This is a genomic window from Streptomyces profundus, from assembly GCF_020740535.1.
GTDB classification, from domain to species: Bacteria; Actinomycetota; Actinomycetes; order Streptomycetales; family Streptomycetaceae; genus Streptomyces; species Streptomyces profundus.
Genome location: NZ_CP082362.1, coordinates 6096545 through 6327230, shown reverse-complemented (window position 1 = coordinate 6327230; position 230686 = coordinate 6096545). Strand labels below are relative to the sequence as shown.

Sequence of the window (230686 nt, the reverse complement as noted above, 5' to 3'; positions counted from 1 at the left end):
CGCCGGCTGGTCAACACCACATGACGCATCCCTCGGCTGACCACCACATGGCGCGCCAGGTGACGCCCCACCGTGCCGGTGCCGCCGGTGATCAGGACGGTGCCCTCGGGGTTCCAGCGCCTGGGCATGGTGAGGACGATCTTGCCGACATGGCGGGCCTGGCTCATGAAGCGGAACGCCTCGGGGGCGCGTCGCACGTCCCATGCCCGGGTGGGCAGCGGCGTCAGCGTGCCGTCGCGCAGCAGCGCGACGATCTCGTTCAGCATGGCGGCCATCCGGTCGGGGCCGGCCTCCGTCAGGTCGAACGCCCGGTAGGTGACGCCGGGGTGCGTCGCGGCGATGTCCGCCGGCTGACGGAGGTCGGTCTTGCCCATCTCCACGAACCGGCCGTCCGGCCTCAGCAGCCGAAGCGACGCGTCGATGAACTCCTCGGTCAGCGAGTTCAACACCACATCGATGCCCTCCCCGCCGGCGACAGCGGCGAAGGCGCCCTCGAAGTCCAGCGTCCTGGACGACGCGATATGGGCGTCGTCAAGACCCATCGACCGCAGCGTGTCCCACTTGCCCTCGCTGGCCGTGGCGAACACCTCGGCCCCCAGATGGCGGGCCAGCTGCACGGCGGCCATCCCGACACCGCCCGCCGCCGCGTGCACCAACACCCGCTGACCGGCCCGCAGCCGCCCCAGATCGACCAGCCCGTACCAGGCGGTCAGGAACGCGACCGGCACCGAGGCCGCCCGCTCCCAGCCCAGCTCGTCGGGAATGCGGGCCAGGACGCGGTGGTCGGCCACCGCGAGGGGACCGAAGCCGCCCGGCAGCAGACCCATCACCCGATCCCCCGGCACCAGATCGGTCACGGCGGAACCGACCTCGACCACGACGCCGGCACCCTCGGTGCCCATCACCGCCCGGTCCGGGTACATGCCCAGAGCGATCAGCACATCACGGAAGTTGAGGCCGGCGGCGCGGACCTCCACCCGCACCTCGCCCGCGGCCAGCGGCTCGGCCGCCTCGGGGTTGGGCAGCAGGGCCAGGCTGTCCAGGGTGCCGGGCGTCTCGGTGTCGAGGTGCCAGGCGGTGACGTCCCCGGGCGCGACGAGCGCCTCGCCGGTGTCCAGGCGGGCGAAGCGGGGCACGAACAGCCCGTCCGCGCGCAGGGAGAACTGCGGTTCGTCGTGGGCCTCGGCGACGGCGGCCATGCGGGCCAGCGACGGGACGGCCGCCGCGTCGGACAGCGCGGGGTCCACGTCGATCAGGAGGAGCCTGCCGGGGTGTTCGCTCTGCGCGGACCGCAGCAGGCCCCAGACGGGGGCCGCCGACGGGCTGCCGCCGGAGACCGCGCCCCGGGTCAGCACGGCCAGCCGGGAGTCCATGAGGCGGCCGTCGGCCAGCCACTCCCGCACCTCGCCGAGCACCCGGCCCAGGAGGTCGCGCACGCCGGCCGCCATGTCCTCGGCCGGGTCGACGGTGGGCAGCGCCCAGAGGGCGATCTCGGGAACCGCCGCGCCCGCGTCCAACTCGGCGCGCAGGCCGGCGACATCGCGGTGCGTGGTGGGCAGCCCGAGCACGGTGTCCGCGCCGAGCAGGGCCCAGCCTTCGGTGCTCGGCGCGGCCGAGTCGGCCAACGCGGGCGGTGCCACCCAGTCCAGGAGGTACATCAGGTCGGACGAAGCGCCGCCGCGTGCCCGCTCCAGCTGGCCCATGGCGACGGGGCGGGTGACGACCGATTCGACGTTGATGACCGGCTGGCCGGTGGGGTCCTCGGCGGTGAGGGTGACGGCGTCGTCGGCCGAGACGGTGAGGCGCACCCGCAGTTCGGTGGCGCCGGAGGCGTGCAGGGACACGCCCGTCCACGAGAACGGCAGCCGGGGACGGTTCTGCTCGACCGCCACGCCGCTGAAGCCCAGGGTCTGCATGGCCGCGTCGAGCAGCGCGGGGTGGACGCCGAACCTGGTGGCGTCGGCCCGCTGCTCCTCGGGGAGGCTCACCTCGGCGAAGAGCTCGTCACCACGCCGCCAGGCGGCCCTCAGCCCCCGGAACGCGGGGCCGTAGCCATAGCCGGAGCCGGCCAACCGCTCGTAGTAGTCCTCGACTTCGAGGGCCTCGGCGCCCTCGGGCGGCCACACCCCCTCGGCCACGGAAGACGCACCGGTGACCTCGACACCCAGCACACCACTGGCGTGCCGCACCCAGCTCTCCGACTCCTCGACATCCTCCGGCCGCGAATACACCGCCACCGAACGACGCCCACTCCCGTCAACACCACCCACGACGACCTGGAGCCGCACCCCCGCCTCACCGGAGAACACCAACGGCGCCTCCAGCGTCAACTCCTCAACCGAACCAGCACCCACCTGGTCACCGGCCCGCACCGCCAACTCCACAAACCCCGTACCCGGCAACAACACCACACCGCCGACGGCGTGGTCGGCCAACCAGGCGTGCGAGGCCAGCGACAGCCGGCCCGTCAACACGAACTCATCGCCCTGCGCCAACCCCACAGCGGCGCCCAGCAACGGGTGATCCGCACCGGAGAGGCCAAGGCCCGCCGCGTCGACGGTGCCGGCCCCGCCGCCGGTCACCTGGTCGCCCAGCCAGAACCGCTGCCGCTGGAACGGGTAGGTCGGCAGGTCGGTCGGCAGCGCGGCGCGCGCCTCGGCCGTCACCTCGGGCAGCAGCGGGGTCCAGTCGACGGCGAGGCCGCTGACCCAGCCCTCGCCCAGGGCCCGCACCCACCGCTCGGCGCCGCCCTCGTTCCTGCGCAGGGAACCGACGACGGAGATCTCCACACCCACGGCCCGAGCCGTCTCACCCAACGCCACACCCAACACCGGATGCGCCGACACCTCAACAAACGTCCCAAACCCATCCCCCAACACCGCACGCGTCGCATCCTCAAACCGCACCGCATTCCGCAAATTCTCAAACCAATACCCCGCATCCAACCCCGCCGTATCCAACAACCCACCCGTCAACGCCGAATAAAACGGCACCCGCCCCGAAACCGGCACCACCCCAGCCAACTCCGCCAACAACTCCCCCCGCACACCCTCCACATGCTCCGAATGCGACGCATAATCCACCGCGATCCGCCGCGCCCACACCCCACCCGACTCCCAACGACCCAACAACTCCCCAACAACCCCAGGATCACCCGCCACCACCGTCGACTCCGGCCCATTCACCGCCGCCACCGAAACACCCGACACACCCTCAAGCCAACCCGACACCTCACCAACCGAAAGACCCACCGACGCCATCGCACCACGACCGGCGAGCCGGCCCGCGATCACCCGGGAGCGCAGCGCCACCACCCGCGCACCATCCTCAAGGGAGAGCCCACCGGCCACCACGGCCGCCGCGATCTCACCCTGGGAGTGCCCCACCACGGCGGCCGGCGTGACACCGAACGACTCCCACAGCCGGCCGAGCGACACCATCACCGCCCACGACAACGGCTGCACCACATCAACCCGCGACAGATCACCCCGCAACTCCTCATCAACATCCCACTCCACCCACCGCGACAACGCCGCCGCGCACTCCCGCAGCGCGTCCCCGAACACCGGGTACTCCTCGGCCAGTTCAAGGCCCATACCGACCCACTGCGCCCCCTGACCCGGGAACACGAACACCGCACGAGCATCGGAGCGCACCGAGCCGACCACGGCCCCACCACCCTGATCACCCTCGGCCAACGCCGCCAACCCCGCCAACAACTCAGCACGATCCGCGCCCAACACCACCGCACGGTGCTCCAACGCGGCCCGCGTCGAGACCAGTGACCAGCCGATCTCTCCGGGCGTCACCTCGGGGCGCCCGGCCGCGAAGTCCTGCCAGCCGGCGGCCTGCGCGCGCAGCGCGTCAGGGGTCGCGGCGGAGAGCGCCCAGGGGAGGACCCGGGTGTCCGCCGGGGTGGGCGCCGGTGCCTCGGCCGTGTCCTCGGCCGCCGCCGGCTGCTCGATGATCACATGGGCGTTGGTGCCGCTGATGCCGAAGGAGGAGATGGCGAACCGGCGGGTGTCGTCCTGGTTCTCGTCCCAGGGGCGCGCCTCGGCGAGCGGGGTCACGGCGCCGGAGGACCAGTCGATGTGCGGGGAGAGGTCGTCGGCGTACAGCGACTTGGGCAGCAGCCCGTGCCGCATCGCCATCACCATCTTGATGACGCCGGCGACGCCGGCGGCGGCGCCGGTGTGCCCGATGTTGGACTTGACGGAGCCAAGCCACAGCGGACGGTTCTCGGGACGGCCCTGCCCGTAGGTGGCGAGCAGCGCGTGCGCCTCGATCGGGTCGCCCAGGGTGGTGCCGGTGCCGTGCGCCTCCACCACGTCCACCTCGGTCGTGGTGACGCCGGCGTTGTCCAGGGCCTGCCGGATGACGCGCTGTTGGGACGCGCCGTTGGGGGCGGTCAGGCCGTTGGAGGCGCCGTCCTGGTTGATGGCGGAGCCGCGCACCACGGCCAGCACCGGGTGCCCGTTGCGGCGCGCGTCGGAGAGGCGCTCGACCAGCAGCGCGCCGGCGCCCTCGGCGAGGCCCATGCCGTCGGCCGAGGCCGAGAACGGCTTGCAGCGGCCGTCGCGGGCGAGGCCCTGCTGGGCGCTGAAGGTGATGAACTGAAGGGGCGTCGACAGCACCGTCACGCCGGCGACCAGTGCCATGGAGCACTCGTTCTGACGCAGCGCCTGGACGGCGAGGTGCAGGGCGACCAGCGACGAGGAGCAGGCGGTGTCCACCGTGACGGCGGGGCCCTCAAGGCCGAGCGTGTAGGAGGGGCGCCCGGAGAGCACCGAAGCGGAGTTGCCCGTCATCAGATGGCCGGAGAAGCCCTCCGGCATGTCCGAGGCGAAGGGCCAGATGTAGTCGACGACGTTGTTGCCGACGAAGGAGCCGAACTGGCGGCCCTTCAGCGACGACGGGTCGATACCCGACCGTTCGAACGCCTCCCAGGTGATTTCCAGCAGGAGCCGCTGCTGGGGGTCCATCGCCAGCGCCTCGCGCGGGGATATCCCGAAGAACGAAGGGTCGAAGTCGGCGATGTTGTCCAGGAAGCCGGCCTCGCGGCAGTAGGTGGTGCCGTCGCCCTTGGAATCCGGGTCGTACAGCCCCTCGACGTCCCAGCCCCGGTCCTTCGGCATCTCGCTCACGGCGTCGACGCCGTTGTTGACCAGTTCCCAGAAGGACTCGGGCGAGGTGGCTCCGCCCGGGTAGCGGCACGCCATGCCGACGATCGCGATCGGCTCGGAGCCGGCCGCTTCGACCTCCTCAAGTCGGCGCCTGGCCGTGTGCAGTTCGGCCGTGGCCCACTTGAGGTAGTCGCGGAGCTTTTCTTCGTTCGCCATGGCAGGCTCCCTGGGAATGGTCGAGATAACGTAAGAGGTCGCCGGCGCGTCTCTACCGACGCGAGGGGCCGATCAGCTCGGCTTTCCCAGCTCGTTGTGCAGGAATTCGAACATTTCGTCGTCCGAGGCGGAGGCGAAGTCCTCGGCGACCGTCTGGCTCTCGCCGGACTTCGCGTCGGCCGTGCCGCTCCACTTGGCGAGAATCCGCTCCAGGCGCCGCACGATCTGCTGCCGTTCCGCCTCGCTCGACGTGACCTCGGACGGATCGAGATCCATCCGGTCGAGTTCGGTGTGGAGGGTGGCGACCGTCAGCGCGCCGTCCCGCAGGATCTCGCCCCGCAGATGCTCGGCGAGCACGGTCGGGTTCGGGTACTCGAAGACGAGTGTCGACGGCAGGCTGAGGCCGGTCTCCCGGTTCAGCCGGTTCCGCAGCTCGATCGCGGTCATCGACTCGATGCCGATGTCCCGGAACGCGCGCTGTGGGCCGACGGCGTCCTGCCGGCCGTGTCCGAGGACGGAGCTGGCGTGCGCGCACACCATCCGGGTCAGCTCGTGCTGCTGGTCCTCGGCGGAGAGGCCGGTGAGCCGCTCGCGGAGCGCGTCTCCCGCGGACTCGTCCACCGCCTCGGACTCATCGGCCGCCGCCAGCGCCTCCCTGGCCTGCGGCACGCCCTCGATCAGCCGGCTGGGGCGCAGCAGGGTGAAGGTGGGCACGAACCGTTCCCAGTCGACGTCCGCCACCGTCACGGCCTCCGTGCCGTGGTCAAGCGCCTGTTGGAGGGCGGCCAGGGCGAGCTCCGGCTTCAGCGGCGGCATGCCGTTGCCCCGCGCCTGGCGCAGCCCGTGGGTCAGCGCCGGGTTGTCCCGGTCCTCCTCGGTGAAGACGTCCCACACGGCCCAGGCCACGGAGGTTGCCGTCCTGCCGGCGGCGCGGCGGCGCCGGGCGAGCGCGTCCAGGTGCGCGTTGGCGGCGGCGTAGGCGCCGTGGTCGCCGGTGCCCCAGATCGCGGTGACCGACGAGAAGTAGACGACGGCCTCCAGCGCGTCCTCGTCGAGGACGGACTCCAGGTGTTCGGCCGCGACGGCCTTGGCCGTGACGGCCTCGGCCAGCTGCGACAGTTCGGTCTCGGCCACGGCGGTCAGCTCGACGGAGACCGCGGTGTGCAGCAGGGCCCGCACGGTGTCGCCCGCGTCGGAGAGTCGTCCGATCAGCGACTCAAGCTGGACGCGGTCGGCCGACGGGCAGCCGGTGACGGTGGCGCGCGTCCCCAACTCGACGAGGTCGGCGGCCAGTCGACGGCCCGAGGCGTCGAGCCCCTCGCCCGCGACGGCGTCGGTCACCACGACATGCTCGGCTCCCTGGCGGGCGGCCCAGCGGGCCACCTCGCCTGCGACGCCGGTCGCGCCGCCGGTGACCAGCACGGTGCCGCTGGGCCGCCACTCCCGGCCGGCCGGTTCGGCCGGCGGTGCCGGCACCAGCCGGCGGACGTACACGCCGCCGGGACGCAGCGCGAACTGGTCCTCGCCTGCCTCGTCGCCGAGCGCCCTGGCGAGGCCGGGTGCCACCCAGTCGCCCCGGTCGACGCCCTCGGCCGCGCCCGGCTCGATCAGGTCGATCAACCCGCCCCACAGCATGGGGTGTTCCAGCGCCGTCACACGGCCGAGCCCCCAGATCTGGGCGTGCACCGGGCTGGTGGCGGCATGCGGCGCGGTCTCCGCGACATCGGCGTCGGTGACGGCGACCGCCCCCTGGGTGAGGGCCCAGAGGCGGGCCCCGGCCAGGCGCTCGCCGACGTCGGCGGCGGCCTGGGTCAGCAGGAGGGTGCCGGCGACTCCGGCGACCAGCCCGGCGTGCTTGGGGTGCGGGCGGCCGTCGAGCGCGAGCAGCGACAGGACGCCGGCGGGGGCCTGGCCATCGGCCAGGGCCCGCTCCAGGGTGGCGGTGACGCTCGCGCGGTCGTCCGTGGTGGCGTCCACCGTCAGGCGCCGGACGTCGGCGCCCGCCCTGGCGAGGGTGTCGGCGACGGCCTGGGCCCGCGCGTGTCCCGCGCCCGGGTCGGACTCGGGCGGCAGCACGGCCAGCCAGGTCCCGGCCAGGGCGCCGCCGGTCGCGCCGCCCAGCGGCTCCCAGGTCTCCTGGTAGCGCAAAGCGTCGGTCCGGGAGCGCTCCTGGGCCCGGCGGCGCCAGTCCGACAGGGCCGGCAGCGCCTCCTGGAGCGGCAGATCGCCGTCCACGTCGAGGAGTTCGCTGAGGGAGCCGAGGTCGCCCGACTCCACGACCTGCCAGAAGTGGCGTTCGTTCTCGTCCGTCGACACGGCGCCGCCGTGCGCGGCGCCCCGCGTGCCGGCGCCCGGTGTGGCGGTGTCGCCGAGCCAGTAGCGCTGCTGCTGGAAGGAGTACGTCGGCAGGTCGGTCGGCAGCGGGGCGCCCGACTCAGGCAGCAGGGACGTCCAGGCGACGGAGGCCCCGTTGACCCAGGCGAGCGCCAGCGACCTGAGGAACTGGGCGCCGCCGCCCTCCCCGCGTCGGAGCGAGCCCACGGCCGCGGCGTCCCCGCCGGCCGCCCTGGCCGTGTCCTCCACCGCGAGGGTGAGCACCGGGTGGGGGCTGGCCTCGACGAAGAGCCCGTGGCCGCGCCGCGCGAGATCGGCGACCGTCTGCTGGAAGTTGACGGTTCCCCGCAGGTTGCGCACCCAGTACTCGGCGTCGAGGGAGGCGGTGTCCAGGAGTTCACCGGTGACGGTGGAGTGGAACGGGATGGTGCCGGAGCGGGGTTCGATGCCCGCCAGGACCTCCGTCAACTCCTCCCGGACGCTGTCGACATGGGCGGAGTGCGACGCGTAGTCCACGGCGATCCGCCGGGCCCACACGCCGCTCGCCTCCCAGCGGCCGAGCAGCTCCTCGACGGCCGCCGGATCACCGGCCACCACCGTCGACTCGGGGCTGTTCACCGCCGCGACGGAGACACCGGAGACGCCTTCGAGCCAACCCGACACCTCGTCGACCGAAAGGCCCACCGACGCCATCGCACCACGACCGGCGAGCCGGCCCGCGATCACCCGGGAGCGCAGCGCCACCACCCGCGCACCATCCTCAAGGGAGAGTCCACCGGCCACCACGGCCGCCGCGATCTCACCCTGGGAGTGCCCGACCACAGCGGCCGGCGTGACTCCGAACGACTCCCACAGCCGGCCGAGCGACACCATCACCGCCCACGACAACGGCTGCACCACATCAACCCGCGACAGATCACCCCGCAACTCCTCATGGACATCCCACTCCACCCACCGCGACAGCGCCGCCGCGCACTCCCGCAGCGCGTCCCCGAACACCGGGTACTCCTCGGCCAGTTCCAGGCCCATACCAACCCACTGCGCCCCCTGACCCGGGAACACGAACACCGCACGAGCATCGGAGCGCACCGAGCCGACCACGGCCCCACCACCCTGATCACCCTCGGCCAACGCCGCCAACCCCGCCAACAACTCAGCACGATCCGCGCCCAACACCACCGCACGGTGCTCCAACGCGGCCCGCGTCGAGACCAGGGCCCCGGCGACGCCGACGATGTCCAGCGGCGTGTCCTGGCCGTCGTGGTCCCGCGCGTAGCCGGCCAGCCTGCCGGCCTGCGCCCGCAGCGCAGGCTCGGTCCGGCTGGACACCAGCCACGGCAGAAGGGAGCCGTCGTGCGTCGTCACCGGCGCCTCGGCTGGCCTCTCCTCCGACCAGTCGGGGGCCTCCTCGACGATGACATGCGCGTTGGTGCCGCTGATGCCGAACGAGGACACACCCGCGCGCCTGGGCTCGCCCGTCCGGGGCCACGCGCGGGCCTCGGTCAGCAGCGCCACCGAGCCGGCGTCCCAGTCGATATGCGGCGACGGCTCGCTGACGTGCAGCGTCTTCGGCAGCATCCCGTGACGCATCGCCATCACCATCTTGATGATGCCGGCGGCACCGGCGGCCGACGAGGTGTGGCCGATGTTGGACTTGACCGAGCCCAGCCACAGCGGCCGGTCGGTGGGGCGGTCCTCGCCATAGGTGGCGAGCAGCGCCTGCGCCTCGATCGGGTCGCCCAGCGGGGTGCCGGTGCCATGCGCCTCGACGGCGTCGATCTCCTCCGGGGCGAGCCCGGCGTTGGCCAACGACTGCCGGATCACCCGCTGTTGCGAGGGCCCGTTGGGCGCGGTCAGGCCGTTGGACGCGCCGTCCTGGTTGACGGCCGAGCCCCTGACGACCGCCAGCACCTGGTGGCCGTTGCGCCGCGCGTCGGAGAGCCGCTCCACCAGCAGCAGGCCGACGCCCTCCGAGGGGCCGAAGCCGTCGGCGTCGGCGGAGAACGCCCGGCACCTGCCGTCGGGGGACAGCCCACGCTGCCGGCTGAACTCCACGATGCCGCCCAGCGAGGACATCACCGTCACACCGCCGGCGAGCGCCATGGTGCACTCGCCCAACCGCAGGGCCTGCATGGCCTGGTGCAGCGCGACCAGCGACGAGGAGCACGCCGTGTCCACCGTCACGGCCGGCCCTTCGAGGCCGAAGGTGTAGGCGATACGACCGGAGATGATGCTGGTCATGCTGCCGGTCAGCGCATAGCCCTCGACGGACTCGGGCGCCGAGGCGCCGTCGGTGCCGTAGCCGGTGGCACTGCCGCCGACGAAGACGCCGACCGGGCTGCCCTTCACGGACGAGGGGACGATTCCGGCCCGTTCGAACGTCTCCCAGGTGGTCTCCAGGAGGAGCCGCTGCTGCGGGTCGATGGCCAGTGCCTCACGTGGCGAGATTCCGAAGAACTCCGCGTCGAAGTCCGCGACATCCATGAGGAAGCCGCCCTCGCGCAGATAGGTGGTGCCCGGGTGGTCCGGGTCCGGGTGGTAGAGCCGCTCGACGTCCCAGCCTCGGTTGCCGGGGTAGCCGGACACCACGTCGCCGCCGTCGACCACCAGTTGCCACAGCTCCTCGGGAGAGCTGATCCCGCCCGGGTAGCGGCAGGCCATCCCGACGATGGCGATCGGCTCGTCGTCCACCTGGGTGCCGCCGGCGATCGGAGCCGCCGAGTAGACCCGGGTGTCCGCGCCGAACGCCTGGTCGAGGATGTGCTCGGCGAGGGCCTGAGGGGTGGGGTGGTCGAAGACGATGGTGCTGGAGAGCTTGACGCCGGTCGCCTCGCTGAGGCGTTTGCGCAGCTCGACGGCGGTGAGCGAGTCGAAGCCGAAGTCCTTGAACGGACGGCCGGGCGCGACTCCTTCGGCCGAGGAACGCCCCAGCACGGCGGCGGCCTGGGCCCGCACCAGCTCCAACACCAGACGGTGCCGCTCCTCGGCGCTCTTGTCCTCGATCCGCTGGGCGAACGCCGACCGCGACGACGATGACGCGCCGTCCGCCTCGGCCTCCGCCGCCAGCAACGCGGCCACCTCCGGCACCGCCTCGATCAGCGGACGCCGCCGCAGCGCGGTGTAGGTGGGAGTGAAGGTCTCCCAGTCCACATCGGCGACCGCGACAAACGTCTCGTCGTGCTCCACGGCCTGCACCAGCGCCTGGACGGCCGTCTCGGGCGCCATGCCCAGCACACCGCGACGCCGCAGGAACTCGTCCGTCTCATCGTCGGCGGCGAGCCCGTCGCCGGCCCAGGCGCCCCAGGCCACCGAGGTCGCGACCAGCCCCTGGGACCGGCGCCACTCGGCGAACGCGTCGAGATACGCGTTGGCCGCCGCATAGGCGCTCTGCCCCGCGCTGCCCCAGACCCCGGCGTTCGAGGAGTAGAGCACGAACGCTTCCAGCGAGTCGCCGAGCACCTCGTGCAGATTCCGGGTGCCCAGCACCTTCGAAGCCGTCGTGTCGAGGTACTGCTCGGAGGACACCTCCACGACGGGGACGTGCCACCCCACTCCCGCGGTGTGGAAGACGGCGGTGATGTCCAGGCCGGCCAGCGCCTCGGCCAACCCCTCCCGATCCGCCACGTCACACGCGGCGATCGTCACCTCGACCCCGGCCTCGACCAACTCCCGCTCCAACTCCACCGCACCCTCGGCCGCCCGACCACGCCGACTCGTCAACACCAGACGCTCGGCACCGTTCCGCGCCAACCAACGGGCGATATGCCCTCCCAGGGCGCCGGTGCCGCCGGTGACCAGGACCGTGCCCCGAGGCCGCCAGGACCGCACCGCCACACGACCACCCAACGGCCGCCGCACCAACCGCCGCCCCAACACACCCGAACCCCGCACCGCCAACTGATCCTCATCACCCGCACCACCCGACAAAACCCCCAACACCCCACGCCACACCAACTCATCCACCACCACCGGAACATCCAACAAACCACCCCAACCCCCCGGATGCTCCAACCCCACCACCCGACCCAAACCCCACACCTGCGACGCCTCCAACACCGACCCCACATCCGAACCCACCACACCCAACGCCCCACCCCGCGACACCAACCACAACCGACCACCAAACTCCACCTCACCCCACAACACACGAACCAGACCCAACACCTCCAACGGATCAACCGACAACGACACCACACCCACCACCGACGCCGCATCCACCTCCGTAAACACCTTCGCCACCACATCCAACCCACTCACCACCACCTCCGCACCCCAACCCCGCAACCGCTCCACCCACACATCCCGCTCACCCGACTCCGCACCAGCAACCACCCACGTCCCCGACAACGAACCGCCACCCCCAACCGAAACCGGAACCCAATCAACCCCATACCGCCAAGAATCCACCTCAGCCCGCGCCCGAGACCCCTCACGCCACACCCGCAACGCGGCAACCGCCTCCGCACCCAAATCCAACTCACCACGCTCCACCGCACCCCACAACTCCTCATCCACCCCACCCACCGAACGCACCGACCCCGACAACCAAAAACGCTCACGCTGAAACGCATACGTCGGCAAATCCACACCCGACACCAACACCCCACCACCCACAGGAACCACCGGACTCCAATCCACCGACACCCCCGCCACAAACACCTCACCCAACGACACCAACAACCGACGCAAACCACCCTCACCACGACGCAACGTCCCCGTCACCACCGCATCACCACCCACCACCTCAACCGTCTCCCCCAACGCCACACCCAACACCGGATGCGCCGACACCTCCACCAACACATTCAACCCATCACCCAACAACGCACGCGTCGCATCCTCAAACCGCACCGTATTCCGCAAATTCTCAAACCAATACCCCGCATCCAACCCCGCCATATCCAACAACCCACCCGTCAACGACGAATAGAACGGCACCACACCTGAAACCGGCTCCACCCCAGCCAAAACCTCCAGCAGCTCGTCCCGGATCACCTCCACCTGCGCCGAATGCGACGCATAGTCCACCGCGATCCGACGAGACCGCTCCACGGATGCCAACACGGCCTCCACGCCCGCCACCTCACCGGCCACCACCACGGAGTTCGGACCGTTCACCGCCGCGACGGACACGCCCTCGGGCAACTCCAACTCCTCCACCGGCAGCGGCACCGACACCATGCCCCCACCACCAGCCAACCGACCCGCGATCAACCGCGACCGCAACGCCACCACCCGCGCACCATCCTCCAAAGACAACCCACCCGCCACCACAGCGGCAGCGATCTCCCCCTGCGAATGACCCACCACCGCAGAAGGCACCACGCCGAAGGACTCCCACACCCGCGCCAACGACACCATCACCGCCCACAACACCGGCTGCACCACATCAACCCGCGACAACAACCCCTCATCCTCCAACGCCACCTCAAAATCAAAATCAACAAACGGCCTCAACGCCTCACCACACGCCACCATCGACCCCCGAAACACCTCAGAAGAACCCCACAACTCCCGCGCCATCCCCACCCACTGAGACCCCTGCCCCGGAAACACAAACACCACCCGAGCACCACCCGCCACCACCGAACCCTCAACCACCGACCCCACCGGCTCACCCAAAGCCAACCCACCCAACCCCACCAACGCCTCGTCCCGATCCCCAGCCACCACCACACCCCGCCAGTCCAACACCGAACGCCCACCCACCAACGCACCCGCAACCCCACTCACAGAACCAGAACCAGACCCCACAAAATCAACCAACCGACCCGCCACACCCCGCAACGCACCCTCGGACTTCCCCGACACCACCAACGGCACCACCCCAGAACCATCCACGGGCAGTTCCTCGACCACTGCGGGCACCTCGACGTCAGCCCGCTCCGGAGCCTCCAGGATCACGTGCGCGTTGGTGCCGCTGATACCGAAGGAGGAGACGGCGGCGCGACGGCGCCCACCGTCCTCCGCCCACGGCCTCGACTCGGTGAGCAGCTCCACGGCGCCGGCGTCCCAGTCGATATGCGAGGACGGCTCATCCACATGCAGCGTCCCCGGCAACACCCCGTGCCGCATCGCCATCACCATCTTGATCACACCCGCCACACCCGCGGCGGCCTGCGTGTGACCGATGTTCGACTTCACCGACCCCAACCACAGCGGGCCACGCTCACCCCGCTCACGCCCATACGTCGCCATCAACGCCTGCGCCTCGATCGGGTCGCCGAGCGGGGTGCCGGTGCCGTGTGCCTCGACGACGTCGACATCCCCCGGCGTGAGCCGCGCGTTGGCCAGCGCCTGGCGGATCACCCGCTGCTGCGAAGGACCGTTCGGCGCCGTCAACCCACTCGACGCACCATCCTGGTTGACGGCCGAACCACGCACCACCGCCAGCACCCGGTGCCCGTTGCGCCGCGCGTCCGACAACCGCTCAACCAACAGCAGACCAGCGCCCTCCGACGGACCGAAACCGTCCGCGTCATCCGCGAACGCCTTGCAGCGACCATCGACGGACAGACCACCCTGGCGGCCGAACTCGACGAAGAGACTCGGCTCGGACATCACCGTCACGCCGCCGACCAGCGCCAGGGAGCACTCCCCCTGACGCAGCGACTGCACCGCCAGATGCAGCGCCACCAGCGACGAGGAGCACGCCGTGTCCACCGTCACCGCTGGGCCTTCGAGACCGAAGCTGTAGGAGAGCCGACCCGAGCCGACGCTGCCCGCGCTGCCGGTGCTCAGATAGCCCTCGACCTCCTCCGGCACCTCGTGCAGACGGGAGGCGTACCCCTGGGACATGATCCCGGTGAAGACGCCGGTGTCGCTGCCGCGCAGCGTGTCCACGTCGATGCCGGCCCGCTCGAAGACCTCCCACGCCGTCTCCAACAGCACCCGCTGCTGCGGATCCATCGCGAGCGCCTCACGCGGCGAGATCCCGAACAGCTCGGCGTCGAACCGATCCGCCTCCTCAAGGAACCCACCCCTGCGCACATGGCTGGTCCCCGGATGCTCGGGATCCGGGTGATAGAACCCCGTCGCGTCCCACTCCCGCCACTCCGGCGGATCGGAGACCACTTCGCCGCGCTCGTCCACCAACCGCCACAGATCCTCCGGCGAACCGACCCCACCGGGGAAACGGCACGCCATCCCCACGATCGCGATCGGCTCGTCCACACCCGCCGCGATGGCGACCGCACCGCGCGTCGCGGAGGTGTCCGTGCTGGCCGGTCCGGAGTCGGCGAGTTCCTCACCGAGCAGCCCGGCGAGGCGGGCCGGCGTCGGATAGTCGAAGATCACCGTCGCCGAGAGGCGCAGCCCGGTCGCGGCGTTGAGACGGTTCCGCAGCTCGACGGCCATCAGCGAGTCGAGACCCAGGTCCTTGAACCCGCGCCCCGCCTCGACGGCCCCGGAACCAGCGTGGCCCAACACGGCGGACGTGTGCTCGCGCACCAGATCGGTGAGCACCTGCTCGCGACGGGCATCGGACAGCCCGGCGAGCCGCGCCACCAGCGACGACTCACCGGCAGCCGCGCCCGCTACGGCACGCCGCACCGGCACCCGCACCAGGCCGCGGAGCATCCCCGGTACACCGTTCTCCGCCGCCCGCGCCCGCAGCGCGCGGGTGTCAAGACGCACGGGGGCGACCAAGGCCTCCTCGGCGCCCAGCGCCGCGTCGAACAGGGCGAGGCCCTGGTCGCTGGTGAACGGGGAGACGCCGAGCCGCGCCATGCGCGCCAGGTCCTCCCGGCTGAGATGGCCCGTCATGCCGCTGGCCTCGGCCCACAGGCCCCACGCCATCGAGACCGCCGGCAGCCCGGCCGCGCGACGCCGCAGCGCCAACGCGTCCAACCAGGCGTTCGCCGCCGCGTAGTTGCCCTGCCCAGGGGTGCCGAGCACCCCGGCGGCCGAGGAGAAGACCACAAAGGCGGCGAGGTCCATGCCGCGCGTCAGCTCGTCCAGATGCAGCGCCGCGTCCAGCTTGGGCCGCAGCACCCGGTCCACCTGCTCGGCGGTGAGCGCCTCGACGACACCGTCGTCCAGCACGCCAGCCGAGTGGATCAACGCCGTCAGCGGGCGGTCGGCCGGAATGCCGGCCAACAGCGCCGCCACCGCCTCCCGTTCGGCCGTGTCACACGCCACCACCGACACCTCGGCACCCAACGCCGCCAACTCGTCCCGCACCTCGACCGCCCCCGGGGCCTCCAGGCCGCGCCGGCTGGTCAACACCACATGACGCACCCCACGACTGACCACCACATGGCGCGCCACATGACGCCCCACCGTGCCCAGACCGCCCGTCACCACCACCGTGCCCTCGGGGTTCCACTCCCGGGCGTTGGCGTCGGCGGTCACGGCGCGCGCGAGGCGGGGCACGAAGAGCCCGTCGGCGCGGAGCGAGAGCTGCGGTTCGTCCTGGTCGACGGCGCGGGCGAGCGCGGACTCCAGTGCGCCGTCGGCGCTTTCGGCGTCCGTGTCGACGTCGATCAGGAGGAACCGGTCGGGGTGCTCGCTCTGCGCGGAGCGCAGCAGACCCCAGACCGAGGTGGCCGCCGGGTCGGTTCCAGCGACGGCGCCCCGGGTCAGCAGCACGAGCCGGGAGGCCGCCAGGCGGTCCTCGGCCAGCCATGCCTGTATCTCGCCCAGCACCCTCACCAGCAGGGCGCGTACCTCGGTCGCCTGGTCGGCGTCGGCACCGACGGCGGGAACGTCCCACACCACGATGCCGGGCACCGAGGCGTCCGCGTCCAACGCGGCGCGCAGCGCGGCCAGATCCGGGTACGCGGTCTCCTGGGCGCCGATCCGCGCCCAGGGACCGAGCTCGGCGGCGTCCGGCGCGTCGGCCGCCCCGGCCAGGACCCAGTCGACCTGGAACAGCGCGTCGGAGACCTCGTCGCGGGCCTGCCGCAGCTGCTCCTCGGATATCGCGCGGACCGCCAGGGACGGCACGGTGATGACGGGCTGGCCCGTCGGGTCCTCGGCGACCAGGGCCACCGCGTCGGTGCCCACATCGGTGAGTCGCACGCGGAGTTCGGTCGCGCCGGACGCGTGCAGGGACACCCCTTCCCAGGAGAACGGCAGCCGCTGCTCGCCCTCCTCGCCGCTGACGGGGCTGAACCGGAAGACATGGAGCGCCGCGTCGAGCAGCGCGGGGTGGACGCCGAACCTGGTGGCGTCGGCCCGCTGCTCCTCGGGGAGGACCACCTCGGCGAAGAGCTCGCCGCCACGCCGCCAGGCGGCCCTCAGCCCCCGGAACGCGGGGCCGTAGTCGTAACCCGCTTCGGCCGCCGACGCGTAGAAGTCCTCGACTTCGAGGGCCTCGGCGCCCTCGGGCGGCCACACCCCCTCGGCCACGGAAGACGCACCGGTGACCTCGACACCCAGCACACCACTGGCGTGCCGCACCCAGCTCTCCGACTCCTCGACATCCTCCGGCCGCGAATACACCGCCACCGAACGACGCCCACTCCCGTCAACACCACCCACGACAACCTGAAGCCGCACCCCCGCCTCACCGGAGAACACCAACGGCGCCTCCAGCGTCAACTCCTCGACCGAACCAGCACCCACCTGGTCACCGGCCCGCACCGCCAACTCCACAAACCCCGTACCCGGCAACAACACCACACCACGCACCGCGTGATCCGCCAACCAGGCATGCGAGGCCAACGACAGCCGGCCCGTCAACACGAACTCATCGCCCTGCGCCAACCCCACGGAGGCACCCAACAACGGGTGATCCGCACCGGAGAGACCAAGGCCCGCCGCGTCCACCCGGCCGCCACCGGCCGCCGCGTGGTCGCCCAGCCAGAACCGCCGACGCTGGAAGGCGTAGGTCGGCAGGTCGACACGCTCTCCCTGGACATGCCAGTCCACGGGCAGTCCGGCGGCGAACGCCTCGCCGACGGAGAGCAGCATCCGGCGCGCGCCGCCCTCGTTCCTGCGCAGGGAACCAACGACGGAGATCTCCACACCCACGGCCCGAGCCGTCTCACCCAACGCCACACCCAACACCGGATGCGCCGACACCTCAACAAACGTCCCAAACCCATCCCCCAACACCGCACGCGTCGCATCCTCAAACCGCACCGCATTCCGCAAATTCTCAAACCAATACCCCGCATCCAACCCCGCCATATCCAACAACCCACCCGTCAACGCCGAATAAAACGGCACCCGCCCCGAAACCGGCACCACCCCAGCCAACTCCGCCAACAACTCCCCCCGCACACCCTCCACATGCTCCGAATGCGACGCATAATCCACCGCGATCCGCCGCGCCCACACCCCACCCGACTCCCAACGACCCAACAACTCCCCAACAACCCCCGGATCACCGGCCACCACCGTCGACTCCGGCCCATTCACCGCCGCGACGGAGACACCGGAGACGCCTTCGAGCCAGCCCGACACCTCGTCGACCGAAAGACCCACCGACGCCATCGCACCACGACCGGCGAGCCGCCCCGCGATCACCCGAGACCGCAACGCCACCACCCGCGCACCATCCTCAAGCGAAAGCCCACCAGCCACCACCGCCGCCGCGATCTCACCCTGCGAATGCCCCACCACAGCCGCCGGCACCACACCAAACGACTCCCACAACCGACCAAGCGACACCATCACCGCCCACGACAACGGCTGCACCACATCAACCCGCGACAGATCACCCCGCAACTCCTCATCAACATCCCACTCCACCCACCGCGACAACGCCCCCGCACACTCCCGCAGCGCTTCCCCGAACACCGGGTACTCCTCGGCCAGTTCCAGGCCCATACCGACCCACTGCGCCCCCTGACCCGGGAACACGAACACCGCGTTGGAACCGGCCCCGGTCGCCCCTGTCGCGACCTGGCCGGCCGGTTCGCCACCGGCCAACGCGTCGAGCCCGGCGAGGAGTTCGTGCCTGGAGTCCCCGATCACGACCGCGCGGTGCGGGAGCGCGACCCTGGTGGCGCTAAGCGACCAGGACACGTCGGCGATGGACGCGTCGGCGCCCTGGCCGTTCAGGAAGTCCCGCAGCCGCCGCGCCTGCGCGCGCACGCCGTCGGCGCTCCCCGAGGAGAGGGCCCACGGCACCACCGCCGCGCCCTCGACGGGCGCGGCCGGCACCCGCGAGGGGGCCGCGTCGTCGGACGGTACGTCCTCAAGAATCAGATGCGCGTTGGTCCCGCTGATGCCGAAGGACGAGACGCCCGCGCGCCGCGGAGCTTCCCCCCTGGGCCAGTCGCGGGCCTCGGTCAACAGCTCAAGCGCGCCGGCCTCCCAGTCGATATGCGGGGAGGGCGCGGCCACGTTCAGCGTCTTCGGCAGCACACCGTGGCGCATCGCCTGCACCATCTTGATGACGCCGGCGACGCCGGCGGCGGCCTGGGTGTGCCCGATGTTGGTCTTCACGGTGCCGAGGCGCAGCGGCTGGTCCGCGGGGCGGGCCCGGCCGTAGGTCGCGAGCAGTGCCTGCGCCTCGATGGGGTCGCCGAGCCTGGTGCCGGTGCCGTGCGCCTCCACCGCGTCGACCTCGTGGTCCGACAGCCTGGCGTCGGCGAGAGCGCGGCGGATGACGTCCTCCTGCGCCTCGTCGTTGGGCGCGGTGAGGCCGTTGCTGGCCCCGTCCTGGTTGACGGCTGAGCCCCGGATGACGGCGAGCACCTGGTGCCCGTTGCGCCGCGCGTCGGAGAGCCGCTCGACGAGGAGCAGGCCGGCGCCCTCGGACGGCCCGAAGCCGTCGGCGTCGTCGGAGAACGCCTTGCAGCGGCCGTCGGGGGAGAGCCCGTGCTGGCGGCTGAGGTCCACGATCCAGCCGGGGCTCGACATGACGGTGACGCCGCCGGCCAGCGCCAGGGAGCACTCGCCCCTGCGCAGCGACTGAACGGCGAGGTGCAGGGCGACCAGCGACGAGGAGCAGGCGGTGTCGACGGAGATGGCGGGTCCGCGCAGCCCGAAGGTGTAGGAGATCCGGCCGGACATCACGCTGGTGGTGTTGCCCACCGCGATATGCCCCTCCACCTCGTGGCCGACCGGGTCGCCGACGGCGGGGGCGTAGTCCTGGGGGACGCCCCCGACGAAGACGCCGACGTCGTCGCCGTGGAGCGTCCTGACGGGGATGCCCGCGCGTTCGAAGGTCTCCCAGGCGGTTTCCAGCAGCACCCGTTGCTGTGGGTCCATGGCCAGTGCCTCGCGCGGCGCGATCCCGAACAGGTCGGGGTCGAAGTCGGCCGCGTCGGACAGGAACCCGCCGCCCCGCAGATAGCTCTTGCCGGGCGCCAGGTGGTCCGCGTCGTAGAGGTTCTCCAGGTCCCAGCCACGGTCCTCGGGGAGGGGTGAGATCACCTCGGCGCCGTCGGCGATCAGGCGCCACAGCTCCTCGGGTGAGTTCACCCCTCCGGGGAACCGACAGGCCATCGCGACGATGGCGATCGGCTCGTGTTGCCGAGTCTCCGCCTCCTGGAGCTGCTGCCGGGTCTGGCGGAGGTCGGCGGTGACCAACTTCAGGTAATCACGTAGCTTTTCTTCGTTCGCAGACACCGGAAGGAAGCTCCCACAGCTAGGCAAAGGGCACAGGAGTGGAGCATCCGACGCCGCTCACGGCAGTCGGCTGCTGGATACTGATGGCAATTCTGTGTTTCGGCGCCCCCGGGGGCCCTGGGGGTCACCCCAGCTAGCACCCCAGAGGGCCGGGGTCACTCCGCGACGTAGGTCCGCCGGCTCCACTCGAACACCTGGAGGCTGTTGCCCTCACGTTCGACGGTCTCCGAGGTGGGCTGGAAGTGCTCGTAGGCGTGGCCGACCGGGATCTTGAGGGTCCGTCGGGTGTCGGGAACGTGCAGGAGACGCTGGGGCGCCGCGGCGTCGAGGGGCCCCCCGCGCAGGAACACGTTGGGATGGGGAAGGCTCACTGAAGATCACGCTCCATCGATAGTGGGGCAGGGTCAGCGCCTGGTCAGGAAGACCGTCCGGGTCCTGGGGCCGCGACGAGTCCTCTCGGCTGGCTCACCCAGATGTGCGGGAAGCCTTGAGTCTCTGCCGGCCCGGCCCTCACGGCCTCCGGGACCACCCCCGGGACTCACCCCAGCCTGGACTCGTTTGACCCCCTCGGCCGTCGACGTGAGCTTGGGCAGGTCGGCCCGCGAGGTGATGCCGAGCTTCCGGTACGCCTGGCTGAGGTGCCATTCGACGGTCTTGACGGTGACGAAGAGGATGTTGGCGATCTCCTGGTTCCGCTTGCCCTCGGTGGCGAGTTCGGCGACGCGCCGCTCCCTGGGGGTCAGCCCGGAGGCGTTGGTCCGGGGCGAGGCCCCGATGCGGACGCCCATGGCGGCCAGCTCCTGACGGGCGCTCCGCCCCAGCGCGGTGAGCCCGGCGGCCTCGGCTATGTCGTCGGCGGTGCGCAGGCGTTGGCGGGCGCTGGTGGTCAGCCCCGACTCCCTGAGCGCCGTGCCGAGTCGCAGCAGGACCGAGCAGCGCACCTTGGGGGTGGCCGCGTCGTCGAGGAGCGCCACGGCCTCCTCAAGCGAGTCGATGGAACGGGTTCCCGCGACGGTGCGGGCGTGGGCGCACAGGGCCGTCGCGGTGAGCTCGGGGGCGCCGAAGGCACGGGCCTCGGCGAGGTACCCGGTCGCCAGGCGGCGCGCCTCGTCCGGCCTGCCGAGTTGGAGGAGCCCGTGCACCGCCTGCGGGGCCGGGCTGAAGGACGGGCTGGTGGCGCCCCACTCGTCGAGCAGCCGGATGGCCCTCAGCAGGTCGTCGACGCCGACGGCGACATCGCCCCCGACCAGCCGCACCCGCGCCCTGGCCGTCAACAGCGGGATGAACGCGGCCTGGTAGGGGGGTTCAGGGACGGCGCCATAGCGATCGAGGGCGCGCTCGGCGAGCGCGATCTGATGGCGTTCGAGACTTACCGAGACCAGCGCCAGGACGGCGTAGGGCCGCCCCAGGCCGAGGGGCTGGCCGGCGGCGCTCCCGCGCAGCGCGGCGCGGGCGTCGCCCTCCGCCTCGGCGAGGGTGCCGCCCTTGGCGTTGGCGTAGGCGCGCAGGGCCCGCAGGTCGCTGAGCGCGCGGTGGTCGCCGAGCGCCTCGACCTGCTGGATGGCGCCGTCGAGCACCGTTCTGGCCTCGGCGTAGCGGCAGCAGTGCACCAGGCAGAAGGCGATGAGCCAGGGGGCGCGGGCGCCCCCGTCACCGGCGTGCACCGTCACGCGGTCGGTGAGCACCTCCTGGCAGAGCCGGGTGACCTGGTCGGCGCTCCGGCCGACGATCAGCGCCTCGTAGGCCCGTTGGACGCGCTCGCCCTGGGAGTCGGCGCTCTGGTCCTGCCCCCGCGGGGCGGTGGGGGTCACGAGCGCGCGCATCGCTGGCAGCAGCTCCGTGATCCTGGCCTGTTCCTCGGCGACCCGGCGGGTGAGCTCGCCGTGCCCGCCGCCGATGACCTCGTGGGCCGCGCGCAGCACGTCGAGCGCCTCCCCGTAGCGGACGGCGACGCTCAGCGCGCTGCTGAGCCGGAGGGCGATCGCGGCCCTGCGGTCCGGCTCCCTGGTGAGCTCCGCCGCGCGCCTGAGCCGGTCGAGTCCGGCGGTGTCGCCGCTGCGCAGCTCGGCCTCGCCGAGCCCGGCCAGCAGCGTGGGCAGCGCCCGTTCGGGCACCGGCTCGCGCAGGGCGGCGCGGTAGAACTCCATGGCCGAGGCGTAGTCGCCCTCGCCGAGCGCCGCGCCACCGGCGGCGACCAGCAGGATGGCCGACCGGCCGCTCTGCCTCGGCGGCCCGTATCTGAGGTGCTCAGCGACCTGCCTGGGCTCCGCCTCGGCGGCCTCCAGGGCCTCCGCCGCCGCGTAGTGGAGACGGTAGCGGAGCGCCTGTGGCAGCTGTTGGTAGAGCGCGTTGCGGACCATCGGGGAGACGAACCGCAGGGGTGTGCCGGGCGCCAGCACGCCGAGGGCCCGCAGGGCGCGGACGGCGTCGGCGGTCTCGGCGGGGCCGAGGTCGGCGACGGCGGCCAGTTGCGCGGTGTCGCTCGCCGTCCGGAGGACGGCGAGGGCGCGGGCCACGGCGCTGGCGTTCCTGGCCTGGCCCGGCGCGGCGTGCTCGATCCAGGTGAGGGTGGAGCGCGCCACGTTGCCGGTGCCCGTGCGGGCGATGCGGCCCGGCGCCGAGAACGCCTCGACATGGCCGGCTCCGCGCAGTTCCTCGACGAGCTCGTGGAGGAGGAACGGGTTGCCGCCGGTGGCCTCGAAGCAGGCGTGGGCGGTTTCGGCGTCGACCGGCCCCACGACGCCGTCGAGGAACTTGCCGACGCCCTCCTCGCTGAGGGCGGGCAGGCTCAACCGGCTCAGCCGCGACGCCTGTTCGAAGGCCACGGTGAGCTGGGTGAGGTCGGCCCTGCCGGGCCGTGCGGCCGTGGCGCAGCACAGGACCGAGCGGGTCCCCGGGTCCGTGGCCAGGGCGCGGATCAGGCGCAACGAGGCGGCGTCGGCCCAGTGCAGGTCGTCGACCAGCAGCAGAAGCGGGCGGCGCCTGGCGAGTTCGGCCAGCAGGCCGCGGAGCCCGAGGGGGAGGAGGGTCTCCTCCTCCGTTCCCCGGCCGTACTTCTCCCAGCCGAGGAGGTGGACCGCGGCGGTCATGGCTCCTGACAACGCGGTGTCGTCGTCCCGGGAGACGGCCTGGTCCAGCAGGGGTTCCACGAGTTGCCGCGCCACCCCGTAGGAGAAGGCGCTCTCCTCGACGTTGCCACGGGCCCGCAGCACGGTGAAGCCCTGATACTGGGCCTGCGAACGCACGCGTCGCAACAGCGTGGACTTGCCGGTGCCGAACCCGCCCTCGACGAGGACGAGTCCCCCGGATCGCCGCGTGCGGCAGGCGGTCAACGCGTCGGAAAGGACGCGGGACTGCCCCTGACGTTCGATGAGGTCGCGATACTCGGAAGCGGTACCGTCAGACATCACGCGCCACCGCCCCTTCATACCTCTGGACGGCGCATGAATAAGATCTGCACAAAAGTTTTGCAACTGCTACTGCGGCACTCCATGCACTTGGATTGCAAGTCAATGAACCCACAGCGATCATCCGGCTGGCCCCCTGACAGCTTTATCTACGGTGTAGACGGATTCGACTCGAAGGATCTTGAGAAAGACGCGGATCAGGCCGACCCGCAGCAGTGGTCAACTGCTCGGTCCTTCAAGGAATTTGAAGTGATCCTCTCAGAGCAGGTAAACGCCAGGCAAGCCCGACAGGCGCAACGAGGGCCCAGCATGAAGCTCGTCACATTCATGTAACACCAATCCGCGATATGCGGGATTATTTTTCCCTCGATGTCAGATTTCAACCGACTCTGCGGACCAATATGGACATTCCCTGGATACGCGAGGACGCGTTCCGCTTTCTCCGTGAAGTGCCCTCGGGGCGCGCGTCGGGCCGACCGCGGCGCGACGCCTCCGGCCGCCCCCGCGGGCCCGCGACCTTCGCGATCACGGACCGGAGACCTTCGGGACGTTCCGCGCCAACCGCGCCCGGGCGTACGCCGATCGCACGCCGGCGCAGACCGGCCGGCGTCCGCTTCGGCCCGCGCCCCCAGCACTCCGAACCCGCCGGCGCACAGGCGACCGCGCCCCCGAAACGGGCGCACCGAGGAACGGCGGGAAAAGGAGGTCACATCCGCTACCGTCCCCGGCGTTAAGGCACGCGAAGATCAACGTCCGACGGTGGGTCAGCGACCACCATAACCACGGCGTGCCGCCCCCGGGAACAATGTCCGAATCACAACGTGTTCGCACGTGTATTGGCAACCGGCGAACGAAACAAAGAGGATGGGCCCTCGACGGGGCTCCATACCACAGCAACAATCCGGGAAAGCGCGCAGTCTACTGCACGAAGATTAATAATTCGCGACGACTGGGAACCGGACGGCAGCGGACGACCCATGGCCCACTATGTGCTCACATTACATCAACTCCCCGACGTCTTTTGCCCGTCGACGCCCGGGAGGCCGGGGGGACACCGGACGATCGCACGAATGTTCGCCGCCGCGAACATCGGATCGCGGGCGGGACAGCGGGAGGGCCCGGCCGCCACACCCCGGGAGGCGCCGCCTCCCGGACGCCGGGCAGCGAACCACCGCTCCCCGGAGGGCGGCTGCTACGCTTGTTCAGTTCGTGTGAAGAGAACTCCATATCACCTCCCATGACGGGGAAGCCGGTCCAAGTCCGGCACTGTCGCGCAACCGTGGGCCACGACGACGTGGCGAGTCGGGTTACCGCATGGGGGGTTCGTCGGACCGCTGTCGCGAAAACAGGGGGGTGACATCCGGCCTCCCGCGCCGTTCCCCTCGTCTTCTCGCAAGAGATGGGGGATGGAAGAGATGTCGCGGTCGGTTGACACGTCGGGGAGACCGGTTCCCCGGCTCCCCAGGCCCCCCAGGCATCTGGTCGCGTTGCTGACCACCTTCCTGCTGGTCGGGCTGGTCCTCACCGGCGGATCCGCCGCCCCTACCGCCCACGCGTCGAACGACGGGGCAGCGGCGAGCAGCAGCGGCCGATGGCTGGCCGACCAACTCGACGACGACGGCACCCTCCGCAACCCGCTGGGCGGCACGCTGCCCGACTACGGGCTGATGATCGACACCCTGTTCGCGCTGCACGCCTCGGGGGACGGCGCGTTGGCCGACCCGATCGTCGACCATCTGGACGACCAGCGGCACGCCAGCGACTACTTCACCTGGGACGGCCTGGTGCCCGGCCAGGGCTACGACGCCATCATCGTCGGCGGCGCCGCGGCCAAGGTCCTGGTGGCGGCCGAGGTCGCCGACCGCGACCCGCGCGACTTCGGCGGCTACGACATGGTCGCCGAGACCCGCGACGCGATCATGCGCTCGGGCCCGGACAAGGGCCGGATCAGCGACTACTCCAAGAACCCGGACTTCGCCGGCTTCGTCAGCAACAACGCCAACATGTTCGGCCAGTCGCTGGCCGTCATCGGCCTCGCCGGCGTCGGCGAGAACGACCAGCTGGCCATCGACCGGCTGCTCAGCCAGCAGTGCTCCGAGGGCTACTTCCGCGTCTTCTTCGGCTACATCCCCACCGACGAGACCGGCGACCACGTCAACGAACGCGGGCAGAAGCTCTCCACCTGCGACGAGGGCAGGGAGTTCGGCCAGTCCGCGCCGGACGGCGACACGACGGGCCTCGCCCTCTCCGCGATGCTGGCCGCCCGCGCCGCCGGCGCCGCCGGGCTCGACGAGCCCATCGGCCGCACCGTGGAGTGGCTGCGCACCAACCAGGCGGACAACGGCGGTTGGGGTGGCGGCGTCAGCACCGAGGCGCCCAACACCAACAGCACGGGCCTCATCGTCCAGGCACTCGCCGACGCCGGCGGCGCCGGCGGATCGGTGACCCGAGGACGGGACTACCTGCGCGCGGCACAGGTCAACGCCGACTCCGACGCGGACAACGCGCTCGCCGACCAGATCGGCGCCATCGCCTACACCCCCGAGGACTACCAGGCGGCCCGCACCGGCGGCATGGTCGGCACCGACACCTGGATCCGGGCCACCGCGCAGGCGTCCCTCGGCCTCGCCGGGACCGGCTTCCACGAGCTGACCCGGGGCCTGACCCCACCCCCGAACCCCGGCCCAGGCGACGGCGAGGACCCGCCGCCGTCACCCCCGCCGTCCGGCGAGACCCCGCGCGACCCCGCCGACGACCCCGGCGACTCCCGTGGCGGCGACGGCACTTCGGACGGCGGCGAACGCGGCGCCGGCCGCACGGACGAGCCTGGCGGCTGGCCGGACGGCGACCGTCCCCCTCCCCCGCCCCCCGGTACGGACGGCGGCGAGGTCGTGGTCCCCGAGGAGAACGCGGCCGAACCAGGCTCCGACACCCCGGCCGGCCGCCTCGGCGCCTACCTGGCGGGGCAGCTGTCCAACGGCGACCACGTCGAGATCGTCCAGGACGGCGAGACCTACGTCGACTACGACGCCACCGCTGACCTGGTGCTGGCGCTGCGCACCCTCGACGAACAGCCCGAAGCGGTCGCCCGCGCCACGGAGTTCCTGCTGACCCCGGAGGCGATCGCGGCCTACGCCCACGGCGCCCCCTACGAGGAGTCCGACGCCGCCTACGCCGAACCCCTCGCCAAACTCCGCCTCATCGCCGGCTTCCTGAACCGAAGCGCCAACGGCGACGCCGAGGACGCCTCCGGCGGTGGTAGCAGCGACGACGCCTCCGGCGGCGACGGCCCGGCCAGCGACAACGGCGACGCCGAGGGATCCGGCACCGCTGGGAACGGCGATGCCGACGGCGGCAGCAACGGCGAAGCCGGCGACAACGGCGACCCGGAGGGCTCGGGCTCCGCCGACGGCGACACAGCCGACACGTCCGGCCCCGCCGGCAACGGCGGCGGCAGCGACGGGGCGACCGGTCACGCCGAAGGCTCCGGCTCCGCCGGGAACGCGGCGGATACCGCCTCCCGCGGCGACGGCCCGGCCAGCGCCCACGGTGACGCCGAGGGATCCGGCACCGCCGGGAACGGCGATACCGACGGCGGCAGCAACGCTGCGAGCGGTCACACCAACGGGTCCAGCACTGGCAGCAACGGCGAAGCCGGCGACAGCGGCGACCCGGAGGGCTCCGGCTCCGCCGATGGCGACACAGCCGACACGTCCGGCCCCGCCGGCGGCGACAGCGACAGCGACGGGGCGACCGGTGACGCCGAGGGGTCCGGCTCCGCCGGGAACGTGGCGGACGCCGGCAGTGGCGGCGGAGCGCCGTCCGCGCAGGACACCGCGCAGGACACCGCGCAGGAACTCAGCGACCAGTTGGCCGCGTTGCGGACGGAGGACGGGCGGTTCGTCGACGTCGGAACCTATGCCGACCCCTCCGACGGGACCCGCCGGCACGCCTGGGCCACGCTCGCGACCACCGCCGACGGCGGCTCCGCGAACGCGGCGCCGCTCGCCGTGCTGGTCGAGGCGCAGCGCGGCGACGGGACCTTCCCCGAAACCCTGACCGCCGACGCCGACGCCGACGAAGGCGAAGGCGAGGGCGAGGGCGACCCGTTCGCCACCGCCCTGGCGGTCGAGGCCCTGGCCGGCCACGCGCCGGACGGCGGGGGCGAGGTCACGCCCGAGCGCGGCGAGGCCCTCGCCGCGGCCGTCGCGGCGTTGAACGCCGCGCCCGGCGCCGACGGCCTGGTCGTGGGCGACGACGGCGAGGCCGACATCGTGCTGAGCGCCGCCCTCGCCGGCGCTCGGCAGGCGGCCGGGATCGATGTCTCGGACACCGCGCGCTCGTTGGGCGGCCTGCTCGGCGAGGACGGCGGCATCGCGCCGGAGCCCGGCGCGGAGAGCGAGCTGCCGACCAGCATCGCCGTGGCCCCTGGCGTGGCCGGCGCCTCCTGGACCAGCGCCCCCGACTCCCCCGTGACAACGGGCGGTTCCGCCGCCGTGGACGCGGCCGACCGGTCGGGCGACGGCCGGCCCGGCGCGGGGGCGGCCGACGACGGCCTGTCGGCCTGGACGATCTCCGGTCTTGTGGCCGGCGGGTTCGCCGTCGCCGTGGCGCTGCTCTTCGCGGTGCGTCATCTCATCAACCGGATCAAGACACGCAAGGCGGTGGCAGCGTGACGTCCCTCCCGAACGTGAAGGCCCTTCCGAACGTGCCCTGGGCGAGGCTGCTGGGGCTGATGGCGGTGGCCGTGCTGTTCGCGGCGCTGCTGGGGCCCGCGCCGGCGGCGCGGGCCATCGACCACAGCAAGGGGCAGCCGGGGTTCTGCGAGAACGGCACCGGCGTGACGGTGGTGATCGACTTCCAGGAGCTGGGCGGGACCACCATCGTGCGCTGCTATCCCTCGGGTACCCGGGGCACCGGGCTTGACGCGCTGAAGGGCGCGGGGTTCCAGATCGCCGGGGTGCAGCGGTGGGGTGAGTCGTTCGTCTGCCGCATCGAGAACCGGCCCTCGGCGGTCGAGGAGATCCCGATCGAGGACAACGAGGGCTATCGGGAGGCGTGCGTCGACACGCCGCCGGCCTCCGCCTACTGGTCGTACTGGCACGCGGGCAACAACTGCGCCTGGCAGTACAGCCAGTGGGGTGTGAAGAACCGGGACTTCGTCCCCGGTGGCTTCGAGGGCTGGTCGTTCTCGTTGAACGCGACCGCCGACTCCAATCCGACGCCCAGGATCGCGCCGGTCCGGCCGGGCACCGAGGGCGGCGAGTGCGACGCGCCCGACGAGCCGGGACCGATCACCAACGACCCCGACGAGCGCCAGCCCGGCTCCCAGGCCCCGGGCGTGGGCCAGGGCCCGGACGGCACCGACGGCGGCACGTCGGGCGGCGACGGAGACAACGGCGGCAACGGCGGTGGCACCCCCGGGAACGGGAACGAGACCGGGAACGGCGGTGGAGACGGCGGCGAGGCCGGGGATCAGGACGAGTCGGCGGACGAGGAGGGCGCGGACGGCGAGGACGGCGCGCTGCCGCCGCCCGTGCCCCGGCCGAGCGCTGATCCGTCCACGCCGCCCGATCCCGAGCAGAACGTGACGTTCACCGGCGGCGAGGAGGCGTCGGATGTCAACGACGTCATCAGGGAGCAGTCCGGGGCGAGTTCGGCCGCGCCCTGGGTGGCCGGGGGGGCGCTGCTGCTGCTTGTCGCGGCGAGCTGGCTGACCGCCCGACGCCGTAGGCGAGTGCGCGAAGCATGATCCGCCGGGCGGCGTTCACCACGTACTTCCTGCCCCGGGACCTGCATCCGGCCGCCTGGTGGGTGTGGGCGTTGGGGCTCGCGGTGGCCGCGAGCCGGACGACCAATCCGTGGCTGCTGCTGACGGTGGTGGCCATCGCCTGCCATGTGGTGGTGTCCCGCAGGTCGGACGCGCCCTGGGCGATGGCGTTCCGGATGTATCTGTGGCTCGGTCTGGCGATCGTGCTGATCCGGGTGTTCTTTCGGCTGGTGTTCGGCGGTGCCGAGGGGTCGACGATCGTGCTGCGGCTGCCGGAGATCCCGCTGCCGGCCTGGGCGGCGGGGATCCGGCTCTTCGGCGACGTGTCGGCCGAGTCGCTGCTGGGTGGGTTCTATGACGGGCTGCGGCTGGCGACGATGGTGATCTGTCTGGGCGCGGCCAACGCGTTGGCCAACCCGAAGCGGCTGCTGAAGGCGATGCCGCCGGCGCTGTACGAGGTGGGGACGGCCGTGGTGATCGCCCTCTCCGTGTTTCCGCAGCTGGCGGAGAGCGTGCAACGGGTGCGGCGGGCGCGGAGGTTGCGCGGGGGCGGCGGCGAGCGCCGGATGAACGGGCTGCGGGCGATCGTCATCCCCGTGCTGGCCGACGCGTTGGACCGTTCGCTGCGGCTGGCGGCGTCGATGGACTCCCGTGGCTACGGTCGCGCGGGGAAGGTCGCGACGCGGGCGCGGCTGCTGACCGGGTTGTTGATGATCGTCGGCCTGTTGGGCGTCTGTGTGGGGGTCTACGCCACGTTGGACGGGACCACGCCACGCTTCCTGGCGACGCCGGTGCTGGTGCCGAGCCTGCTGGTGGCGCTGGTCGGCTTCAGGTTGGCGGGGGCGCGGGTGCCGCGCACCAGGTATCGGCCGGACCGGTGGCGGCTGCCCGAGCTGGTGGTGGCGGCGAGCGGGGTCGCGGTGGCGGTGATGCTGTTCGCCACGTCGAGCGTCGATCCGACGAACCTCAACCCGTCGCTGATCAACCTGGACTGGCCGATGCTGTCCTGGCCGCCGCTGGTCGGGGTGCTGCTGGGGGTGCTGCCTGCCTTCCTCTCCCCGCCCCCCGAATCCCCCCATGTCGCTTCGGCCGCCCCGGCGGCGGAGCCGACCGAGCAGACCGAGGAGGTGCGCTGAGGTGATCGAGTGGCGCGGGGTTTCGTTCTGGTACCACGGACAGCCGGAGCCGGTGTTGGCGGATATCGATCTGTCCGTCGGCGAGGGCGAGTTGGTGTTGCTGGCCGGGCGCACGGGCGCCGGCAAGTCGACGCTGCTGGGGACGGTCAACGGGCTGGTGCCGCATTTCACCGGCGGGCATCTGGAGGGCTCGGTCTCGGTGGCCGGGGTGTCGACCCGGGAGCGTCCGCCGCGTGAGTTCGCCCATCTGGTGGGCGTGGTCGGCCAGGACCCGCTGGCCGGTTTTGTGACGGACACGGTGGAGGACGAGTTCGCCTACGGCATGGAGCAGCTGGGCCTGGCGCCGCAGGTGATGCGGCGCCGGGTGGAGGAGACGCTCGATCTGCTGGGCATCGCGGAGCTGCGGCGCCGCGCGCTGCGCACCCTGTCGGGCGGGCAGCAGCAACGGGTGGCGATCGGCTCCGTGTTGACGACGCACCCGAAGGTTCTGGTGTTGGACGAGCCGACGTCGGCGCTCGACCCGACGGCCGCCGAGGACGTGCTGGCCACGCTGGCCCGGCTGGTGCAGGATCTGGGCACCACGGTCCTGATGGCGGAGCACCGGATGGAGCGGGTGATCCCGTTCGCCGACCGGATGCTCTACGCGCCCGGGGACGGCGGGGTGCGGGACGGGACGCCGGCCGAGGTGCTGCGGGACACCTCGATCGCGCCGCCGATCGTCCGGCTTGGCCGGTTCGCCGGCTGGCAGCCGCTGCCGCTTTCGGTGCGGGACGCGCGCCGCGCCGCCGTGTCGCTGCGGGAGCGCCTCGCGTCCTGCCCACCGCCGGCGCGGTCGACGCCGGCCGGCGATGAGGAGCCGCTGCTGAGCGCGGACGGGGTGGTGGTGCGCTACGGGCCCACGGTCGCGGTGCGGGGCCTGGATCTGGACCTGCACGGCGGGAAGGTGATCGCGATGATGGGCCGCAACGGTTCGGGCAAGTCGTCACTGCTGTGGGCGCTCCAGGGCTCGGGCCCACGCCAGGGCGGCGGGGTGCGGGCCGGCGGGGTCGACCCGAAGGAGCTGTCCGGCGCCAAGGCGCGGAAGGTCGTCGGTCTGGTGCCGCAGACCGCGAGCGATCTGCTCTATCTGGAGACGGTCGCCGAGGAGTGCGCCGCGGCCGACGTCGAGTCGGACGCCGAACCCGGTTTCTGTCGCGCCCTGTTGGAGCGGTTGGCGCCCGGTATCGACCCGGCGGCGCACCCGCGTGACCTGTCCGAGGGGCAGCGTCTCTCCCTGGTGCTCGCGGTCCAGCTGTCCGCCGTGCCGCGGATCATGCTGCTGGACGAGCCGACGCGCGGCCTGGACTACACGGCCAAGGCGGCGTTGGGCGTGATGGTCAGGGAGCTGGCGCGCGAGGGCCGGGCGGTGGTGGTGGCCACCCACGACGTGGAGTTCGTGGCGACGGTGGCGGACCGGGTGATCGTGATGGCCGAGGGGGAGATCGTCTCGGACGGCCCGACCGTGGAGGTCCTGGGCGGCTCGCCCGCCTTCGCCCCGCAGGTGGCGAAGATCCTCGGCGAGGACTGGCTGACCGTCGACGAGGTGGCGGCCACTCTGCCAGGAGGGGTGCGATGAGGCGCCGAACCCGCCGGTGGGGCCGGCCCGACCAGGCGATCCGGGTGGGCCCGCGTTCGGCCGTGGTGCTGACGTTGGCCTCGTTGGCCGGGCTGATGATGTTCGTCTGGCCGCTGCTGGTGCGGGTGGAGCCGCAGAGCATGCAGCACGGCCCGGACGCGCCGTTCGTGTTCATGGGCATCCTGCCGATCCTGATCGTCATCGTGCTCGCCGAACTCTCCGAGGGCGGCATGGACTCCAAGGCGCTGGCGATGCTCGGCGTGCTGTCGGCGATCAACGCGGCGCTGCGCCCGCTGGGCGCGGGGACGGCCGGCATCGAGACGGTGTTCTTCATGCTGGTGCTGGCCGGCCGGGTCTTCGGCGCCGGGTTCGGCTTCGTGCTGGGCTGTACGTCGCTGTTCGCCTCGGCGCTGCTGACGGCGGGCGTCGGCCCCTGGCTGCCGTTCCAGATGCTGTGTTCGGCGTGGATCGGGATGGGCGCCGGGCTGCTGCCGCGCCGGGTGACGGGGCGGGCGGAGATCGCCATGCTGGTGGGCTACGGGATCGTGGTGGCGTACCTTTTCGGCTTTCTGATGAACCTGTGGTTCTGGCCGTTCATCACCGGCGCCGAGGTGCCCTACCACGACGGGCATATCTCGTATGTGCCGGGTGACTCGATCGGGGAGAACCTGCACCGGTTCGCGGTGTTCACGCTGTTGACGTCGACGGCGGGTTGGGACACCGGGCGGGCCATCACCAACACGGTGGCGATCCTGGTGCTCGGCCCGGCGATCCTGGCCACGTTGCGGCGCGCCTCGCGGAAGGCCTCCTACGGCACCGCGCCGACGTTCGAGGCGCCGGCCGACCTCGGCGCGACGCTGGGCACCGAGGCGCGCCCCGGCCGGCGGCGGGTGCGGGCCCGCCGCTGAGCCGATGGCGCGGGTCGTCCTGGCGGCCGGCCGGCGGACGCGAGGTCCACGCCTCCGGGATAGAGTCGGCCTTCGACAGCCACACCCAGCTCCGAAGAGGGTGTGTCGCGGTGGTGGACGTCGGCGCCTCGGGCCCAGGGCCCGGAGCCGACGCTCCGGGCCCCGGGGTAGGCCGAAGGACTCGCAGCCCATCGCCGACCACGCGGCGGCGGTGGCGCTGGAGAGGTCCGTCAGTGGCGCTGAGGCGAGTGCCCGTTCCCGTGGCGCGAGGTGCCGCCCGGGACCCCGAGCGGGGTGATCCAGCGGGGCCGGTGTCGCGCGCTGTTGACAGAGGGCCGGTTGGAGCCGCTGGCCCGCGTCACGTACGCCTGAGGAAGGACTGCAGATGAAGGCGCGGATCACACCCGCCGTCGGCGCACCGCACGCCCGGGTGCTCGGCGTGGGCGGCTACCGCCCACGCCGCGTGGTGACCAACGAGGAGGTGTGCGAGCGGATCGACTCCTCCGACGAGTGGATCAGGACCCGCACCGGCATCGTCACCCGGGGGTGGGCGGAGCCCGACGAGACGCTCACCGAGATGGCGGTGGCCGCGTCGGGCAAGGCCCTGGCGGCGGCCGGCATCACGGCGGACGCCCTGGGCGGCCTCATCGTGGCCACCTTCACGCACCTCTGGCAGACCCCGGCGGTGGCCACCGGCATCGCGCACCGGCTCGGCGCCGACCGGGCCGCCGCCTTCGACGTCTCCGCCGGCTGCGCCGGGTTCGTGCACGCCCTGGCCCTGGCCTCGCACACCGTGCGGGCCGAGGGCGGGCATGTGCTGGTCGTCGGCACCGAGCGGATGACGGACCTGCTGGACCTTGAGGACCGCGCCACGGCCATCATCTTCGGCGACGGCGCCGGCGCGATGGTGGTGGGCCCGTCCGAGACGCCGGCCATCGGCCCGGTGATCTGGGGCGCCGACGGCTCCCAGCAGGACGCGGTCACCCAGACCGTGCCGTGGGACGCGCTGCGCGACGACCGCGAGTCGCGCTGGCCGGCGCTGACGCAGAAGGGCCAGCAGGTGTTCCGCTGGGCGGTGTACGAGGTCGCCGAGGTGGCCAGGCGGGCGGTGGCGGCGGCCGGACTCACCATGGCGGACATCGATGTGTTCGTCCCGCACCAGGCCAACGTGCGCATCATCGACGCGATGGTGCGCGGCCTGGACCTGCCGGAGTCGACGGTGGTCGCGCGGGACGTGACCAGCTCGGGGAACACGTCGGGGGCGTCCATCCCGCTGGCCGTGGACGCGTTGCTGGCCAGCAACGACGTGGGCCCGGGGGATCTGGCGCTGCTGATCGGCTTCGGCGCCGGTCTCTCGTTCGCCGCCACCGTGGTCGCCATGCCCTGAGGGCGACGGCGGACGCGTCAGGGCCCCGTCCCGCGCCGTCAGGGCGCGCGGCGGGGCCTCGTCATGCCCGGGGCGGATGCCGCTGAGACCGCGTCCATGTCATTGCCCTTCGACCGGATCTGACAGCAAGCTGCGCCGAAGCGCGACAGGTTCCTGACGCCATCGCCCCTGCCCAGGCCCGGTCGACGCGAGTAGCGTCGGGGTGCCCCCACAAGGAGAACGTCGCAGATCCAGGTGGCCCCCGCATGACGACACCGCTCGCGCCCCACTCCCCCGCTCTCCCCACCACCCGACGCACCCGCACCACCCGCACCGCTCACAGAACCCGTCCCAGCGTAACCACCGTGCGCGCCGGGTGCGGGAGGTGAGGCCCGTGCGGTTCCAACTCCTCGGACCGCTCAGCATCACCGACGGCCAGGACACCGTCGTGCTCCAACCGTCGAAGCCCGCCAACCTGTTGGCGGCGCTGCTGCTCAACTCCAACGCGATCGTCTCCGTCGACTACCTGCAACGGATGGTCTGGGGCGACGAGCAGCCGGCCACCGCCAGGGCGGCGCTCCAGACGTGTGTGCTGCGGCTGCGCCGGCTGTTCGTCAAGCACGGCGTGGTGGACACGCCCATCGAGGCGGTGCCCGGCGGCTACCGGATCACGGCTGACGCCCGCTCCCTCGACCTGGTCGAGTTCCGGGACCGGGTGCGGCGGGCCGAGCACGCGGAGGAGGGCCCCGAGGCGGCGCTCGCCGCGATGCGGGAGGCGCTGGGTCTGTGGCAGACCGGCGTGCTGGCGAACGTCCGCTCCGAGGTGCTGCACCGGGACGAGGTGCCGCGCCTGGTGGAGGAGCGGCTGCGCGCGGTGGAGCGGATGTGCGATCTGTGGCTCTCGCTCGGGCAGTGCGGGCAGGCCCTGGTGGAGCTGTGGACGGTGACCCGCGCGCATCCCGATCACGGCAGGTTCCGGGAGCAGTTGATCGAGGCGCTCTACCGCACCGGCCGGCAGACGGAGGCGCTCGCCGAGTACCGGCGGTTCAAGGACTACCTGTTGGAGGGGCTCGGCGTCGACCCGTCGCAGACGCTGCGCCAGTTGGAGCTGTCGATTCTGCGCGGCGAGGATCTGGGCCCGGTCGCCGAGGCGCCGGTCCGCCTGGCGCTGCCGCCCGCCCCCGTCGAGCCCACCGAGCCGGGGCCGGCGCTGCCCGCCGTGCCGTGGTTCAGCGGCAGGGACGCCGAACTGGCGGCGCTGACACGGCGGTTGGACGAGGCACCGGACGCCTCGGGCGCGCCGGCCGCCGAACTGCTCTGTGGCGCCCCCGGGATCGGCAAGACCGCGCTGGCCCGGCAGGCCGCCCATCTGACGCGGGACCGTTTCCCCGGCGGGCAACTGCTGGTGCGGATGGCCGAACCGGACGGCGGGCCACGCCCGGTGGCCGAGGTGCGCGCCGAACTGGCCGCCGCGCTCGACGACGCGGACCGCAGGGGCCGCGCCCTGCTGCTGCTGGACGACGTGGTGGACGCGGGGCAGGCCCGCACGGTGCTCTCCGAGCTCGCCGGGCACACGGTGGTGATCACCAGCCGCCTCGGGCTGGCCGGTCTGGTCGCCACCCACGGCGTGCGGGTGCACCGGTTGGCCGCGCTGGCGGCCCGCGAGTCGCACGCGCTGCTGGTGTCCGTGCTGGGCGCCGAGCGGGTGGCCGGGGAGCCGGACGCGGCCAGGGAGTTGGCCACGGCCTGTGGCCACCACCCGCTGGCGCTGGTGATCGCCGCCGCCCGGCTCCAGACCCGGCCGGCGCTGGCCCTGGCCGACTGCGTCAGCTGGCTGGCCGAGGACCCGCTGGCCCGGCTGACGCTGACCGGCGACCCCCGGATGTCCGTGGCCCGTCTGCTGGACGGCGCCGTCGACCGGCTCGGGCCCGAACTCGTCGACGTCTACGCGGCGTTGGGCGAGCTCGACGCCGCCGCCTTCGAAGCGGCCGACTGCGCCCCGATGCTGGGCCGCTCGCCGGCGGAGAGCGACGACGTGTTGGAACAGCTCGCCGACACCGGCCTGTTGGAGGACGGTCCGCCGGGCCCCTACCACATGCACCCGCTGCTGCGGCTGCACGCGCGCCGCACCGCCCGCTGGGCCCATGGCCCGATCAGAACCAGACAGCCCGTCCAACCAAGACAGAAGGTGTGAGAGGAATGGCAACAGCGTTCGACGGCCTCGCCGGGATCCGGCCACGGCTCCGCCGGGATGTGCTGTTCACCCAGACCCCGGGTGGCGTGCTCTTCCACAACGCCGACGGCGGGTTCCACCTCATGGGCCGCACCGCCTACCGGTTCGCCTCGCTGATCGTGCCGCACCTGGACGGCGGCCGGCCGCTGGCGGAGATCTGCGCGGGGCTGGGCGAACAACAGCGCGCGATGGTGGCCGAGTTGGTCAACTCGCTGCTGGAGCGGGACTTCGCCCGCGATGTCAGGCCAGCCACCGGGCCGGGCCCCGAAGGCGATGTGGCGGAGCGGTTCGCCGCCCAGATCGCCTATGTGGACCACTACCGGGACGACGCCGGGGCCAGGTTCACCCGCTTCCGCGACACCAGGGTCGCGGTGCTGGGCGAGGGCGAGACCGCCGCCTGGTGTGCGCTGAGCCTGGTGCGCAACGGCTGCGCCGAGATCGCCGTCGAATCGCCCGCCCCGCGCGCCGAGGAGGAGGCGCGGGAGCTGGCCGATGCGGGCTGCCCCGTGGCCGTCACCCCGCTGGCCCCCGGCGCCGGACTCGCCGGCTATGACGTGCTGGTGGTCACCGGCGCGGACGCCGCCGCCCGCACCCACCGGCTGCTGGGCCAGGGGCTCGCCGAGAACCAACTCCTCATCCCGGCTTGGACGTTCGGCAACCGGGTGGTGGTCGGGCCGCGCTCGGGTCCGGCCTCGACCAGCTGCCTCGGCTGCGCGCTGCTGCGCCTGGGGGACACCACGGACCTGGCCGCCGCCACCCGGATCTGGAGCGAGCTGGCCGGCGGCGCGGTGGCCGCGCCGGCCGCGCCCGGCGGGCCGCTGGCGGGCCCCGTGGCCGCGATGGTCGGCAACCTGCTGGGCTACGAGATCTTCCGCACCACGACGGGCGCGCTGCCCGCCGAGACCGACGGCGCCGTGCTGATCCAGGATCTGGACTCGCTGGACGTCATCGCCGAACCGCTGCGCCCCCACCCGCGCTGCCCGCGCTGCGCCGATGCCGCCGAACCGGGCGAGCTGGGCGAGGAGTTGACGGTGGCGCGGACGGTGACGGTGGAGTCGGCGCGGGACGCGGAGGAGCTGGTCGCCGGCCTCAACCGGCTCAGCGACGCGGTGGTCCGCCCCCATGCCGGCGTCTTCACCCGCTACGACGACGAGACGCTCACCCAGACCCCGTTGAAGGTGACCCGTGTCGAGGTGCCGCTGGGCGCGCACGGCACCCGGTTGATCGCCGCCTTCGACGTGCACCATCTGGCCGGCGCCCGTCAGCGCGCGCTCCGGGCGGCGGCCGGCGTCTACGAGGAGCACGCGGTGCCGGCCACGGTGGCCACCGAACTCCCCGCCGGCATCGTGCGGTTGACGCCCGATCAGCTGATCGCCGACGGCGGCCTCGGCGCGGCGGTGGACTCCTGGACGCTGGTCACCTCCCTGCTGACCAAGGAGCAGCTGGCCGTCCCCACGGCGGCGGTGCGTCCGCTGGGCCCACCCAACCGCGACCGGCTGGTCCTGCCGGGCTCCTGGGGCAGCGGCGCGGGCGAGACGTCCGGCGAGGCCGCCGGGCACGCGCTGCTCTCCGCGCTGGCCCACGAGGCGCTGCTGCGCGCGGTGCGCGGCGCGGCCCCGGCCAGGGCGCTGCCGGTCGACGACCGGGACGCCGGGCCCGAGTTGGTCTTCCTCGGCCGATCCGCCGGCACCCTGTCGCTGGCCGTCGAACTGCTGGACCTGAGCGACAGCGCTCCCGCGCCCGTGGTGCTGGCCAGGGAGCGCGGCGGCGCCGGCCGGTGGGCCGTGAGTTCCGCGCTGACCCGCGAGGACGCCTCGGTGGCGGCGCTGCGCGACCTGCTCGGGCAGGCCCAACTGGCCGCCGAGACCGGCGAGGATCCGGACACCGGCGACTCGCTGCTCGGCGATCTGGCCCCCGCCACGATTCCCGTCACCGGGCCGGCCGAGGCGGTGTCACCCGTCGACTTCCCCACCCTGCTGGAGCGGCTCCGCACCGCCGGCCAGGACGTACTGCACCGCGACACCACCCCGGCCGACCTGCGCTCCGCCGGCCTCCACACGGCCCGCGTCGTCCTCACCAAGGCGGCCGGCCATGCCCCCAACTGACCTCCTGCGGGCGGCCTGCGCCGACCTGGCGACCCTGGTCACCAGGGAGCTCCAGGCCCTCGGCACCCCCACCCCCGTCGACCTCGCCCCCCTCGCCCTCCACGACGCCTTCGCCTCCGGCGGCCCAGCACCCACCCCCGGCCCGACGCCCGCCGGCACGACACCCGCCACCGGCCCGGCGGGCGGTGGTGGCGAGGCCCGGGACGGGCAGTCGCGTGGGGTTCCCGTCAGGGTGTACGGGCACCATGCCGTGGTGGGGCCGTTGCCGTCCGGGGACGGCGACGGGCCGTGTCCACGGTGCCTGGAGCGGCGTTGGCAGGCCGCCAGGTCCCAGGCGTTGCGGGAGGCGATCGAGCTCGGTTCCGGCACCACGGCGGTGGGCACGCCGCCGCATGGGACACCGTTCGCCGCCAGCGCCATCGCCGGGGTTCTCGCCGCGTGGCTGCGGTCGCCGACCGCCCCCGGGGGCGAGGTGCGGCTGGTGGATCTGGCGACGCTGACCGTGCGCCGCTATCCGCTGCTGCCCGACCCCGAGTGTCCCTGCCGGAGCCCCACCGAGGCCGCCCCGTTGGAGTTGGCGCCCTCGCCCGTGCACCGACCGGGCTCGTTCCGCGTCCGGGGCCTGGACGACTACGCGCTGCCGACCGAGGCATACGCCAACCCGGTGTGCGGGGCGTTGGGCCCGACCGTGGTCTATGACGTCTCGTCCACCTCGACCTCGGCGACCATCGGCTGTTTCTCGCTGCGTTCGGGCGACTACCTGCGGGAGACGTTCTGGGGCGGGCACGCGGACACGTTCCGGGACAGCGTGCGGATCGGCATCCTGGAGGGCCTGGAGCGCTACGCCGGGATGCGGCCCCGCGCCCGGGGCGACGCCGTGCGCGCCAGCCTCGAACAGCTGCTGGCCGAGGGGCGCCCGGCGCTCGACCCACGTCGCTGCGGGCTCTACTCCGAGGAGTTCCACCGCCGCGAGCCGCATGTCACGCCGTTCGCCCCGGATCGGGAGATCCGCTGGGTGTGGGGCCAGTCGCTCACCGAGGACCGTCAGGTGCTGGTGCCGGAGGTGCTGACGTACTACCACACGCCAGGACTCGCCGAACGGTTCGTGCAGGAGAGCTCCAACGGCTGCGCCTCCGGCGGCTCCGCCGCCGAGGCGGTGTACTTCGGGCTGATGGAGGTCGTCGAGCGGGACGCGTTCCTGCTGGCGTGGTACGGGCGGCAGCCGCTCGTCGAGCTCGACCCGGCGTCCAGCCGCCGCGCGGCCACCCGCCAGATGGTCGACCGGCTGGCGATGTACGGCTACGAGGCGCGGTTCTTCGACGCCGGCGTGACGTTCCCGATCCCGGTGGTCGTCGGGGTGGCCGAGCGGTTCGACGGCGGCCGGGGCCGGATGTGCTTCGGCGCGGGCGCCGGGCTCGATCCGGAGGCGGCGCTCGCCTCCGCGCTGGACGAGATCGCCACGGACGCCGTCAACCTGGCCGGGCGCACCGAACGCGACGAGAGCCGACTGCGCGCGATGGCCGCCGACTTCGACCAGGTGTTGGCGCTGCACGACCACCCGTTGGTGTACGGGGTCCCGGAGATGGGCCGGCACGCCGAGTTCCTCACCGGCGCGCCAGGGGCGCCCCGGCCGCCCCGGCACGCGTTGGCCGAACACTTCGCGGGGGAACGGGCGTTGCCCGCCTCCGGCGATCTGCGCGACGACGTGCTGGCCTGTGTGGCGGCCGTCGAGAAGGCCGGCTTCGAGGTGATCGTGGTGGACCAGACGATGCCGGGCCAGCGCGCGTTGGGGCTCTGGACGGTGAGCGTGATCGTGCCGGGGCTGCTGCCCATCGACTTCGGCTTCTCCCGCCAGCGGGCCCTGACCCTGCCCCGGATGCGCACCGGGCTGCGCGAGGCGGGGCTGCGGGAGCGCGACCTCACCCCGGCCGACCTCAACCCCGCGCCCCACCCGTTCCCCTGACCCGCACGGATACCAGCTGACCCGCACCAACACCAGCCCGTCCGACCGGACCGTGTCAGCCGCGCAAAGGAGCTTATGAGCATGGGATACGCCCGCGACTACGCCACCGCGATCATGCATCGCGGGCGGGTGCCGATGGAGCCGGTGGACTACGTGCCCAACTGGGCGGACGGGCCACGGAAGACCAAGCACTACCCGGGCACCGAGCGGCTGCCGCTGCCTGCGGGACCCGCCTACCCGGCGGAGGCCACCGTGGAACGCGGCCTGCTGGCCCCGCCCGAGCCGGCGGACCCCGAGGAGCCGGCCGCGTTCGATCTGGGCACGCTCTCCGGGCTGCTGCGGGACTCCTACGGTCTGGTCGGCCGCCGCCTCGGCGTGCAGGCCAACACGGACCTGGGCGCGCTGCCGTTCTATCCGATGGCCAACTGGTCGCGCGGCACCGCGTCCGGCGGCGGGCTCTACCCGGTGTCGGTGTACTGGGTCTCCGGCGCCGGCGGCCCGGTGCCGCCCGGGGTGCACTACTACTCGGCGCGCCACCACGCGATGCGGCGGCTGCTGACCGGGGACGTCAGCGGCGTGGTGCGGGAGGCGCTCGGCGACGGCGCGCCGGGCCAACCGACGGACCAGTACCTGGTGTTGGGCATCAAGTACTGGCAGAACGCGTTCAAGTACAACAGCTTCTCCTTCCACGCCGTCAGCATGGACCTCGGCGCGCTGCTGGGCACCTGGCGGATGTGGGCCGGGGCGCGTGGGCTGCCGCTGGAGCCGGCGCTGTGGTTCGACGAGGAGCGGCTGGCCGGGCTGCTCGGCGTGCGTGGCACCGAGGAGGGCGTCTTCGCCGTGGTGCCCCTGCCCTGGGCCGGCGCCCCCTCCGAAGCCCAGGCCGAGGCGCCCGAGGTGTCGGTGGCCCACCGGGATCAGGAGCGGTCCCGCACGGTGCTGTCGTTCGAGGCGCTGACCGCCATGCAGGAGACGACATCGGCGGAGGCGTCGCGCCGCCCGCGGGCCGGGGCACTGGCCCCGGCGGCGGCGCTGTCGCCGCCGGCCGAGTGGCCGGCGAGGCCGCTGCCCGCGCGGGCGCCGCTCGAAGCCGCGGTGCGCGGCGCGCTGCGCGGGCGGCGCAGCAGCTTCGGCCGGTTCGCGGCCGAACGGCCGCTGGCCGGCGGCGCGTTGTCGGCCTGCCTGGCCGCCGCGCTGGCCGGTTCGCGGCTGGGCGGGGACGCGGCTGATGCCGGCGCCGACGGGCTGGTGAAGCTCTACGCCTTCGTCAACCACGTGGACGGGGTGGCGCCCGGCGTGTACGCCTACACGCCGGGCGAGGACGCCGAGCTGCGGCAGGTCACGGACGAGCCGCCGGGTCCCTTCCTACAGAAGAACTACTTCCTGGCCAACTACAACCTGGAGCGGGCCGGCGCCGTGCTGGTGCCGACGGTCCGCACCCACGCGGTGCTGGACGCGGTCGGGGATCGGGGCTACCGGCTGGTGAACGCGCTGATCGGCGGCGTCGCCCAGGCCACGTACACGGCGGCCTCGGCGCTCGACGTGGGCTGTGGGGTCGCGCTCGGCTTCGACAACATCTCCTACCGCGAGCGGCTCGATCTGCTGGACACCGACGAGGCACCGCTGTTGATCATGATGCTGGGCCATGAGCGCCCCGACCCGTCCGACTTCCGGTTCGAGATCGCCTGAGCCGACGCCGGCGCAGGAGAGGAGCAACGCATATGCAGGGCACGCCGACCACCGACGGGGGTCAGTTCGCGGCTGAACGCGCCGAGTCGGAGCTGGGGCCGAGGTTTGTGCTGCGGGTCGCAGGGCTGCCGGTCGACGCGGTGCGGGCGCTGCGCTCCCCCGCCGCGCGCGACTGGGCCGACGAGGTGCTGGCCGAACGGGAGCGGCTGCGGGCCGCCGCCGAGTCCCTCGGGGATCTGCTGCACGATCTGGTCGCGGGACGGGACGACGAGGCGGTGCGGCGGGCCCTGTTGAAGCTGCGCCGCGAGGTCTTCAACCTGCGGCTGCCGAGGAACCCGGACGCCGCGTTGGCGCTGGTCGCCTCGGTGGATCCCGAGGCCGCGCCGCCGCTGGCGCGCTGGCTGTCGGAGCGGGCCACGCTGGCCGAGGCCGAGGCGGCGGGCGACGCGCTGCTGACCGCCGAACTGACGCGCACCCGCGCCGCTTTGCGGGAGCTGCTGGCCGAGGAGCGGCTGCGCGACGGGGTGTTGCTCGCCTCGCCGGCGCTGGACGGTCAGCTGGACGCGTTCGCCGGAACGCCGCCGAACCGGGCGGACAAACGCGGGCGCAAGATCGAACGTTCGCTGCTGGCCTATCTCTACCGGACCGCCCGGAAGACCAGCCCGTTCAGCACCTTCACCGGCGTGGCGCTCGGCCGCCTCGCCGAGGAGGGCCAGGGCCCGGGGGCGGCGGCCGTGGCGGGCGACTGGCGTGGCCACCCCCGGCTGAACGTGCTGGCGGTGGGCCGGATCGCGGACGCCGTGGTCGCCGACCCGGCGCGGCGCGCCGATCTGCCGGTCGCGCCCGCGCCCGGCTGGGGCCTGGACGAGGACCGGGTGCGCTATGTGCGGCGCTGGGTCACGGCGGGCGACGACGACACGGCCGTCACCTTCGACACCGTCAAGGACCGGCTGTTCTTCCTGCGCCGCAGCGGGGTGCTGGACCGGATGCTGGCCCTCTTCGACCGCGCCGAGCAGGTGCGGTACGGGGAGGTCGCGGCGTGGCTGGCCAAGGATCTGGACGCGGCCCCCGACGAGGTGGAGCGCTATCTCGCCGCGCTGCTCGACGTGGGCATGGTGCGGGTGCCGTGTCTGAGCCTCCAGGCCCATGACACCGATCCGCTGGTGGCGTTCCAGCGTTCGCTGCGCACCCTGGAGCGCCCCTGGGCGGTGCGGGTCGCGAACGCGCTGGACGGTCCGGCGGACTGCCTGCGGCGCTTCCCGGCCGCCGATCCGGCGGGGCGGCGCGCGCTGCTGGCGGAGCTGCGCGGCCAGCTGGCCGATATCCAGCGGGAGTTGGGCATCGCCGAGCCCCGGGTGCCGCGCACCGTGCTCTATGAGGACACCGTCGCGCCCGAGGTGACGGCCGGGCGGGACGCCTGGACGGAGGCGCTGGCCGAGCCGCTGCGCTCGGTGGAGCGGGTGCTGCCGGCGTTCGACCTGACGCTGCCGCAGCGCCTCACCTTCCGTGGCTTCTTCCTGGCCCGCTATGGCGCCGGCGGGCGCTGCGACGATCTGCTCAAGCTGATCCACGACTTCCACGAGGACTTCTTCGACCAGTATCTGTCGTTCACCTCGCGCCGCACCGCCTTCAACGCCAAGGGCGACTACGTCCCGGAGGAGAACTGGCTGGGCCTGCCCCAGCTGCGCGCCGTGGACGCGGCCCGTCGGACGTTCGTCGACGGGGTCAGGGCGCGCTGGGCCGCCCGGCAGGAGGCCGGCACGGACGGTGAACTGGTCCTGGACGACGGCCTGTTCGACGCGACGGAGGCCGAGCTCGGGGCGCTGCCACGGGAGCCGGCACACCACAGCCACCATGTGCAGCTGGCCGGCGAGGAGCCGCTGGTGGTCCTCAACCGCTCCTACGGCGGGCTGCACTTCCCCTTCAGCCGCTTCACCCACTGCTTCGACGACGGGGACGCCAGGGGCGCGCTCTCCGTCGAGCTGCGCGAGCACGCCCGCCGGCTCCAGCCGCCGGGCGCGGTCTTCGCCGAGGTCACCGGCGGCCCGGTGACCAGCAACCTCAACCTGCACGGCCGGCTGACGGACTACGAGATCGTCTGCCCAGGCGAGACCAGCTCGGTGCCGGCGGACCGTCAACTGCGCCTGGAAGACCTCTCGATTGTCCACGACAAGGACACCGACCGGCTGAGCCTGCGCTCCGCCCGCCTGGGGTGCGAGGTGATCCCGGTCTATCTCGGCTATCTGGTGCCGCTGGCGCTGCCCGAGGTGCCCCGCACCCTGCTGCTGCTCTCGCCGACGTCGATGGCGCCGCTCGACGTGTGGGGCGGCGTCCCCGAGGCCGAGCCGGAGCGGGGCGTCACCCGCCGGCCCCGGGTGCGGTACGGCCGGCTGGTGCTGGCCCGGCGCAGCTGGCGGGCACCGGCCGAGGTGCTGCCGCCGCGCGCGGCCGGCTCGGGCGACGCCGCCTGGTTCCTCTCCTGGCAGCGGTGGCGGCGTGAACACGGCCTGCCGGCACGGGTCTTCGCCACCGTCAAGGACAGCGCGGCGCGCGGCGCGACCGGCGCCAAACCGCAGTTCGTCGATGTCGACAGCCCGCTCTCACTGCTGGCCTTCGAGGGGCTGCTGCGCTCGAACGAGGCCGTCGTCACCTTCCGCGAGGCGCTGCCCGACGAGGAAGGCCCCCATCTGCGGACCGAACGCGGCGCCCATGTCATGGAGTTGGCCGTGGAGACCGCGACATCCGCCCACCACCACACCCGCCCGGAAGGGGACTCCTGGTGAACCGACCCGGACAGTGGCAGGCCGTCCATATCTACTACGCCGCCAACCCCGTTCCGCTGCTGCTGAGTTGTGTGCGACCGCTGGTCGCCGAGCTGCGTGAGGAAGGTCTGGTCGACGGCTGGTTCTATATCAACTACTGGTTGGAGGGGCCGCATGTGCGGCTCCGCCTCAAGCCCTCGTCCGAGGCGGCGGAGCCCGAGGTGCGGCGCCGCGCCGAGGAGGCGATCGACGCGTTCCTCGCGGAGCGGCCCGCGCTCTACGAGGTGGACTCCGGTTTCCTCAACGAGTTCTACAACCAGCTCTTCGACATCGAGTTCAGCGCCGACGAACGCGCCGGCTATCTGGACGACGAGGGCCGGATGAACGTGCGGCCCAACAACTCCCGCAGCTGGCTGCCGTACGAGCCCGAGTACGGCAAGTACGGCGGCCAGGACGGCATCGAGCTGGCCGAGTGGCACTTCGCGCGCTCCAGCGATCTGGTGCTGGAGGCGCTGCGCACCAAGAACCTCCATCTGCGGACCGTACTGCTGGGCACCTCGGCCCAGTTGATGATGGTGATGTCCGCCGCCTTCATCCGGGACGAGACCCGGCTGGTCGACTTCCTGCGCCGCTACTACGAGTTCTGGCACCGCCTCTTCCCCGACACCGGCTTCATCACCAGCGACGAGTACGAGCGGAAGGCCGACGAGGTCGCGCCCGAGCTGGCCCGCTGGTTCGCGCGGGTCCGCGCGGCCGAGGCCGGCGACGAGGCGCCGGCGCTGCCCGCGTTCCTCGCCGGCTGGGCCGCGCACTGCCGGGAGCTGCGGGAGCGTGTCACCGCCCTGGCCGAGGACGGCCGGCTGGTCTTCCGCTCCTGGGACGGCACGGCCGACGAGCCGGTCACCGATCCGGACGAGGCGCTTGAGCGGCTGCTCTCCCCCTATATGCACATGACCAACAACCGGCTCCATGTGACGCTCCAGGACGAGGCGTATCTCTCCCATGTGCTGGGCCGGGCGCTGCGCCCCGCGCCCGCCGACGCCGGCCCGGGGCGGTGAGCCGATGGACTCCCTGGCCAAGCACCGGCCCCGACTCAGACCCGAGGTCCTGATCAGCGAACCGCTGCTGCTGGGGCCCAGGACCGTGCATCTGGTGAAGGACACCGACAGCGGGCAGTCCTTCGAGGTGGGTGCCCGCGAACGGTTCCTGATGGTGCGGATGGACGGCGACCGCACCCTCGCCGAGATCGGCACCGACTACGCGGAGACGTTCGGCAAGCGCCTGGGCGACGCCCAGTGGGGCCAGTTGCTCGGCCTGTTGGGCGGCCGTGGGCTGCTCGAAGGCGCCCCCCGGCCGCCGGCCGGAGAGGCCGAGGCGAAACCCGCCAACGGGCTGCTGGGCGGCAGCGTCAAGCTGGTCGCCGACGCGCATACGACGGCCGGCCGGCTGCACCGCCACACCGGCTTTCTGCTGAGCCGCGCCTGGGGGATCGCCCTGCTGGCCGCCCTCACCGTGATGCTGGGGGCCCTCGCGCTCAACCTGGGCGCGCTGATCGAGGGCACCGCCACCGTCTTCACCCACCCCGTGCTGCTGATGGGCGTCGCCACCCTGCTGTGGTTCTCCACCGCGCTGCACGAACTCGCGCACGGCGTGGCCGCCAGGCACTACGGCGGGCAGGTCGGGGAGATCGGGCTCCGCTGGCGGCTGCCGGTGGTGATCATGTACTGCACCGTGGACAACTACCCGTACATGTCGACGCGTTGGCACCGCATCGTGGTGGCGGGCGCCGGGGCGGTGATGAATCTCCTCTTTCTGCTGCCGTTCTTCGTCTGGTGGGCGCTGGCCCCCGAAGGCGACACCAGGGAGGGGCTGGCCGGGCTGCTGTTCCTCGGCACCCTCCAGGCCGCGGCGATGCTGGTGCCGCTGCCCCCGCTGGACGGCTACACCATCGTCGGCCAGCTCCTGGGCACCGCCAAGCTGGCCGAGTCCACCCGCGTCTACTGGACGTCGGCCCTGCGCCGCGCGCCGGGCGCCGCCGCCTACCCCCGGCGGGCCCGCACCGCCTACCGGGCGTACGGTGTGGGCGCCGTGCTGGTGGTGGCCCTGCTGGTGACCGCGCTGATCCTGCTCGTCCAGGCCCTGTTGAACGTCTCATGACCGTCTCGTGAAGGAGAGCCCCGTGCCCGACAACCCCACCGGGGAGAGCCCGGCCGTCCGCCTGGAGGCGGTTCGGAAGAGCTATGGCGACATCCGGGCGGTGGACGACGTCTCGTTCACGGTCGAGCGCGGCGAGTTCTTCGGTCTGCTCGGGCCCAACGGCGCCGGCAAGACCACGCTCATCGAGATCATGGAGGGCCTGCGCCAGGCCGACTCGGGCACCGTCCGGGTGCTCGACCGCGCGCCCTGGCCACGGGACGCCGAGCTGCTGCCCAAGTTGGGCGTGCAGACGCAGAGTTCGGCGTTCTTCGTGCGGCTCACCGCGTTCGAACACCTCAAGACCGTCGCCGCGCTCTACCGGGTGGATCGCGCGGCCGTGCACAGCACGCTGGAGCTGGTCGGCCTCACCGAACAGGCCGGCGTCCGCGTCGAGGACCTCTCCGGCGGGCAGCGGCAACGGCTGGCCATCGCCTCGGCGCTGGTGCACTCCCCCGAGCTGATCTTCCTCGACGAGCCGACCGCGGCGCTCGACCCGCAGGCCAGGCGCAACCTCTGGGGCGTGCTGCGGGAGTTGAAGCGCGCGGGCCGCACCATCGTCTACACCACCCACCACCTGGACGAGGCCGAGGCGCTCTGCGACCGGGTCGCGATCGTCACCAAGGGCCGGATCACCGCGCTGGACAGCCCGGGGAAGCTGGTGGCGCGCGGCGCCTCGGGCGTCTCCCTGCTGGTGCCGGCCGAGCGGCTCAGCCTGGACGACGCCCGCACCCTGCCGGGCGTCACCGAGGTCACCCTGGACGGCGACTCGGTGGTGCTGCGCACCGAAGAGGCAGGCCCGGTCCTCGCCGCCGTGGAGAGGATCGCCGGTCTGGAGGGGGTGCGCACCCGCACCGCCAGCCTGGAGGACGTCTACCTCGAACTCACCGGGCAGGAGTAGCGGTTGCTCACCCGCCAGGCCACTTTCTCGACCCGTTCCCCACTCACCCTCGGAGCCACCACATGAGTGCCCATTCCGCGCTGGCGGAGGCCGGATACCGGGCCTACACCCGGGACAAGACCACGCTCTTCTTCACCTTCGCCTTCCCGCTGCTGTTCCTGATCGTCTTCGGCCTGATCTTCAACGGGCAGACGGTGGAGGAGAGCGGCCGGCCCTACATCAGCTATATCGCGCCAGGCGTGCTGTCCTGGGGCGTTGCCAACGCGGCCGTCTTCGGGGTGGGGTTCGTCCTGATGCAGTGGCGCAGGGACGACATCCTGCGGCTGATCCGGATGACGCCCACCCCGCTCGGCGCGGTGCTCGGCTCCCGCTATGTGCTGGCGCTGGGCATCGGCCTGGTCCAGGCCGTCGTCTTCGTCGCCGTGGCGCTGCTCCCCGCGCTGGGCCTGACCGTCGAGTCCGGCTGGCCGCTTGGCCTTCCGGTGCTGGTCCTGGGCATCACGGCCTTTCTGGCGCTGGGCGCCATCGTCGGCTCCTTCACCACCACGCCCGAGGCGGTCGCCGCCGTCGCCAACTGCCTGATGGTGCCGATGGCGTTCCTCTCCGGCTCCTTCTACCCCCTGGACGCGATGCCGTCCTGGATGGAGACGTTCTCCTGGGTGCTGCCGCTTCGGCATCTCAACGACGGGCTCTCGGCCGCTCTCACCGACTCGGGCGACAGCGGCGACATCCTCCTGGCCTGCGGCGGACTGGTCGCGTTCGCGCTGGTCTTCGGTGCGATCGCGTTCCGCACCTTCCGCTGGAGCGACCGCTCGTGACCCTGACCGCGAGCGAGGGCGCTCCTTCCGCCGCCGGCCCGCTCGGCGCCGCCACCCGGCACCTCGCCGACGCGCTGGAACGGCGCTGGCCCGCCGAGGGCGGCGAGGGCCCGGCGCCCCGCGTGGTGCCGCTTGGCGCCACCGACACCCTCGCCGCCGACCGCGACCCGCACACCGAAACGCGACCAGCCGCCACCGTGCATCTCACCTCCCGCGCCGTGCTGGTAGGCCCCTGGGGCGCGGCCGACAACAGCCCGTCGGCCTGCGGCCGTTGCCTGGCGGCCCGCTGGCAGCGGCTGCGGACCCGCTCCGAACGCGAGGCCCTGGAGGGCGGCGGCGAGCCGACGGGCGCCGAACGCTGGCCGATCCTCACCGACCACGCCATGGACGCCGTGCTCGCCGTCTGCCGGGCGATCGCCGCCCGCCCGCGCGACGGCGAACTCCCCCGCGTCACCAGGATCGACCTCGGCACCCTGGCCCTGGCCACCTTCCCGCTGCTGCCCGAGCCGCTCTGCCCGCACTGCGTCACGCCGACGCCGGACGGGCCCGAACACGGCCGGATGCTCCTGACGCCGTCGCCCAAGCCGGCCCCGGACATCTACCGCACCGGATCGCTCGACCAACTGGCCCTGCCGGAGCGGGCGTTGGCCAACCCGGTCTGCGGCGCGCTGGGCTCGACCACTCATCTCAACCCGGCCTCCACCACCACCGCGCCGATCTCCGGCAGCAACTTCGTGCGCGGCTACGCCGGCCTCAACGACGTCACCTGGAGCGGCCAGGCCGACGCCTACGCGACCAGCCGCACCCTCGCCTATCTGGAGGGCCTGGAACGCTACGCCGGCACCCACGCCCGACGCGGCCTCACCCCCCTGGTCGCCTCCTACGCCGAACTGGTCGACCGGGAAGGCGAGTCGGCCGTGCTCGACCCGCTGCGCTGCGGCGACTACGCGCCGGAGACCTACCGCGACGACCCGATGGTCAGCCCCTTCGACCCGACGCGCCCCATCCCCTGGATCTGGGGACACTCGCTGCGCGACGACCGCCCGCTGCTGGTGCCGGCCCGCCTGGTCCACTACAGCGCGGGCGTGCCGGCCGACAACTTCGTCTTCGAGTGCTCCAACGGCTGTGCCACCGGAGGCACCCTCGCCGAGGCGATCCTCTTCGGCCTGCTCGAACTCGTCGAACGGGACGCGTTCCTGCTGGCCTGGTACCGCCCGCGCGCGCTCGCCCGCGTCGACCCGCGCTCCGCCGGCGACCAGGCGGTGCGCGGCATGCTCGACCGCGCCGCGCTGCTCGGCTACGAGGTGCGGGCCTTCGACACCAGCAGCGATGTGGGCGTGCCCGTGGTGACCGCCCTCGCCATCCGGGCGGACGGCGGCCCCGGGCTGCTCTCCTTCGGCGCGGCGGCCAGCCTCGACCCGGAGGCGGCCCTCACCGGCGCGCTCAGCGAGGTGCTCACCTATATCCCGCACCTGCCCTACCAGGTCGCCGAACGCCAGGCCGAACTGGAGGCGATGGCCGAGGACTTCGGCCTGGTGCGGCAGCTCAAGGACCACGCCCAGCTCTACGGCCTCCCCCGGATGGCGCCATACGCCGCCGCGTTCCTGACCGAGGCGCCGGCCCGCCCGCTGGCCGGGGTCTTCGCCGACTGGGACGGCCAACGCCCGCGCTCCCACGAGCTGTTGGACGATCTACGGCTGCTCACCGACGCGCTGACCGACGCCGGCCACGATGTGATCGCCGTCGACCAGACCTCCCCCGAGCAGCGCGCCCTCGGCCTGCACACCGTCGCCACCCTCGTCCCCGGGCTGCTGCCGCTGGACTTCGGCTGGCACCGCCAACGGGCGCTGCGCATGCCCCGCCTGCGGGAGAGGGAAGGGGAGTGGAACACCGTCCCGCACCCCTTCCCCTGACGGGTGCGGATCAGCAGCCGCTGCCCACCCGGAAGGAGGTCATCTTGTCGTTGAAGTGCGAGGCGACGGCCGCCTCGGACTTCCCGGGGGCGACGGAGAACATACAGCCGGTGTAGTTGGAGTGCTCATAGACGCTGACGGTCTTGCCGGTGCGGTTCCAGTACGAGGTCATGCGGTCGTTCATGTCGTTGCCGACATTGCCCACGGACGAGCCGGAGTGCAGGAACCTGCCGGTGTAGCTGGAGTGTTCCCAGACACAGAACGAGCCGTTCGGGCACTGGCTGGAGTCGGCCGCCGCCGCGGGCGCGGTCAGCGTGACACCACCGGCGGCGAGCGTCAGAACCGCCGCGACCGACCACAGGCGTGCGACGACACTTCTGAATCCCATCGTGATTCTCCTCCGATTTCCCGTGCCGCCCGTTGTGGGCCCCACGGATACGGCGGCAGGCTATGGGCGGCCCCGACCGGCCGACCAGAACGCCTTCGCAGGTCAGAAGCGCTCGAAAGTGCCCCGATCGCCCCTCGCCGCACGGGAGTTGGGCCCACGACGGCAGCCCGCCCGGCCACCCGAACGAGCGACAGCCCCCGTGGACGTCCACGGGGGCTGCTGACAGCCGACGCACCCTAGCGACTCAGGCGCTGCACGAGGTGGTGCTGGTGGTGGCGGAACAGGTCGACGTCGAGGAGGTCGAGGTGGAACCGGCCAGCACGACCTCGGCGTCGTCCGCGTAGTCCGCGATCTCGAAGGTCTCCGACTCCAGCTCAAGGATCTCGTCGGCCAGCGTGGACAGCTGCGGCTTCTCGGACATCGTGGGCTCCCTCGTTCGACGGGCGACCGCCGGACTCCCCCGCGGTCGCGTCTGCTCGTCCCATCCCACCCGGTGCCGCCGCCACCGCGTCCACGCCCCGCTGTCACGCCGCTGTCAGCGCGTGACAGCGGCCCTCACCGGGAGGAGGGGCGGACCTTTCGGACAGGTCCGCTCCCGGGAGGGCCGCTGCGACTGGTGGCAGCGATCAGGCGCTGCAGGAGGTGGTGCTGCAGGTGCTGGAGCAGGTCGAGGTCGAGGAACACGAGGTGGAACCGGCCAGCACGACCTCGGCCTGGTCCGAGTAGTCCGCGATCTCGAAGGTCTCCGACTCCAGCTCAAGGATCTCGTCGGCCAGCGAGGACAGCTGCGGCTTGTCAGACATGTGGACTCCTTCGGTATGGGGGCGACCGCCCGTTCACGGGACGGTCACATCTGTGCGCACCATCACACCGGTCCGCACTGCCACCCGGCACGCACTAACGCTGTCAGCCCACTGACATCCGCTGTCAGCGCCCGAACCGGGCCGATCGCGCCGCGAGGACGTCGACCCGGACCCCCGGACTCCACGGCGAAGCCGTGGCCCTCGTAGAGCCGCCGAGCCCCCGCGGGGCCGCGCCGCGAACGCCCGCAGCCCTCGCGGGAGGACGGAGTCCGGTCCCGGGAGGGCTGCTTGGGCAGTGCGCCCAGCGCCTACGCGCTGCAGGAGGTGGTGCTGGTGGTGCTGGAGCAGGTCGAGGTCGAGGAACACGAGGTGGAACCGGCCAGCACGACCTCGGCCTGGTCCGAGTAGTCGGAGATCTCGAAGGTCTCCGACTCCAGCTCAAGGATCTCGTCGGCGAGCGAGGACAGCTGCGGCTTGTCAGACATCTTGGGCTCCTTCGATCGGCTGGGACGACCCCCGGGAACACGACGGTCGCCTCTGTCTCGACCATGACAACTCGACGCGCTGGCACCCCCACACCGGTTCCGCTGTCACGCCACTGACGTCAGGTGACAGCGCCCTGTGTCCTCGGTGATCAAGAGGTCCGGCAGGATGGGCGACGGTCAGAGAGGAGCACCGCCATGGCCGTGCCGCCGGATGTCCTCCGGTCCGCCGTCGAGCTCTATGTCGCGCTCCACCTCAGGCCCGAACTGTCGGGGGCCGAGCGGGACACGGCCGGACGGCTCGCCTCCTGGCTGGCGGAGGACGGCTACGCCGTCACCGGGGACATCGGTGGGCACGGCGTGGCCGGGGTGCTTCGCCGGGGCGAGGGCCCCACCGTGCTGTTGCGCGCCGAACTCGACGCGCTGCCGGTGGCGGAGGAGACCGGCCTCCCCTACCGCAGCGAGGTCCCCGGCGTCTCCCACGCCTGTGGTCACGATCTGCATCTGGCCGCCCTGGCCGGCGCCGCCAGGATGCTGGCGAGGGACACCGACGGCTGGCGCGGCACGCTGCTGATCGTCGGCCAGCCCGCCGAGGAGACCCTGAGCGGCGCCCGCGCCATGCTCGACGACGGCCTCTACCAGCTGGCGGGCCCGCCGGACACCGTGCTCGCCCAGCACACCGCGCCGCTGCCCGCCGGCACCGTCGCGCACGGCCAGGGCCCCATGCTGGCCGGCACGATCGCCCTCGACGCCGTGCTGCACGGTGTCGGCGGCCACGCGGGGGCACCGCACATGGCGGTGGACCCGGTGGTGGCGGCGGCCTCCGCCGTGCTCCGACTACAGACCGTGATCTCCCGCGAGACCGCGCCAGCGGAGCAGGCCGTGCTCACCGTGGGCCGGCTGCGCGCCGGCACCGAGTCCAACGTGATCCCCGACCACGCCGAACTCGGCCTGAGCCTGCGGGCGTTCGCCGAGCCGACGCTGGAGCGGCTGCTCGCCGCCGTGCGCCGGGTGCTGACCGCCGAGGCCGAGGCCGCCGGCGCGCCACGCCCGCCGGAGATCACCGTCCGCTCCCGTTCCCGGGCGCTGCTCCCCGACGGCGCGCTCACCGCCGAGTTGGGCGCCGCGCACACCAAGGCGTTCGGCCAGGGCCGGGTGCTGCCCTGGTCGCCCGCGACCGCCGCCGAGGACTTCGGCTGGTTCGGCCCCGAAGGGGCGACGTCCCACGGCCACCGGGACGTCCGCCTCGGCTACTGGATGCTGGGCACCGTTTCCGCCGCCGCCTGGCGCGCCGCCGCCGAGGGGGGACGTGCCGTTCCCGCCAACCACTCCCCCGCGTTCGCGCCCGATGTGCGCACCGCGCTGCCCACCGGCGCCGAGGCCCTGGTCACCGCCGCCTGTCACGCGTTCCACCGGGAACGGGAGTCGGGGGCGGCGCGCGCCGGGCACGCGCCGGCACCGAGCGAGGAGTCCGGGTGAGCTTCCCGCACAGCGTCCAGGAGGTGGCCGTGGTCCGTGGCGGCCTGGACGCGCTGCCCGCCGAGACCACCGCGGTACGGCTGTTCTGGCTGCTGCGCGCCCACGTCCCGCACGGCCTGCTCGTCGAGCCCGAACGCATCCGCCTCCGCATCGCCGTTCCCGCGGACGACGGCCCCACCCAGGCCCGCCGCGCCATGTGGGACGCCCTCGCGCACCACGCCTTCTCGGGCTGGCGCGTGGAGAGCTGACCGCGCGGGCCCGGGGCACGGATCCGCGCGAATCGGCGAAATCCGGTTGCGGCGGGAGCGGAAATGGGCCCAGCCTCGCTCCATGCACAACGACAGCCCCCACGTATCGCGCCGCGCCGACGCCTATCCCGATCTCGATCATGTCTACGCGCAGTGCAGCGGTCCTGGCGGGCTGCGGCTGGCCGAGCACATGGCGGAGGCGATGGGGCTGCGGAACGCCGCCACGCTGGTCGACATCGGCTCCAACCGCGGCCTGGGGACCTGCTTTCTCGCCAAGGAGTACGGGGTCACCGCGCTGGCCCTGGACCCGTGGGAGGACAGGGAGGACAGCCGCCCGATGGTCGACCATGTCGCCGACAACGCCCGCGCGTGGGGCGTGACGGACCGGGTGTTCGCGCTGCGGGCGGGCGTGCCCGACACCGGGTTCGCCAGCCGCTCCTTCGACTTCGCCTACTCCACCACGACGTTGGAGATGATCCGCAGCCTGCAGGGCGAGGCGGGCTACCAGGCGGCGCTCGGCGAGGTGCACCGCATCCTCAAGCCGGGCGGCGTGTTCGGCCTCGGTGAGCCCATGCACCTGGAGGTGCCCATCCCTGACGATCTGCGACCGTATGTGACACGGGGAGACTTCTCCTGGGCCGAGTGCTTCAGCGATCTGACCAGCACCGTGGCCCAGGTCAGCAAGGCCGGGTTCGAGATCGTCCATGCCGAGTACGCGGCCGACGCCACCGCCTGGTGGGACGAGTTCGCGCGTCACGACCCGTTCGCCAAGGCGGACCCCGACGGCGACCCCACGACGCTGCGCGTCGACGCGGGCCGCTGGACCAGCTTCGGCATCGTCATCGCCCGCAAGCCGGACGCGGGGCGGGACTGACCCGCGCCGGAGGCCGGCCCCGCTCAGAGCCAGCCGCGCTCCCTGGCCAGCAGCGCCGCCTGGGCGCGCGTGGAGGCGCCCAGGCGCCGCATCACATCGGCGACATGGCGTCGGTAGGTGCGCACGGAGACGCCGAGATCGCGGGCGCCCGTCTCGTCCTTGCCCACGACGCACATCACATGGAGGACCCGCAGCTCCGCCTCGGACAGCTCGGGCAGCTGGCTCTCCGCCGGATCCCGCAGCTCGACCGTCACATCCTCCGCCTGCTCCCACACCTTCTCGAAGAGCCCCAGCAGCGTGGAGACCAGCGCCCGGCCGCGCACCAGCAGGGCGCCGTGCTCGATGTTCTTCGGGTCCTGCGGCATCAGCGCGACCCTGCGGTCGTAGACCACGACCTGGTCCGACATCTCCGTGGCCACCCGCACCCGGCCGCCGCGCGCCATCAGCTCCCGCAGATAGCCGGCCACCGGCTGGTGGTGCAGCGCGGCCCTCGGCACCACCAGCCGCCTGCTCACCCCCCTGCGCAGCGCGCGCCACTCCAACCCCTGGGCCTGGCCCACCTGTTCGGCCATCAGATGGATCCCGGGCTCGACGGATACGATCTCCTCCCTGGCGAAGAAGACCAGATCCTCCATCCGGCCGCGCAGCTCCTCGCGGCCGTCCAGCTCCTCCACACCCTGCTCGGTGAACGAGCCGGGCGCGGAGCGGGCGTGATCCCGGGCGGCGCTCTCCGCGCGTAGTTCGGCGAGCACGTGATGGCTCTGGGTGATCCGCTGGATCTCCTGATACATGTCCCGCAGGCGCAGCTCCGTCAGCCGGGCGACGGCGAGCTCGGGATCGGCCGGGACCAAATCCTCCGGCCGATCCCCGGGTCTCAGCAGATGCAACCGCACAAGTCTCTCGACGGCATCGGCCACCGTCTCCTCGTCCTCGCCGAGCACCAGATGAATACCCTGACCGCTGGTTTCGGGATGGCGTAGAAAATGCCGATAAACCTTCTCCTCCGGCTCGGAGACTCCGAAAACGGCCATCTCGTTGCTGTGCACGGCTCGTCTCCTTCAGTGAGCGGATGCCGGTCGGGGCACCGGCGGGTGGGGATGGCAGCCGTCTCGGGCGCCGAACCCAATATTCCTTCCCGGCCACGCCCTTGGGTGAACACCACGCTAACGCCCCATGTGTGGCCGGGACTTAACGTTGCCCCTCGTTGTGTTTCCAGGAGATAAACAGACGTCAACCAACTCGACTAGCGGAATTCCGCATTCGCGGTAAGCGACGGACGGTGGCGCTGCGGGTCCCGACCGGCTCGATCCCCTTCGCGCCGGCGTCGACCTGGTCGACGCCGATGCCCCAGCCGCCGGTGCTCTCCTCCAGCGCCCCGAGCGGCGCGGCCCCGATCCCGGGGCGGGCGTCCGGGACGACGTCACGGTCCGTGTCGCCGCCGATGTCGCGCGGCGTGACGACCGCCGGCGGCTCCAGCGCCTGGAGGCGGCCGGAGTTCCCACCGGTGGCGGCGCGCGGGTCCGTCACCCGGAAGGGGACGACCGTCTCCACGTTGACGTCCAGCGCGTCCGCGGCGATCGCGGCGGCGCCCTCCCGGACCGCGACGGTACCGAGGGCCAGCAGCGGCGTCGCCGCGAGGACCAGGCACCCCAAAACCACCCACCACACCACTTTTCCCCCGCTCACCCGTCCCAACTGCCGCCTGACCGGCACCCGTTGTCGTGATTCTGTCAGCGAGGGGCCATGACGCGCATCCGGTTGGACAGGACCTACCGCTCGTCGGGGTGGAGCGAGTCCAGGATCAGGGTGAGGCCGAACGCGAACTCGGCGGCGTGGTCGTAGTCCGGCTTGAGGGCGTGTTCGCTGATCAGCTCGGCGAGGTGGGGGTAGTCGCCGCTCGGCAGGCCGTCCAGAATGCCGCCCGCGACCTCGTCGAACCCGGCGCGGTCGGTGAACGGCAGGCTCAGCTCCTGGAGGACGAACCCGTAGAGGTAGCTGTCGATCAGGGAGAAGGCGTGGGCGGCCATCGCGACGGAGAAACCGCCGGTGCGCAGCGCGCCCAGCACGGCGTCGTGGTGACGCAGCGTGGCCGGGCCCGGCTGGTCGCGGGAGTCCAACAGGCCGACGGCCCAGGGGTGGCGACGCAGCGCCGCGCGCGCGGAGGCGGCGCGCCCGCGCATGGCCGCCTTCCAGTCCGCGCCCGGCGCCGGCAGTTCGATCTCGCGGAACACCGCGTCGACCATCCCGTCGATGAGGTCGTCCCGGCCGGCGACATGGTTGTAGAGCGACATCGCCTCGACGCCCAGCCGCGCGGCGATCGCCCGCATGGTGACGCCGGCCGCCCTCCTCTCGTCGCCCAGCGCCATCGCGGCGGCGATGACCCGCTCCCCGGGGACCCGATCCTCGCCAGCAACCTCACCCGGCGGGTCGACTTCGCCCTGTTCATGGTGGCGGCCCTCACCGACGACACCCTCATCCGGCAAGCCCCCGCCATCGTCGGCCGCCGCACCCCCAGCGCCCTGGCCTACCCCGAAGCCCCCACGACCTGACGCCGGGGGCCGCGAGAGCCGACCTGACGGCGACAGCGGATCGGCCCCACACCACTCGCAGTTGCTCGCGTGGTCAGGGAGCCCGGGGCGGACCGTCCGATCAGGGCAAAGCGCTGGCGCAGCGCCGCTGTCAGGTCGTGCCGGGCACGCGGCGGGCGCGCCTCCGTCCCGTTCGCGGGGGACAGCATGCCCGCCGGGTCCGGGCGGGGGACGGTGGACCGATCCCCGTAGGAGGGCTACCGTGAACGGCGGGGAGCGGCATGTCGACACCAGGGGGTGGGCGTGGCCAGCTGGTTCAGCGAATCGCGGCAGACACCGGATGACTCCGACCCGTTCGAGGCCGCCGAGCGGCTCCGGCTGGCGCACCGGGACACCGGCGATCCCGGGCTTCTTGAGGACGCGCGAAGGGCGACATCGCGCGCCAAGGATCACTACGGCACGGACGATCCGCGCCATGCGGCGTCCCTCTCCGGGCTGTGCATGATCTACCGCCTGCTCTGGGAACGGGCCCACGACCGCCGTTCGCTGGACACATCGGTGGCCTACGGCCGGCAGGCCGTCGAGGTCTCGCTACCCGGGGACGCGTTGATGCCCCGTCATATGTCGTCGCTCGCGATGAGCTTGCAGGAGCTGTTCGAAGCCACCCGGGACGTCGAGGCCATCGACGAGTCGATCGCGCTCTCCCGAGGGGCCCTCGACCTCGTCCCGCACCACGATCCCGAGCATGCCGGCCTGGAGTCCAACCTGGCCAACGCCCTGCTGCGCCGCACCACCCACCACCCCGACGCCGAGCTGCAACGTGAGGCGGTCGAGCACGCCCGCGCCGCGCTGCGCGACACGCCGCCCGGTGATCCCATGCTTCCGGCCCGGCACATCAACCTGGGCGGGGCGCTGTTGGGCCTGGGAGGGGCGGGTTCCGTGAGCCATTTCCTTGAGGCCCAGACGATGTACGAACGCGGCCTGCGAGCCCTGCCCCGCAACCACCCCGCGCGGCCCGGGATAGAGGCGACCGTCCGGCACCTCCAGCAGGTGAGGCGCTCCCTCGGGATCTGACCGGCGCACAGGAGAAGGAGAGGCATGGCCGAACTCCACCTGCACGTCGACGACTTGGTAGCCACCGACCAGTGGCGTTGGGTGCTGACCGAGCCGAACGGCGACGGGTCGGGCGGCCGGGTGGTGGTCAGCCACCGGGTGCGTCTCGACCGGGAGCGCCCCGAGTACGAGGCGTTCACCGACCTCCACGCCTATCTGCGCCGCCATGTCGCCCCCGATGTCCAGGCCGACCGGGAGGGGGAGATCATCCGAGCGGTGGGCGACTGGATCGCGGAGGAGGTGTTGGGCCCCGTCGCGCCGGCGTTGGTGGCCGCCGCTCCCGCCGTGGTGCGTGTCGTCGTACCGCCGGCCGCACGTCGACTGCTCTTCACACCACTGGAGTTGGCGCGGGTGGGCGGGCGGCCCATCGCCCTCCAGGACGTGTCGCTGGTCATGGAGTTCGACGGCGGGGCCGCCGCGGACCGCGCCACGCGGGAGAGCGACGGACCGATCCGGGCGCTGGCCCTGTTCAGCCTGCCGGAGGGCAGTCGGGCGCTCCATCTCCGCCGGGAGCGGCTGACCCTGACCCGGCTCTTCGCCGAGGCCCGCCGCGCCGGCCGCGACGTCGAGTTGCACACCCTCCAGTACGGCGTGACGCGCGAGCGGCTGCACGAGATGCTCGCCCGTCCGCACGGCTGGGACGTGGTGCATCTGTCGGGCCACGGCACCCCGGGGGAGCTGCTGTTGGAGACGGACGACGGCCGCCCCGACCGGGTCCAGGAGGCGGACCTGGTGGAGCTGCTGGCCACCGCGCGCGGGGTGCGGCTGGTGAGTCTCTCCGCCTGTTGGTCGGCGACCATGGCGGCGAACGAGCAGCGGCGACTCCTCGACCTGCCCCTCGTCGAGGCACCGAGGCATGGCCGGGGGCCAGCTGGACGTCCCGTCGCCGCCACCGCGACGGAGCTGGTGGACCGGCTGGGATGCGCGGTGCTGGCGATGCGCTATCCGGTGGAGGACGGGTACGCCATCGCGCTCGCCGAGCGGCTCTACCGTTCGCTGCTCCTGGACGGGCAGCCGCTGCCCCGAGCCCTGGCGATGGCCCTGACCGGCCTGCACGCGGACGCCTCCGACGGGGGGAGCAGGCCAGGGGCGCTCCGGGCGATGGCGCCGGCTCTGTTCGGCGCACGCGCCGCGAACCTGACGCTGACCCCCGCACACGCACCCCTACCCGCACCGGCGGGAGCCGCGGCCCCCGGAGGGGCGCGGCTGCCGGACGCGCCCGAGCGGTTCGTCGGCCGCGTCGCCCTCCTCGCGCGGGCCAGCGCGGCGCTTTCGCCCGGCGGACGCCGGGGCGGCGTGCTGCTCCACGGCATGCCCGGCGTCGGAAAGACCTCCTGCGCCTGGGAGTTGGCCTCGACGCACGAGCACGCCTTCGCGCGCGTCGTGTGGTTCGAGGTGCCGGAGCCGAGGGCGGACCGCGTGGTGGACGCGGGCGCGGTCCTGGCCGATCTCGCGCTGGCGCTGGAACAGGCCCCGGCCGCCCCGGACCTCGTCCAACTGCTCGAAGAGCCGGATCTCTTCGGCGCGTTCATCGCCGACGTCACCCAGCACCTGGCCCGCTCCCGACTGCTCCTCGTGCTTGACCGCGTCGACGCCCTGGTGACACCGGCCGGCGCGTGGCGCGACCAGCGCTGGGCCACGTTGCTGAGCGCCCTCGCCACGCCCCTGGGCGCCAGCCGGCTGATCGTCACTGGCCGGGTGGTGCCGGCCGGGCTGGCGCTGGCCGCCGAGGCGGTCCCGCTGCTGAGTCTGGACGAGGTTCTGCTGCTGGTACGGGAGTTGCCGCGGCTGGCGCGTCTGGTCGAGGGCCGAGTGCCGGGGATGAGCGCGCGCGCCGCCCGCCGCTGGGGGACGGGGCTGCTGGAGACGGCGCGCGGCCATCCCAAGCTGCTGGAGCTGGTCGACGCCCAGGCGTCCGACCCCGAGCGGCTCGCCGGGCTCCTGGCGACGGCGGCCCGCACGTGGGCCGAGGTGGACGGGCTCACCCCGGACGAGGCCGACCACCCGCGTGTGCTCCGCGCCTGGGCCGACGGCATCGTCGACGAACTGCCCCCGGCGCACCGCGACTTGTTCCACTTCGTCTGCTGCCTTGAGGAGGACGACCGCACTCGTCCGACGATCGAGCACACCTGGCGATCGCCGCGCGGCCGGCTCGACCACCCGGACGAGACGCCGGTCGCGGCACTGGACGAGGGCCTGACGGCGCTCGCCGCCGGCGGACTGCTCACCGTGCGGCGGGGTGCGGACGGCGACGCCCACAGCTACGAGGTCCAGTCGACGGTGGCCGATCAGGGCCGCACCCGGGCGGGCGCGGCCTTCCGGCGGCGGGTGGACGAGCAGCTGTCGGGCTACTGGATGACGGTCTTCAAGATGGCCTGGCAGCGCGAGGGCACCGACGCCCAACACGCCCGCCTGGCCGGCCCGTTGATCGCGCGGGCCGGGCTCTCCGCCTCGCCGTATCTGATCCGACTGCGGGAGTGGATGGCGGCCGAGGTGCTGCTGGAGGCGGTGCTGCGGCGGGATCAGGCGCGGCCCACGCTCGCCCGGGTGCTGCCGGTGCTGCGACGGCTGGCCGCGCTGTCCGCACAGTCGACACAGTCCGCTTCGGACGACGCCGGACCGCCGAGGAGTGGCGCCCTCGCCCAGGCCCTGGGGGTGCTCGACCGGGCGACGGCCGAGCGGCAGGCGCGCGCCGAGCTGGCCAGGGCGGTGGCGGACGGCAACGACGCGGCCGTCGCCTCGGCGTCGAGCGCCCTGGCCGGGCTGTGCGTGCGCACCGGCCACCTCGACGAGGCCCTGACGCACGCCGAGGCGGCGATCGCCGCCACCCGACGGGCCGGGCACGGGCCATGGACCCGACTCCACAGCGAGGCCCAGCGCTTGAGGGTGATGGCGGAGCAGGGACGGTCGACCGAGGTGCTGACCGCCGTGGACCGACTGCGCGGCCGGATGGACGCCCTGCCGAAGGAGCGGCTGAACGGCGAGGCCGTGGAGTGGTGGCAGGTCTGGGAGGAACTGCACGACACCGCGCAGCGCGCGGCCGTCAACGGCGGCGCCTGGCAACGGGCGATCGAGCATGGCGACGCCGCCCACGCCGCCAAACGGGCGCGCGGCGCGCCGGAGACGGATATCGCCGAGGCCCGTTTCCCCTCCTATATGCCGCTGCTGCGCCTCGGCCGGCTGCCGGAGGCACTGGAGCTGCTGGAGGCGTGCCGCGCGGTGTTCGAGGAGGCGCGCGATCCGCTCTGGCTCGGCGAGGTGTTCGGCGCGCTCGCCAACGTCGAGGATGTGCGCGGCCACGGCGAGGTCGCCATCGCCCGCGAGCGGGACGCGCTGCGCTACGCCTACCGCGCGGGCGTTCCCGGGGTCGTCGTGGTGGGCCATGTGAACCTGGGCACCTACCTCAAGGTCCACGCCAGGGACGCGGCGGGCGCGAGCGCGCACCACTGTGCCGCCGCGCTGCTTGCCGCCTGCACCGGGAGCAGAACCGCCGAGTCGCTGCACGCCCTCGCCGGCGACCTCGTCGAGTTCGGCAGCGCGGCCCGACTCCCCCTGGATCTCGCCGAGTTGTCGGCGCGGGTGGACGAGGTGCCGGGCGTCGACCTCGGCCGGCTGCTCGGCCGCCTCGTCGCCCGACCGGACGATCTCGACCGCACCCTCACGGCCCTCGTCACCGAGGCGCGCCAACAGGCGGCACAGCTGGGCGACAGCGCGGCGCTGACCGAGGCCGTCTGGGGCATGGTGTGGGAGCCGCTGCTCGCCGCGCTGGTCGCCGCCGACCGGGGCAACAGCGCCGCCAGGGTGAAGCTGCGCCAACGCCTCACCCAACTCGACGCGCTGGCACCGAACTTCTCCCCGTTGGCGGCGGTGCTGCGCCAACTGCTCGACGGGGCACGCTCCCCCTCCGTGCTCGCCGACCTGTCCGCGTTGGACACGCCGGTGGCGACCCGGGCCCTGGACGCGCTCGCCGGCCGGGTGACCGTCCGGGTCGAGCTCTGGACGGCGATGCATCTGGGCCTGCCGTTGGGGAATGTCGTCGCGGCGGCGGCCGGTCAGACGGCGATGGCCGATGCGGCCGGGGAGGCCCTCGACGACTTCCGGGCCGATCCGCTGCTCGGCGCGATCGTCCCGCCCCTTGAGGAGATCCTCGCCGGCTCCCGCGACGAGGCGCTCGCCACCGGCCTGGTCCACCCGATGCACCGCGCCGCCGTCGCCGGCGTGCTGCACTACCTCAACACCCTGCGAACAGCGCGTGGTTGAGCGCCCCGACTGCCATACTGAACGGATGGAGCGGGCGCCGAGGACCAACGATGTGCGGCTTGGCGAGGACGGCGAGCTGGAGTTCTTCGACGGAACGGCCTGGGTCCCCTACCCCGACGTTCCCGAGGACGACGCCGCGCCCAACGCGGTGAGCCGGGGGGACGATCCCGCGTGAGCGCGGCACCCCCCGAAGCCACCGCCACCGCCACCGCGCTGCCGTCCCCCCTGGAGGCCGTTCCCGAACTGCGGGCGGCGGCACGGTGGTTGATCGCGGCCTTCGGCGCGGTCGGGGCGGCGCTGATCGGCGGTGGTCCACTCGTCGCGGTCGGCAGGATCGACGGGCTGGGCGAAGCGCTGACCGCTGGCGCCGCGCTGTTGCTCGCCCTCACGGGAGTGACGCTCGCCATCTGGCACATCAGCCAGGTGCTGGTGCCGCCGATCACCACAACGGCGACGTTGACCGACCCCTCGGTCCGGCCGTTGTGCCGGATGATCGACGCGGCACCGGCGGACTTCTTCGGCTCCGCGGCCGAGAGCGTGGCCGATCTGCTGCGCCACCGCACCATCGCCGCCAACGTCCACCGCGCCCTGCTCGCCGAGGCCGACCCGCGCCGCCGGGACCATCTCCAGCGCCATCTGCTGCGCGCCCGTGCGAACATCGCCAGAACCGACCCCCAGGTCCGCTGGCTGCTGGCCATGGCCCATGTCTGGCAGATCCGGGCCGCGTTCCACACCGCCCGCCGCTGGTGCCTGCTGTCCGTCGCCCTGGTCGCCATCGGCGCGGTGGCCTTCCTCACCGTCGCCGGCCGATCCGGCTGACGCCGGCGCCAGGGAAAGGACTCGGCGGCGCGGACTCTCCCATGGTCGTGGCCGCCATGGGCCCCACACCCTGCCCCGCGAGTTCCACGAACAGCTGGCCGGCGCCATCCGCAACGACACCACCGAGGAACGTTCGCGGGAACATCCCGACCATTGTCCTACCGAAATTGTTCCCCCGGGACTTTACCCGTTCGGGTGAACAGGGCAGACGCCGGTTAGTCCGGAGTCACGGTCGGAACATCATGAACTCATGCCTCAAAGCGATATGCCAACGATGCGAAGCCGCCGACTGGGTGGGGCACTTCGGGAGCTGCGGACGGAAGCCGGGCTCAAGGTCCAGGAGGTGGCCGAGCGGCTGGAGTGCGGCCACCCGAAGATCAGCCAGATCGAGAACGGCAAGCGCGGCATCCGCCAGCTCGATCTGACGCTGCTGCTCGACCTCTACGGGGTGACGGACGAGCGGCTCCGCGGCAACCTCAAGCGGCTCGCCAAGGACGTCCACAAGGTTGACTGGTGGAGCAACTCGGGGCCGGTCCTGCACGACGAGCTCAAGGACTACCTCACGCTGGAGTGGGACTCCCAGCTGATCCGCGGCTACGAGAACCAGGTGGTCCCCGGCCTGTTGCAGACCGAGGCGTATATGCGCCGGGTGATCGCGGCGGTCGAGCCCGGGCGGCTGGAGACCCTGGTGGAGACCCGGCTCAGGCGACAGCAACTCCTTGTCGACCCACCGGACTTCATGCTGCGGGTGGTCCTCGATGTGCCGGCGCTCCATCGGCTCCCCGGGCCCAGGCGCGAGCGGCGGGAGCAGCTGGAGCATCTGCTCAAGGTGGCGGAGCGGACCAATGTGAGCCTTCAGGTGTTGCCGCTGGACGCGACCCTCACGGTCAACCAGTGGCCGCCCTTCACCGTTCTCAGCCTGCGGGGCGACCCTCCGGCCGACGTCGTCTGGTTGGAGCACGTCACCGGCGGTACGCTTCTGCAACAGCGGAAGGACGTTCCTCACTACCTCGATATCTGGGATGAGATGACGGCCGCCGCGCTGTCTCCCGTCGCTTCGTCGGACTACCTGCGTGAGCTGATCAAGGACGCGTGACATGAGAGCCCCGAACCGCGCGCACCCCCCTGCGGCGGCTGATCTCCCGGGTGCCCGCTGGCACCGGAGCAGCCACAGCGGCAGCAACAACAACTGCGTGGAGCGCGGCGTGTTGGCCTCCGGGGACCAGGCCGTCCGCGACACCAAGGACCGCGCTCGCGGCGTCCTCCTCTTCCCGGGCGACAGCTGGCGCGCCTTCGTCACCGCTCTCGCCCGGGACCGGCCGCCCCACCGGCCGTGACGAGCGGGCCGGTCCCGTCCGCGCCGCCGAACCGGAACGCGTCAGGCGGCAGCGGGGTGGTCCGAACTGCCGCGCGGCGTAACTCCCGTGTCCAGAGGGCATTGAGGCGGTGTGGGGGACAGTCCAGCCGAGGAGAACGGGACAACGATGTCGCGGGACGACGAGTACTCGGAGAGCCTTGAGGAGTTCCTGGCGAAGATCGCCAGATGGTACGAGACCGACCACGAGGGCTTCCGAACCCTCTACGACGCGGCCGTCGCCCATGTGGTGCCGATGCCGGAGGACACGCCCAACGAGGTGCGCTGCGACTGGAAGAACCGCAACATCCGCTTTCTCTGCGACTTCTTCCGCGAGTGGTACCACTGGGAGTCGGGCGTCAACAACGGGCTGAACTACATCGAGAAGTTCAGCTGGATCAACTACGAGAACGACTACGGCATGGTCTTCGTCACCCGCGGGCCCGGGTACAAGATGACCGCCGACTTCACCAACCTCCAGGGCCGGTGGATGGATTCACCGGAGTCCAAGGACCTCATCAAGAAGTGGGTCGCCGAACTCGGGCCCAAGCGGATGGCCGACTACAAGGTGGCCGACTGGCCCAACTTCAACGCGTTCTTCGCCCGTGAACTCGCCGACGGCAAAAGGCCGATCGACGCCAAGGACGACAACAGCGTGGTCGTCGCCTCGGCGGACTGCGTGATCAACATGATCGTGGACGAGTTGACCGACACCACGCCCATACCGGTCAAGACGGTCACCATGAACATCCGTCAGCTGCTGGACGACTCCCCCTACGCCGCCAGGTTCCTCGGCGGCACGGCGGTCTCCTGCGTGCTGCTGCCCGACAGCTACCACTGGTACCACGCCCCGGTCGGCGGCGAGGTGGTGGAGTCCAGGGACGATATCGGCGGCCAGTACTACGGAATGCGCAACTTCGCGGAGCTGCTCAACAAGGGAAACGTCGGATACGGCTATGACTACGCGCTGTTCAGCAATTTCCGCCGGGGCTATGTCATCATTCGGACGCGCTACCAGGACGCGCAGGGCGGACCGGACGGCGAGGGCTATGTCGGCCTGGTTCCGGTCGGGTTGAACTCCATCGGCTCGGTGAACTTCCTGGACAAGTTCAAGGGCGGCACTCCGTCGACGCCCGTCCCTGTCGAGAAGGGCGAGAAGGTCGGCAACTTCCAGTACGGCGGATCGCTCAACATCCTGCTCTTCGAACCCGGCCGCTTCCCCGCGCTCCAACTCCTCCAGGGTCAACGCATCGGCGTACTCGAACAACTCGCGCGCACCGCCGGGCTCTTCACCAGCCCCTACCACAACCACCCGCCCCGCCGCCCGCTCGCGCCCTGACGCGTTCCCCGGGGGCGAGCCGGCTTGGATCCCGGCCAGGACGACGTCGACGCCGGCGCGGAACCGCTCGCGGTCGTCATGGCGTTCGGGCAGGCCGAGCCCCCGGTGGCTGGCCGCCGACGCCTTCGAGGATCCACGGCATCGCGGCCAGCCACCGCGCCGGAGATAATCACTTGCCTGTCCGAGCGCCGCTCAGAATCATGCCGACGGTGAACGACACACCCGAGCGTTGGACCCAGGCAACCGTCTATCCCGATATGTGGGTGGACCCCGACGACGACCCCCGCAACAGCGACGGGGCCGCCCCGGACGGCGAGTTGGCGACGCTCCAGGAGTTCCTCAAGGACTACCGCCACACCCTGCGGATGAAGTGTGACGGGCTGACTCCGGAACAACTGGCCCGCCGATCGGTACCCCCATCGAACATGTCCCTGCTGGGACTGGTTCGCCATCTTGCCGAGGTGGAACGGGACTGGCGCACGTGGATCGCGCCGGACGACCCGGCGCCACGGCTCTACGGGGGCCGGGACGGCGACTTCGACGGAGCCCACGCGGACCAGACCCTCGTCGACACCGCCTTCGCCGACCTCGACCGTGAACAGGCCGCGACCGACGCCGCGTTGGCCCAACACCCGGACCTGGGCGCCCGCGTCGTCCACGGCGGCACCTCCCCCGGCGCCGTCCGAGAGCTGTGGATCCACCGCATCGAGGAATACGCCCGCCACTGCGGCCACGCCGACCTCCTGCGCGAACGCCTCGACGGCCGGGTGGGCCAGTAGCGCCGCCCGCGAAGCGGACAGCCCGAAGGCAACCCGACCATCGGCCATCCGTCGGAGCGGCGGTGATCGTGCGCGCGTCCGGAACGCGTCCGACGCGTCGATGATCCGCCAGCTCCTAGAATGCCTCGGTGGACCTTTCGCAGCTCGGCACACCGACCGGGGCGATGATCCGCGTCCACGGCGGGTTCGCCAACCGGATGTACCGACTCGACACCGACCAGGGGTCGTTCGCGGTGAAGGAGTTGAACCTCGTCGACCGCCGCTGGGCCTGCCCCGTGGACGACGTGTTCAGGTTGGAGCGGGCGGCCTTCGCCGCCGGGATTCCGATGCCGGAGCCGATCTCGGCCAGCCACGACACGCTCGTGCACCGATGGGTCGAGGGCGAGAAGGTGCCCGAAGCGCCGGTGTCGGCTGCGTACGCGTTCGAGATCGGTGAGATCCTCGCGCGCGTCCACGCGCTCGACGTCGCGTGGACCCCGGCGCCGATCGAGGATCCGACGTCATGGGACTGGCCCGAGCTCGCCGCGCGGGCGGCGGCGACCGGACAGCCGTGGGCCGACGAACTCGCCTCCCACGTCGAGACGTTCCGCGCGATGGGCCGCTTCGTCGACACCTGCGAACGGCCGGGCCCCGTCGTGCTGACCCACCGGGACGTCCAACCGTGGAACCTGCTCGCTCGCGAGGGTCGGCCGGTGGTGCTCGACTGGGAGCTCTCGGGGACGCTCGACCTCTCCGGTGAGCTCGGCTCGACCGCCCTGAGCCTCGCGAAGGGACCTGGCTTCGACGACATCGAGCCCGCCATCTTCCGCTCGGTTCTCGACGGCTATGTCGCGGGGGGCGGAGCGCTGCCGCCGTCGGGGCCGAGCTGGTTCGTGTTCATGCTCGGTGGCTGGCTGGGACACACGAGGTGGAACATCCTCCGGTGCCTCGCCGGTGTCGAGGCGAGCACCGGCCCTGACCTCGCCCTGTCGCACGAGGCCGCGCACAACGGGGTGCGCGGCCTCCCCGACCTCTTCGCCCGACTTCCGGAGCTGGAGGCGCTGCTCCTGTGACCGTGACCCCGGGCCTACCGAACCCCGGGAACGGTCTGGCGGTCTCCACGCACGAAGCGCGTCCGCGAACGCGTCGACGTAGTATCAAGTCATGCACTCAGAAGGCTAGTTGGGGCCCCTTTCACGGTCATGTCACAAGGGTGCCCCAGCACGCCACGCGACCTTGGGGGCGGGTTCGGCGCTTCCTACGATGGTTGTTGAAGAAAGTGGGACAGATCGCGTACCTGGGGGGTAGCGGATGTCGATCAATCTGCCCGGCTGGCTCGCGGAGGTCGTGGACTGGCTCGGTTTCAACTGGCCCGACATAGACGAGGACGAACTCCGCGAGGCGGCCGACGGCCTGCGTGCCTACGCCCAGGAGTGCGAGGACTCCCTCGACGCGACGTCGGGCGTCGTCGGCAACGATCTGGAGCAGGTGTACCAGGCCCAGTCGTACGGCGCTCTCGCCGAGCTGTGGGGCCAGCAGTCCTCCAGCCATATGCGGGCCCTCATAGACGGCTGCGAGCTACTGGCCGACGGGCTCGACGTGGCAGCCGTCGCCGTCGAGGGCATGAAGACCCGATGCCTCACCCAACTCGGCATAGCCGCCGGCCAGATGACCGCAGCGTTAGCCGCCTCGGCAGCCACCTTCGGTCTGGCCTCCGGCACGGCGGTGGCCACGCAGCAGTTACAGCGGCGGCTGGTGAACGAGATCGTCCAACGCTTCGAGGAAGAGGCGATCGGCGCCCTGGTGGACGGCGTGATAGGTCCGGTACAGGATCAGATACTCACGGCCGTGGAGCGGCTGGCGTACGAGGAGGCCGCCGACATCGCGGCCGGTGAGCCGCTGCCGAGGCTCCAACTGAGAACGGACGAGATGCGGGCCCTGGGCGGCACCATCCTGGGGCAGGCGGACGGCAACCTCACAGCGGGCGAACAGTTCGCCTCCCGGGTTTCGGGACTGACCTTCGCCACCGGGGGCTGAACGTGGCCGGCTTAGGACGGCGCATCGCCGAACCCGTGCGCAACATCCTCGACGACATAGCCCGCAAGATGCCGCAGGGGATGGAGCGCGGGCACCGCCGCATCTCGGAGCGCGTCAACACGGCGGCCGACCGCTTCGACGAGTCGGAACGACGCATCACCGACCGGGTCCCGACCTACCAGGTCGACAACGACGGCAACGTACGCCAGTTGATGCCGGACGGCTCCACCCGCCCGGTGAGCGGCTCGGACAACTCCGGCGTCCACAACCTCCTGGGCCCGGACGGCCGGGCAACGCCACATCGGAGCGGGCAGAACCTCCTACCCCCGCGAAAGAGGCGAACCAACGGAGTAGTGAACTCGGAGCGGGTCGATCCCGGCAGCACCGAGCTCTCCCGAGCGACCCAGCGTGCCCGCCTGGCGGACGGAAACCGTGGGGCAGACAACTACGCGGCCTTCCGTTACCAGGGCGACGACGGGGACTTCATCCTCGTCGGAAAAAGCGATCGAACGTCAAATACCCATTCAGAACAGGCTGTCGGAAGCCCCTTCCTCGCGGCTCGGGACCGCCTCACCGGACGCGTCACCGAGGTGTACACCGAGCGAGATCCCTGTGGCATACCAAATGGTGGTCGAAACTGCGCCACCTGGCTTGCCCACTATTTCGGCGGGGACCTCCCCGTCTCCGGGAGCTTCGAGTACGGCGACAGAGTGAGTCGAGCGAGGGGGAACGACGCGCACGATGCCTACGTGGGGGAGCTGTTCGGCGATACCGGCTACCAGGACAGGTTGTTCGGTCGTGCGGGGCGGTCATAACGGAAGGCGTTAGCATGAGTCGCATGAGTGGCGGGAGTGCTGAGTCCGAGGATCTCCGACGGCGGTTGGTTTCACGGTTCGGCCCTTCGGGGCTGCGGCGGATCACCGCTCCGGACGCGTCGCTGCCAGCGGCGGACGCCGCCCTGTTGGCCGAGTGCGGCGTCCCCCGACAGGTGGGCCCCTACTTCACCGCGGCCGGTGACGACTCCCCCGCCCAACTCGGCGCATATGCCCAAGCTGTCGGCGCCCGCGTACCCGAAGGACCGCAGGCGTCCTGGACTCGCGTCGGCGGCGATCGGGGCGCGCAGATCTGTGTCGATGCCAGCGGGACCGTGCGGGCCGAGTTCGTGGGCATTCAGGAACCCGGTCTGCTGGTCAATGTGTCAGTGACGGCGTTCCTGGAGTCCCTGTTGGCGCTGGACGAGGGCATCTCCTCCCTCGCCGCCACCAGGTCCGTTCCCGAACGCGCCGAGCTGATCAGAGCGTTGGCGCGGCGAATCGCCGTCGCCGACCTCGAACCGATGGAGAGCCCCGACTCCTGGTGGCTGACCGTGCTCCAGGACGTGCGGCACACGATGACGCACTCCGGCTACGCGTCCTTCGAGATCATCGACGCCCAGGGGAAGAAGCAGATCGCCACCAGCTCCGGTGCGCTGTGTCTACATCCGGAGGAACGGCTCTGGGAGGAGCTGGCCGAGTCCGGCGTCCGGCCCGAACAGGTCAAAGAGGTGTACACCGAGTTGGAGGCGTGCTTCCTGCCCGGCCACTACTGCGCGCTTTGGCTGGCCGGCACTTTCCCCGAGGCGCGGTTCACGCACTCCTTCGACTACGGCGACACCGCCGAGGAGCGCGAGGCCGGCTTCCTGGCGCTGCTCCGCGAGACGGCGGCCCAGCAGCAGGGGGATTCATGAGTTTCGCTGTGTCCCGTGCGGACCTGGAAGCCGCGTTCGGCGCCGACCACGTGACCGTCATCCCACCGGAGCGGCTCAACCCGTTGGTCGTCCACCCGGAGAGCCGGCGCTTCCTCGCCGAGGTGGGGCTCCCCGCACTGGACCGCTTCCTCTACGTGGCCTTGGAGTACCTGGACTCCGGCCTGCCGAGCGCCCAGGATTTCTACCCGTGGTTCGGAGATTTGGAAGCGCTGCCCGAGACAGCCGACCACTGGATCGGCCTCGGCTTCTGCCAGGCCCACGGAACCTACCTGGACGGCGCCACCGGAATCGTCTGGCTCCTACCGGAAGGGGAGTCAGAAGCACTCATCCTCAATACGCGCCTGGACCTCTTCGCACAATGCCTGGTCTCCGTCCACCGTCACTGGGACATCCTGGCGGGTACCACCCACTACACCGTCCGCACCCCGATCGCCGACGAACTGGCCGACGAGTTCGAGGCACTGGACCCGGCGGCGAGCGCCGTCCCCGAAAGCGCCTGGCGCTTCTGGGTCCTGTCAAGCCTGACGGATTTCTGATCCATGACTTCCTCTGTGTCCCGTGCGGACCTGGAAGCCGCGTTCGGCGCCGACCACGTGACCGTCATCCCACCGGAGCGGCTCAACCCGTTGGTCGTCCACCCGGAGAGCCGGCGCTTCCTCGCCGAGGTGGGGCTCCCGGGGGATGACGACTCCCTCTACGCACCGCTAAATTATCTGGATTCCGGCCTACCGAACGCCCACGACTTCGAACCGGAATTCGACTATCTGGAAGGACTTCCTGAAACGGCCAACCACTGGGTGGGCCTCGGGTTCAGTCAAGATCACGAAACTTTCCTGGACGGTGCAACCGGCATTGTCTGGCTCGTACCTGAAGGGCGATCAGAAGCCTACATCCTCAATACCCGACTCGACCTGTTCGCACAATGCCTGATCTCCGTCCACGGTCGATGGGACATTCTCGTGGGACCCACCCACTACACCGTCCGGACGCCGATCGCTAACGCGTTGGCCGATGAGTTCGAGGCGCTGGATCCGATGGCGACCGCTCTGCCCGAAAGTGCCTGGCGCTACTGGCTTCTGTCGACCCTGACCGACTTCTGATCAGCGTCAGTGGTCTCATACCCGCCCGAATCGAAGGAGTTTCCCATGGCGGCTCCGCCAGAGTCCGCGTCAGGATCCGATGTCCTCGGCGACTGGCCGTCGTTGGGGGCCGGGCGTGGGGTCGCGGGGCGGGCGTTGTTGGGGTGGGCCGGGCGGGGGGACGCGCCGCGGCTCTGTGTGGTCGGCGGTGCGCGGGGGGCGGGGAAGAGTCATCTGCTGGCGTGGTTCGCCGCGCACGGCGCGGGCCATGCCGCGGTTCGGGTCAATGCCGTGGTGCCGGCGGCCGGGTTGACGCCGACCGCCGTGCTGTGGGAGCTGGCGCGGCAACTCGACTGGGACGCACGGACGTTACCCGAGCTGTTGGCCCGTGCCGCAGGGGACAGGCGTCCGCTGTTGATCGGGTTCGCCGATCTGCACCGGGCGGAGGCCAGGGAGCACAGGACCGGTTTTCGGCTGGTGCCGGAGCTGGTGGAGCCGTTGCTGCGGCAGCCCTGGGTGCGGGTCGTCGCCGAGGTGGGATCGGTCGCGGCCAGCGAGTTCAGTAGGGAGGCGACCGTGATCGACCTGGACGATCCCCGGTTCACCGACCCGGAGGGCTACGCGGACTGGTACGCGGGGCTTGCCCCCGGTGGCCCGCCGCCGGTGCCGGCCGACGTGCCGTATCCGCATCCGGTGTTGGGGCGGTTGGCGGCCGGGCTCTCGGCGGCGCCGGCGGCGGGTGAGGGGATCGACCGGGCGATCCCCGGGGCCTGGTGGGAGAGCCAGGACGGCGCGGTGCGGCGGGGGTTGGGCACCCTGGCGCGGTTGCGGGGGCGCGTCGACCTGGAGGTCTGGCGCGCGGTGCATGCCGCAGCGCACCGGGAGGACGCGGATGTCTCTGCGGCGGCCGGGGTGTTGGGCGCGGGCCCGTTCCATCTCGCCTCGCCGGCGTTGGTCGAACGCGCCCTCGCCGAGACGGAGTTGGATGTCTTTGACGCGCTGCTCTCACTGGTGCCGACGAACGCGCGGGGTATAGCCAACTGGGCGGACGCGCCGCGCTATGTGCGTGACCACATCGCCGGGCATGCCGCGACCGAGGATGCGGCGGCGCGGCTGCTGAGCGATCCGGGGTTCCTCGTTCATGGTTCGGTCTCGGACATCGCTGGGCTGCTGGATCGCCCCGGGCTGCCGGCCCCGCCTGCCCTGCGGGCGGTGTGGCGCGCGGTCGGGCCGGCGCTCGCCCTGGCGGGCGAGGGGCTCGCCGAGCGGGCCGCGATCCTGCACGCCGGGGCGCTGGCGCGGGCGCCGCGTCTGGCGGGGCTGCTCGCCCCGGCGGCCGAGGGCCATCCGGTCCTGGCCCGGTGGTCCCGGGTGCGGCGGCGGGTGACCGTGGCCAGCGGGCCGGCGAAGGGGGAACGCTGGCCGGGCGCGGTGCGGGCGCTCGCCCTGGACGTTCCCTCGGCGGACGCGCCGCCGAGGCTGGTCGCGGCCGATCCGCTGGGCCAGCTGCGGCGGTTGGACGTCGCGACCGGTGCCCCCGAGGGCCGGATCGTGCATGACGCGCGCGCCCCCGTCGCGGGGCTGGTCGCCCTCGGCGGCGGTGCGTGGGCCGTGCTGAGCGACGGGGGCACGGTGCGGCTGGTCGGGTCGGGCGGCGAGGCGCCGACGCCGGTGCCCTTCGACGTGCTGAACGCCGGGCAGCGTGCGGTGAGTTGCCTCGGCGGCGATCCGGCGGGGCGACTGCTGGTGTGTGGTGACGAGTCGGGTCGGGTCACGGTGTATGAGCGGGGTGCCCGGCAGTGGTCCGTGCGGCTCGCCGAGGTGCCGGTGACGGCCGTGGACTGTCTGCGGCTGGGCAACGGACGGGTCCTGGTGGTCGGCGCGGTGGCCGACGGGCGGGTGCTGCTGTGGGGGCCGCCCGAGGCGCCGTCGAGCGTGCCGCTGCTGGGCCGCGCGTCGGTGCCGATGGCGCTGGTCGCCGCACACACCTCGCTCGGTGCGGTGGTTGCGGTCTCCTGGGCGAACGGCCTTGTGGAGCTGCTCGGCCTGCCGGGGGACGGCGCGCTGTCGTTCCGTCCCCACCACGAGGTGACCGCACTCGCGCTCAGCTTCGACGGGCTGCTGGTCGGCGCGGGCGACGATGCGGTCACCGCCTGGCGGTGCGACCTCTCGCGCCTGGTCGAGCCGGCCGGCGCGGGCCGGAGTTGACCCACGGGGTGGCGCCCCGGCGTCGTTCCGTGGTCGATCGCGCTTCCCTCAGCGGTCGGAGGAGCGTCGGTTCCTTCGGCGGCGGCTGCCGTCCGATCTAGTGACAGCCGACCATCCGCTTGGTTGGATGCCACGGACGTCCCACCAGCCGTTGGAGTGTCCCTTGCCGCTCTCCCGTCGTGCTCTGCTGTCGCTCGTCCCGGCCGTTCCCGCCGCGACCGTTCTTGCCAACTCGGCGCCTGCCTGGGCGCGTTCGGTGGGTCGGCCCGCCTCGCCACTCGGGGCGGAGGAGGGATTCGGGCGGCTGATGGCCAACATGTTGGCGACGTTCGCCGGCACTCCCGAGTCCAATGCGCGGCCCGAGGTCGCGCAGAAGCTGGCCGCGATCGAGAGCACCGCGCGGACCTGGCTGGCCGCGCTGGAGACGGCCGGACCCGACGAGCTGTTCGACGGGCTGCCCCTGGGTACCAGTGACGCCAATCTGCACGCCAGCTATCTGCACCTCTACGAGATCGCGCTGGCGACCCGCGCCCCCGGCGAGGTGCCGTCGGACCTTCGTGACAACGCGACGGTGCAGCGGCAGGTGATCGACGCACTCGGCTGGTTGCACGAACGGTACTTCGGCGATCTTGAGGCCGGTTACTACGGCAACTGGTTCAACTGGGAGATCGGCGTGCCGACCTCCGTCAGCCGCACGCTGGTGCTGCTGCGCGAGCGACTGGACGCGCACGCGCCCGAGTTGCCGGCCACCTATGTGGCCTCGATGGACGCCTATCTGCGCAACGGGAAGGACGGCGACGTCGACCTCGACTCGCGGTTCCACACCGGCGCCAACCTCGCCGACATCACCGTCAACCGGGTCCTCCAGGGCGCGGTGCTCGGCGACGAGGCGCGGATCGTCAAGGCCGTCAGCGACCTGGGGACGGTCTTCGACCCGATCGACCCCTATGCGCTGCGGCACGGCGTCACCGACGGCTTCTACGCGGACGGTTCGTTTCTGCAACACGCGTCCGTCGCCTACACCGGCTCCTACGGCACCTCGTTGCTGGCCCGGGCCACCCAGTCGTTCAGGATCCTGGACGGCACGGGCTATGTGGCGCACGAGGCGCTGGTGGGCGTGGTGCGCGGCTGGATGGTGAACGGGTTCGCGCCGCTGATCTTCGAGGGCTGGATGATGGAGCTGGTCAGGGGGCGGGCGGTGTCCCGCACCGCCAGCGGCTACGCCGCGACGGCCGCCGTGGTCGAGGCCGCCGTCGACCTGTCGGCGGCCGTCGAGGACGAGGCGGAGGCGACCGCGCTCCGCGGCTATGTCCGGCATCTGCGGGAGACCTCGCCGGTGGCGCTCGACCCGGCGGGCTTCGTCTCGCCGGTGAGCGTCGCCAGGTTCGCCGACATCCTGGCGGACGACTCGGCGCCGGCGGAGGATCTGGGCCCGGCCGAGCGGAACGTGCCGTTCAACGCGATGGACCGCACGGTGCACCGGCGGCCCGGATACGCCTTCGCGCTGGCCAGGAGTTCGGACCGGATCAGCAAGTACGAGTACATGAGCGGCGAGAACCTGATGCCCTGGTTCCAGGGCGACGGCGCGCACTACCTCTATCTGTCGGGGCAGGACCAGACGCAGGTGTTCGGTGTGGACTACTTCACCACCGTGTCGCCCTATCGACTGGCAGGTGTCACAGCGCCGGTCGAGTCAAGGGAGACGGTTCCCGAGCTGTATGGGGAGCTCTGGTACGACAACCCGGAGGTGGGGTTCACCTCCTCGTCCGAGTCACAGAACACCTATGTCTACTTTCCGCGCGGCACCCGTTCCTACTCGGGCGGGGCCAGCCTGGACGGCTATGGCGCGGTCGGCATGGCACAGTCCGACGACGTGGCGTACCAGGCGCAGCGGGAGGGGCTGCTGCCCGACGACTTCGTCGCCTACCGCAACGCCGAGGCGATTCGCTCCTGGTTCATGTTCGACGACGAGATCGTGCTGTTGGCCGCCGGGGTGCGCGACCGGGCGGGGCGCGCGGTGACCACCACCCTGGACAGCCGGATCGCCGCGCCGACGGACACCGTGGAGCTGACCGGTCGGCTGGCCGACGGGCGGGAGTGGTCACCCGGCTCGGGAAGGCCGCCCGCCTGGCTGCGCTATGTCAACGCCGAGCAGTCCACGGCGATCGGCTATGTCTTCCTGGACGGGGCACGGGCGGACGTCTCGTTGGAGACGGTGACCCGCAGCCGCCGGGTGGTGCGGGTCGCCAACCCGGACACGGAGGTGACCAAGCGGGTCTTCTCGCTGGTGGCGCGGAGGCCGGCCGGCGCGCACGCGCCGGGTTCGGTCGCCTGCGCCCTGGTCCCGCACGCCACCGAGGAGCGGCTGGCCGGCTACGCCGGCGGCGAGGTGACGGTGCCGCACAACAACGAGCGGATCCAGGCCGTGCTCCACGCGGGCCTCGGGCTGCTGGCCGTCAACACCTTCACCCCCGGCGTCCATCGCGCCGAGCGGCTGATCGTCGAGGGCGCGGCGTCCGTGCTGGTGCGCGAGACGCCGGACGGCGGCGTCTCGCTGGCCGTCGCCGATCCGACGACCCAGCGGGACGAGATCGCGGTCACCCTGCGCGGGCGCCGGCTGCGGGCGGTGGAGACGGACGAGGGGGTCCGGGTGCGCCGGGTCGCCGGCGGCACCCGCGTCGAGGTGCGCACGCGTCAGGTGTACGGCCGCAGTCTGGTCGCTCGGCTGCGCTGAGCGTCAGCGCAGCACCGTCACGGCCAGGGTCGCGACGGCCGTGAGCACGGTGAGGGCGGCGCCGAAGGCGCGGCCGGCCCGGAGCGCGGCGGCCGGCCAGCTCGCGCCGTCCCACCGCGCGAGCACGGCGGTGGCGGCGGCGGTCAGCAGCGCGAGCGGCAGGATGGCGAGCAGGGCGAGCAGCAGCATGGCGAGGGTGGTGGTCGGGGACATCTCGGGGTCTCTCCTCCGGCGGCGACGACGGTCAACGGACCATCTGTGCAAGGAAGATGGCGTGTTCGGCGTACACTCGCGTGCGCGCTGAACGAAGATGGACGGGTCCCTGAGCGGCGACACGGCGAAAGGTGGCTTGGTGACGCCGGAGCAGGCCCTGGCGGAGTTGAAGGCACGGCTGCGGCGGCGCCAGCTGGAACGCGGGCTCGGCATGTCGGGTCTTGAGCTGCGCGCCGGTCTGGGCCACACCACGGTCAGCCACGCGTTGAACGGCGCGCATCTGCCCACCGAGGCAACCGTGATCAGGTTGGCCAAGGCGCTGGGCACCGATCCGGCGCCGCTGCTGGACCTGCGCGACCAGGCCGCGCCGCCGCGCGCCCGCCCGGCGAAGGCGTCGTTCGAGGACGACTACCGTTCCTATCTGGGGCGCAGGCACGGGCAGTTGTCCGTGGTGGGCCTGGATCTGACGCACCGTGGTCGGGCCCGTTGGCCGCTGGACACGGCGTATCTGAGTCTGGAGTTCGCGGTGCCGGCGCGGACGGCGCCCTGGGAGGTCGCCAGCCGTGGCGCGCCGACGACGGAGACCAGGATCGAACGGGCCGAGCGCGCGCTGGCCGGCCATCACCGGGTGCTGGTAAGGGGGTTGGCCGGCAGCGGCAAGACGACGCTGTTGCAGTGGCTGACCGTCTCGTCGGCGCGCGCCGAACTCCCCGACGAGCTGCGCCATCTGCGGGACCGGGTGCCGTTTCTGCTGCCGCTGCGGACCCTGGTCCGTCGCGGTCCGCTGCCGGCGCCAGGCGGCTTTCTGGCGGCGGTCGGCTGCCCGCTGGCCGATCGGCAGCCCGAGGGGTGGGCCCACCAACTGCTGGCCGCTGGCCGCGCGTTGGTGTTGATCGACGGTCTGGACGAGGTGCCGCAGGAGCGGCGCGGCGAGACGGAGGAGTGGCTGCGGGAGCTGCTGGCGGCCTATCCGGACGCGTCGGTCGCGGTGACCACCCGCCCCTCGGCCGTTCCCGAGGGCTGGCTGGCCGACGTCGGCCTCGCCCCGCTGACGGTGCGTCCGATGAGTGTCCGGGACGTCATGGTCTTTGTCGCCCGCTGGCACGCGGCGGCGATCGCCGGCACCGACGATCCGGACGAGCGGGGTCATCTCGGCCAGCTGCGGGACCAGTTGACCGACACGTTGCGGGCCCAGCGGGACTTCACCCGGCTCGCCTCCACGCCGCTGCTCTCCGCCCTGCTGTGCGCGCTGCACCGCGATCGGCGTGGCCATCTGCCGGACAGCCGGATGGAGTTGTACGAGGCGGCGCTCTCCATGTTGCTGGTCCGACGGGACAGCGAGCGCGATATCCAGGCGCCCGAGGGGATCGTGCTCAGCCGGGACGCCAGCCTCAAGCTGCTGCAACGGCTGGCGTACTGGCTGATCCGCAACGGCCAGACGGAGTTGCACCGCTCGGTCGCGCTGGCCCTGCTCCGGGACGCCCTGCCATCGATGCCCAAGGTCGCCGAGCAGGGGTCGGCCGAGCAGATCCTGGAGCATCTGCTGGCCCGCAGCGGCCTGTTGCGCGCGCCCGCCACCGATGCGGTCGACTTCGTGCACCGCACCTTCCAGGACTATCTGGGCGCCAGGGCCGCGCTTCAGGGCATGGACCTGCCGCTGTTGGTCGGCCACGGTCACGATCCGCAGTGGGAGGACGTGCTGCGGATGGCGGTGGCCCAGGCCCGCCCCGACGAGTGCGCCACGCTGCTGCTCGGCCTGATCGAACGCGGCATCGAGGAGCGGGCCCACCGCACCCGCCTCCAGCTGCTGGCCGCGGCCTGTCTGACCCACGCCGAGGAGGTCTCCCCGCACGTCCGATCCACGGTCGAACGGCACGCGGCGCGGCTTCTGCCGCCGCAGGACAGGGAGCGGGCAAGGGAGTTGGCCGAGGTGGGGCCGCTGATCCTCGATCTGCTGCCCGGCCCCGGAGGGCTACAGCTCAACGAGGCTGAGGCGGTGGTGCACGCCGCCGGGCTGATCGGCGGTGACGCGGCGCTGCCGCTGATGAAGCGGTTCCGCACGGACGAGCGCTGGCAGGTGCGCAGGGAACTCCAGGACGCCTGGGACCAGTTCGACCCCGGGGACTACGCCAGGGAGGTGCTGGCCCATCTGCCGGCGCTTGACCACGTGCTGGTCTCCACGCCGGAACAGCTGGCCGTGCTGCGCCAGTTGTCGCGGATCGCCGGCATCACCCTGAGGGGCGACTTCTCCGCCTCGGCGCTGATCGCCGCGCTGACCCCTGACCATCTCGTCCGGCTGGACATCCTGGACAACGACACGCTGCGCTCGCTGAACTGGGTGAGCCGGCTGCCGAGGCTGGACTCGCTCAACCTCCGCCGCTGCCCGGCGGTGGAGGACCTGAGCCCGCTGGCCGACAGCGCGATCCGCTCGTTGACGCTGGTCTCCTGCGCGTCGCGCGCTCCCGCCGGGCTGGCCCGGGTGGGCACCCTGCGGGAGTTGGCGCTCCACACCTCGCTGGCGGGGGCCAGGATCGGCAGCCTGGCGATCGAGGCTCCGTTGACCGAGCTGGCCCTGCACCGGGGCATCGGGCGCGGTGTCTCACTCGCCGGCATCGGCCGGTGGCCCACGTTGGGCCGCGTCACGCTGGGCACCACGGTCACCGCGATCCAGGAGCTGGCCGAGCTGCCGGCGCTCCGTCATCTCCGGCTCCAGGGCAGCGAGGCCATCGGACTGCTGGCCGAGCGCCCGGAGCTGCCGCAGGTCACCCGGTTGACGCTCAACACGCGCCTGACCGTCGACCTGGGGGCGGTGCGCGTCGCCTTCCCCCGGCTCAGCCGGCTGGTGATCGTCACCCATCCGGGCGTGCTCGTGGACCTCCGGCCGCTGCGTGACCTGCCGGATCTCAGGATCCATGTGACGGGCGGTGGAAACGTCGACGGCGCCGGGCACTTTCCGCCCGACGCCGTCACGTTCGCCTGAGGTGCGCGGCCTACCGCCAGGCGCCGGGCGGGGCCTGGGGCTTGTTGGTGCCGCCGACGAAGTAGCCGGTGAAGGCCGCGGTGGCCGGGGCGAGCGCCATCAGCGGCCAGGTGAAGCCGTTGCTGTTCTCCGTCCAGCTCTCGAAGATGTCGGAGAAGTCCTCGAAGAAGAACTCGAAGGCGCTCTTGGCGCCGTCCGTCGCCTCCGAGGCCAGGACGGCCGAGGCGAAGGTCTCACCGAGCAGCATGGCCACCAGGGCGCCCACGGCCGCGACCCAGTAGACCCCCACCTGTCCGGGGGCCAGCTTCGCCGCCGGCAGGCCGATCAGCGCGCCGATCAGCGGCGCCAGCCAGGTGAGTTGGGCGACGTCGATCTCCGGGTCGCCGTTCTCCATGGCCTCCCTGATCAGGTCTTCCAGGTCCACCACCATGCCGGTGACGAACCCGTAGACGAAGAGGAGCACCACGGTGAGGCCGATGACCAGGGCGACGGCCCCGCCCGCGTTGCCGCGCTTCGGGGGCGGCGGCGGGAAGGGCGGGCCCGGCATCCCGGGGCCCGGCGGGCCCTGCGGGTAGCCGTACCCAGGCTGTGGTGCCTGCGGCGCCTGCGGGTAGCCGTAGCCGGGCTGTGGAGCCTGGGGTTGCTGCGGATAGCCGTAGCCGGGGCCCGAGGGCTGGCCGGGCGGTCCCGGTGGTTGTGGTTGTTGCCAGGGCTGACTCATGCTTTCCCCCATTGATCCTGTGCCGACGGCCGGTCCTGTGCCGACGGCGTGTCCGCGTGGGCCGGGCCCATCCCGCTCACCCGCTGTAGGTGACGGCGCAGAGCAGCGTCGAGTCGCCGTCCATCGTCCACCAGTAGTACTGCTGGTTCCCCGCGTCCGACGAGCACTCGTTGCCCGTCGGGTTGGACGGTGCCGCGTAGACCGCGATCACGTTGAACTTCTGGCTGTAGGGCGAGGGCACGGTGCCGCCCTGGCAGTCCACCCAGCTCATCAGGTTGCCGCTGCCGTCCGACATCCCCAGGAAGCACTGGCCGATCTCGAACTGCCGGGTGACGCAGAGCGCCACGGTCTCCCCGTTGAAGCTGTAGGAGAGGTAGGAACGGCCGGCGTCGACGGGGCAGTCGCTGACCGATCCGCTGGTCTGGGAGACCCAGACCCCGGCGTTGTCCGCCGAGCAGTCGACCATCTCAGGGTTGGTGCTGGCCCAGTCGGTCTCGTTGACCATCCAGTTTCCCAGGCAGTTACCGGCGCTGACCTGCTGGTACAGGTCCATGGTGGGGTCGGTCGGATCGGGCGTGGGGTTGTCGGTCGGCGGCTGGCCTCCGGTGCCGCCCGAGCCGCCGAGGTCGCCGCCGCCGGTGTCGAGGCCCAGATCGTCCGGATCGCCCAAGTCCCCCGGGTCGGGTATCCCGTCGAGGTCAAGTTCGCCACCGCCGAAGTCCCCGATGTCCCCGTAGTCGTCCATGCCCCCCATGTCGGGCATCTGGCCGCCGGAGGCGCCGTTGTCCCTGGCGTCCGCCCCGGTGGCCTTGGCCAGTCCGAAGGAGAGGGCCACCAGCACGACGACGACCAGCGCCAGAATGCCGAGGCGCCGCCCCTGGTCCGCCGTCCCTGGCCCCTGCCCCGGATGGTGTGGCCCCGGCGCGCCCGCCGGCCCCGGATAGCCCTGCATATGGCTCATCTCGTCCCCCGTGTCGTGCACCTGTTCGCTCGGGGCAGGCTAGCAATCCCGGACGCCCGGCACACATTCACCGGCCACACTGTGACGAAACGGGAGCATTGCGCGCCGGCGCGCGAGGCCACCTGAAGGCACCCCGCGCGGAACTCGGAGCAAACGTCAACTCCCGTACGCGGAAAGGGAGAAGAGGGCGAAGCGGAACGCGCCGGTAGTACATCCGTGCCGACCGTCGCCCGTGTGGGCTCTTTTCCCCCGGATCGTCGAGAACGCCGCCCCGGATCAGAAATAATCCCGTTAGCCATTCATTTCGCAGCAGGAGCTGATCTGTGCGTTCGACTCTCTTTTCGGTTACGGGTGCTCTCTGTCTCTCCGCGGCCGTTTTCACGCTTCCCGCCCATGCCGCCACCGGTGAGGTCTCGGTCTTCAGCACCGAACTCTCCCCGGTCACCACGTACCAGGACCCGGCGGGCTGTCAGAAGCTCCCGCTGGACGCGCATGTGCTGACCAACAACACCGACGCGCCCGTCCGGGGCTACGGCGACCCGTTCTGCCTGACCCCGAGCCTGACCGTCGAGCCCGGCTACGGCTCGCACGTGGCCCCCGGCACCGGCAGCTTCTCCGCCTGATCGATCGACCGGCTCGACGGAGAGGAAGTGCACCGGGGTGACCAGGGAGACGCTGGCGGTGGTTGGCCTTGGCTATGTGGGCCTGCCGCTGGCCAGGCGGGCGTGCGAGGTCGGCATCGGGACCGTGGGGTACGACGTCTCTCCCGAGGTGGTGGCCGGCCTCAACGCGGGCCGCTCCCATGTCGGGGACGTGCCGTCAGCGGCCGTGGCCGCCATGCGGGAGCGCGGCTTCACGGCCACGGTCGACGGTTCGGCGCTCGGGCGGTGCGACACGGTCGTCATCTGCGTGCCCACCGGCCTCGACCACCTCGGCCGGCCCGACCTCTCCGCCCTGCGGGCCGCGGGGCACGCCGTCGGCGCCGCGCTGCGGCCCGGCACCCTGGTGGTGCTCGAATCGACGAGCCATCCGGGCACCACCGACACGCTGTTGCGTGAAATCCTCGAAAGGGAGAGCGGGCTGCGCGCGGGCGAGGATTTCCACCTTGCCTACTCCCCCGAGCGCATCGACCCGGGCAACACGGTCTACCGTCTTCACAACACTCCCAAAATCGTGAGTGGTTTCACTCCGCTCTGCCTGAAACACGCCACAGCCTTCTATCAACGCCTCGTCGATCGTCTGGTGTTGTCCGTCGGCACCAGAGAAGCGGAAATGGCGAAACTCCTGGAGAACACCTATCGGTATGTGAATATCGCGTTGGTGAACGAGGTGGCCCGCTACTGCGAGAAGGCGGAAATCGACGTCTGGGACGTGCTGCACTGCGCGGGCACCAAGCCGTTCGGGTACGCGGCGTTCCAGCCAGGCCCCGGGGTCGGCGGGCACTGCGTGCCGGTCGATCCGCACTACCTCGACGCGCGGGCCGCCGAGGACGGGTTCACCTTCCAACTGCTGGCCGCCGCGCGCCGGGTGATATCCGCGATGCCGGAACGCGTGGTGGAGCGGGCGGCCGACGTGCTGCGCGGGACGGGCCGGACGTTGGCCGGCTCCCGGGTGCTGCTGCTGGGCGTCTCCTACAAGCCCGACGTGGCCGATGTCAGGGAGTCGCCCGCCTTCCCCGTCGCGCGGATACTGCGGCAGGCCGGCGCCGAGGTGGCCTATCACGACCCGCTGGTCGCCGAGTTCGACTCCGACGGGGTGCCCGTGCCCAGGGAGACAGAGCTGACCGAGGCGCTCGCCCGGGCCGATCTGGCCATTCTGCTCCAGGACCACTCCGCCTATCCGGCCCATCAACTCGTCCAGGCGCCCTGCGCGTTGCTGGACACCAGGGGCAAGACGGCCGGCGCGCGCGTGACGCTGCTCTGACCGTTCGGCACTCGGCCCCACCCATCCCGGACCCGCTCCCCGAGCGCGTCCGGCCCCCAGCCCTGGCACGGGTGCGCGCCACCGCGCGCGAAGCCCCCAGGACGGCGCGGGCCTCCCGGCCCGGCCGCGCACCATCCGCACCATCCGCACCACCCGCGACGCGCGAGCCACGCGTGGCGCGGTCAGCACCGCGCACGCCCAACAACACCAACACATCCAGGAGATGAGCCATGGCCAACCCGGTTGTTGACACTCGGCTGAGCAAGCGCTTCGACAAGTGGGACTTCGACCGCAACGGTCTGCTTGAGCGCGAGGACTTCGAGCAGGAGGCCGCGCGGATCGCTCGCTCCTTCGGCAAGCCGTCCGACGCTCCCGAGGTGGCGGCCCTGCGGGACGCGTTCCACGCGCTGTTCGACTACCTCGCCGCGGCGACCGAGGGCTCCGCCTCCTCGCTCTCCCGCGAGGAGTTCGAGAAGGCCGCCGGCGACCTGATCTACAACCAGGGCGAGGCCGCGTTCAACCGCGCCCTCGGCCCGGTGGTCAGCGGCCTCGTCGGTCTGTGCGACAAGAACGACGACGGCCAGATCAACGGCGAGGAGTTCCAGTCCTGGCTGACCGCGCTCGGCCTGGACACCACGTCCGCGAAGGACGCGTTCCAGCAGGTGGACACCAACGGCGATGGTGAGCTCTCCCAGGAGGAGCTGCTCGCCGCGATCCGTCAGTACCACTTCGGCCAGCTGGACGTGGAACTGCTCGGCTGAGCGTTCCCAACGGGCGGGGCGGCGGCCTTCACGGCCGCCGCCCCGCCTCCGCCGTCCATCGCGTCCCCGACCGTCCAGGTGGCACCCGGCCGAACGGTCGGGGATTTCGCGTGGAGGGCCTCAGCTCGCCGCGGCGCGCCAGTCGAGGTGGTGGAAGCGCTCGGCGCGCTCCAGGTCATAGGTGTCGGCGACCAGCTCCAGGGCGCTCAGCCCGTCCCGGTGCGCCGGCCGGCCGGCGGCGACCACCTCGGCGAACTCCGTGAGCAGGCCCCGGTACTCGTGGCGCAGCGAGGCCCTGAAGCCCGGGTGGTCCGCCAGCATGTCGGCGTGGATCTCCGTGCCGTCGGCCAGCAGGACGGCCACGTCCTTGGTCTCCCCCGGGTGGGACCAGTCCAGCTCCACCCGCGCCTCGGCGCCCATGGCCGCGGTCAGCCAGACGGTGGCCAGCCGGTCCACGCCCCGCCCGTCCCTGACCACCCGGGCGTCCACCACCCTTACCTGGCCCAGGAGTTGACGGACCAGATCGAAGGCGTGCGGCCCGTTGTCGGCCACACAGCCGCCGCCGCGGTGCGCCGGGTCGAGCTGCCAGGTGTCGTCGCCGACCTGCTCCTCGATCCGCTCCAGATAGCGGACGACGACGGACCGCACCGGCACCTCGACCGGCAGCCGACGCAGCAGCGCGCGTACCCGGTCGTTGTAGCGCCGGTGGAAGGCCGTGAACAGGGGGAGGTCACGGGCCTGGGCGAGCGCCGCCAACTCCCGTCCCTGGGTGGGGTTCAGCGCCAGCGGCTTCTCCACGCAGACGGGAACGCCGGCCAGCAGCGCGTCCCGGCAGAGCTCGGCGTGGGTGCCGGCGGGGCCGGTTACCACCAGCGCGTCGAGGTCGGCCCCGGCCAGCATGGCCAGGTGGCCGGTGTGGTGGGCGACGTGCCGGGGGAGCGAGCCGGCGGGCGGCCCCTGGTCGCAGACGGCGACCAGGTCCCACTGGGGCAGTTCCTCGACGGCCGCCAGATAGCAGCGGGCGGTGGCGCCGAGACCGGCGACGCCGATGCGGCGTGGTGAGGTCAACGTCGTTCCTTTCCCAGGGCAACTCCCGCTTCGACTGGGCGAGATGCGCTCCGGTGATCACATGTCCGGGCGACTGTCACAGCCGAATCCGGAGAGTGTCAAGTAATTCGAACAGCTGATACCTTAAAGTGTGAATCGCCCTGGGTGGGGCGCGCGCGGTGGAACGAGCGCTATAGGTTTGGGCCCACTGAGGCCGGTCGTGAGAAACAACCGGAAGCGACCGGGCGCCCAAGCGGCGCCGCCTCGAACAATCCCCGTTATTCCTCTCACCCTTGGCGGGCTCTCCTTGGCTTTTCGGAATTCCGAACAGGCGTTACGGGAAGGCGTTCCGTTCTTCTCCCAGGCCGCCTCGTTCGAACGGCAGTGGCCCCGAACGGCCGCCAGGATCCATGAGGTCTTCGACGACGGCAAGTTCTCCCACGGCGCCCAGGTGGCCGCGCTGGAGCGGGAGTTGGCCGACTACACGGGGGCCGGCTTCGTCATCGGGGTGAACAGCGGCACCGACGCGCTGGTGCTGCTGCTCCGGGCCTGCGGTCTGCGGCCCGGGGACGAGGTGCTGGTGCCCGCCTACTCGTTCGTCGCCACCGCCTCGTCCGTGGTGCTCGCCGGCGGGCGCCCCAGGTTCGTGGACATCGACCCGGCCAGCTACGCCATGGACCCGGCGGCGCTGCGGGCCGAGATCACCGGCGACAGCCGCTTCGTCATGCCGACGCATCTCTTCCACCAGCAGGCCGACATGGCCGCGATCGGCTCGATCGCCGCCGCGCACGGGCTGACCGTGGTGGAGGACAGCGCCGAGGCCATCGGCATGCGACAGGGCGGCGAGCACGCCGGGCTGCACGGCCGGGGCGGGGTGCTCTCCTTCTTCCCCAGCAAGACGCTGGGCGCCATCGGCGACGCGGGCGCCGTGCTCACCCACGACCCCGAGGTGGCCCAGACGGTGGCCGCGCTGCGCCACCACGGCCGGTTCGGGCGCACCCTGGCGCACTTTCCCGGCATCTCGGAGGAGACCGTGCTGCCGGGCGTCAACAGCAAGATGGACGACTTCCAGGCGGCGGTGCTCCGGGCGAGACTCCCCGAACTCGACGCCGCCATCCGCCGCCGCGCCGAACTCGCCGCCGCCTACGGGAAACGCCTGCGCGCCATTCCCGAAGTACGCCGACTGCCGGCGCCTTTCCCGACGAGTGACGATTCCCGTGGCGTGTTCTACGTCTATCTGGTGGAGGTGGAAGAGCGGGACGAACTCGTGGCCCGGCTGGCCGACGAGGGCATCGGCACGGAGACGTACTATCCGGTTCCGCTGCATCTCCAGCCCTGTTTCGCGGAACTCGGATACGGGCCCGGCCGATTCCCGGTGGCCGAGGCGGCGAGCGGGCGCGCCGTCGCACTGCCGCTCTATCCCGATCTGACCGAGCGGCAGCTGGAGTTGGTCTGCGACCGGATCGCCGCCTTCTACCAGGAGCGTCGGCGATGACCGAGCCGTCCATCCCGTTCTTCTCGCCGCGTCTCTTCGAGGAGGACCGCGAGAGGGCGCTGCGGTTGATCCATGAGATCGGCACCGCGCCCGAACAGCGGTTCATCCTCGGTGAGTTCAGCGCCCGGTTGGAGCGCGAGCTGGCCGACCGTCTCGGCGCGGGGCAGGTGGTGCTCTGCGGCAGCGGCACCAGCGCGCTCACCATGGCCCTGGCCGCCGTGGGCGTCGGCGCCGGCGACGAGGTGCTGGTGCCGGCGCTCGGCTGCGCCCCGCTGGCCGCCGCCGCCGTCTCCCTGGACGCGGTCCCGGTCTTCGCCGACGTGGACCCGCTGACCCTGACCATGGACCCCGAGGACGCGGAGGCCCGCGTCACTCCGCGCACCCGCGCGGTGGTGCCGGCGCATCTGTTCTCCGTGATGGCCGACATGCCGCGCTTCGCCGACCTGGCGAAGCGGCGGGGGCTGCGCCTGGTGGAGGATTCGGCGGTCGCCCAGGGCGCCGTGCTCCAGGGCCGGCCCGCCGGCCGGTGGGGGGAGATCGGGATCCTCTCCTTCGTCCAGGTCAAGTCCTTCGGCATGCCGGGCGAGGGCGGCGCTCTGGTCACCGACGACGACCGGCTCGCCGAGCTGCTGCGGATGTTCCGCAACCACGGCCAGCGCGCCGGCGAGCGGTTCACCCACCGGATGATCGGCTGGAACAGCAGGTTCGACGAACTCCAGGCCCGCTTCCAGCTGCACCGACTCGCAGGGCTGGCCGGCCGGTTGGCGCGCCGCGCCGCCATCGCCGACCGCTACACGGAGCGGCTGGCGCCGCTCGCGGAACGCGGCGTGCTGGTGCCGCCGGGCGGCGACGAGGGGCGCTGCGCCTATGTCTACACCGTGCTCGCCGACAATCGGGATGCCCTGTCGCGCTACCTCCAGGAACGGGGCGTGGCGACCCATGTCTACTATCCGCGCCCGCTGCCCCGGCATGCCGCGTTCGCCCGCCACGCACCGCCCGGCGCGCGGTGGCCCCGGGCCGAGCGGGCCAGCGCCCGGCTGGTCTCCCTGCCGCTCCACCCGGGCCTCACCGATGACCAGGTCGATTACGTAGCCGATCGCGTCACGGAGTTCACCGCACGTCGGCCCGTTTCCCACCCGTTGGCACGCCGCTCGCAGATGCCGGAGGCACCCACCCCATGACCCGTCACGTCGCGGCCCCACCCCGGGTCGCGCAGCGTCCGGAGAGCAAGCTCCGCAGCTATGCCCGGCTGGGCAAACTGGACGTCTACGACTACTACCCGAGCATCGCGGTGGCCCTCTCCGCCGCGATGTTCCCACTCGCGCGGTTCGGTGCCGACGCCGCCGGCACACTGGCGCTCTTCCTCTTCGGCGAGGTCCTCGTCGTGATGGCGATGGTGGCCCTGGACGACATCACCGGCTACCACGACGGCAGCGACGCGGCCAACTACGGCCCCGACCACCCGTTGCGCAACGTGCTCCGCAAGCCCCTGGTGGCCGGAACGCTGACGCTGCGGGAGGCACACCGCTTCGCATGGGGCTGCGCCGGGGCCGGCGCCGCGCTCTGGGCGGCGGGGGTGGCGATCGCCCCGCACCGGCCGGGCTGGGCGCTGCTCCTGATCGGGGTGCTGTTCGTGGTCGCCCTCCAGTACTCCTACGGCGTCAAGATCAGCTACCACGGCTTCCAGGAGATCTTCCTGGCCGGCCTCGGCGCCGGTCTGGTGGTGGCGCCCTACGCCCTGGTCGCCGGCGAGTTCTCCGGCTTCGTACTGGTGCAGGGCGTGCTCTTCGGCTGCGGCCCGCTGTTGTTCGGGGTGTACTCCAACACCAACGACATCGCCGGCGACCGGTCCGTCGGCCGGCGCACCGTGGCGGCCTCCGTCTCGCCCCGGGGCAACGCGGTGTTCATCGGGCTGCTTTCGGCCGGCGAGTTCCTGGTCGGCGCGGTGGCGTCGCTGACCGGGGTGGCGCCGTGGTGGTTCGTGCTGGCGATGCTGCCGGTGACCGCGCTGCGGCTGCGGCAGTTCGCGATCGGGTTCGGACTCGGGTTCGCGAGCGGCGACATCATGCGGGCACGGGCCCTTGGCTTCACGGTGCACCGGCTGTCGTTCGCGCTGCTGATCGGGGTCAACGTCGCGGTCGGCGCGGGGGGTTGGGGATGAGAACGGAGCTGGACGTGGCGGTGGTTGGCGCCGGCATCGCCGGTCTGAGCGCCGCCACGGAGCTGCGGCGCGCCGGGCGCGAGGTGCGGGTCTTCGAGGCGCTGGACCGGGTGGGCGGCCGGATGCGCAGCCTGCGCCAGAACGGCTTCACCATCGACGAGGGCGCCGAGCAGATCTCGGCCCAGGGCTACCGCGCCACCTGGCAGTTGGTGCGCCGCGCGGGGCTGCGGCCAGCCGAGGTGCCACGGATCGGCCGTGGCGTCGGCGTCTGGCGGAACGGCCGGGCGCATGTCGGCGTGGGCGGTTCCCTCGCGGTGCTCACCGGCGCGGGGCTCGCCCCCCGGGCCCGTCTCGACCTGGCGCGTTTCCTGGCCTGGACGGCACGGGCCGGTGACCTGCTGGACTGCGACCACCCGGAGCGCGGTCCGCTCGGCGCCGCGACGGTCGCCGAGTTCGCCCGCCGCTACCACCCGGACCTGCACGACTATCTGCTCCAGCCGCTGACCGGCGCGTTCTTCGGCTGGCACACCGCCAGATCCACCGCGGGGCCGGCCGTGAGCCTGCTGCGCGAGGTGGGCCCGGTGTCGGCCTGGCGCACCTACCGGGACGGCATGGACACCCTGGCCCGCCGCCTCGCCGCCCGGCTCGACGTGACGACCGGCAGCCCGGTGCGGGAGATCGTCGCCGACGGGAACACGGCCCGACTCACCGTCGGCGGGCGGACGTTGACGGCGCGGGCCGTGGTGGTGGCGGTGCCGGCGCCGGTGGCGTTCCAGCTCTGCGTCAACGCCCCGGACGAGGAGCGGCGGTTCCTGGACGCCTGCTCGTTCACGCCGGTGCTCAAGGTGAGTTGCGCGCTGCGCCGGCCGCTGGCGCCGCGTGCCCGGGGCGCGCTGTATGTGCTGCTCACCCCGGAGGCCGAGGAGGACACCCTGGCCGGGATCGTCGTCGACCACGCCAAGCACCCCGGGCGGGCGCCGGCCGGCCGTGGGCTGCTGAGCCTGATCGCCAGCCCACGGCAGGTGCCGGCGCTGCTCGGCGCGCCGCCGGACGAGGTGGTCCACCGGCTCACCCGGGCCGGGGAGCGCTTTGTGCCGGGGCTGACCGAGGCGCTGCTGGAGGCCAGGGTGCACGCCTTCGCCCACGGTCTGCCCGAGGCGACGCCGGCGGCGCTGGGGCTGCGCGCCGCTTTCCAGGACCGTCCGCCCGGGCCCGTCGAGTACGCCGGGGACTGGGTGATGCTGCGCCCGGCGAGCGAGGGCGCGGTGCGCTCGGGGGCGCTGGCCGCCGCGCGGGTGCTGAGCAGGCTGGGCGCCGAGGCCGCGCGGGAGAACACCGAGGCATGGACACGAGAGAGGGGAGTCAGCCGTGAGACCGCATGACATGGGGGTGCTGTTCGACGAGTGCGCCCAGCGGGGTGGCGCCACCCTGGTCCATCTGGACCGTCCCTTCGACCTGCCGACGGAGCGCAGGACCAGCTATGACCTGGCCCAACTCGCCACGCTTGTCGAGGAGACGGCCGGCTGGCTGGCCGCCGCCGGCGTCGGCCCCGGGCACCTGGTGGCGATCGTCAAGGACAACCACTGGGACTACGACCTGCTGGCCTGCGCGGCCATCCGGCTCGGCGCCGTGCCGGCGCAGCTGACCGCGCGGCTGACGGGCGAGCCGCTGATGGTGTTGCTGGCGCGGCTGAGTCCGCGGCTGCTGGTCACCACCGCCGCGCTGCTGCGGCGGGAGCGCGCGGCCGGGCTCGATCCGGCGGGGCTCGCCGAGCGCACGGTGGTGCTGGACGCGCCGATCGAGGGCGCGATCCCCGTCGACGAGGTGCGCGGCTCCACCGCGCCCGCGCCCAGGGGGCGGGGCGATGACGAGCTTCTCGTCATCCACCACACCTCAGGCACCACCGGTGTGCCGAAGCTGGTGGGGCACTCGACGCGGACGATCATCCACAAGCTGGCCCGCCCCGAGGCCGTGCGGCTGCCGAAAATCGCCGTCCGGCGGGACGACACGGTGGTCAACGCCAGCTCCTACGCGCATGGCCGGACGTTCTGCTGGACGGCCAGCGTGTTCTGTCTGGCGCCCAGGGAGATCGCGATCCTCACCCGCCAGACCGTCGACGAGGCTGATCTCTTCCTGCGCGCCCACCCGCCGACCGTGCTGGAGGCGCTGCCCGCCACCTTCGCCGAACTCCGCCCGCTGACCGCCCGGTTGGACCAGCCGTTCCGTCGCGTCCGGCTCTTCATCAGCACCTATGACGCGGTGCACCCGCCGACCCTGCGCGCCTATCTGGGGGCCACCGGGCGTCGGGGCGCGGTGTGGATGCAGGGCTGGGGGCAGACCGAGACGGGACCCTTGACGTTCCGTTTCCACACCAGGCGCGGGCTGCGCCGCACCGATGCGACGGACGCCAGGCACCTGGGGCGTCCGGTGCCGTTCAAGACCAGGCTGCGGGTGGTGGACCCGGCGACGTTCGCGCCGCTCCCGGCGGGCCGCCCCGGGCTGGTCCTGGTCAGGACGGCGGCCCGCGCGCCCTCCTATGTCGGGGAGGTCGGACGCTGGCGGGCGAAGGCGCGGGGCGCCTGGTGGAACACGGGCGACATCGCCGTCCGCGACCGGTCGGGGGCGGTGCGGCTGCTGGACCGGGAGGTGGATCACGTGCCCGGCGTCAGCTGCCTCGAACTGGAGGACGTGCTGGAGAGCCGGCTGCCGTGGGTGCGGGAGTGCGTGCTGCTCACCCCGGCGGGCCGGCGCCCGCTGCCGGTGCTGGTCACGGCCGACGGGACGCTGGACGGGGTGGCGTTCAAGAGCGCCGTCGAGGACCTCCCACCGCTGGACGAGCCGGTGGCGATGACCGAGGCGGCGGTGCCCCGCACCGGCACGGGGAAGGTGCGCCGGCACGCGCTGCTGGAGCGGCTGACCGGCCGCTCCGACACCTCGGGCACCGGGCGGTGGACGTGATGGCCGACGTGCGGGGAGCGGCCGACCCGCACTACGTCTTCGAGCCGCACCGGGTGCACAGCGGCGAGCACCACCGATGGCTCTCGGCCGCCTTCGACCCGGTCACCCTGACCCGGCTGGCCGCCACCGGCGTCACCAGGGGCTGGCGCTGTCTGGACGTGGGCGCCGGCGCCGGCAGCGTGGCGCGCTGGCTGGCCGAGCGGGTCGCCCCCGAGGGGGAGGTGGTCGCCACCGATCTGGCCCCGTCGCCCGATCTGACGGGGCTCGGGCTGGTGCCGCTGGCGCATGACATCGTCAACGACCCGATGCCGCCCGGCCGGTTCGACCTGATCGTGGTGCGGCTGCTGCTCCAGCACCTGCCGGGCCGGCAGGCCGTGCTGGAGCGGCTGGTCGGGGCGCTGGCGCCGGGCGGCTGGCTCCAGATCGACGAGTTCGACGTCTCCTACGAGCCGCCGCTGCTGACCCCCGATGTGCGGGCCGAGCGGCTCTACCGGAAGTTCCTGGCCGCCAAGGCGGCGGTGATGCGCGCGGCCGGCGGCAATCCGCACTGGGGCCGGCAGGTGGCCTCGGCGATGCGCGACGCCGGGCTCGTCGAGATCGACCCGCGCCCGCATATCGAGCTCCGCACCCCCGAATCCGCGAGCCTGCGGCTCCAGGTGCACCACACCCACCACCTCAGGGAGCGGCTGCTGGCCGCCGGGATGACGCACGGGGAACTCGCCGAGGTGCGCGCCGTGATGAACGATCCGTCGTTCCGCGCGGCGTCCAGCGTCCTCTACTCGGTGCAGGGCCGGCGTCCGCCCGTCGAGGGGGGCACGCCGGCCGTGGGCCCTCACCAGTAGCCGGTGCGCCCGTCGATCAGTTCGCGGATGGCGTCCAGATGGCCGGCATGGCGTGCGGTCTCCTCCAGCATGTGCAGCAGCATCCAGCGCAGGCTGGCGTCCCCCTCGGCGCGCTCGCGGTTGCGGCCGACGTCGTCGAGGGAGTGGGCCGCGACGATCTCGTCGGAGACGGCGCACTGGCGGGCGTAGTCGTCGAGCAGGTGGGCGAGCGGGATGCCGGCGGCCCGCATGCCGTCGTCCTTGACGCCGGAGAACTGCGGGTTGTCGGCGCCGGAGCGGTCGAGGAACTTCACCTCGAACCAGGCGTGCTCGACCCAGCGCAGATGGCGGACCAGTCCCGCCACGGTCATCAGCGGGGAGGACGGCAGCACGGAGCGGTGCGCGTCGGCCTCGCTCAGGTCCTCGCACTTGAGCCGCACGATCTGGCGTTGCAGCGCCAACCAGCCGAGCAGTTGGGTGCGTTCGTCGGCGGCCAGGGGTGGACGTCTCCGTTGGTCCGGCATCCGGGTGAGCCTACTGGGGCCGCCGAGCGGTCCGCGGGTCGTTTTCCCGCCGGCGCGCCCCGGGGTGGTCGGGCGCCCGGGCGCCGGCTTGACGTATGCCGATATCGGCATACGATCGTCGCATGGCACGAGCAGCGACGACGTCGGACGTCTTCAACGCGATAGCCGAGCCGCAGCGCCGGGAGATCCTGGTGCTGCTGCGGGCGGGTGAGCGGTCGGTGACCGAGTTGGCCGAGGAGTTGGGGATGACCCAGCCGGGGGCGTCCAAACACCTGCGGGTGCTCCGGGAGGTCGGTCTTGTGCGCGACCGCAGGGCGGGCAAGCGGCGCCTGTACGGCCTTGACGCCGACGGGCTGCGCGCGGTCCACGAGTGGACCGGCGGTTTCGAGCGGTTCTGGAACGAGAGCTTCGACCGACTGGACGCCTATGTGCGGGACCTGAAGCAGACAAGGGAAACGGAGTAGCTGATGAGCACGCCAGGAGAGGGAACGCCGGCGCGGTCGGCGACGGCCGACCGCGAGATCGTGATCTCCCGGGTGGTCGACGCCCCCCGGGAGCTGGTGTTCGAGGCGTTCACGGAGGTGCGGCACCTGTCGCGGTGGTGGGGTCCTGAGGGGTTCACCACCACCACCCGGGCGTTCGAGTTCCGCGTCGGCGGGGCGTGGGACTTCGTGATGCACGGACCGGACGGGACGGACTACCAGGAGTGGATCTCCTGGACCGAGCTCGTCCCGCCGGAGCGGATCGCGATGCTCCACGGTGAGACCCGGGACGACCCGAACGCCTTCGAGTCGGTCCTAACGTTCGAGCCCGACGGCGCGGCGACCCGGGTCGAGATGCTCACGGTGTTCCCCACCAAGGAGCTGCGCGACGAGGCGGTCGAGAAGTACCACGCGGTCGAGGGCGGCCGGCAGACCCTGGGCAACCTGGCCGCCTATGTCACCGAGACCCTTCGGAAGGGAGTCGAGGGCTGATGGCCGGCAAGGTGTTCTTCAGCGTGTCGATGTCGCTGGACGGTTTCATCGCGCCCGAGTCCTCCGAGGAGTTGATGGGGCGGCAGTGGATGGAACTCCAGCGGTGGGTCTTCCCGCAGCGGTTCTTCCGGGAGAACCTGAAGCTGGGCGAGGGCGGCGAGGAGGGGCGCGACAACGACATCGTGCGGGAGACGTTCGAGCGCACCGGCGCGAGCGTGATGGGCAAGCGCATGTTCGACGCCGGCGAGCGGATGTGGCCCGAGGAGGCGCCGTTCCACACGCCGGTCTTCGTCGTGACACACGAGAGGCGTGACCCCTGGGAGCTGCCGGGCGGAACCACGTTCCACTTCGTCAACGACGGCATCGAGTCCGCGCTCGGCCAGGCCGGCGAGGCCGCCGGCGACCGGGACGTCCGCGTCGCCGGCGGCGGCGCGACGATCCTGGAGTACGTCAACGCGGGCCTGGTCGACGAGTTCTCGATCGCGCTGTCCCCGGTGCTGTTCGGCTCCGGAGTCCGCCTGTTCGAGGGCGTGGACGCGGGCCGCGTGGCCCTGGAGCAGGTCCGTGCCGAGCCCTCCCCGAGGGCGACGCATGTGACCTACGCCGTCCGGGAGCGGTGACCGTCCCGAACCCGCCATCCCCGATGACCCGCGCGATACGGGGCGTGGTGTGCTCTGCTCCCGGTATGGAGCAGAGCACACCACCCCCGCCGCCGTCGGACGAGGACCGGGAGGCGGCGATGCGGATCGAGCGGGCCAGGGACGAGGCGGAACGGCTCGCCGCGTCCCTCACCCGGCTCTGGGACGGCGTGGTCGACGCCGCCGCCGGGACCAACAACGACGACGAGCACGATCCCGAGGGCTCGACCCTGGCGTTCGAGCGCGAACAGCTCAGGGCCAGAAGGGACCAGGTGCGCGCCGAACTCGAAGCGCTCGACCTGGCCGCCGAACGGCTGCGCGAGGGGACCTACCGGGTGTGCGAACGCTGCGGCGAACCGATCGCCCCAGCCCGCCTCGACGCCCGCCCCACCGCCCGCACCTGCGTACCCTGCGCCAGCGGAGCGCGGCGCTGAGGGGGGCGGTGGCCGGCCTCGGGCCGGGCCTCAGATCAGGCCGAGGGAGAGCATCGCGTCGGCGACCTTGGTGTAGGCGGCGATGTTGGCACCGGCCACGTAGTTGCCCGGCATCCCGTACTCGTCCGCGGTCTCGGCGCAGCTGGTGTGGATGCCGCGCATGATCTCCTGTAGCCGCCGCTCGGAGTAGTCGAAGCTCCAGGAGTCGCGGGAGGCGTTCTGCTGCATCTCCAGTGCCGAGGTCGCGACGCCGCCAGCGTTGGCCGCCTTGCCCGGGCCGTAGGCGATGCCGGCGTCCTGGAAGATCCGGATGCCCTCGGGCGTGGTGGGCATGTTGGCGCCCTCGCCGACCGCGACGCAGCCGTTCTCGAGGAGCAGCGCGGCCTCCTTGCCGGTGATCTCGTTCTGCGTCGCGCAGGGCAGGGCCACCTGGCTGGGAATGTCCCAGACCTGCCGGCCCGGCACGAACCTCGCGTGCCGGACGGTGTCCGCGTAGACGTCGAGCCGCTCGCGGCGCTCTTCCTTGATCTCCTTGAGCAGGGCGACGTCGATGCCCTTCTCGTCGTGGACATAGCCGCCGGAGTCGGAGCAGCCGACGACCCGGGCGCCGAGTTGGTGGGCCTTCTCTATGGCGTAGATGGCGACGTTGCCGGATCCGGAGACCGTGACGGTCTTGCCCTCCAGGCTGTCGCCCCTGGCCAGCAGCATCTCCTGGACGAAGAAGACGCAGCCGTAGCCGGTGGCCTCGGCCCGCACCTGGGCGCCGCCGTAGGTGAGCCCCTTGCCGGTGAGGACGCCGGACTCGTAGCGGTTGGTGATCCGCTTGTACTGGCCGAAGAGATAGCCGATCTCCCGGCCGCCGACGCCGACGTCGCCGGCCGGCACATCGGTGTACTCGCCGATATGGCGGTGCAGTTCGGTCATGAAGCTCTGACAGAACCGCATCACCTCGCGGTCCGAGCGGCCCTTGGGGTCGAAGTCGGCGCCGCCCTTGCCGCCGCCGATGGGCAGCCCGGTCAGCGCGTTCTTGAAGATCTGCTCGAAGCCGAGGAACTTGACGGTGCCGAGACGCACGGAGGGGTGGAAGCGCAGGCCGCCCTTGTAGGGGCCGAGGGTGCTGTTGAACTCGACGCGGAAGCCGCGGTTGATGTGGATCTCGCCGCGGTCGTCCTCCCAGGGGATCCGGAAGATGATCTGGCGCTCGGGCTCGCAGAGGCGCGCGACGATCTTCGCGTCGGTGTACCTGGGGTGCTTGCCGAGGACGGGGCCGATGCTCTCCAGGACCTCCCGGACGGCCTGGTGGAACTCCTCCTCCCCCGGGTTCCTGGCCAGCACCTCGGCGTAGACACTCTCTGACCTCTCGTGCAAAGGCACGGCGTCCTCCAACTCCTGGCATCCCAAAGGACCCCACGCGGGGGTTCCGTCGGGAGGCTGATCGTGCTCCGAGCCTGGCACAGGGCACGACGCTGTGCCTGCTGGCTCGGGCGCTCGGGCGATAACACGCCCCCGTCACTGTATACAGCCAGCTGGCGGGCGCGAAAGGGTCTCGACCCGAGCGCCGTGCGGGACCTCGCGCGCCCTCTTTCTGAACGGTCGCCGACGCTTCCTGAGCGCTGACTCAGCACGCGCGCGCCCCGGCACGATGGGTGCCGGGGCGTGCGCTCAGGGCCTCGGGGTACTCAGGGCACTCAGGGCCTCGGGGCGCTGGGCGTGCTCAGGGTGCGGACGGCGGGCGGTAGTGGACGCCGAGGGCGTCGAGCAGCGGGAGGTGGCCGGCCAGCCGGCGCCGGAAGTCGGCGAGGTCCCGTGGCTCGGCGGACCAGCCGATCTCGGCGACGGCGCCCAGCCGGGGGAACGCCTGCCACTCGGCGAGCGCGGTCGTCGGCAGGTACTCGCTCCACAACTGCGCCTGGACGCCCAGGGCGGTGGCGGGCGGCCGATAGCCGTAGACCTTCTCAAGCGGCAGGCCGGCGCCGATGGCCAGCGGCTCGTCCGGGCCCTCGCTCTCGGCGTAGTTCAGATAGGTGTGCTCCTCGGGGGCGGCGACCAGGTCGAGCCCCGAACGTTCGGCGAGCGCCACCCGTTCGACGTTCTGCCAGGCGAAGACGGCGGCGCCCTCGGGCACGCCCTCCTCGATCAGCTCGTCCCAGACGCCGACCCGCCGCCCGCGCTTGGCCAGATGGTCGGCCAGCCGCCCGGACCACCAGCCCAGCAGCCGCTCGGGGCCGGCCAGGCCCTCGGCCGCCGCCCGTTCGCGCGCCTCGGCGCTGGCCACCCACTCGTGGGTCGGCACCTCGTCGCCGCCGATGTGCACATACTCGAACGGGAAGACGTCCACCAGCTCGTCCAGCACATCGGTGACGAACTCCACCGTCCGCTCGCGGGCGTTGAGCACATGACGGGAGATGCCCCACTCGATGCGCACCGGCAGCTGGCGCTCGGGGTCGTTGCCGAGCCAGGGATAGGCGGAGATGGCGGCCTGCATATGGCCGGGCGCGTCGATCTCGGGCATGATCCGCACGCCGCGCGCGGCGGCGTGGGCGACCAGCTCGCGCAGCTCGCCCTGGGTGTAGAAGCCGCCGTGCGGAACGGAGTTGTTGCGCCCGTCCCGGGCGTGGCCGACCGGCGTTCCCGTGCGGTGCGCGCCGATCTCGGTCAGCAGCGGATAGCGCGCCACCTCGAAGCGCCAGCCCTGGTCGTCGGTGAGGTGGAGATGGAGCGTGTTGAGCTTGTAGAGCGCCATCAGGTCGACATAGCGACGGAGGAAGGAGAGCGGGAACCAGTGCCGTGCCACGTCCAGATGCGAGCCGCGCCAGCGGTAGCGCGGCCGGTCCTCGATCTCGACCAGCGGGAGCCCGCCGTCGCGCCAGAGCTGACGCAGGGTCTGCACCGCCCAGCCCAGGCCGGTCAACGTGGCGGCGGTGCCGCGCGCCCCGTCCTCGTCGATCACCAGCCGGTAGCCCTCGTCGCCCAGGCTCTGGTCGTCCCGCAGGGTCAGTTCGATCCCGGGCCCCGAGCCGGTGAGGCCGAGGTAGTCGCGGACCAGCTCGGCGACCCCGTCCGGCGCCTGGACGCCGGCCTCGGGGCCGAGGGCGAGGCGGCCCGGACGCGTCCGCAGCGTCTCGGGGCGGGGGATGAGGGGCGGTGCCCCTTCGGTGTTCTCGGTGGTGGTGGCTGCCGTCGTCTGCTGCGCGTCGTCCCGCACGTGCCGACTCCAAGATCTCGTAGGGCCTCTTCGACGCTAACCGCCACCGGGGCCGCTGCCAAGGCTCCCAGGCGAAAAGGTCTGTACCAATATGCGGCGGCGCCCAGGGCGCACTTTCGCCGGGAGAGGCGGAACTTTCTCTTGACGCGGGGCAAAGGCATTCCTACGTTGTGCGCCGTGGCGAACGCGGTGCAGGCGTCCCGCCCGTCGTGCAGAACGCAGGATTCGCACCTCGTAGGAACGGCAGGACCTCGCCCATGTGTTACGGAATCTCTGACGACAAGGCGCTGGCCACCGCCCGCGCCGGGCTCTCCCCCAGCAGACGCGCGATGCTGCGCGGCGCGGCGGCCGGGGCGCTGGGCGCCTCGGCCCTCGCCGCCGGCGTGGCGACGGCGCCGGCGGCCTCGGCCGCGCCCCGCCGAGGCGGCGGCCGGCTCCGGGTGCCACGGGACCGGATCAGCATCCAGCTCTACACCGTGCGCGACGCGCTGACCGGCGAACCGGGGTTCGACGACTCACTGCGCCATATCGCCGGCGCCGGCTACCCGAGGGTCGAGCAGGCGCTCGGCTTCTTCGGCCGGACCGCCAAGGAACTCCGCGCCTTCTACCGCCAGTTGGGCATCCGCGCCACGTCCAGCCACAACGACATCAGCCCGGACGAAGAGGAGTTGAAGACCAAGCTGAAGGACGCCAGGACGCTGGGGCAGTCCTTCATCAACGTGCCCTGGCTCTCCTCGGAGGACGCCGACGACTGGCGGCGCTGGGCCGAGCAGATGAACCACGAGGCGGCCAAGGCCCGCCGCTACGGGCTGCGTTACGGCTACCACAACCACGCGCACGAGTTCACCACCGACCTCGGCGGCGGGCTGACGCCCTGGTCGATCCTCACCTCGGAGCTCGATCCGCGCCTGGTCCATCTGGAGATCGACATCTACTGGGCCGTCACCGCCGCCATCGAGAGCGGCGACGGCGTCGACGACCCCGAGCGCTACACCCTGGACGTGATCCGCTCGGCGCCCCAGCGGACCCTCCAGTACCACGTGAAGGACCGCGACCCGGAGACCGGCGACATGGCGGACCCCGGCACCGGCATGATCGACTTCCCCCGGATCTTCCGCGCCCATCCGGTGCGGGAGTACATCGTGGAGAACGACACCCCGGATGTGACCCCGCTGCACACGGCCGATGTCGGCTACGCCTATCTGCGCGACCTCAGCTGCTGACCCGTCAGCCGACCGGCAGTGACCCGCCCGACCGGGCGCCGGAGGCGGCGGCCTCCGGCGCCCGTCGCGCGGGTCACTCCCCGCGCGCCCGGCCGATGGCCCCGGCCAGGGTGTCGAAGAACCTGGCCTGCGCCGAACGGCTGGGCGGGAGCTCCGGATTCCACGGCACCACCACCGCCGAGGACGCCAACGCCCGCCAGCCGTCGGTGTGTTCGAAGACGTCCGGGCGGGCGGCGTTGGCCCGCACATCGGTGAGCACGATGCCGGGAGCGAGCGCCAGGGCATCCGCCCAGCCGCCGGCGGCCCAGTTCGTCCCCTCCCCCGCCGGCGGGGCGACCAGCGTCACCCCGTGCTCGGCCAGCGCCCGCAGATCGGGCCAGACCGTTCCCCTGGCCAGATAGGCGGCGTCGGCACCGGCTGGGGACAGCGCCAGCACCCTGACCTCGGGGCCCGAGGCGGCCACCGCGCGCAACCGCTCCCCCGCGCCGGTCAGTTGCTCGGCGCCATCGGCCGTGGCCACGTCCCCGGTGACGCCCAGGGACCGGACCAAGGCGACCAGCCGCCCCGCCACCTCGCCGAGGCCCCGCCCCGGGCCGACGTCCAGGGCGACCACCGGGACCCGGGCCGCCAGCTCCTGGGCCACCCGCTCGTCCACGCCGTAGAGCGACTTGCCGTCATAGGTCACGCCGACGAGCAACTCCGGCTCGGCGGCCAGCAGTCGCTCGACGTGCAGGGCGCCGCCCGCGCCGAAGTACGGGACCTCGTCCAGCGGCAGCAGCCCGGACTTCGCCGGATCGGGGGTGTCCCCGTCGTGCTGCGAACCGAAGTGCCCGGCCGGACGCACCCCCTCGTCCCACAGCGCCGCCGCGATCTGCCCGTAGCCGACGACCCGCTCCGGCGGACGGGACAGCGTCACCCGCACCCCCCGATCGTCCTCGAACTCCCACCCCGGCCCACCGCCGGTCGCCCCGATGTGTTCCCGCGTCATGAGATGCCCCTTTCCCTGGGTGATCCCGGTGCCTCGCCCGGGTCCCGCTGGTAGCCGGTCCTCCGATGACGACGGGAGACCGGCTCGCCTCAGGCCCTCCGCCTCGGCGTCCGGGTCTATCCCTGCCCACCCCGGGACCTCGCCTCCCACCCGGCGCCGAACCGGGCGCGGGCGGCGGGCGTCCCCGCGCCGGCGCGCGAGCGGCGCCGCGCCGGCTCAGGCGTTGGCGCGGATGGCCACCACGACCTCGGACTCGTCGTGCGGCAGGTACTGCGCCTTGACCACCATCCCCGGCTGAAGCTGCGGGATCGCCGAGGGCGGCACGGCCTTGCTCTGCTCGATGTCGAAGGAGGAGCCGTCGGGGCGGGACACCCGCAGCGTGTACACCAGCACCGAACGGTTGCCCTCCACCTCGCCGGTGGGCCGCATCTCAAGGACCACGGCGCGGGTCAGGTAGCCGGCCTCGGCGATCCGCAGTTGCTTGGGGGTCATCTCCCCCTTGGCCACCCTGACCCGGTTGATGGCCGCCTGCATCTCGTCCGGCGGCGCGTCGGTGGCGAGCGCGACCTTGCCGTCCGTGCTGCCGGGCAGGTAGCGCACCGGGACCACGGTGCCGGGCACCACGAGCGCCAGCTCCGTGAGGTCGACGAGCTGCCTGGCCACCCCGCGGAAGGACTGGCCGTCCAGGGTGTCGACATCGAGCAGGATGTCCATCTGCGGCTGGTCGTTGACGGTCAGCCCGGTGCGTTCCATCGACACGACGGTGCCCATGCCGATGGGCGCGTCGCGGAACTTCTTCGACACCTTGACGCCGGTCGCGCCCTCCAGCATCCGGCCCACGGTGAAGAGGTGCGGCACAAAGAAGATCAACAGCGCCGGGCCGACCAGCCAGCCGTTCAGCCAGGCGAGGCCGTCGTCCCCCGCGAGACCGGTCAGGACATAGGGAATGCTGAGCGCGACGCCGATCGCGGCGAGCAGCCAGGCGAACACCTTCATGGTCATTGTTCCTTTCGAGATTTGTTCGAGCAGTACGGGTTGTCAGTACGTGCTCGGTCAGTTCGGGTTGCCGAAGAAGTCGGTGCCGCCGATGGAGACCACCCGGAGGGAGCCGTCCGGGCCGACCAGCAGCAGCTCGTCGAGGTCGCTCAGCCGCGCGTCGGGGCCCGCGGCGGGGAGCACGCTCTGACCGCCGGGCGCCGAGAGGGGGTTGCCGAGCTTCTCCCCGATGACGCGGCTGGAGAGGACCTCGCCGGTCTCCAGGGAGACCACCGTCAGCCGGTAGTTCTCCCCCGCCGCGTCGGCCGCGTCCTGGATCAGCACATGCCCCTGGTCCGCGCCCATGGCGACCAGCGTCGGCTCGTCCAGGTTGGCGGCGCCGGGGAGACCGGGCAGCCACGCCGTGTCCGGCAGCCCTGGAAGCCCCGGCAGCCCGTCGGCGCCGGTGTCGAGCGCCGCCTCCAGCTGCTCGCGCAACTGGTCGGTCACCCCGGGCGGCATGCCGTCGGGCAGCAGGTCGACGAGCTGCTCGGTGAGTTCCTCGGCCGGCAGGGAGTCCACGCCCTCCAGGCCGACGGCGTCGGCCATCGCCGCCCGCAGCCCGGAGGTGAGCAGGATCTCCCCCTCCCGGAAGACCTGTCCGCCCAACTGCCGCTCCCGGCGCTCCGGGTCGGTGAGCACCAGCGTGCTGGCGGGGGCACCGGGTGACCTGGGGATCATCGCGAGGGAGCCCCAGTCGCCCGCCGACGCCGAACTCCCGGTGGTGGCCTGCTCGTCCACGTTCAACGCGCTGTCGCCGAGGCGATCGGCCCAGGTGGCCGCGGTGTCCTCGTCGGCGGGCACCGCCTCGATCCCGCCCAGCGGAATGCCGCGCACCTCGCCCATCATGTCCAGGGCGACCACCATCCGGCGGGCGCTGTCGTAGGCGTAGGCGTCGTCCGAGGCGATGTAGTCGGCGCCGAGGCCCGGGATCTCGTCCGGGTGCGCCACGGTCGAGCCGTCGAGCAGGTCGACGATCCGCAGCCCGTCGTCGGTGACGAGGTAGACATACTCCGGGCTGGTCGCCAACACGGCCGCCTCCCAGATGAGTTCGTCGGAGAGGCGGACGTCCCAGACCCGGTCGCCGGTCCTCAGGTCCACCGCGACCAGCCGCTTCTGCCACATGTCGCCGAACATCATCTGGACGGGGTTGGTGTTGCCGTCCCGCTCGTAGGGCACCAGCGCCAGCGCGCCCCTCGGGGTGGCGGCGATGCCGAGCCCCGGCTGGATGGAGACGGTGGGGTCGGGCATGGCCGTCCAGATCGTGCCGAAGACGAGGCCGGTGATGCCCAGCGGCAGCAGGGCGAAGCGCAGGCCGAAACCGCGCCTCGATCGGACCGGAGCGGGGATACGCGGCTCGTTCGGCGTGCCGTAGGGCGAGGTGATCCGCCCCGGTACGCGCGGCGGGTTCCACCGGCTCGATCCGCCGGCCGACGCCGCGTGGGTCGCCTGGTGTCGCACGGTCCTCTCCTCCCGTCGAGGGCTTGAGAGTTCCAAGGTGGCGGACGTCCGACAGCTACCGATCACAGAAACGGCCAACGGGATCACCGCGCAGATCGAGCCGGTTACCATGCGAGCATGTCCCCCGCGACCGCCACCACCGCCCGCGCGCCGGCGACCGTGCCGAGGGCGCTGCTGATCGCCGAGGTCTGGGCCGAGTTCGGCGCGGACGTCGCGCCGTTGAGCAACGGCCTGGGCCAGCCGCTGGCCCGCACGGTGAAACTGCTGCTCGATCCGCTGGTGCTGCGCCCCGTGCTCAACCCCAGGTTCGCGGCCGGCCCGGTGCGCGGCGAGCACGTCGACGAGCTGCGCGCCACGCTGCGCGAGGCCGGCCCGAGACTGGCCGCGACCGCCGCCTGGTTCACCCAGCTGAAGCGGGCCAGGCGCGCCGCCCGGATCACCGAGGGCAACCCGCAGGACCGTTACTTCCAGCGCTGCTACGAGTTGGCGAGCACGCTGGGCCCGCCGGGCGCCGACGCGCCGCGGGTGGCCGCCGAGGTGGTCGACGAGATCCGCGAGGCGGCCGGCGAGTTGACCGTGGAGGCGCTGCGCCGGTTTGTCACCGACCCGGCCCAGGCCGCGGCGCTACGCGCGGAGCTGACGGCCGCCTGGGCGGCCCGCGCGGCCACCGACCAGGGCGCGGAGGTCCCGGCCGATCCGCCGGAGTTGGCGGCGCTGCTGGACCAGCTCGCCTCCGGCCCGGACCGGGCGCTGCTGGCCGCGCTGCTGGCCCAGGGGCTCGGCTCGCGGGACGCGGCCTCGCTGGCGGCGCCCGGCGCCGCCCTGGACTGTGGGCTGACCAGGCGGGAGCGGGTGGTGGCCCCGGAGTTGGGCGAGCGCGCCTCCAAGCGGAACCTGCCGCCGCCGTTCGACCGTTCCGTCTTCGAGCGGCTCTTCGCCGGGTTCACCGCCACGTTCCACCGGTCCACCATGCCGGGCCTGCCGGCCCTGGTCCGGCAGGAGATCCACCGTTCGGCGGCGCCCTGGCAGTTGGCCGACGAGGCGGGGCGGCTCGCGATGGTGCTGGGGCGGCGGGCCAGCGCCGGGCTGGATCCGGAACGCACGGCGGGCACGGACGCGGCGGGCACGGACGCGGCGGTCCGGCTGGCGGCCCGCTGGCGGCGCGAGCCCTTCGTGCACCGCGCGCTGCGCCTGCCCCGGCCGGCCGGCGCCGGCGTTCTTGAGGTGCGGCAGGCGTATCTGCGTCGGCTGTGGGTGCGGCTGCACGGCCGGGAGCTGCGCGGCGAGCCGCTGGCCGCCGAGGTGCTGTGGGATCTGCTGGACGGGGTGCTCCGCTCCGTGATCATGGACCAACGTGACCGGCTGCGCGCGGTGTTGGATCGGGCCGCGGTCTCCGGCGGGCCGGCCGACCCACCGACCGGCCCGGCCACCGACTCGCCGGCCGACTCGCCGAGCGGCGAGGAGCGTCGGCCATGAGCGGGACGGTGCGGGTGCGGCGGGTCGACGGGGCGCTGCGGGTGGGGGCGCCGCCGACGCATCCGGAGTGGACGGCGCTGGTCGAGGCCAGGGGCGCGGTGCTGACCTGGGACGTGACGGCCGAAGCGCCGGTGCCGGCGGCCGAGATCCACGATCCGGCGCCGGCCGCCGACTGGCTGTGGCAGGTCTACGGCTCGGCCGCGGACGCGGTGCTGGCCGTCTCCGACGGCGAAGCGCTCGCCGAGGTCGCGCTGCCTCCCGACGCGGGTCGCTCGCCCGTGGCGCTGGCGCTGCGGCGGCTGGCCCTGCTCGGCTGGCAGGAGGCGTGGTGGCCGGCCTCCTTCGTGGCCGGCGTGCCGGCGCTGCCGGCCGCGCTGCGGCTCGTCGAGGCGGCGGTCGTCGCCGCCGATGTGGAGGAGCTGTTGGACGACGAGGACGCGGTGGAGCGGCTGCTGCTGCGGGCCACCGCGTCCGGGCATCCGCCGGCCGCGCTGGCGGCGCTGTTCGACCACCCCGAACTGGGCGATCAGGCCATGGAGTTGGCCCAGCGGCTGGCGGAGGTCGCGGAGGCGTGGGGGGTGCCGCCCACCGCGCCGGCGCGCGCCGAGCCACGGCCGGCGGCCTGGGCGCTGGCCGCCGGCGGCGCGGTCGGCGACGGCCTCGGCGGGCCGCGCGGCGGCGGCCCCGTGGACTGGACGCTGGTGCCCGCGGGTCTGGTGGACGCGGGCGCCGAGCTGCGCTGGGCCCTGGTGCGGCGGCAGGACCGTTCGCTGCTTGAGGTGGCGGTGCCCCGCGCGCCTGGCGCCCCGGTCGAGGCGGCGGCGCCGCTGCGGGCGCGCGGCGACGGGGTCGAGTTCGAGCTGGGGATGTCGGACGACGGGCGGGAGTTCGTCGGCGCGGGGGCGGTGGAGCCGACCGCGCTGCTGGTGCCGGCGGCGCGGCGCCGCGTCGTCGTCTGGGCGCCGGAGTTCGCGCCGGCCGGGGCCGAACCCGCGCCGGCCGCCGAGCTGGTCGAGCGCCAGTCGGCGGTGATCGCGTATGCGCGGGCCCGGTTGGCCGCGCCGGACGGCTCGCTCGCCGAGCGGGCCGCGGCGCTGCTGGGGCACGACGAGGGCTGAGGCACGGGAGCTGGCCGTCGTCGGGCGGCCAGGGGAACCGGAGAGGCGGGAGGGGTCGGCATGGCCGACGAGGAGAAGGAGCCGGTGGGCCTGCCGGGCGTGGGGGCCGCTTCGCCCCGCTGGCACCGCTGGCGGGATCTGCACAACGAGGGCACCCTGCTCCTCCAGGACGGCCGACCGCACCACGCCCGGAGTCCGTTGGCAGCGGCCTACGCCGAGACCCAGGTCCAGGACGTGGACGAGGAGGGCCTGCTGCACCGGGCCACCACGGCCACCAACATGGCCGGAGTGGCCGAGGCGGAAGGCGACCTGGCCGAGGCGGAGCGGCTGATCACCGAGTCCGTCGAGCTGTCCGCCGGCCTGGGCGGCTATGCCGGGGCCCAGGCCACGCTGGTCAACTCGCTGGTGTCCCGCGCCCAGTTGGCGATGTCGACCGGCCGGCCGACGGCGGCCGACGCCGATCTGGCGCGGGCCTTCGCGGTCGCCGACGAGCTGCCGGAGCCGGGCGATCTGCTGGCGTTCACGCTGCATGGCGCGCGCACCACGCTGTGGATGGTCACCGGCGAGCTGGCCGAGGCGGAGCAGGAGGCGCTGATCGCGCTGGACATCGCGCTGGCGTTCCGCCCCGAACTGGCCGTCTACCCCTGCGACAACCTGGCCCGGATCGCGCTGGCCTGCGACAACCCGGAGGCTGCCGAGGAGTTCCGCCGGATCGCCGAGGATCCGGCGCTGACGGCCGAGGAGTGGGGGACGGCGGACGGCATCGTGATGGTGGGCGCGGACGACGGCGCGCCCGATCCCGCGGTGCTCGCCCCCGGCTCCCGCGCCGAGTTGGCGCCCTGGCCGCTCGGCCCGCGTTGGCGTCGTTCCGTGGCGCTGAACCTGGAGGGGGTGCGGCATGTCGCCACCCATCAACTCGCCGAGGCCGACGGCCTGTTCCAGGCGGCGGAACGTGCCACCCGGACGGTCGGGGGTGGCCTCGACGCGTTGTTCTGCCGTGCCAACGTGCTGATCAACCGCACCGGGATCGCCAGCACCCGTGGGGACGCGGAGGGCGCGCTGGGGTTCGCCGAGGAGGCGGTGGAGGCGCTGGTCACGGTGGTCACGGCGGTGGGCGCCGACCACGGCGCGGCGGCCGTGCTGGCGCAGGCACGCCAGCTGCGCGCCGCCATGCTGCGCGAACTCGGCCGCCACGCCGAGGCGTTGGCCGAGCTGGCGCGCGTCGAGGAGCTCCTGCCCTCGCTGGGCGCGGGGCGGCACGCGGCCGAGGTGTGGTGGCGGCTGCTGCGGACCACGCTGCTCATGGTGACGGGACGGTTCGCCGAGGCCGCCGACGAGGGCGAGCGCGCGCTGGCCCTGGCGCAGGAGCACGCGCCGTGGCTGGCGCCCCGCGCGTATGTGATGTTGGCCGAACAGGCGAGCGGCATCGGCGACAACGAGACCAGCGCGACCCGGCTGCGGCTGGCCAGGGAGCTGTTCGCGGCGCTGGGCGAGACCGAGGGCGAGGTGGCGACCCTGGTGAGCCTGGGGCGCCTGGACTATCTGGCGGAGCGCCCCGAGGAGGCGCGGCGGCACTACGACGCGGCGGAGGCGCTGCTGCCCCCGGAGGGCGCCGCCCAGATGCGCGCGGCCTGCCGGCATGGCCGGGCGGCGGTTGCGGTGAGCTCGGGCCGGGCGGAGGAGGGCCTGGCGCTGTTGCGACAGGCCCTCGACGAGTGGGGCGAGGGCCGGACGCCGCTGGTGGAGATCGCCTTCCACCAGGTGGCGGGCAGCGCCCATGCCGCGCTCGACAACCACGCCGAGGCGGAGCGCTGTCTGCTGACCGCCCGGCGCCTCGGGCAGGACCACTACGGTTGGCATCTCGCGCTGACCGTGGACTGGTGGCGGGCCCACACGCATATCAACTGGGCCGCGGATCTGGCCGACGAGGCCCAGCGTGCCCCGTTGCTGGACACGGCGCTGGACTTGGCGGTGCCGGCGGCCCTGGCCGCCGAGGCGGCGCGCCAGTTCTTCACGGCCGGCGTCGCCCGGGAGCGCTGGGTGGCGCTGGCCGCCGCCCCCGCCACCCGGGCGGCGCTGCTCGCCATCCGGAGCCTCGGGGACGCGGCGCTGGGCGTCGCGCTGCTCGACCACCTCGCGGCGACCGTCTCGCTGCGCCTGCACGAGCCGGCCGCGAGCGTCCCGAGCGCCGGGCCCCCCGATGTGCTGACGGTGCCGCTGCCGACGCCCGCCCCCCTCACGAACGACCAGCTCTCCTATGCCGCTGCCGGGCTCGGCCTGGTGTCCACGGGCGACGAGGCGTTCCCCGCGCCCCAGCTGGCGCTGCCGCCCCGGGTCCGGGTGGCGACTGAGGTGCCGTCGCCGCTGGAGCCGTGGATCGAGCGGGCCGAGGAACGCTATGGCTTCCCGATCCGCTCCGCCGAGGTGGTGCGCGCATGGTGAGCGAGCGACGCGAGGTGCCCGGCGACGGCGCCGGAGGGCCGACGGAGGCCGAGTTGGACGGAGTGCTCGGCGTCCGTGCCGGGGTGCCCTACGGCCCGCGCTGGGCGGAGCACGCCGCGCTGGTCAACAAGGCCGTGGTGCGGCACGGGCGCAACGGTGGGAAGCGAGCGGTGCCCCTGCTGGAACGGGCGCTGCGGGCCACCGAGGTGCCGGACGTGGACGGTGAGGGGCTGGATCTGCGCGCCCGGGTGCTGGGCAACCTCGCCGCGCTCGCCGAGGGCAGGGGCGAGGTGGCCGAGGCGCTGCGGCTGGCCGACGAGGCGCTGGCGGCTGGCGAGGCGGCGGAACGCCTGCTGGGCGACACGCGCTCCACCAGCGCCGTGCTGGTCAGCGTGCTGATCAACCGGGCGCAGACGCTTCAGGTGCCGGGCCGGTTCGAGGACGCGCTGGCCGACTGCGACCGCGCCGCCACGCTCTCCACGGGCCCCTACACCGGCCATGCAGCGCTGCTCGGTTTCCATCTGCACAACACCAGGGGCTGTGTGCTGATCGGCCTGGAGCGCTATGCCGAGGCGGAGGCCGAGATCCAGCGGGCGCTGGCCCTGGCGCTTGAGCGGGAGCCACGGCTCGCCGGGCACGCCTACACCAACCTGGGCCTGCTGGCGCAGCGTTCGGGCGACGCGGCCGGCACCCTGGCGCGTCTGCGGCAGGCCGGGGAGTTCCACGAGCTGGCCGGCGACCCCTCGGCGCTGGCGCTGCTGGAGGAGAACCTGGCGCGGGTGGCGTTGGAGGGGCGCCGTCTCGGGGAGGCCGAGCGGCGTTTCCAGCAGGCGCGTCGGGCGTACTCCGGGCTCGGTGCCGAACACCAGGCGGCCGGCGCCAGGTTCGGGGAGGCGCTGGTGGCCTTCCTGCGTGGCCGGCCGCTGCGCGCCCGGAAGATCCTGCGGGAGGCGGCGCCGCCGCTGGAGCGGGTCGGCGAGGTGTCGGCGCTGGTCGAGTGCGAGCTGCTGGCGGGCGATATCGCGGCGTGCGCGCTGCGTTTCAAGCTGGCCGAGGACCACTATCTGGCCGCGCGGGCTCACTGTGTGGCGGCGGGCAGGCTGCATGACACGGCCCGGATCGATGTGCGGCGGGCCCGGGTGGTGATCGAGACGCTGCGGTTCGCGGTCCGCCGCAAGGAGCGGGAGCGCCGGCTGGGGGCCGCGCTCAACCTGGCGCTGCCAGCGGCGCTGGCCACCGACGCGATGCGGCACGGCTTCCCGCCGGGGCCGACCAGGGAGCGGTGGTCGCGGGAGGTCACGGGGCCGGCGGTGACGGTGACGCTGCGGATTCTGACGCTCCTCCAACAGCCCCGGCTCGCCATGGAGTTGGTCGAGAACCTCGCCGCGTCCAGCACGCTGGTGCTCGACCGGGCGCCGCGTCCTCTCGCGGACGACGTCCGGGGGCTGCTGACGGACTCCTCGCCGGGGGCGATCGTGCCGGAGCCGTTCCCCGTCCCGGCCGAGGCGGGCGTCGGGGCGTTCGCCGCCTCGATGGTCTGGACGGGGAGCCAGGGCGGTTCGGACGCGTTCCCCGCGCCGCGCTTCGCGCTGCCGCCCCGGCTGCGGATCTTCGACGCCGAGGAGACCGAGTTGGACCACTGGATCGAGGCCGGCGAGGAGCGCTACGGCCGCCGGATCCGCTCGGACGACCGGCTGCCGGTCTGGTGACCGGCGAGCACCGCCGAACACTGGCCGAAAACAGCTGGCCGACGGGACGAGAACCGCACCGGGGTGCGGACCAGGCAGAGGAGAACACGGTGAGAAAGTCGGCCAACCCCCCGCTCGACCTCCGCGTGGTGGAGAACCTGGACGGCACCGTCCACACCTTCCAACCGACGGTTCAGCTGAAGTACGTGGACGCGGGCGACCTCTATCTCACCTGGCGCTGGGAGCACGCCCCCGACGAGCCCCGGGTCATGCTCTTCGAGCGGAGCGAGGTGGCCGGGGTGCTGGACGAGCTGGCCCGCGCGCTGCCGACCCCGCTGCCGGGCGAGACCATCGAGGAGGCGCTGACCAGGGCGTTGACCCGTGGCCCGCTGGTGGACGTGGCACGGGAGAGCGATCTGCTCGGCCGGCTGACCACGGCGCTGATCCCGTATCCGCTGGGCGCCGAGCTGCGCCTGCTGGTGGAGCGCGGCATCCGGCCCCGGCTGCGCGTCCAGCCGTCGCCCTCGACCGGCCAGGTGCCCTGGGAGGCGCTGCGCGTGGACGACGAGGAGCGCCTCGTCGAGGTCCTGGACGTGGCCACGCTGCCGCCCGCCACGGTGCGGCACTCGCCCGAGCGCCGGATCTCCCCGTGGCGGCCGGAGGGGCCCGTGGTGGCGGCGCTCGACCCCAGGGTGCCGGGGTTCGCCGACCACACCGGGCTCGGCTCGGTGTTGGGCCCGGTCGCGGCGGATTCGCCGCTGGCCGCGATGGTGACCCGGCTCGGCGAACGGCTGCGCCCCACGGGGTCGGCGGCGGACGCCTTCCGCCGCCCCGGGCTGAGCAGGGAGGTGCTGGAGCCGCTGCTGGCGGAGGCGTCCAGGTTCCTCTATGTGGGGCATGTGACCACGGCGGACCACGGCCTGGACGCGCGGCTCCATCTGGGCTGCGGCGTGGACAGCACCGGGCGGGCCGCCCCGCTCGGCGGGCACCGGCCGCTGACCGCCGCCGATCTGGTGCTCGGCCACCGCCCGGACGACCCCAGGCCGTGGCGGATGCCCAACCGGGTGGCGCTGGTGGCCTGCGAGAGCGGCGGCGAGGTGCGGTTCGCCGAGCCGACGGGGCTGGTGGCGGCGGCGATCCACACCGGCGCCGAGTATGTGGTGTCGACCCGCTGGACGCTGCCGACCGACGAGGGGGTGCGCCGCTTCGCCGCCGGCGCAGCCCCCGGGACCACGGTGGTGCCGGCGTCCGTGATCGCCGTGGACGCGGCGCAGGACGCCCCCGATCCGGTGGTCGCGCTCAACGACTGGCAGCGCGAGCGGGCCGTGCGCTGGCGCCGGCACGGGGACCTCGCCGACGCCCCGTTCACCTGGGCCGCGTTCACCACCACCCACGGATAGGGCCTGGCCGACGCCCGCGACGCGGGCCCCGTGGGGAGCGGCTGTCGAGTCCGGCGGCGGCACGAGATATCTTGATGTCGAGCAATGTTGCAGACGTGGAGTGGAGCATCCGGTGACTGAGTCGACCGTCATCTACACACAAACCGACGAGGCCCCGGCCCTGGCGACGTATTCCCTGTTGCCGGTGGTCGAGGCCTATGCCGCGACCGCCGGGGTCCGTGTGGAGATCCGTGACATCTCGCTGGCGGGCCGGATCATCGCCAGCTTCCCCGAGCGGCTCGACGAGGGTCAGCGCGTCGAGGACGCCCTCGCCGAGCTGGGCGAGCTGGCCGGGACCCCCGGGGCGAACATCATCAAGCTGCCGAACATCTCGGCATCCATCCCCCAGCTCAAGGCGGCCGTCGCCGAGCTGCGGGAGCGCGGCTACGACCTGCCGGACTACCCGGACGAGCCGCGCACCGACGAGGAGCGGGAGGTGCGCGCCCGCTACGACAAGGTCAAGGGCAGCGCCGTCAACCCGGTGCTGCGCGAGGGCAACTCCGACCGCCGCGCCCCCGCCTCGGTGAAGAACTACGCCAGGACCCACCCGCACCGGATGGGCGCCTGGTCGGCCGAGTCCAGGACCAATGTGGCGCATATGACCGCCGACGACTTCCGCACCAGCGAGCGCTCGGCGATCATCCCCGCCGCGACGTCGCTGCGCATCGAGCTGGCGGCGGCGGACGGCACCAGCACGGTGCTGCGCGAGTCCGTACCGGTGCTGGACGGCGAGATCGTGGACGCCTCGGTGCTGCGGGTCGCGGCGCTGCGGGAGTTCCTGACCGCGCAGATCGCCCGTGCCAAGGCCGAGGGCGTGCTGTTCTCCGTGCATCTGAAGGCCACCATGATGAAGGTCTCCGACCCGATCATCTTCGGCCATGTGGTGCGCGCCTTCTTCCCGAAGACCTTCGCCGCCCACGGCGAGACCCTCGCCGCCGCCGGGCTGAGCCCCAACGACGGCCTGGGCAGCATCCTCAAGGGCCTTGAGAGCCACCCGCGGGGCGCCGAGATCAAGGCCTCGTTCGACGCCGAGCTGGCCGCGGGACCGGAGCTGGCCATGGTGGACTCCGACCGGGGCATCACCAACCTGCATGTCCCCAGCGATGTCATCGTGGACGCCTCGATGCCCGCGATGATCCGCACCTCGGGCCACATGTGGGGCCCGGACGGGGCGGAGGCCGACACGCTGGCCGTCATCCCGGACAGCAGCTACGCCGGCATCTACCAGGTGGCCATCGACGACTGCCGCGCCAACGGCGCCTTCGACCCCTCGACCATGGGCTCGGTGCCCAACGTCGGGCTGATGGCGCAGAAGGCCGAGGAGTACGGCAGCCACGACAAGACCTTCGAGATCCCGGCCGACGGCACGGTGCGCGTGGTGGACGGCTCGGGTGCCGTGGTGCTGGAGCACGAGGTCAGCACCGGTGACATCTGGCGGATGTGCCAGACGAAGGATGTTCCGGTCCGCGACTGGGTCAAGCTGGCCGTCAACCGCGCCCGCGCCACCGGGGACCCGGCGATCTTCTGGCTGGACGAGACCCGCGCGCACGACGCCAGCCTGATCGAGAAGGTCCGCGCCTACCTGCCCGAGCACGACACGGAGGGCCTGCGGATCGAGATCCTGGCGCCCGTGGACGCCATCGCGCTCTCCCTGGAGCGCATCCGCAGGGGCGAGAACACCATCTCGGTCACCGGCAATGTGCTGCGTGACTATCTGACCGACCTGTTCCCGATCCTGGAGCTGGGCACCAGCGCCAAGATGCTCTCCGTGGTCCCGCTGATCAACGGTGGCGGCCTCTTCGAGACGGGGGCCGGCGGCTCGGCGCCCAAGCATGTGCAGCAGCTGGTCAAGGAGAACTATCTGCGTTGGGACAGCCTGGGCGAGTTCCTGGCCCTCGCGGTCAGCTTCGAGCACCTCGCCCAGCGGACGGGCAACGCGCGGGCCCAGATCCTGGCCGACACGCTGGACCGGGCGACCGCCACGTTCCTCAACGAGGACAAGTCGCCCAGCCGTCGCCTGGGCGGCATCGACAACCGGGGCAGCCACTTCTACCTGGCGCTGTACTGGGCCAGGGAGCTGGCCGCCCAGACCGAGGACCCGGCGCTGGCCGAGGCCTTCGGGGCGCTGGCCAAGACCCTGGGTGAGCAGGAGGAGACCATCGTCGCCGAGCTGGTCGCCGTGCAGGGCTCGCCGGTCGACATCGGCGGATACTACCTGCCGGACGCCGCCAAGGCGGCGGCCGTGATGCGCCCGTCGAAGACGTTCAACGAGGCCATCTCCACGCTGGGTTGAGCCTGAGCGAAACGCCCGCCGCACCACTGGTGCGGCGGGTTCGTTCGTTCGCGCGACGCCAGCGGCTCAGCAATGGTCGTGCTGGCGGGCGATATGACGGTCCATCAGCGCGAAGACGCCCTGCTGGTCGCGCTGTCGGACGAGGTCGACCAGCGTCAGATGCTCCTCGGCCGAGGCCCGCAGCCGGCCGTGTCTGGCCAGCGGGGCGAGCGCGTGCAGCCGTGTCTGTAAGCCGAGTTGGGAGACGGTCTCGACGATCCTCGGGTTCCCCGCGTAGCGCAGCAGCTCCAGGTGGAAGTCCCGGTCCGCCTCCGCGTAGTCGAGCAGCTCGCCCCGGGTCGCGGTCTCGACCGTCCGCACGGCCAGCGCGCGCAGCCCCGGGAGGTCCTCGCGCGGGATCAGCGGCACCACCCGCCGGACGGTGACCGGCTCGATCAACAGCCGTAGTTCGGTGATGTGTTCCAGATCCGCCTGCGACACCTCCGTCACCCGGAACCCCCGGTTCGGCAGCGAGGTCACCATGCCCTCGCGCACCAGGTCCAGCATCGCCTCCCTGACCGGGGTGGCCGAGACCCCGAACCGCCCCCCGAGCGCCGGCGCCGAGTACACCGTGCCCGGCTCCATCTCGCCGGAGATGATGGCGGCGCGCAGGGCGTGTGCGACGGTCTCCCGCAGGCACTCCCGTTTTCTGAGCGTGGTGGTTCTGCCGTGGATCATGCGGTCCCCATCGTGCGTTCCCCCGCTGGTGCCGGTCGAGCACCCGCGTTGCCGAGGAGACTGCCGCCCCCACGGCTGCACGGCGCATCCTGCCGGGAGTTTCCCGTTCCGTCGAATCGCACCCGCAAGGACCTGCCATCGAACACGCGTCTCCCGGCGCGCCGGCAGCGGTGGCCCGGTGGCCTGCGGGTGGACGCCCGCCGCGAAGCGGCCGTCGGTGACCTGATGGTGGCGCCTGTCGTCGCCCCCGGTCACCCGGCGGCTACCGGCCCCAAGCGGAACCCCCGCGGGCCACCGCCCTCATGAATCCGACCGGCCACCATATGCGCTCTGTCCTGGGGAAGCCGGATGGCGCCCCGGTCGGCGACGAGAGGCCCGGCGGCCGAAGCGGAAGACCGGACCGCGCCGGCCGAACCGGACATCCCGCCGAGCTCCGCACGGCCGCGGGTGCTGTTGGGGGCGGTCACCGAGTTCACCGGATTGCGGAAGCGAACGCCCACGCGTCAGAACCACTCGGACTTGTCCACGACATTGACCAGTTCGGCGCCCTCGACGAAGCGGCGGGCGTTCTCCCGCAGCACATCGAAACGCCGCTCGTCCGCGTGCGGCCCCGCACCGGCCACATGGGGGGTGAGCAGGGCGCGCGGGTGGCGCCACAGCGGATGGTCCGCCGGCAGCGGCTCCGTCTCGAACACGTCGAGCGCGGCGGCCCGCAGCCGCCCCGCGTCCAGCGCCTCGACCAGGGCGTCCAGCCGCACGATCGGGCCGCGCCCCACGTTGACCAGCAGCGCCTCGGGCCGCAGCAGCGCCAGCCTGCGGGCGTCCAACAGCCCCTCGGTGCGCGGGGTGTGCGGCACGGTGAGGACGACCAGGTCGGCCTCGGGCAGCCGGGCGTCCAGCGCGTCCGCCGGATGCAGCGCGGCGAACCCGGGCGGCGCCTCCGTCAGCCGGGCGTCCACGCCGACCACCCGGCAGCCGAACGCGGCCAGCAGCCGGCCCACCTCGGCCCCCACCGCGCCGGCGCCGACGACCAGCGCGGTGGCACCCGCCGGCGGCCACACGGCGGCGGCGTCCCAGTTCGGCGCCCAGACGGCGGCCGACTGCGCGCGGACATAGCCGGGCAGGTCCCGGGCCAGGGCGAGGACCAACGCCAGGGTGTGGACGGCGACATGGTCGGTGTAGGTGTCGCGCATATTGGTCACCTGGGCCGGGTGCGCCACCAGGTCCGGGTGGTAGAAGCCGGGCGGCGGGCCGGCCTGCGGCGCCTGGAGCCAGCGCAACCTCGGTGCGCGCGCCAGGAGTTCGGGCGACAGCGTGCCATAGGCGGCGTCCGCTCCGGCCAGCGCGTCGGCCGCCGCCTCCTCCGTCTCCGGGCGCAGCACACGCAGCCCTGGCACCTCGTCGGCCAGCCGGCGCGGCCAGTCCGCGGTGGCGTCGGCGTGCGGGGGCACCATCACCAGCGTGGGCGGGGTCGGGGTGTCGTTCATGCCAGGGTCGCCATGCCTTTCTCGGTGATCTCGTGAAGCAGCGGCCGGCCCGCCCAGCGGCGGGCCGGCTCCTCGACCGTCGCACGTCTCATGGCACGCCGCTCACCAGCGCGGCATCACCGGGTCCCAACCGGGATCGACGGCCCGCATCGGGGTGATGTCGTCGCGGGTGTCGAAGCCGCAGCGCAGGTACTGCTCGGCCAGCTCGCCCAGCGCGTCCTCGGCCAACTCCACGCCGAGGCCAGGGCCTTCGGGCACGGCGAGGGAGCCGTCGGTGAACCGGAAGGCACCCGGCCGCACCACGTCCTCGGTCAGATAGGGGTGGTGGGTGTCGCAGGCATAGGTCAACTCCGGTACGGCTGCGGCCAGTTGGGTCATCGCGGCGAGGCTGATACCCAGATGCGAGTTGGAGTGCATGGACAGGCCGAGGCCGAACGTCCGGCAGATCGCGGCCAGTCGGAGCGAGGCCCGCAGCCCGCCCCAGTAGTGGTGGTCGGAGAGCACGATCCGCACCGCGCCCTTCGCGACGGCCGGCGGCAGATGGTCGAACTGGGTGACGCACATGTTGGTGGCCAACGGCACCTCCGTCCGGCGGGCGACCTCGGCCATGCCGCCGATGCCGGCCGTCGGGTCCTCCAGGTACTCCACCACGCCGGCGAGCCGCCGCGCCACGGCCAGGCTGGTCGGCACCGTCCAGGCGGTGTTGGGGTCGAGCCGCAGCGGGTGTTCGGGGAAGGCGGCGCGCAGCGCCTCGATCGCCTCGGCCTCCGCCATCGGCGGCAGCACCCCGCCCTTGAGCTTCAGCGAACGGAAGCCGTACCGGTCGACCATCCGCCGGGCCTGGGCGACCACCCCGTCCGGGTCCATCGCCTCGCCCCACCCGTCCGCCGGATAGCCGGGGTCGGGAACGTGCGCGGCGTGCTTGAAGAACAGATAGCCGCTGAACGGCACGGCGTCCCTGACCCGGCCGCCGAGCAGTTCCGCCACCGGGCGGCCCAGCGCCTTGCCGCGCAGGTCCCAGCAGGCCACCTCGAAGGCGGAGACCACCGTGGCGACCGTCTTCGCGTGCCCGGGGGCGCCGATCAGACCGTGGGTGGCCGGCCCGGCCGAGCCGGCCAGCGCCTCGGCGACCAGCCGCTCCAACGCGTTGAGGTCGAACGGGTCGGACCCGGCGAGCCGGGGTGCGACGGCCGCCAGGGCGTCCAACACCCCCCGGTCGCCATAGGTCTCGCCCAGTCCGACGAGGCCCTCGTCGGTGCGCACCTGGATGATGGCGCGCAGCGCGTAGGGCTGGTGCACCCCGTGCACATTGCGCAGCGGCGGGTCGCGGAAGGCCACGGGGGTGATCGTGGCGCCGGTGATCAGCATCCGCGCTCCGTTCCGGGGGTGGCCGCCTTCCTGGCCCAGTCGAGATCGGTGGCCAGCAGCTCGGCCACCGGGACGGCCGGCTCGTTGTACTGGCCGGAGAGGCAGACCGGGCCCGCCCAGCCCAGGGTGGTCAACGTGCCAAGGGCCGCCGACCAGTTGGCGAGCCCGTCGGGCGCGGGGACGAACCAGGTGCGCCAGTCCCCGCCCACCGCGCCCGACGGCTCCTCGGTCCTGGCGTAGTGGGCGTTCTTCAGGTTGACGATGGCCAGCCGGTCGGCGGCCAGCGGCAGGGTGACGCGGGGGTCGTCGCCGGCCAGGGCGTCGTGCGCGGCGTCCCAGACCAGTTGGAAGTGCTCGGGCGGCAGCCCGTCCAGCAGGTCGAGCACGCCGAGCGTGGTGGAGATCCAGCGTCCGTGGTGGGGCTGGACGCCCACCCGCACACCGTAGCGCTCGGCCAACGGCGCGACGGCGGCCAGCTGTTCGCGGTTCCTGATGACGGAGGCCGCGTAGCCGTCGGGGCCGAGTTCGGCCATGATCCGGATCAGCGGCACCTCGGCCGCTGCGCAGGCGGCGAAGACCGGCTCGGTCAACTCGCTGGCGACGCTGATCACTTCGACGCCGTCGGCGCGCAGCCTGCGGGCGAAGGCCGGCAGGGTGCGCTCGGCGTCGGCCGGGGTGAGACGGGCGCCGTCCCTGACGGGGACCTCGGCGCCGGTGAAGCCGAGCCGGGCGACCAGCGGGCCCAACTCGTCGGCGGGCAGGGACAGCCAGGGCTTGGTGAAGACGGACCAGTGGAATGACATGGGTTCAGCGGCCTCCGAGCCCGCTCATGGTGATGCCTCGGACGAACCAGCGTTGGGTCAGGAAGAAGAGCACGATCAGCGGAATGGTGGTGAGGGTGGCGGCCATCAGCAGCAGGTTCCACTGGGTGCCGTTGGTGTCCTGGAACACCTGGAGTCCGACGGACGCGGTCCTGGTGGCGTCGCTGTTCGAGATGACCAGCGGCCACAGCAGGTTGTTCCACTGGCTGATGAACTTGAAGACAAAGAGTGTCGCGATGGCGGGTACCGCGAGTGGAACGATCACCCGGAGAAACACTTGCCAACGGTTGGCGCCGTCGAGTCGGGCGGCCTCCTCGTAGTCCCTGGGGATGCCGAGGAAGAACTGCCGCAGCAGGAAGACGCCCAGCGCGGTGAACGCGTGCGGCAGGATCATCCCCGGCCAGGTGTCCACGCCGTGCATCTTGGCCACGATGATGAACTGCGGGATCAGGGTGACCTGGGCCGGGATCATCAGGGTGGCCAGATAGACGCCGAAGATGGCGTTGCGCCCTGGGAAGTTGAGACGGGCGAAGGCGTAGGCGGCCAGTGCGGCCGTGACGGTCTCCAGCAGCGCGGTGCCGCCGGCGAAGAACACGGTGTTGAGCAGGTAGCGGCCCAGGGGCACCAGGTCGAAGGTGCGGCCGATGTTCTCCCAGTGCCAGGTGCTGGGCCAGAACGACGGCTGGGCGGCCATGGACTCGGCGTCCGACTGGAAGGCCACCAGCACCATCATCACGATGGGGAGCAGCGTGATGCCGGTGACCAGGAAGCAGGCGAAGACCAGCAGCTTGCGTCTGACCAGCTGGCGGGTCGGCACCGGGCGGGGCGCCGGCGCGGCGCGACGCGGCTGGACCAGCGGCGGGGCGTCAGATGTCATAGTGCACCAGCCTCCGCTGGAAGAGGAACTGGATCCCGGTGATCAGGGCGATGAAGGCGAACAGCACCAGGGACTGGGCGGCGGCGTAGCCCTGTTCGTAGTTCTGGAATCCGGACTGATAGATGTACATGACCAGCGTGGTGGTGCTGGAGCCCGGCCCGCCGTTGGTCATCACCAACGCCTGGTCGAAGACCTGGAACGAACCGATCACCGAAGTGACGATCACAAAGAACATCGAGGGCGACAGCAGCGGCAGCGTCACATTGCGAAAAGACCCCCAGGCAGATGTTCCATCCACCTTGGCTGCCTCATAGAGCTGTTGCGGAATGGCTTGGAGGCCGGCCAGAAAGATCACCATGCCGAAACCGAAGCTCTTCCAGACGCTCATCAGGATCAGCGAGGGCATCGCCCAGGTGTCGGAGATCAGCCAGGCGGGTCCGTCGATGCCCACCAGGCCGAGCACACTGTTCATCAGCCCGTCGTGCGGTATGTAGAGCCAGATCCAGACGAAGGCCACGGCCACGGTGATGGTGGCGTAGGGCAGCAGCAACAGCGAGCGGAAGATCGCCATCCGGCGCAGCCCGTGGTTGAGCAGCAGCGCCAGCGCCAGGCTGACCACCATCGTCAACGGGACGCTGACCAGGGTGAAGTAGGCGGTGTTGCCGAGCGCCGACCAGAAGGTCGGATCGGGCCCCAGCCGGGTGTAGTTCGAAAGGCCAGCGAAGGTGGGTGGGCTGAAGAGGTTCCAGTGGAGCAGCGAGATCACGCCGGCGGCGACCACGGGGCCGGCCGTGAAGATCAGAAAGCCGACGAAACTCGGCGTGAGAAAGAGCCAGGCGGCGAAGGTCTCCGAGCCGAAGCGGCTCGGGCGCCCCCGACGCCGGGGTCGGCCCGGTGGGCTCCCCGATGTGGCGATGGGTGTCTCGACGGCCATGGCGTCCTCCTGGTGCCGAGCGAACGGGTGGGTTGGGGATGGGGGGTGTCACGCGGATGGGCGACTGGGGGGACCACGGCCGGTCAGTGCGCGGCGCCGGCCCGGATGTGGTCCTGGTGCTGGCGCATCAGGACGTTGAGGCGCGGGGTGAGCCCGTCGATGGTCTCGGTGACGCCGCGCTGCCCGAGGAACGCGCGCGGCAGGTCCTGCCCGAGCAGCTGCCGCACCTGGTTCCAGTTCGTCGTGACGTCGAACGGGTGGCCGCCGGCGACCTCGCCGGCCAGAATCCGTTGCACCACCGAGAGGTTGTCGGGGGGCGGCGCGAAGGCGGTGCCGGCCGACAGCCTGGCCGGGTTGTTGCGGCCGGCCCTGGCATAGATGTTGAGGGCGTCGGTCGAGGTCAGCACCTTGAGCAACTCCCAGGCCAGCTCCAGGTCGTCGCCGCGCACCGCGGCGGGGATGGCGAAGCTGGACCCGGACACCCGCGGCTTGCTGCCGGCGGGCCCGGCCGGGAAGGGCACGATGTCCCAGTCGAACGAGGCGCCCCGCACGTTCACCACCTGCCAGGGCCCGTTCTGCATGAACGCGACGTTGCCTTCGAGGAAGTTCGCGAGGGAGTTCTCGGTGACCAGGTTGCTGATCGGCGGGGTGACGCGGTCGCGGACGAAGAGGTCGATCACATAGTGCAGCGCCTCCATCGCCTCGGGCGCGTCCAGCGCGCTGGCGTCCTCGCGCTCGTTCATCACGTTGCCGCCGGCCGAGTAGATCCAGGAGACCAGGTCGTCGATGGACGGTGCGCAGGTGAAGCCGTACTGGTTGTCCGGGCCGCTGAGTTGGATGGTCAGCTCGCGGAAGGTGTCCCAGTCCATGGGCTCGGTCGGGTGCGGCGGCTCGACGCCGTTCTCCGCCAGCAGCGTCCTGTTGTAGTAGAGGACGGTGGGCGCGACATCGAATCCGATGGCGAAGGTGCGATCGTCGAAGGACGAGATGGAACGGATGTCGGGGTAGAAGTCCTCCGGATCGAACTCGGGGTCGGCCGCGATCAGATCGTCCAGCTCGCGGTGCGCGCCGCGCGCGGCGTAGGTCGGTATGAGCCAGCCGTTGAGGGCGGTGACCAGGCTGGCGGTGCCGCTGACCAGCTGGAGGTCGAGCTTGGTCACATAGCCGTCGGACGGGGTCAGTTGGGAGGCCGACCGGATGCCGAGCCGCTCCTCGACATGGGCGCCGAAGTCCGCCCAGACCTGGCCCTCCTCCGGGCTCGACGACCACATGGACCAGGTGGCGGTGCCGTCCGGCGGCCCCGACGAGCAGCCGGCCAGGGAGCCGGCGGCGGTCAGAGAGCCGAAGGCGGCGGCACCCCGCAGCAGGGAGCGGCGGGAGATCCCCTGACTTCCCTTGAACGTGTTGGTAGCGGCGGACATCGTCGTCTCCTCGCGTGGTCAGTTGAGGGCGAGGTCCAACGCCTCGGCCCTTATCCGCTCCTCGTCGACCTCGACGCCGAGGCCGGGGGCGGTGGGAACGGCCGCGACGGCCGCCTCGATGGACAGGTTGTCGACATAGAGATCGGAGAGCAGCTCGGGCCCGTTGAGCTCGGCGGGCAGGGCCAGCTCCAGTTGGCTGAAGAGGTGCACGGCGGCGGCGAAGCCGATGCCGCAGTCGGTGAGGCCGCTGGCCAACACCTCGACGCCGCCGGCCAACGCGACCTGGGCGGTCTTGAGCGCGTTGCGGATGCCGCCGGCCTTGCAGATCTTGACGACCACCAGATCGGCGGCGTCCAGGCGCATCGCCCGGGACAGGTCCTGCGCGCTGAAGCTGCCCTCGTCGATCGCGAGCGGCAGGTCGATCAGCGTGCGCAGCCGGCTGAGCCCCAGGGTGTCGGTGGAGGGCACCGGCTGTTCCACGCAGTGGATGCCGGGCACGTCCCGGACGCCGTCCAGCAGTTGGAGCAGCGCGGCGGGGCGGTAGGACTGGTTGGCGTCCAGCCAGATGGGCTTGCCGTCGACGGCCTCGGCGACGGTGCGCACCGCACGGGTGTCGGCCTCGACATCGCCGCCGATCTTCACCTTGTAGGCGGCGTAGTCGGCGGAGGCCAGGGCGTGTTCCCTGACGGCCTCGGGGGTGCCGACGCCGATGGCGGAGCAGAGCGGCAGCTCGTCCCGCACCCGGCCGCCGAGCAGCGCGTGCACCGGCAGCCCGGCGAGTTTGCCGGCCGCGTCATGGAGCGCGATATCGACGGCGGCACGGGCGAACGGGAAGCCGTTGGAGACGGAGGGGCTGAGCCGGCGGTTGGCCTCGCGGTGGAACAACTCCACGTCAAAGGGGGTGAGTTCGAGCAGGATGGGCGTCAGATGGCGTCGGATGACGACCGCGATGGTCTCGGCCGTCTCATAGCTCCAGCTGGGCAGCGCCCGCTGCTCGCCCCAGCCGACGACGCCGTCCTCGGTGGTGAGCTTGACGAAGACGACGGCTCCGGCCTGGTCGGGGGTGCCAACAGCGCCGCTGCCCAGCACGAAACGTCGGGCGAACGGGACGGTCACGGCAAAGACCTCGACCGCCGTGATGCGCGACATGGCAGGTGTTCCTTTCGAGGGGGGGACGTACCGGTGGGTGGTCCTGGCGAGCGCTCAGGCGGCAGTCGGCCAGGCCGCCGGGTCGACATGGGTCGGACCGAGCGTGCCGTGGTCGAGCCAGCCCAACGCATCGCCCAACACCGCGCCGGCCAGAGCGAGATGGCCGTCCACGGTGTCCCCGGCGACATGCGGGGTGAAGAGCAGGTTGGGACAGCCGAGCACCGCCTCGGGCAGGGTCGGCGGCTCGGGGTCGTAGACGTCGAGCGCGGCGGAGATCCGACCGGCCAGGGCCGCCTCGAAGAGCGCGTCCTGGTCGATCGAGGGCCCACGGGCCGAGTTGACGACGACGGCCCCGTCGGGGATGACCCGCTCGATCATCGCCCTGGTCACCATGCCCTTGGTGGCCGGCAGGTCCGGCACATGGAGCGAGGCGAAGGGGCAGGCCAGCGCCTCTTCGAGGGAGGCCCGGCGGACGCCGAGCGCGGCGGCCCGGTCCTCGTCCAGATAGGGGTCGTAGACCAGCACCTCGCAGCGGAACGGCTCCAGCAGGCTGATCAGCGCGCGGGCGGTGGCGCTGGCGCCGATCAACCCGACCCGCTGGCCGGCGAGTTCGCCGCCCCGGAACGCGGTCTGCTTCCAGCCGCCGCCGCGTACCGCCGCGTCGAACCTGGGCAACCGCCTGGCGAGCGTCAGCATCGAGGCCAGGCAGTACTCGCCGACCGACCAGGCGATGCGTCCCGCGGCCGAGAAGACCGTGACGCCCTGGTCGAGCACCTCGCGGTCGATCAGCCGCTTGACGGTGCCGGCGGCGTGGGCGACGACGCGCGGTCCGTCTCCGTCCGACCAGATCGCGGAGTCCAGATGGGGGGTGCCCCAGCTGGTGAGCAGCACGTCATGACCGGCGGCCAGCCCCGTGACGCCCTCGGCGGTGAGCGGCTCAGCCGCCCAGGTGGTGGCGAAGCGCTCCTCCATCAGGGCTCTGGCCTGAGGACCGCAGACATCCTCGGCACGCTGGGCGGTCATGGCGACGGCGAGTTTCAACAACCTGGCTCCTTGGCCGAAACGGTGAAGGTGGCCGTTACGGTAGAGCCGGCAGTTATGCCCGTCCAAGCCCCGTTCTGCATCATCCGATACTGTGCCGGTATGGATATCTCCCTCCAGCAGCTGCGCGGGTTTGTGGCCGTGGCCGAGGAGCAGCACTTCGGCCGCGCCGCCGCGCGGCTCAACATGACCCAGCCGCCGCTTTCACGCCAGATCCAGGCGATCGAGCGCGGCCTCGGGGTGCTGCTCTTCGAGCGGGTGGGCAGGGGCGTGCGGATCACCCCGGCGGGCGAGACCCTGCTCGCCTACGGCCAACGGGTGCTGGCCCTGCTGGAGGCCGGCCCCGCCGCCGCCCGACGCGCCGCGGACGACCACCCCAGCACCCTGCGCCTCGGCTTCACCGCCATCGGCGCGTTCGCCGTGCTGGCCGAGACCCTGGATCTGGTGGGCCGTCAGCTGCCGCACGCGGCGGTGGAGTTGGCCGAGATGGTCAGCGCCGACCAGTTCACCGCCCTGGGCGAGCTGCGTGTCGATCTGGGCCTGGTGCGCCCGCCGATCCCCGAGCCCTACGCCTCCGTGCTGGTGCACTCGGAGGAGCTGCTGCTCGCGCTACCGGCCGACCACCCCCAGGCCGAGGGCGACACCCCGATCGGCCTGGCCGATGTCACCGACGACTACATCGGCTACGCCCCCGAGGGCTCCCAGTACCTGCACGACATCTGCGCCGCGATGATCGGCGTGGACCGCTACGCCGTCAGCCAGCTGACCTCGCAGGTCCCCACCATGCTGGCCCTGGTCCGGGCCGGGCTCGGCTGCGCCCTGGTGCCCCGCTCCATCACCACGATGTCCGTCCAGGGCGTCCGCTACCGGGAGCTGGTCCCGGCCGACACCCACTCCGTCACCCTCCACGCCTGCTGGAACCCGGACAACCCCAACCCGGCCCTCAAGCCCCTCACCGAAGCGCTGCTGGCCGGCCCCGAGCCCCGCTGAGCCCTTCCGGGGGCGGGGCCGGGCGTCGCGGCCGGACGCCTACGCGTCAGTCGTTGATCGAGTCGTCGACCATGTTGACGGTCTCGTCGGGGCAGCTGATGTTGACCTTGAAGTCCGGCCAGCGGGCCTCGCAGATGACGGCGGTCCGCTCCACGTTCCGGTAGACGGTGATGGTGACGTCCGTCGACGCGTCGAGACTCCCGGCGTAGTGGCCGATGGCCGCCATGGCGTGCGGAGGGCCGGCGTCATCCATCAGGAGGGCAACCCATCCGGCGTCCAACTCCTCCTCGGCGACGGAGTACTGGAGCACCTCCCTGCTCTCCTCACCGCCGCCGTCGTCATCGCCGCCGCAGGCGGCCAGTCCGAGGACCAGCCCTGCGGCGGCCAGGGCGGCGGGGATGCTCCGTCTGTGTGTCATCCGACCAAGATGCACTCTGACGAACCGTCAGCACGACGCTCTCCGTGCCATGTATCGCCCCGTGAGCGCCAAATCCCGTCACAGCGCGGCGAAGAGGTCGTCGAGCGGGGCGGGGGTGCGGGCGGGGTCGAGGGCCTCGACGAGGACGCGGCCATAGTGGATCTTGCGGCCCTTCTTGGTGCCGAAGAAGCGACGCAGCTGCTGCTGCGCGGTGCGGCCCCGCTGCGCTGGCTGGTGCAGAAAGGTCTGGAGGGCACGGGCGTCGCCCTCCGCGCGGACCAGCTCCGTCACCCTCGCGGTCCCCAGCGCGCGGATCAGCTCGTCCTCCAGATCCGCCGCACAGACGAAGAACGGCTGCGCGGGGGTAGGGCCCGGCTCCAACGCGCGGGCGTAGAAGGGGCGTTCGCGCTCGTCGCAGAGCCCGACAAGACGGAGGCCGAGCCCGGCAGGGCCGAGCAGCTGGGCGAACCGGCCGACGCTCATGGCGCCGCCCATCGCCAGCACGCAGACGCCCTCGGCCGCCAGCTCCCTGCCGCGTCGAGCGGCCAACGCCTCGACCGCCGCGACATCGCTCGGCCCTTCGAGCAGCACCACCGCCCTGACGGGCAGCCGCGCCGCCAACTCCCCCGCCGCCCCGACGTGGCCGCCGGCCGCCCAGCCGGTGACCGCCTCGCGGAACGCCCTCATGTCAGCCATGGGGGAGTCTTGCACGGAACGGCACGGCGGAGGGGCGCGAGCAGGGGCCGAGCTGGCGGCGCCGAGGACGACGGCCGGCCCGGCGAGCCGCTCGCCGTCCCGGTGCCCGTCGCACACCTCCCGGTACTCCCCGTCGCCGCTGTGGCCGGCCTCGCGCCGACCGGCGGGCGTCGACGCGTCGGGGAGGGAGGCCGTTTCCGCGTGCGCGGGGGTCAGATCTGGTTCGCCCCGCCGTCGACGTAGAGGTTGGTGCCCATGACGTAGCCGCTCTCCGGGGAGGCGAGGAAGGCCACCGCGGCGGCGACCTCCTCCGGGCGCCCGATCCGGCCGGCCGGGACCTGGGTGGCGATCTGCGCCTTGTAGGCGGCCGAGTTCTCCTCACCGACGAGCTCGGTGACGCCGGAGGTGTCGATCGGTCCCGGCGAGATGGCGTTGACGCGGATGCCGCGGGCGGTGAGTTCGCTGGCCCAGGTGCGCGCGAAGGACCGGACGGCGGCCTTGGACGCCGCGTACAGGCCGAACGCCGCAGCGCCCCGGTCGGCGTTGGTGGAGGCGTTCAGGATGACCGAAGCGCCGTCGTTGAGGTGCGGCAGCGCCTTCTGCACGGTCAGCAGAGTGCCCTTGACGTTCACCCCGAAGGTGCGGTCGAAGTCCTCGACGGTGATCTGGTCCAGCGTCGCGAACGAGGCGGTGGCCGCGTTGGCGAACAGCACGTCCAGGCCCTGCCCGCGTTCGCGCACCAGGTCGTACAGCCGGTCCAGGTCGGCCGGGTCGGTGATGTCGCCGGGCACCGCGGTGACCGCGGCGCCGATGGACTCGGCCGCCTCCCTCAGTTCGGCCTCGCGCCGGCCGGTGATGAACACGTGCGCGCCCTCGGCCGCCAGCCGGGCGGCCGTGGCCCGGCCGATGCCCCGCGTGCCGCCGCCGGTGACCACGGCCGTCTTGCCTTCGAGTGTCCCCATGACCTGCCCCTTTCTTTCTGTCCCGATCGGAACAGAAGGCCAACCGTAGCACTTCTGTTCCGATCGGGACAGAAAGGTAGGGTGAGGGGGTGGAAGAGACGGGAAGGGCGCCGATCGGACGGCCGCGCGGGTTCGACACCGGCCAGGCCCTGGAGCGCGCGATGCTCACCTTCTGGGAGCACGGCTACGACGGCGTCAGCCTCACCGACCTGACCCGCGCCATGGGGATCACCAAGACGAGCATGTACGCGGCCTTCGGCAACAAGGAGGACCTCTTCCGGAAGACCCTGGAGCGCTACGCCGACAGCCGATCCGCCTACGGTGAGCGGGTTCGGGAGCAGCCCACCGCGCGGGAGGTGGCCGCCGCCTACCTCACCGCCTCCGTCGAGGGCACCACCCGGGACGACTGCCCCGCCGGATGCCTCGGCGTCCAGGCGTCCCTCGCCGCCAACCACCTCGGGCAGCGGGCCGCCGACGCGCTCGACGCCTGGCGCGACCGCAACCGCGCGAGCTTCCGCGACCGCTTCCGGCGCGCCGTCGAGGAAGGCGACCTGCCCGCCGACGCCGACCCGGACGTCCTCGCCCACTACCTCCTGGCCATGGCGGACGGCATCGCGGTCCAGGCCGCCGCCGGCGCCACCCGCGAGGAACTGCGCCGTATCGCCGACGCCGCCCTCCGCAACTGGCCGACCGGCTGACCCCGCCCAGGTCAGGACGCCCGCTTCGCGCGGACCTCCTCGGCCCGCCCGACCAGGAGGGCGTGCAGGTCGCGAGCCGCTCGGGGCACCAGCCCTGGCTGGCGCCGCTGGAGGACCAGCAGGACTTCGGGGGTGTCGGCGGCCAGGGGACGCCAGGTGATGGCGCCATGGCGTTCCAGCGGGTCGCCGCGCACGCTGAAGTCGGGGAGCACCGTGGCGCCCAGGCCCTCGGCCACCATCAGCTTGCCCATCTCGGCGCCGTCCGTCGAGTAGGAGAAGGAGGGCGAGCGACCGTCGAGCAGGCGGTGGACATAGCGGTGCATCACATAGCCGGCCCGCATCACGATCAGCGGCTCGGTGAGCAGGTCGGCCGCGCCGACGCGGTCGAGGCGGGCCAGCGCGCTGTCCGGGCGGACACAGACCACCGGGCGGCCCCGAAGGAGCTCGACCGTCTCGAAGGACGGCGGCGCGTCGTCGCCCGTCAGCTGGTTGACAAGGCCGAGATCGAAGCCACCCTCCAGCAACCCCCGGTGGATATCGTCCTGTTGGGCACCGACCACCTCGACCTGGGTGGTGGGGTGGCGGGCGCGGAACTCCTGGACGGTGGGGATCAGCAGCGGCACCGTCGCCGTGTTGACCGTGCCGAGGCGGACCATTCCCCCGGCGCGTTGCTCGTCCCCTGCGGCGCGGCGCAGTCGGTCGACCGCCTCGATCACCTCGATGATGTGGGGGAGCAGCTCCCGGCCCTCGTCACTGATGGTGGCGCCCGAGCGCTTACGCTCCAACAGGTCGAGGCCCAGCTCCCGTTCGAGGTTGCGCACGCTCTCGCTCAGCGCGGGTTGGGAGAGGTGCAGTTCCTCAGCCGCCCGGCGGAGCGAACCCAGGCGGGTGACTGCCGCGATGTACTCAAGCTGTTCGGTCCGCACCCAGGAAGAATGCCCGGCAAAGGCGTTCGGTGCAAGGGTTCCCCTATCACGCCCTCGTGGATGCCGTCTCGCTTTTCCCAAGCCCCAGCGGGTAATCTCGTAAGCGCGGCCACGACATTTGCCAAGTGCCGCGCCAGGTCCGGGATGTGAGACACATCAGGACTTCTCTTGACCGGCTGTGACATCTCCTGGTTGGATCGGTGAAATGAAGCGACAGGACCTCACGCGGCGACGCCACGTCGACCTCGCTCGCGTCTCCAGCTCCGCCTGTTGCTGTTAGTCACCGCCGGATCCACCGCCGTCGAGGCCACCACGCCCCGGCCTGTCACTCCCGGTGACCTCGCTCTCCCCAACCGAACGCGCCCAGCGGATGCGACCGTCAAACACTGAACGGTAAAGGCATTTCGCCCGGTTTCCCTCGGGATATTCGATCTCGCGCCACTCCCCCTGTTTCGGCATTCCCGAAAAGCCGGCGGAGAACTCTGTCACGCGCGTAACCTCCCTCCCCGATTTCCCCTCTTCTCCCATGGGTCGACCACGCCGGCACCCGGTTTTCCCGCGGCGGCCTTTCTACTCGCCGTACCGTCCGCCGCTCTCCCCCACCCCGCTCACCGGACCCGAAAGGACCGTCATGTCAACGGTGTTGTCCGTCTCCGGAAGCCCCTCACCGACCTCACGCACCGGACGCCTGCTGCGTCATCTGGACGCGCGGCTCATCGCCCAGGGACACCGGGTGATACCCCTGGATGTCCGGACCATCCCCGCCGAGGCGCTGCTGCACGCGGACTTCCGGCATCCGGCGATCGTCAAGGCCACCGAGCTGTTCGCGCAGGCGGACGGCGTGGTGGTCGGCACCCCCGTCTACAAGGCTGCCTACTCGGGGCTGCTCAAGACCCTGCTGGACCTGCTGCCGCAGTACGCGCTCACGGAGAAGACGGTGCTGCCGCTGGCCACCGGCGGCACCACGGCGCATGTGCTGGCCATCGACTACGCCCTGCGGCCTGTGCTCAGCTCGATGGGCGCGACGCATATCCTGCCGGGCTGGTTCACCCTGGACAAGGACATCACGGTCGCCGAGGACGGCACGCTGACCGTCGCCGAGCCGTCGGCCGAGGCGCTGGCCCAGGTGGTCGACGCGTTCTCCACCGCGCTCGACCTGCGGGCCGCCGCCACCCCCACGGTGCTGGCGGCGGCCGGATGAGCGCCGCCCGGGTGATCGGGGACGACGCCGAGGCGCTGGCCGTCGCCGCCGAGCTGGCCGCCGAGTTCCGCCAGGGAGCGGCCCGGCGGGACGCCGAACGCGAGCTGCCCCGGGCCGAGTTGGCGCGTCTCTCGGCCTCGGGCCTGCTGGCCGTGACCGTGCCGGCGAAGCACGGTGGGGCGGATGTCCGTCAGGAGACCCTCGCCGAGGTCGTCCGGCTGCTGGCCGCCGCGGACGCCAGCCTGGCGCAGATCCCGCAGAGCCACTTCGTCTACCTCAATGTGCTGCGGGCGCAGGGCACCGAGGCTCAGCGGGCGTTCTTCTTCGGCGAGGTGCTGGCCGGCCGGCGGCTCGGCAACGCCCAGTCGGAGGCGGGCACCAGGCATGTTCAGGACATCCGCACCCGGCTGGTGGAACAGCCGGACGGAGCCTGGGAGTTGACCGGACTCAAGCACTACGCCACCGGTGCGCTCTTCGCCGACTGGATCCCCGTGCTGGCCAGGGGCGCGGGCGACGCGCTCCATGTGGCGTATGTGCCGCGCGACGCCCCGGGGCTGACCGTGGTGGACGACTGGGACGGTCTCGGCCAGCGCACCACGGCCAGCGGCAGCGTCCGGCTGGACGGGGTGCGGGTGCCGGCGGATCGGATCGTGCCGCACCATCTGACCTTCACCGGGCCGCAACTGCACGGCGCGGTGGCCCAGTTGCTCCATGCCGCCATCGACGCCGGGATCGCCGCCGGGGCGCTGGCCGAGGCGGTTGAGTTCGTCCGCACCAAGAGCCGGCCGTGGTTCGAGAGCGGCTTCGAGGCGGCGAGCGACGATCCGCTGTTGATCCAGCGTTTCGGCGAGCTGGCCATCGAGGTGCGCGCCGCCGAGGCGCTGCTGGTGGAGGCGGCGCGCGCGGTGGACCTGGCCCGCGGTGGCCTCACCGACGAGACGGCCGCGGCGGCTTCGCTCGCGGTGGCCGCGGCGAAGGTGGTCACCGGGAGGGCGGCCGTCGAGCTGGGCAGCGCGCTCTTCGAAGTCGCCGGGACGCGCTCGGCGTTGGCGAGCCTCAACCTGCACCGGCACTGGCGGGACGCCCGCACCCACACGCTGCACGATCCGGCGCGCTGGAAGGTGCAGCACCTCGGCCGTCACCTGCTCAACGGCACCCCGCCGCCCCGCCACGGCCTGCTCTAGGCCCGCACCGGCCCCGCGCTGGGCCCCAGCGGCCACCGACCGTGCACGCACTCCGAGGAGTAACCCCCCATGAGTCTGACCTTTCACTGGTTCCTGCCCACCAACGGCGACAGCCGCCATGTGGTCGGCGGCGGCCATGGCACGCCGGCCACCAGCGCCGGTGGCGACCGGCCTCCGACGGTCGGCTATCTGACGCAGATCGCCCGCGCCGCCGAACAGGTGGGCTTTGTGGCGGCGTTGACGCCGACCGGCGCCTGGTGCGAGGACGCCTGGCTGACCACGGCGATGATCAGCCAGCACACCGAGCATCTGAAGTTCCTGGTCGCCTTCCGGCCCGGTTTCGTCTCGCCGACGCTGGCCGCCCAGATGGCGTCCACCTACCAGCGGCAGAGCGGCGGCCGGCTGCTGCTCAACGTGGTCACCGGCGGGGAGAGCCATGAGCAGCGGGCCTACGGCGACCGGCTGGACAAGGACGGCCGCTATGCGCGCACCGACGAGTTCCTGAGCATTGTCCGTGCCCTGTGGACGGGCGAGACCGTCGACCACCAGGGCGAGCATCTCCAGGTGGAGCAGGCCGTGCTGCACCGGCTCCCCGATCCGATCCCCGAGGTGTACTTCGGCGGCTCGTCCCAGGCCGCCGGCCCGGTGGCGGCACGGCACTCGGATGTCTATCTCACCTGGGGCGAACCGCCGGCCCAGGTCGCCGAGAAGATCGGCTGGATCCGCCGGCTCGCGGCGGCGGAGGGCCGCAGCGTGCGCTTCGGCATCCGGCTGCATGTGATCACCAGGGACACCTCGGCGAACGCCTGGGCCGAGGCCCAGCGGCTGCTCGCCGGCTTCGACACGGCAACCGTCCAGGCCGTGCAACAGGGCCTGGGGAAGAGCGAGTCGGAGGGGCAGAAGCGGATGCTGGCCCTGCACGGCGGCACCAGGGACAGCCTGGAGATCCACCCGGGGCTGTGGGCCGGCATCGGGCTGGTGCGCGGCGGCGCGGGGACGGCCCTGGTCGGCAGCCACGCGGAGGTCGCCGGGCTGATCAAGGAGTACCAGGCCGTCGGCATCCAGGAGTTCGTGCTCTCCGGCTACCCCCATCTGGAGGAGGCGTACTGGTTCGGCGAGGGCGTGCTGCCGCTGCTGGCCGCCGACGGGCTGTGGAGCCACCCCCGCGCCGCCGCACGGGCGACGCCCACCGTCACCCCGTTCACCTCCCCCGCAGCGGCGTCATGAGCGACCGTTCCACCGCCCGCCGAGGCGGGCTGCTGGCCGGCGCGCTGCTGCTGGTCGGCGCGCTCACCGCCTGCGGCGTCGACGCGGTGCCCACCGGTGAGGGCACCCCTCTCACCGGGGGCACCATCACCTACGGGCACGACCAGGAGCCGCCCTGCCTCTACGGCGGGTGGATCCAACAGGCCTATCTCTCGCGGCAGTTCCTCGACTCGCTGGTCTCCCAGGACGACGACGGGGAGATCGTGCCCTGGCTCGCGGACGCCTGGGAGGTCTCCGACGACCAGCTGACCTGGACGTTCACCCTGCGGGAAGGGGTGCGGTTCAGCGACGGCACCCCGCTGGACGCGCGGGCGGTCAGCCGGAACTTCGAGTTCTGGCTCGACGAGCAGGGCAACGGCACGGTCGGCGCCTATCTGGCGGACTACTACGAGACCAGCCGGGCCGTGGACCCCACCACCTTCGAGCTCTCCCTGTCCCGGCCCTACACGCCGCTGCTCTCCGCGCTCTCCCAGGCGTACTTCGGCATCCAGTCGCCCACCGCGCTGGCCAGGGGCCCGGAGGCCAACTGTGAACAGCCGGTCGGCAGCGGCCCGTTCGTCGTCGAGGAGTGGCGGCGCGGGGACGGCGTCACCTTCACCAGGAACCCGGACTACCAGTGGGGCCCGGCCAACGCCAGGCACCAGGGTCCGGCCCATGTGGAGCGGCTGGTCTGGAAGTTCCTGCACGATCCCGTGGCCCGCTACGGCTCGCTGACCAGCGGCGAGACCGATGTCATCTATGACGTGCCGACCCCCGAGTGGTCCCGTGCCCAGGAACTGTTCCAGGTCGAGCAGTACATCACCCCTGGACGTCCGGTCTCGCTGGCACTGAACACGGTGAAGGGCCCGTTCACCGACCTCCGGGTACGCCAGGCGTTCGCCCACGCCGGGGACCGCGAGGGGTCGGTGCGCAGCGCCTTCAACGGGGTGATCCCGTTCGAGGGCAACGGCTCCGTCAGCCAGTCGACGCCCGGCTACGACCCGGATGCGGCCGACGACTATCCGTACGATCCCGAACGCGCCAACGCCCTTCTCGACGAGGCCGGTTGGACCGAGTTCAACGACGACGGCTACCGCGTGAGGGACGGCGAGGAGCTGAGGATCACGCTGGTCTACGGCGCCGGCTACGTCTTCACCCCCGAAGGAGCCACCATGTTGCAGAACCTCCAGGCGCAGGTGAAGGAGGTGGGCTTCCATGTCACGCTGATCCCGGCGACCCAGGCCGAGATCCTCTCCGGCACCTATGCGGGCCCCGACGCCTATGACGCCTACCCCTCCTACTGGACCAGCCCCACCGCCGGCATCCTCTACATCACGTTCCGTCAGGACCTGCCGGAGAAGCCCAACAAGTCGAATTCGCAGTTCTACAACAACCCGGAGCTGGAGGAGCTGATCGTCCGGGCCAACTCGGCCGCTACCCGCGCGGAGGCGGACGAACTCTACGGCCGGGCACAGCGGTTGATCTCGGACGAGGCGGCGACGCTCGGCCTGTACACCCAGACCACCTCGCTGGCGGTGGCCCGCGACCTCAAGGACGTGTGGATCGAGGACTCGCAGGGCGAACCCGTCTTCCACGACGCCTACTTCGTCCGGTGAGCGCGATCCTGCGGCCCCCCGAGGCCGCCCCGGCCCCAGCCACCCCACCGGCGTCGAAGGCTCCTCCCCGCCCCACGGGGCGGCGGCTCGGCACGATCGCCACCACCGCGCTGTCCGCCCTGGGCGTGCTCTGGGCCGCGGCGACCGTCACCTTTCTCGCCCAGGTGCTGATGCCGGGCGACCGGGCCACCCTGCTGCTGAACCTCAGCACCGGGCAGACCGTGGAGCGCACCCCGGAGGAACTCGCCCCGATCAACGAGCGGTTCGGCTTCGACGAGCCGCTTCCCGCCCAGTACCTGGAGTATCTGCGCGGCCTGGCCGGCGGCGATCTGGGCACCTCCTACCAGCAGTTGAAGCCGGTGACCGAGGTGATCTCCGACCAGTTGGCGCCCACCCTGCTGCTGACCTGCGGCGCGCTGCTGGTGGCCTGGCTGCTGGCGCTCGGCCTGATCCTGCTGACGGCACGCCGGGGACGGGCGCGTTCCGCGCTCGGCTCGGGCTTCGAGGCGCTGGCGGCGAGCCTGCCGCACTACTGGCTGGGGGTGATCCTGCTGGTGGTCTTCGCGGTGGAGCTGCGCTGGTTCCCCGTGGTCGGCGGCTCGGGGCCGGCGGCGCTGGCGCTGCCGGTGCTGACCCTGGCGGTCCCGCTGGCCGGCTTCCTCGGCCAGGTGACACGTGACGAGTTCGAACGGACGTTGGACCAACCGTTCGTCGTCTCGGCGCGTGCCCGGGGCGTCGGTGATCTGGCGGTGCGCGTGCGGCATGTGCTGCGGCACTCGGTGCTGCCGGCGCTCACCCTCTCCGGTTGGGCCCTGGGCGCGCTGTTCTCCGGGGCGGTCCTGGTCGAGCGGGTGTTCTCCCGGCCGGGCCTCGGCCAGGTGCTGCTCAACGCGGTCAACGCCCGGGATGTGCCGGTGGTGGCCGGGGTGGTGATGGTGGTCGCCCTGGTCTATGTGGTGGCCAATCTGCTGGTCGACCTCGCCTACACCCTGATCGACCCGAGGATCGGTGAACGATGAGCACGACGCTCCGTTCCGGGACGGCGGCGAGCACGGCGAGCCCTTCGGCCGCCTGGGCGCGGCTGCGGGCGATCGGCCCGGTGAACGCGCTCTGCCTGGCCGTGGTGCTGTTCTTCGCCGTGGCGGCGCTCTGGCCGAGCCTGCTGGCGCCCGGTGATCCGCTGGCCGTCGACATCCACCGGGCCGCCCAACCACCCTCGTGGGACCACGTTCTGGGCACCGACCAGTCGGGACGTGACCTCTATACCCGGATCGTGCACGGTGCCCGTCCCTCGCTGCTGATCGGTCTCGGTGCCACGACGCTCGCCCTGTCGCTGGCGGTGCTGCTCGGCCTGCTCTCCGGGCTCGGCGGCAGGCTGGTGGATCTGGTGGTCGGCCGGCTGCTCGAAGTGGCCTTCGCCTTCCCCGTGTTGCTGCTGGCCCTGCTGCTGGTCGCGGTGCGCGGCCCGTCGGTGACCACGCTGGTGATCGCGGTGGGCGTCGGCTCGGCACCCGGCTATGCCCGGATGGTGCGCGGCCAGGTCCTGGCGGTGCGAGGCCAGCCCTATGTGGAGGCGGCGCACGCGCTGGGCCACCGGCCGACGCGGGTGGTCGTCCGGCACGTGTTGCCCAACGCGCTCCGTCCACTGTTGGCGATGTTCACCCTGGGCGTCGGCCAGTCCATCGTCTGGGCCTCCGGCCTCGCGTTCCTCGGCCTCGGCGTGGCGCCGCCGTCGCCCGAGTGGGGCGCGCTGCTGGAGGGCGGGCGGCTCTATGTGACCACCTCCTGGTGGATCGAGGTGATGCCGGGGCTGGCCATCGTTTCGGTGGCGCTCGCGGTGACCACGCTCGGCCGGGCGGTTCGTAGGCGACTCGAAGGAGCACAGGCGTGACCAGCACAGCGACCCGGGCGGCCGACCACCCCCGGGAGAGCGCCGGGACCCCGCTGATCAGGGTCGACAATCTGCGGATCGGCTTCGACCACGCCGGCACGGTGACCCCGGTGGTCGGGGGTGTCTCCTTCGAGATACGTCCGGGCCGCTGCCTGGCGATCGTCGGCGAGTCCGGATCGGGCAAGAGCGTGACGGCCCGCACCCTGGTGGGGCTGGCCGGCCCGGGGGCGGTGGTGGAAGCGGACCGGCTGGAGTGGCGGGGCCGGGATCTGCGCGGCCTCTCGGAACGGCGGTGGCGGGCGATCCGGGGCCGGGAGATCGGCTTCGTCCTCCAGGACGCGCTCGTCTCTCTGGACCAACTCCGCACGGTGGGCGCCGAGGTGGCCGAGCCGCTGCGCGCCCACCGGCGCGGCGACCGGCGCTCCCGGCGGGCCAGGGTGCTCGACGTGCTGGCCGAGGTGGGCGTGCCGGAGCCCGAACTGCGCGCCGCGCAACGCCCCTACGAGCTGTCCGGGGGCTTGCGACAACGGGCCCTGATCGCCTCGGCGTTGGCCCTGGACCCCGATCTGGTGATCGCCGACGAGCCCACCACCGCGCTCGATGTCACCGTGCAGGCACAGGTGTTGGACGTGCTGGCGGACACGTTGGCGCGCGGCAGGGCGCTGGTGCTGATCAGCCACGATCTGGCGGTGGTGGCCCGCCTCGCCGACGAGATCGCGGTGCTCAGGGACGGCGAGATCGTCGAGCAGGGCCCCGCCCACGAGGTGCTGCGTTCCCCACGACACCCCTACACCCAGGCGTTGTTGGACGCGATCCCGACCGCCCGCACCCGGGGCACCCGGCTCTCCCCCGAGCCCCGGCGGGCCCGGGGCCCGGCGGCGGCGAGACGCCCCCCGGGCGATGGGCCGCGGCTGACCGGACCGCTGCTGACCGCCACCGATCTGGTGAAGCGGTATCGGGGCCCGGACGGCCGGGTGCGGACGGCGGTGGACCGGGTCTCCTTCGAACTGCGCCCCGGCGAGACCCTCGGCATCGTCGGCGAGTCCGGTTCGGGGAAGACCACCACGGCCCGGATGGCGCTGGCGCTGCTGGCGCCCGACGAGGGCCGGGTGCTGCTGGACGGCGCGCCCTGGACGGAGACCGGCGCGGCGCGCCGCCGTCCGCTGCGGCACCGCGTCGGCCTGGTGGCACAGGATCCGCTCAGCTCGTTCGACCCCCGCTGGACCGTCGCCCAGGTGCTGGCCGACGCGGTGGCCACCGACCCGAACCCGGTGGACGATGTCCGCGCCCGGAGCGTGGAGTTGCTGGAGCAGGTGGGGCTCGAAGAACACCACCTGGCGGCCCGCCCGCTGCGGCTCTCCGGGGGCCAACGTCAACGGGTCGCGATCGCCAGGGCGTTGGCCCCGCGCCCCGAGCTGCTGGTCTGTGACGAGCCGGTGTCGGCGCTCGATGTCTCCGTGCAGGCACGGGTGTTGGACCTGTTCGCCGACCTCAAGTCCGAGTTGGGCGTCGCCTGTCTCTTCATCTCGCACGATCTGGGCGTGATCCACCACGTCAGTGACCGGGTGCTGGTGATGAAGGACGGCCGGGTGGTCGAGGAGGGCCCGGTGGACGAGGTCCTCGCCGCGCCCCGGGCGCCCTACACCCGACAACTCCTGGCCGCTCTACCCCGATGGGAGCCCGTGGCATGACCGATCCGACGCCCCGAGGTGGCGAGCCCAGGCAGATCGCGTTCAACCTGTTCGAGATGAACTGCGTCGGCCATATCTCCCACGGGCTGTGGACCCACCCGGAGAACAACCGGCACCGGTTCAACGAGCTGGACTTCTGGGTGGAGGAGGCGAAGCTGCTGGAGGAGGGGCTCTTCGACGCGGTCTTCCTGGCCGATGTGATCGGCGCCTACGACGGCTACCGCGACGGGCCCGAGACCGCGCTCCGTGAGTCCGTGCAGATACCCAGCAACGACCCCCTGTTGGTGATCCCGGCGATGGCCGCGGCCACCCGGCACCTGGGGTTCGCCGCGACGTTCTCCACCACCTACGAGCCCCCGTTCGCCTTCGCCCGGCGGGCCAGCACCCTGGACCATCTGACGGGAGGACGCTTCGGCTGGAACGTGGTGACCTCCTATCTGCCCAACGCGGCACGGAACTTCGGCCTGCCGGACGAGGTGGAGCACGCCACCCGCTACCAGATCGCCGACGAGTACCTCGATGTCCTCTACAAGCTGTGGGAGGGCTCCTGGGACGAGGACGCCGTGCTCCAGGACCGGGAGCGGCATGTCTACACCGACCCCGCGCGGGTGCGGCCGATCAACCACGAGGGGCGCTGGTTCCGGGTGGCGGGGCCGCATCTGTCGCAGCCGTCGCCGCAGCGCACCCCGGTGCTCTTCCAGGCGGGCAGCTCGGCCCCTGGCCGGGCGTTCGCGGGGAAGCACGCGGAGGCGATCTTCGTCGCCGGCCGTGACTTCGCCACGGTGCGGGCCAATGTCGCCGACGTCCGCCGGCGGGCGGCCGAGCACGGGCGGGCGCCGGCGGACGTCAAGGCGTTCGCCATGGCGGTGGTGATCGTGGGCCGCACCCGTGAGGAGGCGCGGCGCAAGGCCGAGGAGTACGAGCGGCTCTCCCGGGCCGAGGGCTATCTGGCGCACGCGGGCGGCGGCGGGGTCGATCTCGCCGCCTACCCGCCCGAGACGCTGATGTCCGATGTGCTGGCGGCGGAGCGGGCGGCCGGCCGGGACCGCGCCCCGCGCACCCGTTTCCACGGGATGAGCGGCACGGTCGCGGACGCGCTGCGCGAGGTGACCCGCTTCGACCGGCCGCCGTTCTTCGCCATCGGAACGCCGTCCGAGGTGGCCGACGCGATCGAGCTGTGGGTGCGGGAGACGGATCTGGACGGCTTCAACCTGCGGCAGTTCCTCACCCCCGGCACCGCCGAGGACTTCGTCGAACTGGTGGTGCCCGAGCTCCAGAGCCGTGGCCTGTACCGGACCAAGTACGAGGAGGACACCCTGCGCGAGCGGCTCTTCGGCCCCGGCCGCACCCGGCTGCCCGCCAGCCACCCAGGGGCCCGCTACCGGGGCGGCGCCGGGTTGCCGCCGGCGTTCGGCTGACCGACGCCGGCGGTCAGCCCTCGGGACGCCAGTCCACCGGGCGGTCGCGGTGGTAGTAGTGCTGGTCCCGCTCGGTGATCGGCCGCAGCACCCGGCAGGGGTTGCCCACCGCGACGACTCGCTCGGGGACGTCCCGGGTGACCACGCTGCCGGCGCCGATCACCGAGCCGTCGCCGATCGTGACCCCGGGCAGCAGCACCACGTTGGAGCCGATCCACACGTCGTGCCCGATCCGCACGGGGAACGAGAACTGGGTGCCGCCGACGCGCAGCCCGGGGTCCACGGGGTGGCCGGTGGTGGTCACCGTCACATTGGGGCCGATCATCACCCGGTCACCGATGTACACCTCGACGTCATCGACGAGCGTCAGGTTGAAGTTGGCGTAGAAGTTCTTGCCGATATGGACACGGGAGCCATAGGCCATCCGCAGCGGTGGCTCGATCCAGCCGCCTTCGCCGAACGCGCCGAGCAGCTCGCCGAGGAGGCGCGCCCGCTCCTCGGTCGCGCTGGGCCGGGTGTGGTTGAAGTCGTACAGCAGCTCCTGGCAGCGCCCCCGCTCCTCGTCGAGCCCCTCTCCGACATCGATGTAGAGGCGGCCGGCGCGCATTCGGGCCCTAATTGAATCCTGCTCGTTGTTGTTGGAATTTGGTGCACTCATGGGGTGAAAGCCTACGGGGACGCCGGCAGCGGGCGCCGCCTGCCCCGGCTCCCCGTGGCTCGGGTGCCCGGCGTCCGACCCGGCGGAGTTCCGGCCCGGAACGTGGTGGCCCCACACCCCGGTATCGCGCGGGGTGTGGGGCCGGTCCTGAACGAGAGCCCTGGCGTGGAACGTTCAGGAGTCCTGTCGGGCGGGGTTCGCCGGATCGGTCACCACACCGGGTCCGGCCAGACGCCCGTACACGCGGGCGGGTCCGCGTACCAGCCGGAGTTGCCCTCGCCCTGGATGATCTCGAAGCCGTCGCCGACGCAGTTGTGGATCGGGTTCTCCTGCGCGACGCCGGTGGCCACCACGTCGTTGAACGTCATGCTGCCGGGTGACTGGACCTGGAGGGCGTAGGTGCCGGTCCCGTCGATGGTGACACGGTCGAAGGTGACGCCCCTGCTGGCGCCCTCGATCAGGTGGATCGCGGCATAGGAGCTGTCCAGCACCTCCGTGTCGGCGATCAGGATGTCGGCGCCCTCGATCGGCTCGTTGAGGCCGGCGAACCAGATGGCGCCCACGCCGAACTGCCAGTTGTAGTCGTTGTTCCCGGTCCTGATCAGGGTGTTGCGCTCCGCCGTGATATGCCCGTCGACGGCCGTGCCGTTGCCGGAGGTCACCCCGGGATAGCGGTTGGCGATATGCAGCCCGCCGCCGTTGGTGATGGATTCGGCCAGAACATTGTCCGAGAGGGTGATGTCCCGGCCGCCATAGGTCACGATGTGATTGGCGAGAATCGGCAGGATCACCGTGTTGTGGGTGAACGCGTTGTTCTCGTTGGGGATGTTCTCCGCCCACATCGCCAGCGCGTCGTCCCCGGTGTTGCGGACGAACGTGTTCGTGACGGTGGAGTTGGTGACCCCCATATGGAAGTTCACTCCGTCGGCCGTCTGGTCCAGAATGCGGCTGTTCCGGATCTCGAAGTTGTCCATCGGCCCGGTCATCCAGGCGCCGCACTTGGTGTGCTGGAGCCAGACGTTGTCCACCACGGAGTCGGACATGGCGCCGCCGATCGCGTTCACCTGATCCTCGTCCACCCGCTCCTGGATATCGCCGATGATGGCGAAGTCCCGCAGGGTGACACCGCTGCTGCCACCCTCGTGCGCGTACTTTCCGTACACGCCCACGGCCTTGGTGCGGTCCACCGGGTCCCGTCCGGTGAGCACGCTGTACCAGGGACCGGCGCCGCGCAGGGTCACCTGGTCCACGATGACGTGGTCGCGCACCTGGAAGGTGCCCTCGGGCAGATAGACCTCCCGGCCCTCGGCGGTGCCCGCGTCGACGGCGGCCTGGATCAGGGCCGTCGCGTCCTCGGCTCCGGTCGGGTCGGCGCCGAAGTCCGCGACCACGTCGATGGCGCCCGACGGCTTGGCGATCGGGGGCGCCACCACCTCGAAGTCGGCCAGGTCGATGGTGAAGCTGGGCGAGTCCGCCACCGAGGAGACCTGGAGCCGCACCGTGCTGCCGGCCGGCAGCGTCTCGCCGAACATGGTGCGGGTCTCGTCGTAGAAGTGGTGCGGGTTGGTGTCGTCCGGGTTGTTGTTGAACGGGTAACCGCCGTAGTACCACCCGTACTTGGAGGTCACGGGGAGGCTCTGCGCCGCCCCGCCGTTCAGCAGCAGATCGATCTCGGCGTCCCGTCCGGTGCCCTCGGGGCTGTCCGGCAGGGAGTAGCGGAAGGTCATCGCGTTGGCCGGCTCGGTGAGCGTGAACTCCACATACTCGCCGACGGCGTCCAGGGTGACGGCCTGTCGCCCTGACGCCTCCGAGGGCAGCGTGCCATAGACGCGGTCGGGTCCGATCAACTCGCCGTCGTAGTCGGCGTTCTCTGCCTCCTGCTCGACGAACGGGACGGTGGCGCCCCGGCCCTGGACGTCGAAGGGGGAGGCCGCCGGCGCTGCCGCCGCCGTGGCGCCGGGCGCGCTCCCCACCGTGGCGACCGCCGCGCCGGCGGCGACCAACAGCAGGGACAGCGCTCCGGAGAGGCCACGAACACGCGGGCGGCGTCTGGAGGTTGGGGACGGGGACACGGGTGTCTCGGACGTGGGGTTCACAGCCGTCGGGTCCTTGCCTGTGGGGGAGGATCGCGGGTTGCCGCAGAGACTAGAAGCGATGCCGCAGAAAGTCCATGAGTCGACGCAAAATCCATAGCGGTTCGCGCAAAAACCGGATACTGACCCGGAGTCACCGCGCCACCCCCTCACCCGGGGGCGCCCCTCCCGGGCGCCGCGCGCCGGAGGCCACTCCCGTGGACCGTCACTCAGGGCCGCGCCCCTCATCGCCCATCCACGCCGGTGCCGAATTCCGCACCCCGGGCCTTCCCAGGACCCAACCCTAAAAACCGATCAACTCTTCGAACGTGAAAATCACAAATACGTTTCCTCTATCACCAATTCGAGGAGGGCGGGAGCAGGTGCCAGGAAACGGGCGCCGGCGCACCTCGCCGCCAACCGAGCACTTCAGAGCCGTTGCGAAGCGTTGAAACACCGCGAGATTCGCCTGCTCCACAGCGGAGTTGGGGTGACGGGGCAACACATAGCGACAACACACCGCCTTTACCATGAGCCCACATACGAAAATCGACTCACCACACGAGAAATGTCTTGTACGACTTTCCCGGTTCTGTTGGCGCGTTGCCTTCACTGCGTACGGCGATCACGGCAAGCGGTCCCCCCTCTCCCCTGCTGCCCCGTCCCAGCGTCATCACCCAAGGATCACCATGAAGGACACCTTCCCCGTCCCCGGAAACTCCGACAGCGGCTCCGACAAGAACCTCGACGAGAACCCCGACAGAAGCGCTGACAGATACGCCGTCATCGGCATCGGCTGCCGCTTCCCCGGCGGCGCCAACGACCACCGCTCGTACTGGCGCAACCTGCTCGCGGGACGGGACTGCCTCACCCCGACCCCGCGGAGTCGCTACGACGTCAGGACCCTGGGCAGCACGGACAAGGACAAGCCCGGACGGCTGGTCGGCGGGCGCGGCGGCTATATCGACGGCTTCGACGAGTTCGACCCGGCGTTCTTCGGCATCAGCCCCCGCGAGGCCGCCCAACTCGACCCGCAGCAGCGGAAGTTGCTCGAAGTCGCCTGGGAGGCCCTGGAGGACGCCGGGCAACGTCCCGGCAGCCTCGCCGGCACCGATGTGGGCGTCTTCGTCGGCGCGTTCACCCTGGACTACAAGATCCTCCAGTTCGCCGGTCTCGACTTCGAGACCCTGGCCGCGCACACGGCCACCGGCACCATGATGACGATGGTGTCCAACCGGATCTCGTACTGCTTCGACTTCCGGGGGCCCAGCGTCTCCCTCGACACCGCGTGCAGCTCCTCCCTGGTCGCCGTCCATCTGGCCTGCCAGAGCCTCGCCAGGGGCGAGACCCGGCTGGCGCTGGCCGGCGGCACCCTGCTGCACAGCGCGCCGCAATACACCATCGCCGAGACGAAGGGCGGGTTCCTCTCCCCCGCCGGGCTCTCCCGGCCGATGGACGCCGAGGCGGACGGCTATGTGCGGGCCGAGGGCGTCGCCCTGATCGCGGTCAAACGGCTGGCGGACGCGCTGGCCGACGGCGACCAGATCCACTCCGTGATCATCGGCAGCGGCGTCAACCAGGACGGCCACACCAGCGGTATCACCGTGCCGCGCGCCGACGCGCAGGTCCAGCTGATCCAGGAGGTCTGCGCCCGCGCCGGCATCACCCCTGGCGACCTCCAGTACGTCGAGGCGCACAGCACCTCGACGGCCGTCGGCGACCCGATCGAGGCCGAGGCGCTGGGCCGCGCCCTGTCCGTCGGCCGCGCCGAGGGCGACCCCGCCTATGTCGGCTCGGTCAAGGCCAACATCGGGCACACCGAGTCGACCGCCGGCATCGCCGGACTGATCAAGACGGCGCTGGCCCTCAAGCACGGCGTCATACCCCCGCAGATCAACCTGCGGACGGTCAACCCCAGGATCACCGCCGACGGACCGCCCTTCCGCATCCCGCTGGAGGCCACCCCCTGGCCCCCGCACCGGGGCCCGGCGCGAGCCGGCGTCAACGCCTTCGGCTTCGGCGGCACCAACGCCCATGTGCTGCTGGAGGAACCCCCGCCCGCGCCCCCGGTCGAGCCGGTCGCCGAACCGCCCCGCCACACCCTGCTGCCGCTGACCGCCCGCGCGGCCGAGGCGCTCCCCGAGCTGGCCGGCTCCCTCCAAGCGGAGCTGACGGCCAGTCAACTGACCGATGTCGCCCACACCTTGGCGCATCGCAGGGAGCATCTGGACCACCGGATGGCGGTGGCCTACTCCTCACCCGAGGAGCTGGACGAGGCACTGACCGCCGCTGCCGCCAGCGAGCCACACCCGCTGGTCGTCACGGGTCAGCGCCGGGAGGGGCTGCGCCGCCGGCTCGTCTGGGTGTTCACCGGAATGGGCCCGCAGTGGTGGGGCATGGGCCGCCGGCTCTACGCCGAGGAACCGGTCTACCGCGAGGTGATCGACCGCTGTGACCAGGAGTTCTCCCGGCTGGCCGACTGGTCGCTCCGGGACGAGCTGCTGGCCGACGAGGCGGACTCCCGGATGGCGGAGACCTGGCTGGCCCAGCCGGCGAACTTCGCGCTACAGATCGCGCTGGCCGCGCTCTGGCGCAGCCGGGGCGTGACCCCCGACGCGGTCGTCGGGCACAGCACGGGGGAGATCGCCGCCTTCTACGAGGCGGGCGTCTACACCCTGGCCGACGCGGTCACCGTGGCGCTGCACCGCAGCCGGCTCCAGCACCGACTGGTCGGCACCGGCGGGATGTTGGCGGTCGGCCTCACCGAGGCCGAGGCCGCGCGCCGGGTCCGCTCCCACGCCGGCCGGATCGATCTGGCCGCCGTCAACAGCCCGGGCGCGATCACCCTGGCCGGGGACGAGGCGGCGCTCGACGAGCTGGCCCAACAGCTCGCGGGCGAGCAGATCTTCGCCCGCCGGCTCGCCGTGACCGTGCCGTACCACAGCGCCGGCATGGGGCTGATCGAGGACGAGCTGCGCGACGCCCTGGCCGATATCAAGCCGCACCGCGCCCAACTGCCGCTCTATCTGACGGCGTTGCCCGGCGCGGTGGCGCGCGGCGAGGAGCTGGACGCCGACTACTGGTGGCACAACGTGCGGGACACCGTCTGGTTCCAGGCGGCCGTCGACCGCCTGGTCGACGACGGCTTCGAGCTGTTCCTTGAGATCGGCCCGCATCCGGTCCTCAGCCACTCGATCGGCGAATGCCTGGCGCGCCGCGAGGTGCCGGGGCTCGCGCTGCCGTCCATCCGCCGGCAGGAGGACGAGACCGAACGATTCACCCGGAGCCTGGGCGCGCTCTTCACGCTCGGGTTCGAGGTGGACTGGCACGGGCTGCAACCGGCGGGCCGCCAGGTGCCGTTGCCGCGCTACCCGTGGCGGCGGGACCGCTACTGGGCGGAGCCCGAGCAGTTCGCCCGGGTGCGACGCGGCGAGGTGGACCATCCGCTGCTCGGCCGCCGGCTCGCCGGCGCGGAGCCGACCTGGGAGGTCAGGCTCGACCCGGAGTCGACGCCCTATCTGCGGGACCACCGCATCCAGGGCAACGCGCTCTTCCCCGCCGCCGGCTATCTGGAGATGGCGGCCCAGGCGGTGCGGACGCTGAGCGGTGGCGCGCAGACGGCGCTGGCCGAGGTGGAGCTGCGCAAGGCGCTCTTCCTGCCGGAGGACCGACCACCGACCGTGCGGCTCTCGTTCGCCGCCGGATCGGCGGCCTTCGCCGTGACCACCGTCTCGGAGACCGAACCCTCCGTGCATGCGACCGGCACCGTGCGCACGGGTCAACCCAGGCCGCTCGCCGGCCCGTTGGACGCGGACGCGGTACGCGCACGGGCCACCGCGCACCGCACGGGTCCGGAGTGCTACGCGGCGCTGGCCGAGTTGGGCTACCACTACGGGCCGGCGTTCCAGGGCATCGAGGAGGTGTGGATCGGGCCGGACGAGGCCCTCGCGCGGGTGCGGCTGCCGGCCGCGGCGGGCGGTGGCGGCGCCGGGCACCAGATGCATCCCGTGCTGCTGGACTCCTGCTTCCAGACCCTGCTCACGCCCACCATCCTGGAGGAACGGCGCGAGGGCGCCGGCGTCCGACTGCCGCTGGCCATCGGCGAGGTGCGCCTCGCCCAGGTGGACGACCGGCCGGTCTGGGTACGGGCCACGGTCACGGAGCGGACGCCCGAGCGGCTGGTCGGCGAGCTGACGATCCACGGGGACGACGGGGCGCCGCTCGGCGCGGTCAGCGGCTTCCGCGCCGAGGACGTGGAACGGGCCGGCGGCACGGTCACCACCGCGACCGTCGACAGCTGGCTGTGCACCGCGGACTGGAGTGAACTGCCCACGCTCGCCGTGGAGTCGGCGGCGGTGCCGCGCCGGCTGCTGGTCTTCGCCGACGCGCCCGGCGGGGTGGGGGACGCGCTGGCCAAGCTGGTGGCGGAGCAGGGCGGCCACTGCGAGCTGGTGCGGCCTGGCGGGGCGTACCGGCGCGATCCGGTGACCGGGGAGTCGGTGCTGGCTCCCGGCTCGGCCGAGGAACTGGCGCGGCTCTTCGCCGAGACCGGCGGCGGCTTCGACGCCGTGCTGCATCTGTGGGACACCGAACCGCCCGCGTCCGACCCGGCGGGGCCGCTGCCGGCGGACGCGTCGGCCGGCGCCTACCGCCTGGTGGTGCTGGCCCGCCAGCTGCTGGCCGACGGTGGGAGCGGCCGGCTGCATCTGGTCACCCGGGGCACCCAGGCGGTGCTCGCCGGGGATCGGGTGACGCCGCTCGGAGCCCGCGCCTGGGGCCTGGGCCGGGTCCTGGGGCACCAGGAACTCACGGACTGGCGTGGCAAGTTGATCGACCTGGCGGCGCTGGCACCGGCCGAGCCCAGGGTGGAGGCCGAGGCGCTGCTCGCGGAGATCGCGAGCGCGGACGAGGACGAGGTGGCGCTGCGCGGCGGGCGCAGGTTCACCTGCCGGCTGCGGCCGGCCGAGGGGCTCACCCGGCCGTTGCCGCTGCGGCTGCGCGCGGACGGCTGCTATCTGGTGACGGGCGCCTTCGGCGCGCTGGGCCGGCTGCTGTGCCGGACGCTGGCGACGCGCGGGGCGCGGCGGCTTGTGCTGCTGGGCCGCACCCCGCTGCCGGCCCGCGCCGACTGGCGGGATCCGAGGCTCTCCCCGGACGCCGCCGAACGAGTGCGGTTCGTACGGGAGTTGGAGGCGCTGGGCGTCCAGGTGCTGGTGGCGGCCGTGGATGTCACCGACGAGGCGGCGGTGGCCGGCTGGCTGGCCGAGCACCGGGCACAGGCGCTGCCCCCGATCCGGGGCGTCTTCCATCTGGCGGGCCAGGTGCGCGACACCCTGGTCCCCGAGATGGACCGGGCGGCGTTCGACGCGGTGCACGACCCGAAGGTGCGCGGCGCCTGGGCGCTGCACCGGCGGCTGGCGGACGAGCCGCTGGAGCACTTCGTGCTCTTCGCCTCGGTGGCGGCCTGGCTGCCGACGGCGGGGCAGACCAACTACGCGGCGGGCAACGCCTTTCTGGACGCGTTGGCGCACCACCGCAGGGCGCTGGGGCTGCCCGCGCTGAGCGTGGACTGGGGCCCGTGGGCCACCGGCATGATCGAGGAGCTGGGGCTGGTCGACCACTACCGGCACAGCCGGGGCATGTCCTCCCTGTCGCCCGAGGCCGGGATGGCCGTGCTGGAGCGGATCATCGGGCAGGACGTCGCCCAGCTGCTGGTGGCGACGGTGGTGGACTGGCCCACCTTCCTGGCCTGGTATCCGACGCCGCCGAGGCTGGTCGAGGAGCTTGCCGCGGCCGGCGAGACGACGGGGCACGGCGAGTCGGGCAGCTTCCTGGACGCCTTCGGCGCGGCGGACGAGGCGGAGCGCGGGCGGCTGCTGACGGAGCGGTTCACCGCCGTGGTGGGCGCGGTGCTGCGCGTCCCAGCGGACCGGTTCGATCCGGAGCTGAGCCTGCAACTGCTGGGCCTGGACTCGTTGTTGGCGATGGAGCTGCGGGCCAGGCTGCATACCGAGCTGGGCGTGGCGCTGCCCGTGGTGGCGCTGCTTGGCGGCGCCAGCGCGCGGGAGCTGATGGAGCGGCTGGGCGACGCCCTGCTGGAGCGGCTCGCGGGCCGGGGCGCGGAGGTGGCCTCGGCGGCGGTGGAGGTGTACACCGACGAGAGCCGCTATCCGCTGACGCAGAACCAGAAGGCGCTCTGGTTCCTCAAGCAGCTCAACCCGGAGGGCTTCGCCTACAACATCGGCGGCGCCGTGGAGGTGCGGGCCGAGCTCGACCCGGCGCTGATGCTGGAGGCGTACCGCCGGCTGCTCGCCCGGCACCCGTCGCTGCGTGCCAACTTCGCGCTGCGGGACGGCGTTCCCGAGGCGCGGATCTCGCCGGAGGCGCGCGAGGACAGCGCGATCTTCGATGTCGCCGGGCAGCCGTGGGAGGCGATCTACCAGCTGATCATCCGGGAGTACCGCCGGCCCTACGACCTGGAGCGGGACCCGCTGGTGCGGCTGCGGCTGCTGCGCCGGGCCGACGACCGGTGGATCATCACCAAGGCGGTGCACCACATCGTCTCGGACGCGATCTCCACCTTCGTCTTCATCGAGGAGCTGCTGGCGGTCTACGAGGACCTGCGGCAGGGCGGCGCCGGCGAGCTGGAGCCGCTGACCACCCGCTATCTGGACTTCCTCAACTGGCAGAACGCGTTCCTCGCGGGTCCTGAGGCCGAGCGGATGTTCGCCTACTGGCGGGATCGGCTGCCCGCCGAGACGCCGGTGCTCGAACTGCCGACGGACCGGCCCCGTCCGCCGGTTCAGACCCACAACGGCGCCTCGGAGTTCTTCGTGCTGGACGCGGAGCTGAGCGCCCGCACCCACGCGCTGGCCACCGAGCACAACACCACCGTGTTCATGGTGCTGTTGGCGACCTACTACCTGTTGCTGCACCGCTACTCGGGCCAGGAACGGATCGTGGTGGGCAGCCCGGTGACCGGGCGCACCGAGGAGGAGTTCGCCTCGGTCTACGGCTACTTCGTCAACCCGCTGCCGCTGACCGCCGACCTGTCCGGGCAACCGACGGTCGCCGAACTGCTGGCGCAGGTCAGGGAGACGGTGCTGGGCGGGCTCGACCACCAGGAGTACCCGTTCACGCTGCTGGTGGAGCGTCTTGGCCTGCGCCATGACCCGAGCCGGTCCGCGGTGTTCCAGGCGATGTTCATCCTGCTGCACCACAAGGTGGCGACGGAGAGGTACGGCTACCGCCTGGAGTACATCGAACTCCCGGAGGAGGAAGGCCAGTTCGACCTCACGCTCTCCGCGTACGAGGAGGCGGCGGACGGCCGGTTCCACTGCGTGCTGAAGTACAACTCGGACCTGTTCGGGGCGGAGACGGTGCGCCGGATGGCGGACCACTACACCCAGCTCCTCGACGGCCTGACGCGGGCGCGGGGCGAGGCGTCCACGGCGCGGCTGCCGATGCTGGGCGCGGCCGAACGGCGGCGGCTGCTCACCGAGTTCAGCGGCGCCGGGCAGCGCGTGGACTGCGCGGAGCCGGTGCACCGGCTCTTCGAACGGGCCGTGGCCCAGGGCCCCGACCGGGTGGCGGTGGTGGCGCCGGCCGAGTCGGGCGCGGTGCGCCGGCTGACCTACCGGGAGTTGGAGGGGCGGGCCAATGTGGTGGCGCACCGGCTGCGGGAGCACGGGGTGGTGCGGGGCACGGTGGTCGCGCTCTGCCTGCCGAAGTCGCCCGAGCTGCTGGTGGCGCTGCTGGCGGTGCTCAAGGCGGGTGGCGCCTATCTGCCCCTCGACCCGGAGTACCCGGCGGAGCGGCTCGCCTATATGGCGCGGGCCGCCGGCGCCGCCCGGACCCTGGTCGGCGACGGTTCGACGCTCGAACTGCCCGGTGCCGTGGTGCCGTTGAGCACGTTGGAGGAGCCGGTGGCGCACGATCCCGGGCCGCCGGTCGGGGAGGGCGACGCGCCGGACTCCCCCGCCTATGTCATCTACACCTCGGGATCCACCGGGCGGCCCAAGGCGGTGGCGGTCAGCCACCGCAACCTGGCCTCGGCGTACGCGGGTTGGCGGGCCGAGTACCGGCTGGAGAGCGAGGTGTCGGTCCATCTCCAGATGGCGTCGCCGTCGTTCGACGTGTTCACCGGGGACACCGTGCGCGCGCTCTGCTCCGGCGGCCGGCTGGTGCTGGTCGGCCGCGAGCTGCTCTTCAACGCCGCCTCCCTCTACCGGACGATGCGTCAGGAACGGGTCGACTGCGCGGAGTTCGTCCCCGTGGTGGCTCGCGCCCTGCTGGCGCACTGCGAGGCCACCGGCGAACGGCTGGACTTCCTGCGGCTGTTGGTGGTGGGCTCCGACTCCTGGAAGGTCGGCGAGTACCGGCGGCTGCGTTCCCTCGCTGGCCCGGACACCCGGGTGGTCAACTCCTACGGGGTGACCGAGGCCGCCGTGGACAGCAGCTGGTTCGAGGGCGAGGCGGACGAGCTCGACCCCCATCGGATGGTGCCGATCGGCCGGCCGTTCCCCGGCAGCGAGCTCTATGTGCTGGACGGGCGCGGCGAGCCCGTACCGCCGGGCGTCACCGGCGAGTTGTGGATCGGCGGCACGGGCGTCGCCCTCGGCTATGTGGGCGATCCCGAGCTGACGGCCGAGCGGTTCGTCAGCGGCCTGCTGGGCGGCGACGAGCGGCTCTACCGCACCGGGGACCTGGCCTCGTTCGACGCCGAGGGCCGGGTGTGGCTGGTGGGCCGCGCCGACTCCCAGGTGAAGGTGCGCGGCCACCGGATCGAGCCGGGCGAGGTCGAGGCCCGCCTGCTGGCCGGCCCCGGCGTCGCACAGGCCGTGGTCGCTGTGCGTCCCGACGCCGCTGGCGAGCCGACGCTCTGCGGCTACTGGGTGCCGGCGCCGGAAGCCGGGAGCGGCCCGGAGAACGCCGCCGAGCTGCGGCGCTGGCTGGCCAGCGCGCTGCCCACCTTTATGATCCCCACCCATCTTCTGGCCCTGGAGCGGCTGCCGCTCACCCCCAACGGCAAGGTCGACACGGCCGCGCTGCCGGCCCCGAGGACCAGCGGCGACGAGGTCGAGTACGAGGCTCCCGTGACCCTCTACGAGGAGCGGATGGCCGAGCGCTGGCGGCAGTTGCTCGGCGTCGAACGCGTGGGTCTGCGCCATGACTTCTTCGCGGTCGGCGGCAGCTCGGTGCGGCTGATCGAGCTGATCCACCTGCTCCAAGGCGAGTTCCAGATCTCCATCCCGGTGAGCCAGCTGTTCAAGGTGACCACGCTGCACGGGATGGCCGGCGCGCTGGAGGCCATCGTCACCGGGCGGACCGGCGGGGCCAAGCCCTACCTCAGGTTCAACCTCGACCGCGAACCGGCGGTGTTCTGCTTCCCGCCGGCCGGCGGCCACGGCCTGGTCTACCGGCGGCTGGCCGGTGCGCTGCCGGAGTGGCAGCTGGTCGGGTTCAACTACCTGACCGGCGACGACAAGGTCGCCCGCTACGCCGATCTGGTGACCGAGCTGCGCCCGGAGGGACCGCTGGACCTGCTGGGCTACTCACTGGGCGGAAACCTCGCCTTCGAGGTGGCCAAGGTGCTTGAGGCGCGCGGACGTCGGGTGCGCCGCGTGGTGCTGGTGGACTCGCCGCGGGTCGCGGCACCCTACCCGCTCTCCGAGCAGGCGGTGGCCGCGTTCGAGGAGGAGCTGCACGACCATCTGCGGCGTCACACCGGGTCCAGGGGCGTCGCCGACGAGACCCGTCGACAGGCCCGCGACTACCTGGAGTTCGCCAGCCGCACGGCCAACGTGGGCACGGTGGCGGCGGTGCTCGGGGTGATCAGCGAGCAGGACAACGCCGCGCTCTACGCGGTGGAGGCGCCCGGCAGTTGGCACGGTTCCTCCACCACGCGGACGGTGGTGCTGCGCGGCGCCGGCCGCCATGCCGAGCTGCTGGACGCCGAACGCGTCGGTGACAACGCGGAGTTGGTACGGGGGCTGCTGACCGGCGAGGCACCCGCCTGAGTTCGGTGCGTGGGGGATGCGACAAGGAGGAGTGTGACCGACTCATGAAACCGCGGACGCGGAACACCAGAGAGAGCATGATCATCATCGGTGGCGGCCTCGGTGGCCTCGCCACCGGCGCCTACGCACGGATGAGCGGGTACCGCACCCACATCCTGGAGATGCACGAGATCCCCGGTGGGTCCTGCACGTCCTGGGATCGCGGTGACTTCACCTTCGACTGGTGCGTCTCCTGGCTGCTGGGCAGCGGCCCGGGCAACGAGATGCACCAGATCTGGCTGGAGTTGGGCGCCATCCAGGGCAAGGAGATGCGGCAGTTCGACGTCTTCAACATCGTCCGCGGCCGGGACGGTCAGGCCGTCTACTTCTACTCGGACCCGGACCGGCTCCAGCGGCATCTGACGGAGATCTCCCCGGCGGACGCCCGCCGGATCCGGCACTTCTGCCAGAACCTGCGCACCTTCCGCAAGGCGCTGGCCGTCTACCCGTTCCTCAAGCCCGTCGGCATGATGGGCCGCGCGGAACGCTGGCGGATGCTGCTCTCGTTCCTCCCCTACTTCAACGCCATCCGCAAGTCGATCACCGAGCTGATGACCGACTACTCGCGGCGGTTCCAACACCCGCTGCTGCGCGAGGCGTTCAACTTCATCCTCTACGAGAAGCACCCCGACTTCCCGGTGCTGCCGTTCTACTTCCAGCTCGCCTCGCACGCCAACCACACGGCGGGCGTGCCCGAGGGCGGCTCGCTCGGCCTGGCGCGATCCGTCGAGGACCGCTATCGGCGGCTCGGCGGGGAGATCACGTACAACGCCCTGGTCGAGGAGATCCTGGTGGAGGACGACCGGGCCGTCGGGGTGCGGTTGACCGACGGAAGGGAGTTCCGCGCCGACATCGTCGTCTCCGCGTGCGACGGGCGCAGCACCCTGCTGGGCATGCTCGGCGGGCGCTACCTCAACGACACCTACCGGCGGCTGTACTCCGAGACCATCGACCAGCCGGGAATGCTCTCCCCCGGCTATGTGAGCGTCTTCCTCGGACTGCGCCGCCCGTTCCCCGAGGCCGACCCCTGCACCACCTATCTGCTGGACGAGCAACGGGCCGAAAAGCTGCTCGGGCTGCGCCATCCCAGCATCAACGTCCAGTTCCGCAACCAGCACTATCCCGAACTGTCCCCCGAGGAGACCAGCGTGGTGTACGCCACTTACTTCTCCGAGGCGGCCCCCTGGCGCGCGCTGCGGGACGGGCCCGAACAGGCCAGCCGACCGCGCAGGGGGCAGATCCTGCACACCCTGCCGGTGCGGCACGGCAAGGCGTACGCGGCGGCCAAGCGGCGTGCCCGGATCACCGTGGAGACGTTCCTCGACGAGCGCTTCCCCGGGCTGCGCGAGTCCGTCGCCGTCCGGGACGTGTCCACGCCGCTGACCCAGATCCGCTACACCGCCTCCCACAACGGGTCCTTCCCCGGCTGGCAGCCGTTCATGGACGACGGCGGCGAGGCGCTGGAGAAGGAGATCAACCGCAACGGTCCCGTGCTGCCGGGGCTGGCCAACTTCTACATGTCCGGGGTCTGGGTGACCGTGGGCGGCCTGATCCGGGCGGTGGCGGCCGGGCGCCAGGTCGTCCAGTTCATCTGCCGGGACGACGGGCGGGAGTTCACCGCCGAGATCGACGACCACCTGCCGCCGCCGCGCCAACGCGTCGTGCCCGTCGGGCCGCGCCCCGACGAGGCGGCGTCACCCGCGCCCCGCGAGCCCGTGGGGGCGGCCCGACACACCGCGACCACCGCCACCACCGTGAACACCACACCGAGGAGCGCCTGTTGAAGATCGAGAAGTGGGTCGTCCGCGAACATGTGGCCGGTATCCCCGAGGCCGAGCGGATCTACGAGAAGGTCACCGAGGAACTCGACGTCACGCTGCGGGACGACGAGATGCTGCTCCGCACCCGCTATGTCTCCGTCGACCCCTATCTGGTGGGCCTCTCCCAGGAGACGCCGCTGGGCCAACACGTCGGTGGCGACTCCATCATGGAGGTCGTCGACGCCGGGCCGCGCGCCGACTTCGGCGTCGGGGACCTGGTGCAGGGCTTCGGCGGCTGGCGCACCCATCTGGTGAGCGACGGCCGGGCCTGGGTCTGGCAGAACGGCGGCTTCCCGCTGCGACTGCCCCCGTTCCGTCGCCTCGACCCCGCCGACTACGACAACCAACGGCTGCCGATCTCCACGGCGTTGGGCATCATGGGCACCCCCGGCATCACCGCCTGGGGCACCATGACCAAGTTCCTCGACGTGACGCCGGGCGACACGGTGCTGATCAGCGGCGCCAGCGGGGCGATCGGCACGCTGGCCGCGCAGCTGGCCAAGCGCGCCGGGGCGGCCAAGGTGATCGGCACCACCTCGTCCGAGGAGAAGGTCGACTACCTGACGCGCTTCGGCTTCGACCAGGTGGTGCGCTACCGCCAGGGCGACGACGTGGACGAGACCCACAAGGCGCTGCTCGCGGCGACCGACGGCATCGACCGCTACTTCGACAACCTCGGCGGCAGCGTCACCGACGCGGCGTTCCGCATGCTGCGCCCGCACAGCCGGGTGGCCGTCTGCTGGCAGTGGTCCACCACCGTCAACGGCGACTGGATCGGGCCCCGGCTGCTGCCCTACATCATGTTCCCGCGCACCACGATCCGAGGCATCTTCGCCGAGGAGTGGTTCACCGAAGAGAACCTGGCCATTCTGCTGCGGGACGTCGGCGGCCTGGTGCGGCGCGGCGAGATCGTCTTCGACGAGACGGTGCACCAGGGCTTCGACGCCTTCCCCGTCGCCTACCAGAACCTCTACACCAACCGCGCGGCCAACCGGGGCAAACTCCTCATCGCGGTGGGCTAGGGCCGCCCGGGCCTTGGCAGCGGCCCTGGGCCACCGCGGTCCACTGCCCGAGCAGGGACCGCCGCCACGCCGGCCCCCGGCTGCGGCCCTGCGGGCCGGGACATGGCGGTCCCCGCCGCGACACGGCCGGAGCGGCGGAGCCGCCACACGCCTCGGGCGGGAACGAGCCGGCCGGGGCCGCCGGCCACACTGGCCCCGCGCCGCGACGCCGCGCGAACGCGCGGGGAACGGGGCCGCAGGCCCGGACGGGGCGCCGCCACGCCGGCCCCCGGCCGCGGCCCTACGGGCGGGAAGGGGCCGGCCGGCCTCGTTGACCCCGTGCGAACGGGGCCGCGGGCCCGGGGCGGAACGTCGCCGCACCGCCGAGGCGGCAGGGCAGGGCCGGCCCCGGGCGGCGGACAGACCGGAACACGGCGGCGGAGCCGCCACACCGCCGAGGCTGTGGCTCGGGCCGACCAGTGGCGAAGGCCGGTGCCCCGGGCACGGGGGCGCGGCCGGACGGGAAGGGCGTGGGGCCGGTGGCCGTGCGGTGGTCAGCTCGGTGGCGGGTCCGGCGCGCGCAGCGCCTCGCGGGCCGCGTGGATGAACGCGAAGCGCGCGCGTTCCAGCTCGTCCAGGCCGCGTTCGCGGCGCAGCGCGTCCAGCAGGGCGCCCGCCTCCGTGGCCGCCGCCCCGTCCAACTGGACGGCGCCCAGGGCGCGTTGGAGCGCGGCGCGGTCCTCCGCCGAGCCGCCACCGGCCCGGCGGGCGAGGAGCACCGTCTCGGCGGCGTCCAGGAAACGCAGATAGGTGGCGAGGCGGGCGGCCAGCGCCCGCTCCCGCCGCTGCTGTTCCACGGTGATCCGCACCGTCTCCAGCATGGCCGCCGCCTGCCGCCGGCCGGCCGACCGGGCGAAGATCCCGCTGATCAGGCTGGCCACCAACGCCGAGCCGGCCGCGATCAACGCCACTCCCCACTCCGTCATGCGGTTATTCTTCCCGCCCCGGCTGCCCCTCCCACCCCCGACGAGTACGATCGAGCCATGTGTCCTGACAACCCACGCAACCGTCGGTGACCAGCGGGAACGAGCCTGTTCAGGGGCCCGCCCAGGCCACGTCGGACAACCGCCCGACCTGCCGCACGGTGCTCTTCGCCGCGCGGTCGGCGACCGCGCTCCACCGTCTGCTCGACGTCCTTCCCGTCTTCGCGGGGGACGACCGGATCGCCCGCCGCTTCACGCTGGTTCCCGGCTCCGCGTTCGACGTGGACGCGCTGGCCGCCGTGGAGCGGGCCGGCGGCCGGACGGTGCCGTGGGAACAGGCGCGGGGCCTCGGCTTTGACCTGATCCTGGCGGCCAGCCCCAAGGGACGGCTCGAACTGCTCGCCGGGGAACGGGTGTTGCTGCCGCACGGCGCCGGCTTCGGCAAGACCCTCCCGGGGGAGGGCACCCCGGGCGCGCCATCCGGTCTGGACCCGGAGTTCCTGCTCGCCGACGGGGAGCCGCTGGCCGCCCTGCACGCGCTGGCCCACCCCCAACAGGTGGACCAGCTGGCGGCGTTCAGCCCGCGCGCGGCGGCCCGCGCCGTGGTGGTGGGAGACCCGACGTTGGAACGGCTGCTCGCCTCGGTCGGTCAACGGAGCCGGTTCCGGGCCGCGTTGGGCACGGGGGCCCGTCGGCTGCTGGTGCTCACCTCCACCTGGGGCCCGGAGTCGCTGCTGCGCCGGCGTCCTGGGCTCGCGGCCGAGCTGCTGGCCCGACTCCCCTTGGACGGCTACCAGTTGGCGCTGATCCTGCATCCCAACGAGCGCAGCCGGCTGGGCTCGTTGGATCTGGCGCAGAGCCTCGCGCCCGCGCTGGACGCGGGCCTGTCGCTGCCCGGGCCGCACGCCGAATGGGGCAGCCTGCTGGTCGCGGCCGACGCGGTGATCACCGACCACGGTTCGACGGCGCTCTACGCGGCGGCGCTCGACCGCCCGGTGATCGCGGCCTACGACGGCGGCGACGAGCTGATCCCCGGCAGTCCGATGGCCCGGCTGCTGGCGGCCAGCCCCCGGTTGACGTCGGCGGACGGGCTGGCCGAGGCGTGGCGGGCGGCGTCCGCCGCGCGCGGCGTCGGGCCCGCCCTGGCGGCGCTGGCCTTCGCCGAACGCGGGCGCGCCCTGGAGCTGTTGCGCGAGGAGCTGTACGCGCTGCTCGGGCTGGCCCCGGTCGGCCCGCCGCCGGCGCCCGAGCCGCTGCCGACGCCGAGACGGGCGGCACGCGAGCCGGTGGCCTGCGCGGTGAACGCGGACGTGGTGGGCGACGCGCTGGTGACCGTGGAGCGCTTCCCGCCCTGGCGGGAGCGGCCGGCCAGGCTGCTCGCCGCCGAGCAGGGCGCGGCGAGCGAACGGCAGGCGCAGAGCGCGGGGTTGCTCTACCGGCGCGCTGGCGGCGCGGCGCCGGCCGCGCCGCACCTGGTGGCGTGGACGGCCGCCGGCTGGATCGACGAGACGCTGCGCCGCTACCCGGGCTGTGCCCTGGCCGGGGTGGTGCTCTCCGCCACCCGCGCGGTGCTGCGGACGCGTGCCGGGGCGTTGCTGCGGCTGGAGTTGGCGCCGCTGCCGGTCGAGGGGCGGCTGGTCCACACCGACCCGGCCGCCGTGCTCTGCGCCGCGCACGCCTGGCTCACCCGGTGTCCAGGAGGGCGTGCCGCGTTCGACACCCGCGTCGGCCACCATGTCTTCCCCACCACCCTCGCCCCGGCGACCCCCGAGGACGCCGACCATCCCCTGTGACCCGCCGGGCGGGCTTGGGCGCGTCTCTTCGCCCATGTGACGGTCCATGTTCCGAGGCTCACGCCATGCGTCGTTCTTTTCCGGCCAGCTCCATCGAGGGTCAACTCCCCTGTGATCGACCGGACAAGAACGCCTCGAACACGGGTGACGCCTCGGGGAAGCTGGGAAAATCGACTGATTCCGGGGTACCGGAGAAGGTGACGATTCGCACCCGCACATGGCTTGGACGCAGCCGCGTACGCTCCCCGTGTGCGAGACAACTCTGAGAACGCGGGGAGCCGAGTGCCCCCACATCATCCGACGCGGCGCGATCGGGGCGGGCGCCCGAGGCGCGGCAGGACGGTCGCGGCCGTCGCCCTGGCCGTGGCCGTGGTCGGCGGTCCGCTGCTGGCCGCGCCCGCCACCGCCGGCGCGGCCGGCCCCCCGGGCGGCGGGCCGGCCGCCGAGGCCGGGGCGGCCCACGAGATCACGCTGATCACCGGGGACCGGGTGCGGCTCGACGCCGATGGCGGCGTCCTCGCCGTCCGGCCCGCCCCAGGCCGCGAGTCCATACCGGTGACCGTGTCCGAGGGGAGCGATCGCACCTTCGTGATCCCGTCGGACGCGCGCCGTCTGATCGCCGAAGGGCTCGTCGACCAGCGGCTGTTCGACGTCACGGAGCTGACCCGCCCCGAGTACGCCCGACTGGTCGGGGACGGTGTTCCGCTGATCGTCTCCTATGCGGGCGAGCGGCCCGCCACGCTGTTCGCCGACGCCGGCGTGCGGGTGCGCACCGAGTTGCCGAGCATCGACGCCGAGGCGCTGACGGTGCCCCCGGACGGTGCGGCCGGGGTGTGGGAGTCGTTGACCGGCCCGAGGACGCTGGCCGCCGGGGTCTCGTCGCTCTCCCTGGACAGCGTCAGGACGGCGGCGCTGGACCGCAGCGTGCCGCGGATCGGGGCGCCGGCCGCCTGGGACGCCGGCTTCGACGGCACCGGAGTGACCGTCGCCGTCCTGGACACGGGCATCGACACGACGCACCCCGACCTCGACGAGGGGAAGGTCGTCGCGGCGGCCAACTTCAGCGACGCGGAGGGCGTCGAGGACCGCTACGGCCACGGCACGCACGTCGCGTCCATCGCGGCGGGCTCGCGTGGCGCGTTCACCGGGGTGGCGCCCGGGGTCTCGCTGCTGAACGGCAAGGTGCTCGACGACTTCGGCAGCGGCGTGGAGTCAGGGATCGTCGCCGGCATGGAGTGGGCCGTCGAACACGGCGCCGACATCGTCAACATGAGCCTGGGCGGCGACGACACGCCGGGCGTCGACCTGTTGGAGGAGGCGGTGAACCGGCTGTCGGACGAGACCGACGTCCTGTTCGTCCTCTCCGCGGGGAACGGCGGTCCTGGGCCTGGCACCTTGGGCTCGCCCGGCAGCGCGGACGCGGCGTTGACCGTGGGCTCGGTCGACAGGGACGACGCCCTGGCGCGGTCCTCGTCGATCGGCCCGCGCGTGGACGACGCGGCGCTGAAGCCGGACCTGACGGCCCCCGGGGTGGGCATCGCCGCGGCGGCGGCCGAGGGCAGCTGGCTCGCGGAGGGCGGCGAACCGGCCGGCGAGGGCTATATGCACCTGTCCGGCACGTCGATGGCCGCACCGCATGTCGCCGGGGCCGCGGCGCTGCTCGCGCAGCAGCACCCGGACTGGACGGGCGAGCGCCTGAAGGCCGCGCTCGTCGCCTCCTCGACTCCCGTCGCTGGCTACAGCGCGTTCCAACAGGGCGCGGGGCGCACGGATGTGGCCGCGGCGATCGGGCAGACCGTCGTGGCCGAGCCGGTGTCCCTCTCCTTCGGCGCGCAGGAGTGGCCGCACTCGGACAACGAGCCGGTGACGCGGGAGCTGACCTACCGCAACCTCGGCACCGAGGACATCACGCTGGACCTGTCGCTGACCACGGTCGGCCCTGACGGCGGCCCCGCTCCCGAGGGCGCCTTCCGGCTCGGCGCCGAGACGGTCACCGTGCCGGCCGGCGGCACCGCCGGCGTCGAGGCGACCGCCGACACCGCGTTCGACACCGGGACCGTCGAGAACCCGGCGGGCGCCTACAGCGTGTTCGTGACGGCGGCGGGGGAAGGGCACACCGTCACCACCGCCGGCGCGATCGACCTGCTGGGCGAGTTCCACGTCCTGACCGTGCGGGCCGTCGGGCTGGACGGCACGGCCGTCGGTGACTGGTGGGCGACGCTGGTCGACCGCTCGACGGGCGTGACGACGCTCCTCTTCCCCGACAGCGACTCGTCCGTCCTGCGGCTGCCCGACGGCGGCGACTACCTGCTGTTGACCACCACGCGGGGCGAGGGCTGGGAGGCGCGCCACACCGTTGTGCTGCCCACCCTGGACGAGGACACCACCGTGACGCTGGACGCCCGGGAGGCCAGGGAGATCGACCTGTCGGTGCCCGACGAGAGCGCCGAACCGTTCTACACCTCCAGCAGCGTGGCGCTGCCGGCCCTGGGGATCACCCACGGCTCGGAGGGCTCGGGCGAGGAGGTGCTGCTCACCCAGCACATGGGGCCCGCGTTGGCGGAGGACGAACTGCTCGTCTCCCACCAGACGTCCTGGGCGGCCGGCGACACCGAGTACCACACGCTGATCGAGCGGGCCGGCACCAACTTCACAGGGCACCAGCGGGAGTTCACCCATGAGGACCTGGCCGAGGTGCGGCTGACCCTCGGGGCGCCGACCGAGGGCACCACGGGAGAGCTTGAGGTCGTGGGCGGACGCCGGGGCGGCATCGGCCCGGAGCGCGCCCTGCCGGCCGACACCACGCTGTATGTGACCGGCGGCGCCTGGTCGTACACGCTGTACTTCACCGGCCCTGGCGAGGCGGGCTCGTTCTCCGTCTACTCGGGGGACTTCACCGCCGGCCGGACGTACCACGACAGCATGGGCGTGGGGGTGTTCGCGCCCCGGCCGCCGGGCGACGACGGGCTGACGCGCAGCGGGGACCGGCTCGACGCCTTCGTCACCACCGTGTCGGACGGGGCGGGGCACCACGGCTACCTCTCGGGCGGCCACGGCACCACCACGCTGTCCTACGACGGTGAGGTGATCCACACGGAGGACGACTTCCTCCGTGGCTGGGCGAGTTTCGAGGTGCCGTCCGCCGAGGGCCGCTACGAGCTGACCACCACGGCGCTGCGGCCCGACGCGGGGGTGAGCACGGAGATCTCGGCGACGTTCGGGTTCACCTCGGCGTCCGTCCCGGCCGACGAGACGCGACCGCTGCCGGTCTCGCTCGTGCGCTTCTCCCCCGAGCTGGCATCCGACAGCACGGCGCCGGCCGGGCGGGAGACGAGCGTGCCGGTCACCATGGAGGGCGCGGCGGCGGAGAGCGGCCCGGACTCCCTGACGGTCCAGGTGTCCTACGACGGCGGCGCGTCCTGGCAGGGGGCGCCGGTCGCCGACGGCGCGGTAGCGGTGACCAATCCGGCGGCCGGCGGTTCGGTGTCGTTCCACGCGGAGCTGACCGACCGGGACGGCAACACCACGGAGCTGACGATCATCGACGCCTATCGCACCGTCTGATCTCCGGGCCGTGGCCCCCCGCGATCGGTCGGTGGGGGGCCACGGCGTCGGCGGCTATCCGCCGTGGCGCCGCCTGATCTCCCGGGCCGTCGCGCGGAGTTCGGCCGCCCGGTCGGGCTCGCCCAGCTCGGCGACGAGGTCGGCGAGCGGGTCCAGGACTCTGGCCTCGTCGAACTCGGCGCCGCGCGCCCGCGCGGCGGCGAGGGCCGACTCGTAGAGCGGACGGGCCCGTTCGGGGCGGCCGAGGCGGGCCAGGACCCCGGCCAGGGCGAAGGCGACGCGGGCCGCGATCCGCTCCCGGCCCTGCGCACCCGCCAACTCATGGGCCTGGGCCAGGAGTTCCTCGGCGCGGTCCAGCTCGCCCAGGGCGGCGAGCGCCTCGCCCAGGCGGTAGGTCCCGAGCAGGACGCCGTAGGCGTTGCCGATCGCTCGGTGCACCTGCCGGGCCGAGGCGAAGTCGGCGGCGGCCGACTGCCAGTCGCCGCGCCTGCCGTGCAGGGTGCCTCGGAACTCGACGACGGAGGCGGCCAGTTTGCGGTCCCGGGGGGTGTCGTCGAGCAGCTCGACGGCGGCCAGCGCGGCGGCGAGTTGCTCGGCGGCGGCGTCGAACTCGTCCTGCTCCCACAGCGCACGGGCGAGTTGGGCGCGCATCCGGGCCAACGCCGGGATGTGTTCCGCGCGTTGGGCGGAGGCGATGCCGAGCCGGAAGGAGTCGGCCGCGTCGGCGTGGTGCGGATGGTCGAGGAAGTGGGTCCACAGCGGCTCGCACAGCGCCCAGGTCTCGGTGTCCATGCCGAGCCGGTTGGCCTCGGTGACACAGCCGTGGACGGCATGCCGCTCGGCCTCCAACCAGCGCTGTCCGTCGGCCGGTCGGCCCTCCCCCGGGGCGCCGAAGGCGATGTCCTGGGCGTCCGGCTCCGGCGGGACGGGGTCGGCGATGGTCAGTCGCGGGCCGGCGGCGAGCAGATCGGCGCGCTGGGCCTGCCGCAGGTACCAGCGGATGACGCGGCGCAGCGCCGTCTCCCGTTCCCCCGGGGTGCCGTCCTCGCGGGCGCGGCGGTCGGCGTGGGCGCGCAACGGCTCGGGGAGCCGGGCGCGTTCGTGCCTGGCGTCGAGGAGCCCGGCGGCCTCCAGCGCGTCCAGCGAGTCGTCGGCGGCCTCGCGGCCCCGGCCGAGGAACACCGCGACGCCCTCGGGGGTGAGGGCGCCGCCCGGGTAGGCGGGGAGGAGCCGGTAGAGCAGCGCGGCGTCCTCGTCCAGCGCGCGGTAGGCCGCGTCCCACACCGCCTCGACCATCGGTAGCCCCCTGTCCTGGAGTTCGGTGTCGAGCTCGGCGAGCAGCCGGGAGAGGGGGCGTCTGCGGTGGCGGCGCAGCCACTGCCCGGCGACCCGCACGGCGGCCGGCAGACCGGCACAGACGCGCAACAACCCCTGGAGCGCGTCGGGTTCGTCGGTGAGGCGGGGGTCGTCGACGATCATTTCGAGCAGTTCGGCGGCGTCCTGGTCGGCGAGGGGCGCGAGCGGCAGCTCGACGGCGGAGCCGTGTTCGAGGTCGTGCAGCGGGCCGTGGCTGGCGACGATCACCAGGCTGTCCCCCGAGGCGGGCAGCAGCGGCAGCACCTCGGCCGCGGTGCGCGCGTTGTCGACGAGCACGATCAGCCGACGGCCGTCCGTGCGGTCCCAGTACTGGCGGCTGCGGTCGCGGAGCGTCTGGTGGAGCCAGCGGCCTTCGACGTCCAGCGGGGCGAGCAACTCGCCCAGGGCGTCCGTCACTTCGACGACTCCGTCGCGGCGCAGCTCGTTGAGGTCGACCCGCAGGACCCCGTCGGGGTAGCGGTCGCGCAGGGTGCGGGCCAGGCGGTAGGCCAGCTCGGTCTTGCCGGTCCCGCCGAGGCCGCTGAGCGCCAGGCACAGCGGCCGGGACGGGTGCTTCCAGTCGGAGACGGCCCGAAAGGCGCGGGCCTGTTCGTCCTCCCGATCGACGAAGTGTGCTGTTGCCGGTGGAACCTGGTACACCATGCCGGGCCGACTCCGATGTCCGCTGTCAGTGGTCACCGTCGGACCGATCCCACCGTCCGCTCGGCAACGCCCCCTTGGAGCTGCCGTTCACTCTATGTGCACCGCCGCTGTGGAACCAGCGACGCTTCCCAGGACGCGTTCGCCGCGCCGCCGGCCACTCCGGTCAGCGGAGGTCGTTGTAGACCGTGGCGCGGGAGACGCCCAGCAGGTCGGTGAGGGTGCGCACCGAGTGTCTGACCTCAAGGAAGCCCCTGGCCCTGAGCGAGCGGACCAGCTCCCTGCGGGCCGAGGCGCCGAGGCCGCGTGGCGTCTGGCCGTGGGCGCTGGCGAACTCCTCGACGGCGCTGCGGAGTTCGCCCGTGCTGCGGCTGTTCAGCGACTCCCGCACCGGCTGGTCGGGCTCCTCGGTCGCGACGAGCTGGGCGAGGCTTCTGGACACGACGGCGAAGAGGGAGACGTCCAGGTTCAGGCAGATGGCGGCGACGTAGTGGCCCGCGCCGTTCCTGATGCCGATGGAGGTGCTCTTGGCCGGGCGGCCGTCGGGGAAGCGGTTGGGGTAGTTCTGTAGCACGTCCGGGTACGCCGGGTCCGCGATGCGGGCCAGGCCGAGCTCGGTGGCCGGATCGCCGATGTCGCGCCCGGAGAGGTTGTTCTCGATGGTGCGGACGGCGTGCTCGGGGTCGCGCAGGTCGTGCAGCACGACCTCGCACAGCCCGGGGAACATGCGGCCGATGGCGGTGACGATCTTCTCCGCCTCGCGGAGCAGCAGCGCGTCCTCGTCCTCGTCACCGGGGCCGCTCACGCGTCCTCCGGGGCGGGGAAGAGACCGTTCATGAAGCCGGACGCCTTGAGCGCTGTGCCCGTCAGCACCACGACCGTCCGCTCACCCGCGCGGATCGCGCCACGCTCGCGGAACACGTCCACGGCCGCGGCTGCGGTGGCGCTGGTCGGCTCCGCGTACAGCCCGGCGGCGGCCAACTCCCTGACGGAGTCGGCGATCCGCTGCTCCGGGACGGCGACCGTGTCGCCGCCGGAGCGGCGCACGGCCGCCACCACCTCGGGCAGCCTGACGGGCGCGCGGATCGCGGCGCCCTCCGCGATCGTCGGCCCGAACGGCGGCGGCTCGACGCCCTGGAACGCCGCGTGCACGGGGGCGCAGGCGGCGGGCTGGGCGACCAACAGCCGGGGCCGGCGGCGGATCAGACCCGCCGCCAGCAGCTCGCCGAACCCCAGATCGCAGCCGAGGACCAGACTGCCGGCGCCGGCGACCGTCACCACCGCGTCGGGCGCCTCGAAGCCGAGGTCCTCCCACAGCTCGTAGGCGAGGGTCTTGGTGCCCTGGAGGAAGAACGGATGCCAGTTGTGCCCGGCGTAGGGGACCCGAGCTGAGCGTCGAAGGGCCTCGGCCGAGGCGGCGGCCCGGTCGCCTGGCACGGCCCTGACGCGGGCGCCGAACGCCCGGGTCTGGGTGACCTTGGCGGGCGAGGTGCCCTCGGGCACCAGGATCTCGGCCTGGAGGCCGGCGGCGGCGCAGTAGGCGGCGACCGAGGAGCCGCCGTTGCCCGAGCTGTCCTCGATGACCTCGGTGACCCCGGCGCCGGCCAGGGCGCTGATCATGACGCTCGTGCCCCGGTCCTTGAAGCTTCCCGTGGGGTTGAACCACTCCAGCTTGAACGCCAACGGGCCGCCGCGCCAGTCCCGTTGGAGCAGCGGGGTGCGCCCCTCGCCCAAGCTCACCGGGGCGGCCCCGGCGGCGGACGGGAGGGCGGCGCGGTAGCGCCACAGGGAGCGCTCGCCGGCATCGATCGCGCCGGGGGCGGGCGCCGGGAGTGGGGAGACGGTGAGCGGCGCCCCGTCGTCGCCGCGCCAGCGCAGCGGATCGAGCGGATAGGTGCGCCCTGATCTGGGGTCGACCAGGCAGGGCGCGGCGGCAGGCTCGCTGGATGGCACGGGGCTCCTCTCGTCGCCGGCTCCCCCGCCGGGCCTGGCCCGGCGCCGTCCAAGACACTTTATCCAGGATTAGACAGACCGCCAAGGCGGGCACCGCGCCGGACCAGCGGAGCGTTATTCGCTGGCGTTCCCCACGGGTCCGGGTAACCTGCCCGGCGGGCCCCTGCCCGACGAAACGGAACGACCAGGCGGAGAACACCGGCTTCGAGCTTCACCGGTGCGACGAAGGGAAGAACGGGATGCGGCGTCACCTCGGAGCGGTCGAGACACCCCCTGTTCACCTCCTGACGCCCGAGGACCGTTTTGCCTTCGCATCCCCAGCCCAACTCCTCCCGAAATTCCCTCCCGAGCACCCTGAACATCGGCGTACTGGCCCATATCGACGCTGGTAAGACCAGCCTCACCGAACGCCTGCTCTTCGACAACGGCGCCATCCCCGAGCTGGGCAGCGTCGATGCCGGCAGCACCCGCACCGACACCGGTGCGTTGGAACGCGAGCGTGGCATCACCATCCGCTCCGCCGTCGCGACGTTCACCACCGGCGACCTCCAGGTCAACCTCGTGGACACCCCGGGGCATCCCGACTTCATCGCCGAGGTCGAGCGCGCCCTCTCCGTGCTGGACGCCGCCGTGCTGGTGCTCTCCGCCGTGGAGGGCGTCCAGGCCCAGACCCGGGTGCTGATGCGCTCGCTCCGCCGGCTCGGCCTGCCCACCCTGCTGTTCCTCAACAAGATCGACCGCCCGGGGGCGCGCCCCGAGTCGCTGCTGGGCGAGGTCAGGGCCAGGCTCGCCCCGCACCTCGTCCCGCTGACCACCGTGACCGACCCCGGCACCCCCGGGGCCGGCGCGCTGCCGCGCCCGCTGGACGCGCCGGAGGTCCGTGCCGAGGTCGCCGCTGTGCTGGCCGAGCAGGACGAGGCGCTGCTCGGCCAGTTGGTCGACGAACGGCCGCCGTCCGCCCGGGCGTTGGGCAGGGCGCTGGTCGAGCAGACCGCGGCGGGTCTGGTGCATCCGGTGCTCTGCGGCTCGGCGCTCACCGGCGCGGGCAGCGCCCAACTCGTCGAGGCGCTGCGCACCCTGCTCCGACCGCCGGCCGCCGACCCCCACGCCGCGCCCAGCGGCACCGTCTTCGCCATCGAACGCACCGGGGCCGGCGAGAAGGCGGCCTATCTGCGGCTCTTCGACGGTCAGTTGGCCGCGCGTCGCCTGGTCACCTTCCACCGGCGCGAACCGGACGGCGGCGTCGGTGAGTTCACCGGCCGGATCAGCCGGGTCGAGGTGGTCGGGGCCGAGGGCGAGGCCGGCGCCCCGGCCGGGCGGCGGCTGCGCGCCGGAGGGATCGCCCGGCTCTACGGGCTGCCCCGGGTGCGGATCGGGGACCGGCTCGGCCGCCCGCCACGCGAGTCGACCGGCACGCACTTCGCGCCGCCCAGCCTGGAGACGGTGGTCCGGCCGGCCGACCCCGAACGGAAGACGGCGCTCCATGCCGCGCTCACCGCGCTGGCCGACGAGGATCCGCTGATCAGAACGCGGAGCGACGCCGACGGCAGCACCTCGGTGCTGCTCTACGGCGCCGTGCAGCGCGAGGTGATCGCGGAGCGGCTGGCCAGGGACTTCGGTCTGCGGGCCGTCTTCGAGCCGGTCACCCCGGTCTACTTCGAACGCCCCAACGGCGTCGGCGAGGCCGCCCAGGAGCTGAACTCCCGTGCCCACAACGACTTCTGGGCGACCGTCGGACTGCGCGTCGAGCCCACCGCGCCCGGCAGCGGGGTGCGCTTCCACCACCGCGCCGAACGGGGGGTGATGCCCGCCGCGTTCCACCGCGCCATCGAGGAGTCCGTCCTCCGCACCCTGCGGCAGGGGCTGGCCGGCTGGGAGGTCACCGACTGCGCGGTGACGCTCTTCCTCGCCGGCCAGCACGCACCGGCCAGCACGGCGGCCGACTTCCGGGGGCTCACCCCGATCGTGCTGCTGCGCGCCCTCCAGGCGGCGGGCACCACGGTCTTCGAGCCCTGTCTCACCCTGGAGATCGAGATCCCCCCGGACACGTTGAGCGCCGTCACCGGGCTGCTCACCGGCCACGCCGGCCGGATCCTCGACTCGGCCGAGGCCGGCGACGTCTGGGCGCTCACCGTGGAGGTGCCGAGCCGCCTCGTGCCCCGGATCACCACCGCCCTCCCCGGGCTGACCAGGGGCGAGGCCGCACACGGGGCGCGCCCGGGCGGCGACCGACCGGTGCGGAACGCGCCCCCGACCCGCGCCCGCCGGGACGGCGACCCACTGGACCACGACGTCTACCTCCGGTTCCTCGCCCAACGGCACCTGGCGGTCGACGAGTAGCCGTAACGCCCGGTGGCGCGCCGTCTTACGCGGCGCCACACCGGGTACCCGTTCCCTCCGGGGCCGTGAGCGGCCCGCCGACGATCCACGAGGGAGCGTCCCCACCATGGCCACGCGAGAGGAACACCACCAGGACGACGCCAGGAAGTTCGACGAGGTGCAGATCGGCAAGGGCGTGCGGCCGGTCGCCCAACACGGCCAGGTGACCGTCGCCGACGGCACGTTGACCCTGCTCGGCAGCAACGGTCGGCTGATCGGACGGGCCCCCGTGGCGGAGGTCAGCGCCGTGCGGGTCCGCTTCACCGGCGGCCGAACGGTCCGGCTGCGGCTGCACGGCACCCGCTACCACGTCTCCCCCGGCTGGGGCGACAAGGCCGGCGGGCTGCTCCGCCCGGGCCGGCCCCAGCGGGTCGCGCGGGACGCGGCGGCCTTACTCGACCTGATCGAGGCCGGCGGGGGCACCGTGCGCTGACCCGTCGGCGGTGCCCGCCCGGCGCACCAACTCCACGCCGCCGCCCGTGCGTCGGGCCCCGAACGACCGCAGCAGCCGGTTGGACCCGACGTTCCCCTCGTCCACCTCCGCGGTCACGGCCGCCACGCCGCGCCGGTGCAGCACGGCGAGGACCCGGCTCAGCAGCACGCCCGCGAGGCCGCGTCGGCGCGCGGCCCGCCGCACGCCGACCAGGCCGAGCCTGGGCGGCCCCGCTGCCCTGATCCACACCCGGACCAGGCCCAGATAGGCGCCGGTGCCGAGGTCGACGGCCAGCAGGAAGGTGGCCGGATCGAACTCGGGGTCGGCGCGCAGCTCGGCGGCGAACCGCTCCGGATCGTTGCGCCACTCCCCCACCCCCGGAACATCGCGCCGCAGCTCCTCGTCCAGCAGCCGCAGCCGCTCCGGATCCGCCGCGGCGGCGTCCACCACCCCGACCCCGGCCGGCGCCGGCCGGCCCGCTTCGGCGGTGGGCACGGTGTAATGGTGGTCACACCGGTGGACCACGAACCCCCGCTCCGCGAGCGCCCGGGGCCCGGCGCCCTCGTCGGCCCCGTCGATCTCGACGAACAGCTCGGTGCCCCGGAATCCGCCGATCGCGGCGTCGAGCAGCGGCCCCCACGCCTCCTCGCCCACCCCCCTGGGCAGCAGGAACGTGTGCCCGTCAGGGCGTCGCACCCGGGCCAGCTCCCCCAGCGGCCCCCCGGGCCCGGATGCCACCCAACGAGCGCCGTCCCCCACCACCCGTGTCCCCATGACCGACCACGGTAGCCGCGCCCCCGGTCGCGGCGCCCGGGTTTTCCGCGCGTGCCGCCGTCCCCGGAGGGGCCGCCGACGAGGAAAACCGCTGGGGAATAGGCGGGCCCAGCAGCGATGCTAGACCGGATCTGCGCGCCGCCAGGTCGGTTCTGGCGCCCGGTGGGTGACCGACTTTTTCAGGGGAAGGACCGTGCGATGAGTGTCGCGGAGGCCACGGAGCGGGCCGGGACTCGCGAGTGGGTGGGGCTGGGGGTGCTGGCACTGCCGACGCTGCTGTTGGCGTTGGACATCAGCGTGTTGCATCTGGCGGCACCACATCTGAGCGCCGACCTCGGGGCGACCAGCAGCGAGCTGCTGTGGATCCTCGATGTGTACGGCTTTATGATCGCCGGCTTTCTGGTGACGATGGGCACCCTGGGCGACCGGATCGGGCGGCGGAAGCTGCTGATGATCGGCGCGACCGCGTTCGGTGCCGCCTCGGTGGTGGCCGCCTACGCCAACTCGCCGCTGATGCTGATCATCACCCGCGCGCTGCTCGGCATCGCGGGAGCGACGCTGATGCCCAGCACGCTGGCCCTGATCAGCAACATGTTCAAGGACGTGAAGCAGCGGTCGGTGGCGATCGGCGTGTGGATCATCTGCTTCTCCGCCGGCGCGGCCGTGGGGCCGGTGCTGGGCGGGGTGATGCTGGAGGCGTTCTGGTGGGGCTCGGTGTTCCTGCTGGGTGTCCCGGTGATGGTGGTGCTGCTGATCGCCGCGCCGCTGCTGCTGCCCGAGTACCGCGACGACAAGCCGGGCAAGCTGGACCCGATCAGCGTCGGTCAGTCCCTGGCCGCGATGATCCCGCTGATCTACGGCATCAAGGAGCTCGCCAAGGACGGCCTCGAACCGCTGCCGCTCGCCTCGTTGATGTTCGGCTCGCTGATGGGGCTGCTCTTCGTGCGGCGGCAGCGTTCCCTGCCGGCGCCGCTGATGGACATCAAGCTCTTCCGCAACGGCTCCTTCAGCGCCGCCCTGGCCCTGCTGCTGGGCGCCGCCTTCACCTCCGGCGGCGTGATGCTCTTCTTCATCCAGGGCCTCCAGATGGTGCAGGGCATGTCCTCGCTGCGGGCCGGGCTGTGGATGTTGCCCATGACGGCCGGCATGGTCGTCGGCTCGGTGCTGGCGCCGATGCTGGCCCGCCGGATCCCACCGGGCCGGGTGGTGGCGGCCGGACTCGCGCTCTCCGCGAGCGGCTATCTGGTGATGTCCTGGGACGCCAGCTCGCTGGGTCTGGGCGTGACGGGCCTGCTGATCGCGTCGGTCGGCCTGTCGCCCGCGATGGTGCTCGGCACCGATCTGGTGCTGGGCTCGGCGCCGCCGGAGAAGGCCGGGGCCGCGTCCTCGCTCTCCGAGACCTCCACCGAACTGGGCATGGCGCTGGGCATCGCGGTGCTGGGCAGCGTCGGCGCCGCCGTCTACCGCTCCGACATGTCCGGTGCCAGCCCGGACGGCCTGCCGCAGGAGGCCGCCACGCTCGCCGAAGACAGCCTCCCCGGGGCGGTCGGGGTCGTCGAGACGCTGCCGAGCGGCGTCGGGGACGACTTCCTGAGCACCGCGCGGGAAGCGTTCAGCAACGGAGCCGGGATCACCACCCTGGTCGCCGCCGGTACGGTCCTCTTCCTCTCGGCGGTGGCCGTCCGCGCGCTGCGCGGTCTGCGGCCGATAGGCGAGGCCCCCGCCGTGCCGGCCGCCGGCCACCAACCGGAGCCGCGCGAGGACGAGTTGAGCCCCACGTCGCACTGACCTCCCGCCGCCCCCGACGGCCTCGGCCGTCGGGGGCGGGACGTGGGCTCAGCCCCGTTCGAAGGAGTGGGCGTGCGCGATGGTGGTGAAGCCGAGCCGCTCGTACCAGTGGCGCGGCCAGTCGTCGGCGTCCGCGATCAGGAAGCGGGTGGCGCACCCCGCGCCCTCGGCCCGGCGCAGCGCCTCGGCCAGCACCGCGTTCCCGTGGCCGCGCCGCAGCCGCGCCTCGTCGGTGAGCACGTCCTCGATCTGCGCGACCCCGGTGGCCGGGTCGGCGTAGAGATCGGCCCAGCAGGCGGCCTCGCCGTCCTCGTCCCGGGACGCGATGAAGTGCACGGCTTCGGCGCCGCGTCGACGCGCGAGCCTGCGGTCCACCAGCTGACGGATCACCTCGTCCTCGGCGTCCGGCAGAAACCCCCGCCAGCGGCGGGCGATCGGCCCGCGCAGTGCGTCGAGGTCCACTTCCTCGGCTTCACGCGCGGTGCTGCCGGGCTTCGGTACCGGTCCGGTGTGCAGCATCAGCAGATACACGGAGTGCTCATAGCCGGCCGCGACCAGCGTCGGCGCGACGGCCTGGCCGGCCTGGTCGTGCAGCACGGTGATCAGGCGGTGCGGAAGCCCGGCGAGCGCCTCGTCGGCCAGTGTGGGCAGCGCCCCGGCGTCCACGACCGGCTGGTCGACGAAGATCTGGTTGTCGGCACGCGAGTGCGGCAACGCGTCGTCGCGCACGGCGAATCCACCGGGCAGCGGGGTGGCGTGCTGGGCCTGCCGGCGGGCGAAGTCGGCCAAGAAGCCCTGTATGCGCGGCAGTTCGGCATCGGCGGCGGCCGGGCGCTGAGTGGTCGGGTCGGACATGAGGGAAGAGCTTAGGGGACCGGCGGGCGCATCACCCGCGATTAACGGGCCGCCGGGCGGCGGTCCGAAGCGGGCCGCCACGCCGTCAAACGTCCGCACGCCGGCGCATACCAAGCAGCGCACGCCGGCGCATTGGTGTGCGTGACGCCTGCTTGCCACATATCCGGGTAAACCACCCATAGTTGGCACGACCGCGCGCCAGGAACGGGCGGCCTCTTGACGCACGCGGTCTCAACCCGCAGCATCTGTAAACGATTCCAGCAGCTGGAAACGTTTACCGGAACCCCGCCATTCCACCCCACACCGGAACAGGCGGCCCGCGGAGCTGAGACAACGGGAGAAGGAGACAAGGGCATGTCCAACGGCGGAAAGCCGACCATCGTGTCGATCGCCGAACGCGCCGGCGTCTCCATCGCCTCCGTGTCCCGGGTGCTCAACGGGCAGGGCGCGCGCCGGGACACCACCGAGCGGGTCCGGCGCGCCGCCGCCGATCTCGGCTATGTGCCCAACGCGGTCGCGCGTTCCCTCAAGGACGGCAGGACCCGCCAACTCACCTTTGCCATGCCCGACATCGGCAACCCCGTCTATGTGGCGATGGTCCGGGCCATCCAGGAGGTGACCAAGGCCGCCGGGTACCGGCTGCTGCTGCACTCGACGGACGCGGTGGCGGAGGACGAGCTGGCCGTGCTGCGCAGCCTCGCCGACCGCACCAGCGACGGGCTGATCCTCTGCCCGATCCGGATCACCGACGCGCATATCGCCGCGCTGCGCGAGGCGGCGGGCCCCGTGGTGGTGATCGGCTCGCTGCCGCCCGGCGTGCCGGTGGACAGCGTGCGGGCCGATTCGGTGGCCGGCGCCGCCCTCGCGGTCCGCCATCTGCACGCCACCGGGCGCCGCCGGATCGCCTTTGTGAACGGCCCGGCCGACACCGTGCCAGGACACAACCGCGACCTCGGGTTCCGGAGCGCCCTCGCCGAGTGCGGCCTGCCCTACGAGGAGGCGCTGGTCGTCCACACCGACTTCGGCATCGACGCCGGCGCCGAGGCCGCCGGACGGCTGCTGCCCGCCCGGCCCGACGCGATCTTCTGCGCCAACGACCAGCTCGCGCTGGGCGCGGCGCACGCGCTGCTCGCCCGTGGGCTGCGCATACCCGAGGACCTGGCGGTGGCCGGGATGGACGACAGCCAGTTGGCGCGTGCCGGCTGGCCACCGCTGACCAGCGTGGACCTCGGCTCCTCCGAACGCGGCCGGCGCGCCGCCGAGTTGCTACTGCGACGGCTCGCCGACCGCTCCCCCGACCGATCGGCGCCACCCGCCGACGGCGAGGCCGGGACCGCCACCGAGGCCGCCCCGCCCGAAGCGCCCCGCACCACGACCGCCCTGCCCCGCCTCGTCGTCCGCGCCTCCACGGTGCGGCGGCCGACCCCGACACCATGAGGATTCGATGAGTCTGCTCAAGCCCCGGGCCAAGGCCGTCCCGGGCAGCCGCGGCACCCCGCCGCCCAGAACGCCCAGGCAGCGCAAACGTGCGCTGGGCCTGGACAGGGGTGCCTGGTTTCTGCTGCTTCCCGCCCTGATACCCATCCTGCTGCTGAGCGTTGGCCCGCTGGTCTATGCGGTCTCCCTCGCCTTCACCGACGCCCAGGCGGGCCGCACCTCGCCCACCCAGTTCGTGGGCCTGCTCAACTTCACGGACCTCAGGCACGACTCGCTGTTCTGGGAGTCCTTCCGGATCGGCCTGGTGTGGGCGCTCTGCGTCACCACCCTCCAGTTCCTCCTCGCCCTGGGTCTCGCGCTGCTGCTGGACCAGAACCTCAGGTTCCGCTGGCTGGCCAGGACGTTGGCGCTGGTCCCCTGGGCGATGCCCGAGGTGGTGGTCGGCGTCATGTGGCGGCTGGTCTACCACCAGGACGCCGGCATCCTGAACAAGACGCTCGCCCAACTCGGCCTGATCGACGGCCAGGTGGACTGGCTCTCCTCGATGACGCTGGCGCTGCCAGCCGTGATCGTGGTCGGCGTCTGGGCGGGCATGCCGCAGACCACGGTGGTGCTGCTGGCCGGCCTGCAGAACGTGCCCCTCGAACTGCGGGAGGCGGCGGCGCTGGACGGCGCCGGGGCCTGGCGCCGGTTCACCACCGTCACCTGGCCGGCGATCCGTCCCGTGGTGCTGGCGATCACCGCGCTCAACTTCATCTGGAACTTCAACTCGTTCGGCCTGATCTACGTGCTGACCCAGGGCGGTCCCGGCGGCCGGACGCGGCTGCCGTCGCTCTTCGCCTACGAGGAGGCGTTCAAGTACGGCCAGTACGGCTACGCGGCGGCGATGGGGCTGGCGATGATCGCCCTGATCGCGGTGCTGCTGGTGCTGTTCCTGCGCCGCAAGCTCAAGGAGGACGCGCGATGAGCCGCACCGACCCGGCGCCGCCCGTCACCGGGCCCCCCGCCACGAGGCCGCCGGCGCGCCGCAGGCTCGCCAGGGGCGCCGGCCGCGCCGGGCAGTATCTGGCGCTGCTGTGCTATCTGGTCTTCCTCGGCTTCCCGCTGCTGTGGCTGCTCTCCACCTCGCTCAAGTCGCCGCAGGAGCTGGGCTCCATCGACCCGAGCTGGATCCCGAGGGACCCGAGCCTTGCGAACTTCCGGGCCGCCTTCGACGCCCAGCCGCTGCTCAGGTCCGCCCTCAACAGTCTGGTGGTGGCGACCAGCGCGGCGGTGATCGCGGTGGCCATCGCGGTGCCGGCCGCCTATGTGATGGTCCGCCACCGCTCCCGGATCAGCCGGGCCGGCACGGTGTGGATCCTGGTCAGCCAGATGTTCCCGTTCGTGCTGGTGATCATCCCGCTCTTCCTGGTGCTGCGGAACCTCCATCTGATCAACCAGCTCCCGGGTCTTGTCATCGTCTACGTGGTGTGGAACCTGCCGTTCGCGCTGTGGATGCTGCGGGGCTATGTGCGGGCGGTGCCGATATCCCTGGAGGAGGCCGCCGCGGTGGACGGCGCCAGCCGGCTGCGGACGTTGACCAGCGTGGTGCTGCCGCTGCTGACGCCTGGCCTGGTCGCCACGCTGATGTTCTCCTTCGTCACCGCCTGGAACGAGTTCTTCTTCGCCCTGGTCCTGCTCAAGTCTCCGGAGAAGCAGACGATGTCCGTGATCCTGACCCACTTCATCGGCGCCGAGGGCGTCGCCGACCTGGGCCCGCTGGCCGCCGCCGCGCTGCTGGCCACGCTGCCCAGCCTGCTGTTCTTCGCGCTGCTCCAACGGCGGCTGGTCAGCGGGATGCTCGCCGGGGCGGTGAAGGGATGAGGCGCCTGACGCGTGCCCGACTCATCGCCGGCGCATGGACGTTGGCCCTGCTGGGGGCCGCCGGCTGCGGCGGCGGCTCACCGGACGACGACGGCCGGGTCACGTTGGAGTTCCTGAGCCTGGCCTGGCAGGCGGAGTCGGTGGCGGCCAACGAGGCCCTCGTCGAACAGTGGAACGCGGCCAATCCCGATGTCCAGGTCCGCTACGTCCAGGGCTCCTGGGACAACATCCACGACCATCTGCTCACCTCGTTCGAGGGCGGCGAGGCGCCGGACGTCATCCACAACGACGCGTCCGACCTGACGGACTTCGCCAACGGCGGCTTCCTGGCCGACCTTTCGCCGCTACTGCCCGACGCGCTGCTGGCCGACGTCCCAGAGGCGGCCTGGTCCACCACCACCTACGAGGGCGGGATCTACGGGGTGCCGTTCCTCCAGGAGCCCCGGGTGCTGGTCGCCAACACCACCCTGCTGGAACGCGCCGGGGTCCGCCTGCCGACGCCCGAAGAGCCGTGGAGCTGGCCCGAGTTCGAGGCCGCGGGCGCCGCGCTCACCGAGGACGCCGACGGGGACGGCGACACCGACACCTACGGCGTGGCCTGGTCGATGAGGGAACCGGTCACCCAGACCGTCAACCTGTCGCTGTCCACCGGCGGCGAGGTCTTCACCCGGCGGGACGGCAAGAACGAGGTCCGCTACGACCCGGCCGACTCGGCCGTCGCCGAGCTGATCCACCGTCAGGTGCACGAGGACGGCACCGCCGCGCGCGGCAGCCTGGGCATGACCGGCTCGGACACCCTGCCGGGGTTCTTCGCCGGCCGCTACGCGATGCTGCCGCTCAACTTCTCCTTCCGGCAGCAGGTCGCCCAACAGGCGCCCGACGGCTTCGACTGGACGGTGCTCCCGATGCCGAGCGGCGGGCCCCGACACGGCCTGGCCCAGGGCGTCGCGCCGCAGACCCTCTCCGTCGCCGAGGACAGCGACCACCAGCGGGCCGCCGCCGACTTCATCGCCTTCCTCGCCCAGCCCGAACACCAGGTGGCCCTCGCGCAGGGCGACTGGATGCTCCCGACCAGCCAACAGGCCCTCGCCGACCCGGCGTTGGACACCGAGGAGTACGGCTGGCGCACCGGGACCCGAATAGCGAGCGAGCTGCGCCCCTCCCCGGTGCTCGGGGTGCGCGGCTATCCGGAATGGAAGGACAAGATCGCCACCCCCGCGCTACAGGAGTACTACAGCGGGGCCATCGGTCTGGACACGCTTCGGGACAAGCTCACCGACGACGGCAACCGGATCCTCGACCGCTACCAGCGTTAGCGCCTCGCCCGCGCCGTCGTCGCGCGGCCCCCGCACAACCCAGAAATGAGCACGAACACCATGAGTGTCAGCATCGATCCCGTTCCCGCACCGCGTCGGTCGTCGCCGGCGACGCCAGGGCAACCGATCGTGCCGCGCGACCGCGCCAGGGGCGCGATGCTCGGCCTGGCCGTCGGCGACGCGCTGGGCGCGCCGGCCGAGAACCTCACCCCCTCCCAGATCAGGGAGCGTTGGGGCCGCATCGACGGCTTCGTCCGGGACGACCCGGCCGGCACCGACGACACCGAGTACGCCATCTTCTCCGGGCTGCTGCTCGCCCGGCACGGCTCGGCGCTGACCGTCGCCCAGGTCGAGTCCGCCTGGCACGAGTGGATCGCCGACCGGGACGAGGGCCCGTTCCGGGGCGCGGGATTCAGCGAGCGCGGCACCCTGGAGAACCTCCGCCGTGGCCTGGCAGCGCCGATCTCGGCGCAGCACCGGCACGCCTGGAGCGACGGACTGGCCATGCGCGCCGCGCCGTTCGGCGTCTTCGCGGCCGGCCGACCGGCCGAGGCGGCCCGCCTGGTCGCCATCGACGGCACCGTCTCGCACGACGGCGAGGGCATCTACGGCGGGCGCGCCGTGGCCGCCGGGGTGGCCGCGGCGATGGTCGGCCACGAGCCGGACGTGGTGGTCCAGGCCGCCCTCTCGGTGGTCCCCGAGGACTCCTGGACGGCCAGATCGCTGCACCGCGCGGTGTCGGCGGCGCGGCGCGCCCGGCACGATCCGGCGGCCACCCAGCTGTCGGTGGAACGCGCGGTCCGCTCGGCCACCGTGATCGGCGGCTATCCCTGGACGGACCTCGCGCCCGAGGCCGTCGGCCTGGCGTTCGGCGCGTTCGCCGCCGCGCGCGGCGAGTTCCGCGCGGCGGTCGGCACCGCCGTCAACATGGGCCGCGACGCGGACACCACGGCGGCGGTCGCCGGCGCGCTGGCCGGCGCGTTGCGCGGCGTGGCCGCGATCCCCACCGACTGGTCGGCCGCCATCGGCCCCGTCCGGGGCAGCTGCCTCCCCTCCATGGCCGGCCGCCACGTCCTCGAAGTAGCCGACCTGCTGACCCCGAGGACGCCCCCGGCGGGTGCGGCTGCGCCGCCGGCGGGAGCCGGATCCGCCGCCGAGGCGGGGGCGATGCCCGGCAGGATGACGCCAGCGGCGGGGCGAGGGCCCGGAACCACGACCGAACCAGCGCCGGCGGAGGCGCGGACGCCGCCGGCCACCGGGGCGGGGCACGCCCCGGCGAGCGGCGCAAGACCGACCACCGGCCGGGAGAGCACGGGCGCGGCCTCGGCCGGCGGCACCGAGCCACACCCGGGCCCAGTAGCCACCCACCCCCCGGCGAAAAGCACCGACACCACCGACGAGCGCACCGGCACGGCCGACACAGCCCCGGCCGACGACAAGGGCGGCGCGGGCGGCGCGGCCTCGGTCGGCGGCGCCCGGCCGGCAAGGCCGACGCGCGGCGCCGGGCCGGTCGACGGCCGGGAAGGCAGTCGAGGTCGGTACCTGCCGGGCGGCGCCCCTCCCGGGGCCGGCTGGGGCGACAACGCCCCGGCTGCGGGCGCCGGCCCCTCGGGCGGTGGGGCGGCGGCCCCAGGGCGGTGGCGTGCGGGGAGCGAGGCGCCCGTGGGAAGCGGCCGGACGGGAGCCGTGCGATGAGCGGTGCGCGAGTGGAGGGGTTGCTGCTGGGCATCGCCGCCGGCGATGCCGCCGGGTGGCCCTCGGGGCGGCATCGGGCGACGCGGCTGCCGGACTGGACCCGCCGGCTGACCAGGGAGTTGGACACCTTCGCCGAGCAGAACGCGACGACCACGCTGCCCGTGCCGATCGCCCTCAACCAGCCGCCCGACCCGCTGCGCCTCGGCCCCTCGGACGACGCCGAGTGGGCGGCGTTCACCGCCAGGTCGGTGCTGTCCGCGACGGGGTCGGGCGGCAGTGATCTGCCGGCGGACCAACGGGTGCGCTCCGCCCTGGCGTTGGCGTGGAACACGCTGGCGGACGAGGTGGCGGCGGCGGCCAGCCGGGCGCCCGAGATCGAGTCGGCGCATATCCCGCTGCGCGCCCGGATCTCGGTGCGCGCCGGTCTCGGGAACCTGGCGGCCGGGCTGCGGCCCCCGGCGACCGGACACGACAATCCGCACTACTTCGACGACGCCGCCTGCGTGCGGGCCGCCGTGTTGGCCGTGGTGCACCCGGGAGCCCCGGAGGCCGCCGCCGACCTGGCCGAGTTCGACGCCCGCTACACACAGGACGACGACGGGGTGCACGGCGCCCGCGCCATAGCGGCGGCCGTTGCCACCGCGCTGGGCGGCGATTCGATGGACCTCTGTGTGGCGGCGGCCCTGCGTCAGCTGCCGGAGGACACCGAGATCAGGCGCAACGCGCTGCGCGCCGTGGAGTTGGGACAGGCGGCGGCAGCGGCCAGGCCCGGCCTGCCGGGGAACGCGTTCGCGCTGGTCCCGGTGCTGGAGCACGAGATCGTCGACCACGTCTACAGCTATGGCATCGCGGCGGCCGAGACGGTGCCGGTGGCGTTGGCGGTGGCCACGGCCGCCGCCGGCGCCGTCACCGAGGCGGTGCCGAGCGCGGCGTGTCTGTCCCGGGTGGCCGATTCGGCGCCGGCGCTCGCCGGGGCGCTCACCGGCGTGGTGGGCGGCGCGGACGCGCTGCCCACCAGCTGGCGCGACGCCTGCCGCACGCTGGCCGGCTGCGCCCTGCCCCAACTCGCCGGAGTCGATCTGGTGGAGATCGCCGACCAGCTTGAGCTGATCCACGCCCCACCGTCCCTTCCGCAGGCTTCCCCCCACTCCACCTCACCCGAAGGAGTCCGCACGTGAGCCAGAGCATGAGCCAGACCCAACTCGTCACCTCCCGGCCGTCGTTGGCGGAGCGCACGGCCGGCGTCCTGGTGGGCGCGGCCGTGGGCGACGCGCTCGGCGGCCCCGTGGAGGGCTGGACGCCCGAGGCGATCGTGGAACGGCACGGTGGCCGCGTCCGGGGCATCGTCGAGCCGTTCCACAAGGACGACTGGCGCACCGCCCGGCCGATCGCGCCGTACCACAAGGGCGATGGGCATGTCACCGACGACACCCTGATGACCCATGCGCTGGTCCGGGTCTACGAGCGGGTGCGGGACCATCTCGACGCCTACGCGGTGGCCGACCATCTGGTGCCCGATCTGATCACCACGCCGCGCTGGATTCCCGAACTGGAGGCGGAGGCCCTGCCGTTGCAGCGGATCTTCCTGGCCGAGAAGTGGATGGTGGCCCGGCTGCACTACGGCCATGTCGATCCGCGCGAGGCGGGCGTCGGGAACATCGTCAACTGCGGCGCGGCGATGTACATGGCGCCGGTCGGGGTGGTCAACGCGGCGCATCCGGAGGCCGCCTACGCGGAGGCGCTCGATGTGGCCGGCGCCCACCAGTCGAGCTATGGGCGGGAGGCGGCCGGGGTGTTCGCCGCCTCCGTCGCCGCCGCGCTGCGGCCGGACGCGACGCCCGAGTCGGTGGTGGAGGCGGCCCTCGCGCTGGCCAAGGACGGCACCCGGGCCGCGATCGAGGCGGTCTGCGAAGTGGCCGCCGACTACCGGGACTTCGAGGCGGCGCTGGCGCCGCTGCGGGCGGCCGTCGCCCCGTTCGACACCGTCGGCCCGGACTACCGCAAGCCGTCGCTGGGCGCCCGGCGGCCGTCCCGGCTGCATGCCATCGAGGAACTGCCCGTCGCCCTGGGCATGTTGCTGGTCGGCGGCGGCGACTTCCGGGAGACGGTGCTGGGTTCGGTCAACTACGGCCGGGACTGCGACTCGATCGCCACGATGAGCGGCGCCATCGTCGGCGCGCTGCGCGGCGAGCGGGCGGTGCCCGAGGAGTGGAGCGCCGAGGTCGGCCGGGCCAGCCGGCTCGATCTGCGGGCGCCGGCCGTGGCGCTCACCGAGGTGACCCGCGAGGTGTTCGCCCGGGACGTGGCGCGCCGCCGCGCGCACGAGGCCGGGTTCGCCGCCCTGACGGAGGCGCCGTGACGGGCCAGGGGCGGCGTCCGCTGCGGCTGACCTGGGTGCAGCCGGAGGATCTGGTGGGTCATGAGCTGGCCCAGGCCGCGCAGGACGGCCGGGACGCGGGCGCGATCGCCGACCGGTGGCTGGCGGCCGGCGGGTCGCCGGCCCCGGAACGGGCCGGCGCCTCGGCGACGCCGGCGTCGCCCGCGCTGCGCCGGCTGGCCGAGGAGTCGCTCGACGCGTTGGCGGCGCTTGAGCTGCCCTCTGCGCGGCGGGAGCCGACGGAGCTGGCCGCCATCCGGGCGGCCTGCCCCGACTGGCCGGCGCGGCCGGTGCTCTCGGCGCCGGCGGGGGTGCGGAGGCTGACGGCGGCCTGGCTGGGCCGGGCGGCCGGCTGTGTGCTGGGCAAGCCCGTGGAGAAGCTGCCGCTGACCGGCATCAGGGCGCTGGCCAGGGCCACGGGGAACTGGCCGCTGGACGACTGGTTCACCGCGAGGGGCGTGCCGTCCGAGCTGGCCGCCGCCTACCCGTGGAACCGGCGCTCGGCGCCCACCTCGCTGGCCGAGACCATCGACGGCGCCCCCGAGGACGACGACCTCAACTACCCGCTGCTGGGGCTGCTGTTGCTGCGCCGGCACGGGGACGCGTTCGACACCGCCGATGTCGCCGGGCTGTGGTTGGACGAGGTGCCGGCCGGACGTACGTTCACCGCCGAACGTGTCGCCTACCGCAACCTGTTGGCGGGCGTGGAGCCGCCGGCGACGGCGACGTACCGCAACCCGTTCCGGGAGTGGATCGGCGCGCAGATCCGCGCCGATGTGTTCGGCTGGACCCATCCGGGCGATCCGGCGACCGCCGCCGAACTCGCCCACCGGGACGCCGTGTTGACGCACACCGCGAACGGCGTCTACGGGGCGATGTTTGTCGCGGCCGTGGTCTCGGAGGCGGTCGGCGGCGCGAGCGACGTGCACCGCTGTCTGGCGGCCGGGCTCAACGTCGTGCCGCCGGGCTCCCGTTACGCCGCCGCCGTGACGCTGGGTATCGAGACGGCCCGCGCGCACGGCGACTTCGACACCGTGGTCGATCTGCTGCACGCGCGGTTCGAAGGTCACCACTGGGTGCATGTGCTGCCCAACGCCGCGCTGTTGGCCGCCGCGCTCACCCATGCGGACGGGGATTTCACCGCGTCCATCTGCCGGGCCGTGGCCGGGGGCCTGGACACCGACTCCAACGGCGCGACCGCCGGCTCCGTCGCTGGCGCGCTGGCCGGCGCCCCCGAGGCGCTGCCCAGCCGCTGGACGGCGCCGCTGCGCAACCGACTGGCCAGCTCCATCACGGGTTTCGACGGCATCGGCTTCGACGCCCTGGCCGCCCTGACCCGGGAGGTTTCCGCGTGAACCCGGAGGTAACCCCGTGACCGAAGACCGTGCCACCGCCGTCGCCGTGCTGGGCTCGACCAATATGGATCTGGTGGCCTATGTGGCCGCCGCGCCACGCCGGGGGGAGACGGTGTCGGGCCGCGAGTTCCGCACCGTGCCCGGGGGGAAGGGCGCCAACCAGGCGATCGCCGCCGCCCGCGCCGGCGGCTCCGTCACCATGATCGGCGCCGTGGGCGACGACGAGTTCGGGCCCCGGCTGCGGGCCACGCTCAACGAGGCGCGCGTGGACACCGTGGGGTTGCGCACCGAGCCGGGGCCCAGTGGCATCGCCCATATCGTGGTGGACGACGAGGGCGGCAACTCCATCGTGGTGGTGCCGGGCGCCAATGGCACCGTGACCGGCCTCGGCGAGGGCGACGAGCAGCGGATCGCCGATGCCGACACCCTGCTGATGCAGCTCGAACTCCCCCTGGAGGCGGTGCTGGCCGGGGCGCGCGCCGCCCGCGCGCACGGCGCGCGCACCGTGCTCACGCCCGCGCCCGCCTGCCCGCTGCCGGACGAACTCCTCTCCCTCACCGATCTGTTGGTGCCCAACGAACACGAGGCCGCCGCGCTGACCGGCCACCATGAGCCGCTGGCCGCGGCGCGCGCGTTTCTGGACGTCGTTCCCGAGGTGGTGATCACGCTGGGCGCGGCGGGCAGCCTCTATGCCGCGCGGAACGCCGAGCCGGTGAGCGTACCCGCCGTCGCCGTGCGGGCCGTGGACAGCACGGCGGCGGGCGACACCTTTGTCGGCGCGCTGGCCGTCGCCGTGGGCGAGGGCTGGCCGATGCCGCGCGCCATGGCGTGGGCCGCCGGCGCCGCCGCCCTCTCCGTCAGCCGCCGGGGCGCCGCCTCGTCGATGCCGCACCGGGCCGAGATCGACGCCCTGCACCGCACCGCCCCCCACCCCAGGGAAGCACCGTGAACCACACCGCGCCCGACGCCGACTCACCCAACACCGACGAGACCTCCGACCGGCCCCGGGGGCCGCTGGCCGGTCTTCGGGTGCTGGATCTGGCCACCCTCTTCGCCGGCCCCCTCGCCGCCACCCTGCTGGGGGACTTCGGCGCCGAGGTGATCAAGGTCGAGCACCCACGCCGCCCCGACCCGTCGCGGGGCCACGGCCCCAGCAAGAACGGCGTCGGCCTCTGGTGGAAGCTGCTGGGCCGCAACAAGCGCACCATGACGCTCGACCTGTCCACCGAGGAGGGCCGGGCGCTGCTGCTCCGGCTGGCGGCGGACGCGGACGTGGTGATCGAGAACTTCCGCCCCGGCACACTGGAGAAGTGGGGCCTGGGCTGGGATCAACTCCACGCGGCCAACCCCAGGTTGGTGCTGGCCAGGGTCACGGGCTTCGGCCAGTTCGGCCCCTATGCCAGGCGCCCCGGGTTCGGCACCCTGGCCGAGGCGATGAGCGGCTTCGCCGCCGTCACCGGCGAGCCGGAAGGGCCGCCCACGCTCCCACCGTTCGGCCTGGCCGACTCCATCGCCGCGCTCTCCACCGCCTACGCGGTGATGACCGCGCTCGCGGGCCGCGCCACCACCGGCGTCGGCCAGGTGGTGGATCTGGCGATCATCGAACCGATGCTGACGGTGCTCGGCCCGCAGCCGCTCTGGTACGACCAGCTGGGCTATGTGCAGCCGCGTACCGGCAACCGGTCCACCAACAACGCGCCCCGCAACACCTACCGCACCTCGGACGGGCAGTGGGTCGCCGTCTCCACCTCGGCCCAGTCCATCGCCGAGCGGGTGATGCGGCTCGTGGGCCGCCCCGAGCTGGTCGACGAGCCGTGGTTCACCTCGGGCGCCGGCCGCGCCGCGCACGCCGACACGCTGGACGAGGCGGTCGGCGCCTGGATCGCCCGCCATGACAAGGCCGCCGTGCTCGCCGCCTTCGAGGCGGCCGAGGCGGCGATCGCGCCGATCCACGATGTGCGGGACGTGCTGGACGACCCCCAGTACCGGGCGCTGGACAGCGTCACCGAGGTCCAGGACGAGGAGTTGGGCCCGCTGCGGATGCAGAACGTGCTCTTCCGGCTCTCCGGGACGCCGGGCGCCATCCGCTGGGCCGGCCGGCCGCATGGCGCGGACACCGAAGCGGTGCTGGGCGAACTGGGCCTGTCGGCCGAGGAGATCGCCCGCCTCCGAACGGCGGGCACGCTATGAGCACGCACACCCCGAGCGGGGCGCCTCCCGTTGAGCAGCTGAGCCTCACCTGGCTCTATGTGCCTGGTGACCGTCCGGAAGTCGTCGCCAAGGCACTGCGTTCCGGGGCCGATGTGGTGATCGTGGACCTGGAGGACGCGGTCGCCCCGGAGCGCAAACGCTATGCGCTGGACGCCACCGAGGAGTTGCTCGGCACGCCGCTCCCCGTCCCGGTGCAGGTGCGGACGAACGCGCCGGGCGGGCCCAGGGCGGAGGCCGAGGTGCGGCGGCTGGTCGGGCTGCCCGGGCTCGCCGGTCTGCGGCTGCCCAAGGTCGAGTCGGCGCGCCAACTCGCCCTGGTCGCCGAGTGGGCCGAGGGGCGCCCCGTGCCGCCGCTGTATCCCCTGTTGGAGAGCGCGTTGGGCCTGGAGGCGGCGTTCGCCGTGGCCGGGGGGCATCCGGCGGTGGCCGGACTCGCCCTCGGCGAGGCCGATCTGCGGGCGGACCTCGGCGTCGCGGCCGACGAGGGACTGGCCTGGGCGCGGGGCCGGGCGGTGGTCGCGGCCCGGGCCGCGGGACTGCCGCCGCCGGCCCAGTCGGTCTATCCGGACGTGCGCGATCTCACCGGACTCGCCGCCTCCTGCGCGGCCGGGCGCGCGCTGGGCTTCCTCGGCCGCACCGCCCTGCATCCACGTCAACTGCCCGTCATCGAGCGGGCGTTCCTGCCCACCGCCGCCGAGATCGCGGCGGCCAGGGAGGTGGTGGGCGCGGCCGAGACCGAGGCGGGCGCGCTGGCCCTGGCGGACGGCAGGTTCGTGGACCCCGCCGTCGTCGCCGGCGCCCGCCGCACCCTGGCCCTGGCGGCCCGCTGCTAGCGTGCCCTCCGTGCCTTCGCAACCTCCCCCCGTCGCCACCACGACCGCCGAACTGCCGGCCGCCGTCGCCGCCGCCTTCGATCTGGGCCCGGTGACGGGCGACTGGCAGCCGGTGGGGGGTGGCCGTTCGCACCCGCTGTTCCGACTGCGCACCGCGCACGGTGAATGGGCTGTCAAGCGTCTCAACCGGTCACGGGAGGACTGGTGGTGGCAGGACCACCTGCTGGCCGTCAGGATCGAGCGGGCCGCGCTCGCCGCCGGCATCGCGATGCCCCGCCCGGTCGAGCCGCCGCACCCCGGCGCCGGCCCGCTGGTCGACCTGACGGTGGCCGAGGAGCCGGAGCCGGTGAGCTTCCTGGCCTGGGAGTGGTGCCACGGCAGCCAGGTCGCCGAGACCGACGCCCCTCCTGAGCTGCGCCGTTGGGTCGGCGCCACGCTGGCGCGGCTGCACGCCCTGACGCCGGCCGGGAACGCGGAGGAGGGGAACGTCTACCCGCCGCACCCCGCCGACGCGTGGCGGCGGTGGCTCGACGAGGCGGGCCCGGATACCGACCCGGCGTTCGTCCGCGCCATCGCCGACCATCTCCCCGACGTGGCGCTCGCCTATCGGACCATCACCGAGGCGGGCGACCAACTTCCGGACGGGCTCTGGGTGTTCACCCATCGGGATATCAAGCCGGACAACATCCTGCGCACCGCCGACACCCCGGTGCTGCTGGACTGGGAGGGCGCGGGGCGCGATCTGGCGCCCTGGGAGGCGACCCGCACGGCCCTCGCGTTCAGCCGCACGGCGGACGGCTGGGACCGCGCCGGCTTCGTCGAGGTGCTGAACGCGTACCGCGCGGCCGGCGGCGCGCCCGTCGCGCCCGTGCCGGCGGCCTTCGGCGGGCTGATCGACCAACGCCTGGGCGGCGCCGCCCTCATGCTCTGGCGGGCCCTGGGCCACCGCCCGGTCTCGCCGCCGGAGCGCGCGGACGCGCACCGCCACGCCCTGGGGTATCTGGCGGAGCTGCGCCTGGAGCTGGCCCAACTCGACCGCTGGGCGGGCTGGTTGCGCGAAGTCGCGTAAAGCCGGGCACCAGCCGGCCCCGGCGGCGCCCTGGTTACGATGCCGCCCATGACAACGGACAACCCGCCAGAGCCCGCCATACATCTGTGGTACGACGAGTCCCGCCGCGACTACCGCTCGCCGGACCGGCCCCGGCCCGTCCGCGTCTACCGGTGGCGGCCCGCTCCCGGTCCGGCGGAACCGGCCCCGCTGATCGTCGTCTCGCACGGCACCGGCGGCTCCGGCGGCTCCATGGGCTGGCTCGCGGAGCCGCTGGCCGCGGCCGGGTTCGAGGTGATCTCCGTCGACCACCACGGCAACAACTTCGTCGACGGGTACGACCCGGAGGGTTTCCTCTACATCTGGGAGCGTCCCAGGGACCTCAGCTTCGCGCTGGACCGGCTGGCCGCCGAGCGGCCCATCGGCCCGGTCGGCGCCGCCGGCTTCTCGGTCGGCGGCTACACGGTGGCCGCCCTCGCCGGCGGGCGCGCCGACCGGAAGGTCCTGGAGGCGGTGCTCGACAGCCAGGTCCCGCTGCCGCCGATCCCCGAGTTCCCCGACCTGCTGGAGGCCCTCGCCGCGAAGGCGGGACCCGAGGAGCTGCGCGCCCGATTCGCCGCGTCGGACCCGGAGGCGGACCTGACCGACCCCAGGGTCCGCGCCGTCTTCCAGATCGCCCCCGCCGTTGGTCCCCTGGTCAGCGCCGAGAGCCTGCGCGCGGTGCGCGTCCCGGTGGGCATCCGCTGGGGAGGCGCGGACACCATCACCCCCTTCGCTGAGCAGGTCGAGCCGTATCTGACACATATCCCCACCGCCGACGGCCGCTCCCTCGGCGCGGACGTCCGCCACGACGACTTCATCGCCGACCCCCCGGCCGACCCCACCGCCCGCCCCCGCGCCGCCGCCGACGCCGTCGCCTTCTTCCGCCACCACCTCGCCGCCACCTCGGACAGCTAGCCGATGGTCCCCCGGCCGGGGGACGCACCCCGCGCGCGCCTTCCACACGCCCCCGCACGCCCCCTAACGTCCTTCCTGGCATCGACGAGGGAGAGCGGAATGGCTGGTCAACACGGCGACGGGCAAGGCGGCCTCGGCTCGGACGGGCTGCCGGGAACGCCCTACGAGCCGCCGCAGCCCTCCACGGACGGCAGTGCCCCGGCCGGGGAAGGGCAGCATCGGGAGGGCGACGACCACGAGGACGGCGCGTAGTGCCCCAGGGCGGTGCGGGTGCGTCGGGGGCCGGCTTCGAGGTGCCGGCCGGGTGGGCCGGCGCGTTCGCCGAGGTGCCCCGCGCCGCCTTTCTGCCGCCGGTGATCTGGTCGCACGACCAGGAGAGGGAGACGTTCGCCCGCCTCGACGCGCGGGTGGATCCGGCGGGCTGGCGGGCCGCCGCCGAGGGCGATGTGCCGGTGGTCACCCAGTGGGACGACGGCGCGCACGCCGGTGAGGCGCCGGGGCGTGAGGCGACGAGCTCGGCGTCCAAGCCCTCGCTGGTCGCCGCGATGCTCGCCGCGCTCGATGTGGCCCCGGGCATGCGCGTGTTGGAGATCGGCACGGGCACCGGCTGGAACGCCGCGCTGCTGGCGCACCGGTTGGGCGCCGACCTGGTCACCACGGTGGAGATCGATCCGGCGGTCGCCGAGGCGGCCGAGCGGTCGCTGGCCCGGGCGGGCCCGTGCCCCCGGGTGCTGGTCGGGGACGGCGCTGCGGGCGCCCCCGAGCACGGCCCGTTCGACCGGCTGATCGTGACGTGCGGGGTGCGGCGGATCCCGCCGGCGTGGCTCCGCCAGTTGGCTCCCGGCGGGCATGCCCTCATCCCCTGGGGCACTCCGTTCACGCTGCATCGCGACGCGCTGCTGCGGCTGACGGCACGGCCGGACGGGACGGCCGAGGGGCGTTTCCTCCAGCTGGTCTCGTTCATGCGCCTGCGCGCTCAGCGGGACGGCTCCCCACCGCGGGCGGCGGAGCTGCCGTTCCATGACATCAGGTCCGACGCCTGGCCCCCACACGGCTGGCATCCGTTCCCCTTTCTCGCCGGTCTGCGCCTGCGGGACGCGTCCTACGCGGTGCAGCGGCACGACGACGGGCACACCCAGTGGCTGTACGACCTGGCGGGCGGCGGCTGGACGGCCGGCGTGCGGCGGAGCGGCGTCGGGCCAGGGGTGTGGGTGCGGCAGGCGGGGCCCCGCCCCCTGTGGGACGAGTTTCTGGACGCCTACCGCTGGTGGCGCGCGGCCGGGGAGCCGGGCGTGGACCGGCTGGGGATGACGGTGGCCGCTGACGGGCGGGCCTCGGTGTGGCTGGACGAGCCGGGCCGAACGGTCTGGGCTCAGCCGGCCGGCTGAGCCGGGCCCGGCTCATGACAAAGGCGAGCATGACAAAGGCAAGAGGGGGAACCACCTCTTGCCACTCTTAACCTATAGCGCACCGGGGGGCTTGCCGCAAGGCCCCCCTCGTGCCGCAGAATTCCCTGGCTGAGACCAGATCTTGCGGAAATGAGAGATTTTTGTTGACCACCAGTGCGTTCGACCTGCCCGAGCGCCTCGCCGCCAAGGCCGATCCGGCGCTGATCGCCGATGACGAGCGGCACTTCGCGGCCATCGCTGAGAGCCTGGAGCAGTCGATCGCCGAACTGTCCGAGAGCCTGGACGCCGAGCGCAGGGCGCCCGGCGGGCTGGGCCGGCAGGCGATGGAGCGGGACGCGGAGATCCACCGGCTGACCGCGCGGCTGCGCGCCCTGCGGCGCTTCGGTCTCGACCTGTGCCTGGGGCGCGTCGTCGGCGCCGACAGCGCCGAGCCGCTGTATATCGGCCGCCTCGGTCTCACCGACAGCGACGGGCGCCGGCTGCTGCTGGACTGGCGCTCCCCCGCCGCCGAGCCGTTCTTCGCCGCCACCCACGCCACCCCGATGGGGCTGGCGAGCCGCCGCAGGTACCGCTGGTCGCGGGGCCGGATCAGCGACTACTGGGACGAGGTGTTCACCGCCGACGGCCTGGACGGCCATGCCGCGCTCGACGACCAGTCCGCGTTCATCGCCAGCCTGGGCGGCGACAGGTCGGACCGGATGCGCGATGTGCTGGCCACCATCCAGTCCGACCAGGACGCCATCATCCGGGCCGGATCGCGCGGCGCGCTGGTCGTGGACGGCGGCCCAGGAACGGGGAAGACGGTCGTCGCCCTGCACCGTTCCGCCTATCTGCTCTACTCCGACCCGCGCCTCGGGCACCGCAGGGGCGGCGTGTTGTTCGTCGGCCCGCACCAGCCCTATCTGTCGTATGTGGCCGATGTGCTGCCCAGCCTGGGCGAGGAGGGCGTGCGCACCTGCACCCTGCGGGACCTGGTCGCCGAGGGGGCCGGCGCGACGGTCGAGGCGGATCCCGAGGTGGCCCGCCTGAAGTCGTCCGTCGAGATGGTGCGGGCCATCGAGACGGCCGTCAGGTTCTACGAGGAGCCGCCCACCGAGGGCACCACGATCACCACCGACTGGGGCGACATCCGGCTGACCGCCGACGACTGGGCCGAGGCGTTCGACGCGGCGGAGCCCGGCACACCGCACAACGACGCCAGGGAGCAGATCTGGGCCGAGTTGGTCGACATGCTGCACGGCAAGTGCGTCAAGGACGTTCCGCATGAGCTGTTTCTGAACGCCATGCGCCGCCACAAGGAGCTGCTGCGGGCCCTCTACCGGGCCTGGCCGCTGCTTGAGGCCGCCGATCTGGTCGGCGACCTGTGGTCGGTGCCGGCCTATCTGCGGATGTGCGCGCCCTGGCTCGGCCCGGACGACGTCCGGCGGCTGCGCCGCGCGGACGCCCAGGCGTGGACGGTGTCGGATCTGCCGCTGCTGGACGTGGCCCGTCAGCGGCTCGGCGACCCGGGGGCGTCGCAGCGCAAACGCCGGCACGACGCGGCGCTCGCCGCCGAACGCGCCCGGATGGCCGATGTGATCGACAACGTGCTCGACGCCGATCCCGACGGCGAGGGCGCGGTGACCATGCTGCGCGGCCAGGACCTGCGGGACACCCTGGTCGACGAGAACGTGCTGCCCAGCGCCGCCCCCGAGCCGCTCGTCGGACCGTTCGCGCACGTGGTCGTGGACGAGGCCCAGGAGTTGACCGACGCCGAGTGGCAGATGCTGCTGACGCGCTGCCCGTCGCGGAGCTTCACCATCGTCGGGGACCGGGCCCAGGCCAGGCACGGGTTCGCCGAGTCCTGGACGGAGCGGCTCGCCAGGGTCGGGCTCGACCGGGCGCGGGTGGCGTCCCTGACCGTCAACTACCGCACGCCGGAAGAGGTCATGGCCGAGGCCGAGTCGGTCATCCGGGCCGCGCTCCCGGACGCCAACGTGCCGACGTCCATCCGGGGCAACGGCGTCCCGGTGACCTATGGCGCGGTCGCGGAGCTGCGCCCGACCGTCGAAGGGTGGCTCGCCGAGCACACCCACGGGATCGCCTGCGTCATCGGCGATCCGACCTTCCGGGAGAGGCCCCGCGTCCGGTCGCTGACGCCCCAGCTGGCGAAGGGCCTTGAGTTCGACCTGGTGGTCCTCGTCGACCCCGAGTCGTTCGGCACCGGGATCGAGGGAGCGGTCGACCGCTATGTCGCGATGACCCGGGCGACCCGGCAGCTGGTCGTCCTCACGGGCTCCTGACGGCCGGGCCGCGCGTTCACGCGGGCGAGGCGGCCGAGTGGGTATGGATGTAGGGGGTGGTGGCGGTGAGCGCGGTGAAGCCGAGGCGTTCGAGGACGGGCCGGCTCTGGTCGGAGGCGTCCACCTGGAGATAGTGGTAGCCGGCCTCGGCGGCCAGCGCGGCGCGGTGCGCGACCAGCGCGCGGTAGACGCCCTTCCCGCGCCACTCGGGGAGGGTGCCGCCGCCCCAGAGGCTGGCGAAGCCGGTGCCGGGGGTCAGCTCCAACCTGGCGGCGCAGACCGGGCGTTCGCCGGCCAGCACCAGCAGCACCCGGACCCGCTCGGGATCGCGGGCCAGCTGCGCCAGCAGCCGGCGGCGCAGCGGCTCCTGGTCGCCGCCGAAGACCGCGCCGTGCACCTCGATCACCGCCCGCACGCCGTCGGCGTCGGTGACCCGGCGGACCGTGGTGCCGGCGGGCCAGACGGGCCGCCGGTCCAGCGCGGCGATCTCGGCGACCATCAGGGTCTCCGGCTCCTGGGCCTCGAAGCCGGCGGCGGTCAGCCGCTCGCCGAGGTCGGCCGGCCGGTCGTGGGCGTAGAGCTTCCACTCGAAGGAGCGGCCCAACGCGCCGAAGTAGGCGAGCTGTTCGGCGATCGCCGCGTCGGCGTCGGCGGCCGACGCGAGATCCGACCAGAGCACCACGCCCCCGCCGCTGTCCCCGTTCACCTGGCGGACCACCCGCCCGGCGCGCTCCACCCGGGCGCCCGGCTCGTCCGGCGCGGCCTCGCGCCGCATCCGCAGGTCGTAGCGGGCGAGGAGTCCGTCGTCGTCTCCGGCAGGTGTGGCGCTCATGGCACCATCCGAGCAGGTCGACGCCTCATGCGGCAACCGACTTCCCCACTCCCGCGCGCCGGGCCCCCAACTCCCGTCGCAGTCAAGGGAGATGGTCCCGGAACCCGGCTCGCCACACGTTCCTCGGGACGCCCCCTGGTGCGACCGCTGCCGTGCGGGTAGCGTCCAGACGGCCGCCCGGTGCCTCGTCGTCCCCCACGTTCTCGGGCGCACCCGGCGACGGCGTTGCCCGACGTGCCCTAGGAAGCCCCAAGGAAGCCCCACATTCCTGGAGTCACCATGCCACGACGCGCATCGTCCACCCCCTCCCGTCACCCCGTCCGACGGCTGCTGATCGGCGCCTCCCTGGCCGCCGTCGTGCCGCTCGGCACCCTCGCCTGGACCGCGGGCGCGGCCGAGGAGACCGCGCCCGACCCGCTGGCCGTCCCGCTGGAGAGCCTGACGCTCGCCACCGAGCAGATCGGGCAGGGCCTGGAGCGGCCCACCGCGATCGCCGGTCCCGACGACGGGACCAACCGCCTGTTCATCACCGAGAAGCCCGGCGTGATCCGGGTCTATGAGCCCGAAAGCGGCCTGGCCGAGGAGCCGTTGGTGGATCTCACCGACGTGGTGAACGGCTCGGGCAACGAGCGCGGCCTGCTGGGCATCGAGGTGGCGCCCGACTTCGCCGAGAGCCAGGAGCTGTATCTGGCGTACACCGCGCTGCCCGACGGCGATGTGACGCTGGCCCGCTACGGCCTCTCGGACGACTCGCTTGAGGTGCTGCTCAGCCAGGAGCACCCCGAGACCAACCACAACGGCGGCCAGTTGGCCTTCGGCACCGACGGCTATCTCTACTGGGGCCTCGGCGACGGCGGCGGCGCCGGCGACCCGGACGGCAACGGGCAGCGCCTGGACACCCTGTTGGGCACCATCCTGCGGCTGGACGTCAGCCAGTCCTGTGGCGAACTCGCCTACTGCGTACCGGAGGACAACCCGTTCGTCGGCGACCCCGAGGCCCGCGACGAGATCTGGGCCTGGGGACTGCGCAACCCGTGGCGGTTCTCCTTCGACCACGCGGACGGCTCGCTGTGGATAGGCGATGTCGGGCAGGGCGCGTGGGAGGAGGTCAACCACCTGGCGGCCGACGGCGGTGGCGCCAACTTCGGCTGGGCCTGCCGGGAGGGCCTGGACGAGTTCGATCCCGGCCAGTGCGGGGACGGCGCCGAGTTCACCGACCCGATCTTCACCTACGCCACCTCGGCCGAGGGCTGCGCCGTGATCGGCGGCCATGTCTACCGGGGCGCGGAGTTCGCCGACCTCGCCGAGGGCACCTATGTGGCCACGGACTACTGCTCCTCCACCGGCTGGGGGCTGCGCACCGACGGGTCCGGCGGCTATAAGGACGCCGTGATCGGGGAGTTCCCCACCCAGGTGACGGCGTTCGGCGAGGACGGTGACGGCGAGCTGTACGTGGTCAACGACCTGCCCGGGCAGCTGCACAAGGTGACCTTCGCCGAGGCCGCCGAGTAACCGGCCTGTCAGCGACGGGACTTCGGGCCCGGCACCGCCCCCGTCGGCGGCGCCGGGCCCCTCGCCATCCCGAGCCGCCGCCCGAGGGTGGCTGGTCAAATCGGCGCGCTCTCTTTACTCTTGGAGGGATTCCGCTCCGGCGGATGGACAACTCAGACGCGTATGGTCCGGGGGAAGTCCGGTGGAATTCCGGCACTGACCTGCAACCGTGAGCGGCGCCCGCCCGGCGCCGCGAGTCGGATCGCCCGGCCTGCGACGTGGTATCCGCTTCTCTCTGTCATGGTTCACAGCGTGGAGCCCACAGCCCCAGGGCTGGCCGGCCCCCGCCGCTCGCGTCCCGCGTGCGCCGGGGTTTTTCGTGCCCTGAGGACTGCCGGGGCCATGTCTCGGCCGTGGGAAAGGTCAGGCCCCGCGATGAACGACTCCCTCGTCGCGCCCATAACCGTCCGTCCCAGACCCTGGCGACGGGTGACGGCCCTGGCCACCGGCGCCCTGCTCGCCGGCACCCTGCTGGCCCCGACCGCCGCGCGCGGCGACGCGCCGCCCGAGCTGGCCTCCCCGGCCGAGGCCGCCGTCACCTGGTCGCTCGCCCAACTCACCGACGGCGCCCACGCGTCCGAGGACCACGGCCTGACCGCCGACCTGGTGATGGCGTTCGCCTCCACCGGCACCGCCGGCGAAGCGGCCGACCGCGCCACCGACTGGCTGGAGCAGAACGCCACCAGCTATGTGCGGCGCGGCGGCGCCGAGGCGGTCAACGCCGGCGGCACCGCGAAGCTGGCCCTGGTCGCCGCCATCCAGCACCGCGACCCCGGCGACTTCGGCGGACACGACCTGACCGGGCTGCTGTTGGAGCGGATCAACGCGGACGGGCGGTTCACGGACGCGGGCCCGGCCGGGGACATGTCCAACCAGTTCACCCAGTCCCTCGGTGTGCTCGCGCTGCGCCGCACCGGTGAACTCCCCGATCTCGCCGTCGACTTCCTGGCCTCCACCCGCTGCGCCGACGGCGGCTACCCGCTCTCCCTGCGGCGCCAGCCCGACCGGTGCACCTCGGACACCGACAGCACCGGCATGGCCGTCCAGGCGCTGCTGGACGCGGGCCGCACCGCCGACGCCGAGCCCGCGCTCGACTGGCTGGAGGGCCAGCAGCAGGAGACCGGCGGCTTCGGCTACAACGCCACCAGCCCGCCCAACTCCAACTCGACGGCACTCGCCGTCCAGGCGCTGATCGCCGGTGGCCGCGCCGACGCCGCCGAGGCGGGCGACGCCTGGCTGCGCTCCCTCCAGGCCGGCTGCGCCGCGAACGCCGAGGACCGGGGCGGCGTGGGCTACATGGAGCCGGTGATCAACGGCATGGCGCTGCGCGCCACCGCCCAGGTGATCCCGGCGCTGGCCGGGCAGCCGCTGGGCGAGATCGACGGCTCGGGCGCCGCGCCCGACCCGGCCGTGATCGACTGCTCCCCCGACGACGGCTCCGGCGGCACCAGCCAGGGCTCCGACCAGGGCGGAGCCGACGGCGGCGCGGACGCCGGCGGCTCGACCGACGGCGGCGCGGACGGCGGCGCCTCGGGCGACACCGGCTCGACGGACTCCGGCGGCGCCGCGACCGGCGACGCCGGCGCGGGCGGCACCGACGGCAGCGGCGGCGGCGGCGGCGGCGACCCCAACGACCCCGCGCCCCGGTCGAGCGGTGGCTCCTCCGACGGTCCGACCGCCGGCGGCTCGGGCGGCGGCCCCGGCGGCAACCTGGCAGACACCGGCAGCGATGTGCTGCCGCTGATCGGCTGGGCCGCCGCGCTGCTCGCCGCCGGCGGCGGTATCTGGGCCCTGGCCAACTCCCGCCGCCGCCCCGTCGCCTGACCGGCCGCCACACCGTCCCCACCCGACCAAGCACCCGACCAGGCACCCGACCGACCGCCGGGCCTCCCGAGGCCCGCGCGGCCGGCCGGTCGTGCCCCCCTGCCCTCGTGCCCCCAGAACCGCACCACCGCACCACCTGAAGTGACAGCAACTCCCACCGCTCACCGAGGAGATCGCCATGTCCAGCACCACGATGACCACTCTGCGCAGACGAGCCGTCACCGCCACCGCCGCGCTCGGCCTCGCCCTGCTGGCCACCATCCCCAGCGCCCAGGCCGACGGCGGGGTCGAGGCGGCGGCCCCGGTCACCGTCGACTTCACCGTGACCGGCCCGAACGGGGTGATCTTCGACGACGAGATCACCACCGACGGCCACACCGTCAACCCGCCGAGCGGCGGCGCACACCCCTGTGACGGCACCAACAACGGGGCGAACCCGACCCCGGGCGCCACCCCGACCGCCGCCCTGGACGACGCCGCCGCGCTGGGCGGCTTCGACTGGGACGGCGTCTGGTACGCCTCCTTCGACGACTATCTGGTGACCACGATCGACGGACACACCCAGACCGCCGACGACTTCTGGCTGATCGAGGTCAACGGGGTGGCCACCCCGGTCGGCGGCTGCCAGTTCCAGATCGCCGCCGGCGACCAGGTCGACTTCACCTGGACGCCCATCGACTGACCCGGCACGGACACACGGTGCGCGCCCCCGAGGCCCGTTGGCCTCAGGGGCGCCGCCCTGCCGACGGGTGCGCTCAGGACCGGCCCCCCGCACCACCGGCGGGCGCCGGCGTCCGCCCGGGGCACCTGGCCCGGCGCGCCCCTGCGGGTCCCCGTCCCGGCGGGGCGCGCCGCGTGTACTGGGCGGGTGCGACGAAACCAGACGGGGGACGCGGGGGACGGGGCGGGCCGGGTGCCCGACGCGGTGGCGCCGATGCTGGCGGTGGACGGGCCACCGCCCAGCGGGGCCTGGGGCTACGAGTGGAAGTGGGACGGCTACCGCTGCTGCCTGCGGGCGGCGCCCGATGGCACCGTGCGGCTGACCAGCAGGAACGGGAACGACCTCACCCCGACCTACCCGGAGGTCGGCCGGCTCGCCCCCGAGCTGCTGGCCGGGCGTTCGGCGGTGCTGGACGGCGAGATCGTGGTTCTCGGCGCGGACGGCGGGCCCGACTTCGGCCGGTTGCAGCGGCGGCACCAGCGCCGGCATCCGTCCGCCGCGCTGCTGGCCGAGATCCCGGTGACCTTCTTCGCCTTCGACCTGCTGCTGTTGGCCGGGGAGCGGCTGCTGGCCGAGCCCTACCGGCGTCGGCGCGCCCTGCTGGAGGGGTTGCCCCCTGACCCGTCAGGGCGGGTGGCGGTCCCGCCCTACTACGCGGGCCCGGCGGCGGACCCGGCCCAGCTGCTGGGGATCGCCGAGCGGCACGGCCTCGAAGGGCTGATGGCCAAGCGTCTGGACTCGCCCTACCAACCGGGCGGGCGCTCCCCGCGCTGGGTGAAGACGCCGCTGGTGAAGACGTTGGAGGTGGTGGTCGGCGGCTGGCAGCCCGGGGGCGGCCGGCGCGCGGGGACGGTGGGTTCCCTGCTGGTGGGCGCGCATGACGACGCGGGCCGGCTGCGCTATATCGGCCATGTGGGGAGCGGGTTCAGCGAGGCGGTGCTGGCGGATCTGCGCACCCGGCTCGGCGGGCTGGCCAGGGATCGGCCGCCGTTCGACGAGCCGGTGCCGAGGGAGCGGGCGCGGCTGGCGCGGTGGGTGGCGCCGAGCCTGGTGGGCGAGGTGGCGTTCCGGGCCTGGACGAGGGAGGGGCGGCTACGGCAGCCCTCCTGGCGTGGACTGCGCCAGGATCGCGCGCCGGGCGAGGCCCGGCTGCCACCCACGCGCCGCTGACGGCGAACCGCCGTTAACCTACGCTGAGAGGCATGGACTCCACCTCGTTGGCCGACGACGCCAGGGCGCTGTTGCCCCCCGTCGGCCGTGCCGTGCTGGGCCTGGCGGGCCCGCCAGGCGCGGGGAAGTCCACGCTGGCCAGATCGCTGGTGCGGGCGCTCGGCGGCGCCGCCGCCTATGTGCCGCTGGACGGTTTCCATCTCTCCAACGCCCAGCTCGACCGGTTGGGGCTGCGGTCCCGGAAGGGGTCGGAGCCCAGTTTCGACGCTTTGGGCTATGCCGCGTTGCTGGCCCGGCTGGTGGCGGCGGTGGGCCGGGAGGTGGTGTATGTGCCGGATTTCGACCGCGCGTTGGACGAGCCGGTGGCGGCGCGCCATGTGGTGTCGCCGACGGCCGGGCTGATCGTCACCGAGGGGAACTACCTCGCCCTGGACGCGCCGGGGTGGCGGTCGGCCAGGGCCCATATCGACGAGCTGTGGTACGTGGAGACGCCGGCAGCGGTGTGTGACGCGCGGCTGGTCGCCCGGCACCGCCGGCACGGCAGGGACGCGGCGGCGGCCCGCGCCTGGGTGGACGACAACGACCGGCTCAACGCCGAGCTGGTGGCCGCGTCCAGGGGTCGCTGCGACCGGGTGGTGTCCCCCGCGTCCGTGGATCGGGCACCCCCTTAGAGGCGTCCGGGGCGGTACCCCGGGGGAATGGCCCCCACCCCCCTGCCTTACCCCAGACTTTGTCCGAAGGGCCGCTGTGGAGTTCCCTGAAGCGTTCTTCTGGACTTTCCTTGAGAGGTTCCCCCTCGGACGTTCCCCCGTGGACGATCCCCTAGCGGAAGCGCGTGGTCATGGAGTTGACAGCCCAGCCCGACGACGGCCTATCCCTGGCCGGTGAGTTTCCCGTCGGCGACCGGCAGCAGTGGCGGTCGCTCGCGGTCGGCGTGCTGAAGAAGTCGGGCATCGGAGATCTCACCGGTGAGGAGGCCGAGCAGCGGCTGGCGACCAGGCTGGAGGACTCGCTGGTCGCCCTGCCCCTGTACACGGCGGAGAACGACGCGGCGCCGGCCGGCTTTCCCGGCTTCGCGCCGTTCGCGCGGGGCGGGCGGGCCGAGGGCAACGCGCTGGCCGGCTGGGATGTGCGCCAGTACCACGCCGAATCGCGTCCGGCGGTGTTGAACGAGGCGCTGCTGACCGATCTGGAGCTGGGCGTCAGCTCGCTGTGGATCGCGGTCGGCGGCGCCGCGCTGCCCATCGCCGAGCTGCCGACCGCGCTGGACGGCGTGTTGCTCGATCTGGCCCCCGTGGTGCTGGACGCCGGCGAGGACTTCGCCGCCGCCGGGGACGCGCTGTTGGCGCTGTTCGCCGAGCGCGGGGTGGCGCCGGAGAAGGCGCTGGGACGGCTGGGCGCCGACCCGCTGGGGGTGCGGGCCGCCACCGGGCGGGCCGTCGAGCTGGCGCCGGCCGTCGCGCTGGCGGTGCGCGCCGCCCGGAAGTTCCCCGGGGTGCGGGCGCTGGTGGTGGACGGGCTGCCGTACCACGAGGCGGGTGGCTCGCCGGCGCAGGAGCTCGGCTGCGCGCTGGCCACCGGCGTCGCCTATCTGCGGCAGCTGACCGCGGTGGGTCTCACGGTCGACGAGGCGCTGGGGCAGTTGGAGTTCCGGTTCGCGACGGACGCCGACCAGTTCCTCTCGATCGCGAAGTTCCGCGCCGCGCGGCGGCTCTGGGCCCGGGTGGCGCAGGCCAGCGGCGCCTCGCGGGGCGCGGGCGCGCAGGCGCAGCACGCGGTGACGTCCCGGGTGATGATGACCAGACGGGATCCGTGGGTGAACATGCTGCGGACGACGGTCGCCAGCATGGCGGCCGGGGTCGGCGGTGCGGACGCGGTGACGGTGCTGCCGTTCGACGAGCCGCTCGGCGCGCCCGACGGCTTCGCCCGCCGGATCGCCCGCAACACCTCGACGATCCTGCTGGAGGAGTCGCATCTGGGCCGGGTGATCGATCCGGCGGGTGGCTCCTGGTATGTGGAGCGGCTGACGGAGGATCTCAGCGAGGCGGCGTGGGCCTGGTTCCAGGAGATCGAGTCGAGCGGCGGTCAGGCCGCCGCTTTGGGCTCGGGTCTGGTGGCCGATCGGCTGGCCGCCGGCTGGGAGCGGCGTTCGAAGGCGCTGGCGACCCGGCGTGAACCGGTCACCGGGGTCAGCGAGTTCCCCAACCTGGCCGAGGAGCCGGTGGTGCGGGAGCCGGCGCCGCCCAGGCCGGGCGGCGGGCTGCCCCGGGTGCGCAGGGACGAGGCGTACGAGGCGCTGCGGGCCCGGTCGGACGCGCGTCTGGCGGAGACCGGGGAGCGTCCCAAGGTCTTCCTGGCCACGCTGGGCCCGGTCGCGGCGCACACCGCGCGGGCCACGTTCGCCGCCAACCTGTTCCAGGCCGGCGGCATCGAGCCGGTGCGGCCCGCCGCCTCGGTCGACGGGGCCACGGCGGGCGAGGCGTTCCGCGCCAGCGGGGCGGCGGTCGCCTGTGTCTGCGGCACGGACGCCCTCTACGAGGAGCGGGCCGCTGAGGTCGCGCTGGCGCTGCGGGAGGCGGGCGCCGCGCGGGTGTATCTCGCCGGGCGGCTGCCCGAGACGCCGGAAGGCGTCGACGAGTTCGTCTATCTGAAGTGCGACGCGGTGTCCGTGCTGACCACGGCGCTGGACGTGACGGGAGTTGCCGGACGATGAGTGTGATCCCCGATTTCAGCACGGTCGAGCTGGGCGCGGAGCCCGACGACCCGGGCTCGTTGGAGCGTTGGCGCTCGGCCGTGAAGGAGCGGACCGGGCACAGCACCGAGGAGTTGCTCTGGCACACGCCGGAGGGCATCGACGTGAAGCCGCTGTACACGGCGGACGATCTGGAGGGCGTGGACTTCCTCCGGACCTATCCGGGGGTGGCGCCGTTCCTGCGGGGCCCCTATCCGACGATGTATGTGAACCAGCCGTGGACGATCCGTCAGTACGCCGGGTTCTCCACCGCCGAGGAGTCCAACGCGTTCTACCGCCGCAACCTGGCCGCGGGGCAGAAGGGGCTCTCGGTCGCCTTCGACCTGCCGACGCACCGGGGCTACGACAGCGACCACCCCCGAGTCACCGGCGATGTGGGCATGGCGGGGGTGGCGATCGACTCCATCCTGGACATGCGGCAGCTGTTCGACGGCATCCCGCTGGACCGGATGAGCGTCTCGATGACCATGAACGGCGCGGTGCTGCCCGTGCTGGCGCTGTACATCGTGGCGGCCGAGGAGCAGGGGGTGCCGCCGGAGAAGCTGGCGGGGACCATCCAGAACGACATCCTCAAGGAGTTCATGGTCCGCAACACCTACATCTATCCGCCGAGCCCCTCGATGCGGATCATCTCCGACATCTTCGCGTACACCTCGCAGCGGATGCCGCGCTACAACTCCATCTCCATCTCCGGCTACCACATCCAGGAGGCCGGTGCCACGGCCGACCTGGAGCTGGCCTACACGCTGGCCGACGGCGTCGAGTACATTCGCGCCGGGCGCGCGGTGGGGTTGGACGTGGACGCGTTCGCGCCCCGTCTCTCGTTCTTCTGGGGCATCGGGATGAACTTCTTCATGGAGGTGGCGAAGCTCCGCGCGGCGCGCCTGCTCTGGGCGAAGCTGGTCGGGCAGTTCGATCCGAAGAACCCGAAGTCCCTCTCGCTGCGCACCCATTCGCAGACCTCCGGCTGGTCGCTGACGGCGCAGGACGTGTTCAACAACGTGACCCGCACCTGTGTGGAGGCCATGGCCGCCACCCAGGGCCACACCCAGTCGCTGCACACCAACGCGCTGGACGAGGCGCTGGCGCTGCCCACCGACTTCTCGGCGAGGATCGCGCGGAACACCCAGATCCTGCTCCAGCAGGAGTCCGGCACCACCCGGGTCATCGACCCGTGGGGCGGCAGCTCGTATGTGGAGCGGCTGACCCACGATCTCGCGGTCCGCTCCTGGCACCACATCCAGGAGATCGAGGCGGCCGGCGGCATGGCCAAGGCGATCGACGCCGGCATCCCCAAGCTGCGGGTGGAGGAGGCGGCGGCGCGCACCCAGGCGCGGATCGACTCGGGCCGGCAGCCGGTGATCGGCATCAACAAGTACCGGGTCTCGGCCGAGGAGCAGATCGATGTGCTCAAGGTCGACAACACCTCGGTGCGCGCGCAGCAGTTGGAGAAGCTGCGCCGGCTGCGCGAGACCAGGGACGGCGTGGCCTGCGGCGAGGCGCTTGAGGTGCTGACCCGGGTGGCGGAGAGCCCGGAGCGGGGCAACCTGCTGGAGGCGGCGGTGAACGCGGCCCGCGCGCAGGCGACGGTGGGCGAGATCTCCGACGCGTTGGAGAAGGTCTTCGGGCGGCATGCCGGAAACATCCGTACCATCACGGGGGTGTACCGCCAGGAAGCAGGCTCCTCGTCGACGATCGAGCGGGCCAGGGCCCAGGTCGTCGCCTTCGAGGAGGCCGAGGGGCGCCGCCCCCGGATCCTCATCGCCAAGATGGGCCAGGACGGCCACGACCGGGGCCAGAAGGTGATCGCCACCGCGTTCGCCGACCTCGGCTTCGACGTGGACGTCGGCCCGCTGTTCCAGACGCCGGAGGAGGTCGCGCGGCAGGCGGTGGAGGCCGACGTGCATGTCGTCGGCGTCTCCTCGCTGGCCGCCGGTCACCTCATCCTGGTGCCGGCGCTGCGCGAGGAGTTGGCGAAGGCGGGCCGGGAGGACATCACCATCGTGGTGGGCGGCGTGATCCCGCCGGGGGACATCCCCGCGCTCCACGAGGCGGGCGCCGCCGCCGTGTTCCCGCCCGGCACGGTCATCCCCGAGTGCGCCATCGATCTGCTGGATCAGCTCGCGACCAACCTGGGGCACGATCGGTGACGGCTCCCGACCTCGCCACGTACACCGAGGGGGTGCTGGCCGGCACCCGCTCCTGGGTGGCGCGTGCCATCACCCTCATCGAGTCCCGCAAGCCCGCCCACCGGGTGCTCGCGCAGCAGTTGCTGCTGGAGTTGCTGCCGCACGCGGGCAAGGCGCACCGGATCGGGGTCAGCGGGGTGCCCGGCGTCGGGAAGTCCACCTTCATCGACGCCTTCGGCACCCTGCTCACCAGTGAGGGGCACCGGGTCGCCGTGCTGGCCGTCGACCCGTCGTCGACGCGCACCGGCGGCTCCATCCTGGGCGACAAGACCCGGATGGAGCGGCTCGCCGTCGATCCCCACGCGTTCGTCCGTCCCTCGCCGAGCGCGGGCACGCTGGGCGGGGTGGCCAAGGCCACCCAGGAGGCCATCGTCGTGATGGAGGCGGCGGGGCATGACGTCGTGCTGGTGGAGACGGTGGGCGTCGGCCAGTCGGAGACGGCGGTCGCCGACATGGTCGACACCTTCCTGCTGTTGACGCTCGCCAGAACAGGGGACCAGCTCCAGGGCATCAAGAAGGGCGTGTTGGAGCTGGCGGACGTGCTCGCCGTCAACAAGGCGGACGGTCCGCACGAGCGGGACGCTCGGGGCGCGGCGCGGGAGTTGCGCGGCGCGCTCCGGATGATGCAGCCGGTGGACGCGATCTGGACGCCGCCGGTGCTCTCCTGTAGCGCGCGCGAGGAGACCGGGCTCGACAAGATCTGGGAGCGCGTCAGGCAGCATCGGGACACCCTGGAGACGCACGGCCGGCTGGCGGCGAAGCGGGACGACCAGCGGGTGCGGTGGACGTGGAACATGGTCAGGGACCAGCTGCTCGGCGAGCTGCACCAGCACCCCGCGGTGCGCGAGCTGTCCCCGACGCTCGAACGGCGGGTGCGGGACGGGACGTTGACGCCGACGCTGGCCGCCGACGAGATCCTGTCGGCCTTCCGCGGCCAACCGGACAAGCCAGGGGACTGACGGCGACCAACGGCGACTAACGGCGGCTGTCGGGGCGTTCGGCGGCGTCCCCGACCGTCTCCTCGACGGCGTCCTCGTCGTCGAGGACGGCCCGCACGCCCCGTTCCGCGCGGACGAAGGCGGGGAACTCGTCGGCCGCGCAGCGCACTTCGTGCCATCCTGGACCGCTCAGCGGCGGGCAGCCGACCAGCGGGATCCAGTCGCCTTCCGGCACCCAGAGCAGCCGTCGGCCGCCTGGTTCCAGCACGGGGGCGACCAGCACATCGGGGCCCAGCAGATACTGCGCGTCGGCGCCGCGCGCCTCGGGGACGCCGGGGTAGGCGAGCGGCATGGGGCGCATCAGCGGCAGGTTGTCGGCCGCGCCGCGCTCGGAGGAGGAGGCGACATAGCGGCGCAGCCGCCGCCTGAGCCGACAGGCGGCGATCGCCGCGCCGCGCGCCGGCTCGGGGTAGGCGGTGGGCTCGCGCCGGCCGAGCCCGTGGAAGCGCATCAGCGGGGAGAACGCGGCCCACTGGGCCCAGCGCCCGTACAGTTCCGGGTCCACATCGCTGCGCACGGCGTCCGGCGTCATGGTGGCGCGCAGCTCCTTGGCTCTGCGCAGGGACGCGGGTGTCCAGAAGCCGCCCGCGTCATGGGTGACCACTGAACATCCGCTGAGCGACATGGACAGCACCGCGCGCAGCGTGGACACGAGCCCCGTCCAGGTGGACGGCAGATCGCCGGCCCAGTGCGCCGGATCGCGCTGTGAACCGGCCGTGCCGGAACGGGAGATGGCGACGAAGTCGCCCGCCCTGGCCCGGCGTCCCGCCTCGTGCACGGTGTCCTGGTAGATCAGCCCATAGGTGTTGTGCCAGTCGGTGCCCCGGTGTCCGTCGGCGAAGACCGCGTCGTCGGGGATCTCCTCACCGAAGTCGGAGAGCACGGCCGCGTTGTGTTCGGTGCGCAGGGTCGTCGCCAGTCGTTCGCACCACCATTCGCGCGCCTCCGGTCGGGTGAAGTCCAGCGCGCAGGTGCGGGGGTCGTCGGCGATGGCGGCCGGCCGGCCTTCGCCGTCCTGGACCAGATAGCCGCGTGCGGCCAGCTCGTCGCCCAGCGGGCTGTCCCGTTTGATGTAGGGGTTGATCCACAGGCTCAGCCGCACCCCGCGTTCGGCGAGGCGGTGGGCCCAGCCCTCGGGGAAGCGGGCGCGGTCGGCCTCGGTGTACCAGGCCGCGTCGGCGAGGACGGACTCGTCGAGCCATTCGTCGACATGGATCACGTCGACCGGGCAGCCGGCCCTGAGCAGTTCGTCGACGGTCTCCACGACCTCGTCGGCGGTGAAGTAGGAGGAGCGGCTCATCCACACGCCGAAGGCCCAGTCGGGCAGCGTGCGGGGACGCCCTGTCAGCGCCAGATAGCGGGCGAGGATGGTGGGGGCGTCCCCGTTGATCAGGAACAGGTCCAGGTCCTCGCCGTCGATCCGGATACAGCCGGCCTCCGAGTGGGTGGCCCCGACGTCGGCGTCCACCTGGGCGCCGGTGTGCGCGAAGAGGCCCCAGCCGGCGTCGGACCAGAGCAGCGGGATGTTGAGGTAGGCGGAGTCACGGCCGCCGTCCCGGTTCTGTTCGGTGTTGCGCATCCGGCGGAGCCGTCCGCGCAGGTCGATGCCCTGATAGCTCTCGCCGCCGCCGTAGACGGCCGCGCCGGGCGCCAGATGGACGGTCTCCAGCCAGCCGGCGGGCCGCCCGTTCGCGGCCGGCCGGTAGCCGGCGCGGTAGGGCACGGTGTCGGCGTCCGGGGTGGCGAAGCGTCGGAAGGCGCCGAACCGCAGGCCCTGCACGATATCGGGGCCGCCCTCCTCGCCGCCGGTGTCCCAGATGGCGCGCACCTCGGGCCCGGTGATCTCCACGCCGTCCGCCGTGCGGGTGAGGGTGGCCGGCCGGTCGTCCAACGGGACCAGCACGGGCGTCCCGTCGTCGGCCGCCCCGTCGGCCGTGCGGATCCGCAGCACGCCGGGCACGGGGACGCTACAGCGCATCCGCACCACCCGGCCCGAGCCCAGCGTGACCAGCAGTTCGCGCCCGTCGGCCGAGGGCCGGGCCGCCACATAGGGGTCGATCTCCTGCTCCATCGCGGCAGCTCCCTTTCGTCCCCGCCGGCCGTGCGTTGTGGCGCCGCGCCGAGTACCCGGGCGCTACCGGGGCAAACGCGGTACATCCGACGAACCGGCGGGGGACGAGGGGAGGATGGGCGCGTGACGGAAGTCCTGCTGTTGTTTGTGGCGCTGGGTCTGACGCTGACCTGCGCGGTGTTCGTGGCGGCCGAGTTCTCGTTGACCACGGTGGAACGCGGCCAGCTGGAGCGGGCGGCCCGCGAGGGCCAGCCGGGCGCGGCCAGCGCGGTGCGCGCCGTGCGCGAGCTGACGTTCCAGCTGTCCGGGGCGCAGCTCGGCATCACGGTGACCTCGGTGGTGATCGGCATGCTCGCCGAGCCGTCGGTCTCGGCGCTGCTGCGCGGCCCGCTGGACGCGACGGGCCTGCCGTCCGGGGCCTCGTCGACGCTGGCCCTGGTGCTGGGCGTGGGTCTCTCCACGGTGGTGCTGATGGTGGTGGGCGAGCTGGTGCCGAAGAACTGGGCGATCTCCCGCCCGGTGCCGGTGGCCCGCGCGATCGCCACCCCGCACCGGCTGTTCACCAACGTGTTCGGCCCGTTCATCCGGCATCTCAACGGGATGGCGAACCGGCTGGTGCGCGGCTTCGGCATCGAGCCGACGGAGGAGCTGGCGTCGGCTCGGTCCCCGCAGGAGCTGGTGGCGCTGGCGCGGCACTCGGCGGCCGAGGGGGTGCTGCCGCGCGACTCGGCCGAGCTGTTCGTGCGGACCCTGCACCTGGCGGAGCTGACCACGCAGAACGTGATGACGCCCCGGGTCGATGTGCGGGCCCTGCCGGCGACGGCGACCGGCTCGGACGCGGCTGAGCTGACCAGGGAGACGGGCCTGTCCCGGTTCCCCGTCTACGAGCGGACCCTGGACGAGGTGGTGGGGATGGTGCACATCAAGGACGTGCTGGCGCTCGAAGGGCCGGCGAGGGCCGAGACCTCCGTGCTCGACCTGCTGACCGAGCCGGTGCTGGTGCCGGACAGCCTCCCCGTCGACCGGCTGCTGGAGCGGCTGCGAGGCACCCGTTCGCTGGGCGTGGTCGTCGACGAGTACGGCGGCACCGCTGGCGTGGTCACCCTGGAGGACATCGTCGAGGAGGTCGTCGGCGAGGTGCGGGACGAGCACGATCCGCAGCAGACCCCCGATCTGGCGCCGATAGGGCCTGGGCACTGGGAGGCGGGCGGCAGCGCCCGGGTCGACCAGCTGGCCGCGATCGGGCTCCAGGTGCCGGAGGGGCCCTATGAGACGGTCGCCGGGCTGCTGGCGACGGAGCTGGCCCGCATCCCGGCGACGGGCGACACGGTGGAGGTCGCCGGCTGGCGGCTGACCGTGCTGCGGACGGCCCGGCACCGCGCGGAGCGGGTGGGGATCACCGCGCCCCCACCCGAAGCGGACGCCCAGGGCCGGGAGGGGGCGCGATGATCGCGGTCCAACTGACGCTCGGCGCGCTGTCCATCCTGGCCAACGCGTTCTTCGTCGGCGCCGAGTTCGCGCTGATCTCGGTCCGCAGGGACCAGATCGAGCCACGCGCCGAACGGGGCGAGCGGGGCGCGGCCACGGTGCTGTGGGCGCTGCGGCATCTGTCGGCGATGATGGCCACGGCCCAGCTGGGCATCACGGTGACCTCGCTGGTGCTGGGCGCGGTGGCCGAGCCGGCGATGGCGCATCTGCTGGAACCGGCGTTCGACGCGGCCGGGGTGCCCGCCTCGCTGGTGCACCCGATCTCCTTCGCGCTGGCGCTCTCGGTGGCGACCTATGTGCACATGCTCTTCGGCGAGATGGTGCCGAAGAACATCGCGCTGGCCGCGCCGGAGCGGACGGCGCTGCTGCTGGGCCCCTCGCTGGTGGCGCTGACCCAGGCGCTGCGCCCGGTGATCTTCGGCATCAACGCGTTCGCCAACGTGCTGCTGCGGCTGCTGCGCGTCGAGCCGAGGGACGAGGTGGCGGCGGTCTTCACCGAGATGGAGCTGGCGGAGATGGTGGCCGACTCCAACGCGGCGGGGCTGCTGGCCGCCGAGGAGAGCGAACGCCTGCGGGACGCCTTGGAGTTGGGCAGCCGCACGGTGACCGAGATCATGGTGCCGGCCAGCCGGATGGTCACGGTGGGGCATCTGGTCACCCCACGTCAACTGGAGCACGCTTCGGCGACCTCGGGCTTCTCCCGGCTGCCGGTGACCGGGCCCGGGCGGACCGTGCTGGGCTTCCTCCATGTGAAGGACGCGCTGGCCACGACCGCCCGCGACCGCCCGTTCCCCCGCCGGCTGCTGCATCCGGTGGTCCAGGTCCGTCTCGACACCAGGCTGGACGACGTGTTGACCGCGATGCGCGCCGCGGAGACCCATCTGGCCTCGGTGGTCAACGAGCGCGGCACCCTGCTGGGCTTCGTGACGATGGAGGACGTGCTGGCCGAGCTGGTGGGCCCGGCGACCTCCGAGGGCGATTAGGCCCCCGTCACTCGTCGTCGCGGTCGTCCATCCGCTCGCCCTCGGCCTGCGAGGGGGTCTGCCGGGGGTGGTCGTGGCCGCTGCGCGCCCGCTCGTCGTCGGACTCGACGTCCGGGGGCAGTTCCTCGTCCCGCTCCCCCTCGGCCTGCGAGGGCAGCTGATCGCTCATGGAGCGCGAGTATCCGTCCAGGGGTGGTGTAAACCAGCGGTCCCCGGGGGGCGCGGGACACCGGACGCGCGCCGTTCGTTGACCCCGCGCGCCGTGCTGACGGCGGCTGCGCGAGGGTAGGGCTCGATGCGCGCCGCGCCACGCGGACGCAAGAGCGAGCGAACGAGCACGGAGTGTGACTCATGACGGAACGGAACTCCCCGGAAACGACCTCGGGGGAAGCGACGGCCGCGCCGGTGGCCGTCGTCACGGGTGCCAACTCGGGGATCGGCCGCGCCACGGCGATCGCTCTCGCGCGGCAGGGCGTGGATGTGGGCATCGCCTGGTTCGGCGACGCGGAGGCCGCCGAGACCACGGCCCGCGCGGTCACCGCTGCCGGGCGCCGCGCGGAGACGGCGGAGGTGGATCTCGCCCGGCTGCCCGAGGCCGCCGATGTGGTGGACGTGTTGGCGGAACGGTTCGGCCGCCTCGACATCCTGGTCAACAACGCCGGCACAGGGAGCAACGTCGACTTTCTGGACGTGGAACTCCCGGAGATGTACCGGGTGCTGAACGTCAACATGATCGGCCCGATGCTGCTCGCACAGCGCGCGGCACGCTGGATGATCCGCCAGGGCGGCGGCGGCAGCATCGTCAATGTGACCAGCGTGCACGAGCACCAGCCCCGGGTGCGCACCGCGCCCTACTGCGCGGCCAAGGGCGGGCTCGGGCTGCTCACCCAGGTGATGGCCCTGGAGCTGGCCCAGCACGGCATCCGGGTCAACGCGGTGGCGCCCGGCGAGATCGCGACGCCGATGAACGGCTATGTGGATGTCGACGTGCACACCCTGGAGCGTCCCGGCATCCCGCTGCGGCGCCCGGGCGACCCGAGCGAGGTCGGCGAGGTGATCGCGTTTCTGGCGAGCGAGCGGGCCAGCTATGTCACGGGGGCGTCCTGGCCCGTTGACGGCGGGATGCTGACGATGGGCCCCACCGGCTCGTCGGCGCTGGAGACCGACCACTGGCGTCACCCCTGAGCGGGCCCCGGGCCCTGCCCCCGGCTCAGCCGGCGGTGTCGAGAGCGTCCCGGCGCGTGTGCCGCCGCTGGTCGTCCCTGGCCACCTCGGGGTGGTGCAGGTCGAAGGCCGGTGACTCCGAGCGGACGCGGGGCAGCGTGGTGAAGTTGTGGCGCGGCGGCGGGCAGGAGGTGGCCCACTCCAGGGAGCGCCCGTACCCCCAGGGGTCGTCGCACCCGACCACGGGAGCGGTGCGCGTGGTGTGCCACACGTTGTAGAGGAACGGCAGCGTGGAGAGGCCCAGCAGAAAGGCCCCGATGCTGGAGATCATGTTGAGCCCCGTGAAGCCGTCAGCGGCGAGATAGTCGGCGTAACGGCGCGGCATGCCCTCGGCGCCGAGCCAGTGCTGGACCAGGAAGGTCGTGTGAAAACCGACGAAGAGCGTCCAGAAGTGAATTCTCCCGAGCCGTTCGTCGAGCAGACGCCCGGTCATCTTCGGCCACCAGAAGTGGAATCCGGCGAACATCGCGAAGACCACGGTGCCAAAGACCACGTAATGGAAGTGGCCCACCACGAAGTAGCTGTCCGTCACCTGGAAGTCGAGCGGTGGCGACGCCAGGAGCACACCGGTCAACCCGCCGAAGAGGAACGTCACCAGAAATCCCACGCACCAGAGCATGGGCGTCTCGAAGGAGAGCGAGCCCTTCATCATGGTGCCGATCCAGTTGAAGAACTTGACGCCGGTCGGTACCGCGATGAGAAAGGACAGCAGCGAGAAGAAAGGCAGCAGCACGGCGCCGGTCGCGAACATGTGGTGGGCCCACACCACAGCCGAGAGCCCGGTGATCGTCACCGTCGCCGCGACCAGCCCCAGATAGCCGAAGATCGGTTTACGGCTGAAGACCGGGATGATCTCCGAGACGATGCCGAAGAACGGCAACGCGATGATGTAGACCTCCGGGTGGCCGAAGAACCAGAAGAGGTGCTGCCACAGCAGCGCTCCCCCGTTGGCCGCGTCGAACACGTGGGAGCCGAGGATCCGGTCGGACGCCAGGGCGAACAGCGTCGCGGCCAGGACCGGGAAGGCCAGCAGCACCAGCACGCTGGTCAGCAGCACGTTCCAGGTGAAGATCGGCATCCGGAACATCGTCATCCCGGGCGCGCGGAGGCAGATGATCGTCGTGATGAAGTTGACCGCGCCCATGATGGTGCCGAAGCCGGAGAGCGACAGGCCCATCACCCAGAGGTCGGGGCCCACGCCCGGCGAGTAGACGGCGCTGTTCAGCGGAGCGTAGGCGAACCAGCCGAAGGCCGCCGGGCCCTCGGGGGTGAGCAGCGAGCCGACCACCATCAGTCCGCCGAACAGGAACAGCCAGTACGCCAGCGCGTTCATCCGGGGGAAGGCCACATCGGCGGCGCCGATCTGGAGCGGCACGACGACATTGCCGAAGCCGATGAAGAGCGGCGTCGCGAAGAGCAGCATCATCACGGTGCCGTGCAGGGTGAACGCCTGGTTGTACTGCTCGGCGCTGAGCAACTGGAGGCCGGGCCTGGCCAGTTCGGCGCGCATCAGCAGCGCGAGCACGCCGGCCAGTAGGAAGAAGAGGAACGAGGTGGCCAGATAGAGCTGCCCGATCCGCTTGTGGTCGGTGGTGGTCAGCCACTCAACCGGGGAGGGCCTGGCGGGTCGGCGCGGCCCGTCCCTGGGCGGCCCGGGCCGTGGTGGTGCCAACGTCGCCATGGTGTCCTCTCGCCCGGCTCGCGGCACCCGTTGTACTGCGGCCCGGCCATGGCGGGGCGCTTTGGGCCGTCCGTGGGCGGGGCGCCACCCGGCCCGTGCCGCCCGGCCCGTGCGGCGCGGCTCGTTCGGCTCAGCTCAGTTCGCCGTGGCCGAACAGCTCCGCGTAGCCGGACGGCAGTTGGCTGATCAGCTTGTTCATCTCGCCCCCGGTGATCTGGTCGGCGAGCACGGAGAGCACGATCCGGGTGTGGTCCCCGGCGCTGTCCTCGTCCTCCTCGGCGTGCTCGGCGACCCGGCTGATGAACTCCTCGACGCCCCAGGTCCGCGCCGGCCCCTCGGACCTGTCGACGATGTCGGCGAGCGGCGTGGGCAGCTGGTCGGCCAGATGTTCGGCTGAGGTGTCGGGCAGCCGTTCACCGAGGGTGCCGATAACCGCCTCGACAATGCGCTCGGCCTCGTCCGCGGCGTATTCTCCCCGTTCCCTGACGGTGGACATAAAGGTTCCATAGGTCATGATGGCGTTCCTTTCCAATGGGCCATCGGGGGCGATTCTCTGCTGTTCGCCCCCTTGGCAGGCGGGTAACCGGACGCGGCCGGGATAACCCTCTCGCCATCCCCGCCGAAGGGCTTTCGGGGCGCTCGTCCCGCTCAAGATGTGGGGGGCGGCTTTCGCGTGCAGACTGAGGGACAGCGGTCTCTTCCCGTGGCGAGTTCAGCGCGGAATCGCACGCCCACCCTCACCTGGGAGAGCAGGAATGAATACCCCAGCACGCCCCCGTAAGAAGCGCCATCCGCACGACGACGCGCCGGATACCAGCCGGCAGTTCCTCCGCATCGCGGAACTGCCACCGTGTCCGGAACGCGAGGCGCTGTACCGGGATGTCATCTGCGCCTGGATTCCGATGGCGGACCGGCTGGCCCGCACGTTCAGGGATCGCGGCGAGGCCCTGGAGGATCTGGAACAGGTGGCGGCGCTCGGCCTGGTGAAGGCGGTGCACCGCTACGACCCCAGCCGGGGGCGCCCCTTCGAGAGCTATGCCGTGCCCACCATCGTGGGCGAGGTCAAGCGGCACTTCCGCGACCACATGTGGGGCCTGCACGTGCCCAGGCGGACCCAGGAGCTGCGGAACAGGGTGCGCGCCTCCGCGCGGCAGCTGAGCTTCCGGCTGGACGACCGGGGGCCGAGCGTCGCGCAGCTGGCCGAGCACAGCGGGCTCACCGAGGACGAGGTGCGGACCGGCCTTGAGGCCCTGGACAGCTACAGCACCCTGTCGCTGAACGCCGAACTCCCGGGCGCGGACGGCGACTACTCGCTGCTTGACACCCTGGGCACGCTGGAGCCGGGGTTCGACCGGGTGGTGGATCGGGAGGCGGTCCGCCATCCGCTGCGCTCGCTGCCCGAACGGGAGCGGCACATCCTGTATCTGCGGTACTTCCACGGCATGACACAGAGCCGGATCGCCGATCAACTGGGCATCTCGCAGATGCATGTCTCCCGGCTGCTGAACCGGGCCTGTGAGCGGGTCAGGGCCGCGATCGAGGGCGACGAGCCGACGCAGGCCCCGGCCAAGGTGCCCGTCACGGCCGCCGCGCGGGAGAGCGCCCGGGTGCGCGGATAGCGCGCCAGCGGCACCCAGAGACCGTCAGCCGGCGGCCGGCGCCCCCGTGGCGCCGGCCGCCGGCGCGTCCGCGTCCCGTCGCGGGTTTGCCCCGGGCGGATCAGGAGACTCGCCCGCGCATGAGCCAGGCACCGCACACCCTGGTCGTCCGCCTCGACGGCGCGGGCGACGTGCTGCTGGCCGGCCCCGCCGTACGGGCGGTGGCGGCCGGCTCGATGTCCACCACGCTGCTGTGCGGTCCACGCGGCCACGCGGCGGGACGGCTGCTGCCCGGGGTGGACGAGGTACTGGTCTACGACGCGCCACGGGTGTCCATCTCACCGCCGGCGGTCCAGCGTTCCACCGTGAACGAGCTGGTGGAACGCCTGGCCGAGCGGCGCTTCGACCGCGCGTTGATCTTCGCCTCGCCCCGGCAGAGCCCGCTGCCCGCGGCGCTGCTGCTCAAGCTCGCCGGGGTGCCCTGGGTGGCGGCCGACTGCGAGCACGCCCCGGGACCGCTGCTGCGGCTCCGCAACCGGCGGGCCGAGCGGCGGCACGAGGCGGAGGCCGCCCTGGACCTGGCCGCCGCCGCCGGCTTCCCGCTGCCGGTGGGCGACGACGGCGCGCTGGGCATCAGGGCCCATCCGGGGGCCGGCGGGCTGACCGGAACGGGCGAGTATCTGGTGGTCCACCCGGGAGGGACGGTGGCCGAGCGCGCCTGGACGCCGGCGCGGGCCGAGGGCGCGGTGGCCGCCCTGGCTGACGCAGGACACCGGGTGGTGGTGACGGGGGGCCCGGACGAGCGCGCGTTGACGCGGCGGGTGGCCGGTGGGCGCGCCCTGGACCTGGGGGGGCTGACCGGGCTGCCCCGGCTGGCGGGCGTCATCGCCGGCGCCAGGGCCATGGTCGCCGGGGCCACCGCGCCCGCCCAGCTCGCCGCCGCGGTGCACACCCCGATCGTCAGCCTGCTGCCGCCCTGTCTGGGCTCCGACCATCTGCTGCCCTATCGGGTGCCGCATCTGCGTCTCGGTGATCGGGATGTGCCCAGCCTTGACGCGATCGGCGACGAGGAGTTGCTGAGCGCGGTGGCCGCCCTGACCGGGCGGGCCGCGCTGAGCCCCGGCTGAGCCTCCGCAGGGCCTTCGTCGGACCCTCGTCGGCCCCTGCCGCCTCCGGCCCGGTCCGCGCCACGCCGGAGGCGCCGGTTTGCACGGCTTTGTCCCCGTTGGCGCGGGAAACTCGGCGCCGGCGGCGCGCGCCGTGGACCGGCTCGCGGCGCGCCGAGCCCCCGGGCGGCACCCGATACGGGTGCCGCCCGGCTGCGCCCACACCCGCGGCCCTGGACCGATGCGAAGGAGAGCCGATGCCCGGCGAGGAACCACTGGACAAGCAGCGGCAGCTGGATCCGCTGCGCGACCGGGGCGAGGACGCCCCATTCAGCACCAACTTCGGTACCAAGGTCGATGACACCGACAACTCGCTGAGCGCCGGTGAACGCGGGCCGACCCTGCTGGAGGACTTCCACTTCCGGGAGAAGATCACCCACTTCGACCACGAGCGCATCCCCGAGCGGGTGGTGCACGCGCGGGGTGCCGGCGCCTACGGGCACTTCCGCCCGTACGAGTCGTTGGCCGATCTCACCAGGGCGGACTTCCTCCAGGACCCGTCCCGCAGCACCCCGGTCTTCGTCCGCTTCTCCACGGTGGCCGGCTCGCGCGGCTCGGCCGACACGGTGCGCGACGTGCGCGGCTTCGCGACCAAGTTCTATACCCGCGAGGGCAACTACGATCTGGTCGGCAATAACTTTCCGGTCTTCTTCGTGCAGGACGCGATCAAGTTCCCGGACTTCGTGCACGCGGTCAAGCCGGAGCCCAACAACGAGATGCCGCAGGCGGCCTCGGCGCACAACACCTTCTGGGACTTCGTCTCGCTCCAGCCGGAGACCCTGCACACCGTGATGTGGCTGATGTCGGACCGGGCGCTGCCCCGCAGCTACCGGATGATGCAGGGCTTCGGGGTGCACACCTTCCGGCTGGTGAACGCCCAGGGCCGGGGCACCTTTGTGAAGTTCCACTGGCGCCCGCTGCTCGGCACCCACTCCCTGGTCTGGGACGAGTGCCAGCAGATCGCCGGCGCCGACCCGGACTTCAACCGGCGGGACCTCTGGGACGCCATCGCGTCCGGCGCCTTTCCCGAGTACGAGCTGGCCGTCCAACTCGTGCCGGAGGAGGACGAGTTCTCGTTCGACTTCGACCTGCTCGACCCCACCAAGATCATCCCCGAGGAGATCGTCCCCCTGCGGCCGATCGGCCGGATGACGCTGGACCGCAACCCGGACAACTTCTTCGCCGAGACCGAGCAGGTCGCGTTCCACACCGCGCATGTGGTTCCCGGCATCGACTTCACCAACGACCCGCTGCTCCAGGGCCGGAACTTCTCCTATCTGGACACCCAGCTGATCCGGCTGGGCGGCCCCAACTTCCAGCAGCTGCCGGTCAACCAGCCCCTCGCCACGGTCCGCAACAACCAGCGGGACGGCTACGGCCAGCACCGCATCCATCCCGACCCGACCGCCTACGCGCCCAACAGCCTGGGCGGCGGCTGCCCCGCGATGGCCTCCGTCGACGCCGGCGCGTTCCGACACCACCAGGTGCGCGTCGACGGCGACAAGATCCGCAAGCGCAGCGACAGCTTCTCCGACCACTACAGCCAGGCCCAGCTCTTCTGGAACAGCATGGCGCCCTGGGAGAAGAGCCATATCGTCGCGGCCTACCGCTTCGAACTCGGCAAGGTCGACGCGCGCCAGGTCAGGGAGCGGACCGTCGAGCAACTCAACCACATCGACCACGAGTTGGCCGTCTCGGTCGCCGTGGGCATCGGCGTCCAGCCGCCGGCGGAGCCGGTCGCCGAGAACGCGGGGCGCACCTCCCCCGCGCTGAGCATGGCCGTCGGCCAGCCGGGCACCATCGCGACCAGGAAGATCGCCATCCTGGTCGCCGACGGCGTCTCGGCGACCGATGTGATGGCCGCGCGCGACGCGCTGAGGGGCGGCGGGGCCGTGCCCGAGGTGCTGGCCGCGCACGACGGCGAGGTCGGGTCCGAGGACGGTGGGGCGGTCAAGGTGGACCGCGCGATGAGCACCATGTCGTCGGTGCTCTACGACGCCGTCGTGGTCCCCGGCGGGGAGGCCAGCGTGCTCGAACTGAGCCGCGACGGGCTGGCGTTGCACTATGTCGCGCAGGCGTTCAAGCACGGCAAGGCGATCGCGGCGCTGGGCTCCGGCGTCGGCCTGCTGCGCGAGATCGGACTGCCGGGCATCCGGCTGGCCGACGTGGGCGACCGCGCCGTCGACAACCTCGGCGTGGTCACCGGCACGGACGCCGCCACCGTGGTGACCGCCTTCGCCGATGTGGTCGCCCAACACCGCGTCTGGGAACGGGACTCCGACCGCACGGCCGCCTGAACCGCTCCGACCGGCTCCGGCCCGCTCCGGCCGGCGGCAGCCGGATGCCCGCGGCCCCTTCGTCCAGGGCCACGGGCATCGGGCTCCGGCCGGGCCCCTCGTCGCCCTACTCGTCCGGCCGGTCGGTGCGGGGCACCCGGACCAGTTCGGGGGACGCGGTGTCCAGAGGCACCGAGCCGGAGCGCACCATGCCCAGTTGCACGGCCTGCCGGGGCAGTGCCGCCTCCAACAGCCAGTCGGCACCCACCCGCACCCGGTTCCCCGGCATCGACATCAGGTGATAGCCCCGGGTCACCGCTCCGGCCAGCGGCCCGGAGAGCGAGGCGCCCAACGGGTTGGCCGCGCCCTGCACGCCGCCCAGGTCCACGGCGAACCCCAGGTCGTGGTGCTCATAGGGGCGCGGCTCGGAGGCGAGGCCGAGCCGGGCCGACACGTTGCGGGCCGCCGTCTTGCCCTGCCGCCAGGCGTGCTGGGCGGTCATCGGGGTGAACTCCCCCGGCCGGGTCAGATCGGGCACCGCGGCGGCGTCGCCGGCGGCGAACACCTCGGGGTGTCCTGGCACGTTGAGGAAGCTGTCCACCACCAGCCGGCCCCGTTCGGTGTCCAGGCCGAGATCGGCCACCAGCGGATCGGGGCGCACCCCGACGCACCAGACGAGGGACCTCGACGGGACGAACTCGCCGTCCTGGAGCAGCACCCCGTCCCGGGTGGCCTCCTTCACCGACATGCCGGTACGAACGTCCACGCCCCGTTTACGCAACACGCGGTCAGCGGTGCGGCTGAGTCTCTCGTCCAACTCGGGCAACACCCGATCGGCGATATCCAGCAGCAGCCAGCGCGGGGAGACCCGTGCCTCCGACTGCTGCCCCCGGACCACGGCATCGGCGAACATCGCCCCCTGGGCGGCCACCTCGGTACCGGTGTAGCCGGCGCCCACCACCACGAAGGTGGCCCTGGCCTGCCGCTCGGCCGGATCGGAGGCATGGGCCGCCAGCTCCAGCTGGCGCACCACATGATCGCGCAGATACAGGGCCTCGGGTAGCCCACGGAAGCCGTGTGCGTGCTCAGCGACGCCCGGAATGGGCAGCAGCCGGTTGACGCTGCCGACCGAGAGGATCAGCATGTCGTAGCGCAGCTCGCCGGGCCGGTCCTCGGGGTCGGTGAAGTGCACGGTGCGCGAGGAGAGGTCCACTCTCTGTGCCTCGCCAAGGACCAGCTTGGTGTGCGGCAGGGTGCCGGTCAGCGAGACGCTGACCCGCCGTGGCTCCAGGATGCCGGCCGCCACCTGCGGCAGCAGCGGCAGGTAGAGGAAGTAGTCGGTGGGATTGAGCAGCACCACCTCCACATGCCGCCGTGCGGTCCGGTTCAGAATCCGAGCGGCTCGATAACCGGCGAACCCCGCTCCGACGATCACCACACGGGTCCGGCTCATGCTCCACCTCCAGGCGCCGAGAGTCAGAGCGGCCGAGTACCCGCCTCGGTCCCGTCCCAAGCGGCCCGCACCGGACCGACCGGCCGGTAACCGGTCGGCCCCGGCGCGGGGCGCCGTCAGCGGTAGCAGTAGGAGTCCGAGGAGGCGTCCCCGCCGGCGAGGTGCGTCTGGTGCACGCGCAGCCCGGCGAACGCCTCGCCGTGGGGGAAGAACCCCGGGTCGGGCACGAGGCCGCCGTGCTCGGGATCCGCGTCCAGCTTGGCGAGCCAGGGCTCGATCCCGTCCGGGTAGAACTGGTCGTCCCAGGAGCCGTAGAGCGAGTTGGTGAGGTAGACCCGCCGCCCGTCGCGGCTGAGCTCGACCATCTGCGGGCCCCCGGTCAGCGGGGTGTCGGGCTCGGCCGGATGCGCCGCGCGCTCGGTGATCCCGCCGAGCCGCACGGAGGCGGTGTGCCGGGGGTGGAACGGATCGGACACGTCGTACTGGTGCAGCTCGCCGGTGCCCCAGGCGGAGACATAGAGCCAACGGTCGTCCACGCTCAGGTTGATGTCGGTGATCAACGGTGGCACCGCGCCGAACGGGCGGAGCGCGGGCGGCAGTTGGTCGGGCTCGGCGGGCCGGGCCGGCAGCGTGATCACCTTGCGCACCGCGAAGGAGCCCCCGTCGTCGGCGCCTTCGTCCTCCCGGTGCCAGAGCCAGACGGAGGCGGAGAGATCCGCCACGTTCACCACGACGCCGGCGAAGCCCCAACTGGCCCCGGGGTCGTGGGCCGGGCGCAGTTCGAGCACCATCTGGTGCTGGTCCCCGAGGTCCACCCGCTGTCGGTGCCGGCCGGTGCCCAGATCCCAGAAGTGCAGTGCGTGGCCATAGCGGCGGCCCAGCAGCAGCTCCGGGTCCAGGCCGTTCTCCACCATGCCGGGGGTGCCCCACTCGCTGGTCACGGCGATATCGCTGTCGAGGTGCCACCACACGTCATAGGCGAGCCGCTGGGGGCCGCGTTCGGTCTCCCAGGCGCGCAGCACGTCGAAGGTCTCGTGGTCCAACAGGGCCACGCCGCCCGGGCCTTCGTTCCCGTCGACGCCGCCGAGGCAGGAGAGGAAGACGCCGTCGGGGCCGCAGTGCAGGGTGTGCGGGCGCGAGTACCCCGCGCGCTCGGCGAGCTCGGCGGCCTCGATCACCTTCACCAGGCGCGGGCGCACCGGGTCCGGGTGGGTGTCGTAGACATGCAGCCGGGAGGAGCGCAGCCCGGGCAGCAGCAGATAGCGGCGCTCCGGGCTGTGGTGCCCCGCGTGGGCCAGCGCGCTGGAGCAGGCGTTCCAGCCGAAGTGGTGCAACTCGTCGCCCAGCGTGGTGAGTCGGGTCTCGCCGACCACCTGGCCGTACCGGGCGGACGCGGGGTCGGTGTCCACCGTGAAGAGGGCGTCGGGGCGTTGGCCCGCGCGGTCGAAGCCGACCACATAGGCGAGCGGTTCGGCCGGCGCCGCCACCGCCTCTCGCGGCGAACGGTAGAGCGTGGGGTCGGCGGGACGGCCGTGGTCGTGCTCGTGGTGGTGCGCGTGCTCGTGACTGCTCATGGCGGGTCCTTCGGTGCGGCGACGGCTGAACGGTGGGCTGCTCGGGGGGAGTTCAGCGTCGGCGACAGACGGCCGTGTGCACGCGCCCCAGATCCACGTGCAGGCGGCGGTAGAGGCCGAACCACGGGAGGGCCGTCACACCAAGGAGCGTGGCACAGCCCCATCCCACTGCCAAGACCACCGGAGCGGGCATCCCCGAGGGGACGTCTCATCACCAGGTCGTAGACCCTCCCCGCCGATCGCCCCCCTGAGAGGGAAGCCATCGGCCCACCGTCCGGCCGAGAATGTGAGGGCTCCACCGCAGGACAAGAACGTGACAACAGAGAGAGACCGGTGTGACAGCCTCACCCCCACGACGTGTACGAGCCCTGACGATCGGCGCGGCCTCCGTCGCGCTCTGCGCCACCTCCCTGACGATGCCCGCGCTGGCGGACGAAGGCCCCTCCCGTGACGAGAGGTTGGACGCCTCGCTGGCGGCGGTCCCGGACGCCGGGCTGCCGGGGGCCCTCGCCGCCGCTTCCGTCGGCGACGACCGGTGGACGGGTGCCGCCGGGGTCGCCGACCTGCGGACGGAGGGGCCCACCCGGCCGGAGATGCGGCATCGGGTCGCCAGCGTCACCAAGACCTTTGTCTCGGTCGGGGTGCTCCAGCAAGTCGCCGAGGGCAACGTCGAGTTGGACGCGCCCGTGGGGCGTTATCTGCCGGCGGGGCCGCTCCCGGCGGAGCTGGCCGACGCGGTCACGGTGCGGATGCTGCTCAACCACACCAGCGGCATCGGGGACTATGTGGTGCCCGCCTTCCCCTCGTTGGCGGAGAACTCGGGCCACAGCCTGGACGAGCACAGGTTCCGTCAGATCGCGCCCGAGGAGTTGGTGGCCCTGGGCCTCTCCGCGCCGGCCACCGGCGTGCCGGGCGAGCGGCACTCCTACTCCAACACCAACTACATCCTGGCGGGGCTGCTGTTGGGCGAGGTCACCGGCGTGCCGGCGGAGCGGTACATCACCGAGCGGGTGATCGAGCCGGCCGGGCTGCGGGACACCGCGTTCCCCGAGTCGCCCGTCATCCGGGCGCCGCACCCCCGGATGTACACCTCGCTCCACGGGCTGCTGGAGCGGCCACGCGACTACTCCGTCTACGACATGTCCTGGGCGGGCACGGCCGGTTCGCTGGTCACCACGATGGCGGATCTCAACACGTTCCAGGCCGCCCTGTTCGGCGGGGAGCTGCTGCCGGACGAGCAGCTGGCCGAGATGCTGGAGACGGTGCCGGTCGAGGACCTCGACGGCGATGTCATCGGCGCCTACGGTCTTGGGGTGTATCCGGTCAACCTGTCCTGCGGCACCTTCTGGGGGCACGACGGGGTCGCCTGGGGCGCCTCGACGCTGGCCTTCTCCAGCCCGGACGGGGAGAGCCAGGCCGCGATCGGCTACAACGCGTCGCACTACGGGATACCGGCCGAGGACGGCACCCTGGAGCCACATCCGGCCGATCTCGCGGTGATCCTCCATCTGGACGAGGCGCTCTGCGGCGCCGAGCGGGAGGCGCCGCCCGAGCCGACCGCCGCACCGCTGCGGGACGGTCAACTTCCGCTGCTGATCGATCAGTTGGCCACGCGTCCCGACTGACAGCGCGCGGCCCGGGCGGGGCTTCCGGCGCCCGCCCGGGCCGTGGCTCAGCCTTCCCGCAGCTGGCGGCGCAACGTCTTCCCCGCCGCGTTGCGCGGCAGGTCGTCCAGGAACACGTAGTCGGTGGGCGCCTTGTAGTCGGCCAGCAGGTCCCGGAGGAAGATCCGGAGCTCGCCGACGGTCGGCCGGGCGCCGGGGCGGGGCACCACACAGGCGCGGACGGCCTCGCCGCGCACCTCGTCCGGTATCCCCACGACGGCGGCGTCGGCCACCCCGGGGTGGGTCCGCAGCGCCGACTCCACCTCGGCCGGGTAGACGTTCTCCCCGGCGACCAGGATCACGTCCTTGATCCGGTCGTGGAGATAGACATAGCCGTCCTCGTCGAGGTAGCCGGCGTCCCCGGTGTGGAGCCAACCGTCCCGCAGCACGGCGGCGGTCTGGTCCGGCTGGTTCCAGTAGCCGGCCATCACCGCCGGGGTGTCGATCCTGACCTCGCCGGCCTCGCCGGGCGGCAGCGGCCGGCCGTCGCCGTCCACGGTCTCGACGGCGACGCCCGGGTAGGGTCGACCGGCCGCCCGCAGCCGGGGGTTGCCCGGTACGTGGTCGGCCGGGGGCAGGCAGACGGCGGAGGCGCAGGTCTCGGTCAGTCCGTAGATCTGGGCGAACTCACACCCCATCACCTTGAGGCACTCGACCAACAGCGCCTCGGGCATCGGCGAGCCGCCGTAGACCACCTTGCGCAGCCCGGCGAACGCCTCGGCGTCGGCGTCGGGTTCGGCGAGCAGGAACCGGAGCATGGAGGGCACCACCAGGGTGGTGGTGACGCCGCCGTCCCGGATCAGCGCGAGCACCCGCTCGACCTCGAAGCCCTGGGCGATGATGTTGGTCGCGCCGGCCCTGAACCCCTGGAGGAACCACCAGGGGCCGCCCACGTGATGCCCGGGGAGCAGGTTGAGGCTGCGGTCCTCCGGGCGCCAGTCGAGCCAGTCCAACTCGTGCCGGGCCAGCAGGTCGCCGATGGCCCAGAACGAGCCCTGGGAGAGGACGACTCCCTTGGGGGCCCCGGTCGTTCCGCTGGTGTAGAGCTGGATCAGCTCGCCGTCCGGGCCCGGCTCGGCCGGGAGCGGCGCGTCGTGCCCGGCCGCGCCCGTGGCCCGCCAGGCGTCGATGGTGGGCGTGCCGTCGCCGGCGTCGTCCAGCGCGACGACGGTGGGCCGGTCCGCTTCGGCCGGGCCGATCCCGGCCAGGTCGGCGAGGTGTTCGGGGCCGGCGAAGACCAGCGCCGCGCCGGAGTCGGCGAGCACATGCCCGATCTCCTTGGGCGCCAGCCGGGGGTCGACGGGCACCAGGACGGCGCCGACCCTGGCGCAGGCCAGCAGCAGGTCGTAGGCGTGCTCGCTGTCCTGCCCCAGATAGGCCAGCCGGTCGCCGGCCGAGATCCCGGCGGCGAGCAGGGCGCGCGCGGTGTGCTCGCCCCGCTGGTGGAATTCACGAAAGGTGACGACGCGGCCCCCGCACTCGATGGCCGTGTCATCGGGCCGGGTCCGAGCGTGGTGGGCCGCGGTGGCGGGGATGGTGGGAGAACGCGGTGTGGTCTGTGCGCGGGTCGTCCTGGTCATCGTGCTCCTCGGCTCACGGGGTGGGCGGGTGCGGTGGGCTGGGGCGCCAGCTCTCGGCGCGCGGTGCCCCGGTCGTCATGTGCTCCCCGGATCCGGCTCGCGCAGCGCCAGCCGGACCTTGCCCCGGCACGCGGGCGCCGCCGCCTCGCCGAACCGGCAGAGGGTGTCGAGGAAGACCAGCGGGCCGTTACCACCGTCGCGCCGGGTGGCGCGGACGATGTCCAACTCCCCCCAGAATTCCCGCCCGCGCATGGGGCGTCGGAACGAGCTGGAGAAGTCCACGATGAACATGTCGGGCAACTGACGGCGCCAGAAGGTGTCCATGTCCCAGGAGGAGAAGACTCCCAGGACCCGCTCCTGGAGCGACTTGGCCATGATGAAGTAGATCATCTGGTTGAAACAGATATTGAACTCGACCGCGTTGAAATGGCCGGTGTCGTCGATATAGCAGGACTCGGAGATACGGAAGTCCCCGCGCAGCCGGATGAGCCCGTCGGGCTCCCCCGGGTCCCCGTCCGCCCGCACCGAGGTCGTCAGGAGATAGCGGCAGTGCGGCTTGTACACCTTCAGCACGCGGTCCAGCAGCACCTTGTCGTGCCCGAACTCCATGGCTGTTCTCTCCCCCCCGGACGTCATTCGGCGCCGATTCCCGGGTAGAACGGGTGCTCGTCGTGCACGGTGACGCGGTGGGAGACGGTCGGCTCGGGGTTCGGGGTGTGCAGGGCCCGGTGGACGAGCGCCCGGTTGTCCCACACCAGCAGATCGCCCTTGTCGAAGGTCTGGAGGTGGATGTTCTCGTGCTCGAAGGTGGTGTCCGCCTGGCCGCATGCCTCCAGCAGATCCTCCAGCAGCCCGGCGCGCGCGGGCCGGCCGTCGGCGGTCTCGATCTGGTAGCTGACGGCCTCGCTCAGATAGAGGAGGGTCTCGCCGGTGACCGGGTGGTTGAAGACGGTGGGGTGGGCGACGGCCGGCGTCTCCCGCTCGACCTCGGCCATGATGTCGGTGATGGGGCGGTAGACATCGGTCGGGCGGATCTTGAAGTAGCGCCGCACGCTGTTGAGGACGCGGGTGTCGGCCGCCTCGGCCTTCAACTCGTCGGTGAGGTCCGCGTGGGCCTTCGCCATGTCGATGAAGAACGTGCCCCGGTTCTTCTGGGGCACGACCTGGGGGTAGATCAGGGTGAGCCCGAACGGCCGGGGCATGAACGAGTAGTCGTGGTGCCAGAACTTCCCGGTCTGCGGCACTCCGACCTGTTCGCCGTCCTTCTTCACATTGGAGGAGACGAAGATCTCCTTGTGCTCGGCGTGGTGGTACATCGGCTGGTAGTAGGTCTCCACCTCGCCCAGGCGCCGGCCGAAGGCGACGAACTCGGCCGAGGAGAGCGTCTGGTTCCGCAGAACCACGATCCGGTGCTGGTAGACGAGTTGCTTCAGTTCGGTCAGTTGCTCGGGAGACACCTGGAGCGGGTCGAAGTCCTCGACGGCGATGCCCAGCTTGGCGTTCTCCTGCGGAACGGTAATCATTCCTGACCCTTTCTGCGGATACTCGACAGCTCTACGACGTTCCGGGACGACTCGCGGCGCGGTGGCACCTCCGGTCCCTCACCTGGAGGCGGCCTCGCCCCCGTTCGTTTGCTTTGCAGTCGCGATAGCCGGTGTCCCGATAAGGGCCAATGTCCCGCCACCCGCCCACCCGGGTACTGGGGTTGCACCCCCAGAGTCCGCACCGGAGCACCCCAGCAACACGCCGGAAACACTCGCGGCCCGGAGGGGAGCGCGATGACGAGGGGCGGCACGGCGCCGGACGAGGCCGAGGGCGCCCGCCGGGACGCGCCGGCGTGAGCCTTCCGCCATACGGCGGAAACACCAACCCACCTCCCGCAACACGCTGTTCTCGCCCCGGGCGGCCCGGCGGAAATCGACGGCCGAGACCCTTTCGGATCAGTTGATAGAAACCATCGTCGCGGGAGTGGATGTGACATCGACGCCAGGCGGAGCCGCTGCCGGCACCGCCACCACCGCCGGGGCCAGAGCCCACGCGCGGGACCAGCACGGACGGGTCGCCCCCCATATGCGCCATGTGCCCCCGGAGCGCGCACCCCGGATCCCGGGCCAGGAAGGGCCGCTGCCCGGGCCCCTCACCTGGGCGGAGACCGTGGCCCCCGGCGGGTACACCACCGCCGCGCTGGCCAGGGGCACCCGGCTGGGGCTGACCGACCCGGCCGGCGACGCCTGTGCGCACCTGCTCCTGCACCGGGCCGGCGCCACCCAGGAGCGGCTCAGCGTCGCTGACACGGTCAAGGTGCCCTGGCAGGCGTATCCCACCACCGGGCATCCGCTGCTGAGCGGATTCGGCCGGGTGCTGGCCACGGTGGTCGCCGACACCGCCGAAGGGCACCATGACGCGCTCACCGGCACCAGCACCGCGGCCGGCAACAACGCGCGCTACGGCGCGTCCGCACCGTTCTCCACCACGCCGGCCGGCCGGGAGCTGCTCCTGATGGGCGCGCTCAAGCACGATCTGACGGTCCGTGACCTGCCGCCGTCCGTCTCCTTCTTCCAGGGGGTGCGGGTGGACGCGGCCGGCCGCCTCGGCTTTCTGGGGTCGGCGGGCCCCGGCCGCTCCGTCGAGCTGCTGACCCATCTGGACACCCTGGTCCTGATCGCCAACACCGCGCATCCACTGGACCCGAGGGCTGAGTTCAGCTGCTCCCCCCTGGAGATCAGGGCCTGGCGCGCCGAGGCGGACCTCGCGGCGCTGGCCGCCGGGGAGCTGCTGGGCGAGCTGGGCCCCGAGCATCTGGCGGCCATCGCCAACACCGATTCCGATCTGCTGGCGAGGGGTGTGCGATGACCGCGAGCATGGAGCAACTCCCTTCCACCGCACCGGCGTTGGTGCCGGGAGAGGTGCTGCTCGACCAGCTGGTGGCCGCCCGCGCGCCCTGGTCGGCGGTGGTGGCAGCCGGGGATGTGCTGACCATCGTGGATCTGGCGGGGAACCAGGCCGTGGACTGCCTGCTCTATGCCGCGCGGGACACCGCCGTGCGCTACTCGGCGCCGGAGACCGTGCGTCGCCAGGGCGGAATCCTCCTCACCACCGGATCGGTGCTGCGCGCCGACACCGGCGAGGCCCTGATGACCGTGGTGGACGACGAGGTGGGCGCGCACGACACCCTGGGCGGCGCCTGCTCCAAGGAGTCCAACTCCCTTCGCTACGGGCATCACACCGAACATCAACACAGCTGCAAAGAAAACTTTCTCCGCGAAGGGGCACGTCATGGGCTGACCGCCCGGGATCTGGCGCCCAATATCAACTGGTTCATGAACGTCCCGGTCGATCCGGACGGCGCACTGGGCATCGTGGACGGCCTCTCGGCCCCGGGCAAACGGGTCGCCGTGCGTGCCGATGTCGACACCCTGGTCCTGGTCTCCAACTGCCCGCAGATCAACAACCCCTGCAACGCCTTCGACCCGACGCCGGTGCGGATGGTCGTCACCCGGCCTGAGCCGGGGGCCACCGCATGACCCGACCACCCGCGTTCGAGACCCTGTTGGTCGCCAACCGGGGCGAGATCGCCTGCCGGATCATCCGCTCGGCCAGGATGCTGGGACTGCGCACGGTCGCGGTGTTCTCGGACGTCGACCGGGGCGCCCCCCATGTCCACCTCGCCGACGAGGCCGTCCGGTTGGGCCCGGCCCCGGCGAGCGAGAGCTATCTGCGGCGGGACGCCCTGCTGGAGGCCGCGGCCCGCACCGGTGCCGGCGCGGTGCACCCGGGCTACGGGTTCCTCTCCGAGGACGCCGCGTTCGCCGAGGCGGTCACAGCCGCCGGGCTGGTCTTCGTCGGCCCCACGCCCGAGCAGCTGCGGATCTTCGGCACCAAACACACCGCGCGCGCCGCGGCCAGGGCCGCCGGGGTGCCCGTCTTTCCCGGCACCGAGCTGCTGCCCGACGCGGCGGCGGCCGTCGCCGCGGCCGACGAGATCGGCTATCCGGTGATCCTCAAGGCCACCGGCGGCGGGGGCGGCATCGGGATGCGGGTCTGCCACGACGCCCAGGAACTCAACGAGCGCTATGCGGCGGTCAGTCGGCTGGCCGCGACCAGCTTCAGCACCGCCGGCGTCTTCGCCGAACGCTATGTGGAGCGCGCCCGCCATGTCGAGGTGCAGATCTTCGGCGACGGCACCGGGCGGGTGGTCTCGCTGGGCGACCGGGACTGCTCGCTCCAACGCCGCCACCAGAAGGTGGTGGAGGAGGCACCCGCCCCCGACCTCCCCGAAGCGCTGCGCGCACGGCTGCACGCCTCCGCCCGCGCCCTGGCCGCCTCGGTCGCCTACCGAGGGGCGGGCACCGTGGAGTTCGTCTACGACCCGCGCCGCGAAGAGGCGTCGTTCCTTGAGGTCAACGCCCGTCTCCAGGTGGAACATCCGGTCACCGAGGAGGTCACCGGCGTCGATCTGGTGGCCTGGATGCTGCGGCTGGCGCGCGGCGAGCGCGGGGTGCTCGACCCCCATCTCCCCGAGGGCGCCACCAGCGGCGCGGTCCCGGTCACGGGGCACGCGGTGGAGGCCCGCGTCTACGCGGAGGACCCGGCGCGCGGGTTCGCGCCGAGCGCGGGGCTGCTGACCGAGGTCGTCCTGCCCGCCGGGCCACCCGTCCGGGTGGACGGCTGGGTCGAGTCCGGCACCGAGGTGTCGACCTGCTACGACCCGCTGTTGGCCAAGGTGATCACCACAGGACCGACCAGGGACGCGGCGCTCGATCGGCTCGGGAAGGCACTGCGCGCCACCACCATGCACGGCATCGAGGTGAATCTGGGCCTGTTGGCCGCGCTGACCGAACATCCCGAGGTACGGGCGGCGACCCACCACACGGCCACCCTGGACACCGTCGCCGATCCCACGCCCCGGATCACCGTGACCAGGCCGGGACTGTTGAGCACCGTGCAGGACGCGCCCGGCCGGATCGGCCTGTGGCAGGTGGGGGTTCCGCCGAGCGGCCCGATGGACGAACTGTCCTTCCGGCTGGGCAACGCGGCCCTGGGCAACCCGGAAGGAGCCCCTGGCCTGGAGTGCACAGCACAGGGGCCCGCGCTGAGCTTCAGCCATGCCACGACCGTCTGTGTGACCGGCGCACCGTGCCCGGTGACCGTGGACGGTGCCGAGATGCCGCTCTGGGAGCCGTTCACCGTGCCGGCCGGCGGCGCACTGGACATCGGCGCCGCGCCCGGTCCTGGGCTGCGCACCTATCTGCTGTTCGCCGGCGGCCTCGACGTTCCGCTCTATCTGGGCAGCGCATCGACGTTCACCCTCGGGGGCTTCGGCGGCCACGGCGGGCGGGCGCTGCGCGTCGGCGATGTGCTGCGCACCGGGACGGCGGCCGGCGCGCCGGTCGGCCAGGTGCCGGCCGACCGGCGCCCGGCGCTGACCGACGCCTGGGAGCTGGCGGTCACCGAGGGCCCGCACGGGGCACCGGAGTTCTTCACCCACGAGGACATCGGCACGCTCTACCGCAGTGCCTACACCGTGCACTTCAACTCGGCCAGAACCGGGGTGCGTCTTGACGGCCCCCAACCGGCCTGGGCCCGCGCCGACGGCGGCGAGGCCGGGCTCCACCCGTCCAACATCCACGACACCGCCTATGCCGTCGGCGCCCTGGACTTCACCGGGGACACGCCGATCCTGCTCGGCCCCGACGGGCCCAGCCTCGGCGGATTCGTCTGCCCGGTGACGGTGATCGGCGCCGAGCGCTGGAAGTTGGGGCAGCTGCGGCCGGGCGACACCGTGCGCTTCGTGCCGGTGCGCGCGGACACCGCGCCCTCGCGCGGCGACCTCTCCCCCGCGCGCGGCGCCGCCCGCCGCGCCGTCCCGCCCGACGGCGGGGACGGGGACGACGGGGTGCTGGCCCGCCGGCCCGGCGGCGACGGCGCGCCGGCGGTCACCTACCGGCGTGGCGGCGACGACCATCTCCTGGTCGAGTACGGCGAGATGGTGCTCGACCTGGCGCTGCGCGCCCGCGTGCACGCCCTGCACACCCGGCTCGACCAGCTGCGGGAGCGCGGCGAGCTGGCGGGCATCGTCGATCTGACCCCCGGCATCCGCTCCCTCCAGGTGCACACCGACCCCGATGTGCTGCCGCTCGGGAAGCTGCTCGGCGCGCTCGTCGAGATCGAGGGCGCGCTGCCCGCGACCTCGCGCCTGGTGGTGCCGAGCCGCCGCGTCCGACTGCCGCTGAGCTGGGACGATCCGGCGACCAGGGAAGCCGTCGAACGCTATATGACGGGCGTCCGCGACGACGCGCCCTGGTGCCCGTGGAACATCGAGTTCATCCGACGGGTCAACGGGCTGGCGAGCGTGGACGACGTGCTGGAGACCGTCTTTGGCGCGGAGTACCTCGTACTGGGCCTGGGCGACGTGTATCTGGGCGCGCCGGTGGCCACCCCACTGGACCCGCGTCACCGGCTGGTCACCACCAAGTACAACCCGGCCCGCACCTGGACGGCGGAGAACTCGGTCGGCATCGGCGGGGCCTATCTCTGTGTCTACGGCATGGAGGGGCCCGGCGGATACCAGTTCGTCGGCCGCACCACCCAGGTGTGGAGCCGCTTCCGCCGCACCCCGCCGTTCGCCCCCGACCGCCCCTGGCTGCTGCGGTTCTTCGACCGCATCTCCTGGTACCCGGTCAGCGCCGACGAACTCCTGGAACTGCGCGCCGACATGGCGGCCGGCCGCGCCCGGCCGGAGATCGAGGACGGCACCTTCTCGCTCGCCGCCCATGAACAGTTCCTGGCCGAGAACGCCACGTCCATCGCCGCCTTCCGGGCTCGCCAGACGGCCGCCTTCGCCCGGGAGCGCGCCCAGTGGGAGGCGGCGGGCGAGTTCGACCGCGCCAGCCGTGCCGAGTCGGCCGCCGCTCCCCCACCGGCCACCGAGCTGGTCCTTCCCGAGGGCGGCGCGCGGGTGGACGCCCCGTTCGTCTCCAACGTCTGGCGGGTCGACGTGGCCAGGGGCGAACACGTTAAGGCCGGCCAGCCGTTGCTCGCGCTTGAGGCCATGAAGATGGAGACCCTGGTCACCGCGCCCAGCGCCGGCGTGGTCCACGAGGTGGTGGTCGGCGCCGGCGCCCAGGTCGCGGCGGGGGACCCGCTGGTGGTCATCGCCCCCGATGGGGAACCGGCCGGAGCGGGACGATGAAGGCGCCCGAGGCGGTGGGGGCCCACGCCCTGCCCCGCCGCCGGCTGTGGCGACGCGACTGGATCAGGCTGCCCGACCTGCCGCCGGACACCCGCACCGAGGTTCACTGGCTGCACCTAGACGTCCACTACTGCGACCTACGGCAGCCGCCGGCCGAACAGCGCTCCACCGCCGCCTCGTTGGCCGGCCTGGACGTCGACGAGGTGCTGGCCCTGGCCGGCCAGGAGGCGTTCGCCGGCCGGCTGCTGGACCAGGGCGACCGGGTGGAGTGGACCAGGCCGCTCTCCCTGCACCCCGCCGGGCCCACCCCCGACGCCGGCCGGCTCCACCGCGGCCCCGACGGCGCGCTGATCGAGACCGGCGTGCACCGGCCCTACACCGAGCGCTGGGTCGCGGCGCCGCCGCCCATGTCGCCCACCGTCCGGGAGACGCCGCTGCGCGGCCCCGACGGACGGCAGGGTCTGCTGCTCCGGCTCGGCGACCACTTCGGCTATGTCCGGGACCGCGCGCCAGGCACGCTACGGGACGACACCTCGCTGCTCGACCAGCTGCGCGAGGCCGCACCGGACATTCACCGTGCCCGCCAACTGGTCGATTTCGAACTGTCCATGGGCCGCATCGTGGGCCCGGACGACGGTCGCGGCGAGGTCTGGCGCATCGTCCGCTCCACCCTGCCCTGGCGGGTCGGAACCGACCTCGCCCCCGTCCCCGGTGGCGAGCCGGGACGGCTGACCGTCGCCGACCACACCCCCGAGGGACACCCCACCCGAACGGTCTGGACGCTCGCCGTGGCCTGACGCCCGGAGAGAGGAACCCCCCATGGAAACAACGGACTTCACCGATGTCCCGGTGCTCGACATCGCGCCGCTGCTGACCGCCGGCCACCAGGACCGCGCGGCCACGATCGCCCGGCTCGGGGACGCCGGCCGCCGCGTCGGCTTCGCCCAACTGGTCGGCCATGGCGTGGACCCGGCCCTCTTCGACCAACTCCTTGCCGCCACCAGGCGGTTCTTCGACCTGCCGACCGAGGCGAAGATGCGCTCCTATATCGGCCGCTCCAGCAACCACCGGGGCTATGTGCCCATCGGCGAGGAGGTGTTCGCGGGCGCGACGCCCGACCACAAGGAGGCGTTCGACCTCTCCCTCGACCTTCCGGCGGACGACCCCCGCTATCTCGCGGGCAATCCGCTGCTGGGCCCCAACCAGTGGCCCGATCTGGCCGACTTCCGCGAACCGGTGCTGGCCTACTATCTGGCGGTCTTCGACCTCGCCCGCGTGCTGCTCCGCGCCTTCGCCGAGGCGCTCGGCGAACCAGCGGACCGCTTCGACCGCCATGTCAGCGCCCCGCCGGCCCAACTGCGGCTGATCCACTACCCGTTCGACGCCGCCGCCCAGGACCGCCCCGGCATCGGCGCGCACACCGACTACGAATGCCTCACCCTGCTGCGTCCCACCACCGGCGGCCTTGAGGTGATGAACGGCGCCGGTGACTGGCTCGACGTGCCCTTCGTCGAGAACGCGTTCGTGCTGAACATCGGTGATCTGCTGGAGGTTTGGACCAACGGTGAGTTCACCGCGACCACCCACCGGGTCCGCAAGGTGCCAGCGGAACGGTACTCGTTCCCGCTGTTCTTCAACGTGGACTACGACACCGCCGTCGCACCGCTGCCGGCCCTCGTCGACGAACGCCAGCCGACACAGCCGCCTTTGGTGGCCGGCGAGCACCTGTTCGCGCAGACGGCGCAGAGCTTCCGTTACCTGCGGAAACGCCTCGCCGACGGCAGCCTGACGCTGCCCGAGAACGCCCGTCCGCCGGCCTCCTTCGGCCAGGAGGCCAAACAGCGACAGGCCGCCCACCCCGGCTGACCAGCCGGTACGCCCCCATCCCCCTTGTCCCCTGCTTCCCCCGCACGCGACTCCGACGCCGACGCTGGGCTCGCTCCCCGCCCCTCCTCGCCCGTTTGGAGCACCACATGATCATCACCGGCGTCGGTATCTGCATGGCGCTGATCACAGCGATCGGCGTACTCTCCGCCCGCCGCGTCCAGGGCGACCCGGCCAACTACCTGGTGGCCGGCCGCAGTCTGCCCGCCGCGCTGGTGGCCACCCTGCTCATCTCGCAGGCCGTGGACTCCAACGCGACGCTGGGCAACGCCGATCTCGCGTCCGGCTTCGGCTTCTGGGCCGGCGCCGCGCTGCCGATCGGCCTCGCCCTCTGCCTGCTGCTGATGGGGCTGTTCTTCGCCCGCCGCATCCGCTCAAGCGAGGCAGTCACCCTGCCCGACTTCTTCGAGCAACGCTTCGGCCGGGGCGTGCAGTTGGCCTCCTCCGTGCTCACCGTCGGCAGCTTCGCCATCCTGCTCGCCGGAAACCTGGTCGCCATCGGCTTCCTCTTCGAGTTCTTCTCCGGCCTCAGCTACACCACGGGCATCGTCGTGACCATCCCGATCGTGCTCCTCTACACCCTCTCCGGCGGCATGTTCGCCGGACTGTCCACCGGACTCGCCCAGTTCGCGCTGAACACGGTCGGCATCCTGGCCCTGGTGATCTGGATGGCCACCACCCACGGATTCGACATCCCGGCCGGGCTCGGCCCAGGCGACCTGGAACAGCTGACCTCGACCGAGCACGGCGCGGCCGTCAACTGGGCCACCATCATCGCCCTGGGCCTGGGCAACCTCGTCGCCATCGACCTGATGCAGCGGATCTTCTCCGCGCGCGGCCCCGGGGACGCACGCCGCGCGGCGCTCTCAGCGGCGGGAGGCATTCTGGTGTTCTGCCTCCCGCTGTCCTTCGTCGCCCTGGCCGCCGT

162 protein-coding genes, 2 pseudogenes and 1 riboswitch (2 of these 165 cut by a window edge) are annotated in these 230686 nt (G+C 72.7%); of the genes and pseudogenes, 111 read left to right on the top strand and 53 right to left on the bottom strand.

The features are described 5' to 3' along the window. The 5 genes and pseudogenes from K4G22_RS27260 to K4G22_RS27245 form a co-directional block, all read right to left on the bottom strand. Positions 1 to 2126 carry the 5' portion of a type I polyketide synthase gene (locus K4G22_RS27260; RefSeq protein ID WP_425336816.1) on the bottom strand. 5716 nt of this gene lie to the left of the window's left edge, so the window shows 2126 of its 7842 coding nt (coding positions 1-2126); its start codon is at positions 2124 to 2126; the stop codon falls past the left edge of the window. A gap of 105 nt (positions 2127 to 2231) precedes the next feature. Further along, positions 2232 to 5357: pseudogene (locus tag K4G22_RS32060) on the bottom strand (type I polyketide synthase); the annotation flags it as partial. Between the two features lie 54 nt (positions 5358 to 5411). Next, the gene (locus tag K4G22_RS27255) at positions 5412 to 20198 is read right to left on the bottom strand and encodes a type I polyketide synthase (RefSeq protein WP_228083108.1); all 14787 of its coding nucleotides are present in this window, start codon (positions 20196 to 20198) and stop codon (positions 5412 to 5414) included. Positions 20199 to 20353: 155 nt separating this feature from the next. Beyond that, the gene (locus K4G22_RS27250; protein WP_228083107.1) at positions 20354 to 20569 is read right to left on the bottom strand and encodes a DUF5988 family protein; all 216 of its coding nucleotides are present in this window, start codon (positions 20567 to 20569) and stop codon (positions 20354 to 20356) included. A gap of 33 nt (positions 20570 to 20602) precedes the next feature. Continuing rightward, complete coding sequence (locus K4G22_RS27245; RefSeq protein WP_228083106.1) at positions 20603 to 23605, bottom strand: helix-turn-helix transcriptional regulator; 3003 nt, start codon at positions 23603 to 23605, stop codon at positions 20603 to 20605. A gap of 1217 nt (positions 23606 to 24822) precedes the next feature. Further along, a riboswitch (adenosylcobalamin (AdoCbl) riboswitch) is annotated at positions 24823 to 24964 on the top strand. 128 nt (positions 24965 to 25092) lie between these two features. On the opposite strand from K4G22_RS27245, the gene K4G22_RS27240 reads away from it, so the two are divergent. The 16 genes from K4G22_RS27240 to K4G22_RS27165 all read left to right on the top strand — a co-directional run bounded on the left by K4G22_RS27240 (position 25093) and on the right by K4G22_RS27165 (position 50977). Next, positions 25093 to 28281 (top strand): MSCRAMM family adhesin SdrC, encoded by a 3189-nt coding sequence (locus K4G22_RS27240; RefSeq protein ID WP_228083105.1) that lies wholly within the window; start codon positions 25093 to 25095, stop codon positions 28279 to 28281. Beyond that, entirely contained in the window at positions 28278 to 29357 is a 1080-nt protein-coding gene (locus K4G22_RS27235) for a hypothetical protein (RefSeq protein WP_228083104.1), read from the top strand. Before K4G22_RS27240 ends, K4G22_RS27235 begins: the two co-directional genes overlap by 4 nt. Beyond that, entirely contained in the window at positions 29354 to 30511 is a 1158-nt protein-coding gene (locus tag K4G22_RS27230) for an energy-coupling factor transporter transmembrane component T (RefSeq protein WP_228083103.1), read from the top strand. Before K4G22_RS27235 ends, K4G22_RS27230 begins: the two co-directional genes overlap by 4 nt. 1 nt (position 30512) lies before the next feature. Continuing rightward, positions 30513 to 32126 carry an ABC transporter ATP-binding protein gene (locus tag K4G22_RS27225; RefSeq protein WP_228083102.1) on the top strand — a complete coding sequence of 538 codons (1614 nt, stop codon included), beginning with the start codon at positions 30513 to 30515 and terminating at the stop codon, positions 32124 to 32126. Further along, positions 32123 to 33034 (top strand): ECF transporter S component family protein, encoded by a 912-nt coding sequence (locus K4G22_RS27220; protein ID WP_228083101.1) that lies wholly within the window; start codon positions 32123 to 32125, stop codon positions 33032 to 33034. Before K4G22_RS27225 ends, K4G22_RS27220 begins: the two co-directional genes overlap by 4 nt. 385 nt (positions 33035 to 33419) lie before the next feature. Then, complete coding sequence (locus tag K4G22_RS27215; RefSeq protein ID WP_228083100.1) at positions 33420 to 34421, top strand: beta-ketoacyl-ACP synthase 3; 1002 nt, start codon at positions 33420 to 33422, stop codon at positions 34419 to 34421. Positions 34422 to 34794: 373 nt separating this feature from the next. Next, positions 34795 to 36594, top strand: coding sequence for an AfsR/SARP family transcriptional regulator (locus K4G22_RS27210; protein WP_228083099.1), 1800 nt, complete (start codon positions 34795 to 34797; stop codon positions 36592 to 36594). 5 nt (positions 36595 to 36599) lie between these two features. Beyond that, positions 36600 to 38738, top strand: a complete 2139-nt coding sequence (locus K4G22_RS27205) for a TOMM precursor leader peptide-binding protein (RefSeq protein WP_228083098.1) — start codon at positions 36600 to 36602, stop codon at positions 38736 to 38738. Continuing rightward, entirely contained in the window at positions 38725 to 40701 is a 1977-nt protein-coding gene (locus K4G22_RS27200) for a TOMM precursor leader peptide-binding protein (protein WP_228083097.1), read from the top strand. Before K4G22_RS27205 ends, K4G22_RS27200 begins: the two co-directional genes overlap by 14 nt. 81 nt (positions 40702 to 40782) lie before the next feature. Further along, a complete protein-coding gene (locus K4G22_RS27195) occupies positions 40783 to 42390 on the top strand; it encodes a nitroreductase family protein (protein ID WP_228083096.1) in 1608 nt (535 codons plus the stop codon). Positions 42391 to 42422: 32 nt separating this feature from the next. Further along, entirely contained in the window at positions 42423 to 45173 is a 2751-nt protein-coding gene (locus tag K4G22_RS27190) for a lantibiotic dehydratase (RefSeq protein ID WP_228083095.1), read from the top strand. After that, positions 45170 to 46210: a thiopeptide-type bacteriocin biosynthesis protein gene (locus tag K4G22_RS27185; protein WP_228083094.1), complete on the top strand. Its 1041-nt coding sequence runs from the start codon at positions 45170 to 45172 to the stop codon at positions 46208 to 46210. Before K4G22_RS27190 ends, K4G22_RS27185 begins: the two co-directional genes overlap by 4 nt. Positions 46211 to 46214: 4 nt before the next feature. Further along, on the top strand, positions 46215 to 47309 hold the full coding sequence (locus K4G22_RS27180; RefSeq protein WP_228083093.1) for a metalloprotease: 1095 nt from the start codon (positions 46215 to 46217) through the stop codon (positions 47307 to 47309). Positions 47310 to 47331: 22 nt separating this feature from the next. Beyond that, positions 47332 to 48246, top strand: a complete 915-nt coding sequence (locus K4G22_RS27175) for an ABC transporter ATP-binding protein (protein ID WP_228083092.1) — start codon at positions 47332 to 47334, stop codon at positions 48244 to 48246. 62 nt (positions 48247 to 48308) lie between these two features. Continuing rightward, complete coding sequence (locus K4G22_RS27170) at positions 48309 to 49064, top strand: ABC transporter permease (RefSeq protein ID WP_228083091.1); 756 nt, start codon at positions 48309 to 48311, stop codon at positions 49062 to 49064. After that, on the top strand, positions 49061 to 50977 hold the full coding sequence (locus K4G22_RS27165) for a TOMM precursor leader peptide-binding protein (RefSeq protein WP_425336758.1): 1917 nt from the start codon (positions 49061 to 49063) through the stop codon (positions 50975 to 50977). The genes K4G22_RS27170 and K4G22_RS27165 overlap by 4 nt, the downstream gene beginning before the upstream one ends. A 10-nt stretch (positions 50978 to 50987) precedes the next feature. On the opposite strand, the gene K4G22_RS27160 is transcribed toward K4G22_RS27165, so the two are convergent. The 4 genes from K4G22_RS27160 to K4G22_RS27145 form a co-directional block, all read right to left on the bottom strand. Then, a complete protein-coding gene (locus K4G22_RS27160) occupies positions 50988 to 51365 on the bottom strand; it encodes a peptidase inhibitor family I36 protein (protein ID WP_228083090.1) in 378 nt (125 codons plus the stop codon). Between the two features lie 244 nt (positions 51366 to 51609). Beyond that, entirely contained in the window at positions 51610 to 51786 is a 177-nt protein-coding gene (locus K4G22_RS27155; RefSeq protein WP_228083089.1) for a thiazolylpeptide-type bacteriocin, read from the bottom strand. A gap of 205 nt (positions 51787 to 51991) precedes the next feature. After that, positions 51992 to 52168 (bottom strand): thiazolylpeptide-type bacteriocin, encoded by a 177-nt coding sequence (locus tag K4G22_RS27150; RefSeq protein WP_228083088.1) that lies wholly within the window; start codon positions 52166 to 52168, stop codon positions 51992 to 51994. 308 nt (positions 52169 to 52476) lie between these two features. Further along, positions 52477 to 52653: a thiazolylpeptide-type bacteriocin gene (locus K4G22_RS27145; protein ID WP_062213866.1), complete on the bottom strand. Its 177-nt coding sequence runs from the start codon at positions 52651 to 52653 to the stop codon at positions 52477 to 52479. Positions 52654 to 52848: 195 nt separating this feature from the next. On the opposite strand from K4G22_RS27145, the gene K4G22_RS27140 reads away from it, so the two are divergent. From K4G22_RS27140 to K4G22_RS27130, 3 genes are all read left to right on the top strand, one after another. Further along, a complete protein-coding gene (locus tag K4G22_RS27140) occupies positions 52849 to 54129 on the top strand; it encodes an amidohydrolase (RefSeq protein WP_228083087.1) in 1281 nt (426 codons plus the stop codon). Further along, positions 54126 to 54377 (top strand): hypothetical protein, encoded by a 252-nt coding sequence (locus tag K4G22_RS27135; protein ID WP_228083086.1) that lies wholly within the window; start codon positions 54126 to 54128, stop codon positions 54375 to 54377. Before K4G22_RS27140 ends, K4G22_RS27135 begins: the two co-directional genes overlap by 4 nt. Before the next feature lie 82 nt (positions 54378 to 54459). After that, positions 54460 to 55251 (top strand): SAM-dependent methyltransferase, encoded by a 792-nt coding sequence (locus K4G22_RS27130; RefSeq protein ID WP_228083085.1) that lies wholly within the window; start codon positions 54460 to 54462, stop codon positions 55249 to 55251. Positions 55252 to 55274: 23 nt separating this feature from the next. Here K4G22_RS27130 and K4G22_RS27125 read toward each other — a convergent pair whose 3' ends face one another. The 3 genes from K4G22_RS27125 to K4G22_RS27115 all read right to left on the bottom strand — a co-directional run bounded on the left by K4G22_RS27125 (position 55275) and on the right by K4G22_RS27115 (position 57617). Beyond that, entirely contained in the window at positions 55275 to 56297 is a 1023-nt protein-coding gene (locus K4G22_RS27125) for a helix-turn-helix domain-containing protein (RefSeq protein WP_228083084.1), read from the bottom strand. 184 nt (positions 56298 to 56481) lie between these two features. Then, complete coding sequence (locus tag K4G22_RS27120; protein ID WP_228083083.1) at positions 56482 to 56937, bottom strand: SPFH domain-containing protein; 456 nt, start codon at positions 56935 to 56937, stop codon at positions 56482 to 56484. An 83-nt stretch (positions 56938 to 57020) separates the two neighbouring features. Then, a complete protein-coding gene (locus K4G22_RS27115) occupies positions 57021 to 57617 on the bottom strand; it encodes a TetR/AcrR family transcriptional regulator C-terminal domain-containing protein (protein ID WP_228084244.1) in 597 nt (198 codons plus the stop codon). Between the two features lie 465 nt (positions 57618 to 58082). Here K4G22_RS27115 and K4G22_RS27110 point away from each other — a divergent pair, with 465 nt between their 5' ends. The 16 genes from K4G22_RS27110 (at position 58083) to K4G22_RS27035 (ending at position 77227) form a co-directional block, all read left to right on the top strand. Further along, positions 58083 to 58853, top strand: a complete 771-nt coding sequence (locus K4G22_RS27110; RefSeq protein ID WP_228083082.1) for a hypothetical protein — start codon at positions 58083 to 58085, stop codon at positions 58851 to 58853. 24 nt (positions 58854 to 58877) lie between these two features. After that, positions 58878 to 63152, top strand: a complete 4275-nt coding sequence (locus K4G22_RS27105; protein ID WP_228083081.1) for an AAA family ATPase — start codon at positions 58878 to 58880, stop codon at positions 63150 to 63152. Positions 63153 to 63177: 25 nt separating this feature from the next. After that, positions 63178 to 63327: a hypothetical protein gene (locus tag K4G22_RS27100; protein ID WP_228083080.1), complete on the top strand. Its 150-nt coding sequence runs from the start codon at positions 63178 to 63180 to the stop codon at positions 63325 to 63327. Next, the gene (locus K4G22_RS27095; RefSeq protein WP_228083079.1) at positions 63324 to 63971 is read left to right on the top strand and encodes a hypothetical protein; all 648 of its coding nucleotides are present in this window, start codon (positions 63324 to 63326) and stop codon (positions 63969 to 63971) included. The genes K4G22_RS27100 and K4G22_RS27095 overlap by 4 nt, the downstream gene beginning before the upstream one ends. 250 nt (positions 63972 to 64221) lie before the next feature. Further along, on the top strand, positions 64222 to 65067 hold the full coding sequence (locus K4G22_RS27090; protein WP_228083078.1) for a helix-turn-helix domain-containing protein: 846 nt from the start codon (positions 64222 to 64224) through the stop codon (positions 65065 to 65067). Between the two features lies 1 nt (position 65068). Then, positions 65069 to 65308: a DUF397 domain-containing protein gene (locus tag K4G22_RS27085; RefSeq protein WP_228083077.1), complete on the top strand. Its 240-nt coding sequence runs from the start codon at positions 65069 to 65071 to the stop codon at positions 65306 to 65308. Between the two features lie 147 nt (positions 65309 to 65455). Then, on the top strand, positions 65456 to 66664 hold the full coding sequence (locus K4G22_RS27080; protein ID WP_228083076.1) for a phosphatidylserine decarboxylase: 1209 nt from the start codon (positions 65456 to 65458) through the stop codon (positions 66662 to 66664). 200 nt (positions 66665 to 66864) lie between these two features. Continuing rightward, positions 66865 to 67443, top strand: a complete 579-nt coding sequence (locus K4G22_RS27075) for a DinB family protein (RefSeq protein WP_228083075.1) — start codon at positions 66865 to 66867, stop codon at positions 67441 to 67443. A 128-nt stretch (positions 67444 to 67571) separates the two neighbouring features. Continuing rightward, positions 67572 to 68495 (top strand): phosphotransferase family protein, encoded by a 924-nt coding sequence (locus K4G22_RS27070; protein WP_228083074.1) that lies wholly within the window; start codon positions 67572 to 67574, stop codon positions 68493 to 68495. A 238-nt stretch (positions 68496 to 68733) separates the two neighbouring features. After that, the gene (locus tag K4G22_RS27065; protein WP_228083073.1) at positions 68734 to 69459 is read left to right on the top strand and encodes a WXG100-like domain-containing protein; all 726 of its coding nucleotides are present in this window, start codon (positions 68734 to 68736) and stop codon (positions 69457 to 69459) included. A 35-nt stretch (positions 69460 to 69494) separates the two neighbouring features. Continuing rightward, entirely contained in the window at positions 69495 to 70274 is a 780-nt protein-coding gene (locus tag K4G22_RS27060) for a nucleic acid/nucleotide deaminase domain-containing protein (RefSeq protein ID WP_228083072.1), read from the top strand. 23 nt (positions 70275 to 70297) lie between these two features. After that, on the top strand, positions 70298 to 71185 hold the full coding sequence (locus K4G22_RS27055; protein ID WP_228083071.1) for a nucleic acid/nucleotide deaminase domain-containing protein: 888 nt from the start codon (positions 70298 to 70300) through the stop codon (positions 71183 to 71185). Next, the gene (locus K4G22_RS27050; protein WP_228083070.1) at positions 71182 to 71742 is read left to right on the top strand and encodes an SUKH-4 family immunity protein; all 561 of its coding nucleotides are present in this window, start codon (positions 71182 to 71184) and stop codon (positions 71740 to 71742) included. Before K4G22_RS27055 ends, K4G22_RS27050 begins: the two co-directional genes overlap by 4 nt. Before the next feature lie 3 nt (positions 71743 to 71745). After that, entirely contained in the window at positions 71746 to 72306 is a 561-nt protein-coding gene (locus K4G22_RS27045) for an SUKH-4 family immunity protein (protein ID WP_228083069.1), read from the top strand. Between the two features lie 45 nt (positions 72307 to 72351). After that, on the top strand, positions 72352 to 74493 hold the full coding sequence (locus K4G22_RS27040; RefSeq protein WP_228083068.1) for a WD40 repeat domain-containing protein: 2142 nt from the start codon (positions 72352 to 72354) through the stop codon (positions 74491 to 74493). Between the two features lie 163 nt (positions 74494 to 74656). Further along, complete coding sequence (locus K4G22_RS27035) at positions 74657 to 77227, top strand: polysaccharide lyase family 8 super-sandwich domain-containing protein (protein ID WP_425336815.1); 2571 nt, start codon at positions 74657 to 74659, stop codon at positions 77225 to 77227. A 3-nt stretch (positions 77228 to 77230) separates the two neighbouring features. On the opposite strand, the gene K4G22_RS27030 is transcribed toward K4G22_RS27035, so the two are convergent. After that, a complete protein-coding gene (locus tag K4G22_RS27030; protein WP_228083066.1) occupies positions 77231 to 77440 on the bottom strand; it encodes a hypothetical protein in 210 nt (69 codons plus the stop codon). A gap of 139 nt (positions 77441 to 77579) precedes the next feature. On the opposite strand from K4G22_RS27030, the gene K4G22_RS27025 reads away from it, so the two are divergent. Beyond that, a complete protein-coding gene (locus K4G22_RS27025; RefSeq protein ID WP_228083065.1) occupies positions 77580 to 80420 on the top strand; it encodes an NACHT domain-containing protein in 2841 nt (946 codons plus the stop codon). A gap of 10 nt (positions 80421 to 80430) precedes the next feature. Here the strand turns inward: K4G22_RS27025 and K4G22_RS27020 are convergent, their stop codons facing one another. Together K4G22_RS27020 and K4G22_RS27015 are read right to left on the bottom strand one after the other, a co-directional pair. After that, the gene (locus K4G22_RS27020; RefSeq protein ID WP_228083064.1) at positions 80431 to 81141 is read right to left on the bottom strand and encodes a hypothetical protein; all 711 of its coding nucleotides are present in this window, start codon (positions 81139 to 81141) and stop codon (positions 80431 to 80433) included. A 76-nt stretch (positions 81142 to 81217) separates the two neighbouring features. Continuing rightward, positions 81218 to 82102 carry a hypothetical protein gene (locus K4G22_RS27015; RefSeq protein ID WP_228083063.1) on the bottom strand — a complete coding sequence of 295 codons (885 nt, stop codon included), beginning with the start codon at positions 82100 to 82102 and terminating at the stop codon, positions 81218 to 81220. Between the two features lie 323 nt (positions 82103 to 82425). Here K4G22_RS27015 and K4G22_RS27010 point away from each other — a divergent pair, with 323 nt between their 5' ends. The 3 genes from K4G22_RS27010 to K4G22_RS27000 all read left to right on the top strand — a co-directional run bounded on the left by K4G22_RS27010 (position 82426) and on the right by K4G22_RS27000 (position 84786). Then, the gene (locus K4G22_RS27010) at positions 82426 to 82725 is read left to right on the top strand and encodes a hypothetical protein (protein ID WP_228083062.1); all 300 of its coding nucleotides are present in this window, start codon (positions 82426 to 82428) and stop codon (positions 82723 to 82725) included. A 37-nt stretch (positions 82726 to 82762) separates the two neighbouring features. Beyond that, on the top strand, positions 82763 to 84025 hold the full coding sequence (locus K4G22_RS27005; protein ID WP_228083061.1) for a nucleotide sugar dehydrogenase: 1263 nt from the start codon (positions 82763 to 82765) through the stop codon (positions 84023 to 84025). A gap of 230 nt (positions 84026 to 84255) precedes the next feature. Then, positions 84256 to 84786, top strand: coding sequence for an EF-hand domain-containing protein (locus K4G22_RS27000; RefSeq protein ID WP_228083060.1), 531 nt, complete (start codon positions 84256 to 84258; stop codon positions 84784 to 84786). Positions 84787 to 84906: 120 nt separating this feature from the next. Here the strand turns inward: K4G22_RS27000 and K4G22_RS26995 are convergent, their stop codons facing one another. Further along, the gene (locus tag K4G22_RS26995) at positions 84907 to 85854 is read right to left on the bottom strand and encodes a Gfo/Idh/MocA family protein (RefSeq protein ID WP_228083059.1); all 948 of its coding nucleotides are present in this window, start codon (positions 85852 to 85854) and stop codon (positions 84907 to 84909) included. A gap of 286 nt (positions 85855 to 86140) precedes the next feature. Here K4G22_RS26995 and K4G22_RS26990 point away from each other — a divergent pair, with 286 nt between their 5' ends. The 6 genes from K4G22_RS26990 to K4G22_RS26965 are packed head-to-tail and all read left to right on the top strand — an operon-like array spanning position 86141 to position 93289. Continuing rightward, on the top strand, positions 86141 to 87328 hold the full coding sequence (locus K4G22_RS26990; RefSeq protein WP_228083058.1) for a DegT/DnrJ/EryC1/StrS family aminotransferase: 1188 nt from the start codon (positions 86141 to 86143) through the stop codon (positions 87326 to 87328). Continuing rightward, the gene (locus tag K4G22_RS26985; RefSeq protein ID WP_228083057.1) at positions 87325 to 88509 is read left to right on the top strand and encodes a DegT/DnrJ/EryC1/StrS family aminotransferase; all 1185 of its coding nucleotides are present in this window, start codon (positions 87325 to 87327) and stop codon (positions 88507 to 88509) included. Before K4G22_RS26990 ends, K4G22_RS26985 begins: the two co-directional genes overlap by 4 nt. Next, the gene (locus K4G22_RS26980; RefSeq protein ID WP_228083056.1) at positions 88506 to 89489 is read left to right on the top strand and encodes a UbiA family prenyltransferase; all 984 of its coding nucleotides are present in this window, start codon (positions 88506 to 88508) and stop codon (positions 89487 to 89489) included. Before K4G22_RS26985 ends, K4G22_RS26980 begins: the two co-directional genes overlap by 4 nt. Next, positions 89486 to 90871, top strand: coding sequence for a protoporphyrinogen/coproporphyrinogen oxidase (locus K4G22_RS26975; RefSeq protein WP_228083055.1), 1386 nt, complete (start codon positions 89486 to 89488; stop codon positions 90869 to 90871). The genes K4G22_RS26980 and K4G22_RS26975 overlap by 4 nt, the downstream gene beginning before the upstream one ends. Next, positions 90858 to 92447, top strand: coding sequence for a class I adenylate-forming enzyme family protein (locus K4G22_RS26970; RefSeq protein WP_322785140.1), 1590 nt, complete (start codon positions 90858 to 90860; stop codon positions 92445 to 92447). The genes K4G22_RS26975 and K4G22_RS26970 overlap by 14 nt, the downstream gene beginning before the upstream one ends. Further along, positions 92447 to 93289, top strand: coding sequence for a class I SAM-dependent methyltransferase (locus K4G22_RS26965; RefSeq protein ID WP_228083054.1), 843 nt, complete (start codon positions 92447 to 92449; stop codon positions 93287 to 93289). The genes K4G22_RS26970 and K4G22_RS26965 overlap by 1 nt, the downstream gene beginning before the upstream one ends. On the opposite strand, the gene K4G22_RS26960 is transcribed toward K4G22_RS26965, so the two are convergent. Continuing rightward, positions 93280 to 93792: a DinB family protein gene (locus K4G22_RS26960; RefSeq protein WP_228083053.1), complete on the bottom strand. Its 513-nt coding sequence runs from the start codon at positions 93790 to 93792 to the stop codon at positions 93280 to 93282. The genes K4G22_RS26965 and K4G22_RS26960 overlap by 10 nt on opposite strands. A 122-nt stretch (positions 93793 to 93914) precedes the next feature. Here K4G22_RS26960 and K4G22_RS26955 point away from each other — a divergent pair, with 122 nt between their 5' ends. The 4 genes from K4G22_RS26955 (at position 93915) to K4G22_RS26940 (ending at position 95838) form a co-directional block, all read left to right on the top strand. Beyond that, positions 93915 to 94256, top strand: coding sequence for an ArsR/SmtB family transcription factor (locus K4G22_RS26955; RefSeq protein WP_228083052.1), 342 nt, complete (start codon positions 93915 to 93917; stop codon positions 94254 to 94256). Positions 94257 to 94259: 3 nt separating this feature from the next. After that, positions 94260 to 94766, top strand: coding sequence for an SRPBCC family protein (locus tag K4G22_RS26950; RefSeq protein WP_228083051.1), 507 nt, complete (start codon positions 94260 to 94262; stop codon positions 94764 to 94766). Next, positions 94766 to 95386, top strand: a complete 621-nt coding sequence (locus K4G22_RS26945) for a dihydrofolate reductase family protein (protein WP_228083050.1) — start codon at positions 94766 to 94768, stop codon at positions 95384 to 95386. Before K4G22_RS26950 ends, K4G22_RS26945 begins: the two co-directional genes overlap by 1 nt. A 65-nt stretch (positions 95387 to 95451) precedes the next feature. Further along, positions 95452 to 95838: a TraR/DksA family transcriptional regulator gene (locus K4G22_RS26940; protein WP_228083049.1), complete on the top strand. Its 387-nt coding sequence runs from the start codon at positions 95452 to 95454 to the stop codon at positions 95836 to 95838. 30 nt (positions 95839 to 95868) lie between these two features. On the opposite strand, the gene gdhA is transcribed toward K4G22_RS26940, so the two are convergent. Both gdhA and K4G22_RS26930 read right to left on the bottom strand, forming a co-directional pair. Further along, positions 95869 to 97212 (bottom strand): NADP-specific glutamate dehydrogenase, encoded by a 1344-nt coding sequence (gdhA, locus tag K4G22_RS26935; protein WP_228083048.1) that lies wholly within the window; start codon positions 97210 to 97212, stop codon positions 95869 to 95871. Positions 97213 to 97552: 340 nt separating this feature from the next. Then, positions 97553 to 99043, bottom strand: coding sequence for a beta-N-acetylhexosaminidase (locus K4G22_RS26930; RefSeq protein ID WP_228083047.1), 1491 nt, complete (start codon positions 99041 to 99043; stop codon positions 97553 to 97555). Between the two features lie 257 nt (positions 99044 to 99300). Here K4G22_RS26930 and K4G22_RS26925 point away from each other — a divergent pair, with 257 nt between their 5' ends. After that, positions 99301 to 100266: a sugar phosphate isomerase/epimerase family protein gene (locus K4G22_RS26925; RefSeq protein WP_228083046.1), complete on the top strand. Its 966-nt coding sequence runs from the start codon at positions 99301 to 99303 to the stop codon at positions 100264 to 100266. Positions 100267 to 100339: 73 nt separating this feature from the next. Here K4G22_RS26925 and K4G22_RS26920 read toward each other — a convergent pair whose 3' ends face one another. The 3 genes from K4G22_RS26920 to K4G22_RS26910 form a co-directional block, all read right to left on the bottom strand. Then, positions 100340 to 101254, bottom strand: coding sequence for a TroA family protein (locus tag K4G22_RS26920; RefSeq protein WP_228084303.1), 915 nt, complete (start codon positions 101252 to 101254; stop codon positions 100340 to 100342). 216 nt (positions 101255 to 101470) lie between these two features. Beyond that, the gene (locus K4G22_RS26915) at positions 101471 to 102256 is read right to left on the bottom strand and encodes a hypothetical protein (RefSeq protein ID WP_228083045.1); all 786 of its coding nucleotides are present in this window, start codon (positions 102254 to 102256) and stop codon (positions 101471 to 101473) included. A gap of 51 nt (positions 102257 to 102307) precedes the next feature. Further along, a complete protein-coding gene (locus tag K4G22_RS26910) occupies positions 102308 to 103750 on the bottom strand; it encodes a PA2928 family protein (RefSeq protein ID WP_228083044.1) in 1443 nt (480 codons plus the stop codon). A 117-nt stretch (positions 103751 to 103867) separates the two neighbouring features. On the opposite strand from K4G22_RS26910, the gene K4G22_RS26905 reads away from it, so the two are divergent. The 6 genes from K4G22_RS26905 (at position 103868) to K4G22_RS26880 (ending at position 114206) form a co-directional block, all read left to right on the top strand. Then, a complete protein-coding gene (locus K4G22_RS26905; protein ID WP_228083043.1) occupies positions 103868 to 105226 on the top strand; it encodes a hypothetical protein in 1359 nt (452 codons plus the stop codon). Next, positions 105223 to 106344, top strand: a complete 1122-nt coding sequence (locus K4G22_RS26900) for a hypothetical protein (protein ID WP_228083042.1) — start codon at positions 105223 to 105225, stop codon at positions 106342 to 106344. The genes K4G22_RS26905 and K4G22_RS26900 overlap by 4 nt, the downstream gene beginning before the upstream one ends. Positions 106345 to 106404: 60 nt before the next feature. Then, entirely contained in the window at positions 106405 to 108786 is a 2382-nt protein-coding gene (locus K4G22_RS26895; protein WP_228083041.1) for a hypothetical protein, read from the top strand. Further along, on the top strand, positions 108780 to 110495 hold the full coding sequence (locus tag K4G22_RS26890; RefSeq protein WP_228083040.1) for a tetratricopeptide repeat protein: 1716 nt from the start codon (positions 108780 to 108782) through the stop codon (positions 110493 to 110495). The genes K4G22_RS26895 and K4G22_RS26890 overlap by 7 nt, the downstream gene beginning before the upstream one ends. A gap of 89 nt (positions 110496 to 110584) precedes the next feature. Beyond that, complete coding sequence (locus K4G22_RS26885; protein WP_228083039.1) at positions 110585 to 111874, top strand: CHAT domain-containing protein; 1290 nt, start codon at positions 110585 to 110587, stop codon at positions 111872 to 111874. Positions 111875 to 111986: 112 nt separating this feature from the next. Next, complete coding sequence (locus tag K4G22_RS26880; protein ID WP_228083038.1) at positions 111987 to 114206, top strand: NADP-dependent isocitrate dehydrogenase; 2220 nt, start codon at positions 111987 to 111989, stop codon at positions 114204 to 114206. A 66-nt stretch (positions 114207 to 114272) separates the two neighbouring features. Here the strand turns inward: K4G22_RS26880 and K4G22_RS26875 are convergent, their stop codons facing one another. The 9 genes from K4G22_RS26875 to K4G22_RS26835 form a co-directional block, all read right to left on the bottom strand. Beyond that, entirely contained in the window at positions 114273 to 114923 is a 651-nt protein-coding gene (locus tag K4G22_RS26875; protein WP_228083037.1) for a GntR family transcriptional regulator, read from the bottom strand. A 503-nt stretch (positions 114924 to 115426) separates the two neighbouring features. Then, a complete protein-coding gene (locus K4G22_RS26870) occupies positions 115427 to 116410 on the bottom strand; it encodes a D-2-hydroxyacid dehydrogenase (RefSeq protein ID WP_228083036.1) in 984 nt (327 codons plus the stop codon). Positions 116411 to 116512: 102 nt separating this feature from the next. Next, positions 116513 to 117778, bottom strand: coding sequence for a glucarate dehydratase family protein (locus K4G22_RS26865; RefSeq protein WP_228083035.1), 1266 nt, complete (start codon positions 117776 to 117778; stop codon positions 116513 to 116515). After that, the gene (locus K4G22_RS26860; RefSeq protein ID WP_228083034.1) at positions 117772 to 118581 is read right to left on the bottom strand and encodes a sugar phosphate isomerase/epimerase family protein; all 810 of its coding nucleotides are present in this window, start codon (positions 118579 to 118581) and stop codon (positions 117772 to 117774) included. The genes K4G22_RS26865 and K4G22_RS26860 overlap by 7 nt, the downstream gene beginning before the upstream one ends. 4 nt (positions 118582 to 118585) lie before the next feature. Continuing rightward, the gene (locus tag K4G22_RS26855) at positions 118586 to 119476 is read right to left on the bottom strand and encodes a carbohydrate ABC transporter permease (protein ID WP_228083033.1); all 891 of its coding nucleotides are present in this window, start codon (positions 119474 to 119476) and stop codon (positions 118586 to 118588) included. After that, positions 119466 to 120410 (bottom strand): carbohydrate ABC transporter permease, encoded by a 945-nt coding sequence (locus tag K4G22_RS26850; RefSeq protein WP_228083032.1) that lies wholly within the window; start codon positions 120408 to 120410, stop codon positions 119466 to 119468. Before K4G22_RS26850 ends, K4G22_RS26855 begins: the two co-directional genes overlap by 11 nt. Positions 120411 to 120493: 83 nt before the next feature. Further along, a complete protein-coding gene (locus K4G22_RS26845; RefSeq protein WP_228083031.1) occupies positions 120494 to 121831 on the bottom strand; it encodes an ABC transporter substrate-binding protein in 1338 nt (445 codons plus the stop codon). 18 nt (positions 121832 to 121849) lie between these two features. Continuing rightward, positions 121850 to 122980, bottom strand: coding sequence for a mandelate racemase/muconate lactonizing enzyme family protein (locus tag K4G22_RS26840; protein ID WP_228083030.1), 1131 nt, complete (start codon positions 122978 to 122980; stop codon positions 121850 to 121852). 54 nt (positions 122981 to 123034) lie between these two features. Next, entirely contained in the window at positions 123035 to 124003 is a 969-nt protein-coding gene (locus K4G22_RS26835) for a hydroxyacid dehydrogenase (RefSeq protein ID WP_228083029.1), read from the bottom strand. A 120-nt stretch (positions 124004 to 124123) separates the two neighbouring features. Between K4G22_RS26835 and K4G22_RS26830 the strand changes: the two genes are divergently transcribed. Next, positions 124124 to 125011 carry a LysR family transcriptional regulator gene (locus K4G22_RS26830; RefSeq protein ID WP_228083028.1) on the top strand — a complete coding sequence of 296 codons (888 nt, stop codon included), beginning with the start codon at positions 124124 to 124126 and terminating at the stop codon, positions 125009 to 125011. A 46-nt stretch (positions 125012 to 125057) separates the two neighbouring features. Here K4G22_RS26830 and K4G22_RS26825 read toward each other — a convergent pair whose 3' ends face one another. The 3 genes from K4G22_RS26825 to K4G22_RS26815 form a co-directional block, all read right to left on the bottom strand. Further along, positions 125058 to 125429 carry a hypothetical protein gene (locus K4G22_RS26825; protein ID WP_228083027.1) on the bottom strand — a complete coding sequence of 124 codons (372 nt, stop codon included), beginning with the start codon at positions 125427 to 125429 and terminating at the stop codon, positions 125058 to 125060. Between the two features lie 78 nt (positions 125430 to 125507). Then, positions 125508 to 126125, bottom strand: coding sequence for a TOPRIM nucleotidyl transferase/hydrolase domain-containing protein (locus tag K4G22_RS26820; RefSeq protein ID WP_228083026.1), 618 nt, complete (start codon positions 126123 to 126125; stop codon positions 125508 to 125510). A 212-nt stretch (positions 126126 to 126337) separates the two neighbouring features. Continuing rightward, positions 126338 to 127087 (bottom strand): SDR family NAD(P)-dependent oxidoreductase, encoded by a 750-nt coding sequence (locus tag K4G22_RS26815; protein ID WP_228083025.1) that lies wholly within the window; start codon positions 127085 to 127087, stop codon positions 126338 to 126340. 89 nt (positions 127088 to 127176) lie between these two features. Between K4G22_RS26815 and K4G22_RS26810 the strand changes: the two genes are divergently transcribed. Further along, positions 127177 to 127785 carry a TetR/AcrR family transcriptional regulator gene (locus K4G22_RS26810; protein WP_228083024.1) on the top strand — a complete coding sequence of 203 codons (609 nt, stop codon included), beginning with the start codon at positions 127177 to 127179 and terminating at the stop codon, positions 127783 to 127785. A gap of 11 nt (positions 127786 to 127796) precedes the next feature. Here the strand turns inward: K4G22_RS26810 and K4G22_RS26805 are convergent, their stop codons facing one another. After that, positions 127797 to 128711 (bottom strand): LysR family transcriptional regulator, encoded by a 915-nt coding sequence (locus tag K4G22_RS26805; protein WP_228083023.1) that lies wholly within the window; start codon positions 128709 to 128711, stop codon positions 127797 to 127799. A 631-nt stretch (positions 128712 to 129342) separates the two neighbouring features. Here K4G22_RS26805 and ssuE point away from each other — a divergent pair. From ssuE to K4G22_RS26765, 8 genes are all read left to right on the top strand, one after another. After that, positions 129343 to 129912: an NADPH-dependent FMN reductase gene (ssuE, locus tag K4G22_RS26800; protein ID WP_228083022.1), complete on the top strand. Its 570-nt coding sequence runs from the start codon at positions 129343 to 129345 to the stop codon at positions 129910 to 129912. Beyond that, a complete protein-coding gene (locus tag K4G22_RS26795) occupies positions 129909 to 131096 on the top strand; it encodes an SfnB family sulfur acquisition oxidoreductase (protein ID WP_228083021.1) in 1188 nt (395 codons plus the stop codon). Before ssuE ends, K4G22_RS26795 begins: the two co-directional genes overlap by 4 nt. A 69-nt stretch (positions 131097 to 131165) precedes the next feature. Continuing rightward, on the top strand, positions 131166 to 132323 hold the full coding sequence (locus tag K4G22_RS26790; protein WP_228083020.1) for an LLM class flavin-dependent oxidoreductase: 1158 nt from the start codon (positions 131166 to 131168) through the stop codon (positions 132321 to 132323). Then, positions 132320 to 133957, top strand: a complete 1638-nt coding sequence (locus K4G22_RS26785) for an ABC transporter substrate-binding protein (protein WP_228083019.1) — start codon at positions 132320 to 132322, stop codon at positions 133955 to 133957. The genes K4G22_RS26790 and K4G22_RS26785 overlap by 4 nt, the downstream gene beginning before the upstream one ends. Beyond that, positions 133954 to 134976 (top strand): ABC transporter permease, encoded by a 1023-nt coding sequence (locus K4G22_RS26780; RefSeq protein ID WP_228083018.1) that lies wholly within the window; start codon positions 133954 to 133956, stop codon positions 134974 to 134976. The genes K4G22_RS26785 and K4G22_RS26780 overlap by 4 nt, the downstream gene beginning before the upstream one ends. Beyond that, on the top strand, positions 134973 to 135848 hold the full coding sequence (locus K4G22_RS26775) for an ABC transporter permease (protein WP_228083017.1): 876 nt from the start codon (positions 134973 to 134975) through the stop codon (positions 135846 to 135848). Before K4G22_RS26780 ends, K4G22_RS26775 begins: the two co-directional genes overlap by 4 nt. Beyond that, on the top strand, positions 135845 to 137539 hold the full coding sequence (locus K4G22_RS26770) for a dipeptide ABC transporter ATP-binding protein (RefSeq protein WP_228083016.1): 1695 nt from the start codon (positions 135845 to 135847) through the stop codon (positions 137537 to 137539). Before K4G22_RS26775 ends, K4G22_RS26770 begins: the two co-directional genes overlap by 4 nt. Then, entirely contained in the window at positions 137536 to 138957 is a 1422-nt protein-coding gene (locus tag K4G22_RS26765) for an LLM class flavin-dependent oxidoreductase (protein ID WP_228083015.1), read from the top strand. The genes K4G22_RS26770 and K4G22_RS26765 overlap by 4 nt, the downstream gene beginning before the upstream one ends. Positions 138958 to 138970: 13 nt before the next feature. Here the strand turns inward: K4G22_RS26765 and K4G22_RS31865 are convergent, their stop codons facing one another. Next, positions 138971 to 139564, bottom strand: a complete 594-nt coding sequence (locus K4G22_RS31865; protein WP_228083014.1) for a maltose acetyltransferase domain-containing protein — start codon at positions 139562 to 139564, stop codon at positions 138971 to 138973. 260 nt (positions 139565 to 139824) lie between these two features. Continuing rightward, entirely contained in the window at positions 139825 to 141687 is a 1863-nt protein-coding gene (locus K4G22_RS26755; protein ID WP_425336757.1) for a glycosyl hydrolase family 28-related protein, read from the bottom strand. A gap of 689 nt (positions 141688 to 142376) precedes the next feature. Between K4G22_RS26755 and K4G22_RS26750 the strand changes: the two genes are divergently transcribed. The 3 genes from K4G22_RS26750 (at position 142377) to K4G22_RS26740 (ending at position 154587) form a co-directional block, all read left to right on the top strand. Then, positions 142377 to 151706, top strand: coding sequence for a non-ribosomal peptide synthetase/type I polyketide synthase (locus K4G22_RS26750; protein ID WP_228083013.1), 9330 nt, complete (start codon positions 142377 to 142379; stop codon positions 151704 to 151706). A 77-nt stretch (positions 151707 to 151783) separates the two neighbouring features. Continuing rightward, positions 151784 to 153529: a phytoene desaturase family protein gene (locus K4G22_RS26745; RefSeq protein ID WP_228083012.1), complete on the top strand. Its 1746-nt coding sequence runs from the start codon at positions 151784 to 151786 to the stop codon at positions 153527 to 153529. Next, the gene (locus K4G22_RS26740) at positions 153526 to 154587 is read left to right on the top strand and encodes an MDR family NADP-dependent oxidoreductase (RefSeq protein ID WP_228083011.1); all 1062 of its coding nucleotides are present in this window, start codon (positions 153526 to 153528) and stop codon (positions 154585 to 154587) included. The genes K4G22_RS26745 and K4G22_RS26740 overlap by 4 nt, the downstream gene beginning before the upstream one ends. 533 nt (positions 154588 to 155120) lie before the next feature. Here the strand turns inward: K4G22_RS26740 and K4G22_RS26735 are convergent. After that, positions 155121 to 155552 (bottom strand): hypothetical protein, encoded by a 432-nt coding sequence (locus tag K4G22_RS26735; protein WP_228083010.1) that lies wholly within the window; start codon positions 155550 to 155552, stop codon positions 155121 to 155123. A 158-nt stretch (positions 155553 to 155710) separates the two neighbouring features. On the opposite strand from K4G22_RS26735, the gene K4G22_RS26730 reads away from it, so the two are divergent. Continuing rightward, the gene (locus K4G22_RS26730; protein ID WP_228084242.1) at positions 155711 to 157342 is read left to right on the top strand and encodes a CDP-glycerol glycerophosphotransferase family protein; all 1632 of its coding nucleotides are present in this window, start codon (positions 155711 to 155713) and stop codon (positions 157340 to 157342) included. A gap of 282 nt (positions 157343 to 157624) precedes the next feature. Continuing rightward, positions 157625 to 160906, top strand: coding sequence for a S8 family serine peptidase (locus K4G22_RS26725; protein WP_228083009.1), 3282 nt, complete (start codon positions 157625 to 157627; stop codon positions 160904 to 160906). A 54-nt stretch (positions 160907 to 160960) separates the two neighbouring features. Here K4G22_RS26725 and K4G22_RS26720 read toward each other — a convergent pair whose 3' ends face one another. From K4G22_RS26720 to K4G22_RS26710, 3 genes are all read right to left on the bottom strand, one after another. After that, positions 160961 to 162925, bottom strand: a complete 1965-nt coding sequence (locus K4G22_RS26720) for a tetratricopeptide repeat protein (protein WP_228083008.1) — start codon at positions 162923 to 162925, stop codon at positions 160961 to 160963. 163 nt (positions 162926 to 163088) lie between these two features. Next, the gene (locus tag K4G22_RS26715) at positions 163089 to 163727 is read right to left on the bottom strand and encodes a helix-turn-helix transcriptional regulator (protein WP_228083007.1); all 639 of its coding nucleotides are present in this window, start codon (positions 163725 to 163727) and stop codon (positions 163089 to 163091) included. Then, positions 163724 to 164875, bottom strand: a complete 1152-nt coding sequence (locus K4G22_RS26710; protein ID WP_228083006.1) for a threonine synthase — start codon at positions 164873 to 164875, stop codon at positions 163724 to 163726. The genes K4G22_RS26715 and K4G22_RS26710 overlap by 4 nt, the downstream gene beginning before the upstream one ends. Positions 164876 to 165178: 303 nt before the next feature. Between K4G22_RS26710 and K4G22_RS26705 the strand changes: the two genes are divergently transcribed. Both K4G22_RS26705 and K4G22_RS26700 read left to right on the top strand, forming a co-directional pair. After that, entirely contained in the window at positions 165179 to 167215 is a 2037-nt protein-coding gene (locus K4G22_RS26705) for an elongation factor G (protein WP_228083005.1), read from the top strand. 106 nt (positions 167216 to 167321) lie between these two features. Beyond that, positions 167322 to 167687 (top strand): hypothetical protein, encoded by a 366-nt coding sequence (locus K4G22_RS26700; RefSeq protein ID WP_228083004.1) that lies wholly within the window; start codon positions 167322 to 167324, stop codon positions 167685 to 167687. On the opposite strand, the gene K4G22_RS26695 is transcribed toward K4G22_RS26700, so the two are convergent. Next, on the bottom strand, positions 167646 to 168461 hold the full coding sequence (locus K4G22_RS26695; RefSeq protein WP_228083003.1) for a GNAT family N-acetyltransferase: 816 nt from the start codon (positions 168459 to 168461) through the stop codon (positions 167646 to 167648). The genes K4G22_RS26700 and K4G22_RS26695 overlap by 42 nt on opposite strands. A 198-nt stretch (positions 168462 to 168659) precedes the next feature. Between K4G22_RS26695 and K4G22_RS26690 the strand changes: the two genes are divergently transcribed. Then, entirely contained in the window at positions 168660 to 170249 is a 1590-nt protein-coding gene (locus tag K4G22_RS26690; RefSeq protein ID WP_228083002.1) for an MFS transporter, read from the top strand. A gap of 48 nt (positions 170250 to 170297) precedes the next feature. On the opposite strand, the gene K4G22_RS26685 is transcribed toward K4G22_RS26690, so the two are convergent. Continuing rightward, the gene (locus K4G22_RS26685) at positions 170298 to 171104 is read right to left on the bottom strand and encodes a GNAT family N-acetyltransferase (RefSeq protein ID WP_228083001.1); all 807 of its coding nucleotides are present in this window, start codon (positions 171102 to 171104) and stop codon (positions 170298 to 170300) included. Between the two features lie 354 nt (positions 171105 to 171458). Here K4G22_RS26685 and K4G22_RS26680 point away from each other — a divergent pair, with 354 nt between their 5' ends. The 16 genes and pseudogenes from K4G22_RS26680 (at position 171459) to helR (ending at position 189887) form a co-directional block, all read left to right on the top strand. After that, entirely contained in the window at positions 171459 to 172541 is a 1083-nt protein-coding gene (locus K4G22_RS26680; RefSeq protein WP_228083000.1) for a LacI family DNA-binding transcriptional regulator, read from the top strand. A gap of 7 nt (positions 172542 to 172548) precedes the next feature. Continuing rightward, positions 172549 to 173508: a carbohydrate ABC transporter permease gene (locus K4G22_RS26675; RefSeq protein ID WP_228082999.1), complete on the top strand. Its 960-nt coding sequence runs from the start codon at positions 172549 to 172551 to the stop codon at positions 173506 to 173508. Further along, complete coding sequence (locus K4G22_RS26670; protein ID WP_228082998.1) at positions 173505 to 174404, top strand: carbohydrate ABC transporter permease; 900 nt, start codon at positions 173505 to 173507, stop codon at positions 174402 to 174404. The genes K4G22_RS26675 and K4G22_RS26670 overlap by 4 nt, the downstream gene beginning before the upstream one ends. Next, complete coding sequence (locus tag K4G22_RS26665) at positions 174401 to 175720, top strand: ABC transporter substrate-binding protein (protein ID WP_228082997.1); 1320 nt, start codon at positions 174401 to 174403, stop codon at positions 175718 to 175720. Before K4G22_RS26670 ends, K4G22_RS26665 begins: the two co-directional genes overlap by 4 nt. Before the next feature lie 60 nt (positions 175721 to 175780). Next, positions 175781 to 176821: pseudogene (locus K4G22_RS32055) on the top strand (ADP-ribosylglycohydrolase family protein); the annotation flags it as partial. A gap of 590 nt (positions 176822 to 177411) precedes the next feature. Then, entirely contained in the window at positions 177412 to 178593 is a 1182-nt protein-coding gene (locus K4G22_RS26655; RefSeq protein WP_228082995.1) for an ADP-ribosylglycohydrolase family protein, read from the top strand. Positions 178594 to 178601: 8 nt separating this feature from the next. Further along, entirely contained in the window at positions 178602 to 179774 is a 1173-nt protein-coding gene (locus K4G22_RS26650) for an ADP-ribosylglycohydrolase family protein (RefSeq protein ID WP_228084241.1), read from the top strand. Next, positions 179771 to 181147, top strand: coding sequence for an ADP-ribosylglycohydrolase family protein (locus K4G22_RS26645; protein WP_228082994.1), 1377 nt, complete (start codon positions 179771 to 179773; stop codon positions 181145 to 181147). Before K4G22_RS26650 ends, K4G22_RS26645 begins: the two co-directional genes overlap by 4 nt. 64 nt (positions 181148 to 181211) lie before the next feature. Beyond that, positions 181212 to 182096, top strand: a complete 885-nt coding sequence (locus K4G22_RS26640) for a ribokinase (RefSeq protein WP_265590276.1) — start codon at positions 181212 to 181214, stop codon at positions 182094 to 182096. 65 nt (positions 182097 to 182161) lie between these two features. Further along, a complete protein-coding gene (locus K4G22_RS26635) occupies positions 182162 to 183337 on the top strand; it encodes a CaiB/BaiF CoA transferase family protein (RefSeq protein WP_228084240.1) in 1176 nt (391 codons plus the stop codon). Continuing rightward, on the top strand, positions 183334 to 184191 hold the full coding sequence (locus K4G22_RS26630; RefSeq protein WP_228082992.1) for an HpcH/HpaI aldolase/citrate lyase family protein: 858 nt from the start codon (positions 183334 to 183336) through the stop codon (positions 184189 to 184191). The genes K4G22_RS26635 and K4G22_RS26630 overlap by 4 nt, the downstream gene beginning before the upstream one ends. 10 nt (positions 184192 to 184201) lie before the next feature. After that, positions 184202 to 185260, top strand: coding sequence for an aminoglycoside phosphotransferase family protein (locus tag K4G22_RS26625; RefSeq protein WP_228082991.1), 1059 nt, complete (start codon positions 184202 to 184204; stop codon positions 185258 to 185260). A gap of 48 nt (positions 185261 to 185308) precedes the next feature. Next, positions 185309 to 186196 (top strand): alpha/beta hydrolase family protein, encoded by an 888-nt coding sequence (locus tag K4G22_RS26620; protein WP_228082990.1) that lies wholly within the window; start codon positions 185309 to 185311, stop codon positions 186194 to 186196. Between the two features lie 99 nt (positions 186197 to 186295). Continuing rightward, complete coding sequence (locus K4G22_RS26615) at positions 186296 to 186448, top strand: hypothetical protein (protein WP_228082989.1); 153 nt, start codon at positions 186296 to 186298, stop codon at positions 186446 to 186448. Next, positions 186448 to 187584: a methyltransferase domain-containing protein gene (locus K4G22_RS26610; RefSeq protein ID WP_228082988.1), complete on the top strand. Its 1137-nt coding sequence runs from the start codon at positions 186448 to 186450 to the stop codon at positions 187582 to 187584. The genes K4G22_RS26615 and K4G22_RS26610 overlap by 1 nt, the downstream gene beginning before the upstream one ends. A gap of 161 nt (positions 187585 to 187745) precedes the next feature. Continuing rightward, positions 187746 to 189887 carry an RNA polymerase recycling motor ATPase HelR gene (helR, locus tag K4G22_RS26605; protein WP_425336756.1) on the top strand — a complete coding sequence of 714 codons (2142 nt, stop codon included), beginning with the start codon at positions 187746 to 187748 and terminating at the stop codon, positions 189885 to 189887. A 16-nt stretch (positions 189888 to 189903) separates the two neighbouring features. On the opposite strand, the gene K4G22_RS26600 is transcribed toward helR, so the two are convergent. Next, positions 189904 to 190719 carry a GNAT family N-acetyltransferase gene (locus K4G22_RS26600; RefSeq protein ID WP_228082986.1) on the bottom strand — a complete coding sequence of 272 codons (816 nt, stop codon included), beginning with the start codon at positions 190717 to 190719 and terminating at the stop codon, positions 189904 to 189906. A 279-nt stretch (positions 190720 to 190998) separates the two neighbouring features. Here K4G22_RS26600 and K4G22_RS26595 point away from each other — a divergent pair, with 279 nt between their 5' ends. The 8 genes from K4G22_RS26595 (at position 190999) to meaB (ending at position 201885) form a co-directional block, all read left to right on the top strand. Further along, positions 190999 to 192231, top strand: coding sequence for a PQQ-dependent sugar dehydrogenase (locus tag K4G22_RS26595; protein WP_228082985.1), 1233 nt, complete (start codon positions 190999 to 191001; stop codon positions 192229 to 192231). Between the two features lie 414 nt (positions 192232 to 192645). Next, a complete protein-coding gene (locus tag K4G22_RS26590; RefSeq protein ID WP_228082984.1) occupies positions 192646 to 194094 on the top strand; it encodes a prenyltransferase/squalene oxidase repeat-containing protein in 1449 nt (482 codons plus the stop codon). 178 nt (positions 194095 to 194272) lie between these two features. Next, positions 194273 to 194776 (top strand): DUF4430 domain-containing protein, encoded by a 504-nt coding sequence (locus K4G22_RS26585; protein WP_228082983.1) that lies wholly within the window; start codon positions 194273 to 194275, stop codon positions 194774 to 194776. A gap of 186 nt (positions 194777 to 194962) precedes the next feature. Next, positions 194963 to 195985: a non-homologous end-joining DNA ligase gene (gene ligD, locus K4G22_RS26580; protein ID WP_228082982.1), complete on the top strand. Its 1023-nt coding sequence runs from the start codon at positions 194963 to 194965 to the stop codon at positions 195983 to 195985. A 32-nt stretch (positions 195986 to 196017) separates the two neighbouring features. After that, positions 196018 to 196656: a nucleoside/nucleotide kinase family protein gene (locus K4G22_RS26575; RefSeq protein WP_228082981.1), complete on the top strand. Its 639-nt coding sequence runs from the start codon at positions 196018 to 196020 to the stop codon at positions 196654 to 196656. Between the two features lie 176 nt (positions 196657 to 196832). Then, positions 196833 to 198698, top strand: coding sequence for a methylmalonyl-CoA mutase family protein (locus K4G22_RS26570; protein ID WP_228084239.1), 1866 nt, complete (start codon positions 196833 to 196835; stop codon positions 198696 to 198698). Continuing rightward, positions 198695 to 200887: a methylmalonyl-CoA mutase gene (gene scpA / locus K4G22_RS26565; RefSeq protein WP_228082980.1), complete on the top strand. Its 2193-nt coding sequence runs from the start codon at positions 198695 to 198697 to the stop codon at positions 200885 to 200887. Before K4G22_RS26570 ends, scpA begins: the two co-directional genes overlap by 4 nt. Beyond that, positions 200884 to 201885: a methylmalonyl Co-A mutase-associated GTPase MeaB gene (gene meaB, locus K4G22_RS26560; protein ID WP_228082979.1), complete on the top strand. Its 1002-nt coding sequence runs from the start codon at positions 200884 to 200886 to the stop codon at positions 201883 to 201885. Before scpA ends, meaB begins: the two co-directional genes overlap by 4 nt. A gap of 16 nt (positions 201886 to 201901) precedes the next feature. Here the strand turns inward: meaB and K4G22_RS26555 are convergent, their stop codons facing one another. Continuing rightward, complete coding sequence (locus K4G22_RS26555; RefSeq protein WP_228082978.1) at positions 201902 to 203995, bottom strand: glycoside hydrolase family 31 protein; 2094 nt, start codon at positions 203993 to 203995, stop codon at positions 201902 to 201904. A gap of 123 nt (positions 203996 to 204118) precedes the next feature. Here K4G22_RS26555 and K4G22_RS26550 point away from each other — a divergent pair, with 123 nt between their 5' ends. Together K4G22_RS26550 and K4G22_RS26545 are read left to right on the top strand one after the other, a co-directional pair. Next, a complete protein-coding gene (locus K4G22_RS26550; RefSeq protein WP_228082977.1) occupies positions 204119 to 205444 on the top strand; it encodes a hemolysin family protein in 1326 nt (441 codons plus the stop codon). Then, positions 205441 to 206466 (top strand): hemolysin family protein, encoded by a 1026-nt coding sequence (locus K4G22_RS26545; protein WP_228082976.1) that lies wholly within the window; start codon positions 205441 to 205443, stop codon positions 206464 to 206466. The genes K4G22_RS26550 and K4G22_RS26545 overlap by 4 nt, the downstream gene beginning before the upstream one ends. Before the next feature lie 7 nt (positions 206467 to 206473). Here the strand turns inward: K4G22_RS26545 and K4G22_RS26540 are convergent, their stop codons facing one another. Further along, positions 206474 to 206635, bottom strand: coding sequence for a hypothetical protein (locus K4G22_RS26540; RefSeq protein WP_228082975.1), 162 nt, complete (start codon positions 206633 to 206635; stop codon positions 206474 to 206476). 182 nt (positions 206636 to 206817) lie between these two features. Here K4G22_RS26540 and K4G22_RS26535 point away from each other — a divergent pair, with 182 nt between their 5' ends. Next, positions 206818 to 207651, top strand: coding sequence for an SDR family oxidoreductase (locus K4G22_RS26535; RefSeq protein ID WP_228082974.1), 834 nt, complete (start codon positions 206818 to 206820; stop codon positions 207649 to 207651). A gap of 25 nt (positions 207652 to 207676) precedes the next feature. On the opposite strand, the gene ctaD is transcribed toward K4G22_RS26535, so the two are convergent. Together ctaD and K4G22_RS26525 are read right to left on the bottom strand one after the other, a co-directional pair. Next, positions 207677 to 209371 (bottom strand): aa3-type cytochrome oxidase subunit I, encoded by a 1695-nt coding sequence (gene ctaD / locus K4G22_RS26530; protein ID WP_425336755.1) that lies wholly within the window; start codon positions 209369 to 209371, stop codon positions 207677 to 207679. 130 nt (positions 209372 to 209501) lie between these two features. Next, on the bottom strand, positions 209502 to 209885 hold the full coding sequence (locus K4G22_RS26525) for a DUF2267 domain-containing protein (RefSeq protein ID WP_228082972.1): 384 nt from the start codon (positions 209883 to 209885) through the stop codon (positions 209502 to 209504). Between the two features lie 241 nt (positions 209886 to 210126). On the opposite strand from K4G22_RS26525, the gene K4G22_RS26520 reads away from it, so the two are divergent. The 3 genes from K4G22_RS26520 to K4G22_RS26510 all read left to right on the top strand — a co-directional run bounded on the left by K4G22_RS26520 (position 210127) and on the right by K4G22_RS26510 (position 214432). Next, a complete protein-coding gene (locus K4G22_RS26520; protein WP_228082971.1) occupies positions 210127 to 210990 on the top strand; it encodes a SigB/SigF/SigG family RNA polymerase sigma factor in 864 nt (287 codons plus the stop codon). Between the two features lie 119 nt (positions 210991 to 211109). Next, positions 211110 to 212096: a glycosyltransferase family 9 protein gene (locus tag K4G22_RS26515; RefSeq protein WP_228082970.1), complete on the top strand. Its 987-nt coding sequence runs from the start codon at positions 211110 to 211112 to the stop codon at positions 212094 to 212096. Positions 212097 to 212332: 236 nt separating this feature from the next. Further along, positions 212333 to 214432: a catalase gene (locus K4G22_RS26510; protein WP_228082969.1), complete on the top strand. Its 2100-nt coding sequence runs from the start codon at positions 212333 to 212335 to the stop codon at positions 214430 to 214432. 106 nt (positions 214433 to 214538) lie between these two features. Here K4G22_RS26510 and K4G22_RS26505 read toward each other — a convergent pair whose 3' ends face one another. Both K4G22_RS26505 and K4G22_RS26500 read right to left on the bottom strand, forming a co-directional pair. Continuing rightward, a complete protein-coding gene (locus tag K4G22_RS26505) occupies positions 214539 to 215864 on the bottom strand; it encodes an NAD(P)/FAD-dependent oxidoreductase (protein ID WP_228082968.1) in 1326 nt (441 codons plus the stop codon). A gap of 116 nt (positions 215865 to 215980) precedes the next feature. After that, positions 215981 to 217438, bottom strand: a complete 1458-nt coding sequence (locus tag K4G22_RS26500) for a selenium-binding family protein (RefSeq protein WP_228082967.1) — start codon at positions 217436 to 217438, stop codon at positions 215981 to 215983. A gap of 335 nt (positions 217439 to 217773) precedes the next feature. Here K4G22_RS26500 and K4G22_RS26495 point away from each other — a divergent pair, with 335 nt between their 5' ends. Continuing rightward, positions 217774 to 219063, top strand: coding sequence for a serine hydrolase domain-containing protein (locus K4G22_RS26495; RefSeq protein WP_228082966.1), 1290 nt, complete (start codon positions 217774 to 217776; stop codon positions 219061 to 219063). A 47-nt stretch (positions 219064 to 219110) separates the two neighbouring features. Here K4G22_RS26495 and K4G22_RS26490 read toward each other — a convergent pair whose 3' ends face one another. From K4G22_RS26490 to scoE, 3 genes are all read right to left on the bottom strand, one after another. Next, positions 219111 to 220682, bottom strand: a complete 1572-nt coding sequence (locus tag K4G22_RS26490) for a long-chain-fatty-acid--CoA ligase (protein ID WP_228082965.1) — start codon at positions 220680 to 220682, stop codon at positions 219111 to 219113. A 75-nt stretch (positions 220683 to 220757) separates the two neighbouring features. Then, complete coding sequence (locus K4G22_RS26485) at positions 220758 to 221291, bottom strand: FcoT family thioesterase (RefSeq protein WP_228082964.1); 534 nt, start codon at positions 221289 to 221291, stop codon at positions 220758 to 220760. Between the two features lie 23 nt (positions 221292 to 221314). Next, complete coding sequence (scoE, locus tag K4G22_RS26480) at positions 221315 to 222205, bottom strand: (3R)-3-[(carboxymethyl)amino]fatty acid oxygenase/decarboxylase (protein WP_228082963.1); 891 nt, start codon at positions 222203 to 222205, stop codon at positions 221315 to 221317. A 451-nt stretch (positions 222206 to 222656) separates the two neighbouring features. On the opposite strand from scoE, the gene K4G22_RS26475 reads away from it, so the two are divergent. From K4G22_RS26475 to K4G22_RS26450, 6 genes are all read left to right on the top strand, one after another. Further along, positions 222657 to 223535 carry an urea amidolyase associated protein UAAP1 gene (locus K4G22_RS26475; RefSeq protein WP_228082962.1) on the top strand — a complete coding sequence of 293 codons (879 nt, stop codon included), beginning with the start codon at positions 222657 to 222659 and terminating at the stop codon, positions 223533 to 223535. Then, positions 223532 to 224206 carry an urea amidolyase associated protein UAAP2 gene (locus K4G22_RS26470; protein ID WP_425336754.1) on the top strand — a complete coding sequence of 225 codons (675 nt, stop codon included), beginning with the start codon at positions 223532 to 223534 and terminating at the stop codon, positions 224204 to 224206. Before K4G22_RS26475 ends, K4G22_RS26470 begins: the two co-directional genes overlap by 4 nt. Then, a complete protein-coding gene (uca, locus tag K4G22_RS26465; RefSeq protein ID WP_228082961.1) occupies positions 224203 to 227874 on the top strand; it encodes an urea carboxylase in 3672 nt (1223 codons plus the stop codon). Before K4G22_RS26470 ends, uca begins: the two co-directional genes overlap by 4 nt. Then, positions 227871 to 228671 (top strand): hypothetical protein, encoded by an 801-nt coding sequence (locus tag K4G22_RS26460; RefSeq protein WP_228082960.1) that lies wholly within the window; start codon positions 227871 to 227873, stop codon positions 228669 to 228671. Before uca ends, K4G22_RS26460 begins: the two co-directional genes overlap by 4 nt. Positions 228672 to 228693: 22 nt before the next feature. Beyond that, positions 228694 to 229740, top strand: coding sequence for an isopenicillin N synthase family dioxygenase (locus K4G22_RS26455; RefSeq protein WP_228082959.1), 1047 nt, complete (start codon positions 228694 to 228696; stop codon positions 229738 to 229740). A 107-nt stretch (positions 229741 to 229847) separates the two neighbouring features. After that, positions 229848 to 230686, top strand: the 5' portion of a protein-coding gene (locus K4G22_RS26450) for a sodium:solute symporter family transporter (protein WP_228082958.1). It continues 667 nt past the right edge of the window; 839 of the gene's 1506 nt are visible here — the first part of the coding sequence; its start codon is at positions 229848 to 229850; its stop codon lies beyond the right edge, outside the window.

Coding starts and splice junctions, on each gene's coding strand:
- K4G22_RS26985 (WP_228083057.1), top strand. CDS start 87,325: ATGACCGAGCCGTCCATCCCGTTCTTCTCGCCGCGTCTCTTCGAGGAG.
- K4G22_RS26455 (WP_228082959.1), top strand. CDS start 228,694: ATGGAAACAACGGACTTCACCGATGTCCCGGTGCTCGACATCGCGCCG.
- K4G22_RS26650 (WP_228084241.1), top strand. CDS start 178,602: ATGAGCCAGACCCAACTCGTCACCTCCCGGCCGTCGTTGGCGGAGCGC.
- K4G22_RS26500 (WP_228082967.1), bottom strand. CDS start 217,438: ATGAGCAGTCACGAGCACGCGCACCACCACGAGCACGACCACGGCCGT.
- K4G22_RS26535 (WP_228082974.1), top strand. CDS start 206,818: ATGACGGAACGGAACTCCCCGGAAACGACCTCGGGGGAAGCGACGGCC.
- K4G22_RS26980 (WP_228083056.1), top strand. CDS start 88,506: ATGACCCGTCACGTCGCGGCCCCACCCCGGGTCGCGCAGCGTCCGGAG.
- K4G22_RS26960 (WP_228083053.1), bottom strand. CDS start 93,792: ATGCCGGACCAACGGAGACGTCCACCCCTGGCCGCCGACGAACGCACC.
- K4G22_RS26595 (WP_228082985.1), top strand. CDS start 190,999: ATGCCACGACGCGCATCGTCCACCCCCTCCCGTCACCCCGTCCGACGG.
- K4G22_RS26775 (WP_228083017.1), top strand. CDS start 134,973: ATGAGCACGACGCTCCGTTCCGGGACGGCGGCGAGCACGGCGAGCCCT.
- K4G22_RS27245 (WP_228083106.1), bottom strand. CDS start 23,605: ATGTCTGACGGTACCGCTTCCGAGTATCGCGACCTCATCGAACGTCAG.
- K4G22_RS26865 (WP_228083035.1), bottom strand. CDS start 117,778: ATGCTGATCACCGGCGCCACGATCACCCCCGTGGCCTTCCGCGACCCG.
- K4G22_RS26745 (WP_228083012.1), top strand. CDS start 151,784: ATGATCATCATCGGTGGCGGCCTCGGTGGCCTCGCCACCGGCGCCTAC.
- K4G22_RS27000 (WP_228083060.1), top strand. CDS start 84,256: ATGGCCAACCCGGTTGTTGACACTCGGCTGAGCAAGCGCTTCGACAAG.
- K4G22_RS27160 (WP_228083090.1), bottom strand. CDS start 51,365: ATGGGATTCAGAAGTGTCGTCGCACGCCTGTGGTCGGTCGCGGCGGTT.
- K4G22_RS27140 (WP_228083087.1), top strand. CDS start 52,849: ATGGCCGTGCCGCCGGATGTCCTCCGGTCCGCCGTCGAGCTCTATGTC.
- K4G22_RS27100 (WP_228083080.1), top strand. CDS start 63,178: ATGGAGCGGGCGCCGAGGACCAACGATGTGCGGCTTGGCGAGGACGGC.
- K4G22_RS26510 (WP_228082969.1), top strand. CDS start 212,333: ATGCCCGGCGAGGAACCACTGGACAAGCAGCGGCAGCTGGATCCGCTG.
- K4G22_RS26835 (WP_228083029.1), bottom strand. CDS start 124,003: ATGACCGCCCAGCGTGCCGAGGATGTCTGCGGTCCTCAGGCCAGAGCC.
- K4G22_RS27050 (WP_228083070.1), top strand. CDS start 71,182: ATGAGTTTCGCTGTGTCCCGTGCGGACCTGGAAGCCGCGTTCGGCGCC.
- K4G22_RS26790 (WP_228083020.1), top strand. CDS start 131,166: ATGAGTCTGACCTTTCACTGGTTCCTGCCCACCAACGGCGACAGCCGC.
- scoE (WP_228082963.1), bottom strand. CDS start 222,205: ATGATTACCGTTCCGCAGGAGAACGCCAAGCTGGGCATCGCCGTCGAG.
- K4G22_RS27080 (WP_228083076.1), top strand. CDS start 65,456: ATGTCGCGGGACGACGAGTACTCGGAGAGCCTTGAGGAGTTCCTGGCG.
- K4G22_RS26545 (WP_228082976.1), top strand. CDS start 205,441: ATGATCGCGGTCCAACTGACGCTCGGCGCGCTGTCCATCCTGGCCAAC.
- K4G22_RS26505 (WP_228082968.1), bottom strand. CDS start 215,864: ATGAGCCGGACCCGTGTGGTGATCGTCGGAGCGGGGTTCGCCGGTTAT.
- scpA (WP_228082980.1), top strand. CDS start 198,695: ATGAGTGTGATCCCCGATTTCAGCACGGTCGAGCTGGGCGCGGAGCCC.
- K4G22_RS26615 (WP_228082989.1), top strand. CDS start 186,296: ATGGCTGGTCAACACGGCGACGGGCAAGGCGGCCTCGGCTCGGACGGG.
- K4G22_RS27020 (WP_228083064.1), bottom strand. CDS start 81,141: ATGAGTCAGCCCTGGCAACAACCACAACCACCGGGACCGCCCGGCCAG.
- K4G22_RS26870 (WP_228083036.1), bottom strand. CDS start 116,410: ATGAACGACACCCCGACCCCGCCCACGCTGGTGATGGTGCCCCCGCAC.
- K4G22_RS26695 (WP_228083003.1), bottom strand. CDS start 168,461: ATGGGGACACGGGTGGTGGGGGACGGCGCTCGTTGGGTGGCATCCGGG.
- K4G22_RS27200 (WP_228083097.1), top strand. CDS start 38,725: ATGCCCCCAACTGACCTCCTGCGGGCGGCCTGCGCCGACCTGGCGACC.
- K4G22_RS26900 (WP_228083042.1), top strand. CDS start 105,223: ATGAGCGGGACGGTGCGGGTGCGGCGGGTCGACGGGGCGCTGCGGGTG.
- K4G22_RS27055 (WP_228083071.1), top strand. CDS start 70,298: ATGAGTGGCGGGAGTGCTGAGTCCGAGGATCTCCGACGGCGGTTGGTT.
- K4G22_RS26965 (WP_228083054.1), top strand. CDS start 92,447: ATGGCCGACGTGCGGGGAGCGGCCGACCCGCACTACGTCTTCGAGCCG.
- ssuE (WP_228083022.1), top strand. CDS start 129,343: ATGTCAACGGTGTTGTCCGTCTCCGGAAGCCCCTCACCGACCTCACGC.
- K4G22_RS27085 (WP_228083077.1), top strand. CDS start 65,069: ATGAGAGCCCCGAACCGCGCGCACCCCCCTGCGGCGGCTGATCTCCCG.
- K4G22_RS27030 (WP_228083066.1), bottom strand. CDS start 77,440: ATGTCCCCGACCACCACCCTCGCCATGCTGCTGCTCGCCCTGCTCGCC.
- K4G22_RS26490 (WP_228082965.1), bottom strand. CDS start 220,682: ATGACCAGGACGACCCGCGCACAGACCACACCGCGTTCTCCCACCATC.
- K4G22_RS26680 (WP_228083000.1), top strand. CDS start 171,459: ATGTCCAACGGCGGAAAGCCGACCATCGTGTCGATCGCCGAACGCGCC.
- K4G22_RS26525 (WP_228082972.1), bottom strand. CDS start 209,885: ATGACCTATGGAACCTTTATGTCCACCGTCAGGGAACGGGGAGAATAC.
- K4G22_RS26585 (WP_228082983.1), top strand. CDS start 194,273: ATGTCCAGCACCACGATGACCACTCTGCGCAGACGAGCCGTCACCGCC.
- K4G22_RS26655 (WP_228082995.1), top strand. CDS start 177,412: ATGAGCGGTGCGCGAGTGGAGGGGTTGCTGCTGGGCATCGCCGCCGGC.
- K4G22_RS26920 (WP_228084303.1), bottom strand. CDS start 101,254: ATGACGCGGGAACACATCGGGGCGACCGGCGGTGGGCCGGGGTGGGAG.
- K4G22_RS27090 (WP_228083078.1), top strand. CDS start 64,222: ATGCCTCAAAGCGATATGCCAACGATGCGAAGCCGCCGACTGGGTGGG.
- ctaD (WP_425336755.1), bottom strand. CDS start 209,371: ATGGCGACGTTGGCACCACCACGGCCCGGGCCGCCCAGGGACGGGCCG.
- K4G22_RS26850 (WP_228083032.1), bottom strand. CDS start 120,410: ATGGCCGTCGAGACACCCATCGCCACATCGGGGAGCCCACCGGGCCGA.
- K4G22_RS27215 (WP_228083100.1), top strand. CDS start 33,420: ATGAAGGCGCGGATCACACCCGCCGTCGGCGCACCGCACGCCCGGGTG.
- K4G22_RS26915 (WP_228083045.1), bottom strand. CDS start 102,256: ATGACCATGAAGGTGTTCGCCTGGCTGCTCGCCGCGATCGGCGTCGCG.
- K4G22_RS27230 (WP_228083103.1), top strand. CDS start 29,354: ATGATCCGCCGGGCGGCGTTCACCACGTACTTCCTGCCCCGGGACCTG.
- K4G22_RS26925 (WP_228083046.1), top strand. CDS start 99,301: ATGTGTTACGGAATCTCTGACGACAAGGCGCTGGCCACCGCCCGCGCC.
- K4G22_RS27195 (WP_228083096.1), top strand. CDS start 40,783: ATGGGATACGCCCGCGACTACGCCACCGCGATCATGCATCGCGGGCGG.
- K4G22_RS26855 (WP_228083033.1), bottom strand. CDS start 119,476: ATGACATCTGACGCCCCGCCGCTGGTCCAGCCGCGTCGCGCCGCGCCG.
- uca (WP_228082961.1), top strand. CDS start 224,203: ATGACCCGACCACCCGCGTTCGAGACCCTGTTGGTCGCCAACCGGGGC.
- K4G22_RS26460 (WP_228082960.1), top strand. CDS start 227,871: ATGAAGGCGCCCGAGGCGGTGGGGGCCCACGCCCTGCCCCGCCGCCGG.
- K4G22_RS27040 (WP_228083068.1), top strand. CDS start 72,352: ATGGCGGCTCCGCCAGAGTCCGCGTCAGGATCCGATGTCCTCGGCGAC.
- K4G22_RS26630 (WP_228082992.1), top strand. CDS start 183,334: ATGAGCACGCACACCCCGAGCGGGGCGCCTCCCGTTGAGCAGCTGAGC.
- K4G22_RS26520 (WP_228082971.1), top strand. CDS start 210,127: ATGAATACCCCAGCACGCCCCCGTAAGAAGCGCCATCCGCACGACGAC.
- K4G22_RS26600 (WP_228082986.1), bottom strand. CDS start 190,719: ATGAGCGCCACACCTGCCGGAGACGACGACGGACTCCTCGCCCGCTAC.
- K4G22_RS26690 (WP_228083002.1), top strand. CDS start 168,660: ATGAGTGTCGCGGAGGCCACGGAGCGGGCCGGGACTCGCGAGTGGGTG.
- K4G22_RS26575 (WP_228082981.1), top strand. CDS start 196,018: ATGGACTCCACCTCGTTGGCCGACGACGCCAGGGCGCTGTTGCCCCCC.
- K4G22_RS26555 (WP_228082978.1), bottom strand. CDS start 203,995: ATGGAGCAGGAGATCGACCCCTATGTGGCGGCCCGGCCCTCGGCCGAC.
- K4G22_RS26860 (WP_228083034.1), bottom strand. CDS start 118,581: ATGTCATTCCACTGGTCCGTCTTCACCAAGCCCTGGCTGTCCCTGCCC.
- K4G22_RS27150 (WP_228083088.1), bottom strand. CDS start 52,168: ATGTCTGACAAGCCGCAGCTGTCCTCGCTGGCCGACGAGATCCTTGAG.
- K4G22_RS26945 (WP_228083050.1), top strand. CDS start 94,766: ATGGCCGGCAAGGTGTTCTTCAGCGTGTCGATGTCGCTGGACGGTTTC.
- K4G22_RS26720 (WP_228083008.1), bottom strand. CDS start 162,925: ATGGTGTACCAGGTTCCACCGGCAACAGCACACTTCGTCGATCGGGAG.
- K4G22_RS26670 (WP_228082998.1), top strand. CDS start 173,505: ATGAGCCGCACCGACCCGGCGCCGCCCGTCACCGGGCCCCCCGCCACG.
- K4G22_RS27145 (WP_062213866.1), bottom strand. CDS start 52,653: ATGTCTGACAAGCCGCAGCTGTCCTCGCTCGCCGACGAGATCCTTGAG.
- K4G22_RS26955 (WP_228083052.1), top strand. CDS start 93,915: ATGGCACGAGCAGCGACGACGTCGGACGTCTTCAACGCGATAGCCGAG.
- K4G22_RS26845 (WP_228083031.1), bottom strand. CDS start 121,831: ATGTCCGCCGCTACCAACACGTTCAAGGGAAGTCAGGGGATCTCCCGC.
- K4G22_RS26820 (WP_228083026.1), bottom strand. CDS start 126,125: ATGGCTGACATGAGGGCGTTCCGCGAGGCGGTCACCGGCTGGGCGGCC.
- K4G22_RS26540 (WP_228082975.1), bottom strand. CDS start 206,635: ATGAGCGATCAGCTGCCCTCGCAGGCCGAGGGGGAGCGGGACGAGGAA.
- K4G22_RS27205 (WP_228083098.1), top strand. CDS start 36,600: ATGGCAACAGCGTTCGACGGCCTCGCCGGGATCCGGCCACGGCTCCGC.
- K4G22_RS26875 (WP_228083037.1), bottom strand. CDS start 114,923: ATGATCCACGGCAGAACCACCACGCTCAGAAAACGGGAGTGCCTGCGG.
- K4G22_RS26825 (WP_228083027.1), bottom strand. CDS start 125,429: ATGACACACAGACGGAGCATCCCCGCCGCCCTGGCCGCCGCAGGGCTG.
- K4G22_RS27155 (WP_228083089.1), bottom strand. CDS start 51,786: ATGTCCGAGAAGCCGCAGCTGTCCACGCTGGCCGACGAGATCCTTGAG.
- K4G22_RS26470 (WP_425336754.1), top strand. CDS start 223,532: ATGACCGCGAGCATGGAGCAACTCCCTTCCACCGCACCGGCGTTGGTG.
- K4G22_RS27075 (WP_228083075.1), top strand. CDS start 66,865: ATGCCGACGGTGAACGACACACCCGAGCGTTGGACCCAGGCAACCGTC.
- K4G22_RS26685 (WP_228083001.1), bottom strand. CDS start 171,104: ATGTCCGACCCGACCACTCAGCGCCCGGCCGCCGCCGATGCCGAACTG.
- K4G22_RS31865 (WP_228083014.1), bottom strand. CDS start 139,564: ATGCGCGCCGGCCGCCTCTACATCGATGTCGGAGAGGGGCTCGACGAG.
- K4G22_RS26950 (WP_228083051.1), top strand. CDS start 94,260: ATGAGCACGCCAGGAGAGGGAACGCCGGCGCGGTCGGCGACGGCCGAC.
- K4G22_RS26590 (WP_228082984.1), top strand. CDS start 192,646: ATGAACGACTCCCTCGTCGCGCCCATAACCGTCCGTCCCAGACCCTGG.
- K4G22_RS26905 (WP_228083043.1), top strand. CDS start 103,868: ATGTCCCCCGCGACCGCCACCACCGCCCGCGCGCCGGCGACCGTGCCG.
- K4G22_RS26735 (WP_228083010.1), bottom strand. CDS start 155,552: ATGACGGAGTGGGGAGTGGCGTTGATCGCGGCCGGCTCGGCGTTGGTG.
- K4G22_RS26665 (WP_228082997.1), top strand. CDS start 174,401: ATGAGGCGCCTGACGCGTGCCCGACTCATCGCCGGCGCATGGACGTTG.
- K4G22_RS27115 (WP_228084244.1), bottom strand. CDS start 57,617: ATGGCGCTGGGCGACGAGAGGAGGGCGGCCGGCGTCACCATGCGGGCG.
- K4G22_RS26975 (WP_228083055.1), top strand. CDS start 89,486: ATGAGAACGGAGCTGGACGTGGCGGTGGTTGGCGCCGGCATCGCCGGT.
- K4G22_RS26785 (WP_228083019.1), top strand. CDS start 132,320: ATGAGCGACCGTTCCACCGCCCGCCGAGGCGGGCTGCTGGCCGGCGCG.
- K4G22_RS26675 (WP_228082999.1), top strand. CDS start 172,549: ATGAGTCTGCTCAAGCCCCGGGCCAAGGCCGTCCCGGGCAGCCGCGGC.
- K4G22_RS27015 (WP_228083063.1), bottom strand. CDS start 82,102: ATGAGCCATATGCAGGGCTATCCGGGGCCGGCGGGCGCGCCGGGGCCA.
- K4G22_RS27045 (WP_228083069.1), top strand. CDS start 71,746: ATGACTTCCTCTGTGTCCCGTGCGGACCTGGAAGCCGCGTTCGGCGCC.
- K4G22_RS26890 (WP_228083040.1), top strand. CDS start 108,780: ATGGTGAGCGAGCGACGCGAGGTGCCCGGCGACGGCGCCGGAGGGCCG.
- K4G22_RS26620 (WP_228082990.1), top strand. CDS start 185,309: ATGACAACGGACAACCCGCCAGAGCCCGCCATACATCTGTGGTACGAC.
- K4G22_RS26765 (WP_228083015.1), top strand. CDS start 137,536: ATGACCGATCCGACGCCCCGAGGTGGCGAGCCCAGGCAGATCGCGTTC.
- K4G22_RS27170 (WP_228083091.1), top strand. CDS start 48,309: ATGAGTGCCCATTCCGCGCTGGCGGAGGCCGGATACCGGGCCTACACC.
- K4G22_RS27220 (WP_228083101.1), top strand. CDS start 32,123: ATGAGGCGCCGAACCCGCCGGTGGGGCCGGCCCGACCAGGCGATCCGG.
- K4G22_RS26895 (WP_228083041.1), top strand. CDS start 106,405: ATGGCCGACGAGGAGAAGGAGCCGGTGGGCCTGCCGGGCGTGGGGGCC.
- K4G22_RS26485 (WP_228082964.1), bottom strand. CDS start 221,291: ATGGAGTTCGGGCACGACAAGGTGCTGCTGGACCGCGTGCTGAAGGTG.
- K4G22_RS26815 (WP_228083025.1), bottom strand. CDS start 127,087: ATGGGGACACTCGAAGGCAAGACGGCCGTGGTCACCGGCGGCGGCACG.
- K4G22_RS26750 (WP_228083013.1), top strand. CDS start 142,377: ATGAAGGACACCTTCCCCGTCCCCGGAAACTCCGACAGCGGCTCCGAC.
- K4G22_RS26840 (WP_228083030.1), bottom strand. CDS start 122,980: ATGTCGCGCATCACGGCGGTCGAGGTCTTTGCCGTGACCGTCCCGTTC.
- K4G22_RS26700 (WP_228083004.1), top strand. CDS start 167,322: ATGGCCACGCGAGAGGAACACCACCAGGACGACGCCAGGAAGTTCGAC.
- K4G22_RS27105 (WP_228083081.1), top strand. CDS start 58,878: ATGGCCGAACTCCACCTGCACGTCGACGACTTGGTAGCCACCGACCAG.
- K4G22_RS26795 (WP_228083021.1), top strand. CDS start 129,909: ATGAGCGCCGCCCGGGTGATCGGGGACGACGCCGAGGCGCTGGCCGTC.
- K4G22_RS27065 (WP_228083073.1), top strand. CDS start 68,734: ATGTCGATCAATCTGCCCGGCTGGCTCGCGGAGGTCGTGGACTGGCTC.
- K4G22_RS27190 (WP_228083095.1), top strand. CDS start 42,423: ATGCAGGGCACGCCGACCACCGACGGGGGTCAGTTCGCGGCTGAACGC.
- K4G22_RS27180 (WP_228083093.1), top strand. CDS start 46,215: ATGGACTCCCTGGCCAAGCACCGGCCCCGACTCAGACCCGAGGTCCTG.
- K4G22_RS26640 (WP_265590276.1), top strand. CDS start 181,212: ATGGATCTGGTGGCCTATGTGGCCGCCGCGCCACGCCGGGGGGAGACG.
- K4G22_RS26515 (WP_228082970.1), top strand. CDS start 211,110: ATGAGCCAGGCACCGCACACCCTGGTCGTCCGCCTCGACGGCGCGGGC.
- K4G22_RS27130 (WP_228083085.1), top strand. CDS start 54,460: ATGCACAACGACAGCCCCCACGTATCGCGCCGCGCCGACGCCTATCCC.
- K4G22_RS26940 (WP_228083049.1), top strand. CDS start 95,452: ATGGAGCAGAGCACACCACCCCCGCCGCCGTCGGACGAGGACCGGGAG.
- K4G22_RS26830 (WP_228083028.1), top strand. CDS start 124,124: ATGGATATCTCCCTCCAGCAGCTGCGCGGGTTTGTGGCCGTGGCCGAG.